Annotated in this window: 208 protein-coding genes and 6 pseudogenes (1 of these 214 running past the window's edge); 128 read left to right on the top strand and 86 right to left on the bottom strand. The window is 71.4% G+C overall.

The window, feature by feature from the left end:
* The 4 genes from ACFVT5_RS16555 to ACFVT5_RS16540 all read left to right on the top strand — a co-directional run.
* Positions 1-394, top strand: the 3' portion of a protein-coding gene (locus ACFVT5_RS16555) for a substrate-binding domain-containing protein (RefSeq protein ID WP_389887263.1). The gene continues 1,247 nt to the left of window position 1, outside the view; only the last 394 of its 1,641 coding nucleotides appear in the window; its start codon lies off the left edge, out of view; it ends in the stop codon at positions 392-394.
* Positions 391-2,397 (top strand): DUF2264 domain-containing protein, encoded by a 2,007-nt coding sequence (locus ACFVT5_RS16550; RefSeq protein WP_389887260.1) that lies wholly within the window; start codon positions 391-393, stop codon positions 2,395-2,397. The genes ACFVT5_RS16555 and ACFVT5_RS16550 overlap by 4 nt, the downstream gene beginning before the upstream one ends.
* Complete coding sequence (locus tag ACFVT5_RS16545; RefSeq protein WP_389887258.1) at positions 2,390-5,506, top strand: alpha-mannosidase; 3,117 nt, start codon at positions 2,390-2,392, stop codon at positions 5,504-5,506. The genes ACFVT5_RS16550 and ACFVT5_RS16545 overlap by 8 nt, the downstream gene beginning before the upstream one ends.
* A gap of 241 nt (positions 5,507-5,747) precedes the next feature.
* Positions 5,748-6,896 carry an ROK family transcriptional regulator gene (locus ACFVT5_RS16540; protein ID WP_389888160.1) on the top strand — a complete coding sequence of 383 codons (1,149 nt, stop codon included), beginning with the start codon at positions 5,748-5,750 and terminating at the stop codon, positions 6,894-6,896.
* A 44-nt stretch (positions 6,897-6,940) separates the two neighbouring features.
* Here ACFVT5_RS16540 and ACFVT5_RS16535 read toward each other — a convergent pair whose 3' ends face one another.
* A complete protein-coding gene (locus ACFVT5_RS16535; protein WP_389887255.1) occupies positions 6,941-7,600 on the bottom strand; it encodes a DsbA family protein in 660 nt (219 codons plus the stop codon).
* A gap of 149 nt (positions 7,601-7,749) precedes the next feature.
* Entirely contained in the window at positions 7,750-8,574 is an 825-nt protein-coding gene (locus tag ACFVT5_RS16530) for a hypothetical protein (protein WP_389887252.1), read from the bottom strand.
* A 134-nt stretch (positions 8,575-8,708) separates the two neighbouring features.
* On the opposite strand from ACFVT5_RS16530, the gene ACFVT5_RS16525 reads away from it, so the two are divergent.
* The gene (locus ACFVT5_RS16525; protein WP_389887250.1) at positions 8,709-9,788 is read left to right on the top strand and encodes a cation diffusion facilitator family transporter; all 1,080 of its coding nucleotides are present in this window, start codon (positions 8,709-8,711) and stop codon (positions 9,786-9,788) included.
* 45 nt (positions 9,789-9,833) lie between these two features.
* On the opposite strand, the gene ACFVT5_RS16520 is transcribed toward ACFVT5_RS16525, so the two are convergent.
* The 3 genes from ACFVT5_RS16520 to ACFVT5_RS16510 form a co-directional block, all read right to left on the bottom strand.
* On the bottom strand, positions 9,834-10,481 hold the full coding sequence (locus tag ACFVT5_RS16520) for a DUF3105 domain-containing protein (RefSeq protein ID WP_389887247.1): 648 nt from the start codon (positions 10,479-10,481) through the stop codon (positions 9,834-9,836).
* 83 nt (positions 10,482-10,564) lie between these two features.
* On the bottom strand, positions 10,565-10,999 hold the full coding sequence (locus ACFVT5_RS16515; RefSeq protein ID WP_389887244.1) for a hypothetical protein: 435 nt from the start codon (positions 10,997-10,999) through the stop codon (positions 10,565-10,567).
* Between the two features lie 129 nt (positions 11,000-11,128).
* Positions 11,129-12,055 carry an NAD(P)-dependent oxidoreductase gene (locus ACFVT5_RS16510; protein WP_389887241.1) on the bottom strand — a complete coding sequence of 309 codons (927 nt, stop codon included), beginning with the start codon at positions 12,053-12,055 and terminating at the stop codon, positions 11,129-11,131.
* A 102-nt stretch (positions 12,056-12,157) separates the two neighbouring features.
* Between ACFVT5_RS16510 and ACFVT5_RS16505 the strand changes: the two genes are divergently transcribed.
* The 4 genes from ACFVT5_RS16505 (at position 12,158) to ACFVT5_RS16490 (ending at position 15,637) form a co-directional block, all read left to right on the top strand.
* A complete protein-coding gene (locus tag ACFVT5_RS16505; protein WP_389888157.1) occupies positions 12,158-12,526 on the top strand; it encodes a winged helix-turn-helix transcriptional regulator in 369 nt (122 codons plus the stop codon).
* Positions 12,527-12,576: 50 nt separating this feature from the next.
* Entirely contained in the window at positions 12,577-13,161 is a 585-nt protein-coding gene (locus ACFVT5_RS16500) for an isochorismatase family protein (RefSeq protein ID WP_389887239.1), read from the top strand.
* Between the two features lie 323 nt (positions 13,162-13,484).
* Complete coding sequence (locus ACFVT5_RS16495) at positions 13,485-13,688, top strand: cold-shock protein (RefSeq protein ID WP_018536328.1); 204 nt, start codon at positions 13,485-13,487, stop codon at positions 13,686-13,688.
* Between the two features lie 404 nt (positions 13,689-14,092).
* Positions 14,093-15,637 carry a DEAD/DEAH box helicase gene (locus ACFVT5_RS16490; RefSeq protein WP_389887235.1) on the top strand — a complete coding sequence of 515 codons (1,545 nt, stop codon included), beginning with the start codon at positions 14,093-14,095 and terminating at the stop codon, positions 15,635-15,637.
* A gap of 157 nt (positions 15,638-15,794) precedes the next feature.
* On the opposite strand, the gene ACFVT5_RS16485 is transcribed toward ACFVT5_RS16490, so the two are convergent.
* The 3 genes from ACFVT5_RS16485 to ACFVT5_RS16475 form a co-directional block, all read right to left on the bottom strand.
* Entirely contained in the window at positions 15,795-16,817 is a 1,023-nt protein-coding gene (locus tag ACFVT5_RS16485) for a chitinase (protein ID WP_389888154.1), read from the bottom strand.
* 205 nt (positions 16,818-17,022) lie between these two features.
* Positions 17,023-17,727 (bottom strand): HAD family hydrolase, encoded by a 705-nt coding sequence (locus ACFVT5_RS16480; protein WP_389887232.1) that lies wholly within the window; start codon positions 17,725-17,727, stop codon positions 17,023-17,025.
* A 25-nt stretch (positions 17,728-17,752) separates the two neighbouring features.
* Positions 17,753-18,235 (bottom strand): Lrp/AsnC family transcriptional regulator, encoded by a 483-nt coding sequence (locus ACFVT5_RS16475; RefSeq protein ID WP_389887229.1) that lies wholly within the window; start codon positions 18,233-18,235, stop codon positions 17,753-17,755.
* 211 nt (positions 18,236-18,446) lie between these two features.
* Here ACFVT5_RS16475 and ACFVT5_RS16470 point away from each other — a divergent pair, with 211 nt between their 5' ends.
* From ACFVT5_RS16470 to ACFVT5_RS16460, 3 genes are all read left to right on the top strand, one after another.
* A complete protein-coding gene (locus ACFVT5_RS16470; protein ID WP_389887226.1) occupies positions 18,447-18,848 on the top strand; it encodes a VOC family protein in 402 nt (133 codons plus the stop codon).
* 268 nt (positions 18,849-19,116) lie between these two features.
* Entirely contained in the window at positions 19,117-20,643 is a 1,527-nt protein-coding gene (locus ACFVT5_RS16465) for an FUSC family protein (RefSeq protein WP_389887224.1), read from the top strand.
* Positions 20,644-20,815: 172 nt separating this feature from the next.
* Positions 20,816-21,865 (top strand): lactonase family protein, encoded by a 1,050-nt coding sequence (locus ACFVT5_RS16460; protein ID WP_389887221.1) that lies wholly within the window; start codon positions 20,816-20,818, stop codon positions 21,863-21,865.
* A gap of 95 nt (positions 21,866-21,960) precedes the next feature.
* On the opposite strand, the gene ACFVT5_RS16455 is transcribed toward ACFVT5_RS16460, so the two are convergent.
* The 6 genes and pseudogenes from ACFVT5_RS16455 to ACFVT5_RS16430 form a co-directional block, all read right to left on the bottom strand.
* Positions 21,961-22,881, bottom strand: coding sequence for a sirohydrochlorin chelatase (locus ACFVT5_RS16455; RefSeq protein WP_389887218.1), 921 nt, complete (start codon positions 22,879-22,881; stop codon positions 21,961-21,963).
* 105 nt (positions 22,882-22,986) lie between these two features.
* Positions 22,987-23,958, bottom strand: a complete 972-nt coding sequence (locus ACFVT5_RS16450; RefSeq protein ID WP_389888151.1) for an N-acetylglucosamine kinase — start codon at positions 23,956-23,958, stop codon at positions 22,987-22,989.
* A 104-nt stretch (positions 23,959-24,062) separates the two neighbouring features.
* On the bottom strand, positions 24,063-24,740 hold the full coding sequence (locus tag ACFVT5_RS16445; protein WP_389887215.1) for a uracil-DNA glycosylase: 678 nt from the start codon (positions 24,738-24,740) through the stop codon (positions 24,063-24,065).
* Between the two features lie 358 nt (positions 24,741-25,098).
* Positions 25,099-25,245: pseudogene (locus ACFVT5_RS16440) on the bottom strand (exo-alpha-sialidase); the annotation flags it as partial.
* On the bottom strand, positions 25,238-26,152 hold the full coding sequence (mmuM, locus tag ACFVT5_RS16435; RefSeq protein ID WP_389888148.1) for a homocysteine S-methyltransferase: 915 nt from the start codon (positions 26,150-26,152) through the stop codon (positions 25,238-25,240). The gene mmuM and the pseudogene ACFVT5_RS16440, both read right to left, overlap by 8 nt.
* Positions 26,153-26,226: 74 nt before the next feature.
* Positions 26,227-27,306, bottom strand: a complete 1,080-nt coding sequence (locus tag ACFVT5_RS16430) for an NADH:flavin oxidoreductase/NADH oxidase (protein ID WP_389887213.1) — start codon at positions 27,304-27,306, stop codon at positions 26,227-26,229.
* 215 nt (positions 27,307-27,521) lie between these two features.
* On the opposite strand from ACFVT5_RS16430, the gene ACFVT5_RS16425 reads away from it, so the two are divergent.
* Positions 27,522-27,896: an ArsR/SmtB family transcription factor gene (locus ACFVT5_RS16425; protein WP_389887210.1), complete on the top strand. Its 375-nt coding sequence runs from the start codon at positions 27,522-27,524 to the stop codon at positions 27,894-27,896.
* A gap of 40 nt (positions 27,897-27,936) precedes the next feature.
* Here ACFVT5_RS16425 and ACFVT5_RS16420 read toward each other — a convergent pair whose 3' ends face one another.
* On the bottom strand, positions 27,937-29,304 hold the full coding sequence (locus ACFVT5_RS16420; RefSeq protein ID WP_389887208.1) for an FAD-dependent oxidoreductase: 1,368 nt from the start codon (positions 29,302-29,304) through the stop codon (positions 27,937-27,939).
* A gap of 119 nt (positions 29,305-29,423) precedes the next feature.
* The gene (locus ACFVT5_RS16415) at positions 29,424-30,089 is read right to left on the bottom strand and encodes a DUF305 domain-containing protein (RefSeq protein ID WP_389887205.1); all 666 of its coding nucleotides are present in this window, start codon (positions 30,087-30,089) and stop codon (positions 29,424-29,426) included.
* A gap of 240 nt (positions 30,090-30,329) precedes the next feature.
* On the opposite strand from ACFVT5_RS16415, the gene ACFVT5_RS16410 reads away from it, so the two are divergent.
* On the top strand, positions 30,330-31,829 hold the full coding sequence (locus ACFVT5_RS16410; RefSeq protein WP_389887203.1) for an LVIVD repeat-containing protein: 1,500 nt from the start codon (positions 30,330-30,332) through the stop codon (positions 31,827-31,829).
* Between the two features lie 72 nt (positions 31,830-31,901).
* Here the strand turns inward: ACFVT5_RS16410 and ACFVT5_RS16405 are convergent, their stop codons facing one another.
* Positions 31,902-32,567: a TetR/AcrR family transcriptional regulator gene (locus tag ACFVT5_RS16405; protein WP_389887200.1), complete on the bottom strand. Its 666-nt coding sequence runs from the start codon at positions 32,565-32,567 to the stop codon at positions 31,902-31,904.
* Positions 32,568-32,786: 219 nt separating this feature from the next.
* Between ACFVT5_RS16405 and ACFVT5_RS16400 the strand changes: the two genes are divergently transcribed.
* Both ACFVT5_RS16400 and ACFVT5_RS16395 read left to right on the top strand, forming a co-directional pair.
* Entirely contained in the window at positions 32,787-33,032 is a 246-nt protein-coding gene (locus ACFVT5_RS16400) for a DUF2630 family protein (RefSeq protein ID WP_389887197.1), read from the top strand.
* A 73-nt stretch (positions 33,033-33,105) separates the two neighbouring features.
* Positions 33,106-33,594 (top strand): (4Fe-4S)-binding protein, encoded by a 489-nt coding sequence (locus ACFVT5_RS16395; RefSeq protein WP_389887194.1) that lies wholly within the window; start codon positions 33,106-33,108, stop codon positions 33,592-33,594.
* Between the two features lie 142 nt (positions 33,595-33,736).
* On the opposite strand, the gene ACFVT5_RS16390 is transcribed toward ACFVT5_RS16395, so the two are convergent.
* The 4 genes from ACFVT5_RS16390 to ACFVT5_RS16375 form a co-directional block, all read right to left on the bottom strand.
* Entirely contained in the window at positions 33,737-34,432 is a 696-nt protein-coding gene (locus tag ACFVT5_RS16390) for an HAD family hydrolase (RefSeq protein WP_389887191.1), read from the bottom strand.
* Positions 34,433-34,465: 33 nt separating this feature from the next.
* Complete coding sequence (locus tag ACFVT5_RS16385; protein ID WP_389887188.1) at positions 34,466-35,101, bottom strand: phosphatase PAP2 family protein; 636 nt, start codon at positions 35,099-35,101, stop codon at positions 34,466-34,468.
* A gap of 138 nt (positions 35,102-35,239) precedes the next feature.
* On the bottom strand, positions 35,240-36,175 hold the full coding sequence (locus ACFVT5_RS16380) for a M56 family metallopeptidase (protein WP_389887186.1): 936 nt from the start codon (positions 36,173-36,175) through the stop codon (positions 35,240-35,242).
* A 123-nt stretch (positions 36,176-36,298) separates the two neighbouring features.
* Positions 36,299-36,916, bottom strand: a complete 618-nt coding sequence (locus ACFVT5_RS16375; protein ID WP_389887183.1) for a DUF5134 domain-containing protein — start codon at positions 36,914-36,916, stop codon at positions 36,299-36,301.
* A gap of 138 nt (positions 36,917-37,054) precedes the next feature.
* Here ACFVT5_RS16375 and ACFVT5_RS16370 point away from each other — a divergent pair, with 138 nt between their 5' ends.
* Together ACFVT5_RS16370 and ACFVT5_RS16365 are read left to right on the top strand one after the other, a co-directional pair.
* Entirely contained in the window at positions 37,055-37,489 is a 435-nt protein-coding gene (locus ACFVT5_RS16370) for a hypothetical protein (protein ID WP_389887181.1), read from the top strand.
* Positions 37,486-38,013 carry a MarR family winged helix-turn-helix transcriptional regulator gene (locus tag ACFVT5_RS16365; protein ID WP_389887178.1) on the top strand — a complete coding sequence of 176 codons (528 nt, stop codon included), beginning with the start codon at positions 37,486-37,488 and terminating at the stop codon, positions 38,011-38,013. The genes ACFVT5_RS16370 and ACFVT5_RS16365 overlap by 4 nt, the downstream gene beginning before the upstream one ends.
* A 102-nt stretch (positions 38,014-38,115) precedes the next feature.
* Here the strand turns inward: ACFVT5_RS16365 and ACFVT5_RS16360 are convergent, their stop codons facing one another.
* Complete coding sequence (locus ACFVT5_RS16360; protein WP_389887175.1) at positions 38,116-38,706, bottom strand: WhiB family transcriptional regulator; 591 nt, start codon at positions 38,704-38,706, stop codon at positions 38,116-38,118.
* 392 nt (positions 38,707-39,098) lie between these two features.
* Here ACFVT5_RS16360 and ACFVT5_RS16355 point away from each other — a divergent pair, with 392 nt between their 5' ends.
* A complete protein-coding gene (locus ACFVT5_RS16355; protein ID WP_389887172.1) occupies positions 39,099-39,656 on the top strand; it encodes a GNAT family N-acetyltransferase in 558 nt (185 codons plus the stop codon).
* On the opposite strand, the gene ACFVT5_RS16350 is transcribed toward ACFVT5_RS16355, so the two are convergent.
* Positions 39,646-40,329: a glycerophosphodiester phosphodiesterase gene (locus tag ACFVT5_RS16350; protein WP_389887169.1), complete on the bottom strand. Its 684-nt coding sequence runs from the start codon at positions 40,327-40,329 to the stop codon at positions 39,646-39,648. The genes ACFVT5_RS16355 and ACFVT5_RS16350 overlap by 11 nt on opposite strands.
* Positions 40,330-40,810: 481 nt before the next feature.
* On the opposite strand from ACFVT5_RS16350, the gene ACFVT5_RS16345 reads away from it, so the two are divergent.
* The 4 genes from ACFVT5_RS16345 (at position 40,811) to ACFVT5_RS16330 (ending at position 44,881) form a co-directional block, all read left to right on the top strand.
* Complete coding sequence (locus ACFVT5_RS16345) at positions 40,811-42,208, top strand: DUF6421 family protein (protein ID WP_389887166.1); 1,398 nt, start codon at positions 40,811-40,813, stop codon at positions 42,206-42,208.
* 26 nt (positions 42,209-42,234) lie between these two features.
* On the top strand, positions 42,235-42,984 hold the full coding sequence (locus tag ACFVT5_RS16340) for an SDR family NAD(P)-dependent oxidoreductase (protein WP_389888145.1): 750 nt from the start codon (positions 42,235-42,237) through the stop codon (positions 42,982-42,984).
* Positions 42,981-44,051 carry a threonine aldolase family protein gene (locus ACFVT5_RS16335; protein ID WP_389887164.1) on the top strand — a complete coding sequence of 357 codons (1,071 nt, stop codon included), beginning with the start codon at positions 42,981-42,983 and terminating at the stop codon, positions 44,049-44,051. The genes ACFVT5_RS16340 and ACFVT5_RS16335 overlap by 4 nt, the downstream gene beginning before the upstream one ends.
* Positions 44,052-44,182: 131 nt before the next feature.
* Positions 44,183-44,881 carry a B3/4 domain-containing protein gene (locus ACFVT5_RS16330; RefSeq protein ID WP_389887161.1) on the top strand — a complete coding sequence of 233 codons (699 nt, stop codon included), beginning with the start codon at positions 44,183-44,185 and terminating at the stop codon, positions 44,879-44,881.
* A 68-nt stretch (positions 44,882-44,949) separates the two neighbouring features.
* On the opposite strand, the gene ACFVT5_RS16325 is transcribed toward ACFVT5_RS16330, so the two are convergent.
* Both ACFVT5_RS16325 and ACFVT5_RS16320 read right to left on the bottom strand, forming a co-directional pair.
* On the bottom strand, positions 44,950-45,678 hold the full coding sequence (locus ACFVT5_RS16325; RefSeq protein WP_389887159.1) for a lysophospholipid acyltransferase family protein: 729 nt from the start codon (positions 45,676-45,678) through the stop codon (positions 44,950-44,952).
* A gap of 305 nt (positions 45,679-45,983) precedes the next feature.
* Positions 45,984-46,400: a DUF4395 domain-containing protein gene (locus tag ACFVT5_RS16320; protein ID WP_389887157.1), complete on the bottom strand. Its 417-nt coding sequence runs from the start codon at positions 46,398-46,400 to the stop codon at positions 45,984-45,986.
* 75 nt (positions 46,401-46,475) lie between these two features.
* Between ACFVT5_RS16320 and ACFVT5_RS16315 the strand changes: the two genes are divergently transcribed.
* The 4 genes from ACFVT5_RS16315 to ACFVT5_RS16300 all read left to right on the top strand — a co-directional run bounded on the left by ACFVT5_RS16315 (position 46,476) and on the right by ACFVT5_RS16300 (position 49,652).
* Positions 46,476-46,889, top strand: coding sequence for a TlpA family protein disulfide reductase (locus ACFVT5_RS16315; RefSeq protein WP_389887154.1), 414 nt, complete (start codon positions 46,476-46,478; stop codon positions 46,887-46,889).
* 162 nt (positions 46,890-47,051) lie between these two features.
* Positions 47,052-47,582, top strand: a complete 531-nt coding sequence (locus tag ACFVT5_RS16310) for a flavin reductase family protein (RefSeq protein ID WP_389887151.1) — start codon at positions 47,052-47,054, stop codon at positions 47,580-47,582.
* A 261-nt stretch (positions 47,583-47,843) separates the two neighbouring features.
* On the top strand, positions 47,844-48,629 hold the full coding sequence (locus tag ACFVT5_RS16305; RefSeq protein ID WP_389887148.1) for an electron transfer flavoprotein subunit beta/FixA family protein: 786 nt from the start codon (positions 47,844-47,846) through the stop codon (positions 48,627-48,629).
* 60 nt (positions 48,630-48,689) lie between these two features.
* Complete coding sequence (locus ACFVT5_RS16300) at positions 48,690-49,652, top strand: electron transfer flavoprotein subunit alpha/FixB family protein (RefSeq protein WP_389887145.1); 963 nt, start codon at positions 48,690-48,692, stop codon at positions 49,650-49,652.
* Positions 49,653-49,752: 100 nt separating this feature from the next.
* Here the strand turns inward: ACFVT5_RS16300 and ACFVT5_RS16295 are convergent, their stop codons facing one another.
* Entirely contained in the window at positions 49,753-50,658 is a 906-nt protein-coding gene (locus tag ACFVT5_RS16295) for an endonuclease/exonuclease/phosphatase family protein (RefSeq protein WP_389887142.1), read from the bottom strand.
* Between the two features lie 223 nt (positions 50,659-50,881).
* Between ACFVT5_RS16295 and ACFVT5_RS16290 the strand changes: the two genes are divergently transcribed.
* Positions 50,882-52,180, top strand: a complete 1,299-nt coding sequence (locus ACFVT5_RS16290) for a DUF6986 family protein (protein WP_389887139.1) — start codon at positions 50,882-50,884, stop codon at positions 52,178-52,180.
* A 141-nt stretch (positions 52,181-52,321) separates the two neighbouring features.
* On the opposite strand, the gene ACFVT5_RS16285 is transcribed toward ACFVT5_RS16290, so the two are convergent.
* Positions 52,322-53,407, bottom strand: coding sequence for a LacI family DNA-binding transcriptional regulator (locus ACFVT5_RS16285; RefSeq protein WP_389887136.1), 1,086 nt, complete (start codon positions 53,405-53,407; stop codon positions 52,322-52,324).
* 90 nt (positions 53,408-53,497) lie between these two features.
* Between ACFVT5_RS16285 and ACFVT5_RS16280 the strand changes: the two genes are divergently transcribed.
* Positions 53,498-54,457: an ROK family protein gene (locus ACFVT5_RS16280; RefSeq protein WP_389887133.1), complete on the top strand. Its 960-nt coding sequence runs from the start codon at positions 53,498-53,500 to the stop codon at positions 54,455-54,457.
* A 199-nt stretch (positions 54,458-54,656) separates the two neighbouring features.
* Here ACFVT5_RS16280 and ACFVT5_RS16275 read toward each other — a convergent pair whose 3' ends face one another.
* Entirely contained in the window at positions 54,657-56,729 is a 2,073-nt protein-coding gene (locus ACFVT5_RS16275) for an NPCBM/NEW2 domain-containing protein (RefSeq protein WP_389887130.1), read from the bottom strand.
* A 268-nt stretch (positions 56,730-56,997) separates the two neighbouring features.
* Here ACFVT5_RS16275 and ACFVT5_RS16270 point away from each other — a divergent pair, with 268 nt between their 5' ends.
* From ACFVT5_RS16270 to ACFVT5_RS16255, 4 genes are all read left to right on the top strand, one after another.
* Positions 56,998-58,266 carry an ABC transporter substrate-binding protein gene (locus ACFVT5_RS16270; protein WP_389888142.1) on the top strand — a complete coding sequence of 423 codons (1,269 nt, stop codon included), beginning with the start codon at positions 56,998-57,000 and terminating at the stop codon, positions 58,264-58,266.
* 55 nt (positions 58,267-58,321) lie between these two features.
* Positions 58,322-59,236 carry a carbohydrate ABC transporter permease gene (locus ACFVT5_RS16265; RefSeq protein WP_389887127.1) on the top strand — a complete coding sequence of 305 codons (915 nt, stop codon included), beginning with the start codon at positions 58,322-58,324 and terminating at the stop codon, positions 59,234-59,236.
* Positions 59,233-60,159 carry a carbohydrate ABC transporter permease gene (locus ACFVT5_RS16260; RefSeq protein WP_389887125.1) on the top strand — a complete coding sequence of 309 codons (927 nt, stop codon included), beginning with the start codon at positions 59,233-59,235 and terminating at the stop codon, positions 60,157-60,159. The genes ACFVT5_RS16265 and ACFVT5_RS16260 overlap by 4 nt, the downstream gene beginning before the upstream one ends.
* A gap of 183 nt (positions 60,160-60,342) precedes the next feature.
* A complete protein-coding gene (locus ACFVT5_RS16255; protein ID WP_389887122.1) occupies positions 60,343-61,380 on the top strand; it encodes an NUDIX domain-containing protein in 1,038 nt (345 codons plus the stop codon).
* Positions 61,381-61,435: 55 nt separating this feature from the next.
* Here ACFVT5_RS16255 and ACFVT5_RS16250 read toward each other — a convergent pair whose 3' ends face one another.
* Positions 61,436-62,077 carry a GAP family protein gene (locus ACFVT5_RS16250; RefSeq protein ID WP_389887119.1) on the bottom strand — a complete coding sequence of 214 codons (642 nt, stop codon included), beginning with the start codon at positions 62,075-62,077 and terminating at the stop codon, positions 61,436-61,438.
* A 523-nt stretch (positions 62,078-62,600) separates the two neighbouring features.
* Here ACFVT5_RS16250 and ACFVT5_RS16245 point away from each other — a divergent pair.
* Entirely contained in the window at positions 62,601-62,933 is a 333-nt protein-coding gene (locus ACFVT5_RS16245; protein ID WP_389887116.1) for a carboxymuconolactone decarboxylase family protein, read from the top strand.
* A gap of 108 nt (positions 62,934-63,041) precedes the next feature.
* Here the strand turns inward: ACFVT5_RS16245 and ACFVT5_RS16240 are convergent, their stop codons facing one another.
* Positions 63,042-64,412, bottom strand: coding sequence for a dipeptidase (locus ACFVT5_RS16240; protein ID WP_389887113.1), 1,371 nt, complete (start codon positions 64,410-64,412; stop codon positions 63,042-63,044).
* A 184-nt stretch (positions 64,413-64,596) separates the two neighbouring features.
* Here ACFVT5_RS16240 and ACFVT5_RS16235 point away from each other — a divergent pair, with 184 nt between their 5' ends.
* On the top strand, positions 64,597-65,799 hold the full coding sequence (locus tag ACFVT5_RS16235) for a geranylgeranyl reductase family protein (RefSeq protein ID WP_389887110.1): 1,203 nt from the start codon (positions 64,597-64,599) through the stop codon (positions 65,797-65,799).
* Positions 65,800-65,859: 60 nt separating this feature from the next.
* On the opposite strand, the gene ACFVT5_RS16230 is transcribed toward ACFVT5_RS16235, so the two are convergent.
* Positions 65,860-66,306, bottom strand: coding sequence for a nitroreductase family deazaflavin-dependent oxidoreductase (locus tag ACFVT5_RS16230; protein WP_389887107.1), 447 nt, complete (start codon positions 66,304-66,306; stop codon positions 65,860-65,862).
* A 220-nt stretch (positions 66,307-66,526) separates the two neighbouring features.
* Here ACFVT5_RS16230 and ACFVT5_RS16225 point away from each other — a divergent pair, with 220 nt between their 5' ends.
* From ACFVT5_RS16225 to ACFVT5_RS16215, 3 genes are all read left to right on the top strand, one after another.
* Positions 66,527-67,237, top strand: coding sequence for a TetR/AcrR family transcriptional regulator (locus ACFVT5_RS16225; protein WP_389887104.1), 711 nt, complete (start codon positions 66,527-66,529; stop codon positions 67,235-67,237).
* A gap of 143 nt (positions 67,238-67,380) precedes the next feature.
* Entirely contained in the window at positions 67,381-68,652 is a 1,272-nt protein-coding gene (locus ACFVT5_RS16220) for a sensor histidine kinase (protein WP_389887101.1), read from the top strand.
* Between the two features lie 56 nt (positions 68,653-68,708).
* Complete coding sequence (locus ACFVT5_RS16215; protein ID WP_389887098.1) at positions 68,709-69,374, top strand: response regulator; 666 nt, start codon at positions 68,709-68,711, stop codon at positions 69,372-69,374.
* A gap of 152 nt (positions 69,375-69,526) precedes the next feature.
* Here ACFVT5_RS16215 and ACFVT5_RS16210 read toward each other — a convergent pair whose 3' ends face one another.
* Positions 69,527-71,068 (bottom strand): MFS transporter, encoded by a 1,542-nt coding sequence (locus ACFVT5_RS16210; protein WP_389887095.1) that lies wholly within the window; start codon positions 71,066-71,068, stop codon positions 69,527-69,529.
* A gap of 86 nt (positions 71,069-71,154) precedes the next feature.
* Here ACFVT5_RS16210 and ACFVT5_RS16205 point away from each other — a divergent pair, with 86 nt between their 5' ends.
* Positions 71,155-71,550 (top strand): MarR family winged helix-turn-helix transcriptional regulator, encoded by a 396-nt coding sequence (locus ACFVT5_RS16205; protein ID WP_389887092.1) that lies wholly within the window; start codon positions 71,155-71,157, stop codon positions 71,548-71,550.
* 138 nt (positions 71,551-71,688) lie between these two features.
* On the opposite strand, the gene ACFVT5_RS16200 is transcribed toward ACFVT5_RS16205, so the two are convergent.
* A complete protein-coding gene (locus ACFVT5_RS16200) occupies positions 71,689-72,810 on the bottom strand; it encodes an MFS transporter (RefSeq protein WP_389888139.1) in 1,122 nt (373 codons plus the stop codon).
* A gap of 274 nt (positions 72,811-73,084) precedes the next feature.
* Between ACFVT5_RS16200 and ACFVT5_RS16195 the strand changes: the two genes are divergently transcribed.
* A complete protein-coding gene (locus tag ACFVT5_RS16195; protein ID WP_389887089.1) occupies positions 73,085-73,561 on the top strand; it encodes a hypothetical protein in 477 nt (158 codons plus the stop codon).
* A 126-nt stretch (positions 73,562-73,687) separates the two neighbouring features.
* Here the strand turns inward: ACFVT5_RS16195 and ACFVT5_RS16190 are convergent, their stop codons facing one another.
* Positions 73,688-74,506, bottom strand: coding sequence for a DeoR/GlpR family DNA-binding transcription regulator (locus ACFVT5_RS16190; RefSeq protein WP_389888136.1), 819 nt, complete (start codon positions 74,504-74,506; stop codon positions 73,688-73,690).
* 129 nt (positions 74,507-74,635) lie between these two features.
* Here ACFVT5_RS16190 and ACFVT5_RS16185 point away from each other — a divergent pair, with 129 nt between their 5' ends.
* The 8 genes from ACFVT5_RS16185 (at position 74,636) to ACFVT5_RS16150 (ending at position 83,200) form a co-directional block, all read left to right on the top strand.
* On the top strand, positions 74,636-75,520 hold the full coding sequence (locus ACFVT5_RS16185) for an SIS domain-containing protein (protein ID WP_389887086.1): 885 nt from the start codon (positions 74,636-74,638) through the stop codon (positions 75,518-75,520).
* 43 nt (positions 75,521-75,563) lie between these two features.
* Complete coding sequence (locus tag ACFVT5_RS16180) at positions 75,564-76,451, top strand: ketose-bisphosphate aldolase (RefSeq protein ID WP_389887083.1); 888 nt, start codon at positions 75,564-75,566, stop codon at positions 76,449-76,451.
* A 163-nt stretch (positions 76,452-76,614) separates the two neighbouring features.
* Positions 76,615-77,169 carry a two-component system response regulator gene (locus ACFVT5_RS16175; protein ID WP_389887080.1) on the top strand — a complete coding sequence of 185 codons (555 nt, stop codon included), beginning with the start codon at positions 76,615-76,617 and terminating at the stop codon, positions 77,167-77,169.
* A gap of 46 nt (positions 77,170-77,215) precedes the next feature.
* Positions 77,216-77,878 carry an alpha-ketoglutarate-dependent dioxygenase AlkB family protein gene (locus tag ACFVT5_RS16170; protein ID WP_389887077.1) on the top strand — a complete coding sequence of 221 codons (663 nt, stop codon included), beginning with the start codon at positions 77,216-77,218 and terminating at the stop codon, positions 77,876-77,878.
* A 53-nt stretch (positions 77,879-77,931) separates the two neighbouring features.
* Positions 77,932-79,167 (top strand): ROK family protein, encoded by a 1,236-nt coding sequence (locus tag ACFVT5_RS16165; RefSeq protein WP_389887073.1) that lies wholly within the window; start codon positions 77,932-77,934, stop codon positions 79,165-79,167.
* A 288-nt stretch (positions 79,168-79,455) separates the two neighbouring features.
* On the top strand, positions 79,456-79,779 hold the full coding sequence (locus tag ACFVT5_RS16160) for an SHOCT domain-containing protein (RefSeq protein ID WP_389887070.1): 324 nt from the start codon (positions 79,456-79,458) through the stop codon (positions 79,777-79,779).
* Positions 79,776-80,633, top strand: coding sequence for an ABC transporter ATP-binding protein (locus tag ACFVT5_RS16155; RefSeq protein WP_389887067.1), 858 nt, complete (start codon positions 79,776-79,778; stop codon positions 80,631-80,633). The genes ACFVT5_RS16160 and ACFVT5_RS16155 overlap by 4 nt, the downstream gene beginning before the upstream one ends.
* A complete protein-coding gene (locus ACFVT5_RS16150) occupies positions 80,630-83,200 on the top strand; it encodes an ABC transporter permease (protein WP_389887064.1) in 2,571 nt (856 codons plus the stop codon). Before ACFVT5_RS16155 ends, ACFVT5_RS16150 begins: the two co-directional genes overlap by 4 nt.
* Before the next feature lie 57 nt (positions 83,201-83,257).
* Here ACFVT5_RS16150 and ACFVT5_RS16145 read toward each other — a convergent pair whose 3' ends face one another.
* Both ACFVT5_RS16145 and ACFVT5_RS16140 read right to left on the bottom strand, forming a co-directional pair.
* Positions 83,258-83,803 carry an ATP-binding protein gene (locus ACFVT5_RS16145; protein WP_389887061.1) on the bottom strand — a complete coding sequence of 182 codons (546 nt, stop codon included), beginning with the start codon at positions 83,801-83,803 and terminating at the stop codon, positions 83,258-83,260.
* 372 nt (positions 83,804-84,175) lie between these two features.
* Complete coding sequence (locus ACFVT5_RS16140; protein ID WP_389887058.1) at positions 84,176-84,514, bottom strand: hypothetical protein; 339 nt, start codon at positions 84,512-84,514, stop codon at positions 84,176-84,178.
* Positions 84,515-84,737: 223 nt separating this feature from the next.
* Here ACFVT5_RS16140 and ACFVT5_RS16135 point away from each other — a divergent pair, with 223 nt between their 5' ends.
* Together ACFVT5_RS16135 and ACFVT5_RS16130 are read left to right on the top strand one after the other, a co-directional pair.
* Positions 84,738-85,883 (top strand): PLP-dependent cysteine synthase family protein, encoded by a 1,146-nt coding sequence (locus ACFVT5_RS16135; RefSeq protein ID WP_389887056.1) that lies wholly within the window; start codon positions 84,738-84,740, stop codon positions 85,881-85,883.
* A 216-nt stretch (positions 85,884-86,099) separates the two neighbouring features.
* Positions 86,100-87,248: a serine hydrolase domain-containing protein gene (locus ACFVT5_RS16130; protein WP_389887053.1), complete on the top strand. Its 1,149-nt coding sequence runs from the start codon at positions 86,100-86,102 to the stop codon at positions 87,246-87,248.
* 95 nt (positions 87,249-87,343) lie between these two features.
* Here ACFVT5_RS16130 and ACFVT5_RS16125 read toward each other — a convergent pair whose 3' ends face one another.
* On the bottom strand, positions 87,344-87,823 hold the full coding sequence (locus tag ACFVT5_RS16125; protein WP_389887050.1) for an SRPBCC family protein: 480 nt from the start codon (positions 87,821-87,823) through the stop codon (positions 87,344-87,346).
* Positions 87,824-87,946: 123 nt separating this feature from the next.
* Positions 87,947-88,840: a DeoR/GlpR family DNA-binding transcription regulator gene (locus tag ACFVT5_RS16120; protein WP_389887047.1), complete on the bottom strand. Its 894-nt coding sequence runs from the start codon at positions 88,838-88,840 to the stop codon at positions 87,947-87,949.
* 237 nt (positions 88,841-89,077) lie between these two features.
* On the opposite strand from ACFVT5_RS16120, the gene ACFVT5_RS16115 reads away from it, so the two are divergent.
* On the top strand, positions 89,078-91,495 hold the full coding sequence (locus tag ACFVT5_RS16115; RefSeq protein ID WP_389887044.1) for a hypothetical protein: 2,418 nt from the start codon (positions 89,078-89,080) through the stop codon (positions 91,493-91,495).
* Here ACFVT5_RS16115 and ACFVT5_RS16110 read toward each other — a convergent pair.
* The 4 genes from ACFVT5_RS16110 to ACFVT5_RS16095 form a co-directional block, all read right to left on the bottom strand.
* On the bottom strand, positions 91,465-93,879 hold the full coding sequence (locus ACFVT5_RS16110) for a right-handed parallel beta-helix repeat-containing protein (protein ID WP_389887041.1): 2,415 nt from the start codon (positions 93,877-93,879) through the stop codon (positions 91,465-91,467). The two genes, ACFVT5_RS16115 and ACFVT5_RS16110, sit on opposite strands and share 31 nt — an antisense overlap.
* 115 nt (positions 93,880-93,994) lie before the next feature.
* Entirely contained in the window at positions 93,995-94,600 is a 606-nt protein-coding gene (locus tag ACFVT5_RS16105; protein WP_389887038.1) for a hypothetical protein, read from the bottom strand.
* 160 nt (positions 94,601-94,760) lie between these two features.
* Positions 94,761-95,585: an MOSC domain-containing protein gene (locus tag ACFVT5_RS16100; protein WP_389887036.1), complete on the bottom strand. Its 825-nt coding sequence runs from the start codon at positions 95,583-95,585 to the stop codon at positions 94,761-94,763.
* A gap of 43 nt (positions 95,586-95,628) precedes the next feature.
* Complete coding sequence (locus ACFVT5_RS16095; RefSeq protein WP_389887033.1) at positions 95,629-96,072, bottom strand: DUF6643 family protein; 444 nt, start codon at positions 96,070-96,072, stop codon at positions 95,629-95,631.
* 307 nt (positions 96,073-96,379) lie between these two features.
* Here ACFVT5_RS16095 and ACFVT5_RS16090 point away from each other — a divergent pair, with 307 nt between their 5' ends.
* Positions 96,380-97,843, top strand: coding sequence for a TerD family protein (locus ACFVT5_RS16090; RefSeq protein ID WP_389888134.1), 1,464 nt, complete (start codon positions 96,380-96,382; stop codon positions 97,841-97,843).
* Positions 97,844-97,886: 43 nt separating this feature from the next.
* On the opposite strand, the gene ACFVT5_RS16085 is transcribed toward ACFVT5_RS16090, so the two are convergent.
* Positions 97,887-99,074 carry a glycosyltransferase gene (locus tag ACFVT5_RS16085; protein ID WP_389887030.1) on the bottom strand — a complete coding sequence of 396 codons (1,188 nt, stop codon included), beginning with the start codon at positions 99,072-99,074 and terminating at the stop codon, positions 97,887-97,889.
* Positions 99,075-99,132: 58 nt separating this feature from the next.
* Between ACFVT5_RS16085 and ACFVT5_RS16080 the strand changes: the two genes are divergently transcribed.
* Positions 99,133-99,918, top strand: coding sequence for a glutamate racemase (locus tag ACFVT5_RS16080; RefSeq protein ID WP_389887027.1), 786 nt, complete (start codon positions 99,133-99,135; stop codon positions 99,916-99,918).
* A 71-nt stretch (positions 99,919-99,989) separates the two neighbouring features.
* On the top strand, positions 99,990-100,547 hold the full coding sequence (locus ACFVT5_RS16075; protein WP_389887024.1) for a hypothetical protein: 558 nt from the start codon (positions 99,990-99,992) through the stop codon (positions 100,545-100,547).
* A 134-nt stretch (positions 100,548-100,681) separates the two neighbouring features.
* On the opposite strand, the gene ACFVT5_RS16070 is transcribed toward ACFVT5_RS16075, so the two are convergent.
* Positions 100,682-101,686: an O-antigen ligase family protein gene (locus ACFVT5_RS16070; RefSeq protein WP_389888131.1), complete on the bottom strand. Its 1,005-nt coding sequence runs from the start codon at positions 101,684-101,686 to the stop codon at positions 100,682-100,684.
* A gap of 296 nt (positions 101,687-101,982) precedes the next feature.
* On the opposite strand from ACFVT5_RS16070, the gene lnt reads away from it, so the two are divergent.
* The 4 genes from lnt to ACFVT5_RS16050 all read left to right on the top strand — a co-directional run bounded on the left by lnt (position 101,983) and on the right by ACFVT5_RS16050 (position 107,221).
* Complete coding sequence (gene lnt, locus ACFVT5_RS16065; protein WP_389887021.1) at positions 101,983-103,596, top strand: apolipoprotein N-acyltransferase; 1,614 nt, start codon at positions 101,983-101,985, stop codon at positions 103,594-103,596.
* A 31-nt stretch (positions 103,597-103,627) separates the two neighbouring features.
* The gene (locus ACFVT5_RS16060; RefSeq protein ID WP_389887018.1) at positions 103,628-104,101 is read left to right on the top strand and encodes an NUDIX domain-containing protein; all 474 of its coding nucleotides are present in this window, start codon (positions 103,628-103,630) and stop codon (positions 104,099-104,101) included.
* Positions 104,102-104,162: 61 nt separating this feature from the next.
* Entirely contained in the window at positions 104,163-105,005 is an 843-nt protein-coding gene (locus ACFVT5_RS16055; RefSeq protein WP_389887016.1) for a 3-hydroxybutyrate dehydrogenase, read from the top strand.
* Positions 105,006-105,205: 200 nt separating this feature from the next.
* On the top strand, positions 105,206-107,221 hold the full coding sequence (locus tag ACFVT5_RS16050) for a helix-turn-helix domain-containing protein (protein ID WP_389887014.1): 2,016 nt from the start codon (positions 105,206-105,208) through the stop codon (positions 107,219-107,221).
* 46 nt (positions 107,222-107,267) lie between these two features.
* Here ACFVT5_RS16050 and ACFVT5_RS16045 read toward each other — a convergent pair whose 3' ends face one another.
* Together ACFVT5_RS16045 and ACFVT5_RS16040 are read right to left on the bottom strand one after the other, a co-directional pair.
* Positions 107,268-108,689, bottom strand: a complete 1,422-nt coding sequence (locus ACFVT5_RS16045) for an MFS transporter (RefSeq protein ID WP_389887012.1) — start codon at positions 108,687-108,689, stop codon at positions 107,268-107,270.
* A gap of 139 nt (positions 108,690-108,828) precedes the next feature.
* Positions 108,829-109,767 (bottom strand): GlxA family transcriptional regulator, encoded by a 939-nt coding sequence (locus tag ACFVT5_RS16040; RefSeq protein ID WP_389887010.1) that lies wholly within the window; start codon positions 109,765-109,767, stop codon positions 108,829-108,831.
* A gap of 253 nt (positions 109,768-110,020) precedes the next feature.
* Here ACFVT5_RS16040 and ACFVT5_RS16035 point away from each other — a divergent pair, with 253 nt between their 5' ends.
* The 4 genes from ACFVT5_RS16035 to ACFVT5_RS16020 all read left to right on the top strand — a co-directional run bounded on the left by ACFVT5_RS16035 (position 110,021) and on the right by ACFVT5_RS16020 (position 112,834).
* Positions 110,021-110,740: a DJ-1/PfpI family protein gene (locus ACFVT5_RS16035; RefSeq protein ID WP_389887009.1), complete on the top strand. Its 720-nt coding sequence runs from the start codon at positions 110,021-110,023 to the stop codon at positions 110,738-110,740.
* Between the two features lie 87 nt (positions 110,741-110,827).
* Positions 110,828-111,148, top strand: a complete 321-nt coding sequence (locus tag ACFVT5_RS16030) for a hypothetical protein (RefSeq protein WP_389887007.1) — start codon at positions 110,828-110,830, stop codon at positions 111,146-111,148.
* A 124-nt stretch (positions 111,149-111,272) separates the two neighbouring features.
* The gene (locus ACFVT5_RS16025; protein ID WP_389887004.1) at positions 111,273-111,680 is read left to right on the top strand and encodes a YciI family protein; all 408 of its coding nucleotides are present in this window, start codon (positions 111,273-111,275) and stop codon (positions 111,678-111,680) included.
* Positions 111,681-111,688: 8 nt separating this feature from the next.
* A complete protein-coding gene (locus ACFVT5_RS16020) occupies positions 111,689-112,834 on the top strand; it encodes an RNA polymerase sigma factor (RefSeq protein WP_389888128.1) in 1,146 nt (381 codons plus the stop codon).
* A 69-nt stretch (positions 112,835-112,903) separates the two neighbouring features.
* On the opposite strand, the gene ACFVT5_RS16015 is transcribed toward ACFVT5_RS16020, so the two are convergent.
* Complete coding sequence (locus ACFVT5_RS16015) at positions 112,904-113,731, bottom strand: APH(3'') family aminoglycoside O-phosphotransferase (RefSeq protein WP_389887001.1); 828 nt, start codon at positions 113,729-113,731, stop codon at positions 112,904-112,906.
* Between the two features lie 713 nt (positions 113,732-114,444).
* Here ACFVT5_RS16015 and ACFVT5_RS16010 point away from each other — a divergent pair.
* On the top strand, positions 114,445-116,016 hold the full coding sequence (locus ACFVT5_RS16010) for an MFS transporter (protein WP_389886998.1): 1,572 nt from the start codon (positions 114,445-114,447) through the stop codon (positions 116,014-116,016).
* A 142-nt stretch (positions 116,017-116,158) separates the two neighbouring features.
* Here the strand turns inward: ACFVT5_RS16010 and ACFVT5_RS16005 are convergent, their stop codons facing one another.
* From ACFVT5_RS16005 to ACFVT5_RS15985, 5 genes are all read right to left on the bottom strand, one after another.
* Positions 116,159-116,404, bottom strand: coding sequence for a DUF6332 family protein (locus tag ACFVT5_RS16005; RefSeq protein WP_389886995.1), 246 nt, complete (start codon positions 116,402-116,404; stop codon positions 116,159-116,161).
* Between the two features lie 155 nt (positions 116,405-116,559).
* A complete protein-coding gene (locus tag ACFVT5_RS16000; protein ID WP_389886992.1) occupies positions 116,560-118,017 on the bottom strand; it encodes a benzaldehyde dehydrogenase in 1,458 nt (485 codons plus the stop codon).
* A 69-nt stretch (positions 118,018-118,086) separates the two neighbouring features.
* Positions 118,087-119,718, bottom strand: coding sequence for a thiamine pyrophosphate-dependent enzyme (locus ACFVT5_RS15995; RefSeq protein ID WP_389886989.1), 1,632 nt, complete (start codon positions 119,716-119,718; stop codon positions 118,087-118,089).
* The gene (locus ACFVT5_RS15990; protein ID WP_389886986.1) at positions 119,715-120,548 is read right to left on the bottom strand and encodes a FadR/GntR family transcriptional regulator; all 834 of its coding nucleotides are present in this window, start codon (positions 120,546-120,548) and stop codon (positions 119,715-119,717) included. The genes ACFVT5_RS15995 and ACFVT5_RS15990 overlap by 4 nt, the downstream gene beginning before the upstream one ends.
* 289 nt (positions 120,549-120,837) lie before the next feature.
* Positions 120,838-121,158 carry an SDR family NAD(P)-dependent oxidoreductase gene (locus ACFVT5_RS15985; RefSeq protein ID WP_389886983.1) on the bottom strand — a complete coding sequence of 107 codons (321 nt, stop codon included), beginning with the start codon at positions 121,156-121,158 and terminating at the stop codon, positions 120,838-120,840.
* A gap of 72 nt (positions 121,159-121,230) precedes the next feature.
* On the opposite strand from ACFVT5_RS15985, the gene ACFVT5_RS15980 reads away from it, so the two are divergent.
* From ACFVT5_RS15980 to ACFVT5_RS15970, 3 genes are all read left to right on the top strand, one after another.
* Entirely contained in the window at positions 121,231-121,389 is a 159-nt protein-coding gene (locus ACFVT5_RS15980) for a hypothetical protein (RefSeq protein WP_389886980.1), read from the top strand.
* A gap of 96 nt (positions 121,390-121,485) precedes the next feature.
* Positions 121,486-122,427 carry a fumarylacetoacetate hydrolase family protein gene (locus ACFVT5_RS15975; RefSeq protein WP_389886977.1) on the top strand — a complete coding sequence of 314 codons (942 nt, stop codon included), beginning with the start codon at positions 121,486-121,488 and terminating at the stop codon, positions 122,425-122,427.
* A gap of 71 nt (positions 122,428-122,498) precedes the next feature.
* The gene (locus ACFVT5_RS15970) at positions 122,499-123,635 is read left to right on the top strand and encodes an MFS transporter (protein WP_389886974.1); all 1,137 of its coding nucleotides are present in this window, start codon (positions 122,499-122,501) and stop codon (positions 123,633-123,635) included.
* On the opposite strand, the gene ACFVT5_RS15965 is transcribed toward ACFVT5_RS15970, so the two are convergent.
* Positions 123,583-124,257 carry a hypothetical protein gene (locus ACFVT5_RS15965; protein WP_389886971.1) on the bottom strand — a complete coding sequence of 225 codons (675 nt, stop codon included), beginning with the start codon at positions 124,255-124,257 and terminating at the stop codon, positions 123,583-123,585. The genes ACFVT5_RS15970 and ACFVT5_RS15965 overlap by 53 nt on opposite strands.
* A gap of 307 nt (positions 124,258-124,564) precedes the next feature.
* Here ACFVT5_RS15965 and ACFVT5_RS15960 point away from each other — a divergent pair.
* Positions 124,565-124,708 (top strand): annotated as a pseudogene (locus tag ACFVT5_RS15960) (ATP-binding cassette domain-containing protein); the annotation flags it as partial.
* On the opposite strand, the gene ACFVT5_RS15955 reads toward ACFVT5_RS15960, so the two are convergent.
* Positions 124,687-125,460, bottom strand: a complete 774-nt coding sequence (locus ACFVT5_RS15955; RefSeq protein WP_389886968.1) for a thioesterase II family protein — start codon at positions 125,458-125,460, stop codon at positions 124,687-124,689. The pseudogene ACFVT5_RS15960 and the gene ACFVT5_RS15955 overlap by 22 nt on opposite strands.
* Before the next feature lie 261 nt (positions 125,461-125,721).
* Between ACFVT5_RS15955 and htpG the strand changes: the two genes are divergently transcribed.
* A complete protein-coding gene (htpG, locus tag ACFVT5_RS15950) occupies positions 125,722-127,638 on the top strand; it encodes a molecular chaperone HtpG (protein WP_389886965.1) in 1,917 nt (638 codons plus the stop codon).
* A gap of 95 nt (positions 127,639-127,733) precedes the next feature.
* Complete coding sequence (locus ACFVT5_RS15945) at positions 127,734-128,042, top strand: hypothetical protein (RefSeq protein ID WP_389886962.1); 309 nt, start codon at positions 127,734-127,736, stop codon at positions 128,040-128,042.
* An 88-nt stretch (positions 128,043-128,130) separates the two neighbouring features.
* On the opposite strand, the gene ACFVT5_RS15940 is transcribed toward ACFVT5_RS15945, so the two are convergent.
* A complete protein-coding gene (locus tag ACFVT5_RS15940) occupies positions 128,131-129,582 on the bottom strand; it encodes a sensor histidine kinase (protein WP_389886959.1) in 1,452 nt (483 codons plus the stop codon).
* Complete coding sequence (locus tag ACFVT5_RS15935; RefSeq protein ID WP_389886956.1) at positions 129,579-130,349, bottom strand: response regulator transcription factor; 771 nt, start codon at positions 130,347-130,349, stop codon at positions 129,579-129,581. Before ACFVT5_RS15935 ends, ACFVT5_RS15940 begins: the two co-directional genes overlap by 4 nt.
* Positions 130,350-130,531: 182 nt before the next feature.
* On the opposite strand from ACFVT5_RS15935, the gene ACFVT5_RS15930 reads away from it, so the two are divergent.
* The 5 genes from ACFVT5_RS15930 (at position 130,532) to ACFVT5_RS15910 (ending at position 135,366) form a co-directional block, all read left to right on the top strand.
* Entirely contained in the window at positions 130,532-131,905 is a 1,374-nt protein-coding gene (locus ACFVT5_RS15930; RefSeq protein ID WP_389886953.1) for a ferric reductase-like transmembrane domain-containing protein, read from the top strand.
* Between the two features lie 90 nt (positions 131,906-131,995).
* A complete protein-coding gene (locus tag ACFVT5_RS15925) occupies positions 131,996-132,451 on the top strand; it encodes an FMN-binding protein (protein WP_389886950.1) in 456 nt (151 codons plus the stop codon).
* On the top strand, positions 132,444-133,229 hold the full coding sequence (locus ACFVT5_RS15920) for an FAD:protein FMN transferase (protein ID WP_389886948.1): 786 nt from the start codon (positions 132,444-132,446) through the stop codon (positions 133,227-133,229). Before ACFVT5_RS15925 ends, ACFVT5_RS15920 begins: the two co-directional genes overlap by 8 nt.
* A gap of 243 nt (positions 133,230-133,472) precedes the next feature.
* Positions 133,473-134,360: a glycoside hydrolase family 19 protein gene (locus ACFVT5_RS15915; RefSeq protein ID WP_389886945.1), complete on the top strand. Its 888-nt coding sequence runs from the start codon at positions 133,473-133,475 to the stop codon at positions 134,358-134,360.
* A gap of 232 nt (positions 134,361-134,592) precedes the next feature.
* Positions 134,593-135,366: a class I SAM-dependent methyltransferase gene (locus ACFVT5_RS15910; protein ID WP_389886943.1), complete on the top strand. Its 774-nt coding sequence runs from the start codon at positions 134,593-134,595 to the stop codon at positions 135,364-135,366.
* Here the strand turns inward: ACFVT5_RS15910 and ACFVT5_RS15905 are convergent.
* Positions 135,355-136,083 carry a TetR/AcrR family transcriptional regulator gene (locus ACFVT5_RS15905; protein ID WP_389886940.1) on the bottom strand — a complete coding sequence of 243 codons (729 nt, stop codon included), beginning with the start codon at positions 136,081-136,083 and terminating at the stop codon, positions 135,355-135,357. The two genes, ACFVT5_RS15910 and ACFVT5_RS15905, sit on opposite strands and share 12 nt — an antisense overlap.
* A 159-nt stretch (positions 136,084-136,242) precedes the next feature.
* Here ACFVT5_RS15905 and ACFVT5_RS15900 point away from each other — a divergent pair, with 159 nt between their 5' ends.
* Positions 136,243-137,634, top strand: coding sequence for a DHA2 family efflux MFS transporter permease subunit (locus tag ACFVT5_RS15900; RefSeq protein WP_389886937.1), 1,392 nt, complete (start codon positions 136,243-136,245; stop codon positions 137,632-137,634).
* A gap of 63 nt (positions 137,635-137,697) precedes the next feature.
* Here the strand turns inward: ACFVT5_RS15900 and ACFVT5_RS15895 are convergent, their stop codons facing one another.
* Positions 137,698-138,882, bottom strand: a complete 1,185-nt coding sequence (locus tag ACFVT5_RS15895; RefSeq protein ID WP_389886934.1) for a CaiB/BaiF CoA transferase family protein — start codon at positions 138,880-138,882, stop codon at positions 137,698-137,700.
* Positions 138,883-139,064: 182 nt separating this feature from the next.
* Here ACFVT5_RS15895 and ACFVT5_RS15890 point away from each other — a divergent pair, with 182 nt between their 5' ends.
* Positions 139,065-140,246 carry a nitroreductase gene (locus ACFVT5_RS15890; protein WP_389886933.1) on the top strand — a complete coding sequence of 394 codons (1,182 nt, stop codon included), beginning with the start codon at positions 139,065-139,067 and terminating at the stop codon, positions 140,244-140,246.
* A gap of 42 nt (positions 140,247-140,288) precedes the next feature.
* Here ACFVT5_RS15890 and ACFVT5_RS15885 read toward each other — a convergent pair whose 3' ends face one another.
* Positions 140,289-141,095: a GNAT family N-acetyltransferase gene (locus tag ACFVT5_RS15885; RefSeq protein WP_389886930.1), complete on the bottom strand. Its 807-nt coding sequence runs from the start codon at positions 141,093-141,095 to the stop codon at positions 140,289-140,291.
* A 211-nt stretch (positions 141,096-141,306) separates the two neighbouring features.
* Between ACFVT5_RS15885 and ACFVT5_RS15880 the strand changes: the two genes are divergently transcribed.
* Positions 141,307-142,050: a DUF4118 domain-containing protein gene (locus ACFVT5_RS15880; RefSeq protein WP_389886927.1), complete on the top strand. Its 744-nt coding sequence runs from the start codon at positions 141,307-141,309 to the stop codon at positions 142,048-142,050.
* Between the two features lie 28 nt (positions 142,051-142,078).
* Here ACFVT5_RS15880 and ACFVT5_RS15875 read toward each other — a convergent pair whose 3' ends face one another.
* The 5 genes from ACFVT5_RS15875 to ACFVT5_RS15855 form a co-directional block, all read right to left on the bottom strand.
* The gene (locus tag ACFVT5_RS15875; protein WP_389886924.1) at positions 142,079-142,870 is read right to left on the bottom strand and encodes an ABC transporter permease; all 792 of its coding nucleotides are present in this window, start codon (positions 142,868-142,870) and stop codon (positions 142,079-142,081) included.
* The gene (locus tag ACFVT5_RS15870) at positions 142,867-143,865 is read right to left on the bottom strand and encodes an ATP-binding cassette domain-containing protein (protein ID WP_389886921.1); all 999 of its coding nucleotides are present in this window, start codon (positions 143,863-143,865) and stop codon (positions 142,867-142,869) included. The genes ACFVT5_RS15875 and ACFVT5_RS15870 overlap by 4 nt, the downstream gene beginning before the upstream one ends.
* Positions 143,866-144,194: 329 nt before the next feature.
* On the bottom strand, positions 144,195-144,623 hold the full coding sequence (locus ACFVT5_RS15865; protein ID WP_389886918.1) for a hypothetical protein: 429 nt from the start codon (positions 144,621-144,623) through the stop codon (positions 144,195-144,197).
* Positions 144,624-144,659: 36 nt separating this feature from the next.
* On the bottom strand, positions 144,660-144,920 hold the full coding sequence (locus ACFVT5_RS15860; RefSeq protein WP_389886915.1) for a hypothetical protein: 261 nt from the start codon (positions 144,918-144,920) through the stop codon (positions 144,660-144,662).
* On the bottom strand, positions 144,917-145,282 hold the full coding sequence (locus ACFVT5_RS15855; protein ID WP_389886912.1) for a DUF2089 domain-containing protein: 366 nt from the start codon (positions 145,280-145,282) through the stop codon (positions 144,917-144,919). The genes ACFVT5_RS15860 and ACFVT5_RS15855 overlap by 4 nt, the downstream gene beginning before the upstream one ends.
* 367 nt (positions 145,283-145,649) lie before the next feature.
* On the opposite strand from ACFVT5_RS15855, the gene ACFVT5_RS15850 reads away from it, so the two are divergent.
* Both ACFVT5_RS15850 and ACFVT5_RS15845 read left to right on the top strand, forming a co-directional pair.
* Positions 145,650-146,570, top strand: coding sequence for an NADP-dependent oxidoreductase (locus tag ACFVT5_RS15850; RefSeq protein WP_389886909.1), 921 nt, complete (start codon positions 145,650-145,652; stop codon positions 146,568-146,570).
* Positions 146,571-146,650: 80 nt separating this feature from the next.
* Positions 146,651-147,351, top strand: a pseudogene (locus ACFVT5_RS15845) (GNAT family N-acetyltransferase).
* A gap of 76 nt (positions 147,352-147,427) precedes the next feature.
* Here the strand turns inward: ACFVT5_RS15845 and ACFVT5_RS15840 are convergent.
* Positions 147,428-148,024 carry a class I SAM-dependent methyltransferase gene (locus tag ACFVT5_RS15840; RefSeq protein ID WP_389886906.1) on the bottom strand — a complete coding sequence of 199 codons (597 nt, stop codon included), beginning with the start codon at positions 148,022-148,024 and terminating at the stop codon, positions 147,428-147,430.
* A gap of 103 nt (positions 148,025-148,127) precedes the next feature.
* Here ACFVT5_RS15840 and ACFVT5_RS15835 point away from each other — a divergent pair, with 103 nt between their 5' ends.
* The 3 genes and pseudogenes from ACFVT5_RS15835 (at position 148,128) to ACFVT5_RS15825 (ending at position 151,540) form a co-directional block, all read left to right on the top strand.
* Entirely contained in the window at positions 148,128-148,748 is a 621-nt protein-coding gene (locus ACFVT5_RS15835) for a helix-turn-helix domain-containing protein (RefSeq protein ID WP_389886903.1), read from the top strand.
* Between the two features lie 161 nt (positions 148,749-148,909).
* Positions 148,910-150,932, top strand: a pseudogene (locus tag ACFVT5_RS15830) (FAD-dependent oxidoreductase).
* Between the two features lie 50 nt (positions 150,933-150,982).
* Positions 150,983-151,540: a PadR family transcriptional regulator gene (locus tag ACFVT5_RS15825; protein ID WP_389886900.1), complete on the top strand. Its 558-nt coding sequence runs from the start codon at positions 150,983-150,985 to the stop codon at positions 151,538-151,540.
* Between the two features lie 15 nt (positions 151,541-151,555).
* On the opposite strand, the gene ACFVT5_RS15820 is transcribed toward ACFVT5_RS15825, so the two are convergent.
* From ACFVT5_RS15820 to ACFVT5_RS15805, 4 genes are all read right to left on the bottom strand, one after another.
* Positions 151,556-152,710 carry a Gfo/Idh/MocA family protein gene (locus ACFVT5_RS15820; protein WP_389886897.1) on the bottom strand — a complete coding sequence of 385 codons (1,155 nt, stop codon included), beginning with the start codon at positions 152,708-152,710 and terminating at the stop codon, positions 151,556-151,558.
* Positions 152,707-153,450 carry a sugar phosphate isomerase/epimerase family protein gene (locus ACFVT5_RS15815; RefSeq protein WP_389886894.1) on the bottom strand — a complete coding sequence of 248 codons (744 nt, stop codon included), beginning with the start codon at positions 153,448-153,450 and terminating at the stop codon, positions 152,707-152,709. Before ACFVT5_RS15815 ends, ACFVT5_RS15820 begins: the two co-directional genes overlap by 4 nt.
* A gap of 206 nt (positions 153,451-153,656) precedes the next feature.
* Positions 153,657-154,253 (bottom strand): hypothetical protein, encoded by a 597-nt coding sequence (locus ACFVT5_RS15810; RefSeq protein WP_389886891.1) that lies wholly within the window; start codon positions 154,251-154,253, stop codon positions 153,657-153,659.
* Positions 154,254-154,430: 177 nt separating this feature from the next.
* On the bottom strand, positions 154,431-155,447 hold the full coding sequence (locus ACFVT5_RS15805) for a fibronectin type III domain-containing protein (RefSeq protein WP_389886888.1): 1,017 nt from the start codon (positions 155,445-155,447) through the stop codon (positions 154,431-154,433).
* 286 nt (positions 155,448-155,733) lie between these two features.
* Here ACFVT5_RS15805 and ACFVT5_RS15800 point away from each other — a divergent pair, with 286 nt between their 5' ends.
* Positions 155,734-156,522, top strand: coding sequence for a glycoside hydrolase family 75 protein (locus tag ACFVT5_RS15800; RefSeq protein WP_389886885.1), 789 nt, complete (start codon positions 155,734-155,736; stop codon positions 156,520-156,522).
* Positions 156,523-156,617: 95 nt separating this feature from the next.
* On the opposite strand, the gene ACFVT5_RS15795 is transcribed toward ACFVT5_RS15800, so the two are convergent.
* The 3 genes from ACFVT5_RS15795 to dhaK all read right to left on the bottom strand — a co-directional run bounded on the left by ACFVT5_RS15795 (position 156,618) and on the right by dhaK (position 158,777).
* On the bottom strand, positions 156,618-157,028 hold the full coding sequence (locus ACFVT5_RS15795) for a PTS-dependent dihydroxyacetone kinase phosphotransferase subunit DhaM (RefSeq protein WP_389886883.1): 411 nt from the start codon (positions 157,026-157,028) through the stop codon (positions 156,618-156,620).
* Positions 157,021-157,653, bottom strand: coding sequence for a dihydroxyacetone kinase subunit DhaL (gene dhaL / locus ACFVT5_RS15790; protein ID WP_389886880.1), 633 nt, complete (start codon positions 157,651-157,653; stop codon positions 157,021-157,023). Before dhaL ends, ACFVT5_RS15795 begins: the two co-directional genes overlap by 8 nt.
* Before the next feature lie 131 nt (positions 157,654-157,784).
* Positions 157,785-158,777 (bottom strand): dihydroxyacetone kinase subunit DhaK, encoded by a 993-nt coding sequence (gene dhaK / locus ACFVT5_RS15785; protein WP_389886877.1) that lies wholly within the window; start codon positions 158,775-158,777, stop codon positions 157,785-157,787.
* 307 nt (positions 158,778-159,084) lie between these two features.
* Here dhaK and ACFVT5_RS15780 point away from each other — a divergent pair, with 307 nt between their 5' ends.
* Positions 159,085-159,255 carry a hydrophobic protein gene (locus ACFVT5_RS15780; RefSeq protein WP_389886874.1) on the top strand — a complete coding sequence of 57 codons (171 nt, stop codon included), beginning with the start codon at positions 159,085-159,087 and terminating at the stop codon, positions 159,253-159,255.
* Between the two features lie 41 nt (positions 159,256-159,296).
* On the top strand, positions 159,297-159,695 hold the full coding sequence (locus tag ACFVT5_RS15775; protein ID WP_389888125.1) for an ACT domain-containing protein: 399 nt from the start codon (positions 159,297-159,299) through the stop codon (positions 159,693-159,695).
* Between the two features lie 13 nt (positions 159,696-159,708).
* On the opposite strand, the gene ACFVT5_RS15770 is transcribed toward ACFVT5_RS15775, so the two are convergent.
* From ACFVT5_RS15770 to ACFVT5_RS15755, 4 genes are all read right to left on the bottom strand, one after another.
* Positions 159,709-160,092 (bottom strand): nuclear transport factor 2 family protein, encoded by a 384-nt coding sequence (locus ACFVT5_RS15770; protein ID WP_389886871.1) that lies wholly within the window; start codon positions 160,090-160,092, stop codon positions 159,709-159,711.
* A gap of 67 nt (positions 160,093-160,159) precedes the next feature.
* Positions 160,160-160,501, bottom strand: coding sequence for a transketolase C-terminal domain-containing protein (locus tag ACFVT5_RS15765; RefSeq protein ID WP_389886868.1), 342 nt, complete (start codon positions 160,499-160,501; stop codon positions 160,160-160,162).
* A 204-nt stretch (positions 160,502-160,705) separates the two neighbouring features.
* The gene (locus tag ACFVT5_RS15760; protein WP_389886865.1) at positions 160,706-161,398 is read right to left on the bottom strand and encodes an RraA family protein; all 693 of its coding nucleotides are present in this window, start codon (positions 161,396-161,398) and stop codon (positions 160,706-160,708) included.
* A 79-nt stretch (positions 161,399-161,477) separates the two neighbouring features.
* Complete coding sequence (locus ACFVT5_RS15755) at positions 161,478-164,750, bottom strand: family 78 glycoside hydrolase catalytic domain (RefSeq protein ID WP_389886862.1); 3,273 nt, start codon at positions 164,748-164,750, stop codon at positions 161,478-161,480.
* 497 nt (positions 164,751-165,247) lie between these two features.
* On the opposite strand from ACFVT5_RS15755, the gene ACFVT5_RS15750 reads away from it, so the two are divergent.
* The 21 genes from ACFVT5_RS15750 to ACFVT5_RS15650 all read left to right on the top strand — a co-directional run bounded on the left by ACFVT5_RS15750 (position 165,248) and on the right by ACFVT5_RS15650 (position 187,204).
* A complete protein-coding gene (locus ACFVT5_RS15750; protein WP_389886859.1) occupies positions 165,248-165,574 on the top strand; it encodes a TcmI family type II polyketide cyclase in 327 nt (108 codons plus the stop codon).
* Positions 165,571-166,842, top strand: a complete 1,272-nt coding sequence (locus ACFVT5_RS15745; protein WP_389886856.1) for a beta-ketoacyl-[acyl-carrier-protein] synthase family protein — start codon at positions 165,571-165,573, stop codon at positions 166,840-166,842. Before ACFVT5_RS15750 ends, ACFVT5_RS15745 begins: the two co-directional genes overlap by 4 nt.
* Positions 166,839-168,056 carry a ketosynthase chain-length factor gene (locus ACFVT5_RS15740; RefSeq protein ID WP_389886853.1) on the top strand — a complete coding sequence of 406 codons (1,218 nt, stop codon included), beginning with the start codon at positions 166,839-166,841 and terminating at the stop codon, positions 168,054-168,056. The genes ACFVT5_RS15745 and ACFVT5_RS15740 overlap by 4 nt, the downstream gene beginning before the upstream one ends.
* Before the next feature lie 76 nt (positions 168,057-168,132).
* Positions 168,133-168,402: an acyl carrier protein gene (locus tag ACFVT5_RS15735; protein ID WP_389886850.1), complete on the top strand. Its 270-nt coding sequence runs from the start codon at positions 168,133-168,135 to the stop codon at positions 168,400-168,402.
* 15 nt (positions 168,403-168,417) lie between these two features.
* Positions 168,418-169,236 carry a 3-oxoacyl-ACP reductase FabG gene (fabG, locus tag ACFVT5_RS15730; RefSeq protein ID WP_389886847.1) on the top strand — a complete coding sequence of 273 codons (819 nt, stop codon included), beginning with the start codon at positions 168,418-168,420 and terminating at the stop codon, positions 169,234-169,236.
* A 61-nt stretch (positions 169,237-169,297) separates the two neighbouring features.
* A complete protein-coding gene (locus tag ACFVT5_RS15725; protein WP_389886844.1) occupies positions 169,298-170,290 on the top strand; it encodes an aromatase/cyclase in 993 nt (330 codons plus the stop codon).
* A gap of 65 nt (positions 170,291-170,355) precedes the next feature.
* Complete coding sequence (locus tag ACFVT5_RS15720) at positions 170,356-171,816, top strand: FAD-dependent monooxygenase (protein ID WP_389888122.1); 1,461 nt, start codon at positions 170,356-170,358, stop codon at positions 171,814-171,816.
* 40 nt (positions 171,817-171,856) lie between these two features.
* A complete protein-coding gene (locus tag ACFVT5_RS15715) occupies positions 171,857-172,537 on the top strand; it encodes an antibiotic biosynthesis monooxygenase family protein (protein ID WP_389886841.1) in 681 nt (226 codons plus the stop codon).
* A 12-nt stretch (positions 172,538-172,549) separates the two neighbouring features.
* Positions 172,550-174,253, top strand: a complete 1,704-nt coding sequence (locus tag ACFVT5_RS15710) for an FAD-dependent monooxygenase (protein WP_389886838.1) — start codon at positions 172,550-172,552, stop codon at positions 174,251-174,253.
* Positions 174,253-175,416: a methionine adenosyltransferase gene (gene metK / locus ACFVT5_RS15705; RefSeq protein WP_389886835.1), complete on the top strand. Its 1,164-nt coding sequence runs from the start codon at positions 174,253-174,255 to the stop codon at positions 175,414-175,416. Before ACFVT5_RS15710 ends, metK begins: the two co-directional genes overlap by 1 nt.
* A 98-nt stretch (positions 175,417-175,514) precedes the next feature.
* Positions 175,515-176,483: a carbohydrate kinase family protein gene (locus ACFVT5_RS15700; protein WP_389888119.1), complete on the top strand. Its 969-nt coding sequence runs from the start codon at positions 175,515-175,517 to the stop codon at positions 176,481-176,483.
* Positions 176,484-176,637: 154 nt separating this feature from the next.
* Positions 176,638-177,138: a nuclear transport factor 2 family protein gene (locus tag ACFVT5_RS15695; protein ID WP_389886832.1), complete on the top strand. Its 501-nt coding sequence runs from the start codon at positions 176,638-176,640 to the stop codon at positions 177,136-177,138.
* Positions 177,139-177,263: 125 nt separating this feature from the next.
* Positions 177,264-178,331 (top strand): methyltransferase, encoded by a 1,068-nt coding sequence (locus ACFVT5_RS15690; protein WP_389886829.1) that lies wholly within the window; start codon positions 177,264-177,266, stop codon positions 178,329-178,331.
* 72 nt (positions 178,332-178,403) lie between these two features.
* The gene (locus ACFVT5_RS15685) at positions 178,404-179,318 is read left to right on the top strand and encodes an LLM class flavin-dependent oxidoreductase (protein WP_389886826.1); all 915 of its coding nucleotides are present in this window, start codon (positions 178,404-178,406) and stop codon (positions 179,316-179,318) included.
* 197 nt (positions 179,319-179,515) lie between these two features.
* Complete coding sequence (locus ACFVT5_RS15680; protein ID WP_389886823.1) at positions 179,516-181,186, top strand: ABC transporter substrate-binding protein; 1,671 nt, start codon at positions 179,516-179,518, stop codon at positions 181,184-181,186.
* Positions 181,187-181,192: 6 nt separating this feature from the next.
* The gene (locus ACFVT5_RS15675) at positions 181,193-182,152 is read left to right on the top strand and encodes an ABC transporter permease (protein ID WP_389886820.1); all 960 of its coding nucleotides are present in this window, start codon (positions 181,193-181,195) and stop codon (positions 182,150-182,152) included.
* A complete protein-coding gene (locus ACFVT5_RS15670) occupies positions 182,149-183,030 on the top strand; it encodes an ABC transporter permease (RefSeq protein ID WP_389886817.1) in 882 nt (293 codons plus the stop codon). The genes ACFVT5_RS15675 and ACFVT5_RS15670 overlap by 4 nt, the downstream gene beginning before the upstream one ends.
* The gene (locus ACFVT5_RS15665) at positions 183,027-184,841 is read left to right on the top strand and encodes a dipeptide ABC transporter ATP-binding protein (RefSeq protein WP_389886814.1); all 1,815 of its coding nucleotides are present in this window, start codon (positions 183,027-183,029) and stop codon (positions 184,839-184,841) included. The genes ACFVT5_RS15670 and ACFVT5_RS15665 overlap by 4 nt, the downstream gene beginning before the upstream one ends.
* On the top strand, positions 184,832-185,896 hold the full coding sequence (locus ACFVT5_RS15660) for an LLM class flavin-dependent oxidoreductase (protein WP_389886811.1): 1,065 nt from the start codon (positions 184,832-184,834) through the stop codon (positions 185,894-185,896). Before ACFVT5_RS15665 ends, ACFVT5_RS15660 begins: the two co-directional genes overlap by 10 nt.
* Complete coding sequence (locus tag ACFVT5_RS15655; RefSeq protein ID WP_389886808.1) at positions 185,889-186,275, top strand: TIGR03618 family F420-dependent PPOX class oxidoreductase; 387 nt, start codon at positions 185,889-185,891, stop codon at positions 186,273-186,275. The genes ACFVT5_RS15660 and ACFVT5_RS15655 overlap by 8 nt, the downstream gene beginning before the upstream one ends.
* A gap of 56 nt (positions 186,276-186,331) precedes the next feature.
* The gene (locus ACFVT5_RS15650) at positions 186,332-187,204 is read left to right on the top strand and encodes a sulfurtransferase (protein WP_389886805.1); all 873 of its coding nucleotides are present in this window, start codon (positions 186,332-186,334) and stop codon (positions 187,202-187,204) included.
* A 96-nt stretch (positions 187,205-187,300) separates the two neighbouring features.
* Here ACFVT5_RS15650 and ACFVT5_RS15645 read toward each other — a convergent pair whose 3' ends face one another.
* A complete protein-coding gene (locus ACFVT5_RS15645) occupies positions 187,301-188,911 on the bottom strand; it encodes an LLM class flavin-dependent oxidoreductase (protein WP_389886802.1) in 1,611 nt (536 codons plus the stop codon).
* 12 nt (positions 188,912-188,923) lie between these two features.
* Complete coding sequence (locus ACFVT5_RS15640) at positions 188,924-190,444, bottom strand: MFS transporter (protein ID WP_389888117.1); 1,521 nt, start codon at positions 190,442-190,444, stop codon at positions 188,924-188,926.
* Positions 190,445-190,535: 91 nt separating this feature from the next.
* Here ACFVT5_RS15640 and ACFVT5_RS15635 point away from each other — a divergent pair, with 91 nt between their 5' ends.
* Positions 190,536-191,105: a MarR family winged helix-turn-helix transcriptional regulator gene (locus ACFVT5_RS15635; RefSeq protein ID WP_389886799.1), complete on the top strand. Its 570-nt coding sequence runs from the start codon at positions 190,536-190,538 to the stop codon at positions 191,103-191,105.
* On the opposite strand, the gene ACFVT5_RS15630 is transcribed toward ACFVT5_RS15635, so the two are convergent.
* Positions 191,043-191,753, bottom strand: a complete 711-nt coding sequence (locus ACFVT5_RS15630) for a TetR/AcrR family transcriptional regulator (protein ID WP_389886796.1) — start codon at positions 191,751-191,753, stop codon at positions 191,043-191,045. The two genes, ACFVT5_RS15635 and ACFVT5_RS15630, sit on opposite strands and share 63 nt — an antisense overlap.
* A 98-nt stretch (positions 191,754-191,851) precedes the next feature.
* Here ACFVT5_RS15630 and ACFVT5_RS15625 point away from each other — a divergent pair, with 98 nt between their 5' ends.
* The 8 genes and pseudogenes from ACFVT5_RS15625 (at position 191,852) to ACFVT5_RS15590 (ending at position 199,858) form a co-directional block, all read left to right on the top strand.
* On the top strand, positions 191,852-192,466 hold the full coding sequence (locus ACFVT5_RS15625) for an NADPH-dependent FMN reductase (protein ID WP_389886793.1): 615 nt from the start codon (positions 191,852-191,854) through the stop codon (positions 192,464-192,466).
* Positions 192,467-192,762: 296 nt separating this feature from the next.
* Positions 192,763-193,458 carry a response regulator transcription factor gene (locus tag ACFVT5_RS15620; protein ID WP_389886790.1) on the top strand — a complete coding sequence of 232 codons (696 nt, stop codon included), beginning with the start codon at positions 192,763-192,765 and terminating at the stop codon, positions 193,456-193,458.
* A gap of 178 nt (positions 193,459-193,636) precedes the next feature.
* Complete coding sequence (locus tag ACFVT5_RS15615) at positions 193,637-194,827, top strand: acyl-CoA dehydrogenase family protein (RefSeq protein WP_389886787.1); 1,191 nt, start codon at positions 193,637-193,639, stop codon at positions 194,825-194,827.
* 6 nt (positions 194,828-194,833) lie between these two features.
* Positions 194,834-195,073: pseudogene (locus tag ACFVT5_RS15610) on the top strand (DUF2236 domain-containing protein); the annotation flags it as partial.
* A gap of 59 nt (positions 195,074-195,132) precedes the next feature.
* On the top strand, positions 195,133-197,370 hold the full coding sequence (locus tag ACFVT5_RS15605) for a tetratricopeptide repeat protein (RefSeq protein WP_389886784.1): 2,238 nt from the start codon (positions 195,133-195,135) through the stop codon (positions 197,368-197,370).
* 102 nt (positions 197,371-197,472) lie between these two features.
* Positions 197,473-199,023 carry a phytoene desaturase family protein gene (locus ACFVT5_RS15600; RefSeq protein ID WP_389886781.1) on the top strand — a complete coding sequence of 517 codons (1,551 nt, stop codon included), beginning with the start codon at positions 197,473-197,475 and terminating at the stop codon, positions 199,021-199,023.
* A 104-nt stretch (positions 199,024-199,127) separates the two neighbouring features.
* Positions 199,128-199,325 (top strand): hypothetical protein, encoded by a 198-nt coding sequence (locus ACFVT5_RS15595; protein WP_389886778.1) that lies wholly within the window; start codon positions 199,128-199,130, stop codon positions 199,323-199,325.
* Positions 199,322-199,858, top strand: coding sequence for a GNAT family N-acetyltransferase (locus ACFVT5_RS15590; protein WP_389886775.1), 537 nt, complete (start codon positions 199,322-199,324; stop codon positions 199,856-199,858). The genes ACFVT5_RS15595 and ACFVT5_RS15590 overlap by 4 nt, the downstream gene beginning before the upstream one ends.
* A gap of 23 nt (positions 199,859-199,881) precedes the next feature.
* Here ACFVT5_RS15590 and ACFVT5_RS15585 read toward each other — a convergent pair whose 3' ends face one another.
* The 3 genes from ACFVT5_RS15585 to ACFVT5_RS15575 all read right to left on the bottom strand — a co-directional run bounded on the left by ACFVT5_RS15585 (position 199,882) and on the right by ACFVT5_RS15575 (position 202,918).
* A complete protein-coding gene (locus ACFVT5_RS15585) occupies positions 199,882-200,295 on the bottom strand; it encodes a glyoxalase (RefSeq protein ID WP_389886772.1) in 414 nt (137 codons plus the stop codon).
* A 41-nt stretch (positions 200,296-200,336) separates the two neighbouring features.
* The gene (locus ACFVT5_RS15580) at positions 200,337-200,963 is read right to left on the bottom strand and encodes a histidine phosphatase family protein (RefSeq protein WP_389886769.1); all 627 of its coding nucleotides are present in this window, start codon (positions 200,961-200,963) and stop codon (positions 200,337-200,339) included.
* A gap of 104 nt (positions 200,964-201,067) precedes the next feature.
* Positions 201,068-202,918, bottom strand: a complete 1,851-nt coding sequence (locus ACFVT5_RS15575; RefSeq protein ID WP_389886766.1) for a serine hydrolase — start codon at positions 202,916-202,918, stop codon at positions 201,068-201,070.
* Positions 202,919-203,122: 204 nt separating this feature from the next.
* Here ACFVT5_RS15575 and ACFVT5_RS15570 point away from each other — a divergent pair, with 204 nt between their 5' ends.
* The 3 genes and pseudogenes from ACFVT5_RS15570 to ACFVT5_RS15560 all read left to right on the top strand — a co-directional run.
* On the top strand, positions 203,123-204,244 hold the full coding sequence (locus ACFVT5_RS15570) for an NAD(P)H-dependent flavin oxidoreductase (protein ID WP_389886763.1): 1,122 nt from the start codon (positions 203,123-203,125) through the stop codon (positions 204,242-204,244).
* 10 nt (positions 204,245-204,254) lie between these two features.
* Complete coding sequence (locus ACFVT5_RS15565; protein WP_389886761.1) at positions 204,255-205,805, top strand: acyl-CoA synthetase; 1,551 nt, start codon at positions 204,255-204,257, stop codon at positions 205,803-205,805.
* 71 nt (positions 205,806-205,876) lie between these two features.
* Positions 205,877-206,386 (top strand): annotated as a pseudogene (locus ACFVT5_RS15560) (acyl-CoA synthetase); the annotation flags it as partial.
* 34 nt (positions 206,387-206,420) lie between these two features.
* On the opposite strand, the gene paaK reads toward ACFVT5_RS15560, so the two are convergent.
* Together paaK and ACFVT5_RS15550 are read right to left on the bottom strand one after the other, a co-directional pair.
* Positions 206,421-207,722, bottom strand: coding sequence for a phenylacetate--CoA ligase PaaK (gene paaK, locus ACFVT5_RS15555; protein WP_389886758.1), 1,302 nt, complete (start codon positions 207,720-207,722; stop codon positions 206,421-206,423).
* A gap of 163 nt (positions 207,723-207,885) precedes the next feature.
* Entirely contained in the window at positions 207,886-209,508 is a 1,623-nt protein-coding gene (locus ACFVT5_RS15550; RefSeq protein WP_389886755.1) for an acyl-CoA synthetase, read from the bottom strand.
* 164 nt (positions 209,509-209,672) lie between these two features.
* On the opposite strand from ACFVT5_RS15550, the gene ACFVT5_RS15545 reads away from it, so the two are divergent.
* The 6 genes from ACFVT5_RS15545 to ACFVT5_RS15520 all read left to right on the top strand — a co-directional run bounded on the left by ACFVT5_RS15545 (position 209,673) and on the right by ACFVT5_RS15520 (position 215,192).
* Positions 209,673-210,593 carry a crotonase/enoyl-CoA hydratase family protein gene (locus tag ACFVT5_RS15545; RefSeq protein WP_389886752.1) on the top strand — a complete coding sequence of 307 codons (921 nt, stop codon included), beginning with the start codon at positions 209,673-209,675 and terminating at the stop codon, positions 210,591-210,593.
* Between the two features lie 14 nt (positions 210,594-210,607).
* Complete coding sequence (locus ACFVT5_RS15540; protein ID WP_389886749.1) at positions 210,608-211,549, top strand: Zn-ribbon domain-containing OB-fold protein; 942 nt, start codon at positions 210,608-210,610, stop codon at positions 211,547-211,549.
* Positions 211,550-212,617: a thiolase domain-containing protein gene (locus ACFVT5_RS15535; protein WP_389886747.1), complete on the top strand. Its 1,068-nt coding sequence runs from the start codon at positions 211,550-211,552 to the stop codon at positions 212,615-212,617.
* Positions 212,614-213,798, top strand: coding sequence for a thiolase domain-containing protein (locus tag ACFVT5_RS15530; RefSeq protein ID WP_389886744.1), 1,185 nt, complete (start codon positions 212,614-212,616; stop codon positions 213,796-213,798). The genes ACFVT5_RS15535 and ACFVT5_RS15530 overlap by 4 nt, the downstream gene beginning before the upstream one ends.
* A 105-nt stretch (positions 213,799-213,903) precedes the next feature.
* Complete coding sequence (locus ACFVT5_RS15525) at positions 213,904-214,146, top strand: DUF397 domain-containing protein (protein ID WP_389886741.1); 243 nt, start codon at positions 213,904-213,906, stop codon at positions 214,144-214,146.
* 140 nt (positions 214,147-214,286) lie between these two features.
* Entirely contained in the window at positions 214,287-215,192 is a 906-nt protein-coding gene (locus tag ACFVT5_RS15520; RefSeq protein ID WP_389886738.1) for a universal stress protein, read from the top strand.
* Between the two features lie 52 nt (positions 215,193-215,244).
* Here the strand turns inward: ACFVT5_RS15520 and ACFVT5_RS15515 are convergent, their stop codons facing one another.
* On the bottom strand, positions 215,245-215,970 hold the full coding sequence (locus ACFVT5_RS15515) for a leucine-rich repeat domain-containing protein (protein WP_389886735.1): 726 nt from the start codon (positions 215,968-215,970) through the stop codon (positions 215,245-215,247).
* A gap of 94 nt (positions 215,971-216,064) precedes the next feature.
* Between ACFVT5_RS15515 and ACFVT5_RS15510 the strand changes: the two genes are divergently transcribed.
* The 4 genes from ACFVT5_RS15510 (at position 216,065) to ACFVT5_RS15495 (ending at position 222,558) form a co-directional block, all read left to right on the top strand.
* Positions 216,065-216,670 (top strand): CGNR zinc finger domain-containing protein, encoded by a 606-nt coding sequence (locus ACFVT5_RS15510; protein WP_389886732.1) that lies wholly within the window; start codon positions 216,065-216,067, stop codon positions 216,668-216,670.
* 94 nt (positions 216,671-216,764) lie between these two features.
* Complete coding sequence (locus ACFVT5_RS15505) at positions 216,765-219,527, top strand: ATP-binding protein (protein ID WP_389886729.1); 2,763 nt, start codon at positions 216,765-216,767, stop codon at positions 219,525-219,527.
* A 66-nt stretch (positions 219,528-219,593) separates the two neighbouring features.
* Positions 219,594-220,094: a hypothetical protein gene (locus ACFVT5_RS15500; RefSeq protein WP_389886726.1), complete on the top strand. Its 501-nt coding sequence runs from the start codon at positions 219,594-219,596 to the stop codon at positions 220,092-220,094.
* A gap of 124 nt (positions 220,095-220,218) precedes the next feature.
* Entirely contained in the window at positions 220,219-222,558 is a 2,340-nt protein-coding gene (locus ACFVT5_RS15495) for a glycoside hydrolase N-terminal domain-containing protein (protein ID WP_389888114.1), read from the top strand.
* A 69-nt stretch (positions 222,559-222,627) separates the two neighbouring features.
* On the opposite strand, the gene ACFVT5_RS15490 is transcribed toward ACFVT5_RS15495, so the two are convergent.
* Positions 222,628-224,616, bottom strand: a complete 1,989-nt coding sequence (locus ACFVT5_RS15490) for an N-acetylmuramoyl-L-alanine amidase (protein WP_389886723.1) — start codon at positions 224,614-224,616, stop codon at positions 222,628-222,630.
* Between the last annotated feature and the right edge of the window lie 404 nt (positions 224,617-225,020).

Genomic DNA, 225,020 nt, shown 5'->3' with positions numbered 1-225,020 from the left:
CGGCGTCCAGGGCCCCGACCACACCCTCAGGGGGAGCGATCCCGTGCTCACCCCGCAGGGCCAGGCCGAGGTCACCCTGCCCACCATCTTCGCCACCGACGCGCCGATGTCGCTGTACTACCCGGCCAAGCCGGAGATCGTCCCCGACCAGTACGCCTTCCAGAAGGAAGCCATCCGGCGACTGATCCCCAACGCCGCCGAACCGCTGTACTCGGCGACCGACTCCAAGATGTCCAAACTCCTCCAGACGTCCCTGGACGACACCCGCAAGGGCATCATGCAGGGCCGTATCCCCCTCAGCGAGTGGGACGACGCGATGAAGAACTGGCGCAAGGAGGCCGGCGACCGGATCCGCGCCGAGTACGAACAGGCATGGGAGACCCGCCACTCATGACCCGCACCCCCGCCGAGGACCGCGCCCACTGGGAGCGGACCGCGGACCGACTGCTGCTCGCCGTACGGCCGTACGCCACCGATCGGCACGCCCTGATCCGGCTGCCCGGTGTGCCCAGCCACAACGGCGAGCGCAGTGACGGACTCGAAGGTTTCGCCCGCACGTTCCTGCTGGCCGGTTTCCGGCTGGCGGGGGCGGGCGGCGCCGACCCGTACGATCTCGCCGGGTGGTACGCGGCCGGTCTGGCCGCGGGCACCGACCCTGGGAACCCGGACCGCTGGCCCACGTTCGCCGAGTGCAACCAGGCCAAGGTGGAGGCCGCGTCCATCGCGCTGGCGCTGCACGAGACGCGGCCCTGGATCTGGGACCGCCTCGACGACCAGGTCAGACAGCGTGTCCTCGACTGGCTCGCGCCCATGGTCGGCGACGCGATGCCCGGCAACAACTGGATCTGGTTCCAGGGCGTCACCGAGGCGTTCGCCCGTACGGTCGGCGGTGACTGGCGCCAACAGGACCTCGACCGTGTCATCGCGCTGACCGACGGCTGGTACGCGGGCGACGGCTGGTACTCCGACGGACTCACCGGCGGCGAGCACCGCAACTTCGACCACTACAACGGCTGGGCCATGCACCTGTACCCGCTGTGGTTCTGCCGCATCCTCGGCGACGCCGCACCCGGCGGGCTCCTCGACCGCTACCGGACCCGGCTGCACCGCTTCCTCGAAGACCAGCGGCTGTTGATCGGCGCCAATGGCTCACCGCTCGTCCAGGGGCGGTCACTGACCTACCGGCACGCCGCACTGGCGTCCCTGTGGACCGGCGCCCTCTTCGACGCCACACCCCTGGCGCCGGGCGAGACCCGGGCGCTCGCGAACCGCATGCTCGACCACTTCACCGAGCACGGCGCCACCGACGCCGACGGCCTGCTCACCCTCGGCTGGCACCGGCCGTTCCGCGGCATCCTCCAGGTGTACTCGGGGCCCGCGTCGCCGTACTGGGCGAGCAAGGGCTTCATCGGTCTCGCCCTGCCGCCGGACCATCCGGTGTGGACCGCCGAGGAGACCCGACTCGCCGTAGAGGAAGGCGACTTCACCCGCTCGCTGACCGTGCCCGGCTGGCTCGTGTCGGGTACGGCAGCCGACGGTGTCGTACGCGTCGTCCACCATGGCGGGGACCACACCGACCCGGCCCGACCGCACGCGGACGATCCCTGCTACGCGCGGTTCGCCTACTCGACGCACACGGCGCCCGAGACCCCGGGCGACCCCACCGCGAGCCCCGGCGCCCACTCGGACGCCGGTCCGGTCGACAACGCCGTCGTGCTGCTCGACGCGGCGGGGCACGCCTCGCACCGGCGTCCGGCGACCCCGGTGTCGATGGACGGCGCCACCGCCGTCTCGCGCTCCCGCGCGCACTGGCCCGCCGCCGGGACATGGGACCCGTTCGGCGGACCCGACACCCCCTACACCCTCGGTCCCTGGATCACCGTCGGCTCCGCGCTGCGCGGATCGGTCGAGGTACGGGCCGTGCGCGTGGACCCCGCCGCCGGATCCGACGACGACGGGGCCGGACAGGTCCTGCGGATCGGCGGCTGGGCCCTGGCCGTGCACCCCCACTCCGCGCCCGCCGATGGCCCGGTGGACGGCCGCATCGCCCGGGTCGCGGGCGCCGACGGACTGGTCTCCGTGATCGTCGGCGCGCGTCAACTCCCCAGGGCGGGCCGGGTCGTCGGAGTCGACAGCAACGCTCTCGGCGCCGCGTCCGCCACCCCCGTCGTGCAGACCGCGGGGCCCGTCGCCCACGGCACCGTCCACATCGCCCTCGTCCACCTCGGCGGCACCGACCCTGTCGCTCTACCGGATGTCACCGCCCGCGCCGAGGGCACCACCCTGCTCGCCGACGTGACCTGGCCGGACGGCGTACGGGACACCATCCGGCTGCCCGCGCCCGATCCCGCGCCCGACCTCTCGTATGTCGCCTGGAAGGACCAGCATCGTGCATGACGACCGCCGGATCATCGAGGACCGGATCCGCAAACTGCTGGACCGGATCGTGCGCCCCGCCCTCTACAGCGCCGCACGCCCCCTCACCCTCAGCGCCTGGCACGTCGACGGTGAACCGGTCCCCGTGGCCGACGCCCTGCACGCCGCCTACGAGCCCTTCACACTCGGCGGCCCCTGGGGCGGCCCCTGGGCGACGACCTGGATGCGGGCGAGCGCCGAGATCCCCGAGGAATGGTCTGGGCGCCGTGTCGAGGCCGTCTTCGACCTCGACTTCGATCTGACCAAGGGGCCGGGCGGCCAGGCGGAGGGGCTTGTCCACGACGCGCACGGCACGCCGCTCCAGGGTCTGCACCCGTACAACCGCAGTGTGTTGCTCGCCGAATCGGCCACCGGCGGCGACCGTGTCGACCTGCTCGTCGAGCTGGCCGCCAACCCGCCCATCGTCGGCAGCGCCGGGCTGCACCTCCACCACGGTTCACTGGAGACCGCCGGCACGGCGCCTCTGTACCGGCTCCAGCAGGCCGAGATCGCGGTGCGTGAGGACGACGTATGGCACCTCGTCCATGACATCGAGGTGCTGGACGAGTTGATGCACGAGCTGCCGGTCGGCTCATCGCGGCGCCACGAGATCCTGCACGCTTTGCGCCGGGCCGCCGACGCCGTCGACCCGACCGACGTGGCGCATACCGCGGCAGCGGCCCGCGACCGTCTCGCCGACGTGCTGTCCCGGCCCGCGCACGCTTCCGCGCACACCATCGCCGCGATCGGTCACGCCCATATCGACTCGGCCTGGCTGTGGCCGGTGCGCGAGACCGTTCGCAAGTGCGCCCGTACGTTCACCAACATGACCACGCTGGCGCGGGAGTACCCCGAGTTGGTCTTCGCCTGCTCCTCCGCGCAGCAGTACGCGTGGATGAAGGAACAGCGCCCGGAGATCTTCGCCCGTATCAAGAAGGCGGCGGCGGAGGGCACTTGGGTACCCGTCGGCGGCATGTGGGTCGAGGCCGACGGCAACCTTCCCGGCGGTGAGGCGCTGGCCCGCCAACTCGTTTACGGGCGCCGCTTCTTCGCCGAGGAGTTCGGGATCGAGCAGCACGGGGTGTGGCTGCCCGACTCGTTCGGCTACACCGCCGCCTACCCCCAGCTCGCCAAGCTGGCCGGCGCCCGCTGGTTCCTCACCCAGAAGCTCTCCTGGAACGAGACGAACAAGCTGCCGCACCACACCTTCGCCTGGGAAGGCATCGACGGGACACGCGTCTTCACCCACTTCCCGCCCGTCGACAGCTACAACGCGTCCCTCACCGCACAGGAACTCGCCCACGCCGAAAGCAACTTCGCCGACAAGGGAGTGGCCACCCGCTCGCTCGTCCCGTTCGGCTACGGCGACGGCGGTGGCGGTCCCAGCCGCTCGATGCTGGAGAAGGCCCGCCGTCTGCGCGACCTAGAAGGCTCGCCCAAGGTCGTCATCGAGACACCCGACGCGTTCTTCGCCGCGGCCCGTGCCGAGCGGAACCAACTCCCCGTGTGGCGCGGTGAGTTGTACCTGGAGAACCATCGCGGCACCTACACCAGTCAGGCCCGCACCAAGCGCGGCAACCGGCGCAGTGAGGCACTGCTGCGCGAGGCCGAACTGTGGGCCGCCACCGCCGCCGTCCGGGCGGGTGCGCCGTACCCGTACGAGCGGCTGGAATCGGTGTGGCGTCGGGTCCTGCTCAACCAGTTCCACGACATCCTGCCGGGCTCGTCCATCGCCTGGGTGCATCAGCAGGCCGAGCGCGAGTACGGCGAGATCCGCACCGAGTTGGAGACACTGATCGCCGACGCGGTCGGCCGGCTGCCCGCGCCGCACGCGCTCCTCAACGCCGGGCCGTACGCGCGCCGCGAGGTCGCCGTCCTTTCCGAGACCGGGTTCCCCGGTGCGCAGCCTCTGTCCGACGGGCGCCAAGCCGTCCTCGCCGAGGTCCCTGCGCTCGCCTCCGGCGGCACGGTGGCCCACCGGGGCGCCGTCACCGCCCAGACCCAGGACGGTGGTTTCGTCCTCGACAACGGAGTGCTGACCGTCGTGGTCGACGGCCGTGGCCTGCTCACCTCGGTGTACGACCACACGGCACAGCGCGAGGCGATCGCCCCCGGCACCGCGGGCAACCTTCTCCAACTCCACCCCGACGACCCGAATCTGTGGTCGGCGTGGAACATCGACTCGTACTACCGCGACACGGTGCGCGACCTGGACGAGGCCGAGTCGGTGACGCTGGTCGACGCGGGACCGCTGCTGGCGTCGGTGCGCGTTGAACACGCCCACGGATCCTCCCGGTTCACGCAGTACATCGAGATCACCGCGGAGAGCCGGCAGGTGACCGTCCGCAACGACATCGACTGGCAGGAGCGTGACACCGTACTCAAAGCGGCATGGCCGATCGACGTGCACGCGGAACGGGAGAGCGCCGAGATCCAGTTCGGCCATGTGCAGCGGCCCACACACGAGAACACCAGTTGGGACGCGGCACGCTTCGAGCTGTGGGCACACCGCTGGGTCCACGTGGGCGAACGGCACTGGGGCGCCGCCGTACTCAACGACTCCACCTACGGGCACGACGTGCGTCGTGACACGCGCGAGGACGGCGGCACCACGACGACGGTGCGGCTCTCCCTGCTCCGCGCCCCGCACAGCCCCGACCCACAGGCCGACCGAGGACACCACAGCTTCAGCTACGCACTGCTCGTCGGCGCCGGGATCGAGGAGGCCATCGCCGGGGGATACGCGCTGAACCTGCCGCTGCGGCCCGCCCCGGCCGAGGCGCGGGCCCTGGTCGCACTCGACACCACCGATGTGGTGGTGGAGTCGGTGAAGCTCGCGGACGACCGCAGCGGTGATGTCGTGGTCCGGCTGTACGAAGCGTGTGGCGGAGCGGTCTCGGCGCGGCTGTCCGCGGGGTTCCCCCTCGCCGCCGCACACGACTGCGACCTGCTGGAGCAACCGGGCCACGAGTCGGCACACACCTGCGCCGACGGGGCCGTCGACCTCAGGTTCCGACCCTTCCAGATCCGCACGCTACGCCTGCGGCCCGCCAGGGAGGGAGCCAAGGCACCAGATTCCATGGACAGTTGAGTGGATAGGTGAACAGGGCGGCACAACCCGATCTCGGCACGCCCCCGCGGCGTACGATTCCATCGATCTGATGCCGCCGAAAAGAGCGGCGGCGCATCACCACCCGCATCACCATCACCACCCACATCATCATCATCATCACCACCGCCGCCGCTCACCGGAGGCTGGGAGAGGCACGTTGACGACCAAGACGGAGACAACCGAGAAGCGCTCGATACGGCGCGGCACCAACCTGCCGCGCATGGGGGACTTCAACGAGTCCGTGATCCTGGACGCCATCCGCCGGCACCCGACGGGACTGAGCCGGGTGGAACTCGCGCAGGCCACCGGACTGTCCGCGCAGACCGTCTCCAACATCACCCGCCGACTGCTCGACCAGGGCGTGGCGCGTGAGTCGGGGAAGCAGAACACCGGCAGCGGAAAGCCCCGTACCCTCCTCGAAATCGTGCCCACGTCGCGCTACGCCGTGGGAGTCCACCTCGACCCCGCCGTGATCACCTGTGTCCTGGTGGACCTCCTCGGCACGGTCGTCGCCCAGCGCAGCCAGCGGACCCCGAGCGGCGGCGACACCGAGGGGATCGTCGCCGACATGGCCGCATCGGCGTGCGCTCTCATGGCGGAGCCGGGGGTCGACGAGGCGCGGGTCCTCGGCCTGGGCATCGCCGCGCCCGGCCCCATCGACGCGGCGGCCGGCTGGGTCGTGGACCCGCCGGAGCTGCATGGATGGGGCCGCTACCCGCTGCGCGACCGGCTCAGCGAGGCGACCGGACTCCCGGCACTCCTCGACAAGGACGTCACGGCCGCCGTTGTCGCGGAGCGGTGGGCCGGAGCGGGCGCCGACAGCCGCAACCTTCTCTTCTTCTACCTCGGCACCGGATCCGGCATGGGCCTCGTGGTGGAGGACATGGTCCTGCGCGGCGTCTCCGGGAACGCGGGCGAGGTCGGCGGACTCGGCTCCGCCTGCTCGACGCGCACCCTCGTGGACGAGGCCATCGCCCTCGGGGTGCTCGGCGGCGAGTACACGGTCCTCGATCCGGCCGACGCCCAGCGCGGTCTGGAGCGCCTCGCGGCGCTCGCCACCGAGGGCGACACGCAGGCCGACGGCATCATCGAGCGCCTGGGCCTGCGCATCGGCCGAGGCGTCTGTGCGGCGGCGACGCTTCTCGACATCGACACCATCGTCTTCGGCGGACCCACCTGGCACGTGCTCGCCGACCGGTTGCTCACCACCATCGAGCCGATGGTCGCCCGGTCCCCTTTCGTCAGGGCGACGCATCAGACAACGGTCGTCTCCACCACCCTGGGGGAGAAGGTGGCCGCGGTGGGAGCGGCGTCCCTCGTCCTCGACCAGGCACTCTCCGCTCAGCCCAGGTCCCTGCTGCTGGGCTGAGCCCGCGCCGGACGCGACCGGCGGCGACGTGCGTACCGCCCGGATCAGCGGGCGGCCAGCCGTTCGTCGAGGTAGGACTTGAACACCTCGTACGAACCGGGTGTGCTGATCCGTTCGCCGTCGACGAAGAACGTCGGCGTGCCCTGGACGCCCAGACCGAGCCCGTCGCGCTGGTCGACGCGGACCCGTTCCGCGGTGGCCGGATCCTTGAGCGCCGTGTCGAACGCCCGCATGTCCAGGCCGAGTTCACGGGCGTACCCCCGGAAGGTGCTCTCCTTCGACTCCTGGGCCTCGCCCCACCGCGCCTGCGTGGCGAACAGCTTGCCGTACATCTCCTCGAACTTGCCCTGCCGGGCGGCGGCTTCGGCGGTGCGCGCGGCGAGTTCGCCGTTGCGATGGCCGGGCATCGGGAAGTACCGGGCGATGAACGTGACGCGGTCCCCGTACTCCTCGCGCAGCTTCTCCACCGCCGGATACACGGCCCCGCACGCCTCGCACTCGAAGTCCAGGAACTCGACCACGGTCAGTTCGCTGCGCTCGGGCCGGGTCAGGCGGTGACTCGATTCGCGTACGGGCTCGGCCCGCGCGGCGGGTTCCGCGTCGACGGTGCCGCCGCCGTCGTCCGGCGAGAACAGCAGGAAGGAGGCGAACGCGGTGGCGAAGGCGGCGACGATCACGGCGGCGACGATCAGGTGTTTCTTCATGGTTCCTCGGGGGTGGGAGATGGCGCGTGCGGATGCGCGATGCGCGTGGGCGATGGGCGACGAGCGGTTCGGGAGGAGGCACCCCGGCCCACTCCAGCCCACTGCGGCTCACCCCGGTCCATCGCGCGGCTCGTCCGTCGCCGGGCCCGTCAGGCCAGGCAGCGACCGCCGGTCGACATCGGCCGGAAGTACCAGAGGTGCTGGAGGTGTTGGAAGCGCCGGAGTTGCCGCAAATCCCGGAGTTGTCGGGACCGGAGTACCGGTACCGGTCGACGGCCGCCGCCCGGTGGCGCCCTGCCCGCCTGCCGCCGCACCAGCAGCGCCGACCGCAACGGCGACATGCTCTCCCGGACACCCCGCTCGGGACCCCGTTTGAGCGCCGGGGCGCCGCGCAACAACGGCCGCAGGGCCGCCAGCAGCCGCTTCACGGCCGTCAGCAACGGCCTGCTCCGCCACAGCAGCCGCTCGGTCACACCGAGGAGACGGGCCGCGATGACCAGGGCGACCAGATGTCCGGTGACCGCGTGACAGGCACCCGGCAGCGCGTATCCGGCATGGCAGGCCACCTGCGCGGCGGCGAGGGCACCGACCGCCTGGGCCTCGGTCAGCCTGCGCCGCGTCAGCGCGACGGCGCTCGGCACGGCGACGGCCGCCATCGCCACGGCGATGATCCACGCGGGCGCGTGGCACCGGGACAGCGCGTGCCCCAGCAGCGGCAGCGACACGGCCAGCACGGCCAGGACCCCCGCACCCACTCCACGCAGCGCCCCGCCCCGAGCCCATCGCGGGAGTACCGCCGACACCGGCCGTGAGGCGGTACGGGGGAAGCGGCGGGGCGGCATACCGGGCAGCGTACCCACCCGTACGGGGCGCGCCGCCGGGAGGGTGGGCCGCCGGTCGGCTCCGCCCGCCGAGCCGACCGCCCTGCTGACCACCGTGATGTTTCCGCAGGTCAGCGGGGTCTTAACGGTCATGACAACGGTCACCGGTGCAGCCTTTGCCGATCTCTCCGGCATGCGTTTCACTGCGAGCGGGACATCAGTGCGGGCGAGACGTACAGCGACACCCGCGGCGAGACATACGCGGCACCGGGGGGAAGGCGTAGATCATGAGCGACCACGAGCACGGCACCGAAGGACACGGCGGCCCTGCCGAGCACTCCGGGCACACCGGACACTCGCACGGGGTGTCGGCCGACGCCGACCGCCGGTGGCTCGGGATCGCCCTCGCCCTGATCACGACGTTCATGGCGGCCGAGGTCGTCGTCGGTGTCATGGCCCAGTCGCTGGCGCTGATCTCGGACGCGGCCCACATGCTGACGGACGCCGTGTCCATCGTGCTCGCGCTGATCGCCATGCGGCTCGCCGCACGTCCGGCACGCGGCGGCTTCACCTACGGACTCAAGCGCGCCGAGATCCTCTCCGCCCAGGCCAACGGCCTCACCCTGCTCCTGCTCGGCGCCTGGCTGGCGTACGAGGCGGTGCGCCGGCTGATCTCGCCGCCCGAGGTCGAGGGCGGTCTGATGCTGGTCACCGCACTCGTCGGAATCGCGGTCAATGTGGTGGCGACCTGGTGCCTCTCGAAGGCCAACCGTTCGTCGCTGAACGTGGAAGGCGCGTATCAGCACATCCTCAACGACCTGTTCGCCTTCATCGGCACCGCCATCGCCGCCCTCGTCGTCGTCCTCACCGGCTTCGCCCGCGCGGACGCCATCGCCACGCTCGTCGTCGTCGCCCTGATGGCCAAGGCCGGGTACGGGCTGCTGCGCGAGTCCGGGCGGATCTTCCTGGAGGCCGCGCCCACGCACGTCGACCCCGACGAACTCGGCGACCGGTTGGTGGCTCAGCCCGCCGTCGACGAGGTCCACGATCTGCACGTCTGGGAGATCACCTCGGGTCAGGCGGCGCTGTCGGCCCATGTCCTGGTGGAACCGGGCGGCGACTGCCACGCCGTGCGACGCGACCTGGAGCGGATCATGCGCCACGACTACGGCATCACGCACACCACGCTCCAGGTCGACCACACGGCCGGAACCGTGCTCCAGGTGACCGGCCGCGACACCGCCGCGGACCACGCCGGCCCGGATCACGCGGGTCCGGAACACTCCGGCGCCCCGCACCGTGACGACGACGCCCACTGCGAGGAGCCGCACGGTCCGGTCCACCGCAACGAACCGCACGCGCACTGAGGCACGTGCGGATCGCGGCGGTTCCGCTCCCTACTCCGACGTCCCCTACGCCGGCTTGCCTCCCGTGCAGGCCGCGCCCTGCTCGGGTGTCTGGGCGCCCTGCACGTACTTCTCAAGGAACTGCGACACCCGCGGATCGTCGGCCGTCTTCACATTCAGTTGCTTGCCCCAGGCCGAAAGCGTGATCGGCGAGGACTGCGCCGCATAGGGACTCATCAGCGTGTACGGCGTCTTCTCCACCCGGTCCTTCAGCGCGCTGACGTCCTTCTCCGGCGCCTTGTCGTTGTACGTGACCCAGACCGCGCCGTGTTCCATCGAATGGACGGCGTTGGTCTCGCCTATCTCCTCGGCGTACACATCGCCGTCGCAGTTCATCCAGGTCGGATGGTGGTTGCCGCCGGTCGCGGGCGCCATCTTGTAGTCGACCGGTGTGGTGACGTGGTCACGGCCCAGGTCCTTCCAGGACTTCTCACCGCTGACCGGCTCGGCGGCGGCAGCCGCCTTCGCGTCCTCCTTCTTCTGGTTGTCCTGGATGAAGTACCAGAGGCCGCCGACGAGTCCGGCGACGATGACACCGCTGAGGGTGACGGTGATGATGCGGTTGCGGCGCTCCCGGGCGGCTTCGGCGCGGCGCTGCTCCTCGATCTTGGCGCGACGGGCGGCTCGTTGGGCTTTGGCTCCTGCGGAACCCATGGCATGTCCTTGTCCCCGCCGGGCCCAACCGGGCGTGCGGCGGTGCGAGTCGAGCGGTCGATGGCCTGCGTGCGCGGGCCGGTCTAGATCCGCTGAACTCTCAACTGATGCAGGTCCGGGGGAGGTTGGCGTACCTGTGGTGCGTCGGGCCCGGCCATGGCGCCCTGAGCCGCGGTGCCCGAACCGGACTCCAGCGGCTTCGTCGAGGGTGCCTGGGCGGGGGACACGGTGCCGCCGACCACGACGGTCACGGCGCGGCAGCGCGCGTCACGGTGTCCCAGGTCCGGGCACACATCGCCGAGGCCGGGTGCGGGACGGGCGGTGTCCACGGTGGATGCCGATGCCGATGCCGATACGGATGCCGACGCGGGCCGGACCGCCGTGAGGGCCTCGTCACCCGGGTGCGTACACACCGGGAACAGCCACAGCACGACGGCGAGCAGAGCGGTGCACCGCAGCACGAAGACCGAGGCGACGTGTCCCGTCGCGCTCCGGAATCCGCTGGCCCGGTTGCTCATCGCGGCAGATAGTAACCACCGCGAGTGACTCGACGGAACGGGACCCTGGACAGCGCTCGCCCCGCCCGGCCTCCGCACCGGCCCGGCTCAGATCAGCTCAGCCCCCGGTACAGGCCCGCCCAGCCCGCCTCACCCGTCGGCGCGCCCCACCGTCGCGCTCCCGGACCTCAGCAGATCGACGAGATCCTTGGCGCCCTCCGTGCCGTGCCGGCTGTCGAGCTGGCGCCGCATCAGATCGAAGTAAGGCGTCAGCAACTCGGGACTGACGCCCTGATCCCGGGCCGTGCCGACGAAGGTCTTGATCCCGGCGACCTGCATCGCCAGGCTGGAGCCGCCGTCCGACGTGTCGTCGCCGCTGTCCGGTTGCCCGGACATCTGCAAGCCGGCCCCCAACATCGCCGCCAGCCAGCCCGCGAGCAACGGCGTGAACTCCTTGAGCTCGATGCCGTCCTCGTCGCGTACCAGCGCGAAGGCGTGCGTGATGCCCGCGAAGGTGCCGTACATCGCGCTCAGCAGCGCCACGTCCAGGAGCGCCGCGTGCCCGGCGTCGGTACCGACGAAACGCGTCCCGACCGGGACGGCCAGCGCCTCGTGACGCGCCTCGAACAGCTCGCTCGACCCGCTGTAGAAGACGTAACCGCCCGCCTCCGGCTGCCCCACCATCGGCGGTACGGCCATGATCCCGCCGCTGAGGAAACGGGCCCCGCGCGCCTGTGCCCATGTGGCGCGCGCCCGCGCCTGCGTCGGGGTGCCGGTGGTGATGTCCACGAGGTCCTTGCCGGTGAGATCGGTGCTCTCCAGGGCCTCGCCGACGGAGGCGTCGTCCAGCAGACAGGTCACGACAAGGGTGTTCGCGGCCACCGCGTCGGCGGCGCTGACGGCGCGCGTGGCGCCCTCGGCCACCAAGGCGTCGGCGCGGCTCGCGGTGCGGTTCCAGACGGTCACGGAGTATCCGGCGGCCAACCAGGCGCGGGCGAAGGCGGCGCCCATGTCGCCGAGGCCGAGCAGAGAGACGGAACGGGTGGCGGATGTGTGGTCGGAGATAGTGTCGTTCATGACGATGAGGCTGGTCGGACGGGCCGGGGCCGACAAGTACGCACTTCGGAGTGGGTACTTTCCCCGAGGTAGGTGACCAGCTCGGAGAGGGGTGACGGGGCGATGGCGACCGTGGGCAGGCCGGGTGCGCCGGACGGATACCACTGCGGGATCGACGCGGCGATGGATGTGATCGGCGGCAAATGGAAGGTCCTGATCCTCTGGGCCCTGGACGAGAGCCCGCGCCGCTTCGGGGAGCTGCGCAGAATGCTCCCCGGCATCACGGAGAAGGTCCTCGCGGCCCACCTCCGCGAACTGGAGACCCACGGCATCGTCGACCGCACGGCGTACGACGAGATCCCGCCCCGCGTCGACTACGCCCTCACCGCCCGCGGCAGGGCCCTGAGCACCGCGCTCCAACCCCTCGGTGAATGGGGCAGGGAACACGTCCTCGGCCACCGCCCGGCCCCGGAACCCGCCGGGGGCGCGTAACCCCCCGAAAACCGGTGGAGGGGCGTGGTAGTCATGGCCATGATGACGCCATGACCAAGCATGTACTTCCCGTAGAGGCCCTGATCGTGGTGGATGTCCAGGAGGCCGGTGTGACCGGTGACCGCGCGGTGCCCGACGCGGCCCGGCTGGTGGACCGGACGGCGGATCTGATCGCACGGGCACGGCAGGGCGGGGCCCTCGTCGTCCACCTTCAGAACGACGGCGCGCCCGGGGCGGGCGACGAGCCGCACACACCCGGCTGGGAACTCCACCATCCCGTCCTGACCGGCCCCACAGAGGTCGTGATCCGTAAGCCCAAGGACGACGGCTTCGAGAAGACCCCGCTGGGGCGCGTCCTGACCGACGCGGGCGTCACGTCACTCGCCGTGTGCGGCGCGATGTCCGAGATGTGCGTCCAGGCGACGTGCCGCACGGCCCTGGAACTGGGCTACCGGCTCGTCCTCCCGCACGACGCCCACGCGACGCAGAACATCCCGCCGGCGCCCGGTATCAGCGACGCGATCCCGGCCGCGACGGTCTCACGCGTCGCCGAATGGGCCCTCGGTAGCGACGTCGAGATCACCGCTCACGCCTCGGACGTCACCTTCACCGCCCCGCCCTCGCCGGCCGGCTGAAGCACGGCGCGCCCTCCCCTCCACACGTCCGCCCGACCCGCCCGGTCCGCAATGGCCCCTTCACAAATTCGCGCCCTCCGCCACGCGGATTCACGGTGTCCCGGAGTGAAAACTCCGAGGTCGCCGTGGAGTGATCCCCTCGCCGTGCTACTGTTGATCCCAGTTGCAGTTGTGGTTCCCATAGACTTCAAGTGCTTGGACGACATTCGTGTCGTCGGGCATTTTTTTGTGTTCGGTGCAGTTTTCCGACGGGGCAATCATCGCGGCGACGCCGGAGTTCACACAGTGTGGGCACCGGGTACTGCCCCAGAAGGAGAATTGACATGGCTACTGGCACCGTGAAGTGGTTCAACGCGGAAAAGGGCTTCGGCTTCATCGAGCAGGAGGGTGGCGGCCCCGACGTCTTCGCCCACTACTCGAACATCGCCACCCAGGGCTTCCGTGAGCTTCAGGAAGGCCAGAAGGTGAACTTCGACGTCACGCAGGGCCAGAAGGGCCCGCAGGCCGAGAACATCGTTCCTGCCTGACCCTGAAGAGTAAGACGTAGCTGGGGCCCGCACCGAGGGGTGCGGCCCCAGCTCGTTGCCGTTTGCGGGGCTTCCCGCACGACGGCACGCCACCGGCCGCGCGACGACGCGTGACCCACCAGGTGGCACAGCACCAGGCGACGTACCGTTCCGCCCCTCGGCGGACGACCCACGGCAGGCGCACCGCCCGCCGCTCAGGGCGGACCCGCAGGCCCGCCCGGAGCCATGATTCGACCCCGTCGCCTTCCCTACGGCGAATTCCGGTACTCCGGCGCCCGGCACTCCGCTGCCGGACCGGCGCGACCGGCTTCGGTCAATCTGTTCATCGGCTCGTTCTTGCAATTCCCATGGCGCAATTCCGCTGGGAATTCCTCGATACGTGCCCTATCGAGGAAAGGTTCTCCTTGAACCGCTCAGCTCGCACGAACGACCGCTTTTCCAACTCCCGCAAGAGCGCATCGGCCAGTTCCAGCCGAGGCGCCCGTTTCCGCCCGAAGGGCCAGGGCGGCGGCCGTCCCGGCAACCGCTCGGGCGGCGGCCACCGCTCCTCCGCCCCGCAGGGCGAGTTCGCGCTGCCGAACACCATCACCCCGCCGCTGCCCCCGGTCTCGACCTTCGCCGAACTGGACATGCCGGTCGAACTGCTCAAGATGCTCACCAGCCTCGGTGTGAACGAGCCGTTCCCGATCCAGGCCGCGACGCTCCCCAACACCCTCGCGGGCCGCGACGTCCTCGGCCGGGGCCGCACGGGATCCGGCAAGACCCTCGCCTTCGGCCTGGCCCTCCTGGTCCGCACCGCGGGACAGGTCGCCGAGCCCCGTCAGCCCCTCGCCCTGGTCCTCGTCCCCACCCGGGAACTGGCCCAGCAGGTCACCGACGCGCTCACCCCGTACGCCCGCGCACTGAAGGTGCGGATGGCCACGGTCGTCGGCGGGATGTCGATCGGCCGACAGGCCGGCGCGCTGCGCTCCGGCGCCGAGGTCGTCGTCGCGACGCCCGGTCGCCTCAAGGACCTCATCGAGCGCAAGGACTGCCGTCTGGACCGGGTGAAGATCACCGTCCTCGACGAGGCCGACCAGATGGCCGACATGGGCTTCATGCCCCAGGTCACCGCGCTGCTCGACCAGGTCATCCCCGACGGCCAGCGGATGCTGTTCTCGGCCACCCTGGACCGCAACATCGACCTCCTGGTCCGCCGCTATCTGCACGACCCGGTCGTGCACTCCGTCGACCCGTCGGCGGGCGCGGTCGTGACCATGGAGCACCACGTCCTGCACGTCCAGGTCGCCGACAAGTACGCCACGACCACCGAGATCGCCGCCCGCGAAGGCCGCGTGATCATGTTCCTGGACACCAAGCACGCCGTCGACAAGCTGACCAAGCACCTGCTGAGCAGCGGCGTGCGCGCCGCGGCGCTGCACGGCGGCAAGTCGCAGCCCCAACGCACCCGCACCCTCGCCCAGTTCAAGACCGGGCACGTCACCGCGCTGGTCGCCACCAATGTCGCGGCCCGCGGAATCCACGTCGACGACCTCGACCTCGTCGTCAATGTCGACCCGCCGAGCGACCACAAGGACTACCTGCACCGCGGCGGCCGTACCGCACGGGCCGGGGAGTCCGGCAGCGTCGTCACGCTGGTGCTGCCCAACCAGCGCCGCGACATGGCCCGTCTGATGGCGGACGCCGGGATCACCCCGCAGACCACCCAGGTCCGCTCCGGTGAGGCCGAGCTGAGCCGTATCACCGGCGCGCAGGCGCCCTCCGGCGTGCCGGTCACCGTGACCGCGCCCGTCACGGAGCGCCCCAAGCGCACCGGCAGCGCGCCCTTCCGGGGCCGCGGCACCCGCCGGGGCCGTCCCGGCCGTGGCGGCGGCGAGTCGCGCCGGACCGGCGAGGCCCGGCAGACCTCCGAGGCCCGCCAGGCCGCACGCGTCCGCCGCGCCGGATAACGAACGACAGCACCGCGGCGCACGCCGGCACCGCGGCACGAGACGTGAGGCGCCCCCCGCGCGGGGGGCGCCTCACGCGCGTTCACCCACCTCCCCATACGGAAGCGGCGGGTGCGGACCTCCGTCCCCACCCGCCGCCGTACGCGGACGTCCGTCGTCAGCGCCCCTGCAACGCCTTCACGTTGTCACCGAAGGTCCATGACTTCGAACCGTCCCAGTTCAGCGACCAGGTCATCAGTCCCTTGAGGCCGCCGCCGTACGTGTTCCACGCCTGCGACACCAGGTTCGGCGCCATGTACCCGCCGCCGGCGCCCGGTTGGGCCGGGAGCCCCGGGACCTGCTTGTCGTAGGGGACCTTGATCGTGGTGCCCTGGATGACCAGGCCCTTGTTGAGGCAGTTGGTCTGCGCGGTGAACCCGGCGACCGTACCGGCCGAGTAGGAGTCACCGGAGCAGCCGTACATGCTGCCGTTGTAGTACTGCATGTTCAGCCACCAGAGCCGGCCGTTGTCCGCGTACTTCTTCACGATCGGCAGATACGCGCCCCAGATCGAGCCGTAGGCCACGCTGCCGCCGGTGACGTACGCCGTCTCGGGGGCCATCGTCAGGCCGAAGTTGGACGGCATCTGGGCGAGCACGCCGTCGATGATGCGGATGAGGTTGGCCTGTGAGGGGGACAGCTGATTGATGTTGCCGCTGCCGACGAGGCCGGTCTCGATGTCGATGTCGATGCCGTCGAAGTTGTACGTCTTCAGGATCGGCACGATCGTCTGCACGAACCGGTCGGCGACCGCGGACGAGCTGAGGTCGATTCCGGCCGTGGCACCGCCGATCGACATCAGGATCGTCTGGCCGTCCGCCTTGGCCTGGCACATCTCGGCCGGGGTGGCGACCTTCACCGTCGAGTCCATGCCGTCCTCCCAGAGGACGGTGCCGTCCGAACGGATGACCGGGAAGGCGGCGTTGAGCACGTTGTAGCCGTGAGCGCGGATACGGCTGTCGGTGATCGGGATCCAACCCAGCGGCGGATGAACGCCGTTGGAGGAGCCGTCCCAGTTCTCCCAGTAGCCCTGGAGTACCTTGCCCGCGGGTTTCGACTTGACCGCGCAGGTGGTCGCCTGGGTGTTGGGGGGCGCCGCGGCGGGCGCGCTGGCCTGGCTGCTCGGGGCCGCAGCGACCATCAACTGCACGACACCGGCGAGGGCGAGACCGAGTCCGAGCAGACGGGATGCCCGGCGCGGGGCAGCGGTTCGGGGTGACACGTTTACCTCCTGGAGCGTGGGGAGCCTGGAGACGTACGTGGGGTGACGTGCCCGGTGTGTGCGCGGGTGGGGACGGCGCACGGTCGGGTGATGTGCCAGACCGTAAGTTGGTACAGACCATTCGTCAAGAGGTCTGGACCAGATCGCCGAGCCAGTCGTACGCCGCCCGTGCCGTGAACTCGGCCTGCCCGCCCCGGAACACCAGATCCGCCGTGCCGAAGGCCGGATCGTCCGCCTGTACGGCGACGTACGGGACGGCGACACACCGCATGCCCGCCGCGTGCGCCGCCGCCGCGCCGGGCGCCGCGTCCTCCAGGACCACACAGTCCGCCGGGTCCGCGCCGAGCAGCCGGGCCGCCGCCAGGAAGACGTCCGGGGCCGGCTTGCCGTGCGCCACCTCGTCCGCCGACACCCGGACCGGAATCAACGCGTCGAGGCCGGTGCCGGTCAGGATCGCCTCGATCGCGGCGCGCGACGACCCGGACGCCACCGCCATCGGGACCCCGGCCCCGTGCAGTCGCTCCGCGAACTTCCGCATCTCCGGATACACCTGCGTCGACGCGCGGGCCAGCGCCAGATAGCGGCGGTCGAGGTCCGTGAGCAGCGCGTCGAGCGGCGCCCCGATCCCGTACCGCTCCCGGAGCAGGGCGAGGGTCTCACGGGTGCTGATGCCGACGTAGCTCTCGTGGTCCTGCCAGGTGAAGTCGGTGACGCCGTGCGCGGCGAGGAGGCGGCGGCCGGCCTCGAAGTAGTTCGGCTCGCTGTCCACGAGGGTGCCGTCGAGGTCGAAGACCACCGAGAGGCGGGGGCGCGGTGCGGGAGTGGTCATGCGCCCCAGCATGCCAAGCCGGTGATCACCTCGGTGCGGCGGCCGACCGTCCGATCGACTCCACCAGGGGCAGCAGTCGGTGCGGCACCCGCTCGCGCAGGGCGACCTCGGTGCGGGTGCGGACGACGCCCGGGAGCTGGATCAACCGCTGGATCACGTCCTCCAGATGACCGTTGTCCCGGGCGGCCACACGGGTCAGCAGATCGCCGCCGCCGGTGATGGAGTACGCCTCGATGATCTCGGGCACAGCGGCCAGCGCCTCGCCCACGTCGTCCAGATGGCCCTGGGTGACCTCGACATGCACGAACGCGAGGACCGGGTGGCCCAGGGCGGCGGGCGAGAGCGAGGGGGCCGTGCCGGTGATCACGCCGTCCCGCTCCAGCCGGTCGAGCCGGGCCTGGAGGGTGCCCCGCGCGATACCGAGGACACGGGCGTACTCCCGCACACTGGTGCGCGGTTGCTCAAGGAGCAGCCGCAGGATCCGGGTGTCCAACTCGTCCACGGCCATGGCGCTTCGCTCTCCCGCCCACTCGGCATGATCGAACCTGGCGGAAAGACCGCCTTCCACGGTACCAATGGCCCGCTGCGGGGGTCGTCCGCTGGGCCGTCGGTAGCGCCACCGAGGGGACATGGGTGCGCGCCGATGACTTTCGGCCCGGTGGCGGGTCACATCACCGCACGGCCGAACCGGGCCACCGAACCGCACGCCAGGAGCAACCATGTCCTTCCCGCACGTTGTCGTCAGCCTGCCGATCGCCGACCGGAAGACCTCGTACACCTTCTACCGCGACGGACTCGGCCTCGACGCCACCGGTCCGATCGCCGACGACGGATTTCCCGAGCCGTTGCAGTTCATCCTCAACGAGGGCGTGAACGTCATGCTGATCCCCACCGGCGGCTTCGGCTGGATCATCGGCGACCGCGAGGTGGCGGGGCGCCGCCAGAGCGAGTGCGTGCTCACTCTGCCCATGGACACGGAGACCGAAGTCGACGAACTGGTGGAACGGGCGCGCCGCGCCGGCGCCGGGATCGTCGCGGAGCCGACGCGGCAGCCATGGGGGTACATCGGGGCGTTCACGGACCCGGACGGCCATGTGTGGATGGTGATGACGGTGGCCTGACGACCCTCCGTCGGTAGCGCCGACGTGACTTCGCCGCCCGGCCGTCGGCGGTCGGGCGTCCGCAGTCGGCCGCTGACCGTTGGCTCGTTTCCGGCCCCGTACCCGTCCTCGTGACTGTGCCATTGGCCCACCTCATCGGGTGCCGGTTGAGCCAAGCGGCCCCGGGATGCTCTGATGGTTCCGTCGATGGCGCTGCGGAATTCGCGGCGCCTTTTTCATGCGCCGCGTGAGACAGGTCGCGCGGGCGGGCGGAAGGGGCTCGGAAGCCGTGCTGAAGGGGATGTTCGTGGCGCCGGATCCAGGGCGGCTGCGGCTGCGCGCCGCCGTCCGGGCGGTCCTCGGCATCGGCGCTGCGGTGGCCGCCTGCGGTCTCGCCGGGTACTCGCTCGCCGCCGCCGTCACCGGTGGCCTCGCGGCCCTCCTCGCACTGTTCACGGTCACCGACACGACCGTGCGCGGCCAGGCGCTCACCACCCTGCTGCTGCCCGCGGTGGGCCTCCCCGTTCTCGCCGTCGCCGCCGAACTGCACGACCGTCCGGTGGCCAGGGACCTGGCGCTGCTCGCGGTCGTCGGCCTGGGTGTGTACGCGCGCCGCTGGGGACCCCGGGGCCATGCGCTGGGCGTGTTCGCGTTCATGGCCTTCTTCAGCACCCAGTTCCTGCACACGGTGCCCGGCCAACTGCCCGAGCTGTACGCCGCCGTGGCCCTCTCCCTGCTGATGTCCTCGGCCGTCCGGTTCGGCCTGTGGTGCTACGAGCGGCGACTGCCCGCACCCGTCGTACCGGTACCGCCGATCGGCCGTGGTCTGGCCCGTACGACGACCCGCCAGGCGGTCCAGGCGACCGCGGGCGCCGCCGTCGCGCTCATGGTGGGCCAACTGCTCTCCGAACAGCGCTGGTACTGGGCCGTCGGCGCCACGTGGTGGATGTTCGTCAACACCGCGTCGCGCGGCGAAACCCTCGTCCGCGGCTTCCGCCGGGTCCTCGGCACGCTGATCGGCCTGGCCGTCGGCGTCGTGGCCGTCGTCCCCCTCCAGGGAGCGCCCCTCCCCAGCGCCGTGCTCCTCGTGGTGAGCGTCTTCGGGATCTTCTACACGGCCGCCGTGTCCTACACCTGGATGATGCTCGCCGTGACCGTACTCGCCGGTTCGCTCTACGGGCTGCTCGGCGTCCTCGACCCGGCGCTGCTCGCACTGCGACTCCTGGAGACCGGCGTCGGGGCGCTCGGCGGCATGCTGGCGGTGCTCCTTGTGCTGCCGGTCACCACCCACACCACCACGCACGCGTGGATCGCACACGCCCTGCGCCGCGTGCACGCCTGCACGGAAGAGGCCACGGCCCGTATCGCGGGGTCCGCGACCGCCGACCCCGCCGCGCACGTCGCCGAACTGGAGGCCCTGCTCGGCCGCGTACGGCTCTCGCTCGCCCCGCTCGTCCATCCGCTCAGCCCGCTGCGCGCCCGCAAGGCCCGCGCCCGGCAGGTCCTCGCCCTGCTCGACACCTGCGCGGACGAGGTACGGGGACTCGCCTCCGTCGCCGCCGACCCGGAGGCGTCCCACGAACACCGGCTCGCCGCCGCGTGCCGACGCGTCGAGGCCGCCGTCGAAGCCCTGACGGAACCGGCGTACGGGGACGCGGAGGCGGCCGTTCCGCGAGGCGCCCCGGGAACTCCGGTTCAGGAGCCCGCCCTTCCCACCGTGCCCGCGCTCGCCCATCTGCACCGCTTGGAGGGGGCGCTCGCGGCACTCTCCGCGCCGGTGCGCAGCTCCCCCCGCGCACCCCTGGTCCGCGTCTGACCCGGCGCCACCCGAACGGGCACACCACGAAACACCGGTCCGCCCTGCACTCGACCACCCGGTGGCATCTCCAGCGGCCATACGGCGACTTCGGCGGGGATCTGGTCTAGACCCCTCGCGCCCGGCTGCTACCGTCGGCCGCACCAACAGGTGGCCGAGAGGGGACAGCACAGTGGCAGTGGGCGGCACGGACGCCGGGCGGGCGTACATCGGATCCTTCACGGCGGCCGGCGGCTGGGGCGTCGTCACCGCCGCCGTCGACCACGCGACGGGCGCCCTCACGGTCCTCAGCGTGACCGATGCGGTCGCCGACCCCTCCTACCTCGCGCTCGCCCCGGCCGGTGACCTGCTCTACGCCGTCAGCGAGACGGACGACGGCGCCGTCGCCGCGTACCGGGTGACCGGCGCGACACCGGAACTCACCGCGCCACCCGTCCCGGTGCGGGGCGCGGGCCCCACCCATCTCGCCCTGCACGCGGGCCATGTGCTGATCGCCAACTACGGCTCCGGCAGCGTCACCGCCGTACCGCTGCGCCCCGACGGAACCCTCGCCGACGCCCCGTCCACGGTGCTCACGCACAAGGGATCGGGCCCGCATCCGCAGCGTCAACAGGCCCCGCACGCCCATCAGGTGGTGCCCGACCCGAGTGGCCGCTGGGCCGTCAGCGTGGACCTCGGGACCGACTCCCTGCGGGTGTGCGCCCTGGACCCGGGCGGTGAGCTGACCCTGCACCGCGAGGTGGCGCTGCGCCCCGGATCGGGCCCCCGCCATCTGGCGTTCCACCCGCGCGGCGGTATCGCATACGTTCTGAACGAACTGGCGCCCACCGTCACCGTCTGCCGCTGGGACGCGGACGACGGCGCCCTGAAGCCGCTCGGTGAGACGTCCGTACTGCCCGGCGCGCCGGACGGTGACGCCTACCCGTCCGCGATCGTCGCCTCGCCCGACGGCCGTTTCGTCTGGACCGCGACGCGGGGCGAGGACGTCGTCTCGGTGCTCGCCGTCGAGGAGGCGGGGGAGCGGCTGCGGTTCCTGGCGACGGTGCCGTGCGGCGGACACTGGCCGCGCGATCTGGCCCTCGGCTCGACGGGCCGGCACCTGTACGCGGCCAACGAGCGCTCCGGCGACGTGACCTGGTTCGAGGTCGACCTGGAGACCGGGCTCCCGCGCCGGGCCGGCGCCCTGGACGCGCCCGCCGCCTCGTGCGTGGTCTTCGACTGACGCCACAGGGCGCTCGCGTGCGACAGCGGCCGTAGGGCCCGCTCCCGGCCAGGAGCGGGCTCTACGGCCGCTGTCGCACAGGCGCGTGGTACGGGTCAGTGCGCGGGCGCGCCCGTCGGCTGCTGGGCGATGCCCAGGGCCGTCGTGTACTTGGACAGGGCCAGCTTGCCGATCGCCGGATAGGCGCCGAGGGATTCGGCGGCGGAGCACCCCGCTTCGCGCGCTGCCTCCTCGACGAGCGTCGCGTCGATCTCCGGGCCGATCAGATACGGCGCGAGCGCCAACTGCGACGAGCCCGACGCCCGCAGCTGCTCCGCCGTGGCCGCGATGGCCCCCTCGTCGTCGAGCGCCGCCGCCATCACCGGCACCGCGAGCCGCGCGGCCAGCAGCATGCCCGTGATCCCGGCGGCCTGCACGGCCTCCTCGCCGCCCACCGAGGCGAGGATGATGCCGTCGGCGGCCGTGGCCACCGTGAACAGCCGGGCGCGGTCGGCACGGGCCAGACCCGCCTCGGAGAGCCGGACGTGCAGCGCCTCCGCGAGCAGCGGGTGCGGCCCGAGGACATCGGTCAGTTCCGCCGCGCTGTGGCTGTCCATGACGGCCTGGCGGACCCGGCGCAGCAGCGCGGCGTCCGGGCCCGCGAGCAGCGGCACCACGACCGCGGCGGGGCCGTCCGGCTCGGTCACGTCGGCACCGGCGGCGCGGGCCTGCTCGAAGCGGGCGGTGCGCTCCTGGGCGGCGTGCGCGAGCACGGCCTGGAGGGACGGGAACTCGCCGTCGTCCCCGTCGAGGTAACCGATCCGGGCGTCGAGGCCGGGCAGCTCGGAGCGGGCGATGCTCACGACCTCCTCGGCGAGGCTGCGGGTGGTGCCACTGGGCGTGCCCGGGACCGCGAGCACGAGCGCGGGCGCACCTTCGGGCGCCACCACGGGTTCAGGGCGGCGGTGCCGTCCTGACTGTCGGGGTCGCGGCATTCGTACGGGCAGGCCGGATGCTGGCCCAGTGGGGGTGCTCATGGCGCCGCATGCTACTGGCTTCAAGGGTTCCCCTGTTCGGGGAGGGTGCAGGTGAGCGGTATCCGTCCGTATATGTCTGATCAGTGCGGTACGGAAGGGTAAGCATCAACTGTCGTTTTCCGTGCGGATGTACAGCATCCTGCCGTCATGGGGCAGTGTGCTCCCGCCCGTGCTCCCGCCCGCCGCGAGGTCGGACGCGATCCGCACCGCGCCGTGCAGTGGGTCGCCTTCGGCGGGGATCTCCCGTGCGTGCGGAAGCTGTTTCGCCAACTCGGCCCGGACCGGGGCGAGTAGCGGCTCGCCCATCTTGAACAGCCCGCCCGTCAGCGCGACATCACAGGGTCCGGAGGCGGGGGACACGGCCGCCACCGCTTCGGCGATGTGCGTGGCCGCGGCGCGCAGAATGCCGGCCGCGACCGCGTCGAGGGGTGCGCAGGCGGCGACTTGAGGGGCGAAGGAGGCGAGCACGGCGGGACGGTCGGTGCGCGGGTAGAGCTGCCCGGGAAGGTCTCCGGCCGGGCCGAACATCTCCTCCGCGCGCGCGAGCAGCGCGGCCGAACCGCCTCGCCGTCCGTCGAACGCGCGCATCGCGGCCTCCAGTCCGGCCCGCCCGATCCACGATCCGCCGCCGCAGTCGCCGAGGAGATGACCCCAGCCGTCGGCCCGCTGCCAGGCGCTGAGATCGGTGCCGAGGGCGATCATCCCGGTGCCCGCGGCGACGACCGCGCCGGGCCGGTGCCCGAGCGCGCCCGCGTACGCGGTGACCGCGTCGGCGGCCAGCGCGAGCCGCCGTACGCCCAGCTCCTTCGCGAGGGCGGCGGGCAGTTCGGCGCGCACGGCGTCGCCGAGGGTCGCCATACCGGTGGCGCCGATGGCCACGGCCCGCAGTTCGGTCGCGCCCGCCGCGCGCAGCAGACGGTCCGCCATGGGCAGGAGCTGGTCGAGGAGATGCCCGGGGTCGATGCCACGTGGGCCGGTACGGACGGGCTCCGCCGAGGTCACGGGCGCGGTACGGGCGACTCCGGCCACGGCGATGACGGCCCGCAGCCCGGAACCGCCGGAGTCGACGGCGAGCACGGCACCCGGAGCCCCGGACTCTGCCCCGGACGGTGGGCCGGCCGGTGAGTTGACCGATGCGTCGGCCGGTGAGTCGGCCGGTCCGGTACCGGGTGCGGTGTCCGTCACGGCAGCTGCCAGTTCACCGGCTCAGCGCCCTGCCGGGTCAGCAGATCGTTGGCGCGGCTGAACGGGCGCGAGCCGAAGAAGCCACGGTCCGCCGACATCGGCGAGGGGTGCGCCGACTCGACCGACGGATACTCGCCGAGCAGCGGGCCGGCGTTACGCGCGTCGCGGCCCCACAGGATCGACACCAGCGGCCGGCCGCGCTCGGCGAGCGCCCGGATGGCCTGCTCGGTGACCTCTTCCCAGCCCTTGCCGCGATGGGCGGCGGGCCGCCGGGGCGCCGTCGTGAGCGCCCTGTTCAGCAGCAGCACGCCCTGCCGGCTCCACGGCGTGAGGTCACCGTTGGACGGCTGCGGAAGTCCCAGGTCCGTGTTCAGCTCACGGAAGATGTTGATCAGGCTGCCGGGCAGCGGGCGCACCTCGGGCGCCACGGAGAAGGAGAGCCCGACGGCGTGCCCCGGCGTGGGATACGGGTCCTGCCCCACGATGAGGACCCGGACCTCGTCGAACGGCTGCTGGAACGCCCGCAGCACATGCGCGCCGGCGGGCAGATATGTACGGCCCGCGGCGATTTCCGCGCGGAGGAAGTCCCCCATCTCGGAGATCCGGCCGGCCACCGGTTCCAGGGCTTTCGCCCAGCCCGGTTCGACGATGTCGTGCAAGGGTCGTGGTGCCACGCGGCCGTGCCCCCAGAGGTCTCAAGTACGTAAGTCCACCCACGTGGTTCGCCGTTCACCCACGCGGCACGAAGAGTACCGCCGAGCGACGGTGCCCCTCTCCCCGGGACAGTCAGGCCGGCCTCCGGGCATGACGCCCCCGAGGGCCCGGCAGATGCACTCCACGCGTTTGCAGTACGGGCAGACGGGGACCACGGTGATCTCCTTCCCAGGACACCTGGTGTCGTTTCTTGATACCTCCCTTAGGAATACGGTTCAGAGCCTGTGAAGGTTTCGAAAGAGAATGAAGAGTTGATGATGTTTTTCATCACGTCTGTTTTCGGACGTGATGGCCGAACTCGCCCTATGTCGCTGCCTGTTACACCGCGACTGCGGCCCGCACGCACGGAACGTCCGGCAGATACGAGGCCGACTGCCGCCAACTGCCCCCGTCTTCGGCCGCTGCGCGCACTTCGCCGTTGCGACGGCCGCAGTACACTGCCGCCGGATCCGCGTCGTCAGCGCAGCGCCGCCGCCACGTCCGCGACGGCCCCCGGGCCCACCCGGCAGCATCCGCCGATGAGCCGGGCCCCCGCCGCCCGCCAGCCGGCGACCCGTGCCGCCGTGAAACGGGACGGTCCGTACCAGGCGCGGCGCACCGGGTCCCAGGACTCGCCGCTGTTCGGATAGACGACCACCGGCTTCCCGGTGATGCGGGCGGCCAGGGCCACCGCCGCGTCGGCGTCCTCGGGGGCGCAGCAGTTCACGCCGATCGCGATCACCTCGTCCGCGTCCGCCGCGAGCGCGAAGGCATCGGCCAACGGCTGCCCCGCGCGCGTACGGTCACCGCTGACGCTGTACGACAGCCATACGGGCAGCCCCAGGCCCCGTACCGCGCGCAGCAGGGCGCGGGCCTCGTCGGTGTCCGGGACCGTCTCCAGAGCCAGTGCGTCGGGCGCGGCCTCGGCGAGCGTCTCGACGCGGGGCCGGTGGAAACGCTCCAGTTCGTCGACGGTCAGGCCGTAGCGCCCCCGGTACTCGGAGCCGTCCGCGAGCATCGCGCCGTACGGGCCGACCGACGCGGCCACCCACCGGGGGCCGGCGCCAGGGGCCGTGCGCGCCGCCTCGCGTGCCAGGGCGACGCTCGACCGCAGCAGTACGGCGGTCCCCGCCCGGTCGATGCCACGCCGGGCGAAACCCTCGAAGGTCGCCTGATAGCTCGCGGTGATCGCGACCTCGGCGCCCGCCGCGTAGTACGCGCGATGGGCGGCGACGACCGCGTCGGGCCGGTCGGCGAGCAGCCGGGCCGACCACAGGTCGTCGGCCAGGTCGTGCCCGGCATCCGCGAGCTGGTTGGACAGCCCGCCGTCGAGCACGACGGCGCGGCGCCCGATGACGTCGGTCAGTGCGGCGGGTGCGTCCGGTCCGGCCATCTCGTCCACAGGTCCGACGCTAGTCGACCGACGGGGCCGGAAAGCGGGGGCGGACCGGACGGTTCCGGTGGACCTCAGACGGACCGGTGGTACTGCGGTGGCACGTGCACCTCGCCGCCGAGCGTGCGGGCGGCGCGCCGGGCCCAGGACGGGTCGCGCAGCAGCTCACGGCCGAGGAGTACCGCGTCGGCCTCGCCGTTGGCGACGATCTTCTCGGCCTGCTCCGGGTCCGTGATCAGACCGACGGCGGCGACCGGCAGTTCCGTCTCGGCCTTGACGCGGGCCGCGAAGGGCACCTGATAGCCGGGGCCGACGGGGATGCGGACCTTGGCGGCGTTGCCGCCGGTGGACACGTCGAGCAGGTCCACACCGTGGTCCTTGAGGAGCGCGGCGAAGCGGACGGTGTCGTCGGCGGTCCAGCCGTTCTCCTCCAGCCAGTCGGTGGCCGAGACTCGGAAGAACAGCGGCAGGTCGTCCGGCCACACCTCCCGTACCGCGTCGACGACGTCGAGGGCGAAGCGGACCCGGTTCTCGAAGGAGCCGCCGTACGCGTCGGTGCGCTGGTTGGAGTGCGGCGACAGGAACTGGCCGATCAGATAGCCGTGCGCGCCGTGCACCTCGGCGACCCGGAACCCCGCGTCGAGCGCCCGGCGCGCGGCGTCCGCGAACTGGCCCACGATCGCCCGCAGTTCCTTCACCGTCAGTTCGGCCGGCACCGGGTAGCCCTCGTCGAAGGGAACCGCGCTGGGCGCGAGCGTCGGCCAGGCACCCGACCCCGCGTCGAGCGGCCCGCCGCCGGTCCAGGGGCGGCCGGTCGATGCCTTGCGACCCGCGTGGGCGAGCTGGATGCCGGGCACGGTGCCCTGCGAGGTGAGGAAGGCGACGATCCTGCGGAACGCCTCGACCTGTGTGTCGTTCCAGATGCCCAGGTCCGCCGGGGAGATACGGCCCTCGGGGCTGACGGCGGTCGCCTCGACGAGGATCAGGCCCGTACCGCCCACGGCCCGTGCCGCGTAGTGGGTGAAGTGCCAGTCGTTCGGCACGCCCGCGTCCGGCCCCGACAGTTCCGCGGAGTACTGACACATCGGCGCCATCCAGACGCGGTTGGGGATGGTCAGCGATCGCAGGGTGCAGGGCTCGAACAGTACGCTCACGGCAGACTCCAATTCATCATGGGGGCACGGGAGTACGACCCGGGAGGGCGCATCGCCCGATATGGCGACCGCCTTCCGGTTGTACGATAGACCTCGTAGTACGGTGAATGTCAAACTACGATGAGTCTCGTACAACCGAACGGGCCGGAGCCGAACCCGGCGCACCGGACCCTCCCGATGCCCTCCCGCCACCCTCCCGACGAAGGAGAGCCGCAGTGACGACCGCAGCCACCAGCCGCGCACTCGCGCATCCGGGCCGCGAGGACATCCGCCTCGAAGGCGTCCTCCACGCGCTCGCCGACCCCATGCGTCTGCGGGTCGTACGGGAGATCGCCGAGGACGGCGGTGTGCTCTCGTGCTCGCACTTCGATCTGCCGGTCACCAAGTCGACCACCACGCACCACTTCCGGGTGCTGCGCGAGTCCGGGGTCATCCAGCAGACGTACCAGGGCACGGCCAAGATGAACGGGCTGCGCCGGGCCGACCTGGACGCGCTGTTCCCCGGCCTGATCGACAGCGTCCTCGCGTCGGCCGCCCTGCAAGACACCCGGCAGGCCACCCGGCAGCCCGCCCGCGTCGGCGGGAGCTGACGGCTCCCCACGGGTGCCGCCCCCCGTCGCCGCGAAGCGCCTACGCCGGCCCACTCCGCGCCGCCGTCATCAGCGCGTCCCAGTCCGGCAGCTTCACCACGCCGCGCCCCAGTGAAGCGCCCAGTTCGGCCTCCGCGCGCTCGATCGCCCGCCAGCCCGTCCACTCCACGGGCCGCAGCCCCGCCTCCCGCATCGCGTCGAGCGGATCGGGCAGCGGTCCCCGGGCGAGCAGGGCCGGCGCGTCCGCCAGCAGCGACAGGGCGGTCTCCTTGGCGCACGGCCGGTTCGTGCCGATGACTCCCGTGGGGCCGCGCTTGATCCACCCGGCGACGTACTCACCCGGTGACACGGACATGTCCGCCGCCGCCGCGCCCTCCGGCCCCCGTACCACCCGTCCCGCCCGATGCGGCACCGTCCCGAGGCGGGCGTCGAACGGCAGCCCCGCCAGCGGCACTCCGCGATATCCGACCGAGCGCAGTACCAACTGCGCGGGGATGTCCTCGTACCGCTCCGTGCCCGTCACCCCGCCCTGTCCGTCCGGCGCTGTCCGTTCGAAGCGGACCGCGCCGACCCGGCCCGCGTCCTCGACCAGCGCGACGGGACGCAGGAAGAACCGGAGCCTGATGCGCCGGGTGTGACCGCGCGCGGGCCGCTCGGCCCAGCCGCGCAGGACCTCGACATTGCGCCGCTGCACGGCGGGCAGCCCGGACGGGTCGGCGTACGCCGGGTCGAGGGCCAGCTCGGCCGGGTCCACCACGATGTCGGTATCCGGCAGAGCGCCGAGTTCACGCAGCTCCTTGGTGGTGAACCTGGCCTGCGAGGGGCCGCGCCGACCCACCATCTGGATCTCGCGGACCTGGCTCGCGCCGAGCGCGTCGAGCGCCGCCTGCGGGATGTCCGTCGGCAGCAGTTCGGTGACCCCGCGCGCGAGGATGCGGGTCACGTCCACGGCGACATTGCCCACGCCGATGACCACGGCCGAGCGCGCGTCCCGCAGGAAAGCGTCCTGGGTGGAGTCCGGGTGCGCGCTGTACCAGGACACGAACTCCGTGGCCGACCAGCTTCCCGGCAGGTCCTCGCCGGGGATGCCGAGCCGACGGTCGGTGGCCGCTCCGACGCAGTACACGACCGCGTGGTACAGCTCCCGCAGCCGCTCCGGGGTCAGCCCGTCGGGGCCCACCTCGACCCCGCCGATGAAGCGCACCCGGTCGTTCTCCAGGACCGTCCGGAGATTGTTCTGGAGGGACTTGATCTTCTCGTGGTCGGGTGCGACGCCGTAGCGCACGAGCCCGTACGGGCAGGGCAGCCGGTCCAGCACATCGACCCGTACGTCAGGATCCTGCTGGACAAGGGTCTGGGCGGTGTAGACCCCGCTCGGGCCCGAACCGACGACGGCGACCTGGAGCACGGCGGAACTCCCTTCCGCGAGCGGCCACGGAGAGTGACCGGTGTCCCCTTCAGCATGGCACTCCGAGGGCCGCAAGGGGAGATGCCCTGCCGTGTCAGGCATGTCGCGCGTCCGGCGCGTCAGGGCATGCCGCGCATCCGGCCGATCTCACTCGTCTGCTGGGCGATCACGTCGTTGGCCATCTCCTCGACCAGGACGTTGTTGCCCTGCCCCAGCACATCCGTGGCCATCGTGATCGCGCCCTCGTGGTGGGTGATCATCAGCTTGATGAACAGCTCGTCGAACGCCTTGCCGCGGGCCGAGCTCAGGGTGGTGAGCTGGGTCTCCGACGCCATTCCGGGCATCGCGGCATGGTGGTCGTGCCCGGACGACTTCTCCTCGCGCTCCCCGCCGTTGTTCTTCAGCCAGCTGTCCATCGCGTCGATCTCCGGTCCCTGCGAGGAGGCGATGCGTTCGGCGAGCCGCTTCACCTTGCCCGACGCGGCCCGCTTCGCGACCAGCCCGGTCATCTCCAGGGCCTGCCCGTGGTGCTCGATCATCATCTGCACATAGCTGAAATCGGCCGAGTTGGGCTTGTCGTCGCCCTTCCGCTTCATGGCGTCCGCCGCCGACAGCGTCTCGGCCGCCTCACCCGGCTTGCCCGGCGCGATCACGGACGGTCCGGGCGCCGCCTTACCCGAGGTGCCCTCGTCCGAGCCGCTCCCCGAGTCGCACGCGCCGAGCGCGAGGACCAGCGCCGCGCACGACAGGACCAGCAGCGGCGCGCGCCGGACCCCCGGGGACACGGCACGACCGCTGAGGGGACGACGACGAGCGGTACGGCGATGGGGCACTGCATCCTCCAGCGGCGCGACGGAAGTTGGGGACCTGCGACGTTCGATGTCCGTCCTAGCACGATTCCTTACGGCAGTGATCGAAAACATTGATGACGAGTTCGTTGCCGTCTGTTGATATGTGCATGCGGAAGACCATACTTCGTTTGTCCGTGAACCGTTCCAACGCGGACGGTGAAGAGGGAGGAAGCAGTGACCCTGTTGAACAACCCCCGAACGAGACGTAGACGCCTCGGAGTTGCCACGGTGGCGACCGGGCTTCTCGCCGCGCTGCTCACGGCCGCACCCGCGGTCGCGACGCCCGACCCCGGTGACGCTCCGTCAACAGAGCGTGTATCGAAGAGCGTGGCCGCCGACACCCGCGCGGCCATAGCCGACGGGGACATACCCGCACAGGACGAGATCGTCACCTCCGACAACATCGAGCACCTGGTCAACATCCCCAAGGACGCGTTGCCCGGCACCAATTCGGACCTCGCCTTCCAGGGCAAGTACGCCTTCGCCGGCAACTACGACGGCTTCCGGATCTTCGACATCAGCAACCCGAAGGCGCCGAAGACGGTGTCGCAGGTGCTGTGCCCCGGCTCGCAGAACGACATCTCGGTCTCCGGAGACCTGCTCTTCCTGTCCACGGACTCCTCGCGCAGCGACAACTCGTGCGCCAGCACGAGCCAGCCCGCGACCGAGAAGTCCTCGTGGGAGGGCATGAAGGTCTTCGACATCAGCGACAAGCGCAACCCGAAGTACGTCGCCGCCGTCGAGACGGCCTGCGGTTCGCACACGCACTCGCTGGTGCCGGACCGCAAGAACGTCTACATCTACGTCTCCTCGTACTCGCCGAGCGTGACGTTCCCGGACTGCCAGCCGCCGCACGACGGGATCTCCATCATCAAGGTGCCCCGCAAGGCACCCGAGAAGGCCGCGGTCGTGAACTTCCCGGTGCTGTTCCCGGGCGACGGTCCGGACGGCGGCGGCAACCCCGGCGGCCCGACCAACCCGGGCGTCTCCAAGACGACCGGCTGCCACGACATCACCGTGCTGCCGTCGAAGGACCTGGCCGCCGGTGCCTGCATGGGCGACGGCATCCTGATGTCCATCAAGGACCCGGAGCACCCCAAGGTCATCGACGTCGTCCAGGACAACGTCAACTTCGCGTTCTGGCACTCGGCGACCTTCAACCAGGACGCCGACAAGGTCGTCTTCACCGACGAGCTGGGTGGCGGCGGCGCCGCGACCTGCAACGAGGCCATCGGCCCGAAGCGCGGCGCGAACGGCATCTACGACATCGTCGGCCGCGGTGACCACCGCAAGCTGGTGTTCCGCAGCTACTACAAGATCCCGCGCCACCAGGCGAGCACCGAGAACTGCGTCGCCCACAACGGCTCGCTGATCCCGGTCAAGGGCAAGGACATCATGGTCCAGGCGTGGTACCAGGGCGGTGTCTCGGTCTGGGACTTCACCGACTCGACGAAGCCGAAGGAGATCGGCTACTTCGAGCGCGGCCCGCTCACCACGGACACCATGACGACCGGCGGCTCGTGGTCGGCGTACTACTACAACGGCTACATCTACTCGAACGACATCGCGAAGGGCTTCGACGTACTGAAGCTGAGCGACCGGCGGACCGACCCCGCCAAGCACGTCAGGCTGGACGAGCTGAACGTCCAGACCCAGCCGGACTACTTCGACTGACCGGCCACCTGACCAGCGGTATCTGACCGGTCGCGTCGTATCTGACCGGTCGTACCCCGACTCTGTGCCGGTTTACGTCGGCTCCGTGTCGAAGTACCCGGAGAGATCCGGGAGACGCTGTGCACGCGTCCCGCCGGGCGGCTCGTCGTCCGGCGGGACGCCCCGCTCCCACGCCAGCCCGTAGCGCTGGAACAGCTCCGCCCGCATGACCGCCATCGGCATCGGGGCGCCGGGCAGCAGGATCGCGAACACCGCGCCCATCAGCTGCGCCCGGAGCAGTGGATAGTCCCGCTCGGCGGCCGGTGAGCCATGACGTGCCACGGTGTCGCGCAGCAGTTCCGCGAGCCGTTGCTGCTCCGGACAGCGTACGAAGCCCTCGGCCTGGAGGATCCCGGCCATGTGCGTGCGCATCAGCACCGGCCGGTCCCGTGCCAGGCCCAGGATCGCGTCGATCGCCCGCGCCAGCAGCTCCGAGCCGTCCTCGGTACGCGGCTCCCGCTCCAGACCCGCCTGGAGTGTGCGGTGCATCAGCCGGTGCACCGCCGACTGGACCAGCTGCCGCTTCCCGGGAAAGTAGTACGACACGAGCCCGCGCGCGGAACCCGCGCGATCGGCGATGTCGGCCAGTGTCGTGGCCTCGTACCCGTGCTCGTCGACCAGCTCCACGGCCGCCTGGAGCAACCGCTCCCGGGAACGCCGACGCAACTCTTCATTGACCGACGGGCTGCGCGGGGACATCCTGTACTCCTGCGTTGACTGGCTCCCAGCCAATATACTCAGCGCGGACGTTCGGCGATCCCTCGGGGGTCCCCGGACGGGGTCGCTGTCCGCACGGGCGACGCGGGGGATCGTCCGTGCGGGCAGGGGCCGCGCCGCCGCCCGGGGTACCCCGTGGCCGCTCTTCTCGCGCGACGCCCACGGCCTCCTTAGAGTGGGCAGAACCGAGGAGGCGACGACATGGATCAAGAGGAGATCCTCGCCCGGATCACGGCGATGGTCGAGGACGAGCGGGCCCTGCGGTCATCGCTCGCCGCCGGGCGGATCGACAGCTCGACGGAGCACACGCGGCTGGCCGAGCTGGAGCGGGAACTCGACCAGTGCTGGGACCTGCTCAGGCAGCGGCGCGCCAAGTCCGAGTTCGGCGAGAACCCGGACGAGGCGGCGGTCCGGCCGGCCCCGGAGGTCGAGGGGTACCAGTCGTGAGGGGCGGGAGTCGGCTGCGAGCCGTGTGCGGTGGGAGTCGGTTCCCGGTCGTGCGGGTCGGCAGCCGCAGGTCGTGAGCGCGGACCGACCGGTCGGACACGGGACGCGGGACCCGGCGCCCCGGCCCGGCACGGACACCGGGCGCGGGAAGGCGTACGAGGGCAAGGCGTACGAGGGCCAGGGAATCACCGTCACCTTCGACGCCTGGCGCTGTCTGCACGCGGCGGAGTGCGTACGCGGGCTTCCCCGGGTCTTCGACACCGCCCGCCGCCCCTGGATCGACCCCGACGCGGCGCCCGCCCCCGAGGTCGCCGACGTGGTGCGGCGCTGGCCGTCCGGCGCGCTCCAGTACACGCTCGCCGAGGGCCCGGACGAGTCGCCCGACGCGCCCACCATCGTCGCCCGCGCGTCGGACGGCCGGATCGAGGTCCGCGGCGATCTGCGGATCGCGGCCCCGGACGGCACCGAGTGGACCGAGACCCGGGTCACCCTGTGCGGCTGCGGGAGCAGTGCGCGGCTGCCGCTGTGCGACCACTCCGGGGCGTGCGGACGCGAGACGTGACCACCGCGCGTGGGGAGGGTGGTGGGCGCCTCGCGCGCGTGAACGCTTCCGGCGGTGGCGTGGACTCCCGCGCGCGTGGTTCGCGTCAGCCGGTGGGGTTGTCGCCTCAACCTGTCGTGGGAGCGCCGACGGGGTCGCCGCCTCAGTCGATGAGGTCGAGGACCGGCCGCAGCCCGTCGGGCCGGTCCCGCGCCGGGAGGTGGTCCACGAAGTGCACCGCGCCGCCGAGCGCGGTCGCGCCGCAGTCCGCGTGGCGGTCGTCGCCGACCATGAGCACGTTCCGCGCGTCGACGTTCAGTGCGTCGCAGGCGGCGCCGAAGAGCCGGGGATCGGGCTTCTGGATGCCGTGCTCGAAGGACAGGACGTAGGCGCCGACGTACGGGTCCAGGCCGTGCTCGCGGAACACGGGCCGCAGGTCCCAGCCGATGTTGCTCACCACACCGACCGGGACACCGCGCGCCCGTAGCCCGTCCAGGACCTCGAACGTGTCCGGGTAGGGCTGCCAGGCGGCCGGCGTCATGTGGCGTTCGTACAGGGTGTCATGGAGGCCGGTACCGGGCAGCCGCACCTGCCGCGCGAGGCCCGTGTACGCCGCCCGGTGCTGCTCGGCACTGCGGTCCCGGCTCGCCCACGCCTCCGTCAGGCCGTCAGGCACCCGCGCCGGTGAGGCCCCGCCTGGCAGTGCCCCCGCGGCGTCCAGCTCCGCGCTCAGCCGCGTGAACTCCGGTTCGGGCACGGCGGTTCCGGATGCGTCGAGGGCGGCGCGCAGCCAGGATTCGGTGGACTCGACGCGAAACAGTGTGCCGGAGAAGTCGAAGAGCACGCCTTTGATCGTCATGGGGGAGATGCTTCGACGTCGGGGCGCGTCGGGTCAAGTACGCGCGGAGCCCCGCACTTTGCTGTAAGAGGCGATGGCCAGCGTCACCATCAGGGCACCCAGGAGCCAGCCGCCGAGCACGTCCGACGGCCAGTGCACGCCCAGCCAGAGCCGGGTCAGGCCCACCCCGGCGACGGACACCGCCGCGACGGCGACGGCGGTACGCCACAGGACGCGGCCCGCGCCGTACAGGTGCAGGACCCACAGGAGCAGTCCGCAGACGACGGTCGCCGTCATCGCGTGACCGGACGGGAAGGCCGCGTAGTGCGCCGAGTCCACCGGGTCGGGCCACACCGGGCGGTCCCGGTCGAGGGCGGCCTTGAGGGACTGCTGCAGGACCGTGCCCAGGACGCATGTCACGGTGATCCAGAGGGCGAGCCACCACGCCTTGCGCGAGAGGAGCCAGAGCGTGGCCGCCGCGACCAGTGCCCGCATCGTCCACGGGTCCCACACCCAGTCCGTCAGTACCCGGTTCACATGGGTCACGCCCCGCTCCGACACGGCCCACCGGTGCCCCTCGCGCGCGAGGGAGCCGTCGGCGTCCATCAGCGGACTCCAGCGCAGGGCGACGAGAAGCAGCAGCACGGCGGAGAGCAGAGCGAGGCCGAGGGCGGCGCGCGTGGCCCTCACGGCGGGTGGGAGCGGTTGCGGAAGAGGCGACGGTGACGGGAGAGGCGGGGAGGCAAGCGCCGGTGACGGCGGTGGTGCGGGGGAGTCGGTCGGCGCCGTGCTCCTGGGGTGATCCTCTTCGACGGGCACCCGCGGAGGCTATCCCAGCGCCCGCAATCCGGGCACGAACGCCACCAGCAGCGGCACCACGGGCACCAGGGCCGCCGCCGCCGTCAACCGCAGCCGGTGCGCGGGCGTGAGCCGGGTCCGGGGCGCGAGCAACCGGTGCACGCGCTGCGGCACATGTGCCTGTGGCGTCGGGCAGGGCCCGAACACGCCCCGGTCCTCGTTGAGTTCGACCAGGGCCAGCGCGATCGTCAGCCGCCCGAAGCGCCGCGAGGCGACGTCGTCGGCCGCCAACTCCACCAGCCGGTGCATCTCGTCACGGAACGCGGCGAACACCGGGACCTGCGGAAAGCCGTACGCGAGCGCCGCCGAGCAGTGCAGCAACCAGTCGTGCCGTGCCTGCGCGTGCCCTTGCTCATGGGCGAGTACGGCGTCCAGTTGCCGCCCCTTGAGGCGGCGCAACGCGCCTGTGGTGATGACGAGTTGGGGCGCGGCACCCGGCAGCCACCAGGCGTCGGGACGGTTGCCCTCAAGGACGACGAGCCGGTCACTGCCCGCCTCCTCACCGGGCAACAGCGGGGAGCGGACGAGGAGTTCGGCGCGCTGCCTCCTGCGCCGGGCCCGCGCGCCGAGGATCTCGCGGGTCAGCATCACCGCCGTCCAGGCGCCCCCGCAGGCGAGCAGGACAGCGGTCGTCGCCGCCCAGGGGCCCGTCGTACCGAGCGCGTACGCGTCCACGACACCGCTTGGCGCGGGAGCGAACAACTGTCCGCGTACCGCGTGCCAGGCCGCTGCGGCGCTCAGCGCCATCGCCAGCGCACAGCAGAGGAGGACGGCCGCCACGACGCACTGCCAGACCCACAGCGCCACCACCGGTTCGCGCTCCGGCCACTCGGCCCGCGCGAGCAGCCGCGGCGCGAGAAGGGCGGTAAGAGCGCCGAGCAGCAGCAGTGCTACGGGGACCGTCATGCGCCCCAGCCTATGAGGGGCCCGCTACTCAAGGGTATGGGCGGTCTCGGCAAGTGACGCAGACCACGGTTCGAGCGGTGATCTCTGTCCCTTTTGAGGGAGTTCGATCTTCGGGGCGCCGGTTCAGACGGTGAGGAGCATCGCGAACATGGCGATGCCCATGGAGAGCCGGCACGCCCTCGCGAGTTCGGGCCGGTCACCCCAGCCGAGGGTGCCGTTGCCGGTGCCGAGGGTCGCGGTGCCGGTGCCGCCCCCGTGTCCGTGTCCCGGACGCCCGGCGGTCACCGGCATGAGCCGCGTGCCCGCCCGGAGCACATAGGCCGCGAAGTACAGGAGCAGCGCTCCGGTCAGTACGGGCGCTCCCGACCCGCCGTGCCCCGCGTGCCCGCCCGGTGACGCGGCCATCGCGACGGACATGTGGACCATCGCGACCGCGCCCACGAGATGGTGCAGTTGGTGCGCGTCGCCCCGGGTCGCCTCCGCGCCACGCGGTCGGATCGCCGCCGCCGACCGCAGTCCGGCAGCCGCGAACACGACCGCGCAGACGAGCCACATCGCGCGCGGGGGCGTCACGAACGCGGCGGGCACCGCCATGGCCGCCATCCCGAACCCCATCAGGGCCTCGCCGCCCGCGGCGCGGCGCTGCTCCTCGACGGCGCTGCGCATTCGCAGCAGACAGTAGGCCCCGCTCGCCGCGCACAGCGCGACAAGGAGCCAGGCGGCCGACGCCGGTGCGTGCACCGCGCACCTCCCCCGCTCGACGGTGTCGGGCCATTGATGCCCACCCGGCCCGCCGGGAAAGCGAGCGCGTATCAGCGCACAGGCGTACGAGGGGGAGCGCCGGGGGTCGCGCCGCAGGCTGGACGATATCTTTCGCAGGTGTGCGTGACCCCCATGGCGCTGCTCGTCACCGAGTTCGGGCGGGTCCAGCGGCCGGGCGAGCTGATCACCGAGCGGGTCGCTGACACCGCCTTGGGCGCTCTCCGCGACGTCCTCGCGGCCGTCGCGGTCACCAACCGACGGGCCACCCGCCATGTCGAACGGGCCCTGGACACCACCGACCGCGCGCGGGAGCACGCCGAACACGCCCTGGCCCGGCACCGCCCCGAACCCGGCGCCCTGGAGCGCGCCCACCGGAACCTGGCCGCCGCGCTGGTCGACCTGCGCGCCACGGCCGACACCGCGTCCGGCGAGTGGTGGCGGAAGGCCCTGCCCGACGAGCGGCTGGTTCTCGCCGAACAGGTCGGACACCGTACGCTCGCCGCGACGGTACGAGGGCAGAGGCGGCACGTCCCGGAGGGCGCGCAGGCATGACGACGGACAGCGGCCGGGCGGCGGGTGACACCGTCGCCGTGGTGGTGCGGCAGTGGCAGGACATCCACCCCGGGATCGACACCGGGCCGATGGAGATCATCGGCCGGATCAACCGCTGTGCGGCGCTGCTCCAGCAGGCCGAGGACGCGCCGCTGCGGCGCGCGGGGCTGACCCGCGCGGAGTTCGACCTGCTCGGCGCGCTGCGGCGTACCGGGCACGAGCTGACCCCCGGCGACCTGGCCCGCGAGACCTTCTCGTCCGGAGCCGCCGTGACCAAGCGGCTCAAGCAGCTCACCGAGCGCGGCCTCGTCGGACGGCGCGGCGACACCCGGGACCGGCGCGTCGCCCATGTGACCCTCACCGACGCCGGCCGCGACCTAGTCGACACCGTCCTGCCCGGACAGTTGGAGTACGAGAAGGCGGCCCTGTCCGGACTCGACGCACCCGGCCGTGACGATCTGGCCGCCCTCCTGGGGCAGTTGCTCGCCCAGCTCGAAGGCAGTCTCGGCGGCCCGAGGGCCTGACCCGCCGGAAGGACGGCCGCGTACGGGCCCGTACCGTCCGTCTCGCGCCCGCCTGACTGTCTCCACGGGGAATCTCACGTCGGACGGCCTCTCCGGGCGCTCTCACGCCGCCTGACGGCCTCCGTGCGGATCCCGTGGCCCCTGGCTCTCCGAGAGGCTTCCGGGCTCCTCCAGCGTGACGCGGGTCGCGCGCGGGCGCGGGTCGATCCCGGCCATGCGCAGGAAGTCCGCCGCCGCCTGGGCCGCCGCCAGGGAGCGTCGCACCCGTGGCCGCGGTACCGCCGTGGCGAGGCAGATCCGCTCGATCCGCCAGCCGTGCCAGGCCAACTGCCAGACCACGGACCCCAGATGCTCGGGCGGCACCAGCAGCCGCTCCCCGGACAGCAGCCGCCGCACGAGGGTGTCCTGCGCCCCGTACAGGGTCCGCAGGGCGCGTCGGAACCTGCGGCGCTCCGACGGGGTGAGGCCGCCCCATACGCCTTCCGCCTCCGCGTTGTCGACGGCGTACCGCAGACAGTCGATGCGGATGTCGCAGCCGCCGCAGATGCGTTTGGCCTGTTCGATGGAGTGTTCCCACCGCTCCGACTCCCCACGGGGGAAGAAGAGTTCGGGTTCCTCGCCGATGCACGCGGCATCCAGGAAGGCGGTGTCGCGGACGGGCGCGCGGTCGCTGTGCGGCCGGGAGACGGTCATCTTGGCTGTGTCCCTTCGGGCGTGCGGTTCTTCTGCCCGGCCGGCGGCGTCCCACCGGTGGCCTTCACCGGTGTCGTCCGCCGGGGCCGGGCGGCGTGGCGCGGAGCGGAGCGGGACGTGCGGTCCGTCGTCGGTCCGTCGTCGGCTTGTCGCACCATGCCTTTGATTGCTTCAACGGATGCGGAGCCGCGCCTGTTCAGCGAACGCCCGGACCGGACCTCAGTCAGATGCCCGGACGGGACCCCGGCGGATGCTCCGCCGGCACCTCCACGACCGCGATCCGCGGGCCGGATCAGGAGCCTGCTGCCGAGTACACGCACCGTGCGGGCGCGCCTCCGTGTCCGCGTTACTCTCGGCCAGGCACATCGACACGAGAGCGGAGACTCACGCCCATGGACACCGCCCCCAGCCCCACCACCGGCGACCTCGTCTTCAAGGAGGCCGCCGAGTCCGACGTCGACGCTCTTGTCGCCCTGATCGAAGCGGCGTACCGAGGGGACGCGCACGGCGGCTGGACCACCGAGGCGGATCTGCTGCACGGTCAGCGCACCGACCCGCAGGGCGTACTCGACGTCATCAAGGCGCCCGGCAGCCTGCTGATCGGCGTCGAGCGGGAGGGTGAGGTCGTCGCCTGCTTCCAGCTGGAACACCGGGGCGACGCCGCGTACTTCGGCATGTTCGCCGTCCGCCCCGACCTCCAGGGCGCGGGCCTCGGCAAGGTGATCATCGCGGAGGCGGAGCGCGTCGCGCGCGGGACGTGGGACGCGCGGGAGATGCAGATGACGGTCATCTCGGTACGGGACGACCTGATCGCCTGGTACGAGCGGCGGGGCTACCGCCGTACGGGACGGATGACGCCCTTCCCGTACGGCGACGAGCGCTTCGGCATCCCCCAGCGCGACGACCTTCAGTTCGAACTGCTGGTCAAGGCGCTCGACGTCACGCCGTGAAGCGGCCGGTGCGCTTGATCTCCGGGTAGTCGGTCGTCGCGCCGTCCAGCTCCAGGGCGCGTACCAGCCGCAGATGCTCCTGGGTGTTGACGACCCACCCGATGATCCGCAGATCCGCCTTCCGGGCCCGCTCGACGACCTCCAGTGTCAGCCGGCGGATGTTCAGGACGAGCGTGGTGGCGCCGACCGCGGTCGCCCGCTCCACCACATCCGTGCCGTACCGGCTGGCGACGAGAGCGGTGCGCACACCGGGGACGAGCCGGGCGATCTCGGCGACGGCGTCGTCGTGGAACGAGAGCACCTCGACGCGGGAGACCAGATCGCGCCGGTTCATCACCTCGGCGAGGGCCCGCGCCGCCGCGACATCCTTGATCTCGGCCTGGAGCGGTGCTCTCACCGCATCGAGGACCTCTTCGAACACCGGGATGCGCTCACCGCGGCCAGCGTCGAGCGCCCGCAGTTCGGCGAGGGTCTGCTCGGCGATCGGCCCGCTGCCGTCCGTCGTGCGGTCGACGTCGGCGTCGTGCATGACGACGAGAGCGCCGTCCTTGCTCAGATGCAGATCGAGTTCGATGAGGTCGAGTCCCGCGTTCTCCGCTGCGATGAACGATCGGAGGGTGTTCTCCGGTTCGACACCCATGACTCCACGATGACCGATGGTGAGGAAGTTCAAGGTTGACTCGCTTCCGTCGACGGCGGCTCTGCTCCCGCGCGGCCGTGGGGGAGGCGGGGCCACGCGGCAAGGTCGCAGCCTAATGGCCCGCCACCGCGATGGAACCGCTCCGACAGGGCCGAGTACAGGCATCCGCCCGCTGATTGACCATCCCGAGGACGAGAGCGGTGACCACGGCGGCGACAAGGACGGCACGGGTACTCACGGGGTGCGGCTCCGATGGCGGCGGGACGGGGATCGGCCCCGTCCTACCGGCATCCGCACCCGCACCGCGAGCCGCGTCACCCGCCGGTGGGCGAGTCCCCCGAGCGTTGACCCTTGGAGGGCCGTAGCAGAAGCAGCCGTATCCGGAGTGTCCGACGGGAAAAAGAGCGGTGAAGCGCCGGGTGCGGCAGGATAATTTACTGAGTCCCCACTTGCTGGGGAGAACCTTGCACGCATACGGTGTCTTGACGGAAGGTTCTCCGGTGGAGGGTGAGAGATGACGGAAATTCTTGTGCAGGTGGGTGCTCAGGGGCGCATATCCCGCGCGGAGCGGATCGTGGAGCACCCGGCGTGGCCCATGCTCAAGGATGCCGTGGAGGAGATCCGGCCCTGGCAGTCGAAGGACGGTTCGATCGACTTCGACGCGGAGGCCGCACCGGCCGTCGCCGACGCCGAGCGGGCCGTCGCGCGCGTGATCGCCGCCGTGGACGAACTGTCCCCGCTGCTGCCGCACGACGCCGGATACCACACCGCCCTCGTCACCGATCTGCGCCGCTGGGCCGACGGCGGCTTCGAGGTTCCCGACTTCCTCGACTCGCTGCTCGCCTTCCAGCCCGCCGCACACCGCGAGGACGGCCTCCAGCACCTCGTCGTCTTCCCGATGTACACCCAGAACGGCAACCCGGACCGCAATCTCGAAGCGGTCGTCCTGCGGATGGTGTGGCCGGACTGGCTGGCCGAGCTGGAGCGCACCCGCTACGACAACCCGCTGTTCTGCGGCATCACCTTCGAGGGCTTCACCTCCGGGTACGACACCAACTCGGCCGTCCTCTTCCCCGAGACGATCGCGGTGCGCGAGGCACCCGAGCGATTCTCCTGGGGCGGCATCTTCTGCGACCGCGAGGCCGCCCGCTTCCGGCGCGTCACGACGGCCGCCGTCGACCTGCTGGGCCTCGAACTCCCCGACGACATCCGCGAGCTGGTCGGCGACCAGGAGCGCTGCCAGGAGGCGTTCGTCCTGTGGGACATGGTCCACGACCGCACCCACAGCCACGGCGACCTGCCCTTCGACCCGTTCATGATCAAGCAGCGCCAGCCGTTCTGGATGTACGGCCTGGAGGAGCTGCGCTGCGACCTCACCGCCTTCAAGGAGGCCGTGAAGCTGGAGGCGGACGGTTTCCCGCAGGGTCGTGACGTGCAGTTCGCGGTGCTCTTCGACCGTATGTTCCGCTTCCCCGTCACCGGCGAGCGGGTCCGCAACTACGACGGCCTCGGCGGCCAGCTCCTCTTCGCCTACCTCCACCAGCACGACGTGGTGCGCTGGACGGACAACAAGCTGCACATCGACTGGGACCGCGCCCCGCAGGTCACCAACCAGCTCTGCGCCGAGATCGAGAAGCTCTACCGCGACGGCATCGACCGGCCCAAGATCGTCCACTGGTTCGCCGGCTACGACCTGGTGGCGAGCCACCTCTCGCCGCACCCCGGCTCCCGCTGGGCCAAGGGCCCCGACGCCCTCGACCTGACGCAACCGCCGCGTAAACTCGTGGACGACGTGCTTCCGGACGAGTTTCCCCTGAGCATGTTCTATGAGGCGCTCGCCAAGAAGCTGAAGAATGTGATCGCCTCGACCAAGGGCATCACCGCGACGACTCCCGAAGGGATCGCCGCGTGAGCCAGGGCAGCCCGGAGGTGACGACGATGGACGGCGACAGCACGCTCAGCGGCGCCGTGGTCGCGGTGGCCGGAGCGGCGGGACCCGCGGGGCGGGCCACCCTCATGCGCCTCGCCGAGGCGGGGGCGACCGTGGTCGGCGCCGACGCCGACCCGGCCAGGCTCGCCGAGGCCGTGGACGCCGCCCGGTACGCGCACGGCGGCTCCACGGTGATCGGCGACACCGTCGACCTCCTTGATCTGCGGGCCACGAAGGACTGGGTCGCACGGATCGAGAAGGACTTCGGCCGCGTCGACGGCCTCGTCCACCTCGTCGGCGGCTGGCGCGGCAGCGCCTCCTTCGCCGCCACCGACCTCGCGGACTGGGACTTCCTGGAGAAGCTCCTCGTCCGGACCGTGCAGCACACCTCACTCGCCTTCCACGACCCGCTCAGGCGCGGCGCACACGGCCGCTACGTCCTGGTCAGCGCCGCCGGAGCCAGTAGGCCCACGGCGGGCAACGCGGCGTACGCGGCGGCCAAGGCGGCGGCCGAGGCGTGGACGCTCGCCCTCGCGGACGACTTCCGCAAGGCGGGGGGCGACGAGGGCCCCCGCGCGGCGGCTGCCATCCTGGTGGTGAAGGCGCTGGTGCACGACGCGATGCGCGCCGAGCGACCCAACGCGAAGTTCGCGGGCTTCACCGACGTGAAGGAGCTGGCCGAGGCCATCGCCGGAGTCTGGGAGCGGCCCGCCCGGGAAGTGAACGGAAACCGTCTGTGGCTGACCGAGAAGCCGTGAACCCTCCCAGGACCGACGCGCGACGCCATCACGACCCGGAGGTCCGCGGTTTCGCCAGCGACAACTACGCGGGCGGCCACCCGGAGGTCATCGCGGCCCTGGCCCTGGCCAACGGCGGCCACCAGGTGTCGTACGGCGAGGACGACTACACGCATCACCTCCAACAGGTCATCCGCGGACACTTCGGCGCGAGCGCCGAGGCGTACCCGGTGTTCAACGGCACCGGCGCCAACGTCGTCGCGCTCCAGGCCGTCACCGACCGCTGGGGAGCGGTGATCTGCGCCGAGAGCGCCCATATCAACGTGGACGAGTGCGGGGCGCCCGAGCGGGTCGGCGGACTCAAGCTGCTCACGGTGCCCACACCGGACGGCAAGCTGACACCGGAGCTGATCGACCGGCAGGCGTTCGGCTGGGACGACGAGCACCGGGCCATGCCGCAGGTCGTGTCGATCACCCAGAACACCGAACTCGGCACCGTCTACACGCCCGACGAGGTCCGCGCGATCTGCGACCACGCCCACCAGCACGGCATGAAGGTGCACCTCGACGGCGCCCGCATAGCGAACGCCGCCGCGTCCCTGGACGTACCGATGCGGACCTTCACCAACGCGGCCGGCGTCGACATCCTGTCCCTCGGCGGCACCAAGAACGGTGCTCTGTTCGGCGAGGCCGTCGTGGTGCTCGACCCCGGCGCCGTCAGCCATATGAAGCATCTGCGCAAGCTGTCCATGCAGCTCGCCTCCAAAATGCGTTTCGTGTCCGTCCAGTTGGAGGCCCTGCTCGCCAAGGACCTCTGGCTGCGCAACGCCCGGCACGCCAACGGGATGGCCCAGCGGCTCGCCGAGGGCGTCCGCGCGGTGCACGGCGTCGAGATCCTGCACCCGGTCCAGGCCAACGCGGTCTTCGCCCGCCTCCCGCACGACGTCAGCGAACGCCTCCAGAAGCGCTACCGCTTCTACTTCTGGGACGAGACGGCCGGCGACGTCCGCTGGATGTGCTCCTTCGACACCCGCGAGGAGGACGTCGACGGCTTCGTCGCCGCCCTCAAGGAGGAGATGGCCCGCTAGTCCAGCCAGTCCAGTGGGATGGACTGCCCAGTCCTGTATGCTGCACTAATTCCGGGCGCGTGCTCCGAGCGAGCCGCGCCCGGAACCAGCACCCCGGCAGCAGGCACTCCAGCAGGCAAGGCAGACAGACCATGACTCCCACGCTCACCGTGTCCGACGAGGTGCGCGCCCTCACCCCCGGCTTCACCCATGTCGTCGTAGCGGCGTACGGGCTGGTCAACGGCCCCAGCACGGACGGCACCTCGGCACTCCTCGATGACGCGACCCGCCGCCTCACGGCCCGGCTCGACGGCCGCGCCCCGCACGAGGACCCGCACATGGCCGCCTGGCGTGAGGCGTACACGGCGTTCGGCGCCAAGCCGTCCCGTACGCGCAACTCCGCCGAGGCGCTGGCCAAGCGGGCCCTGTCCGGTGCCGGACTGCCCCGCATCAACGCTCTTGTCGACGTCTACAACGCGATCAGCGTCGCCCACCTCGTCCCGGTCGGCGGCGAGGACGCCGATCACATCGACGGCGGGATGCGGCTGGTGCGCGCCACCGGAGACGAGGAGTTCCCGACCGCCGCCGGCGGAGAATCCGTGATCGAGCACCCGGAGCCGGGCGAGGTCGTCTGGCGTGACGACTCCGGAGTGACCTGCCGCCGCTGGAACTGGCGCCAGGGAGTACGGACCCGGCTCACCGAGGAGTCGGTCTCCGCGCTGTTCCTGCTGGAGAGCCTGTCCCCGATGCCGGTGTCCGACGTGGCGGCGGCGGGCGCCGAACTCGCCGAACTAGTCGAGAAGTTCAGCCCCGGCGCACGGATCACCGTCCACACGCCGGTGCGGGGCTGACCTGACCTGATCTGACCTGACATGGGCCGGGCCCGGTCACGCCGTGCGTGGCCGGGCCCCGTCGGTCGTCAGCCCTTCTCGGCCGCCCGCACCGCCTCGGGCGTGGGTGCCGTGCCGCCGAGATGCGCCGGCATCCACCAGGTGTCGTCCGGCCCCTTGGGGCGTACGGGATAGGCGCGCTGGGCCGCTTCGAGCAACTCCTGCACCCGCTCGCGCAGTCGGCGGGTGATCGCGCCCGCGTACTGGTCGCGCGGAGCCTCGATCGGCTTGCCGATCCGCATCGTCACGGGGATGTGATGACGCCGGAAGTTGCGCGGGTGCCCCTTCGTCCACAGCCGCTGGGTGCCCCACAGCGCCATCGGGACGAGCGGGACGCCCGCCTCCTGGGCCAGCCGCGCGGCACCGGACTTGAAGCTCTTGAGCGTGAACGACTGCGAGATCGTCGCCTCGGGGAACACCCCGACGATCTCACCCGACCGCAGCGACTCCAGGGCGTGCGCGAAGGCCGCCTCACCCTGCTTGCGGTCCACCGGAATGTGCTTCATGCCGCGCATCAGCGGACCCGACACCTTGTTCCGGAACACGGACTCTTTTGCCATGAACCGGACGAGACGTTTCTGCGGGAGGGCCGTGAGCCCGTTGAAGATGAAGTCGAGATAGCTGATGTGGTTGCTGACCAGCACCGCACCGCCCGAACGCGGAATGTTCTCCGAACCCTTGCAGTCGATCTTCAGGTCGAGCGCCTTGAACATGGTGAGGGCCATGCCGATGACGGGACGGTAGACGAGCTCTGCCATGGGCGAGGAGGACCCTTCTCTCTGCCTGGGGAGGGGTCTCCCGGCGGGAAGTTACGCAGCCGTAGGTTTTGCGGCCTGCGCAGATCGTGCCCCAAGAACGAACGGGTAGCCAGTCCTGGTGCCCACGGAGCGCGAGATTCTCGTCACGTTCCCGACACATACCATTCCTGCTGGTCCCGCTGTTCGCGCCGCTCCCGAGAGGACGCGTGCGGCGCTCTCGCCCTGGGCCCCGGTATCACCGCTCTCGCTCTCGGCCGGCCCGCGGGAATCACCGCTCCCGTCCCGGCCTGCCGGTATCGCCGCTCTCAGCCCACCCGTGCCGTGGCGCGTCGCAGCAGTAGATACGCCTCGCACCCGAGGCAGTAGGCGAACGCCGCGTTGAGGAAGGCCGCCGCCAGCGCGCACGCCGTCGCCGCGAGCCCCAACCACTGCGGCCCGACCGCGTATCCGATCAGCCCGACCACCGCGAAGACGAGACCCACCGCCTGGGCGAAGCGGGGCGGCTCGGGCGCCTCGAACTCCGTCGGCTGACCGATCCGTGGCCGTACGACGGTCCGGAACAGCCACCCGTACGGAGAGCGCCGCACGCCCCCCGCGGCGCCCAGCGCGAAGCAGAGCGTCTGCCAGGCCAGCAGCCAGACGCTGCCGGTGATGAGCACGACCGCCAGTACGAGCGTCGTCACCGCGGCCCCGAACCGCGGTCCCCTCACGTCGATGTCCATGAATCAAGCATTCCGTATGACCGGCGTTCCGGGGTGCCGGGAATCTTTGCGGTCTCGTGAACGCTGAAGCCGGGGATGACGGGACTTGTGGTGTGTGTGGTGGTGCTCGCGCTGGCGGCGGCGTACGGAGCCGTGCACCGGCGCCGGAGCGGGAGGGTGAGAGTGCGCGGACGCGACGGCGGGAAGCGGCTCGGTACGGCGGAGTTGGGCGAGAGCCTGGGGGAGCGCGCGACCCTCGTGCAGTTCTCCAGCGCCTTCTGCCAGCCCTGCCGTGCCACGCGACGGGTGCTCGGCGAGGTCGCCGGGATGGTGCCCGGAGTGCGGCATGTGGAGATCGACGCCGAGGACCGACTCGACCTCGTGCGCGAACTGGACATCCTGAAGACCCCCACGGTCCTGGTGCTCGACGCGGGCGGCCGGATCGTGCGGCGCGCCACCGGCCAGCCGCGCAAGGCCGACGTGATCGCCGCACTCGGCGAGGCCGTATGAGCCGTTGCCCTGTGAGCGCTGCTCTGTGATCCGCCGCCCGATGAGTCGATTCGGAGACACAGTGCTCGCGGTGACGCATCTCCCAGAGGGCGGACGGCACTTGACTGCACGCACCACCTATCGTCAGCCTGACCTTATGCCTCCGGAAATCCTGGCAGTTGTATGACGGCCACGCCCGACATCGGTCCCGCCCGGCTCGCGGCCCAGGCGACCCCGCCGGCATCGTCGGACCTGCTGCGCTCCGTCTTCCGCCGGCACGCCGTCGGTGTCGCCGTGATCACCGCTCACGGTCCGTCGGGTCCCGCCGGCTTCACGGCGACCTCGCTCACGTCGGTCTCGGCCGAACCCCCGCTGCTGTCCTTCGGGATCGGTACGGGCGCCTCCAGTTGGCCCGCGGTCGCCGACGCCACCCATGTGGGCGTGCATCTGCTCGGTGATCACCAGCGCGATCTCGCCGCCGCGTTCGCCCGCAGCGGCGCCGACCGCTTCGGCCCGCCCACCCGTTGGCGCCACGGCCCGCAGGGTGTCCCGCTGCTCGACGACGTACCCGCCTGGCTCGTCTGCCGTGTCCGCGCGCGGGTGCCCGCCGGTGACCACCACCTCGTGATCGCCGAAGTCGTCACGGGCGATCCCACGGGCCCCGGTCGCCCCCTGCTCTACCACCAGGGCCGCTACACCTCCCTCCAGGAGTGACCCGTCCCTGCCGGGCCAACCCCCGCTCTTCCCCGTACGCGCGCGTCGTTCATGCCACGCCGCGCGCGTGACATCACTGGTTACGCAGCGTTGCGAACGTCACAGTTCAAAGCGCTTGCTCAGGGGGAATGCTGTGGGTGTACTGGTGAGTAATATTTCGGTGGGTGTGCGGATCGCCTCCGACCGGGATCCGCCGCTCCAGGCGCCTATGCTGCCTGGAAGAAGGCAGCTCAGAAATGACGATGCAGTAGGAGAGCCGGCGTGAGCTTGAGGATCGTTGTCTGTGTGAAGTACGTGCCCGACGCCACCGGTGACCGGCATTTCGCCGATGACCTCACCGTCGACCGTGACGACGTGGACGGTCTGCTGTCGGAGCTGGACGAGTACGCGGTCGAGCAGGCGCTACAGATCGCCGATGAAGCCGACGATGCCGAGATCACCGTTCTCACCGTCGGCCCCGAGGACGCGAAGGACGCGCTCCGCAAGGCGCTGTCGATGGGCGCCGACAAGGCCGTCCACGTCGAGGACGACGATCTGCACGGCACGGACGCGCTGGGCACCTCGCTGGTGCTTTCGAAGGCCATCGAGAAGACCGGCTACGACCTGGTGATCTGCGGCATGGCGTCCACCGACGGCACCATGGGCGTGCTCCCGGCGATCCTGGCCGAACGCCTCGGCGTCCCTCAGGTCACACTGCTCTCCGAGGTCTCCGTCGAGGACGGCACCGTCAAGGGCCGCCGTGACGGTGACACGGCGTCCGAGCAGTTGGAGGCAGAGCTTCCGGCCGTGGTGTCGGTGACGGACCAGTCGGGTGAGGCGCGGTACCCCTCGTTCAAGGGGATCATGGCGGCGAAGAAGAAGCCGGTGCAGTCCTGGGACCTGGAGGATCTGGAGATCGCCGCCGACGAGGTCGGTCTGGACGGCTCCTGGACCATGGTCGACTCGGCGACGGAGCGTCCGGCGCGGACCGCGGGCACGATCGTCAAGGACGAGGGCGAGGGCGGTAAGCAGCTCGCCGAGTTCCTCGCGGGCCAGAAGTTCATCTAAGGCCCACCCCACCCCTTTCGCCGCCCCCTCAGACTTCGCAATCCGCAGGAGACCATTCCCATGGCTGAAGTTCTCGTCTACGTCGATCACTTGGACGGCGCCGTCCGCAAGCCCACCCTGGAGCTGCTGACGCTGGCCCGCCGCATCGGTGAGCCGGTCGCCGTCGCCCTCGGCCCCGGCGCCGAGAGCACCGCTTCCGCGCTCGCCGAGCACGGCGCGGTGAAGGTCCTCACGCACGACGCCCCCGAGTACGCCGACTATCTCGTGGTGCCGAAGGTCGACGCGCTCCAGGCCGCGTACGACGCCGTCTCGCCGGCCGCCGTGCTGGTCCCGTCCTCCGCCGAGGGCAAGGAGATCGCCGCTCGCCTCGCCGTGCGCATCGGCTCCGGCATCATCACCGACGCCGTCGACCTGGAGGCCGACGGCAAGGGTCCGGTCGCCACGCAGTCGGCGTTCGCCGCCGCGTTCACCACCAAGTCCCGGGTCAGCAAGGGCACTCCGGTCATCACCGTCAAGCCGAACTCGGCGCCCGTCGAGCCGGCCCCGGCCGCCGGCGCGGTGGAGGCCCTGTCGGTGACGTTCGGTGAGCTGGCGACCGGTACGAAGGTCACCGCGCGTACGCCCCGGGAGGCGACGGGCCGCCCGGAGCTGACGGAGGCCGCGATCGTGGTCTCCGGTGGCCGGGGTGTCAACGGCGCGGAGAACTTCGGGATCATCGAGGCGCTGGCCGACTCCCTCGGCGCTGCCGTGGGTGCCTCGCGCGCCGCGGTCGACGCCGGCTGGTACCCGCACTCCAACCAGGTCGGCCAGACCGGCAAGTCCGTCTCGCCGCAGCTGTACATCGCCAACGGCATCTCGGGCGCGATCCAGCACCGTGCCGGTATGCAGACGTCGAAGACGATCGTCGCGGTGAACAAGGACGCGGAGGCCCCGATCTTCGACCTCGTCGACTACGGCGTGGTCGGTGACCTCTTCGAGGTCGTCCCGCAGCTCACCGAGGAGATCAAGACCCGCAAGGGCTGAACCCTCCCGCGCACGAGGCCCCCACGACCGGTCCGGTCGGCGGGGGCCTCGGCTCGTTCGGGGCGCACGCACATCGTTCAGGGCACGCGGGCGCCGGGAGTCACAGGGTCAGCGACGCCAGCACCGGAAGGTGGTCGCTCGGGAACTGGCCCGCGGACGAGAATGTGTTGATCGACGCGTGGTGCACGCTCACCCCGGGCGTGGCGAGAATCCAGTCGATCCGGTCACCGTCCGGCACGAGTGGCCGGTACCCGTGGAACGTCGCGTACAGCGCGCTCCGCTCGGCCGCCGTGTCCCAGGTGTCCATGAGTCCCGCGCCGAGCATCGTGTCGTAGACCGGATCGCCGTGCGCCGCCACATTGAAGTCGCCCGTCACCACGAGCGGCAGGGAAGGGTCGAGAGCGGTGATCCGTTCGGCGATCAGTGATGCGGCGCGGGTGCGTGCGTACTGACTGGCGTTGTCGAGATGGGTGTTCAGGAAGTGGAACTCCCGTCCGTCATCCCGCAGATCGCGGAACCGCACCCAGGTCACCATGCGGATGGAACCGCCGCCCCAGGTGTTGGACCCGATCACATCGGGAGTGTCGGAGAGCCAGAAGTGGTCGTAGGCGACGGGCGCGACACGGCGGGTGTCGTGGAAGACCGCCATGAACTCGTCCCGGCTGCCGCCCGCCCGGCCGGTGCCGATCCAGTCGTAGTGCGGCCCGAGATCGGCCTCGATGTCCCGCACCTGCTGGTACAGGCCCTCCTGGGTACCGACGACATGGGGCCGCTCGCTGCGCAGCAACTCCCGCATGACGGGACGGCGCCGCGCCCAGCTGTTCGGCTCGGTGGTGCTCGCGTAACGGAGATTGAACGACATCACGTCCAGGCGGCGGTCCGCGCGCCCGGTGGCCGCCGACGCGGGTGCGGCGGACAGTGCTGTACTGGACAGGGGCCCGGCGACCGCCGCTGCCACGGCGGTCTTCAGTCCCAGGCGGCGCGTCACTCGGCTGGTGTTCGGCACGCGTGCTCCTTCGGTCGCGGGTCACGGTGAACGGTTCGGACGAACGGGGTGCACGATGCAGCGTGCGTCCGCAGTGTCGAAGAGGGAACCGGGACGGGAGTGAACACGCCGGGTGCCGGAAGTGTCCCGCGCGCCAAGCGGGTGTTGACCCACACAAAGGTCCACGGATAACTTCACCATACGGATTCTCGATTCCGTGCATCGGAAAACAGGAGGGTGTGGGATGGGTCAGCAGGAGACGGTGGCGACCAGCATCGCGGGCACGGTCAGCGAGAGCATCAGCGCCTCCCTCGCCCCGGTCGACGCGGAGCTGGAGCGGCGCTACCCCGGCGACCCGGGCACCCGCCAGCCCGTCCACACCGTGTACGTCCCCGCCGACGCCTTTGCCGCTGACACCCTCCGTTCCTGGGGCGACCGGGCGCTGCGCGCGCTCGACGAACACGCCCCGGACGCCGACGCCTTCGCCGCCGTCCTCGGCCTCGGCGACGACCTCGCGGAACCCGTCCACGTGCGCGTGCGCGCCAAGCTGGAGCGCGAGCCGATCGAGGACCTCCGTATCGACTTCGAGGACGGATACGGCCGACGCCCGGACGCCGAGGAGGACGAAGCGGCGGCCCGCACAGCCCGCCTGGTCGCCGAGGCGTACGAGAACGGCACCGCGGCCCCGTACATGGGCATCCGTATGAAGTGCCTGGAGGCGCCGGTACGCGACCGGGGCATCCGCACCCTCGACATCTTCCTCACCGGCCTGATGGCGGCCGGCGGTCTGCCCGACGGGCTCGTCCTCACCCTGCCGAAGGTCACCTACGCGGAGCAGGTCACCGCCATGGTCCGGCTCCTGGAGGAGTTCGAGAAGGCGCGCGGCCTGGAGCCCGGCCGGATCGGCTTCGAGATCCAGATCGAGACCAGCCAGTCCATCCTGGCCACCGACGGCACCGCGACTGTCGCCCGGATGATCCAGGCCGCCGAGGGCCGCGCCACCGGACTCCACTACGGCACCTTCGACTACAGCGCCTGCCTCGGCGTCAGCGCCGCCTACCAGGCGAGCGACCACCCCGCCGCCGATCACGCCAAGGCGATCATGCAGGTCGCCGCGGCGGGCACCGGAGTCCGGGTCTGCGACGGCTCCACCAACGTCCTGCCCGTCGGCCCCACCGCACAGGTCCACGACGCCTGGCGGCTGCACTACGGCCTCACCCGCCGCGCCCTGGCCCGCGCCTACTACCAGGGCTGGGACATGCACCCCGGCCACCTCCCCACCCGGTACGCGGCCGTGTTCGCCTTCTACCGCGAGGGCTTCGAGCAGGCCGCCGCCCGCCTCGCCGCCTACGCCAACCGGACCGGCGGCGACGTCATGGACGAACCCGCGACCGCGAAGGCACTCAGCGGCTATCTGCTGCGCGGACTCGACTGCGGCGCCCTCGACAGCGACGAGGTCACCCGGCTCACCGGTCTCGACCGGGTCGGCCTGGAGAGCTTCGCGGCGCCGCGCCGAGGCGACCTGACCCTCCCCGCGCAGTAGACCCATGCACAAGGACGGCGGGACGGCGCCTGTCCGTCCGCCGAGACCCCGCACGCGCGCGGGAACGCGAACACTTCGTACCGGAGTACGGAGTACCGCAGTTCTGAGCAGCGGAGTGGGTCACTGACGTGCGGCGGCGCCTCAGGCCGACGGCGGGATCTCGCCCGATCCACGGGTGATGAGCCGGGTCGGGATTTCGATGCGCTCGGGAGCTATGGAGGCGCCGTCGAGCTGGCGGAAGAGGCGCTCCGCCGCCGTACGCCCGAGCTGGGCCGAGTCCTGGGCGACCACCGTCACCCCCGGCTTCAGCAGATCGGCCAGCTCGAAGTCGTCGAAGCCGACCAGGGCGACCGGCCGCTCCCGCTCGGCGAGCACCCGTACGACCGTCACGGTCACACGGTTGTTGCCCGCGAAGATCGCCGTGACCGGATCGGGGCCCGACAGCATCGCGTCCGCCGCCGGGCGCACCCGCTCCGGCACCGTGAGCCCCAGCGACATCCAGGCGTCCTCGACCACGATGCCCGCGTCCTCCATGGCCGCGCGATAGCCCCGCAGCCGCTCGGCCGCCGTGTGAATACGCGGCTGGTCGCCGATGAAGCCGATCCTGCGGTGACCATGGGCGATGAGATGGGCCACGCCCGCCCGCGCCCCGCCGTAACTGTCCGAGAGGACCACGTCCGCGTCGATCCGCCCGGCCGGCCGGTCCACGAACACGGTGGCGACGCCCGCCTTGATCTCCGGTTCCAGATAGCGGTGGTCGTCACCGGCCGGAATCACCACCAGACCGTCGACCCGGCGGGCGCACAGGGCGAGCGCCAGCTCCTGCTCCCGGTCCGGGTCCTCGGCGCTCGACCCGTTGATGAGCAGGGCGCCATGGGCACGGGCGACCTCCTCCACGGCACGGCTCAGCGGGCCGTAGAACGGGTCGGCCAGATCCTCCAGGACCAGGCCGATACTGGCCGTACGTCCCTTGCGCAGCACGCGCGCGCTGTCGTTGCGCCGGAAGCCGAGGGCGTCGATGGCCTCCTGGACGCGGCGCTCGGTGTCCGGGGTCACTCCCGGCTCCCCGTTGACCACGCGCGAGACCGTTTTCAGGCCGACTCCCGCACGCGCGGCGACGTCCTTCATGGTCGGACGGTTGCCGTAACGGTTCTCGGATCGGCGGGCGATCTCGGCCACGATGCGCTGTCCTGTCCTGTCGTCCGGGATGGTAGGAAGATGTGGCATCGAGCATAGAGCCTGGACAACGTTGTCAGATGCGGGAGAGACTGTCCATCGCATTCTGCGGACTGCCCTTCACCAGGAGATCTGACACTGATGCACACCGACCTCGTCGCCGCGCTCGACATCGGCGGAACCAAGATCGCCGGAGCCCTTGTGGACGACAGGGGAGAAATCCTGCTGCGGGCGCAGCGGTCGACGCCCGCGCGGGAGGACGGCGACACCGTGATGCGGGCCGTCGACGCGGTCGTCGGCGAACTGGCCGAATCTCCTCTGTGGGCCTCCGTGCGGGCCGTCGGCATCGGCAGCGCGGGACCCGTGGACGCGTCGAAGGGAACCGTCAGCCCGGTGAACGTACCCGGCTGGCGGGACTACCCGCTCGTCGACCGGGTGCGCTCCGCGGCCGGCGGGCTGCCCGTCGAGCTGATCGGGGACGGCGTCGCGATCACGGCGGCCGAGCACTGGCAGGGCGCCGCACGCGGCCATGACAACGCGATGTGCATGGTCGTCTCGACCGGTGTCGGCGGCGGACTCGTCCTCGGCGGCAAGCTGCACCCGGGCCCGACCGGCAACGCGGGGCACATCGGGCACATCAGCGTCGACCTCGACGGCGACCCGTGTCCGTGCGGTGCCCGTGGCTGCGTCGAACGCATCGCGAGCGGACCGAACATCGCCCGCCGCGCTCTGGACGGCGGCTGGCAACCGGGCCCGGACGGTGACACATCGGCGGCCGCGGTCGCCCAGGCCGCGCGCGCGGGCGACCCGGTGGCGCTCGCCTCCTTCGGACGCGCGGCCAAGGCGCTCGCGGCGGGTATCGCCGCCACCGCGACGCTCGTCGAGATCGACATCGCGGTGATCGGCGGGGGAGTGGCGAAGGCGGGCGAGGTCCTGTTCGCGCCCCTGCGCCAATACCTGCGTGACTACGCCACGCTGTCCTTCGTGCAGCGCCTCACGGTGGCCCCCGCGACCATGGGCACCGACGCCGGTCTGGTCGGCGCGGCAGCGGCGGCGCTGAGCGGACCGAGCCGGGCGACGGCCGCCGGGATGCGGGGCTGAATAGGGAACGGTGAGCGCTGATCCGCGAATTGAGCCCGGAGCAGACGTACGGGAGTGGAACCCGGAGCAGTGATCCGGTGGGCCGGGTGGCGGGGGCGATGCGGCGGCGGCGCGCGCGATGCGGGGCTGGGCGCCCGCCGACCCCCGCCCCCGCATCTCCGTTCCGTCGCTGTTCCGTCGTCGCCGTCGCGGCCCGGTGTCAGCAGGTGAGTTTGGCGTCCGCCCAGTCCGCGTGGTCGTAGCTGACCCCGTCCCCGGCGTCCGTGACGATCAGGTGGACCACCTGGGCGCCCGTCACATCGGCCGAGATCGGCTGCGCGGGCATCGCGTTGGTGAGGGTCCCGGTGGAGGCGACCTTCTTGCCGTCCGCCCAGATCTCGAAGACGACCGTGCCGTTGTCCCCCTTCTCGTCGTCGACACCGACCTGCGCGGTGACGGAGTCGCACGCCCCGGCCGTGTAGTACTCGATGTCGCTGGGCGCGTGCGCGCCGATGCCCTTGGCGAAGACCTGTCCGCCGATGGTGATCGGGTTGCCGTCACCCGCCTGGTCCTCGCCGTTGCTGGTGTCCCGTTCGACGGGCCCGTAGCCGTTGACGGCCGAGAGCCACGGCAGGTCGCTCAGCTGTGAGGTGCCCGCGGGCGGCCGGACCACGACCCGGCTCGCCAGCGGTACGACGCTCTCCGCGCGGTCTCCTCGGGGCGAGTGGTATGTCGTCGTCAGCGTGAACTCGTGGTCGCCCGTGGGCGTCCCCGCCGGAGCGGTGATCGCCCAACTCGTCGTGAGGGACTTTCCCGTGGGCAGGCTGGGTGCCGTTGTCCGCGAGGTGGCCTGGACCTTCCAGCCGGCCGGACCGGTGAGCCGTACGGACACCTGCTGTGCGGGTGTCCGGCCGAGATCGGTGACCTTCGAAGTGAGCACTGTCCGCTTGCCGGCCTCGACCAGCGTGCCGCCGTCCGCGCGGAGTTCGACGGCGGGCGGGTACGCGGACCACTTGCGGTCGGCCGTCACGCGCAACAGCACGGTGCCGTGGGCGGGCACGGTCGCGGAGATGGCGCCCGCGGTGTTGTAGCTCCGGTGCTTCCACAGGTCGCGCAGCGTGTACGCGGAGGCGCCCGGGAGGCCCGCGGCGGTCGCGGTGGTGGAGATGCGCTGCGCGGTGTTGGTCTCGTTGAAGAGCGCGATCGCGCGGCTGCCGTCCCGCATCTCCTTGACGACGACCCAGCGCCCGTTCTCGGAGGTGAGGACGGTGCCCTGCTTGCCCAGCGGGTCCTGGTCGACCGCGATGACCTCACGGTTGTCCAGGATGTCGAAGGTGGACTCGGGCACCTTGCGCAGATCCGAGCCGATGAGCAGCGGCGCCGCCATGATCGACCACATCGAGAAGTGCGTACGGTACTCGGTGTCCGTCATGCCGCCGTTGCCGACCTCCAGCATGTCGGGGTCGTTCCAGCGGCCGGGGCCCGCGTGCGGGGCGAGGGGCAGATTCTGCTTGAGGATCGACAGCATCGAGCCCCAGTTGTCGCTGATGTCACCGGTCGTGCGCCAGAGATGGCCCATGTCCCCGGCCCATTCCCACGGCTTGTTCTCGCCCCATTCGCAAATGCTGTAGACGATGGACCTACCGGTCGCCCTGAGGGCGTCCCGCATCGTGTTGTACCGCTGTTTGGCGTCCACGCCCTGGTTGTTGCAGTTGTCGTACTTGAGGTAGTCGACACCCCAGTCCGCGAACTGCTGCGCGTCGCTGTACTCATGGCCGAGCGCGCCCGGGAAACCCGCGCTGTTGCATGTCTTGGTACCGGCACTGGTGTAGATGCCGAGTTTGAGGCCCTTCGCGTGGACGTAGTCGGCGACGGCCTTGATTCCGTTCGGGAATCGCTCCGGGTCGGGGACCAGCTTGCCGTTCGCGTCCCGCTCCTGGAGTGCCCAGCAGTCGTCGAGATTGACGTACTGATAGCCGGACGCCTTCAGACCTTTCTCGATGAAGAGATCGGCGATGCCTTTGACCATCGCCTCGTTGAACTCGGCACGGCAGTGCGTGGAGTTCCAGTTGTTGAAACCCATCGGAGGTGTGAGGGCCAGGCCGTCGTCGGTCTTCGGCCCCGCGGTGACCGCTTCCGGGGCGGCGGCGCGCGCCGCCGGTGTCGAGTCCCGCGCCGGGCCTGCCGATTCGCCTGCCGCGGCGGGTACGGCGAGCCCTGTGGAGCACAGCACCGCCGTGGCGACAGCTCCGACCACTCTTCGTCGGGTACTGCGGGTGGAGAGATGACGCATGGTGACGTTCCTCCGTACTCGCGAAAGATGGGATGACGGCATGTACGCGTCAGGGGACGCGCGTTTACGGTAGAGCGTGTTGGACTCTGTTGGAAGAGAAGAGGTAACGGTTGCCTATGAAGGTGCCAAAACCCTTGACGGCGGTGCCAGTTGGCAGTGAGATCCAATCCTCGCGTTCGGTTGTGTTGGGTTGCACCCCGAGGAGGGGGACATGGCTCAGTCATCGTTCAACGGTCCGGTCGCGCCGCACGGCGTCGTCGGACATCGGATGTCCCGACGGAATCTCTTGCGTGGTGCGGCTGTCGGAGCGGGCGCCGTGACCCTGCCGGCCCTGCTCACCGCCTGCGGGAGCGGACCCGGCGGCGACAGCAAGACGGTCACCGTGGGCTCCAACGCCTCGGACGCGGTGCCCAAGAAGGCGTTCGCCGACGCGTTCAACGCGTACGAGAAGGAGTCCAAGAAGACCGTCAAGGTCAACACAAAGGACCACAACGACTTCCAGGAGAACATCAACCGGTATCTCCAGGGCACACCGGACGACGTCTTCATGTGGTTCGCCGGATACCGCATGCAGTACTTCGCGGAAAAGGGCCTCCTCGTCGAGATCGGCGACGTCTGGAAGAAGTTCACCGGCTTCTCCCAGGCACTCAAGGACCAGTCGACCCACGCCGGTAAGCAGTACTTCGTGCCGTACTACTACTATCCGTGGGCCGTCTTCCATCGGAAGAGCCTCTTCGAGAAGCAGGGCTACGAACAGGCCAAGACCTGGGACGATTTCATCGCCCTCGCCAAGAAGATGAGCAAGGACGGCATTCCGGTCGCCTTCTGCGACAAGGACGGCTGGCCCGCGATGGGCACCTTCGACTACATCAACCTCCGCGCCAACGGATACGACTTCCACAAGTCGCTGATGGCCGGCGAGGAGTCCTGGACCGACCCCAAGGTCAAGAACGTCTTCGATCTCTGGCGCGAACTCATGCCGTACTACCAGAAAGGCGCGCTCGGCCGGACCTGGGAAGAGGCCGGGCAGGGCCTCCAGCAGCGCAGGACCGGGATGGCCGTCTTCGGGATGCCGCACCCCGGCTCCCAGTTCCCCGAGAGCGAGCGCGAGGACATCGACTTCTTCGCCTTCCCGGAGATCGACCCGCAGTTCGGGCAGGACGCCGTCGAGGCCCCCATCGACGGATTCCTCATCGCCAAGAAGTCGAAGAACGTCACCGCCGCCAAGGACCTTCTCACCTGGCTCGGCACCCCCCAGGCCGAGGACATCTACCTCGCGGGCGACCCCAACAACGTCGCCGTCAACGAAGGCGCCGACACCTCCGCGTACACCGCTCTGCAGAAGAAGTCCGCCGAACTGGTCGCGGGCGCACAGCAGATCTCCCAGTTCCTGGACCGCGACACCCGTCCCGACTTCGCGTCGACCGTCATGATCAAGGCGATCCAGGACTTCATCGGCAACCCGAAGGACGTCGACGGTCTCTGCAACAGCATCGAGCGGCAGAAGAAGACCATCTTCTCCTCACCCGTCGGCTGACCCCGCGACCGCCCGCCACCAGCCGACCATCGAGGCCAGAAGGGGAAGAGGATCCGTGCCGCTGAACACCGCGCGGCGCGCCGGGCGGCGAGGCCCACGGCGATTCACCCGCCGTGACCTTGCCGTTTTCGGCGTGCTCCTGGGCATACCCGTCCTGCTGGACATCGTCATCATCTGGGGGCCCACACTCGCCTCCATCGGCCTGTCGTTCACCTCGTGGGACGGCATCGGCGACATCCACTGGGTGGGCGGTGAGAACTACCAGAACCTCGTCGACAACTACCCGGCCTTCTGGCCCGCCGCCCGCCACAACCTCCTGTGGCTCGCCTTCCTCGGCCTGGTCGCCACACCCTTCGGACTGCTGCTCGCCGTCATCATCGACCGGGGTGTGCGCTTCAGCCGCTTCTACCAGTCCACGCTCTACATGCCGGTCGTGCTCTCGCTCGCCATCGTCGGCTTCATCGCCCAACTCGTCCTCGGCACCGACCAAGGCGCGCTCAACACCATCCTCGCCAACCACGACGACCCCATCGACTGGCTCGGCAACGCGAACCTCAACATCTGGATGATCCTGCTCGCCGCCGGCTGGCGACACGTCGGCTATGTGATGATCCTCTACCTCGCGGGCCTCAAGGCGGTCGACCCCACCCTCAAGGAAGCCGCGGCGATCGACGGCGCCAACGCCCGTCAGACCTTCTTCCGCGTCGTCTTCCCGACCCTGCGGCCCGTCAACGTCATCGTCGGCGTCATCACCGTCATCGAAGCCCTGCGCGCCTTTGACATCGTCTACGCGGTCAACAAAGGCCGTAACGGCCTGGAACTGCTCTCCGTCCTCATCACGGACAACATCATCGGCGAGGCCAGCCGCATCGGATTCGGCTCCGCCATCGCGGTCGTCCTGCTCACCGTCTCCCTGGGATTCATCGTGACCTTCCTGGTCCAAGAGCTGCGAGGTGCACGCGACCGATGACCGCCGACCTCCGCGCCACCCCCGCCGAAACCCCCGTACGACCCACCGCGCCCCCGCCGCCGCGCCGCCGCGTCCGCCCGGGACGCCTCGGCGTGCACGCCTTCCTGCTCACCGTCTCGCTCGTGTTCCTCGCCCCACTGCTCCTCGCGGTGTACGCGTCCCTGCGCCCGTACGAGGAGACCGCCCAGCACGGCTACTTCTCCTTCCCGAAACACCTGTCGTTCGACTACTACCGGCAGGCTTACAGCGACTCGGGCATGGGCAAGTATTTCGTCAACACACTGCTCATCGCCGTGCCGGGCGTGCTGATCACACTGTTCCTCGCGTCGTTCGTCGCCTTCGCCGTGTCCCGGCTGAAGATCCGTGGCGGAGTGGTCCTGCTGGTGTTCTTCACCGCGGGCAATCTGCTGCCCCAACAGGTCATCGTCACCCCGCTGTACGTCCTGTTCAACAAGATCCCGCTGCCCTGGTGGATGTCCGACTCGCTGATGCTCTACGACTCGTACTGGGCCGTGATCATCGTCAACATCGGCTTCCAACTGGGCTTCTGCGTCTTCGTCCTGGCGAACTTCATGCGGACCCTGCCGCAGGAGATCCTGGAGGCCGCCGTCATGGACGGCGCCGGCGTGTGGACCCAGTTCTGGCGCATCACCCTGCCCCTGTGCCGCCCGGCGCTCGCCGCGCTCGGCACCCTCGAATTCACCTGGATCTACAACGACTTCCTCTGGGCCCTGATCTTCATCTCCAACCCGGACAAACTCCCGATCACCTCCTCACTGAACAACCTGAGGGGCCAATTTTTTACGGACTACAACATGCTCGCGGCGGGCTCGGTGCTGGTGGCCCTGCCGACGATCCTCGTCTTCCTCCTCCTGCAACGGCACTTCATCGCCGGACTCACCCTCGGGTCGAGCAAGGGGTGACGCCCCCGGGGGACGCCCCAGGTCAGTGACGAGAACCGCCGGGAGGCCCCGGAAACCGGGCGGGACACAACTTGGCCGGTAAGTGGCCGGTAAGGAGCCGGTAAGGGAGCCCTCTTCGACCCCTGGTTTCCGTGGCAGGGTGTTCCGGGCAAGCCACAGGGGGCCAACAGAAGAGGGGGAACCGTGATCGTCTGGATCAACGGCGCGTTCGGTGCGGGCAAGACGACCACCGCACGGGAACTGATCGACCTGATCCCGAACAGCACGCTCTTCGACCCCGAGGTCATCGGCGGCGCACTGGCCCACCTGCTGCCGCCCAAGCGCCTCGCCGAGGTGAGCGACTTCCAGGACCTGCCGATCTGGCGACGCCTCGTCGTCGACACCGCCGCCGCACTGCTCGCCGAGGTCGACGGAGTCCTCGTCGTCCCCATGACCCTGCTGCGCCAGGAGTACCGCGACGAGATCTTCGGTGGTCTCGCCGCCCGCCGTATCTCCGTACGGCATCTGCTCCTCGCCCCGGCGGAAACGATCCTGCGCGGACGCATCGCCGCACGCGAGATACCACCCGACCTGCCCGACGGCGAGATACGCGTCCGACAGTGGTGCTACGAGCACATCGAGCCCTACCGCACCGCCCTCGCCGGATGGCTCGCCGCCGACGCCCACCTGATCGACACCAGCGCCCTCACCCCCTACGACACCGCCGTACGGATCGCCGACGCCGTCCGCACCGGCGACGCGCCCGTCAGCGACATCGTCCAGACACCCGAACCCACCGGCGAGACCGTCGCCGCCGGGGTCCTCCTCTTCGACGCCGAGGACCGCGTGCTCCTCGTGGACCCCACGTACAAGGCGGGCTGGGAGTTCCCCGGCGGCGTTGTCGAGCCCGGTGAGGCACCCGCGCGCGCGGGACTGCGCGAAGTCGCCGAGGAGACGGGCCTGCGCCTTGCCGACGTACCGCGCCTGCTCGTCCTTGACTGGGAACCCCCGTCACCCCCGGCCTACGGCGGACTGCGCCTCCTCTTCGACGGCGGCCGACTCGACGCGACCAGGGTCACCGACCTGCTGCTGCCGGGACCCGAACTACGCGGCTGCCGCTTCGCCACCGAGGAGGAGGCCCGACACCTCCTGCCGCCCGTGCGCTACGAACGCCTGCGGTGGGCGCTGCGCGCGCGGGAGCGGGGGGCGGCGATCTACCTGGAGTCGGGAGTACCGGTGTAACGGGAGTACAGGTGTAACCGGAGCCGGTTTCGCGAAGGACCGACCCATGCCGCGCTCAGACGAGCTGCGAGATGCTCTTGCCGACCAGCCAGAAGCCGATGAGCAGGGAGAGAACCACGATGGCCTGGTCATGGTGGTTGTCCAACCAGTTGCTCAGCCGTTCAAGTCGTGCGCCCGCGGTCCTGGGGGCGAAGACCGCGTAGAGCTCCAGCGTGAGCTGACTCGCCGTCGCCACCAGGCAGAAGCCGAGCAGGGCGAGGTAGGTGGCGCCGTGGTTGAGGTTCGCCTCGACCACCGTGGCGGCGCCGGCGGCGACCAGCCCCCACGGCTGGAGCAGGACTGCCAGCCCGGCCGCGGTCCAGGAATTCACCTCGTGCAGCCGTGCCAGCCACTTCGGCGTCTTGCGTGGACGCCCGGCTGTTCGCCGCTTGTACTCGCCGTACATGATCAGCCCGACGCCCACCACCAGCTTGACGGTGATCGCCGCTGTCGATCCACCCGTCTTGTGGGCGGGCGGATGACCGCCGGTCAGCAGCAGCACCGCGGCGATGACACCGACCAGACAGGCCAGCCAGGCGAGGATGAAGGCGAGCGCCTTCCGCACGCCCCGCTCGGCCGACAGCACCAGGACGAACGCCACGAGCGGGAACGGCTCCAGGGTGATCCCCAGGCCGATCAGCAACAAGTCAAGGACCATCACACGCTCCGAAGCTCGCCGTCGTGGGTAGGACGCCGGAGTGCGGTACCGGTCAGCGGCGAGGCCGCCCCTCCTGTCCCTGCCGGACAGACCGCGACTCTCCTGCGGTGCGAGGAACCGGCGCACTGTCCGGACCGCCCCGGCGGCATGCGCGGCGCCGCCCCTCTGCCGCTTCCACGCCGACCTGAACCCGGCGAGACGGTGCCAGTAGCTGATACACCGCAGCACCGCCGCGCCCCGCGGACAAGAAGCGCGGCCGTCCATGCCGCACTTTCCGTCCGAACGGCCCCGGGGCCGGGCGGACCGCGCGCTCATGTTCCGTCACCCAGGTCACGCCATTTGGCGGCCGGTCCGCGCGAAACGGCGCATGTGGTCGGCCCCTCGGGTGCCGCAGGGCTATCGGGATGCGCGCAGGTGGGACTGGTCTATGGTCGAAACAGAGGGTGTCCGGCGTGCGGAGCAGGACCCTGCTTCCCTTCGACACTCGCGTCGGCTCCCGACCCCTCCCCAGGAGATGAGCCTGATGACGACAGCATCCGATACCCCCGTTCTCGACACTCTCGCGGCCATGACCCTCGACTCGGTCGAACGCTGTGGCCTTTCCGCGGACCATCTGGTCCTCACGCGCATCGCGGCCCTGGTCGCCATGGACGCGCCGGAGATCTCGTACGTCGCCCACATCGGCGCCGGCACGGAGGTCGGCGTGACCGCCGACCAGGTGCAGGACGTCCTGGTGGCCATCGCGCCCGTCGTCGGTACGGCCCGGGTGATGGCGGCAGCGACCCGCATGACCAAAGCCCTCGGATTCGCCATCGCCGTGGCCGACACGGAGAAGGGCACCGGAGCCGGAGCGTAACCGGAGCCGGCCGAGAACTCCTCCCACATGACCGGCGGGCGGGCGCCGACCCCGGCTGGATCGTTCTGGCTCCCCGGCACCGCCCCCGGATGTCGGCGATACGTCGGGTCAGTTGGTCGTGGGGGTGCTGGTCGCGTAGTTCTGGAGGAACAGTGCTTCCGTCAATGACAGGCGCTCCAGTTCCTCCGGTGACACGCTCTCGTTGACCGCGTGGATCTGGGCCTCCGGCTCGCTGAGGCCGATCAGCAGGATCTCCGCTTCCGGGTACAGGGTCGCCAGGGTGTTGCACAACGGAATCGAGCCGCCCTGACCCGCGTACTGCATCTCCTCACCCGGGTAGGCCACACTCATCGCCTCGGCCATCGCGGCGTACGCGGGGCTCTCCGTGTCCGCGCGGAACGGCTGACCCTGACCGACCTGCTCCACCCGCACCCGCGCACCCCACGGCGTACGGCTCTCCAGGTGGGCCATCAGCAGCTTGGTCGCCTGGCCGGCGTCGACGCCCGGCGGCACTCGAAGGCTCACCAGCGCGCGTGCGTGCGCGTGCACGGACGGCGTCGCACCCACCACCGGCGGGCAGTCGATGCCCAGGACGGTGACCGCGGGCTGCGCCCAGAGCCGGTCGGCGATCGTGCCGGAACCGATCAGCTCCACCCCGTCGAGTACCTTCGCGTCCTTGCGGAAGTCGTCCTCCGGATACTGCAACCCCTCCCACACCCCGTCCGACGCGAGCCCGTCCACCGTGGTCGAACCGTCCTGCGCGCGCAGCGAGTCGAGTACCCGCACCAGCGCCGCCAGCGCGTCGGGCGCCGCCCCGCCGAACTGACCCGAGTGCAGATTGCCCTCCAGGGCGTCCACCGCGACCCGCACCAGGGTCATACCGCGCAGCGACGAGGTCACCGTCGGCAGCCCCACCCGGAAGTTGCCCGTGTCACCGATCACGATCGTGTCGGCCCTCAACAGCTCGGGGTGTTCCTCCGCGTACCGCTCCAGACCGCCCGTGCCCTGCTCCTCGGAGCCCTCGGCGATCACCTTCACGCCCACCGGGACCCCGCCGTTCGCCTTCAGCGCGCGCAGCGCCAACAGGTGCATGATCAGACCGCCCTTGCAGTCCGCGGCACCCCGTCCGTACCAGCGGCCGTTCCGCTCGGTGAGTTCGAACGGCGGGGACTGCCACGCCGACTCGTCGAGCGGCGGCTGCACGTCGTAGTGCGCGTACAGGAGCACCGTCGGCGCGCCCTCGGGGCCCGGCAGGAACCCGTACACGGACTGGGTGCCGTCCGGGGTGTCGAGCAGGGCCACGTCCTGGAAGCCCTCGGCGCGCAGCGCGTCCGCGACCCAGTTCGCGGCGCCCTCACTCTCGCTGCGCGGGAACTGCTCGAAGTCCGCAACCGACTTGAAGGCCACCAGCTCCGCGAGTTCCGTACGGGCCCTCGGCAGCAGCGAGGCGACGGTCTCGGACATCGGATTCGGCGACATGGGCACGCTCCTCATGGGTGCGACGTTGTACCTGGGTGAGTACGGGTACGTGTGGGCGTTTCGCGCGTGCTTGTGTGCACGGCGCAAGTGTCGTCGATCCTCCCACAGCGGGGACCGTCGGCGCCCGCCGTAGGATGCCCGGAAGAAGCGCGGCAGGCTGTGGGATCGGGAGCGGTATACCAACGTGAGCAGCGAGAACTCTTCGGACGACGCCCGGCAGGTGTGGGACGTGGTCGTGATCGGGGCGGGACCCGCGGGAGCGTCCGCCGCCTATGCGGCTGCGGTCGCCGGACGCCGGGTCCTGCTCCTCGAAAAGGCCGAACTACCCCGCTACAAGACATGTGGTGGCGGCATCATCGGCCCCTCCCGCGACTCGCTGCCGCCCGGTTTCGACCTGCCGTTGCGCGACCGGGTGCACGCGGTCACATTCACACTCGACGGCAAGTACAGCCGCACCCGCCGCTCCAAGCAGATCCTGTTCGGCCTGGTGAACCGGTCGGAGTTCGACCAGCAACTCGTGGAGCACGCACAGAAGGCGGGCGCCGAACTCCGTACCGGTGCCACCGTTTCACGGGTCGAGCAGCACGGCGCGGCCGTCCCCGACCGGCGCACGGTCGCGGTGATCCTCCAGGGCGGCGAGACGTTGCTCGCGCGCGCGGTCGTCGGCGCGGACGGCAGCGCCAGCCGGATAGGGGCCCATGTCGGGGTGAAACTCGACCAGGTCGACCTCGGTCTGGAGGCGGAGATCCCGGTGCCGCCCACCGTCGCCGAGGACTGGAAGGGCCGCGTCCTCATCGACTGGGGCCCCACGCCCGGCAGTTACGGCTGGGTGTTCCCCAAGGGCGACACGCTGACGGTCGGCGTCATCTCCGCGCGCGGGGAGGGCTCCGCAACCAAGCGGTATCTGGAGGACTTCATCGCCCGCCTCGGTCTCGCCGGATTCGAGCCGAGCATCTCGTCCGGGCATCTCACGCGCTGCCGCGCCGACGACTCGCCGCTGTCGCGCGGGCGGGTCCTGGTGTGCGGGGACGCGGCGGGGCTGCTGGAGCCCTGGACCCGTGAGGGCATTTCGTTCGCCCTGCGGTCGGGGCGGCTCGCGGGGGAGTGGGCGGTCCGGATCGCCGAGTCCCACGACGCGGTGGACGCCCGCCGCCAGGCGCTGAACTACGCCTTCGCCGTGAAGGCGGGACTCGGTGTCGAGATGAGCGTCGGCAAGCGCATGCTGACGGTGTTCGAGCGCAGACCCGGCATCCTGCACGCCGCCATCACCGGTTTCCGTCCCGCCTGGAAGGCATTCGCACGCATCACCCGTGGCTCGACCACCCTGGGCGAGATCGTACGCACGCATCCGATGGCGGGCCGCGTCCTGTCGTCCATCGACCGGTAGCGGCCGGTAGCAGCCGGTCTTGGGGGCGCGCGCGGGGGTGGGAGCGCCGGTCGGTGACGGTCAGTGCTTCACGGTGATCCGGAAGACCGGGTGCCGGTGCGCCGCCGCGAGCAGTTCGTCGTCCGTCGAGTCGGCGGTCACGTCACCGAAGAAGCGGCCCACCTCCCAGCCCCACTTCTTGAGGTAGGTACGCAGGATCTCCGGCTTCTCCTCGTCGGGCAGCTCGACCGCCGTGAACTCCTGCGTCCGGCGCCCGACCTGGAGACGTCCCCCGCCGGCCGCCCGCATGTTGCGCACCCACTCGGAGTGGCCGCGCGCCGAGACCAGATACGGCCCCCCTTCGTACGGGAGCAGATTGACCGGCGTACGGCGCCACTCGCCGCTCTTGCGGCCGATCACGGACAGCTCGGCCGTACCCATCAGGCTGACGCCCCGTCGCGCGAGCCAGCCGATGGACGTGTTGAGCATCCGGTCGAAGGAGTTCGGCTTGATGTAGGTCGTGGACATGGCGCCTTCCAGGTGCAGAGCGAGAGCGAGAACGAGAGCCGGAACGAGAACGCTCGACAAGAGCGCCGATCGAGAGCGCTGCTCTCGGTTCCTGACGTCAGTATGGAACAGTTCGGCGCCCCAAAGCAAGAGCAGTGCTCTCGAACGTATGCACTGAACACATTTGCGTACGACGATCTCGTTTGTGCGCGCCGCTCTCGCGACATGGCAGACTCCTCCCATGAGCACCACACAAGGAGCCCGCGCACGAGCCCGTATCGAAGTCACCGCCGCCATCAAGGACGAGGCGCGCAGACAGCTCGCGGCCGAAGGGGCCGCCAAACTGTCGCTGCGCGCGGTGGCCAGGGAACTCGGCATGGTCTCGTCGGCCCTCTACCGCTACTTTCCGAGCCGTGACGACCTGCTGACGGCCCTGATCATCGACGCCTACGACTCCCTCGGTGTGACGGCGGAGGCGGCCCACGCGAAGACGGACGAGGAGCCACCCGCGCGCCGCTGGGTCGCGGTGTGCGAGGCGGTGCGCGGCTGGGCGCTGAAGCATCCGCACGAGTACGAGCTGATCTACGGTTCGCCCGTGCCCGGCTACACCGCTCCCGAGACGACGATTCCGTCCGCCGCCCGGGTCGGGCTGCTGCTCATCGACGTCGTCAGGGAGGCCCGGTTCGGCCGAGGGGTGACGCTGCCGCCGCTGCCGTCCGGTCTGCGCCCCGAGGCGGAGCGCATGGCCGACGACCTGGCGCCCGACCTGCCCCCCGAGGTGATGACCGCGCTTGTCGCGTCGTGGGCGCAGTTGTACGGCCTGGTCGGCTTCGAGGTGTTCGGACAGTTCGACCAGGTCGTCGAGGACCGGGACGCGTTCTTCACGTACGCCGTCACGCGCCTCGCGCACGGGGTGGGACTGCCGGTCGACGACGACGCCCCGCCCACGTAGGGCGCGGAGACAGGACCGGCGGGTGCCGACAGGGCCGGCAGGACCGGCACGTGGAGACAGGCCGACGTACTCCCCGGGGAGTACGTGTGATCGCCACGTCCGGCTGACGCCCCGGGCGGCCCACGGCGTCTAGCGTGGCCGACATGGAAGAGCTGCGCGCGCGCCGGTGCGGCGGTCCGCCCTGGGCGAGGGGCGGGCCGTCGCACCGGCGATGGCCGGGGCCGCCGTGGTGGGGCGGCCGGGGCGACGACTCCGACGGCGGCGAGGACCCTACGAAGAAGTGGCCCTGGCGCTCGACACTGCTGGTCACCGTCTTCGTCCTCGTCGGCTCCACCTTCGCCGCACACGGCCAGACGGACCGTCAGCAACTGGACGTCTACGCCCGGCTGCTCCTGGTCGCCGGCACGGCCATGCTGCTGTGGCGCAAGCGCCACCCCGTGTTCGTCGCCTACGGCACGGCGGCGACAACCCTGGTCTACCTCGGCGCCGGATACCCGTACGGACCCGTCTTCCTCACGCTCGTCGTGGGCTGCTTCAGCGCGGTCGTCACCGGACATCGCGTCGCGGCCTGGTCGGCGGCGGGGATGTGGTGGGCGGGGCATCTGCTCATCGCGCACTGGCTCTACCGCTGGCTGCCCCCGGCGGGCGACCACCCGGCGTCCTGGGGGCAGGAAGCGGTCATCGCCACCTGGCTCGTCGCCGTCGTCGCGCTCTCGGAGCTGGGCCGTGTCCGCCGTGAGCAGTGGGAGCGCGACCGGGCCGAGCGGCGCCAGGCCGCCGCCCGGCGGGCCGACGAGGAGCGGCTGCGCATCGCGCGCGAACTGCACGACGTCCTCGCCCACAGCATCTCCGTCATCAATGTGCAGGCGGGCGTGGGCCTCGCGCTCCTCGACTCCGACCCGGAACAGGCACGCTCGGCGCTGACCACCATCAAGGCGGCCAGCAAGGAGGCCCTGGGCGAGGTCCGTCAGGTCCTCGACACGCTCCGCACCCCCGGTGACGCCCCGCGCGCGCCCGCGCCGGGCCTCGACCGGCTCCCCGAACTGGTCGAACAGGCCGCGAGCGCCGGACTCACCGTGCGGGTCACCACGGAGGGCGCACCCGGTGGTACGGGATCGCTGCCGCCGGGCATGGACCTGGCCGCGTTCCGTATCGTCCAGGAGGCGCTGACGAACATCGTCCGCCACTCGGGATCACGGCACGCGCGCGTGGTGGTGCGGTACGAGGCCGGCGGGGTACGGATCCAGGTCGACGACGACGGTCCCGCGACCGGGGCCGACGCGGGTGGCAGCGGCAACGGGCTCGCCGGAATGCGGGAGCGTGCAGCCGCGCTCGGTGGCACGATCGAGGCGGGTCCCCGTCCCGACGGTGGTTTCCGGGTGTCCGCCGTACTGCCGCGCAAGGAGGACCGGTGACGCGAGGACCGGTGACAGGAGGAGCGGTGAAGGGAGGACCGGTGACAGGGAGAGCGGTGATCCGTGTACTGCTCGCGGACGACCAGTCGCTGGTCAGGGCCGGGTTCAAGGCACTGCTCGACGCGCAGCCCGACATCGAGGTCGCGGGCGAGGCCGCCGACGGGGAAGCGGCGCTCCGCGCGGTACGCGAACTGCGCCCCGATGTCGTCCTGATGGACATCCGGATGCCGCTGCTCGACGGACTCGCCGCCACCCGCCGTATCACCGGCGACGGGGACCTGCGTCAGGTGAAGGTGGTCATGCTCACCACCTTCGAACTCGACGAGTACGTCTTCGAGGCGATCCGCGCGGGTGCCTCCGGCTTCCTGGTCAAGGACACCGAACCGGAGGAACTGCTGCGCGCGGTACGGGCCGTGGTCGACGGGGACGCGCTGCTGTCGCCGGGTGTCACCCGGCGGCTCATCGGCGAGTTCGCCGCCCGCTCCAAGGAACCGGCCGCCGCCGATTCGCTGGCCGAACTCACCGAGCGGGAGCGGGAGGTGATGGCGCTGGTCGGCATCGGACTCTCCAACGAGGAGATCGCCCGTCGGCTCGTCGTCAGCCCGCTCACCGCAAAGACCCACGTCAGCCGCACCATGGTGAAACTCGGCGCCCGCGACCGGGCCCAACTGGTCGTCCTGGCCTACGAATCGGGCCTCGTAAGGCCCGGCTGGCTGGGCTGAACCGGGACGGACAGCGAGCCGGGGCCGACGTTGAATCGGGGCCGACGCCGAGTCGGCGCGGACATGTGCGGGCCCGGCGTACGGTCGCGGTCGCCGTATGCCGGGCCCGCCCCCCCGTTTTCGGTTGGCTCGGTTCCCCGTCTCCTGAGGGCTCAGTCGCGCGCCGCCACTGACTCGGCGTCGGCGGTCTCACGCTCCGCTTCCTCCGCGCGCCGCCGCGCCGCGTCCCGCTCCGACGAGGCGACCAGAACCGTGTGCTGCCGCGGCTGTCCGTCGCGCCGGGTACGGAGCCCGGTCACCGTGACCAGCAGGCCGGTCAGGGCGATTCCGGTGATCACGACCAGGCCGGGGCGGTAGCTGTCGAGCACTTCGCGCGCGGAGGCGCCCTCGTGGCTGTTCGCGGTGACGACGGCGGTGACCACCGCGAGGAAGATCGCGCCGCCCACCTGGACGGAGGTGTTCAGCAGGCCCGACACCATGCCCTGTTCATGGTCCGCCACGCCGTTGGTTGCCTGGATGTTGAGCGAGGGGAAGACAAGCGCGCAGGCCGCGCCGATCAGCAGCATGGTCGGCAGGATCACGGCCGCGTAGTGCGGATTCAGATCGACGCGGAGGAAGAGCGCGTACCCGACGACCATCAGGGCGAAGCCGACCGCGATCACCCGGGGCGTGCCGAACCGGTCGACGATCGCACCGACCTTGGTCGAGGACAGTGCCACCAGGGCGCCCGCCGGCAGGAAGGCCAGCGCGGTGTGCAGCGCCGACCAGCCGAGCAGCGACTGCATGTACAGGGTCACCAGGAACTGGAATCCGACGTACGAGCCGAAGAACGCCATCGCACCGAGTTGGGCCCTGACCTGGCTGCCCGAGCGGAGAACGCCGAGCCGGACCAGGGGACTCGCGGTACGGCGTTCGATCGCGACGAAGACGGTGAGGAGTATCGCGGCGATGAGGAACGAGAGCAGTGTTCGCGCGGAGCCCCAGCCGACGTCCGGGGCCTGGACCACGGTGAACACGAGCAGGAGCATCGAGAGTGTGCCGGTGACGGCGCCCGGTATGTCGTAGCCGCGGTGGGTGTCGTCGCGCTCGCTGTGCGGGATGAGCTTGATGCCGATCAGCAGCGCGATCAGCGCGATGGGCGCGGGCAGCAGCATCGTCAGGCGCCAACTGGCCTCGGTGAGCAGGCCGGACAGGACCAGGCCCATGGAGAAACCGGTGGCGGCGCAGGTGGTGTAGATGGCGAGCGCGCGGTTGCGGACCGGGCCCTCGGCGAAGGTCGTGGTGATGATCGAGAGACCGGCGGGCGCGGTGAACGCGGCGCTCAGGCCCTTGATGAAACGGCTCGCGATGAGCAGCGGACCCGAGTCGACGAGCCCGCCAAGCAGGGAGGCCACGGCGAACACGCCGAGCGCGATCAGGAACACCCGGCGCCGTCCCAGCAGGTCGGCGGCGCGTCCACCGAGCAGCAGCAGACCGCCGTAGCCGAGGATGTAGCCGCTGACGATCCATTGGAGCGTCGAGGTGGACAGGTCGAGTTCGGAACCGATGGACGGCAGGGCGACGCCGACCATCGAGACGTCGAGCGCGTCCAGGAACATCGCGGCGCACAGCACGAGCAAGGTGCCCCACAGGCGCGGGGTCCAGCGTTCCGCGGACGCCGACTTGGGGACGGCTGCGGTGAGCGGAGAGGTCATGCGCAGCACAGTACATGCGCGTGCATTGAATGCAAGTGCATTTAATTCCGATGCAACATTCATCGATGTTCTGCTACCGTGCCGTCATGGCGGCGAAGAGTGCCGAGCATGTGCTCGTGGACCAGTGGCGGGACATCCTCGCCGTACATGCGCGCACGATGTGCGAACTCGACAGGGAACTGCACCGGCACGGTCTGGGCGCCAGTGACTTCGAGGTCCTCGACATCCTCGCCGAGGGCGACTCGGAAGACGGCGGTTGCTCCTACCGTGTGCAGGAGATCGCGTCCCGTGTCCATCTGAGCCAGAGTGCCCTGTCCCGCCTCGTCGGCCGACTGGAGAAGGACGGTCTGGTGGAGCGCGCGATGTGCGAGGAGGACCGCCGGGGTGTACGGGTCTGTCTCACCACCAAGGGCCGTGATCTGGCCACCGAGGTACGGCCACTCCAAAGAGCGGTGCTCGCCCGGATGCTCGCCGAATCCTGAGACACACTCGCGGGCTCTTGAACGCGTAGACCACGGTACCTGTGAGCACCGGACCTCATCGGCGCCAGTGCTCTCCGGCCTCGACGGCTCACCCGGCGCGCGTGAGCACCGCACCGCGATCGCACCCGTGCTCTCCGGTCACGCCCCCGCCGGCTCCTCCCGCGCGGCCCCCCGCGTCAGGTAACCGATCGCCCCGGCCACTCCTGCCAGGACCGCCACGCTGGTCAGTGCGGTCGGGAGGGAGAACCAGTCGGCCATGAAGCCAATCGCCGGCGGGCCGAGCAGCATGCCGCCGTAGCCCAGCGTGGACGCGGCGGCCACGCCGGTCGGGCCCGCCAGGGCTCCGGCTCGCTCGATGGCCACCGGGAAGATGTTGGCCAGACCGAGACCGGTGACGGCGAAGCCGACCAGGGCGGCCCAGACCGAGGGGGCCAGCGCCCCGACCAGCATGCCGACCGCGGCCGTCGCGCCGCCCGCTACCAGGGTCCGGGTCCGCCCCAGCCGTTCCAGGAGGGTGGTTCCGGTCAGCCGGCCGATCGTCATCGCCCCGGCGAAGCACGAGTACCCGGCCGCCGCGACCCCGGGATGCGCGGCCAGGTCCTCCTCCAGGTGCAGCGCTCCCCAGTCGGCCAGGGCCCCTTCTCCGTACGCCGTGCACAGCGCGATCACCCCGAACACCAGGACCAACCCGCGGGTGCGGCGGTCGAGTCGGCGCGGGGCGGCGCCCTTCCGTAGCGGCTCGGGCCGCGACGGGGCCTCGTACCGCAGCAGGGCGCGGCCCGTGACCGCGGTGACCACGAGTCCGACGACGGTGAGCGCGAGCAGATGCCGGGTGGGAGACAGATGGCTCGCGACCAGGCCGCCGAGACCCGCGCCGAGCATGCCGCCGAGGCTGAACGCCGCGTGGAAGCTGGGCATCACGGGCCGCCGCAGCGCGGCCACGAGATCGACGGCCGCGCTGTTCATGGCGACGTTCAGACCGCCGTAGGCCGCGCCGAACACCAACAGCACCAGGCCGAGCGCGAGCGGGGAGTGCGTCAGCGGTGGCAGCGCGACACTCAGGGCGAGCAGCACCGCGCAGCCCAGGGTCACCCGGTGGCTGCCCAGGCGCCGGCACAGCCGCCCGGTGAGCGTCATGGTGATCACCGCTCCGGCCGAGACCCCGAGCAACGCCAGACCGAGCGTGCTCGCCGACGCCCCCGTCTGCTCCTTGATCGCGGGGATCCGTACCACCCAGCCGGCGAAGACGAAGCCGTCCATGGCGAAGAAGACGGTGAGGGCGGCACGGAGGCGGGTGAGGTCGTCGGCGTTCCGCGCGGCGCTGCGCGGTCGCACTTTGTTTATTAGCGGCACAAAGTCAGAGTAGGGAGCCATAGGGCAGCGGGCAAGCGGCCCCCCTCGGAACACCGAACACCGAACACCGAACACGGAACGCGGGACACGCTGTCCCGTTCGCGCCCTCGGTACAGGGGTCGAAGCGCGGATGGTACTGTCGCGGCTCGCACCAGGATCCCGCTATGAGAGTTGACGCACCATGGCCGAGAAGTGGCGGGCCAGGCTGAAGCAGCCGTCCCTCGTGATCCCCCTGATCGGCGGGGCCGTTCTGGTCGCGTGGCTGACGGTCGTGGTGGTGTCCATCGTGCGCGAGGAGCCCGGCGGCGAACCCACGGTGAAGGGCCTCACCGCCGCCGTGGAACAAGCCCTCACGGACCGCGACGACGACGAGTTGGGCCGCCTGGTCGACTCCGACAGCGCCGGGGACAACTATGCGAAGAACTATCTGAAGCGGCTCGACGACGCCGGACCCCAGCGCATCCGCGCCACGGTGTCGGAAGGCGGGACGCACCCCGTGATCACGGTCGTCGCCGATGTGCCGGGCCAGGGACCGGTGTGCAGCGCATGGTCCGCCGTCCAGGACGAAGACCGCTGGGTCCTGGACGCGGCGCCCGTCGTGGCCTCCGGCAGCACCTGCGGGGTCGTCGGCGAGGCCGGGACCGACACCACCCGCTGACCCCGGCGGGCGCGGCCACCACACTTCCGTCGGCACCGTCACCGCGACTCCCGCCCACGCGATCGGCCGCATCGCCCGCATCGGACGGATCGGCCGCATCGGCCGGATCAGGCGGGCTCGCGCCCGTCACACCGTGACGACCGTGACCCCCGCCTCCTCGAAGCGGGCCACCGTGTCCGGGTCGGCCGCCGTGTCCGTGACCAGGGTGTCCACCCGGTCGGCCGCGCAGATCCGGGCGAAGGCGCGCCGTCCGAGCTTGCTGGAGTCGGCCGCCACCACGACCCGCTCGGCGCGCTCGCACAGCAGCCGGTTGATCGCCGCCTCGGCCTCGTCGTGCGCGCTGGCACCCTGGACCGGGTCGAAGCCGACGACGCCGAGTACCGCGACATCCAGCGTGATCTGGCTCAGCACCCCGTCCGCGAGCGGGCCGATCAGCTCGTACGACTGGGGGCGGGCGACGCCGCCGGTGAGCACGATCTTGAACTGGGGCCGTACGGCGAGTTCATTGGCGATGTTGAGCGCGTTCGTCACGATCGTCAGCGCGGGCAGCCCCGACGGCGTGGACGACCCGACGGGCGAACCCGATGAACCGGCTGCCAGATCGGTGCGCACGGCCAACGCCCGCGCCACCTCCGTCGTCGTCGTGCCCCCGGTCAGCCCCACCGCCTCGCCGGGCGCGACCAGATCGGCGACCGCCTTCGCGACGCGCTGCTTCTCCGACGCGCGACGGGCGGTCTTGTACCGGAGCGGCAGTTCGTACGAGACCCCGTGCACGACCGCGCCGCCCCGCGTGCGCACCAGCATCTGCTGTTCGGCGAGCTGGTCGAAGTCGCGCCGGATCGTCGCCGCCGACACGTCCAGCTCGGTCGCCGCCTCCTCGACATCGAGCCGGCCGCGCTCCACGAGCAGGTCGAGCAGGGACTTCCACCGGGCGTCGCGTGACATCCGCATGCTCCGTTCCTCGTCTGTTCGCGTTGCGGTGACCTTAGCGCAGAGTGTTCTCTGGAATGCTTGATTGTGCGCGAAAGTAGGCTATATCTTGCAGAAACAAGCAACCAGGGGAGTGGGCACGGCATGAGCCATGTCGAGAACGAACTGAACAGCCAGCCCGAGTGCTGGACCCGCGCTGCGGACATCGCGGCGGACCACGGCGCCGCGCTGCCGGCCGCCGGGGAGCGCGTGGCCGTCGTCGGCTGCGGCACCTCGCTGTTCATGGCGCAGGCCGCCGCCGCCCTGCGGGAAGGCGCGGGCCAGGGCGAGACCGACGCGTTCGCCGCGTCGGAGTTCCCCGAGGGCCGTACCTATGACCGGGTCGTCGCGCTCACCCGCTCCGGCACCACCACCGAAGTGCTCGACCTCCTCGGACGGCTGCGCGGCACGACCCGTACCACCGCGATCACCGCCGACCCGCACACGCCCGTCATGGGCGCGGCCGACGACGTCGTCGTGCTGGACTTCGCCGACGAACGGTCGGTCGTCCAGACCCGGTTCGCGACCACCGCTCTCACCCTGCTGCGGGCCCACGCCGGACTGCACACGGACGCGGCGGTCGCCGACGCCCGTACCGCGCTCGCCGATCCGCTGCCCCAGGAACTCGTCGACTGCACCCAGTTCACCTTCCTCGGCCGCGGCTGGACCGTCGGGCTCGCCAACGAGGCCGGGCTGAAGATGCGCGAAGCGGCCCTCGCCTGGACCGAGGCGTACCCGGCGATGGAGTACCGCCACGGACCCATCAGCATCACCACCCACGGCACCGCGACCTGGATGCTCGGTGACGCGCCCGACGGACTGGCCGAACAGGTGCGGGCCACCGGCGGGTTGTGGATCGCGGGGGGTCTCGACCCGCTCGCCGAACTCGTCCGCGCCCAGCGGCTCGCCGTCGCCGTCGCCACGTCGCGGGGCCTGGACCCCGACAGCCCGCGCCACCTCACCCGCTCGGTGATCCTCACCTCCCCCTGACCGGTCCGGACCAGAGCAACTCGACCCAGAGGAAGGAAGGGCCGTGCCCCTCGCAGCAACCGGCGCGCTCGTCGCCCAGGCCGCCGAAGCCCGCACCGCCGTCGCCGCGTTCAATGTCATCACGCTGGAACACGTCGAGGCCGTCGTCGCGGGCGCCGAAGCGGTGGACGCTCCCGTCGTCCTCCAGATCAGCGAGAACGCCGTCAAGTTCCGCTACGGCCGGCTGCTCCCGCTGGCCCGCGCCGCCGTCGCCGCCGCCGAACAGGCCACCGTCCCCGTGGCCCTGCACCTCGACCACGTACAGAGCGACGATCTGCTGCGGCAGGCGGCCGACGCCGGGTTCAGCTCCGTGATGTACGACGCGGCGCACCTCCCGTACGCCGACAACCTCGCCGCGACCCGGGCCGCCGCCGACTGGGGCCATGCCCAAGGGCTGTGGATCGAGGCCGAGTTGGGCGAGGTCGGTGGCAAGGCGGGGCAGGCGCCGCTCGACGCGCACGCGCCCGGCGCCCGTACCGACCCCGACGAGGCCCGCGCCTTCGTGGCCGAATCCGGTGTGGACGCACTGGCCGTCGCGGTCGGCAGTTCGCACGCCATGACCAGCCGCACCGCCACCCTCGACCACGACCTGCTGCACCGGCTCGCCCTCGCGGTGGACGCCCCGCTCGTCCTGCACGGCTCGTCGGGCGTACCGGACGGCGAGCTGACCCGGGCCGTCGCCGGCGGAATCGCCAAGGTCAATGTCGGCACCGCCCTGAACGCCGCGATGACCCGGGCCATCCGGGAATTCCTCGCCGCCCACCCGGCGGCGGTCGACTCACGCAAGTACCTGAGCGTGGGACGCGAGGCGATGGCGGACACCGTGTCCCGACTGCTCACCGTCGTACGGACCGCCCCCGGACCGGACACAAGCGGAACCCACTCGCCCTGAACGGCAGCCGACCCGACGGCATGCCGAGCACCGTGGTGACGCGGAGGTCATGATTCCGTTCCGGGTGCGGACCTGGAACGGAACCAGCCTTATGTCCCACGCTCTGTAGGCACCCGATCGCACTGGGCATAAGCTGGTGGCCCCAAGCGAGGGGAAATGCGGCATGCCGTCGGACGCCAAGATTCTCATCGTCGACGATCACGAGGACACGCTCTACGCGCTCGAAAACGCACTGGCACCGCTCGGACACGAGATCACCCGCGCCACGAGCGGTGACGCGGCCCTGAAGGAAGTCCTGCGCGGACAAGTGGGACTGCTCCTCCTCGACGTCCGGATGCCGGGCGTCAGCGGCCTGGACGTCGTGCGCTACATGCGCAGGGTCGAGCAGACCCAGTCGATACCCGTCGTCCTGCTCACCGGGTTCGGACTGGACGCGGCACTGTCGTCCGAAGCCTTCCAGCTCGGCGTCGCCGACCTGCTGCTGAAGCCGATCGACCCCTGGACCCTGTGCACCAAGGTCGGCTATCTGTACGCGGCACACCAGCGATTACTGGCCACGGAACGAGAGCTGCGGGAACTGCGCGCCGCCCGGCAGCCCGCCGGCAGAGGCGGCCCCGCCCGGCCCCGCGGTGCCCTGCGCCCGCATGTGGTCGAGTCCCGCATGCCGCCGCAGCGCGACGTGACCGTGCCCCAGGACCCGGCACCGAGCAGCGGCTGACGCGACGACCGCCCCCGGCGTGCCCCCCGGTGCGAGGATGGCACCGATGAGCAGCGGCGCACTCTTTCCCCGCCCCATGGCGGAGATCGCCCCCGGGGCGGTCCACGTCCCGGGATGGCTGTCGGCCGAGCGCCAGCGCGCCCTGGTCGCCGCCTGCCGGGACTGGGCCCGCCCGCCCGCGGGACTGCGCACCGTCCGCACCCCGGGCGGCGGCACCATGAGCGCCCGGCAGGTCTGCCTCGGCCGGCACTGGTACCCGTACGGCTACGCGGACACGGTCGTGGACGGCGACGGCTCCCCGGTGAAACCGTTCCCCGCCTGGCTCGGCGACCTCGCGTGCCAAGGAGTCAGCGACGCCTACGGAGACGGCCCGTGCACGGCCGCCTACGACATCGCCCTCGTCAACTTCTACGACGAGGACGCCCGGATGGGCATGCACCGGGACAGCGACGAACGCGCCGACGACCCCGTGGTGTCCCTGAGCCTCGGGGACACCTGCGTCTTCCGGTTCGGCAACGCCCACGCGCGCGGGCGGCCCTGGACGGACGTGCCCCTGCACAGCGGTGACCTGTTCGTCTTCGGCGGCGAGAGCCGACTCGCGTATCACGGGGTGCCGCGCGTCCACGCGGGCACCGCGCCCGCCGGGCTGGGGCTGCGCGGGCGACTGAACGTCACCTTGCGCGTGAGCGGGTTCACCGAGGGGGAATGACGGTGCGATCACCCGAGGAGGCAACAGCGCACGATCATGGGAGACTCGCCCCCATGAACGGCAAGGCGGCGCCGAGAACGGCGGGGGAAGTGTCCACGCGTACCCGGCTGGAGCGAGGGCGCAGCGCGCTCGGACCCGCCCTGGAACTCGTCCACACCGGGCGCGCCCCGACCCGTGCCGTCCTCACCGCGGAACTCGGCGTGACCAGGGCGACGGCCGGCGCGGTCGCCGCCGAACTGGAGGCGCTGGGCCTCATCCGGGTCGACTCCCACCCCGGCGCGGCGGCCGGCTCCCAGGGCCGCCCCTCGCACCGGCTCGAAGTCGCCGACAAGGGGCCCGTGGCACTCGCCGCCCAGGTGCACGCCGACGGCTTCCGCGCGGCGCTCGTCGGACTCGGCGGCCGGATCGTCGCCACCGCACCGGGCTGCGAGACCGTCGACGCCGACCCGGCCCAGGTACTCGGCGCCGTCGTCGCCGCCGGTGTCGAACTGCTCCGTGACACCGGGCGCCGCTGCGTGGGCGCCGGACTCGCCGTGCCGTCCGCCGTCGCCGAACCCGAGGGCACCGCTCTCAATCCGCTGCACCTGGCGTGGCCCGCCGGTGCGCCGGTGCGGGAGATCTTCGCCGAGCAGGTCCGCGCGGCCGGCCTCAAGGGACCCGCGTTCGCCGCGAACGACGTCAACCTCGCCGCGCTCGCCGAGCACCGGCACGGCGCCGGCCGCGGCGCCCGCGACCTGCTCTGCGTCGCCACCGGGCACCGCGGGGTCGGCGGCGCCCTCGTGCTCGACGGGCGCCTGCACACCGGCAGTTCGGGCCTCGCCCTGGAGGTCGGCCATCTCACCGTCAACCCCGAGGGCCGCCCCTGCCACTGCGGCAGCCGTGGCTGTCTCGACGTCGAGACCGACCCGCTGGCCTTCCTCACCGAGGCGGGCCGCAGGCCGGGACCCGAGGAGTCCCTGCTGCGGCAGTCGCTCGACCTCATCGCCACGCGGTACGACGACCCGGCGATCCGGATGGCCACCGAGGCGCTGATCGACCGGCTCGGCCTCGGACTCGCGGGCCTGGTCAATATTCTCAACCCGGACCGCATCATCCTCGGCGGCCTGCACCGGGCGCTCCTCGACGCCGACCCGGAACGCCTGCGCGCGGTGGTCGCCGACCGCAGTCTGTGGGGGCGCAGCGGGGGCGTGCCCATCCTGCCGTGCACGCTGGACCACAACAGCCTGGTGGGCGCGGCCGAGTTGGCGTGGCAGCCGGTACTCGACGACCCGCTCGCGGCGCTGACCTGAGGGCGCCCCGGTAGAAGCCGCTCCGGCACACGAGCCGGAACTCGCTCCGGCACACGAGCAGGAACTCGCTCCGGCGCACGCCCTGCCACGCCCCGCCGGAGCAGCCTCGCACCTCCAACAGGGCCCTCGGGAGCAGCCCCCGGCCCCCCTCCGTACTCCCGCGGAGGTACGCGCACTGCCGCTGGCCGTACGACGACGTCGACCCCCCTCCGGAGCGAGTCTCGAAGCATCGAGAAACCACCGGACACCCGGCATCGACCGGGGCCGCTCCCGAGGAGATGACTTCCCATGCAGACCCTGGCCGACTGGAACGGCGGGCCCGGCCCGTGGATCCTGTTCTTCCCGCTCATCTGGGCGGCGGTCGTCATCGGCGTCGTCACCGTGCTGCGCCGCACCGTCTGGCGCGGCCGTCGCGGCCCGTGGCGCCCGACCGGCGAGGGGCGGCCCCCGGGCGAGCGCCCCACCGGTGACGCACCCATCGCGGTGCTCGGGCGCCGCTTCGCCTCCGGCGAGATCGACGAGGACGAGTACTGGCGCCGGCTCTCCGTCCTGGACGAGCAGTTCGGCCGCCAGAGCGACCCGTACGGCCGTACCAAGGGCGGTGCGGCATGACGGTCACCGCCACTCGGACGGCCGCCCGGGTCGAAGGAGCCGTCAAGGTGTACGGCTCGTCGGACACCGCCGTGCGGGCCCTGGACGGGGTGACGGTCGGCTTCCCGGCCGGCCGTTTCACCGCGATCATGGGGCCCTCCGGGTCCGGCAAGTCCACCCTGATGCACTGCGCGGCGGGGCTGGACACGCTCACCTCGGGCACCGCCTTCATCGGCGACACCGACCTGAGCAGCCTCGACGACCGCAGGCTGACCCTGCTGCGCCGCGACCGCGTCGGCTTCGTGTTCCAGGCGTTCAACCTGGTGCCCACGCTGACCGTCGCGGAGAACATCACCCTCCCGATGGACCTCGCGGGCCGCCGCGGCGCACGCGAATGGGTCGACGCCCTGATCGACGTCGTCGGCCTGCGCGACCGGCTCCACCACCGGCCGTCCGAGCTGTCCGGCGGACAGCAGCAACGCGTCGCCGTGGCACGGGCGTTCGCCGGGCAGCCCGAGGTCGTCTTCGCCGACGAACCGACGGGCAACCTCGACTCACGCTCCGGCGACGAGGTGCTACGGCTGCTCGGCCGCGCCGTGCGGCAGATGGACCGTACCGTCGTCATGGTCACCCACGACCCGGTCGTCGCCGCCCACGCCGACGAGGTCGTCTTCCTCGCGGACGGGCGCCTCGTCGACCGGATGGAGGCACCCACCGCCGAGCGGGTGCTCGACCGGTTGAAGGCGTTCGACGCGGCCGGTACGAGGACCACTTCCGGAGCCGCCGGGCTCGCTGGAATGGTCGGGGCCGCTGGAGTCTCAGGGGCCGCTGGGGCTTCCGGTACCGCCGGCGTGTTCGGGGAGGGCGCGTCATGAGTGCCGGTTCCACCGCCGCCCGCCTCAGCGTCGCCTCGCTGCGCGCCCACAAACGCCGCTTCGCGGGCACCTTCTTCGCGGTCCTGCTCGGCGTCGCCTTCCTGGCGGGCACCCTCGTCATGGGCGACACGCTCCGCGCGAGCTTCAGCACCATGTTCGGCAACGCCACCAGCGGCACCGACGCCGTCGTACGCAGCGCCGACACCATCACCACGCCCGGCGAGAGCCAGGGCGTGCGACGGCCCGTCGCGACCTCGCTCGTCGGCGCGCTGGAGAAGGTGCCCGGCGTGGCCGCCGCCGTCCCCAACATTCAGGGCGCGGGACAGCTCGTCGGCGGCGACGGCACACCGATCGGCGGTCAGGGCCCACCCACGCTCGCCGGCAACTGGATCACAGACCCGCGGCTGAACCCGTATCAACTCGCCGCCGGACACGCGCCGTCGAAGCCCGGCGAGGTCGTCGTCAACCGGGGCGCCGCCCGGCAGGGCGGCCTCGCGATCGGTGACACGACGACGCTGCGCACCCCCGGCCCCGTACGGGTACGGATCGTCGGCCTGGCGACCTTCGGTGGCGCGGACGGCATGGCCCAGGTGACCTTCACCGGCATGACACAGGCGGACGCCGAGAAGTATCTGACCCCCAAGCCCGGTGAGGCGGCGAGCATCCAGGTGCGCGCCGCGCCGGGCACCGGCCAGCGGGAACTCGTCGACGCCCTGCGGCCCGTACTGCCGGCCGGGGTCGAGGCGCTGACCGGGCAGGAGTCGGCGCAGGAGAACACCGACATGATCTCCGGCCAGTTCCTGGACCTCTTCACCACCTTCCTGCTGGTGTTCTCCGGCATCGCCCTGCTGGTCGCGACGTTCTCCATCCACAACACGTTCGCGATCGTCGTCGCCCAGCGCACCCGCGAGAACGCGCTCCTGCGCGCGCTCGGCGCGTCCCGCCGCCAGGTCACCATGTCGACACTGGTGGAGGCGACCGCCGTGGCCGTCGCCGCGTCCGCCGTGGGCATCGCCGGCGGCATCGGGATCGCCGCCGGACTCCAGGTCCTGTTCCCGGCGATCGGATTCCCGTTCCCCGAGGGCGACTTGGTGATCAGCGGCCTGTCGATGGGCCTTCCGCTCGCCGTCGGCATCCTGGTCTGCCTCGGCTCCGCACTGCTCCCGGCGGTCCGCGCCGGACGCACCGCGCCCCTCGCCGCGCTGCGCGAGACCGCCGTCGACCAGTCCGGCGCGTCCCGGTCCCGCGCGGTCACAGGCACCGCGCTCGTCGCGCTCGCCGCGGGCACCACACTCGCCGGTGTACTCGTCACCCCCTCGGTCTGGCTCGCCGGTCTCGGCGCGGTCCTGGCCCTCGCCGCCTTCGTGGTCCTCGGCCCCGTCGCGTCGTCCACCGCGGTACGGGTCATCGGCGGCCCGCTCGACATGCTGCGCGGCATCACCGGCGGCCTGGCCCGGCGCAACGCGCTGCGCAGCCCCAAACGCACCGCCGCCACCGCGGGCGCCCTGATGATCGGGGTCGCCGTCGTCTCCCTGTTCACCGTGTTCGGCGCCTCGCTGAAGGCCACCATGAACCAGACCGTCGACCGGTCCTTCGCGGGCGATGTCGCCGTAAGCACCCCGTCGTTCGGCGCCGGAGGCAGCGGCCTCAGCCCCGCACTGGCCCCCGCCGTCGGGCGGCTGCCCGAGGTGGCCACCGCCGTCGGACTCGGCCGGGGCGTCGCGGAGGTCGACGGTGAGGGACGCGCCCTGACCGTCACGGACCCGGTGGCCCTCGCCCGGACCTTCGACCTCGGCACCGTCAAGGGCTCCCTGGACGGACTCGGCGCCCACGGCATCGCGATCAACGAGAAGGAGGCCGTACGCCAGGGCCTGCAACCCGGATCCACCGCCGAACTCACCTTCACCGACGGCAAGAAGGAACCCTTCACGGTCCGCGCCGTCTACGGTCGGTCGGAGCTGGTGGGGGACTACGTCATCAGCCGCGAGGCATGGGCGCCACACCGTATCCAGGACTCCGACACCCTCGTCGCGGTGTCCTTCAGGCCCGGCGTGAGCACGGGCGACGGCACGGCGGCCGTGAAGAAGGTCGCCGCCCGGTACGGCAACCCGGAGGTGCAGACCCGGGACGCGTACGCGCAGTCGTCGGCGGGCGGCATCGACATGATGCTCACCCTCGTCTACGCGCTGCTCGCCCTCGCGGTCCTGATCGCCATGCTCGGCATCGCCAACACGCTGACCCTCGCGGTCCACGAACGCACCCGCGAACTCGGTCTGCTGCGGGCCGTCGGCCAGACCAGGTCCCAACTGCGGGCCATGGTCCGCTGGGAGTCGGTGCTCGTCGCCGCGTTCGGTACGACGGGCGGTCTGGTGCTCGGTGGGTTCCTCGGCTGGGTGCTCGTCAAGGCGTCCGACGGGGCGTCCGACAGCGCCTTCGCGTTCGCACTTCCGCCGGGCCGGCTCGCCGTGGTGGCGCTGGTGGGCCTCACCGCCGGAGCCCTCGCGGCGCTCCGCCCGGCACGGCGCGCGGCACGTCTGGACGTACTGCGGGCCATCACCGCCGAGTAGCGCGCCGCCGCCCCGCGCGGCGACACGTCCGCCGCGCCGGAAGTGGTCACCGCCCGGTCAGCCGACAACGGCCGGCCGGGCGGGAGCATGTCCGGGCAGGTCGGCGGCGACAGGCTCGACGAGCGCCACCGGGACGATGTTCCCGAACGGTCCGGTCGTCACCGCCCCGTACACGGAGTACGCGGCCAGCGCCACGGCCGGGGAGTGGGAGGGGGCCGGAAGGGTGAACCACACGACCTTGCCCGTGGTGCCCCGGAGCCTGGCCCCCCAGCTCTCACTCACCGCGGCGATGATCGCGAGGCCCCGCCCACAGGTGGCGAAGGACTCCGCTACCCGTACCTCGGGCAGCCGCGGATCGTGGTCGTACACCGACACCGTGAGCCGGTCGAGCAGCAGCTCGATCTCGACGGTGCAGGTCTTGTCCGGCTGGGCGTGCCGGTGGACATTCGTCAGCAGCTCGGTCACGCCGAGTGCCGCGTGGTCTATGAGTGGGTCGAGATGCCAGTAGCGCAGTTGCGCCGAGAGAATTCTGCGGACCTGTCCGATCCGCGACGGCAGGGCTTGAAGCTCCACCGCGCAGTGCCTGCTTGGCTCGCTGATCACGGCTGCGACTCCCCGAAGTGAGGTCCGGAAGAAGCGGAGTGTGGATCCAGCAGGGTGGCTGCGCTGTACCGCCGTGCGACCGCCTGCTGCATGTCCGGCGGGCTGGTTCGCAGCGTTATCGCCGGTAAACCCTGAGTGATGTGAGACCAGAGTGACGCAGGGGGTACGAGGCCGCAACTCGCGGCGGGCGCGCGGGGCTCGGGGGCTCAGGGAGGGTGGGCGCCGGGGGAGCCGGCTGGGCGCCGGGGGAGGGCGGGAGAGGGCAGGGGGGTGTCGGCGGGCGGACCGGGCGGTGGTCCGGGGGGCAGTGCCGTACGGGATCGGTGCCGTGCGGGGATCAGTGCGGTACGGCGGTCAGTGCGGTACGTGGGGTCAGTTCCGACGGCCGCCCGCGCGGCGGACCGCTTCGATGAAACGGCGTGCGGCGGTGGGCCCGGAAGCGGGCGGCGCGGAGGTGCCCGTCGCGGGCAGTGCCGCACCCATCGTCAGCGTGTACCGCGTGCCGTTCAGCTCGGCCGTCGCACGGTCGGCGGAGGCGAACCACGGCTTCGCGGCCCGCACCGTCCGCACCGGCGCGCTGTCGATCTCGGTGCCGTAGCTGGTGAGCAACTCCAGTCTGCCGCCCACGATCCGGACCTGTCCCGCCCGCGTCAGTGACCGCAGTCGTTTTCCGATCCGCACACCTCTGGCCGTGAACTCCGGCTCCGTCATGGTGTCCCGCCCCTCGCACGCCGGCCTTGTCGTTCCCCTCTCCAGCAGTTTGCCCGCACGGCAGGACGAGGGCCAGTGCGCGATGCCGCACAAGGTTCACCAGGGTTGCCTTTGAGGTTCTCAAAGACGTGTTTATGCAGGTGAGGAGCAGGTGGAGTGGTGCTTATGATCGAGGTGTCCGGCCGGTTCGGGAAGAGCCGGCGCGACACGAAGGAGGCGGGTGATGACCAGCACCCGGCAGGCATCGACCGGCGCACGGTCCCACGGCCCGGCGGCCACGCTGGACGTCGACCGCACGGACACCGCGTACCGCACCTGGCTCAAGGAGGCCGTACGCAAGGTCCAGGCCGACGCGAACCGCTCGGCGGACACCCATCTGCTGCGCTTCCCGCTGCCGGAGGCATGGGGCATCGACCTCTACCTCAAGGACGAGTCGACACATCCGACGGGCAGCCTCAAGCACCGGCTCGCCCGCTCGCTGTTCCTGTACGGCCTGTGCAACGGCTGGATCCGCCCCGGCCGCCCGGTGATCGAGGCGTCCAGCGGCTCGACGGCCGTCTCCGAGGCGTACTTCGCGAAGCTCATCGGTGTTCCCTTCGTCGCGGTCATGCCGCGCACGACGAGCGCCGAGAAGTGCCGGCTCATCGAATTCCACGGCGGCCGATGTCACTTCGTCGACGACGCCGGGGAGATCTACGCCGAGTCGGCGGCCCTCGCGGTGGAGACCGGCGGCCACTACATGGACCAGTTCACCTACGCGGAGCGGGCCACGGACTGGCGGGGCAACAACAACATCGCCGAATCGATCTACCGGCAACTGGAGTTGGAGCGCTACCCCGAACCGGCGTGGATCGTCGCCACGGCGGGCACGGGCGGTACGTCGGCGACCGTCGCGCGCTATGTGCACTACATGCAGTACGACACCCGGATCTGCGTCGCCGACCCCGAGAACTCCTGCTTCTTCGAGGGCTGGACGACCGGCGACTCCGAGGTGACCTCCGACTGCGGTTCCCGTATCGAAGGCATCGGCAGGCCCCGGATGGAGCCGAGCTTCGTGCCCGGTGCCGTCGACCGCATGATGAAGGTCCCCGACGCCGCGTCCGTCGCCGCTATCCGCGCCCTGGAGCAGGCCATCGGACGCAAGGCGGGCGGTTCCACGGGCACCGGCCTGTGGAGCGCGCTCAAGATCGTCTCCGAGATGGTCGCGGACGGCCGCACGGGCAGCGTCGTCACCCTGCTCTGCGACCCCGGCGACCGCTATCTCGACAAGTACTACTCGGACGCGTGGCTGGCCGAACAGGGCCTGGACATCGACCCGTATCTGACGGCGATCACGACGCTGCTGGCGACGGGGGTGTGGTCGGACTAGCGCGGACCAGGGCCTGCGCGCGACGCGTTGGAGCCTTGGCGGCGGACGGGTGGGCCCGCCGAATTGCGCCGGCGACCTCCGAGCGGTGGGTTGGAGTGGGAGTCGGCGTGACGAGGGGGCGCCGTGGATCGATGAGGACGAGTGCCGCTGTGGAGTGTTGAAGACGAGTGCCGCTGTGCGTCGACGCAGCGGTGGGACCGAGGAGAGACGGACCGGATGACCAGCCTGCGCGACACCCTTCAGCCGTACGTCAGTGACGGATCCGTGGCGGGAGCGGTCGGCCTGCTGGCCCACGGTGACCGGACCGACTTCCAAGCCGTGGGCACGCTCGACGCCGAAGGCACCGCCCCCATGGCGCGGGACTCGATCTTCCGTATCGCGTCGCTCACCAAACCGATCGTCGCGGCGGCCGTGCTGATGCTGGTCGAGGACGGCAAGCTGGCGCCGGACGACCCGATCGGGACATGGCTGCCTGAGCTGGCCTCGCCCGTCGTCGTCCGCACCCCGGCCAGTCCGGTCGACGACGTGGTCCCGGCCGTCCGCCCGATCACCGTGGCCGACCTGCTCACCTCCCGCACGGGGTACGGCTTCGCGTCCGACTTCAGCCTGCCGGCGGTCGCACCGCTCTTCGAGGACGTGCAGCGGGACGGCCGACACCCACAGCACTTCTCGGCGCCCGACGAGTGGCTGGCCACCCTGGCCCGGATCCCGCTGCTGTACCAGCCCGGCGAGACCTGGCTCTACAACACCTCGTCCGACCTCCAGGGCGTCCTGATCGCCCGGGTCACCGGCGGTACGCTGCCCGACTTCCTGGCCGAGCGGCTGTTCGAGCCCCTCGGGATGACCGACACCGGCTTCGTCGTCCCCGCCGACAAGCGGGACCGGTTCACGAGCTACTACCGCACGGGCTCCGCCGGCGGACTCGAACTCGTGGACGCGCCCGACGGACAATGGAGCCGTATGCCGGCGTTCCCGTCCGGCGCGGGCGGACTCGTCTCCACCGCCGACGACTGGCTCGCCTTCGCCCGTCTGATCCTCGCGGGCGGGACCATCGGCAGCCGCCGGCTCCTGTCGTCCGACGCGGTGCGACAGATGACCACCGACCATCTGACGCCGCCCCAGCGCGAGACCGGCGAACTGTTCCTGGAAGGCCAGGGCTGGGGATACGGCGCCTCCGTCGACATCGCCCCGATCGAACCCTGGAACGTGCCCGGCCGTTACGGCTGGGTCGGCGGCACCGGCACCTCCGGCCACCTCGTCCCGTCCACCGGAAGCGTCGCGCTGCTCCTCACCCAGCAGGAGATGGCCGGGCCCACGTCGCCCCCACTGCTGCGGGACTTCTGGCGGTACGCGGCCGATCACTGAGCCTCACACGGCCGTCCACTGAACCGTCACGCGGCCGATAGCTGAACCGTCATGCGGCCGACAGTTGAACCGCCATGCGTTCGCCCGGCCGAGCCTCACGCGTTCGCCGAGGCCAGTCGCCGGTCCAGCGTCGACACCGCGTCACGGAAGGCCCGGCCGAGCCCCGCCCGCCCCAGCCGCAGCGCGAACCGGAAGGGAGCCGACCCGTCGGCGGCGAACGTCCACTGCACCCGGGTCCCGTCCGCCGTCGGCGTCAGGCGCCACTCCTCAAGGAGGGCCCGCAGTCCCGGCGTGTTCGTCGTGTCCACCCGATACGCGTACTCCTCGGGCGCCTTGGACACGAGGATCGTCTCCTCGAAGTGGACCCCGCCCCGCAGCTTCACCTCACGTCCCGCGCCGTCCTGCGTCGGCCGGGCGAAGGTCACTGCCCTGAACCACTCGGGCAGGCTCGCGACGTCTTCGGTGAGCGCCCGGTGGACGCTCTCGGGCGATGCGCTGATCTCACGGGCGAACACCAGACAGAGCGGCGCTTTCGACAGGAAATCGAGCCCCACCGGGCTCAGACGGCGTGCCATGGAACAAACCCCCCAGGGACAGAACCGGAACGCGAAGGTCACGCGCGCCAAGAGAGCCGGGCCGAGGCGCCGGGGAGGGTGACCGCCCGACGCCGGGCAAGGCTTACCTTAGCTGGCGGGCCATCAGATGTCTGTACCGCCTGTGTCCGTACCCCCTGTGTCCGTACTGCCTGTGTCCGTACCGCCCGCGTCGGCGCGGTCATCCATGGGCAGGCCCGCGACGACCAGGCGCCGCAACTGCTCCGCGATCTCGGCACGCGCGTCGGCGGGCAGTCCCGCGTCCGTCACCAAGGTGTCCACCTGGTCCAGCGCGGCGAACGAACTCAGACCCACCGTGCCCCACTTGGTGTGGTCGGCGACCACGACCACGCGCCGCGCGGACTGCACCAGACGGCGGTTGGTCTCGGCCTCCGCGAGGTTCGGCGTCGACAGACCGGCCTCGACCGATATGCCGTGCACGCCGAGGAAGAGCATGTCGAAGTGGAGCGCGCCGATCGCCTGGTCCGCGACCGGTCCGACGAGTGAGTCCGACGGGGTGCGCACCCCGCCCGTGAGGACCACGGTCGCCGCGCCCTGCCGCTGGCCGGAGCTGCGCTGCGCGGAGTGGAAGACATCGGCGACCCGGACGGAGTTGGTCACCACGGTCAGATCCGGCACGTCCAGCAGATGGTGGGCGAGCGCATACGTCGTCGTACCACCCGAGAGCGCGATGGCCGTACCGGGGGTCACCAGCGCCGCCGCCGCGCGCGCGATGTCCTCCTTGGCGGTCAGTTCGAGCCCCGACTTCGCCTCGAAGCCCGGCTCATGGGTGCTCGCCTCCACGACGGGCACCGCCCCGCCGTGCACCTTCTCCAGGACACCCTGGCGGGCCAGCGCGTCGAGATCGCGGCGCACGGTCATGTCCGACACACCCAGTTGCCGCGTGAGTTCGTTCACCCGGACCCCGCCGCGTCTGCGCACCTCGTCGAGGATCAGGGCGCGGCGCTGCTCCGCGAGGAGGTTCTGATTCTCACTCACGTCGGCTCCGGTCCCTTCGCCTCGTCACACGCGTTCCACCCGCGGCTGGTCGATCCTCTCCCGAGGACATCTCATCCTCGCACGTGGCACCGACAGTCGCGCCAGTGCCCGGACGACCACGGCTGCCCCTGGTCACCCGGATCGGGGAGATTCGGTGACAACGCGTGCGCACGCGCGCGGGAACCGCGATCCTTGTGCCCGCCCAGGACACACGCGCGGACACGGGGGAGCGGAACAGTGGAGCCTGCCGGAGAACGGGAACACGCCGGAGAACGGGAAACTGCGGGACCACACGGGGACGGGACGGCGCTGGAACTCCTCGTCCACGGGGTCGGCGGCGCCACACCGCAGGAGATGCTGGACGACCCCCGCACCGTCCGGATCACCGGCGACGAGACGGCGGCCGTGTACCGCCGCATCGACGACGTGGACGCCGAACAGCGCCCCGGCGACCACCGGGGCAAACCCGTCGCCGAGGCGTACGTCTGGTCCAACCTCACCTCCGGCAACGGCGCCCGCGCCCTGTGGCTCCTGCTGCTGCCGTTCATGGTCGTCAACCTCGCCCACTGGATGCGCCCCAGCACTCGCCGCAGGCCCCGTACCGTCCGCTTCTACGGACTGCTCGTGCGGCTCACCGGACTGACCCTGACCGTGCTGTTCGTGGCCGCCGCGTGCGAGGTCGCCCTCGATCTCGTGGCCTGGCAGTGCGCGGGCACGCGCGCGTGCGCCGTGGACCGCTCCTGGCTCGGCTTCCTCTCGCCGCACCTCTCGCCGGGCGGCTGGTGGACCCAGCCGGGCCGCCGCCTCGCCCTGGCCGCCGTGGTCCCCATCGCCCTCACCGGCCTCCTCTGGTACCTGTCCCACCGCACCTGGAGCGCCTACGAGTCGCAGCAGCCCGTACCGCACCGCCCCGACCCGGACGACACCACCGGCCGGACCCCGCTGGGCAGGCCCGGGTTCTGGTACGGGCGGCGCCTGGTGGCCCGGCTGCGGGCCGCGCACACGGCGGCCGGACTGCTCACCGTCGCCGCCGCCGTCGGGACCTCGGCCGCCCGCTTCGACCGCGGCGCGAGCGGACCCCTGGCGCTCGACGTCCTGGGCCGCGTCCTGGATGCCGCCCTGGTCGCCGGGTTCCTCGTGGTGCTGGTCGTCGTGTGCCGCAGGGGCCGCAGCGAGAACCGGCTCGACCGGACCCTCGACGAGGCCCTGGTGCGCCGTCTTCCCCTGGCCGCGGCCGGGCTGCTCGCGCTCGCCCTGGTATACGCGGGCTGGTCACGCCCCGGCTGGCACTCCGGCGACCGGCTCCCCGGCGACCAGACCTTCGGCGGCGTCGTCCTGACGCAGGGCCTGCTCGTCATCCTGCTCGGCGTGGTCGCCCACCTTCTGCACCGGACGGTGCCCGACGCGCGGACGGCGCTGCGCGGTCTCGGCGGGCCCGCCGTCGCCATGCTCGCCTGCGCGCTCGGCGGTGTCATGACCGGCGGGGTCGCCCAGCGTGTCGCCGACTGGCTCGACGGCGCCGGCACCCCCGGCGCCGACGGCAGCATCGCGGGACCGCCCGTTCTGCTCACCTGGCAGGCGTCGGTGATCCCGCCCCTGCTGCTGGTACTCGTCGCCCTGGCCGGCTGGCTCGGCGTACGCACCTGGCAGCGCACCCGGCAGGGCATTACCGAGGTACGGCTCGACCATCCCGGCGAGCCCGAGGACACGGCACGCACCCGCCGTATCGCGGGCACCCGCGCGCGTGCCGCTCTCACCGACCAGGCGCCGCTCCTCGTCGGCATCACCTCCGCCGTCACGCTGCTCCTGGGCGCGGGCGCGCTCGTCGGGGCCTGGGGGACCGCCGAGGTGCCCGGCGAGGCGGCCCGGGGCACGTACGCCGTCGTCTCGGGCGGGGCGCAGACGGCGCAGGCGGTCGGTTCCTGGCTGATCGGGCTGGGTTTCATACTGTTCGTCACCTGGGGCCGCCGCGCCTACCGTGACCCCTCCGCCCGCCGCACCATCGGCATCCTGTGGGACGTCGGCACCTTCTGGCCGCGCGCCGCGCACCCCTTCGCACCGCCCTGCTACGCGGAGCGCGCCGTGCCCGACCTCACCTGGCGGATGGCCACCTGGACCCGGGCGACCGGCGGCCGTCTGGTGATCTCCGGTCACTCGCAGGGCAGTGTCCTCGCCGCCGCCGCGGCCTGGCAACTCACCCCCGCGGTACGCAAACGCGTCGCCCTGCTCACCTACGGCTCCCCCCTGGAGCGGCTCTACGGGCGCTGGTTCCCCGCCCACTTCGGGCCCGCCGCGCTGAGGGGGCTGCACCGCGACGTCGACTGCTGGCGCAACCTGTACCGGACCACCGACCCGATCGGCGGGCCCGTCCGCGTGCCGGGTGAGCACACCGCGGAAGCCGTCGACCACCCACCGCTCAGGGACCCGCTCGCCTACGGACGGACACCCGAACACCCGCTTCCGGCACCGATCCTCGGACACTCGGACTACCAGGCCGACCCGGCGTTCGCCGAGGAGCGGGAGCGGCTGCTGCAACGGCTCAGGCCGGGCGTACCGGCCCAGCGTCCGCAACACCCGCCGACGGAGGGGTCGGTCGGCACCGAGAAGTCCACCGGCCGTCCCTCTCAGGGGAGTTCGGGCAAGTCCTCCGGGTAGAGCAGGGTGAGGTCGTCCGTGGTCGGGTCGGCCAACTGCGCGACCCGGCCCGCGTGCCGCTCGACCATCGCCTCGAACGTCTGGCGCGCGGTACGGCCGTTGCCGAAGGCGGCCCCCTTGGGGATGGCCGTGAAGTACTTCAGGAGCACGTCCGGCGTGCCGTCGGCGAGCCGGTACTCATGCTCCTCGGCCTGCTGTTCCACGATGTGCAACAGCTCGTCCGGAACGTAGTCGTTGAAGGTGATGGTCCGTGAGAAGCGGGACGCGACACCGGGGTTGACCGACAGGAAGCGCTCCATCTCGGCCGTGTACCCGGCGACGATCACCACCACGGCGTCCCGGTGGTCCTCCATCAGCTTGACCAGCGTGTCGATCGCCTCACGCCCGAAGTCCCGCCCGGAGTCCTCCGGCGACAGCGCGTACGCCTCGTCGATGAACAGCACACCCCCGCGCGCGCGGTCGAACGCCTCCTGCGTACGGATCGCCGTGGAGCCGATGTGCTCGCCGACCAGATCGACCCGGGACACCTCCACGAGATGACCCTGCTCCAGTACGCCGAGCGACGCCAGGATCTCGCCGTACAGGCGCGCGACGGTCGTCTTGCCGGTGCCGGGGGAGCCCGTGAACACCAGGTGGCGGCGCGCCGACGCGGCCTTGAGCCCGGCCTCCTGGCGGCGCCTGCCGACCTCGATCATGTCCGTGAGGGCGCGCACCTCGCGTTTGACGCTCTCCAGGCCCACCAGCGCGTCGAGTTCACCGAGTACCGCCTGCGACGTACGCGTCTCCTGAGCGGGCGTCTGAGGGGCCGCAGGGGCGCTCTGCTCGGCGGTCCGCTGTCCCGGGATGGCGCCGAGCAGACCGACGGGCTGGGCGGCCGTCTGCACGGCTGCCTCCTGCGCCGGGGCCGGCCGCACCTGGGCGCTCTCGTCGCTGGTGCAGTCCTCGACGACCGGGCCGTCCTCGGAGAACTCGAAGCCCCCGCGCGCGCAGCGCTCGGTACGGCACTTCTTCAGCGTCGTACGGCAGCCGTCGATGACATGGAAGCCGTAGCCGCCGCTGCCCGTGACCCGGCAGCCGTGGAAACTGCCGCGCCCCCCCGCGGACACGTAGAAGCCGGCCTCGGCGGGCGAGGTGACCGTGCACCGCTCCAGCGTGGGATCGGCGCCTTTGGTGACGATCACGCCGGTCTGTGTGGCGTCGATGGTGCAGCCCGCCAGGGTGCCGCCGCTGCCGTGGTCACGGAACCACGCGCCGGTCGCCGCCTCACGGATACGGCAGTCGTCGAGCTGTGCCGTCGCGCCGTCGCTGACCGACACCGCCGTGTTGCGCACCTGCGACAGGTCGGTGTCGACGACATCGGCCCGTGAACCGCGGTCGAGCACGAACAGCGCGTCCGGCACGTCGTGCACCCGGCAGGAGTCGAGGACCACGGTCGCGCCGTCGCTGACCCACACCGCCGGGTAGTCGCCCGTACTGTCGTGGATCTCGCACTGGTTGGCGTCCACGCGGGTGCCCGGGTCCCACACCGACAGGCCGTTGCGCCCGAACCGGCTCACCGTCGAGCGGGTCAGCGTCAGGACCGAGCGGGACCGCAGGTCGACCGCGTTCTCCGGGACGTCGTGGATACGGCAGTCGGCGAGTGTCAGCACCGCGTCCGTGTCGAGCGTGACGCCGTCCCCGGCCGTGCGGTGCACATCGCAGTCCGTGAGGTGGGCCGCGGCCCGCCCGGTGACCTGTACACCGGCGCCCTTGACCTCGTACACCTCGCAGCCGACGGCCTCAAGGCCGGTGCCCTCGCCGGTCGCGGACAGGCCCGCGCCCGACGCGTGGTGCACACGGCACCGTTCGAGCCGGGGGTGGCCACCGCCGCGTACCGCGATACCGGCCTGGCCCGCCGCGACGACCTCGCACTCCTCGAACACCCCGCCGCCACCGTCGAGTACGGCGATGCCGATGCCCGCCGGGTTGTCGACGGTGCAGCGCCGGACCGTGGGACGGGCGCTGCCGCGGACCTCGATCCCGACCGCGGACCGCGTCACGATCCGCAGGTCCGTCAGCTCCGGGGTGCCGTCCTCGACGAGCAGCGCGGGCGCCGCCGAGTCCTGGCCCTCCAGGAGCAGGTCCTGCACGGACGCCGACGCCCTGACCGTCAGCGGCACCCCGTCCACCGGCGCGATCCGCACCGAACCCGACGAACCCTCGGGGCCGCGGAGCGTGACCGCCCGCTGCACGAGGAGGTTCTCGCGATAGGTGCCGGGTGCGACGGTGAGGACGTCACCGTCGGCCGCGGCCTCCAGGGCTGCGGCGAGGGAGGCGTACTCGCCCGTGCGGCGCCGCCACCGCGACGTACCGGTGTGCGTCACCTGGACCGTGCCCTGTGCCATGGCGCTGTAGAGCCCCCACCTCGTCGTACGCGGGTGTCGCGAGAGATGCCGAAGACTTCGGCCGGTCCACCGTAGCGTGTACGCGGCAGGCGAGTTGACCGGAGCCGAAGGGTTCTCAGCTGCCGGCGCCGGTCCTGCCCCAGTCCGGGCCGGCTTTGTCCCATGCCTGGTCCCACCGCGTGTACCGCCGACGCACCAGGTGCCATACGATCAACCGTCGCGCGCCCTCGACGAAGGCGACCGACGCGAGGGCCGCCCCGATCCCGGCGAGGGCCGCGTGGGTGGCTGCCGTCGCCGGGTCGAGAGGCTTGGCGACGAGCCTGCCGTGCGCGTCCGTCCACAGCGGGAAACGATCGCCCGCGCGCGGGGACCTGAGCGCCGCCATGACCCTGCCGTGGTGGACCGTGCCGTCCGGTGCCGTCCAGCGGGCGGCCACACGGCTGTGGGCGTCCCGCGCGGTCACCGTCTCCGGGTCGGGGTCCATCGGCGCCCGGGAGAGCTTTCTGACCACCGTGGCGGATATCTCGTGGCGCTGCGCGTGCTGGTGCTCCACCGACCGTGTCAGGGCACGGTCCGTGGCCGAACCGACGGCGAAGCCCACGAGGGGCGTCGCGACGACGATCAGTACCAGGGCGACGAGGGCGAGCCACGCCTCGGTGAGATCGGTGGCGCGGCACAGCGGATTGTGCCGCCAACGCCACAGTCCGACGATCGCACGCACGGGCCCCACACCCCCTTCTCCGTCCGTGATAGCCCCGAATCGCCCCTCTCACGCGCGGAGTCGGCGAAAAGAGAGCGAAATCACCCCTCTTGCGGACGCTTCGTCCGGATCAACGTCCGCACCCCGTACAGCAGTTCCCCACCGACGCGTGCGGTGTCGCTCATTCGAGGATCGTGACGGGGTCCCCGACGCGGAGGACGCCGGTGGTCTCCGGTACCAGGTTCTGCCCGAAGACCAGCTGGTCGCCGAAGCGGCGGTGGCGTGCGAGGGTGCGCAGGGGTTCCTTGCCGCGTTCGGCCGTGCGCTGGTCGGTCGTCGTCACGACGCAGCGCCCGCACCGCTTGGCGACCCGGAAGGTGAGATCACCGACGGCGACCCGCGTCCAGTCGTCCTCCGCCCACGGCGGGCTCCCCTCCACGACCACATTCGGCCGGAAACGATCCATCGGCAGCGGACCCTCGTCGGCGTGGTCGCCCTGGGCGATCAGGGAGTTGAGCGCGTCCAGCGACGAGCGGGTCGTGAGGAGCAGGGGATAGCCGTCGGCGAAGCTGACGGTCTCACCCGCGCGCGCGTGGGCGGGGTCGATCGGGCGGCTCATCGCCGGGTCGGCCATGTGCACCAGACGCGCGTCCGTGTCCAGCCACTCGCTGCACCACACATGGGCCGCCTCGTCCGCCGGGACCGCCTCTACCTTGTCCTTCCAGATGTCCACCACCGTCGTCCCCGGCGGATCCGGCACGGCCACGGTCAGGGGCTCACGACCGGGTGCGGACAGCCGGACGCCGCCGTCGGGCAGCGCCTCGACGGCGGTCAACGCGAGCCGCGGATGCGGACGTTGGGTGATCGCCTTGGCCGAGGCGTCGATCAGCATCCACCGGCGGTCCCCCGCAAGACCCCATGGCTCCACGACGGCCGCACGGAGCGCATGGCCCTGGGCCGCCTTCACCGGGTAGACGTGGATCGACGCGAGCACGGGTTCTGCCATGGAGCCATCCTGCCAGGCGGCTCCGACACCCGTGCCCGCGCGATCAGTACCCGCGGTACTGCTGCCGGTTGTACGGATCCTCGTACGGGCCAGGGGCCGGCGCGGGGCGCGGCGCGGCGGGGCGCATCGCCTCGTAGCCGGTGCTCTGGGCGGGGCGGGGCTGCTGCTGATGCGCGCCGGGGTAGCCACGCGGCCCGGCGGTCTGCTGCGGGATGTACGGCGCGTGGGCCTGTTGCAGCGGTGCGGGCTGCGGGGCAGGGACGTAGCCGTAGTGCTGCTGAGGCTGCGGAGAGGGGGCGGCCGGCAGCGCGGGCAGCGCCGACGGCAGGGCGGGCAGATGGCTGCCCGTGTCGTACGCGGAGGGGACCCGGATCGGGGCGATCTGAGGCGTTCCCCGCTCTGCGACGAGAGAATCGTAGATCGGAGTGTCCGGGAAGGACGGCGCGGAGTAGTAACCGCCGCCATAGGTGGAGCGGGGGGAGGTCATGGCACATAAGTTAAGCCCACGATGTGCTGGTTGGGGAGACCGATAAGAGGGTTGTTTTGCGTGTTCGCAGTGACTGTGGATCCCCAATGCGAGCGAACTTGGGAAAATCGGTCGTCAAGGGACCTATGAATCGTGTAAAGGCCGAGTTCCCGGCAGGTTACCGGGGGTTGACCAGTGATCGTGACGGCCGCTCAGAGGCGGTTGACGGCGGCCCGGGGGCGCGAAGGCGCGTGAGGGGAATAGGTTGGCCGGGAACGGATGGATGGCTGCGGGGCCGTCACGGGGCGCGATGGGGGCGAACATGTCAATGTCCAAAGGATCGAATGTTGCCGTGCCGGCATCGGCCGTGCGCGTGGAATTGGCCTGGAGTTCGGGCCCGGGGGTGCCGGACGCGGATGCCTCGGCGCTTCTCCTGACCGCCGCGGGAAAGGTCCGCACCGACGCCGACTTCGTGTTCTACAACCAGCCGGTGCACGCGTCGGGCGCGGTGCGCCGGGAGGGCAAGCAGGCCGCCGGGGGCCGGTTCACCGATGTGCTGACCGTCGATCTCGCGCGCGTGGAGCCCGGGATCGATCGCGTCGTCGTGGTGGCCTCGACCGACGGCGGCACGTTCGGGCAGGTGCCGGGGCTGAGCATCCGCGTCCTGGACGCGGCGGGCGGCGCCGAGATCGCCCGCTTCGACAGCACGGACGCCACCGTCGAGACGGCCTTCGTCCTCGGCGAGCTGTACCGACGGCAGGGCGCCTGGAAGTTCCGCGCCGTGGGCCAGGGTTACGGCAGCGGGCTCGTCGGCCTCGCCACGGACTTCGGGATCACGGTCGACGAACCACCGGCCGCCGCCACGCCCGCGCCGCAGCCGGCTCCGGCCCAGCAGCCCTATCCGCCGGTTCCACAGCCCGTGCCGCAGCCGTCTCCGCAGCCGGCCACCCCGGCACAGCCCTACGGCACGCCGACCCAGCCGTACGCCGCGCCCACGCAGCCCTATGCCGCGCCCACCCAGCCGTACGGCACCCCCACACAGCCCTACGCCGGCCCGGCCGCCCCCGCGCCCTACCCGCCCCCGCCCGCCGCGCCGACGGGACCGCCCACGATGTCCGGCGGGGCGTATCCGCCGCCCCCCTCCGGTGGCCCGGTGCGGCTGAGCAAGGTCACGCTCACCAAGGAGTCGCCGTCCGTCTCGCTGACCAAACAGGGCGGCACCTCGGGGGCGATGCGCGTGAACCTCAACTGGCAGGTGCGCAAGCAGTTCAAGGGCTGGGGCAGCAAACTCGGCCGTGCCGTCGCCATGCACGGCGACCTCGACCTCGACCTGTGCGCCCTCTACGAACTCACCGACGGCCGCAAAGGCGTCGTCCAGGCGCTCGGTAACGCCTTCGGGGCGCTCCACCAGCCCCCGTACGTCCACCTCGACGGCGACGACCGCACCGGCGCCGTCGACAGCGGTGAGAACCTCACGATCAATCTCGACCGCAAGGCGGAACTGCGCCGTGTCCTGATCTTCGTGACGATCTACGAGGGCGCCCGGTCCTTCGCGGATCTGCACGCCACGGTCACGCTGCAACCGCAGCACGGCGCACCGGTGGAGTTCTTCCTCGACGAGTGCACCGTCCCGTCGACCGTCTGCGCCCTCGCGCTCATCACCAACACCGGCAGCGACCTCGTCGTACAGCGCGAGGCCCGCTATCTGGTGCCGCAGCGTGGCGTGAGTCCTCAGCGCACCATCGACCACGCGTACGGGTGGGGCATGAACTGGACGCCCGGCCGGAAGTGACCGCCCTCGGCGGACGGCGGTGCGGCGTTGCTCGGGTCCGTGGTCAGCGCTGCTCGGGTGCCGGGCCCGACGCCGTGTCCGGGCGCGCGTAGGTGCGGCCCTTCCAGGCCGCGCCGCGCCCCCGGTAGTGCTGCACCGCCGAGTCGACGGTCATCAGCAGATACAGGAAGGCCGTGACGGGCAGCAGCGGCGCCAGCCACAGGGTCTGCCGGTAGTAGCGGAGCATCGGGATGTACGTCGCCGTCATCACCAGCCAGGCGAGCCCGCCGAGCAGCACCGGAAGCCAGTTGTCCGTCACGACGCCCGCGCAGAACGCCACCGGCGGCACCAGATACACGAGCGCGAGCCCCAGCACGGTCCCGAGCAGCAGCAGCGGCTGATGCCTCAACTGGGCATAGGCACTGCGCGAGACCATCCGCCACAGATCGCGCAGCCGCGGGTACGGACGCACGCTGTCGACGCGTTCCGCGAGCCCCAGCCAGATGTGTCCGCCACTGCCCTTCACCGCGCGCGCGAGCGCGACGTCGTCGATCACGGCGTGCCGGATGGAGTCCGGCACCCGCGCGCGCTGCGCCGCGTCCGCGCGCAGCAGCACACAGCCCCCGGCCGCGGCGGCCGTCCGCGTGCCACGCCGGTTGATCCGGCGGAACGGGTACAGCTGCGAGAAGAAGTAGACGAAGGCCGGGACGACCAGCCGCTCCCACACGCTCTCCACGCGCAGCCGCGCCATCTGCGAGACAAGGTCGTAGTCGCCAGTCCTGGCCGCCGCGACCAACTCCTGGAGACTGTCCGGCTCATGCGCGATGTCGGCGTCCGTGAGGAGCAGATACTCGGGCTCCCGCGCGCGTGCCAGGGCGATTCCGTGCTGGACCGCCCACAGCTTGCCGGTCCAGCCGGCGGGCGGCTCTCCGGGCGAGGTGACGGTGAGCTGCAGACCGCCGTACCGCTCGGACAGTTCGCGCGCCAGCTTCCCCGTACCGTCCGAGCTGCCGTCGTCGACGAGGAACACCTCCGCCGGGCCGGGATAGTCCTGCGCCAGCAGCGACGGCAGACTCATCGGCAGCACCGCCGCCTCGTCGCGCGCCGGGACGACGACACAGACCGACGGCCACGCGCGCGGGACCGCCCTCGCCGGCAACCGGACATCGGTACGCCAGAAGAAACCCTGCCCGAGCAGCAACCACAGCCAGGCGGCAAGGGATCCGGCGGCGGCCCACACAATCACGCTCACCCGCGCAGTCTGCCCCACCGGGCCGGGCCGCGGGAGACCGATCCTCTATGGTGACCGGGTGAAGATCGCGCTCATGGACTCCGGACTCGGACTGCTCGCCGCCGCCGCCGTGGTACGGCGCCTTCGACCCGACGCCGACCTCGTGCTCTCGTCGGACCCCGAGACGATGCCCTGGGGGCCCCGCACCCCCGACGACGTCACCGCACGCGCCCTCGCCGTCGCCGAAGCGGCGGCCACGTACGCGCCCGACGCCCTGATCGTCGCCTGCAACACCGCGTCGGTCCACGCGCTGCCCGCCCTGCGCGCGCGGCTCGAACCGTCCCTGCCCGTCATCGGTACCGTCCCCGCGATCAAGCCGGCAGCGGCCGGCGGTGGTCGCATCGCCATCTGGGCGACGCCCGCCACCACGGGCAGCCCGTACCAACGAGGACTGATCGCCGAATTCGCGGACGGCGCCGCCGTCACCGAGGTGCCCTGCCCCGGCCTGGCGGACGCCGTCGAGTACGCCGACGAGCCGGCCGTCGACCGGGCGATCGCCGCCGCCGCGGCCCTCACACCGCCCGATGTAAGGGCCGTCGTCCTGGGCTGCACCCATTACGAACTGCGCGCGGAGCGTATTCGGGCCGCCGTCCAGCGGGCCGACCGGCCGCCGCTGGTCCTGCACGGCTCGGCGGGCGCCGTCGCCGCCCAGGCACTGCGTCGGATCGGCGCGGCGCCCGCCCCGGAAGCACCCGCGACGGGCGTGGTGACCGTGCTGCTCAGCGGCCGTGAGTCCGCCCTGCCGGACGCCGCCCTCACCTATGCCGAAGGACAGCTACTGGCTGCCGTCACCCCCGCGCGCTGAGTGGCCGAGTGTGAGGAGTAACGCCGCGCAGCCCGGTGCCCGCGGGGCGCAACATCTGTAGTCTCATGAGCATGAGGCACCACGCTCACGGCGATCGGGGCCCCGCTGAGGCCCCCCTTGAAATCTGGACCGGACGAGCCAGCAACCGCGTTCAGTGGCTGCTCGCGCTCGTCGGAGTTGCCTGCGTCGCACTCGGCGTCGAACTGGCCGTCGTCTCCGCATGGACCACGGGCATCGCCCCACTGGTCATGTCCGTCGTCGGCTGCATCGCCGTGGGTCTGCTGGTGCTGTTCGGCACCCTCGCCTTTGTCCACGTCGCCGTGAAGGTCGACAAGGACTCCCTTGAGGTGCGCTGCGGCCATATCGGGGTGCCGCGCCGCCGCATCCCGCTCGCCCATGTCGTCGACGCCGACTTCGCGCCCACGGTCACACCGCGCCAGTGGGGCGGCTGGGGCTACCGCTGGCGGCCCGACATAGGCACCGCCGTCGTGGTCCGGCGCGGAGAGGGCGTCGTCCTCAGCCTCGGCGACGGACGCAAGTTCACGGTCACCGTGGACGACGCGGAATCGGCCGTCCGTATCATCCGCGACCGGCTGCGTCCGAAGTCCGCGTCCAGCCCGGTGATCTGACCGGCCTCCCACCCGTTCGGCTCAGTCAGTGGGCCCATTTGTTCGACCCGTTCTGACCTGGATCGCGTTCTGGCCTGGCTCCTGTTTCTGGTCAGGTGTCCTGGTCAGGCTCCCTGGGCCGGGAACGTCGGTGCTTAGGCCACCTCGCTCTGTGACGGCACCCCTGCCCCTTCGGTCTCCTCAGGCAGCTCCCAGCCCAGCGGCCTCGCCGTCGCGATGCCCGCCAGGAGTCCGGCACCCACCGTCACCGCGGTGAAGCTGAGCGCGTTGCCGACCGTCGCCAGCGCCGCCACCGCCGTCAGTGCCGCACCCGCCGTGAGGACCACCGGCGTCGGCCGCGACGAGCGCCACAGGGCGTACAGCAGCCAGCAGAAGACGGCCCCGAGCAGTGCCACGCCCACCACCCCCTGCTCCGCGGCCTGCTGCAACACCGCCGAATGGGGTCTCCCGGTCGGTACGAAGGATTCCGCCACCGTGGGGCTCAGCTCACCGAAGCGCCCCGGTCCCGCCCCGAGCGCCGGATGCGCCTGGGCCATGTCGAGGGCGTCCCGCCACAGCAGCACCCGGTACGGCGTCAGCTGCCCCTCCAACGACGACTCCAGGCCGTCCGGGAGCACACCGCCGGCCACGGCCCACGTCATACCGGCCGAGAGAGCCGCGGCGAGCCCGAGACCCGCCAGACCGAGCCCCCGGTTACCCATCCGGGCAGCGGCCAGCGAGCACAGCAGCACACCGACGCAGACCGCGAGACCCGCGGTCGAGTCCAGCACCGCCGCCGTCACGACCACCCCGACGGCGGCCAGCCGCAGTACGAGACGTACCGCCGGGCGCCGGGCCGCCCAGGCCGCGCAGCAGGCGGCACCCGTGGCCAGGGCCAGCAGGGCGGCCGTGGCCCCGTCCCGGCCCAGCGGCGACGCCTCCTGCGGCATCAACCGGGTGTGAGGGAGCAGAAAGGCGAGGGAGACGCCGGCGACGGCGCCCACGCCGGGCGCGGACACCGGGAGGAGCGCACCGCAGATACGACCGCACGCGTACGCCGCCGCCACCGCCAGAACCGCGAGGAGTACCCCCTCGGGCCGGCCCGCACCGGCGGTCGCGGTGATCACCGACCACGTCGAACAGGCCGCCAGCAGGACCATGCCGACGGCGTCGGACGTGCTGCCGCGGCCGTCCGGCGCCGCACGGCCGACAGCGTTCACCTTCCCCGAAGACCCCACCCGTCGCCCCCCGACGTATGACGGGCCCCGACCGCATGGCCGGACCGGGCCGCACGTCTGGGACTTGGGCACACGGTAATGGCTGGTGCGGCGAAGTGTGGACGAGTTGCGCGGGAACGATGTCGCCGGCGCCACGAGCCCTGCCCGCGGGCGGGGGGGGGGATCCGGGGGCGCGACCGCCGTACCCCGCCGGTGGACACGCGCCGTAGACTCCCCGGGTGACCGCCATCGCCACCCCCGTAGACGAGCCGGAACAGCTCGGTCCGCCGCCGGCGCCCGCTTCACGCGGGATGCGACTGGCCCGCGGGCTGCCGCCGTTCGTCGCGGCGGCACTCTCCGGAGTGCTGCTCTACGTCAGCTTTCCGCCGCGCACCCTGTGGTGGCTGGCGCTGCCCGCGTTCGCCGCGTTCGGCTGGTGTCTGAGGGGGCGGTCCTGGAAGGCCGGGCTGGGACTCGGCTATGTCTTCGGGCTCGGCTTCCTGCTGCCGCTGTTGGTGTGGACCGGCGTCGAGGTCGGCCCGGGTCCCTGGCTCGCGCTGGTGGCCGTGGAGGCCCTGTTCGTCGCACTCGTCGGCGCCGGTGTCGCCTCCATGTCCCGGCTGCCCGCCTGGCCCCTCTGGGCGGCGGCCCTCTGGATCGCCGGAGAGGCGGCACGCGCGCGGGTGCCGTTCGGCGGCTTCCCCTGGGGCAAGATCGCCTTCGGCCAGGCCGACGGTGTGTTCCTGCCGCTCGCCGCGCTCGGCGGCACCCCGGTTCTCGGTTTCGCGGTCGTCCTGTGCGGCTTCGGCCTGTACGAGGCCGTACGCCTGGCGCTGGACGTCCGGCACACACGGACTCTGCGCAGGGGTACGGCGGCGGTCGCCGCGCTCACCGTTGTCCTTCCCGTGGCCGCGGCCCTGGCGGCGCGCCCGCTGGTCAGTGACGCGGCCGAGGACGGCACGGCCACTGTCGCCGTCGTGCAGGGCAACGTCCCGCGCGCGGGACTCGCCTTCAACGCCCAGCGCAGGGCCGTACTGGACTACCACGCGCGGGAGACGGAACGCCTCGCCGCACGCGTGAACGCCGGTGAGGTGCCCCGCCCCGACTTCGTCCTGTGGCCCGAGAACTCCTCCGACATCGACCCCTTCCGCAACCCGGACGCGCGCGGAGTCATCGAAGCCGCCGTGAAGGCCATCGGTGTGCCCCTCTCGGTGGGCGCTGTCGTGGAGACCGACGACGGCAGGCTCTTCAACGAGCAGGTCCTGTGGGACCCGGCCAAGGGCCCCGTCGCCACGTACGACAAGCGGCAGATCCAGCCCTTCGGCGAGTACATCCCGCTGCGCTCCGTCATGAGTGTCTTCAGCAAGGACGTCGGCATGGTCCGGCAGGACTTCAGCCGGGGCACCGAACCGGGCGTGTTCACCATGGCGGGCACCAAGGTCGGCATCGCCACCTGTTACGAGGCCGCCTTCGACTGGGCCGTGCGGGACACCGTCACACACGGCGCCCAGATCATCTCGGTGCCGAGCAACAACGCCACGTTCGACCGCAGCGAGATGACGTACCAGCAGCTCGCGATGTCCCGGATCCGTGCCGTCGAGCACAGCCGTACGGTGACTGTTCCGGTCACCAGCGGCGTCAGCGCGGTGATCATGCCCGACGGGCGGATCGTCGACAGGACCGGCATGTTCACCGCCGCGTCGCTCGTCGAGAAGGTCCCGCTCAGGTCGTCGCAGACTCCCGCCACCCGGCTCGGAGTCCTGCCGGAAGCGGTCCTGGTCCTGATCGCCGCCGCCGGACTCGGCTGGTCCGTGACCGGCGCCGTCCGCGCCCGGCGCTCCCGCCAGGGCTAGCCTGCCCGGATGTCCCCGTTAGGGTCGTCGCATGGCTACCCCTGACTTCATCCGCACCCTTCGTGCCAGCGCGGGTCACCAGTTGCTCTGGCTGCCCGGAGTCACCGCGATCGTCTTCGACGACGACGGCAGAGTGCTCCTCGGGCAGCGCAGCGACACCCGTAAGTGGTCCGTGATCGGTGGAATCCCGGACCCGGGGGAGCAGCCGGCGGCGTGCGCGGTGCGCGAGGTGTACGAGGAGACGGCGGTGCGGTGTGTGCCGGAACGCGTCGTCCTGGTGCAGGCCCTGGACCCCATGACCTACCCCAATGACGACACCTGCCAGTTCATGGACATCACCTTCCGCTGCCGCGCGGTGGGCGGCGAGGCGCGCGTGAACGACGACGAGTCGCTGGACGTCGCCTGGTTCCCGGTGGACGCGCTGCCGGAGCTGGACGAGTTCGGTCGCTTCCGGATCAAGCAGGCCATGACCGGCGACCCCACATGGTTCGACCCCATGCTGTGACGGTGAAGTGTGGCTTCTGACCACATGGGGCGGGGGAGAGGCCCTGCCTAGGGTCGGTGTCATGACGACCTTCAGCACCCCGGCCGGTACGTCGGCCGACGCCCGGGGCGGTCCGTCGCCCGTGTCCTTGGTCCTCGACGGCCGCACCGAACTCGACGGCCGCACCGCCCTCGTCACCGGTGCGGCGGGCGGGATCGGCCGGGCCTGCGCGCTGCGGCTGGCGGCGGCCGGGGCCAAGGTGCGGGCCGTGGACCGGGACGACGTGGGCCTCGGCGCCCTGGTCGAGGCGGGCGCGGACCTGCCAGGCGGGATCGAACCCCGGCATCTCGACCTCACGGACCTCGACGCCGCGGAGGCGTGCGCGGCGGGCACCGACATCCTCGTCAACAACGCCGGGCTCCAGCATGTGCGCCCCATCGAGGAATTCCCGCCGGACGTCTTCCACACCGTCCTGACCGTGATGCTGGAAGCCCCCTTCCGGCTCATCCGTGGCGCGCTCCCGCACATGTACGAGCAGGGATGGGGCCGCATCGTCAATGTCTCCTCCGTCCACGGACTGCGTGCCTCCGCCTACAAGTCCGCGTACGTGGCCGCCAAACACGGTCTGGAGGGGCTCTCCAAGACCGCCGCACTCGAAGGCGCCGCCCACGGAGTCACCTCGAACTGCGTGAACCCCGCCTATGTCCGCACCCCGCTGGTCGAGCGCCAGATCGCCGACCAGGCGGCGGCACACGGTATCCCCGAGGAACGCGTCCTCAGCGAGGTCATGCTCCGCGACATCGCGGTCAAGCGGCTCATCGAACCGGACGAGGTCGCCGAAGCCGTCGCGTACCTCTGCACCCCACGGGCCTCCTTCATCACCGGCACATCCCTGGCGCTGGACGGTGGCTGGACCGCACACTGATCCCGATCCCGGCTGAGGGGCGTAGGAGCCCGGTGAGGGGAGAGGTGTTCCGCAGGGGTGAGAGCCCCCGCAGGCCAGAGGCCCCGCAGGGGAGAGAGGCCCCCCGCAGGGGTGGGGGAGTTGTCCACAGATGTGGTGGTGCCGATGAGTTGTCCACAGGTCCGGCGGTGGTGTCGGCCCGGTAGGTCATTCTGGTGAGCATGGATCGCGATCAGGTGCAGTTCGCAGAGCGCTCGGCCATGAGCGCCGAGACCCCGTTCCTCGAACTCTTGGCGAGGGGCGCGACCGCCGATGCCTACGAGCAGCCGATACTCCGGGCCCGCGTCGACGGCGACCCGCCCGAGCGCCTCGCCGCCCTGGAGCACGCGAGGCTGCTCGCGCTGCGGGTACGCGCGGAGCTGGAGGGCAGACGACGTCGCGAGGCCGAGCTGTCCGCGCTCTTCGAGACGGCGCACGACCTGGCGGGACTGCGCGATCTCGACGCGGTCCTGCGGGCCATCGTGCAGCGCGCCCGCTCCCTGCTCGGCACGGACGTCGCGTATCTGAGCCTCAACGCCCCCGCCCGGGGCGACACCTATATGCGGGTCACCGAGGGCTCGGTCGCGGCACGCTTCCAGCAGCTCCGCATCGGCATGGGCGAGGGCCTGGGCGGTCTGGTGGCGCAGACGGCGCGGCCGTATGTCACCGAGGACTACTTCCACGACGAACGCTTCCAGCACACCCACTCGATCGACGCGGGGGTACGGGACGAGGGGCTGGTCGCGATTCTCGGCGTGCCGCTCATGCTGGGACCGGATGTCATCGGGGTGCTGTTCGCCGCGGACCGCCGCGCGCGGGTCTTCGAGCGGGAGTCGATCGCCCTGCTCGGCTCGTTCGCCGCGCTGGCCGCCGCCGCGATCGACACGGCGAACCTCCTCACCGAGACCCGCGAGGCCCTGGCCCGCCTGGAGAGCGCCAGCGAGATCATCAGGGACCGCAGCGCCGTCATCGAGCGCGCGTCCGACGTCCACGACCGGCTCGCCGAACTGGTGCTGCGCGGCGGCGGAGTGCATGACGTGGCGGCGGCCGTCTCCCAAGTCCTCGACGGCACCGTCGAGTTCGCCGAGGTGGCGGCGGCACCGGCCACCGCGCTGAAGGCGTCGGCCGGGGAGGGCCGGTCGGTGCGTCACGGCGACGACTGGGTCGCGGCACTCTCCGCGGGCGGTGAGGTGCTGGGCGCCCTGGTACTGCGCGGCCACCCGGGCCTGGACCCCGTCGACCAACGCACCCTGGAGCGGGCCGCGATGGTCACTTCGCTGCTGATGCTGGCACGCCGCTCCGCGTCCGAGGCCGAACACCGGGTCCGTGGGGAGCTGTTGGACGACCTCATCGAAGCCAGGGACCGGGACCCGAGGTTGCTGCGTGAGCGGGCGACCCGTCTGCGCGCGGACCTCGACGCGACGCATACGGTGCTCGCCGCCCGCCTCGGCGCACCGGCCTCTGCCACTGCCACCTTCGGCCTCGATACCCGTACCGGTTCCGACGCCCCGGGGCCTCGCGCCACCCCCGACGCCCGCGGCCCGATGACCGCCGACGCCGGAGCGGAGGCCGACGCGCGCCGGCGCCTCTGGTCCGCCGCCTCCCACCTCGCGGCCACCGGCCACGGCCTCGCGGCGGCACGCGACGGCGGTACGGTCCTGCTGCTCCCGCTCAGGGACGGCGACACGGCGGCCGAGCTGGCCCGACGCACCGCCAAACAACTCGGCGCCGCCTTGCACGAATCGGTCACGGTCGGTGCCTCCGCCCCGGTGGCCGACCTCGCGGCCCGCCCGGACACGGTCGCCGCGGCCTACGCGGAAGCGCAGCGCTGCCTCGAAGCGCTACGGCTCCTGGGCCGCGTCGGAGAGGGCGCCGCCGCCGAGGGCTTCGGATTCCTCGGGCTGCTGCTCACGGGGAGCCGGGACATCTCCGGTTTCGTGCGGCACAGCATCGGCGAGGTCATCGCGTACGACGAGCGCCGGGGCACGGACCTGGTCGGCACTCTCGACGCGTACTTCGCCTCCGGGATGAGCCCGGCCCGCACCAAGGACGATCTGCACGTCCACGTCAACACGGTCGCCCAGCGCCTCGATCGCATCGCCCGGCTCCTCGGCCCCGACTGGCTGAGCCCCAGCCGGACGCTGGAGATCCAACTAGCCCTGCGCCTGCACCGGTTGTCGTCGGCGCTCATACCCTGACCCCCGTACACGCGGTGCGTACGGGGGTCAGGGAAGGGTCACCGCGTCAGACGCTGCGCGCGTCCGCGCCCGTCCGCTCGGGCGAGGGCTCGGCGGGCTCCGTGGGATCGGCGCCAATGCGGTCCAGATCGCGATGGCGGGTCTCCTGGGCGACGCCGACCGCGACGAGCGTGAGGACGGCGGCGGCGATCACATAGAGGGCCACGGGTGTCGAATTGTCGTACTTCGCCAGCAGTGCCGTCGCGATGAGCGGGGCCGGGGCACCGGCGGCGACCGAGGCGAACTGCGCGCCGATCGAGGCTCCCGAGTACCGCATCCGGGTCGCGAACATCTCGGAGAAGAAGGCGGCCTGCGGTGCGTACATCGCGCCGTGCAGGACGAGTCCGACGGTCACCGCGAGCAGGAGGTTCCCGAAGGTGCCCGTGTCGATCAGCGAGAAGAAGGGGAACATCCACAGCCCGACGCCGGCGGCGCCCATCAGATAGACCGGCTTGCGCCCGATCCGGTCGGAGAGGGCACCCCAGGCCGGGATCACCGCGAAGTGCACGGCGGAGCCTATGAGTACGGCGTTGAGCGCGGTCTGTTTCGACACCCCGGCGGAGGTGGTGGCGTACACGAGGATGAAGGCGGTGATCACGTAGTAGCTGATGTTCTCGGCCATACGGGCACCCATGGCGACGAGGATGTCGCGCCAGTGGTGGCGCAGTACGGCGACGAGGGGCGCCTTCTCGGCCGTGTCCCCGTCCCTTGCCGTGCCGTCTTCCGCCAGGGCGGCCTGCTTGCGTGCCTCGGCCCGCGCCAACGCCGCCTTGAACACGGGCGATTCATCGACGGACAGACGTATCCACAAGCCGACGATCACGAGCACTCCGGACAGGAGGAACGGTATGCGCCAGCCCCAGGTCTCGAAGGCCGAGTCCGACAGGAGCGCGGTCAGCAGTGACAGCACACCGGTGGCGAGGAGTTGCCCGGCCGGGGCGCCGGTCTGCGGCCAGGACGCCCAGAAGCCACGGCGCCGGGCATCACCGTGCTCGGACACCAGCAGGACGGCGCCGCCCCACTCGCCGCCGAGCGCGAAACCCTGGACGAGCCGGAGCACCGTCAGCAGTACCGGAGCGGCGCTGCCCACCATCGCGTGCGTGGGCAACAGCCCGATGGCGAAGGTCGCGCCGCCCATCAGCAGCAGACTCAGCACCAGCAGTTTCTTACGGCCAAGACGGTCGCCGTAGTGCCCGAACACCAGCGCGCCGAGGGGCCGGGCGGCGAAGCCCACCGCGTAGGTGAGGAAGGACAACAGCGTGCCGACGAGCGGATCGGAGTCGGGGAAGAACACCTTGTTGAACACGAGTGCGGCGGCGGATCCGTAGAGAAAGAAGTCGTACCACTCGATGGTCGTGCCGATGAGGCTCGCCGCGACGATGCGCTTGAGATTCGCGGGCGGGGGAGGAGCGGTTGCTGAGGCGGCCATGAACACCACTTCCGAGCGGAGGGCGGGGACGGTTTCGTGTCGCCACACCGTAGGAACACCCAGATCGCAGGCACATGTGGTGAGACACCATAGTTCCGGGTGCAGGAGTGCGTTGGCCCACCATGAAGGCGGTCCGCGATCAGCTGAACGTGCGGCGGTAGGTGTGAGGGCTGACACCGGTGGTGCGCTTGAAGCGGTCACGGAAGGCAGTGGGGGAGCCGAATCCGACCTGGGCGCCGATGCGTTCGACGGAGTGGTGTGTGGTCTCCAGCAGGTGCTGGGCCTGGCGGATACGGGCGCGGTGGAGCCACTGGAGCGGGGTGGTGCCGGTCTGTTCGCGGAAGCGGCGTATCACGGTCCGGGTGCTGGTCCCGGCGTGGGCGGCGATGTCGGCGAGGGTGAGGCCGGCGCCGAGGTTCTCCTGAAGCCAGGAGAGGAGCGGTTCGAGAGTGGAGCCTTGGGGAGTGGGCGCGTAGTCATGGACGATGAACTGCGCCTGCCCGCCCTCGCGTTCCAGGGGCATGACGGACAGCCGGGCCGCGTCGGCGGCGACGGCCGAGCCGTAATCCCTACGGATCATGTGCAGGCACAGATCCAGGCCGGCGGCGGCGCCGGCCGAGGTGAGGATCTGGCCGTTGTCGACGTACAGGACGTCCGGGTCGACCTCGATGTCCGGGTAGGCGGTCGCGAGGAGGTCGGCCGCGATCCAGTGGGTGGTGGCTCGCAGGCCGTCGAGGAGCCCGGTGGCGGCCAGCGGGAAGGTGCCCGAACAGATGGAGGCGATACGGGTGCCGTGTTCGGCCGCTGCTCGCAGCGCGTCGCGGACGGCGGGGGTGAGCGGGCTCGCAGGCGAGTGAGTACCGGGCACGATGATCGTGTCGGCGCCCTGGAGCCCTTCCAGTCCCCAGGGCGCCCGGAGGGTGAAGGCGCCCGCGTCGATCTCCGGGGTTTCCGCGCACACACGCATCTGGTAGCCGGGGCGGCCGTCCGGGAGGCGGGTGCGGGTGAAGACTTCGATCGGGGTGGACAGGTCGAACGGAATCACCCCGTCCAGGGCGAGGACGGCGACAGTGTGCATGGCCAGAAGGTACCTGTCAGATGCCTGCCCACCAGGCGCCCACACTTGGTCCCAGAGTTCCTGCGACGCCTTGTTCGCCCAGCTCAGATGCCTCTTTCTTGGCTCCGGCGTGGCTCTGTCGTGGCTCTGGCGAGGGGTGGCGTTATCCCGTTGGAAGGTGTCACTAATGCCACTGGGACAGGCATCGGCAGCCGCATAGCGTCAAGGGCGAGCCCGGCGCAGCCGGGACCTTTCGCATCCGAAGGAACCCGTCATGCACGCCCAGATCGTCCTCTTCGACGGCTTCGATCCGCTCGATGTCATCGCCCCCTACGAGGTGTTGTACGCCGGCGGCACCGCCTCCGGCGGCGCGGTGAGCGTGGACCTGGTCTCCGCCGAAGGACCGCGCGAGGTGGTCAGCGGCACCGGGGGCCTGGTGCTACGCGCCACGGGCGCCCTCGACCCCGGGCGTGCGGGCCTGATTCTGGTTCCCGGTGCCTCGGGCCGGGTCGGGGAGCCCGGCGAGGTCCCCGACCATGACGTCGGTGCCGGTGCCGGTGCCGGTGCCGGTGCCGGTGCCGGGGACTACCGGCAGGACGAATTTATCCCCGTGCTGCTGGCCCGCACCCTGACCACCGAGCTGCCCACGCTGCTGAAGGCGGCGATGGACAACCCGGAGGTCGTGGTCAGCGCGGTGTGCGGCGGCTCGCTCGTGCTGGCCATGGCCGGCCTGCTGGAGGGCCGCCATGCCACCACCCACCACCTGGGCCTGGACATGCTCGACGCCACCGGCGTACACGCGGTGAACGCCCGCGTGGTTGATGACGGCGACCTCGTCACCGGCGCCGGTGTCACGTCCGGGCTCGATCTCGGGCTGTACCTGCTGGAGCGCGAAGTGGGCCCCCGGATCGCGCACGCCGTCGAAGAACTGTTCGCTCATGAACGCCGCGGCACCGTCTGGCGCCATCAGGGCCCGGCGCCCACGGGCCTCTGATCAGGCGCGTAGCCCCCCACATCTCTGCTCGCACATCTCTGCTTGCACGTCTCTGCTCGCACCGCATCACGAGGAAGCAGCAACAGCATGTCTGTCGAAGGCACCTGGGACCTGTCCATCTCCACCCCTGTCGGCACGATCAAGGCCAGTGCCGACTTCCTGCGCCAGGACGGTGTCCTGACCGGAGTCGCTCACGGGGCGGGGGAGGAAGTCCCGCTCAGCGACGTCACCCTTGACGGTGACCGGCTCACCTGGAAGCAGGCTGTCACCAAGCCCATGCGTCTGAACCTGGCCTTCGCCGTGACGGTCACAGGCGACACCTTGACCGGCACTTCCAAGGCCGGACGCCTCCCGGCAGCCACGGTCACCGGCAAGCGCCGCGCCGTCCGGGCGGCGACGGAACACTGACAGTCAAAGAAGACTCGGACAGAGATAAAAAAACTTGCACGGTGATGTCGAGAACCCGTCCTCGGCTCCGTCCCCGTGGTGAACGCGACCACAATGGGTCGCACCAGCACCAAGGAGAGACACCATGGCCAAGTACTTGCTGCTCAAGCACTACCGCGGCGCCCCGACTCCGTTCAACGACGTGCCCATGGACAAGTGGACGCCGGAGGAGATCTCGGCCCATGTGCAGTACATGAACGACTTCGCGGCCCGGCTCGAAGGGACCGGCGAGTTCGTCGACGGTCAGGCACTCGCTCCCGAGGGGACCTTCGTCCGGTACGACGGCGAGGGGCGCCCGCCGGTCACCGACGGACCGTTCGCCGAGACCAAGGACCTCATCGCCGGCTGGATGGTGATCGACGTCGACAGCTACGAGCGCGCCCTCGAACTGGCCGGGGAACTGTCGGCCGCCCCCGGAGCGGGTGGCAAGCCGATCCACGAGTGGCTGGAGCTGCGCCCGTTCCTGGGCGCGCCGCCCACCATCACGGAATGAGCCCTGAGGTGAACGAGGTCCTCCTCCGGAGCCTCACGCCGAGCGTGCTCGGCATCCTTGTCCGCCGCGGAGCCGACTTCGCGGCGGCCGAGGACGCCGTTCAGGACGCGCTGGTCGAGGCGGTCCGCGTCTGGCCGGCCGACCCTCCGCGGGATGCGAAGGGTTGGCTGGTCACCGTGGCCTGGCGCAAGTTCCTCGACGCGACCCGGGCGGACGCCGCCCGCCGGCGACGCGAGGACCTCGTGGACGAGGAGCCGGCCCCCACGGCCGCGCCCGCGCTGGACGACTCCCTCCAGCTCTACTTCCTGTGCGCCCACCCGTCGCTGACGCCGTCGTCCGCCGTGGCGCTCACGCTCCGTGCCGTCGGCGGGCTGACCACCCGCCAGATCGCGCAGGCTTATCTGGTGCCCGAGGCGACCATGGCGCAGCGCATCAGCCGCGCCAAGCGCACCGTCTCCCGGGTGCGGTTCGACCAGCCCGGCGACGTCGCCACCGTGCTGCGCGTCCTCTACCTGGTCTTCAACGAGGGCTACTCCGGCGACGTCGACCTCGTCGCCGAGGCCATCCGGCTCACCCGGCAGCTCGCGGCCACGATCGACCACCCCGAGGTGGCGGGGCTGCTCGCCCTCATGCTGCTCCACCATGCCCGGCGCGCCGCCCGGACCGCGCCCGACGGCAGTCTGGTGCCGCTCGCGGAGCAGGACCGCGGCCGGTGGGACACCGGGTCGATCGCCGAGGGCGTGGTGATCCTTCAGAGGGCCCTCGCCCGCGACCGGCTGGGCGAGTACCAGGCCCAGGCCGCCATCGCGGCACTCCACGCCGACGCGCCCGCCGCCGAGGAGACCGACTGGGTGCAGATCGTCGAGTGGTACGACGAACTCGCACGCCTGACCGACAGCCCGGTCGTCCGGCTCAACCGCGCGGTGGCCGTCGGCGAGGCCGACGGACCGCGCGCCGGCCTGGCGGCGCTCGCGGCGCTGGACGACTCACTGCCCCGCCATACCGCGGTCGCCGCGTACCTCCACGAGCGCGACGGCGACCTGGCGACGGCGGCACGGCTGTACGCCGAGGCGGCCCACAAGGCACATGATCTCGCCGAGCGCGACCACCTGACGCGCCAGGCCGCCCGGCTCAACGCCCGCGGGTGTCGCTGAGGGGCGCGCTCGGACCTGCCCGCACGGCGAAGAGCGTGGGGAGATCGTCGAACAGATACGGGAACCGGCTCAGTCCCAGGTGAGCGGGTCGAGATGGAGGTAGAAACGCAGGCGGTCGTGGTCGAGGGTGATGCCGTACCCCTCGGCGAACGCCGTGTCCGCGGCCCGCGCGCCCTCCTCGTCCGTCCATGTCTCCCGCGCGTTGGTGAGCAGCAGCGCCAGGTCGGCGTAGCGGTCGGCCCGTCCCAGCCGGCCCAGGTCGATGAAGCCCGACACGTCCAGGGTGCGCGGGTCGAGGATGATGTTGGGCAGGCACAGGTCTCCGTGGCAGACGACCATGTCTACGGCCTCCTGTTCCCGTCGCCGCGAGACCTGTGGGACGAGTCGGGCCAGGAGTTCCGCCGGCGGAATGTGCTGCTGCTCGACGGGGAGGAACTCCGGGTTCACCGCGCCACGGGCCACGACATCGCGCGCCACGGCGACCATCCCGTCCAAGTCCCTGCGGAACGGGCACTGTTGTACGGGTACCTGGTGCAGCGCACGGACCGCGTCCGCGATCCGGTCCCAGGAGGCCCGCAGGTCATCGGCGGACACCTGGTCTGCGGGTACGCCGGGGACAGCACTGGTCACCAGGCAGGCGCCCGCGTCGTCGGAGTGCCAGTCCAGTACCCGTGGCCCCGGGACGCCCTGGTCGCTCAGCCATGCCACCCGGTCCCGTTCGGTCTTGAGGTCGGCCACGTCATCGGCGGCCACGCACTTGGCGTACCGGGTGCCGTCCGCGCTCTGGAAGACGTCGGCTTCCGACTCGCCCGCGGTGACGGTCCGCCAGCCACCTTCGCCACCGGCCGCGCCCAGCAGCCCCGGCGACACCTGCCGTGATCCGGCTCGATCGCTCATGGCGGCCACTTTAGTCAGCCGACCGGGTGTCCCGACGACTGCCGGAGAAGGCAGCACTGCTCCTTGCTGAGAAGGAGTGCGAAACCACCACTCTCCAGGACCTCGCCGCAGCCGTCGGCGTTTCCCGTACCGCCCCTCACCGACATGTGACGAGCAAAGGAGAACGGCTTGCCATGTTGGTCGAGCGGATGAGTCTCGGGTCGGTCGAGACAGCGGAGGCATTGAAGACTCGTAACGACCTCACGTCCGAAAGGAAACCGCTCCAGCTGACGGACAATCTGGTGCGGCAGAGGGCGGAGTCCCCGCAGCATGGGGCTGTCTGCCTCGATACGGCACCGGGTGTCGGGGGCCTCGAAGAGCCCGTACGGCGCCGATCAAGCTCTGCCCGGTGCCCATACTTCGGCCGGAAAAGCAAATTAAATCGGCCGCGTATTTCGCTTTGTGTGCCCACACGCTGAACGCTTTTGTCAAGCGGAGAATGGGAACACCGGGAGTGGGATCCGCTCGTCAAATCCCCGCGCCTGAGAGTGTTATCGTTCTGCTTCGTCCCGGGTCCAGGTCGCATGCCTGTCGGTATCCCTCGCCCGGATTGCATAGCCCGCTTCCTTTTCACCCTTTTCTTTCTCGGTAGGGAAGTCGGAATTCGCTGTCTGTTTTCCGCCCGGGTCCCGGCACTGTCCGGACTGTCCAGCCAACTACGTGGAGTACGTTCCATGTCAGCTCGCACCACCACCTCGGCCACCGGCACCTCGGCCACTTCCGCCTCCGCCAGTTCCGCGCCGCCCGACACCTCGCTGGGCGGTGGGTCACCCGGAGGCCGGCATCTGGGCCTGGCCCTCTTCGTGATCGCCGCGGCCCAGCTGATGGTGGTCCTCGACGCCACCATCACCAACATCGCCCTGCCCGCCATCCGGACCGACCTCGGCGTCTCCGACTCCGGCCTGGCGTGGATCGTCAACTCCTACGCCCTGGCCTTCGGCGGTCTGCTGCTGCTCGGTGGAAGCGCCGGTGACCTGTTCGGGCGCCGGCGGATGTTCCAGGCCGGGATCGCCGTCTTCACCGTGGCATCGCTGCTGGGCGGGCTGGCCCCGAACGAGGGCCTGCTGATCGGCGCGCGCATCCTCCAGGGCATCGGCGCGGCACTCGCCGCGCCCAGCGCACTCGCACTGATCACCACGACGTTCCCGGCCGGCAAGCCACGCAACAAGGCCATGGGCGTGTACGCCGCCATGGGCGGTCTCGGTGCCACGGTCGGCCTGCTGCTGGGCGGTGTCCTCACCGACGTGCTGGACTGGCGCTGGGTGTTCTTCGTCAACATCCCCATCGGCCTGGCCGTTCTCGCGGGCACTCGCACCCTGGTCGAGGCCGAACGTCACCCGGGCCGTCTGGACATCCCCGGCGCGATCACCGGCACGGGTGGCCTGATCGCCCTGGTCTACGGCATCACCCGCGGCGGCGAACACGGCTGGACCGACGCCTTCACTCTGATCTCCTTCACCACCGCCGCCGCGCTGCTCGTGGCGTTCCTCATGCTGCAATCCCGCACCGCGCACCCGATGATGCCGCTGCGACTGTTCAAGGACCGTAACCGGTGGGGCAGTTACGCCACCATGCTCTTCATCGGCGCGGGCATGTTCGCGACCTTCTACTTCCTGACCCTCTACATGCAGCTGATCCTGGGCTACGGCCCGGTCAAGACCGGCTTCGCCTATCTTCCGTTCAGCTTCGGCATGGCAGCCGCCGCGGGCATCAGCGCCAAGCTGGTCGTCCGCTGTGCTCCCCGGCTGATCGCCGGCCCCGGCCTGCTGGTCGCCGCCGTCGGTATGGTCTGGTTCTCGACGCTGGAGCCGGACTCCTCGTACGCCGCGCATCTGATGCCGGCGATGTTCGTCACCGCCCTCGGTCTGGGCATGAGCTTTGTCCCGATGACGCTCGGCGCTGTCAGCGGAGTCGCCCATCAGGACACCGGCATCGCTTCCGCACTGCTCAACACCGCACAGCAGATCGGGGGCGCCATCGGACTCGCCGTGCTGTCGACGATTGCCACCTCGGCGGCCGACGACCGGGTCCCGGAGGCGGCCCGTGCGCTCTACCAGGGCCTCGCCACCAAGGACTTCACCCTGGTGTCGAGGGCCGGTGAGGCACTGACCCACGGCTACACGATGGCCTTCCTGGCGGCCACGGCGATGTTCCTGGCCGGCCTGGCCGTCACCGCGTTCGCGATCAACGCCGGCAGGCAGCAGCCCATGGACCCGGAGGCAGCCGCACCCGCACACATGGGCTGACCCCTCGCGTTCGAGCCCTGGGCCGGGTGTCCGAGAACGCCTGGCCCAGGGAGCGGGACGGGCCTGCCATGTGGAGCCCGCTACTTGGAGGCCCCCCGGGCGCGCAGCAACTCGCTGTTGGTCTGTGTGGCCGAGCCGACCGTCAGCGGTGTCGGCCCGCGTGTCGCCAGAGGACATGCACGACACGGAACACCGCGAGAACGCCGGCGACCGAGGCTCCGGTGATCAGCAACAGCTTCTCGACGGTGGGCGGAAGGTGCCAGACAGCGGCGGGACCGGCGACCGTCGCGAACACGACGGCGCCGAGAAAGCATCCGCTGAGCAACGCATAGCCGATCTCGACGGTGATCTCGTCCCGTTCGGCCTGACTGCGGCGCGTTGTCGTCATGGCCCAAGAATGCCCTCTGGCCGACCGAGGGTCCACGCCATTGCCACGTACGTCATGGACGTCATGGACGTCATGCAGGGAGGTGAACTGGCCCTGAACGAGGGCACGGTGGCGTCTCAAGTGGGCCGTGCCCTCGTCGGACTCATGAGCTGTGGTCAGAACGGGTAGGTCGCCTGGGTGGTCCGAGCGGTGATCCAGCGGGTCTCCGTGAACGCCTCGATGTTCGCCGCGCCCCCGAATCGCGCTCCGGTGCCGGACGCCGCGACGCCTCCGAAGGGGGCCACGGCCTCGTCGTTGACCGTCTGGTCGTTGATGTGGACCAGGCCGGTGGGGACGCGTTCGGCGAGGTCCAGGCCGCGCATGACGTCGGCGGTGAGGATGCCCAGCGACAGTCCGTACGGTGTGGCGGTGGCCAGCGCGACCGCCTCGTCCAGGTCGGAGAAGGCCCGGACCGGGGCGACCGGGCCGAAGACCTCCTCCGCGTACGCGGGTGAGGCGTCCGTGACACCGGTGAGGACGGTGGGGCGGTAGAAAAGGTCCTCGTATGTGCCACCCGCCACCACCCTCGCGCCGCCCTCGACGCTGGAGCGCACCAGCCCGTGGATCTTGTCGCGCTGACCGGCGTCGATGATCGGGCCGAGCGCCACCTGCTCCTTCGCCGGGTTGCCGACCGGAAGGTGCTCCGCCTTGTGCGCGAGCCGTTCGACGTACTCGTCGGCGATCGAGGCGTGCACCAGATGGCGGCCGGTGCTCATACACACCTGGCCCTGGTGGAAGAAGGAACCCCAGGCGGCGGTGGACGCCGCCAGCTCCAGATCGGCGTCCGGCAGCACGATCAGCGCCGAGTTGCCGCCGAGTTCGAGGTGGGCGCGCTTGAGGTGCTGGGCCGCGGCGGCGCCGACCTTGCGGCCCGCGGCCGTGGAACCGGTGAAGGAAATGACCCGCACCTGGGGCGCGACGACCAGTGCGGCTCCTGTGTCGGCGCCGCCCGGCAGAAGGTGCAGCACGTCGGCGGGCAGCCCGGCTTCCTCGAACACCCGCATGAGTGCGACCCCGCCGGACACGGCGGTGCGCAGATCGGGCTTGAGCAGAACGGCGTTGCCGAGGGCCAGGGCCGGGGCGACGGAACGGATGGCCAGCACGAGCGGCACATTGAACGGGGCGATGACGCCGACCACACCCGCGGGCACCCGGCGCGCGAGGCTGAGCCGGGGTTCGGCGGAGGGCAGTACCTCGCCGAGTGGGCGGGAGACGAGCGCGGCGGCCTCGTAACACTCCTGGGCTGCGGTGTTCGACTCGAAGGCCGCCTTGCCGGGAATGCTGCCCGCCTCGCGGATCAGCCACCGCTGGATCTCGTCGGCGTGCCGGACGAACAGGTCGCCCGCGCGCCGCAGTACGGTGGCGCGTTCGGTGTACGGGAGGCGGGACCAGGCGGCCTGGGCGCGGGCGGCGCGTTCGGCGGCGATGGCGACGTCCTCGGGGGTCGCCACGCCTATGACGTCCAGGACTTCACCGGTGGCGGGCTCGACCACGGGCGATGTGCCCCCGGTGGATGCCGTCCAGCCGCCGACGCCGACCTTGCCTGACCAGAGGGAGGGATCGAGCAGAGACATCACGGCCTCCAGAGAGAGGGAGCGGGAGGGGAGGGGCAGTGAGGGGGGTGGTCCGGTGGTTCCGGGGGCTCAGGGCCGGAAGTCGTCGCCGACCGTGACGGTGACTTCCACGACCAGGGGTTCGGTGCGGTCGGCCAGGGTCGGGCAGACGGTGTCGAGCGTGACGCACAGGTCGGCGTACTCGGTGACGCGGCGGACGGAGCAGCCCAGGGACTCGGCCAGTCCCGCCACGCTGATCTCCTCGAACGCGGGCCACGGAGGCTTGCCCCCGCACTGTTCGGCGAGTTTGTCCATGATCGCGTACCGGCCGTTGGCGAGGACGACGAAGACGGCGCCGACGCCGTAGTGGACGGCGGTCCACAGGGACTGGATCTGATAGAGGGACGAGCCGTCACCGACGACGGCGACCACCGGGCGGCGCGGCTGCCCCATGCGTACGCCGATCGCCGCCGGCAGCGCGAAGCCGAGGCCGCCCATGGCGGCGCTGAGGAAACCGAGCGGCGCGCGGGCCGGGATGAGGGCGTGCAGGTCGGGTCGGGAGGAGGGGGTCTCCTCCACGATCACCGTGTCCACGGGCAGCCGCTCGGCGAGCGCCGCCAGCACCTGGGCGGGGCTCAACGGCTCACCCGCTGCCGGGACTTGGGGTACGGGGGCCTGGCGTACGGGGACTTGGCGTGCAGGGTCTTGGCGTTCGGAAACCCGGCGCGGTGTGCGGTGGGCGAGGCGGTCGCAGAAGTCCGGCAGGGGTGTGACGACGGCCAGTTCGGCGGGGGAGTGGTGTGCCTCGGCCGGGTCGTCGGTCACCACGACCACCCGTGCGTCGGTCAACTTCCCCGGGGCGTAGGGGTATTGGCGCAGAAAGGGAGCGCCCACGCACAGCACCAGGTCGTGCGCGGCGAGCGCGGTGCGCAGCCGGGACCGGTCGGCCGACAGATGGCCCGCGAAGAGCCGGTGGTCCTGCGGGAACCCGGCCCGCGCTCCGAAGGGCTCCTGCCATACGGGGCAGTCGAGCCGTTCCGCCAGGGCGGTGAGCGCGGCCCAGGTGTCCCGGTGATCGGCGCCCGCGCCCACGACCAGGGCCGGTGACGCGGCGCGGGCCAGGAGGTCGGCGACCTCGGCGACGGCGCGCGGGTCGGCGACGGTCGGGCGCCGGACCTCGACGGGCGCCGGCACCGGCAGGTCCTCGGCCGGCTCCGCCCAGTCGTCCATGGGGACGAGTACCAGTGCGGGTCCCCGCCCCTCGCGGGCCGCGTGCACGGCCCGGCCGATCGCGCCCGGTACGTCCTGGGCGCGCACCGGCGACTCCACCCGTACCGGGTAGTCTCCGGCCAGACCCGCCAACTGCCCGGCGAGGAAAGGCTGTTGGGCGAGGTGTCGACGGTCCTGCTGGCCGACGAGGACGACCATCGGTGCGCGGTTGACCCGGGCGGTGGCCAGCGCGCCCACCGCGTTGCCGAGCCCGGCGGTGGTGTGCAGGAGGACCAGCGCGGGGTGCTCGCGGGCCAGTGCCCAGCCGGTGGCGGCCCCCACCACGGAACCCTCGTGCAACGCGAGGACGAACTCCAGGTCCTCGGGCAGGTCGGTGAGCAGGGAGACCTCGGTCGAGCCGGGGTTGGCGAAGACAGTGGTCAGTCCGTGCAGCCGCAGGATGTCGAAGGCGGCCTCGCGCACGGTAGGGGCCCCGGTCGTCGCGCCGGTCACGACGGCGTACCCCGACGCCCCGCGGACTGGCCGCCGCCCAAGGTCACGTTCGAGCGCAGCCAGGCGGTGAGGGCTTCGGTGAGTCCGGCGTCGGAAGGAGCGGCCCCACCCTCCTTGCGGACCGAGGTGATGCGCTCGACGGCCTGGCGGTGGTAGTCGCGGACCACGGAGGCCGCGCGCCCCGGATCCCGGGAGGCGACCGCGGCCACGATCCGCATCCGTTCCGCGTGGAGCGCGCCCGCGACTCGCCCCCAGTCGCCGCCCTCGCCGCCGGACAGCTTCACGGCGAGCCCGATCTGCATTTCGGTGATGAACCGACTCAGCGCGGCGAGCAGCGAGTTGTGGGAGATCTCGGACAGGGTCGCGAAGAAATGCTGGAGCGCGGCGGCGGACTGCTCCACACCGTCGGCGGCGGGGACGGCCTCGGCCGCGGCGCGCAGTTGGGCGATCTCCTCGTCGGACGCGTGCTCGGCGGCGAGTTCGGCCCCGTAGGCGTTGAGGGCGCCGAGCAACCCGAGCACTTCCCGGGCGCCGACCTTCTCGACCTGGACGACCGAGGCGATGGACACGGCGAGCAGGGTGTCGCCCTGCGCGGTGACGGTCGCCCGGCTGCCGTTACGGGTGTTGACCAGGCCCGTCGCGGTCAGTACCCGGACCGCCTCGCGGACGGTCGGGGCGCTGACGTCGTAGTACGCGGCCAGTTCCCGTTCGGCCGGCAGCCGCGAACCGTCCGGCAGGGCGCCGCTGAGGATCTGCGTACGGAGATCTTCGACGATCTGGTCGGCCACCCGGCCGCGGTAGATCTTCGCGGGGGTGTGAGGCACGGACATGTCGCTCCCAAGGTGTTCCCGGGCCGCCGGGGCGCCCGGGACGCGGATGGTCCACTCACGAGACAAGGTAACCTACCTAGTAGGTTGATTCAAGCCGTCGTGGTCTTTGCGGACGTTGCTGTTGGGCGTTGCTGTCGGGTGGTCGCTGTCGGGCGTTGCTGTTGGCGCCGCGACCTCGGGGCTCGGCGTTCCGGCTCGCTGGGACGGATCAGCAGGTGACTGACCGCCGCGTGCGCGGGGCGGCGGCGGGTCACGACGTAGGCGAGCGCGTCGGCGACGTCGGCGGGGCTCAGTCGCTCGTAGGCGCGCCGGGTCGTCGGGTCGTGCCGCGTCCGCTGGGGGGGCGGATGTCAAGGCGGCCCCAGGTGTCCACGGTCCGCTCCACCGCCGTACGCGCCTGAGCCGCGTCGGTCACGTCGGTGGCCAGGGCGAGTGCGCGCCCGCCCGCGTCCCGTAGCTCCGCCGCGGGTGCGTCGAGCCGGTCCTCGCGACGGGCCACCAGGGCGACGGCCGATCCCCGGGCGACCAGGTCGCGCGCCACGGCGGCGCCCATGCCGCTCGACGCGCCGGTGACCAGCGAGGCCGTCCCCGTCAGATCCGTGTCGGTCATCTCCGAGCTCCTTCAAGATTCGTTCAAGGCTCCGAACCTACCTTGACACCAACCTACCAAGAAGGTTTCTTGGTGGACGAGCGATTCCTCGTGACCGAGGAACTCGTGCTGTACACCGTGGGCCTGCCGCCGATCCAGGTCCCGGTCGAGCCCGACGACGACAAGTTTGTCACCGTCGTCACCGACGGCGGCATCCGGTTCGAGAACGCCAAGGACGCCGACAACGGCTGAAGTCCGGGCTCCCCGGGTCGTCTTCCGGACTTCCCGGACCGGAACCCCGCGCCACGCCACCCCCGCACCCGCCACGACGGAAAGCTCCCCGAACTCATGAAGATCGCCTCGCGGCGGACCCCCTTCGGTGACCGGCTCTGTCTCGCCGAAGTCGTTCCGCGCCACCTCATCGACATCCAGGCCGCCGCCGTACGACGCCTGGAGACCCAGGGCGTCCACCGGGACGACGCGCTCGCCCGCGCCCGGCTCGACATCCCCAGTGGTGACCTGCCGGCGCTGCTCCAGGCCGACCCCCAACTGACCGCCGTACGAAGGACGTTCGACTGGGCTGTCGAGCAAGCGGACAGTGGCGACCTGGAAGCGGACTGCCTCTGGTCCGACGAACCGGAACGGCTCGGCCCGCCGATCGGGCGCCCGCACACCATCTGGTGCATGCTCGCCAACTATCCCCGGCGCCCGGCCGCCCCCGGTGTGGAATCCCCGCCCCGGCGCGGCCCTCAGGGCTGCCTCAAGACTCCCGGTGCCCTGGCCGGCCCGTACGACGATCTGCGGCACCCCGTCATCAGCGAGCAGGTCGCCCCGGAGATGGAGCTGGCCGTCGTCATCGGGCCCCGCTCCCGCTTCCTCACTCCGGACAACGCCCTGCGCGCGGTGGCCGGTTACGTCGGTTTCTGCGATGTCGGCTCGCGGGACGTCGCGGAGCTGGACAACCATCGCATGGACCGCGGCAAGGGATTCGACACGTACGGCATCTGCGGCCCCTGGTTCGTGACCGCCGACGAGATCCCCGACCCGCATGCCCTGCGCATCCGCCAGTGGGTCAACGGCGAGCCACGTCAGGACGGCAGCACCGCCCAGATGTTCCACACCGTCCCCGAGCAACTGGCCTGGCTCACCGCCGCGCTGACCCTGGCGCCCGGCGATGTCCTCTCCACCGGCACCCCGCCGGGCCACGGCTCCGTACACCCCGGTGACCTGGTCCGCGGCGAGGTCGAGGGGCTCGGAACCGTCGAGAACCGCGTCGTCCTCGACGACTGAGCAACGGACGAGCAACTGGATGAGCAGCGGATGAGCAACCGGAGGTCAGCCATGCCCACCACTCCGATCGGATGAGCACGCACCCGGCCGAGACGTCCGCCGCCGACGTGTCCCGCCGTCGGCGCGGCCCACGCGTCGCCGTCAGCCAGAAGGTGGCCGTCTGCGTCGTCTATGTGGCCGGGCTGTTCCTCAGCACCCTCGACATGACCATCGTGAATGTGGCGCTGCCGACCATCGGCCGTGCCTTCGACGTTCCCTCCACGGCCGTCGACACGGTGTCGATCTCGTACCTGGTGAGCCTCGCCGTCGCCGTCTTCACCGTGGCCTCGGCCCTGTGCGGTACGGCGACCAGCCTCGGCCAACTGGTCGTGTACCGGGTGCTGCAAGGCACGGGCGGCGGCATGCTCGCCTCGGTCGGCATGGCGATGCTGCTGCGCACCTTCGCGCCCCATGAACGGGTTCGGGCCTCGTCCGTCCTCAGCATCGCCAACGGCCTCGCCCCCACCATGGGACCGGTGCTCGGCGCCGTACTCGTCACCCAGGTCTCCTGGCGGGCGATCTTCTACGTCAATGTGCCGGTCGGCGTCTTCGCCACCGTCTTCGGCACGCTGTGCCTGCGCGACCAGCCCGCCCGGCCCGCCGAACGGTTCGACCTGACCGGCTTCCTGCTCGCCGCGTCCGGGTTCGGGCTGGTGATGTACGGCGTCTCGGAGGGGCCCGCGCGAGGCTGGACCACCATCTCGGTGGCCGCCGCCCTGGCCGGCGGTGCGGTCCTGGTCGCCGCGATGGTCGCCGTCGAACTCCGCAGACGGCTTCCGATGATCGACGTACGCCTGCTGACGAACCGTCTGTTCGCCTCCGGTACGACCGTGATGACCGTGGAGTCGGTGGTTTTCCTCGGCAGCCTGTTCACCCTGACCCTCTACTTCCAGGACGAACGGGGCATGACACCGCTGGCCGCGGGGCTGTGCACCTTCCCCGAGGCGCTGGGCGTGGTCACCGGCTCACAGCTCGCGGGTCGCGTCCTCTACCGGCGGTCGATCCGGGCCGTGGTCTCCCGGCCTCCGGTCGCGCGCATCCGCGTCTGGTCGAACGCGTCCCGTACTTCACCGCGCAGGGCGTCGAGTTCGGCCATGCTCGCGTTGACGAGACGGGTCAGGCGTTCCTCGGGCGAGGTCTCTTCGTATCGGGCCATCTGGGAGGCGTGACTGATGGCGGCCAGTTCCCAGACCGGGAGCAGATCGTCGCCTTCCCCGTCCGCATCCAACCGCAGTACCGCTTCCAAATCGGCCAAGTCGAGGTCGTGGTCGGGGAGTTCGGGGAGATTGAGACCGGTGAGAACTCCGAGCAGGCGTGCGTCCGCCTCGGCGCCCGCGCCAGCTCCGGGAGATGACGCAGATTGACACGCATCTGACGGATGGCCCGGCCACCCCGTTCGAGGTCGAGCCGAGCCTCGGCTTCGGCCTCCTCGTACCGCGGACTCAGCTCGTCCCGCCACTCAGGAGGCACGGTCGCGGCGACCTTCGCGACCTCGTCCTCGTGCGAGTGGCGGCCGGTGAAATACGTACGGGCCAGCGCGAGCTTGAGGGCGTCTTCGGGCACCGGAGCGCCGTCGAAGAACGCCATCAGAGCGAGGTCGTCGACGGTACGGCGCGGGCCCGCGTGCCGGGCGAGCGAGAGCACCAACTCCTCGGTGCCGGGCGGGTACTCGGTCCTGGTGCCGGCCCGCCCCCTGTACTCGACCCGCGGGCGCGGGAGCAGCCCGTGCGCACGCCAGCGCTCCAACTGCGCGGCACTGACCGGACAACCGGCGGCTGCGGCCGTGTTCATCAGTTCCCGATCGGCACGGCTCGGTGCGGTTCGTGGCAGGGGGAAACGCTACGAACCCGAGCGGCACGTTTTCCGCCGGAAGGCGCGGGGGTCGAGGACCCGACAGTTCCCGGTGGCCGCGCGCGCGGGGGTCGAGGACCCGGCACGAACTCGTCCCCGACCTCGACTCCGCGGCCCTGGTCATCGGCGGTCTGGCCGGCTTCTGTCCCGCGGTGCGAGCCGCCCGACTGCCTCCCACCGAAGCCCTGGCCACCACATAGAACTCATGCCACCACACAGACCTCATGAATGCCTTCCGCAAGCCGCAGTGTCCGGCGGGGAGAAGCAACGTATCGCCATGGCCCGGCTGTTGCTCAAGCCGCCGTCGGTCGTGGTCCTCGACGAGGCGACCGCGCACCTCGACTCGGAGGCCGCAGGGCAGCACAGGGCTCAGGACACCGCCGCACGGGCCGCGTCCAACTCCTTGAGGATCTCGGCGTTCACCGCGTTCTGGTGATCCGTGAGGAAGAAGTGGCCACCGGGGAACACCTGGAGGCGGAACGCGCCGTCCGTGTGCTCCTTCCAGGCCGCGGCCTCCTCCAGAGTCGTCCAGGGATCGGAGTCGCCCGTGAGCGCCGTGACGCCGCACCGCACCCGACGTTCCGGAGCGCAGGTGTACGTCTCGATCGCCGTGTAGTCGCCCCGAATCGCCGGCAGCGCCATCCGCAGCAGCTCGTCGTGCCCGAACACCGCCGAATCGGTGCCGTTGAGTAGCCGCAGCTCGGCGATGACCCCGTTGTCGTCGCGCTGATGGACCCGCTCGTCGCGCCGCCTCGACGGGGCACGGCGGCCCGAAGCGACGATCGCCCGCGGCGGGTTGACACCGCCCGCTTCGAGCCGCAGCGCCGTCTCGAAGGCGAGGACCGCGCCCATGCTGTGCCCGAAGTGGACGGTGGGCTTCTCGCTCAGTGCCCCGATCTCCTCGGCGAGCCGGTCCGCGAGGACGGCGATGTCATCGACACAGGGTTCCTTGCGGCGGTCCTGACGCCCCGGGTACTGAAGGGCGACCACGTCGACCTCCGGCGCGAAGCGCACCGAGACGGGGTGGTAGAAGCTGGCCGAACCTCCCGCGTGCGGAAAGCAGACGAGCCGTACGGCGCTGCCGGTGGACGGATGGTAGCGGCGGATCCAGGCAGTGGTGGCGTCGTCGGCGATACGCGACATGGCATCCCTTTCCAGAGGGTCCCTCGGGGCGGCGCGTGCCAGGTGCCACGCGCCGGAGCCCGCTCATTCAAGTCGGCCGACCACCCGCACATCCCTACACTTTCCGGCCCCGGGTCCCGCAGCACACCGGTCCGTGCCCCGCCGTGCCGCGCACCCGAGCCGCGTAAAAGGCCGAAAGTCCATGAATTTGACGGGACTTGCTGATCTAGAGTGGCGCCGACCGTTACGGCGACTGTGGGACCTGTGAGGTAGACGCGCACCATGCCGATCGAAACGTTTGAGTTCCAAGTAGAGGCCCGCCAGCTGCTCCAGCTGATGATCCACTCGATCTACTCGAACAAGGATGTCTTTCTCCGTGAGCTGATCTCCAACTCCTCCGACGCGCTGGACAAGCTGCGCCTCGCCGCCCTGCGCGACGACACGCTCGACGCCGACGTGTCCGAGCTGCGGATCGAGATCGCGACGGACCAGGACGCCCGCACCCTGACGGTGCGCGACAACGGCATCGGGATGTCGTACGAGGAGGTGTCCCAGCTCATCGGCACGATCGCCAACTCGGGCACGGCGGCGTTCCTGAAGGAACTGCGGGAGGCCCAGGACACCGCCGGAGCGGAAGGGCTCATCGGCCAGTTCGGTGTCGGCTTCTACGCGAGCTTCATGGTGGCGGACGAGGTCACCCTCGTCACCCGGCACGCCGGCGAGACCCAGGGCACCCGCTGGAGCTCGCGCGGTGCGGGCACCTACACCCTGGAGACCCTGGACGACGCCCCGCAGGGCACGTCGGTCACGCTCCACCTCAAGCCGGCCGACCCCGAGAACCAGCTCCACGACTACACCTCCGCCTGGAAGATCAAGGAGATCGTCAAGCGGTACTCGGACTTCATCACCTGGCCCATCAGGACGGCCGCCCCGGCGCCCCCGGCGGCGGAGGAGGGTGACGAGGCCGGCGCGCCGGAACCCGAGACGCTGAACTCGATGAAGGCGCTCTGGGCCCGCTCCCGCGACGAGGTGTCCGACGACGAGTACCACGAGCTGTACAAGCACATCAGCCACGACTGGACCGACCCGCTCGAAACCATCCGGCTCCAGGCCGAGGGCACCTTCGAGTACCAGGCGCTGCTCTTCATTCCGGCGCGGGCCCCGCAGGACCTGTTCCACCGGGGCCACCAGCGCGGCGTACAGCTCTATGTGAAGCGTGTCTTCATCATGGACGACTGCGAAGCGCTCCTGCCCCCGTATCTGCGCTTCGTCAAGGGTGTTGTCGACGCCCAGGACCTGTCGCTCAATGTGTCGCGCGAGATCCTGCAACAGGACCGCCAGATCCAGTTGATGCACCGTCGGCTGGCGAAGAAGGTCCTGTCCTCGGTGAAGGAGATGATGGCCGGCGCCCCGGAGCGCTACGCCACCTTCTGGCGCGAGTTCGGCGCGGTCCTGAAGGAGGGCCTGCTCACCGACTCCGACAACCGCGACGCCATCCTCGCCGTCTCCTCCTTCGCGTCCACCCACGACGAGAACGAGCCGACGACCCTTGAGCGGTACGTCGAGCGCATGAAGGACGGGCAGAACGACATCTACTACATGACGGGCGACACCCGTCAGAGCATCGAGAACTCCCCGCACATGGAGGCGTTCCAGGCCAAGGGCATCGAGGTGCTGCTCCTCACCGACCCCGTGGACGAGGTCTGGGTCGACGCCGTCGCCCAGTACCAGGGGAAGCCGCTGCGGTCCGTCGCCAAGGGTGAGATCGACCTCGGCGACAGCGAGGAGGAGACGGCCGACGCGGACCGGGAGAAGCGGAACGAGGAGTACGCGGGGCTGCTGGGCTGGATGAGCGAGCAACTCGGCGACGACGTCAAGGAGGTGCGTCTGTCCTCGCGTCTCACCGTCTCCGCGGCGTGCGTCGTCTCGGACGCGCACGACATCACGCCCGCCTTGGAGAACATGTACCGGGCGATGGGCCAGGAGGTGCCGTCCACCAAGCGGATCCTTGAACTCAACCCCTACCATCCGCTGGTCAAGGGCCTGAACGAGGGCTTCACGGAGCGGGCGGACCGCACCGGCCTCGCCGAGACCGCCGAACTCCTCCATGGCCTGGCGGTCCTCGCCGAGGGAGGCCAGCCGAAGGAGCCCGCGCGCTTCGTCAAGCTGATGGCGGACCGCCTGGAACGCACCCTGTAGTCCGGCGGCCACCCGGGTGGTGCCTGACGGTCCGGAGCCCCGCCGCGCGGGTCGCGGCGGGGACCGGCCGATGGACGGCCGTACGCTCCGGGCGCGTGGCACACACCATCGAAGAGCTGATCGAGAAGCAGCAGGTAGCGAACGAGGCACACGCGAAGGTCCTCGCGCTCCGGGACACCTACGACGCGCCGACCCAAGGCTCCGGCTGGACACAGACACAGACGGCGACGTACGAGACCGCGTGGCGCGCCTGGCGCGACCTGGCCCGGGACGTGCAGTCCGCGGTGACGGAGTTCGCGCGGGACCAGGGGATGTCGCGCAGCGATGTCGAAGCGGACGTCAAGGCCCGCGCCCAACCCCCGGCCCCGGACAAGGAAGCTCCCGGGAGTCCGGGGGAAGCCTGAGACCCCTGGCCGCCACCGGCCCGACCGGCACGGTGTCACGCCCCGACCGGGGCACCGACCTCCTGGAGTCGCAGACCACGGCGCCGGCTCATTCCGGCTTCGGGGCCGTGCTCGGCAGGTTCAGCAGGAACGTGGTGTGGCCGGGGCGGCTGGTGACGTCGACCGTGCCGCCGTGGGCGATCACCACCGCCTCGACGATGGACAGGCCGAGCCCGGTGCCACCGGCCGTGCGGGAGCGGCCCGGGTCGGCCCGGGTGAACCGCTGGAAGATCTGCGGCAGGATCGACGCGGGGATCCCCGGCCCGTCGTCCGACACGGTCAGCCGGGCGAGTCCGTCGTGGTCCGTCAGGGACAGGGTGACCGTGGTGCCGGGCGGGGTGTGCAGGCGGGCGTTGGCGAGCAGGTTGGCCACGACCTGGTGCAGCCGGTGTTCGTCACCGGTCACGAACACCGGCTCCAGCGGCAGGTCCAGGAGCCACCGGTGGTCCCGCGACACCGCGCGCGCGTCGTCCAGCGTGTCGATCGCGAGCCGCGTCAGATCCACCGGGTCCCGGGCCAGCGGACGCCCCGCGTCCAGCCGGGCGAGCAGCAGCAGATCGTCCACGAGACCGCTCATCCGCTGACTCTCGGACTGCACCCGCTCCAGGGCGTGCCGCACCTCGATCGGTACCGGACCCGGGTGCCGCAGCGCCAGTTCGGCGTGCGCGCGGACCGTCGCCACCGGCGTCCGCAGCTCATGACTGGCGTCCGCCGCGAACCGCCGTAGCCGCTCCTCGCTGGCGTGCCGCCGGGTGAGCGCGTCACCGACGTGCCCGAGCATCCGGTTGAGCGCCAGCGCCACCTGCCCCACCTCGGTACGGGGATCGCCCTGCGGCACCGGTTCGGGCATCGCCACCTCGCCCGCCGCGAGCGGCAGTTGGGTCACCGCGGTCGCCGTGCGGGCGACCCGCTGGAGCGGTGTGAGGGACAGCCGTACCCACAGGGCGCCCGCGACGGCCGTGACGAGGAGCGCCGAACCGAACACGGCCGCCTCGATGAGCTGCATCCTGCTCACGGTCTCCTCGACCGGCCGCATCGGAAGCCCGGTCAGCAGGGTGTCGGACTCGTCCCCGAGGACGGCGACCACCCGGTAGCGGCCGATGCCCGTCAGCTCGATGGTGTGGCCCTTGCCGTCGACCGGCACATGGTTGAGGGTGGTCCGGTCGGCTTCGGTGAGCGGCACCGCCGCGTCGGACCGGTCCTTGACGACGGCGGCGCGCTGGATCCGCCCGCCGATGATGCACGCGCCGAAGGTGTTCTCGGACTGGCCCCGGGTGTCCGGCACGTTGTCCCCGTCGGGGTGCGCCTCCTGCTCCAGGCTCGCGGCGAACTTGCCCTGGGCCGACTGGAGCTGCTGGTCGAGCCGCCCGACGAGGAACCCTTCGAGCGCGACGACCGTCGTGACTCCGACGGCGAGACACGCCAGCGCGAGCAGCACCACGAGCCCTGCGGTCAGCCGCGTCCGCAGCGAGCTGGGCGCGCGCAGCAGCCGACGTCTCACGACGGCTCCTGCTTCAGTACGTAGCCGACACCCCGCACCGTGTGGATCAGCGGGGTGTGCCCGGCGTCGATCTTCTTGCGCAGATAGCTGATGTACAGCTCGACCACATGGGCCCGGCCGCCGAAGTCGTACGACCAGACCCGGTCCAGGATCTGCTCCTTCGACAGGACCCGGCGCGGATTGCGCATCAGGAACCGCAGCAGTTCGAACTCGGTACGGGACAGGTCCACGGCACGCCCCGCCCGGGTCACCTCGCGCGCCTCCTCGTCCATCACCAGGTCCCCGACGATCAGCCGCGACTCGCTGCCCTCGCGGGTCATCCCGGCCCGCCGCAGCAGACCCCGCAGCCGTGCGATGACCTCTTCGAGACTGAACGGTTTGGTGACGTAGTCGTCGCCGCCCGCGGTGATCCCCGCGATCCGGTCCTCCACCGCGTCCCGCGCGGTCAGGAACAGCACGCACACACCCGGTGACCGCTCCCGCAGCCCGCGCAGCACGGCCAGGCCGTCCATGTCGGGCAGCATCCAGTCGAGGACCACCGCGTCCGGCCGGAACGCCTCGGCCGCCGCCCACGCCCCCGCGCCGTCGCCCACGGTCCGTACGTCCCAGCCCTCGGAGCGCAGCGCGGCACCCAGGACATCCGTGAGATCCGGCTCGTCGTCCACGACCAGGACCCGCACGGAGCCGCCGTCCGGCCTGCGCAGCGAGGGAGCGGGAGACGCGGCGGACGAGGGAGAAGGCGCAGGGAACGAAGAAGGTGTCTGCATGGTCGTCCCAGCATCGTCGCTCAAGCCGTGCGGAGGGCGCCACCTTGCCTCTGAGTTTCTTCTGAATCCCCTCATCGGCATCCGCTTCAGAGGGTTCTCAGAGAAAGCGCCGTGAGTGTGGAGCGCCAGGCGCTCCCCACGAACAGCGGTCGCTCCGGGCCACCGCGAGAATCGGAGTACATGTGGCAGGCATCACGCGTACCGCTGACGCCCCCGCCGCGCATCCGCACCGGGCCGCACCGCGCGGGCCCGGCACCCGGGCGGCGCCGCTCGTCGCGCAGAGCGTGATCTGGGCCGGCGCCGTCGCCGTGCTCGCTCTGTGGTGGTCCGACACACCGTCCGTGGTCGGTCTGGCCGGCTGGCTCACCGACGCCGGACGCATCACCGGTCTGCTCGCGGGATACGCCTGCGCGGTCCTCGTCGCGCTGATGGCCCGCATACCCCCGCTGGACCGTGCGCTCGGCACCGACCGGCTGGCCCGCTGGCATGCCATGGGCGGTCGCTACACGATCTCCCTCGTCCTCGCGCACACCCTGCTCATCCTCTGGGGCTACTCCCTCACCGGCGGCACCGGCATCGTGAACGAGACCAGGACCGTCGTACTGAACTACCCGGACATGCTCAAAGCCACGGCGGCGTTCTTCCTGTTCCTGCTCACCGCGGTCCTCTCGGCCCGCGCGGCTCGCCGCCGCGTCGGCTACGAGACCTGGCACTACCTCCACTTCGCCACCTACGCGGCGATCTTCCTCGCCTTCGGTCACCAGCTCGCCAACGGCGCGGACTTCGTCGGCAACCAGCCCGCGCGGCTCGCCTGGTACGGGCTCTACCTGGGTGCGGCGGCCCTCATCGTGTGGTTCCGGTTCCTCGCCCCCGTACGGGCAGCGTGGCGCCACCGGCTGCGGGTCGCGGGCGTGTGCCCCGAGGCGCCGGGCGTGGTGTCGGTGCACATCACGGGCCGGCGGCTGGAGGAGCTGGCGGCCCGGCCGGGGCAGTTCTTCCGCTGGCGTTTCCTCGCCCCGGGACTGTGGTGGACGGCCAACCCGTACTCGCTCTCCGCGCCCGCCGGCTCCGGCGGGTTGCGGATCACCGTCAAGTCCGTCGGCGGCCACAGCGCCGCGCTCGCGCGGCTGACCCCCGGCACCCGGATATGGGCCGAGGGCCCCTACGGCGCTCTCATCCCGGAACGCGCCCGTGCCGGGAAGTCGCTGCTGCTCGCCGGTGGCGTCGGCATCACACCGATGCGCGCCCTGTTCGAGACCCTGCCCGGCGACACCGTCCTCGTGTACTGGGCGCGGTCCCCGCAGGACCTCGCGCTGCGCGGCGAACTCGACGCCATCGCCGCCGCGCGCGGTGCCCGCGTCCACTACTCCGTGGACACCCCCGCCGAGTACCGGCTGCCGCTCTCCGCCGACACCCTCACGCGGCTCGTCCCCGATGTGGCGCGGCGGGACGTGTACCTGTGCGGGCCGCCCGGGATGACGGAGGCGGCCCGCAAGGCGCTGCGGGCCGCCGGGGTGCCCGGCGCGCGCGTGCACCACGAGTCGTTCGCGTTCTGACCGCGCCGCCGCCCACCTGCGAAAACACCCATCCCGCACCCCCCGATCCCCCCGCACCCTCCGATCCCTCCGCAGTCGAAGGAGCACATCGTGCGCCGAGTAGCCGTCACCGTCCTGTCGACCGTCACGGGCGTCGTGCTGCTGCTGTCCCTGAAACCGCACGGCGGCGGCTCGCCCGCCGTCGCCGCGCCCGCCCCGCCGGCCGGCACCACGGGCCCGGGAACGTCGACCGCCACTCCCGCCCCCGGCGCGTCGAGCGGCGCGGGCCGCAGCGGGACCTTCACCGGGGACGCGATCGACACGCGCTACGGACCCGTGCAGGTGCGGGCCACTCTCGCGGGCGGCCGACTCACCGCCGTCAAGGTGCTCCAGGTGCCTGACCAGGGCGGTCGCGAACAGCAGATCGTGGCCACCGCCGTGCCACGGCTCACCAGCGCGGCCCTGAAGGCGAACAGCGCCCAGATCGACGCCGTGTCCGGGGCCAGTTACACCAGCGACGGCTACATCAGGTCCCTCCAGAGCGCATTGGACCAGGCACATGGCTGAGCGGCAGACGGGGGTCCGGCATGTCGAGCAGGTGATGGGCACCGTGTTCTCCTTCGACCTGCGCCACCCCGCGACACCGGACGTCGACCGGGCCGTACGCGACGCGGTGGCCTGGCTGCACCACGTCGACCGGGTGTTCTCGACGTACAGGTCCGACAGCGCCATCAGCAGACTCGGGCGGGGCGAGGCGACTCTGGAGGAGCTGGTCGAGGAGATGGGGGACGAGGTCCGGTACGTGCTCGACCTGTGCGCGTGGGCCGAGCGGCGCTCGCGCGGGTGCTTCACCGCGTACCCCGGGGGCCGCCTCGACCCCTCGGGTCTGGTCAAGGGCTGGGCGGTGGAAGAGGCGTGCCGCATCCTCGCCGCGGCGGGTGTCGACCGCGCGTACGTGAACGGCGGCGGTGATCTCCAACTCGGCGCCGAGCCGTCGCCGGGGCGGCCCTGGCGGGTCGGGATCGCCGACCCGACCCGGGCGGGGGAGCTGCTGACCGTCGTCACGGGACGCGACCTCGCCGTGGCCACATCGGGAAGCGCGGAACGCGGCGCGCACATCGTCGACCCCCGCACCGGCGCACCCGCTTCGGGTCTTCTCTCGGCCACGGTCATCGGCCCTCGGCTCACCTGGGCCGACGCCTACGCCACCGCGGCCGTCGTCATGGGACCCGAGGCCCTGGACTGGATCGAAGACCTGGACGGATATGAACTCCTCGCCGTCTCGGAGGCCGGCGACGTGGCGTACAGCACGGGGTTTCCAAGGCCGGTCGCACCGACCTCGTGACGCGCCCGATCCCGTGAGGCGCCCGACTCCGTGACGTGCCCGCCTGGCGTGAACTCCCCCCGCTTCGGCGCGTTTTGATTGGTCTACTCCCTTGACTGGTACAGACCAAAGCGATTGAGTGGCCTCCCCACCCCCACCGCGGCCCGCCCGGTGCGCCAGTGGCCGGCCCTGCCGGTGTGCGCGCACGGCCCCCCACTGTCTTCACCACCTGGGCGACCGTGCTGCGTTCAAGGAGTTGATCGCATGTCCAAGCGACGCTTCACCGCCCTGCTGGCCGCCGCCGTCATCGCGAGCGGCATCTCGGTCCTCGGGCCCACGTCGTCCCCGGCGTCCGCCGCGGCCTGCTCCAGCTACCCCGCCTGGGTCGCCGGAAAGTCCTACGTCACGGGCAACATCGTGCGCTACACCGACGGCAAGGCGTACATCGCCGAGCACGACAACCCGGGCTACGACCCGACCATCAGCACCTGGTTCTGGGAGCCGTACGCGTGTGACGGCGGCTCGGACCCGTCCGGGTTCGTGGTGTCCGAGGCGCAGTTCAACCAGATGTTCCCGAACCGGAGTTCCTTCTACACGTACAGCGGTCTGACGGCCGCGATGAGCGCGTACCCGGCGTTCGCCAAGACGGGCAGCGACACGGTCAAGAGGCAGGAGGCGGCGGCGTTCCTCGCCAATGTCAACCACGAGACCGGCGGCCTGGTGTACGTCGTGGAGCAGAACACCGCCAACTACCCGCACTACTGCGACTGGAGCCAGCCCTACGGCTGTCCGGCAGGGCAGGCGGCGTACTACGGGCGCGGTCCGATCCAGCTGAGCTGGAACTTCAACTACAAGGCCGCGGGCGACGCGTTGGGCATCGATCTGCTGGGCAACCCCTGGCTGGTGCAGAACGACTCGGCCATCGCCTGGAAGACGGGCCTATGGTACTGGAACACCCAGACCGGCCCCGGCACCATGACCGGCCACAACGCCATGGTCAACGGTGCGGGCTTCGGCCAGACCATCCGCAGCATCAACGGCTCCCTGGAGTGCGACGGCAGGAACCCGGCGCAGGTGCAGAGCCGCGTGGACGCGTACAACCGCTTCGTCCAGATCCTCGGTACGACGCCGGGGAACAACCTCTACTGCTAGGAGCGCCGGGCGGCCCGTCCCGCCCGCGCTGAACGGCCGATGACCAGCGGGCGCCCGGGGTGAACCGCCCCCCCGGGCGCTCCTGCTTCCCGCCCCCCGGAGCGGCGCCCCGCACCCCTTACCCGAACTCATCGCCTCTGCCACCCATCCGGAACCCTCTCGGCTCCGAATCCCCTGGGAACCGACCCATCGCACCAGGTGGTCGGACGGACTGTCAGGGAGGGCATCGCCGATGAGATCCGCCCCTCAGGGAGCCGCCCCACGGCTCGGCGCGCTGCTGGACGACACCAGGACCTACGCCTGCGGCTACTGGACGAGCGACCGGCCCGGCTACACGGTGGTCGACGCGCGCCGCGACCGGCTGAATCTGATCGCCCGCTCACTGCGCCTCGCCCCGGACACCCGCCTCCTCGACATCGGCTGCGGCTGGGGCACGCTCTCGCTGTACGCGGCCGAACGGCACAAGACCCTCGTCACCGCGGTCACCGCCGACCCCGAACAGGCCGCGCACGTACGGCAGACCGCGCGGGAGAAGGGACTTGAGGACCGGATCGACGTGCGGTGCGGCTCGTACCGTGACGTCACCGATGGCGCCTTCGACGCGGTCGCGGCGGTCGCGCGGGGCGGGGGCGGGGTCGGCGACCCGGAGTCGGCGTACGCGGAGTTCGCGGCGGCCCTCCACGACAGGGTCCGGCCCGGCGGGCGGGTCCTGGTGCAGCAGTTGGGGTCCGTGCCGGTCCGGCGGGCCGTCATCCTGTTGGACTCATCCGGACTTGAGGTGCGTTCGGTGGAGTCGCTGCGCGAGCACTACGCCCGCACGGTCGCCGCCTGGCACCGCACCCTGGAGCGGTACGGGGACGCCTTCGCGCAGCTCGTCGGCCCGGAGACCGCGCGGGCCTGGCAGCTCCAACTGGCGGGCGGTGCGGGGGAGTTCGGTGACCGGCTCGGAGGAGTCGACCAGATCCTGTGCACTCGCCCCGGTGCGCAGGACGCGCTACGCCCCTGACGCGCCGGGCCCCGGCCGCGACGGGAACCCGGACGCCCGGCCACGTCGGCGGGTGAGCGCCGAGAACGGGCGCTTCGGCGTGTAGTACTCCAGGAACATGTCGACGCCATGGGTGATGAGCCGGCGGGTCGACACATCGTCCAGAGCGGTCCCGTAGTGGCTGAAGACCAGATGCGGGAAGACGAGCAGCGAGTAGAGCTGGATGAGAGCCGTCTCGATGTCCGGGACGGCCAGGCGGCCCTTGTCGTTGAGTGCCTTCAGCGCCTCGGCGACCGCCGGGTGGTGACCGGTCGGACCGTGCTCCTGCCAGGCGTGGCCCAGCTCGGGGAACCGGTGCTGTTCGGCCAGGACGAGATTGCGCAGCGCGATCACGTCCGGGTTGCCGCGGACCGCGCGCACCCAGGTGCTCGCCGCGTCCACGAAGGCGCCGCGCAGATCCTCCGCGTCGGCCAGTCCGGCCAGCGCGGACGCCGTGTCGCCGTCCCCCAGCGGTTCGTCCAGCGCCCCCGTCACGACCGCCGTGAAGAGTGCTTCCTTGCTGCCGAAGTGGTTGTAGACCGTCACCTTCGAGACGCCCGCCTCGGCGGCGATGGCGTCCATGCCCACGCCGAAGCCGTCCCGCAGGAACAGGGTGCGCGCGGCCCGCACGATGTCCAGCCGCTTCCGCTCCGCCCGGGGCCCGCTCGGCGCGGCGGTCTGCTTCGGTCCTGCGCTCATGGGAGCCAGCCTAACAGGGCAACTGAACTGAACAGTTGAGTTCATGTGAACTGCACCGTACAGTTCAGATGCACTGCCTCGTCACATGCACCGCCTCGTCAGCGGCGCCCTCTCGTCCATGGCGCCTTCCCCTCAGGTACGTCGTCCCAGGAGCCCGTCATGTCCGTCATGCCTCACTCCCGTCGCTGGATCGCCCTCGCGGTGATCTGCCTGGCGCAGTTCATGCTGATCCTCGATGTCACCGTCGTGAATGTCGCGCTCCCGGACATGGCCGCCGACCTGCGCCTCGACCGGACGACCCTGACCTGGGCCGTCACCGCGTACACCCTCTGCTTCGGCGGTCTGATGCTGCTCGGCGGACGGCTCGCCGACGCGTTCGGTGCCCGCCGCACCCTGCTCACCGGCCTTGTGCTCTTCACCGCCGCTTCCCTCGTCACCGGACTCGCCGCCAGCGCCCCCCTGCTGCTCGGCGGACGCATGGCCCAGGGTGTGGGCGCGGCACTGCTCTCACCGTCCGCGCTCTCCCTCGTCACCACGCTGTTCCACGGCGCCGAGCGCAACAAGGCGCTCGGCGTCTGGGCGGCCATCGGCGGCACCGGTTCCGCCGCGGGCGTCCTCCTTGGCGGCGCCCTCACCGACGGCCCCGGCTGGCGCTGGATCTTCTACGTCAATGTGCCGGTCGGCCTCGCCGTCCTCGCCGCCCTGCCCACCCTGGTACCGGCGAGCGCGCGCAGGCCCGCCCGGCTCGACCTGCCCGGCGCCCTGCTCGTCACGGGCGGCACGGGCGCCCTGATCTACGGCCTCGTCCAGGCCGGCGACACCGGCTGGGCCAGCCGGTTTGCGCTGCTGCCGCTCATTGGCGCCGCCGTGCTGTACGGCGCGTTCGCCGCCGTGGAACGTGCCGGGCGCGCCCCGCTGATGGATCTGCGGATGTTCACCCGGCGCCCGGTCGTCGCGGGTGCCTTCCTCATGCTGATCGCGACGGCCCTGCTGCTCTCCGCCTTCTTCCTCGGGTCGGTGTACCTCCAGCACGTACGCGGCTACAGCGCCTTCGAGACTGGACTGCTGTTCCTGCCCGTGGCGGTCGGCACCGCGTTCGGCGCCCACCTCGGCTCGCGCCTCGTCGGACAGCTCGGCAGCCGGCCGGTCGCGGTCACTGGCATGGTCCTCACCGCCGTGGGGTGTGTGCCGCTCGCCCGGCTCGACGGCGGGACGAGCGTGTACGCGGCTGTGCTGCCGGGGCTCGCCGTGGCGTCGGTCGGTATCGGCGCCGTCTTCGTGACCGCCATGGCGACCGCGCTGGCCATGGTCGACCCGCACGAGTCGGGTCTGGCAGGCGGCGTCGTCAACACCTTCCACGAGGTGGGCGGTTCGATCGGCGTCGCCGTGGTGTCCACCGTCGCAGCCGCGGGCATTGACCGCGGCGAGAGCGGCGGATTCGCGGATGCCTTCACGCTCGCCGCCGTCACCGCGGCCGTCGGCGCCCTGGTCGCCCTGGGCCTCGTGCCCCGGGGAAAGCCGGAGATGACGGGCGTGGCCCACGCGCACTGACGTCGGGCGGTCCGATCGGTGGACGTACGCCGGATGTGTTCTTCCGGGGGACCGCGCTCCGGGTCAGACGGCGCCGGACGACCGCAGGGCGGCGACGGTCTCCTCGTCGTAGCCCAGGGCGCGCAGGATCCGGTCGGTGTGTTCGCCGACCGCGGGCACCGCGTCCATGCGTGGCTCGACACCGGAGAGCGTGGCCGGTGGCAGCAGGGCGCGGACCGGCCCGCCCGGTGTGCCGATGTCCCGCCAGCGGTCGCGTCCGGTGAGCACCGGGTGATCCCAGTACTCGGCCACGGAGTTGAGCCGCGCGTTCGCGACCTTCGCACGGTCGAGGGCCTTCACCATGTCGTCCGCCGTCAGCTCCGCGCAGCGGGCCGTGACGATGGCGTCCAGCTCCGCGCGGTGCGCGACCCGCGCCGAATTGCGGTGGAACCTGGCGTCCGACGCGAGGTCCGCGTCCTCCAGGAACACCGCGCAGAAAGACGCCCATTCGCGCTCGTTCTGGATGGCGAGCAGGACGGTCGCGCCGTCCCGGGTCGGATACGGACCGTACGGCGCGATCGTCGCGTGCCGGGCGCCGACCCGGGGCGGCGGCCCGCCCGAGTAGGCCGTGTAGTACCCGGGGTGGCCCATCCACTCCGACAGCGCCTCGAACAGGGACACCTCCACGGACCGGGCGACGCCGGTGGCCCGGCGCTCGTAGAGAGCCGTGAGGATGCCCGAGTACGCGTACATCCCGGCCGCGATGTCGGCGACGGCGATCCCCACCTTGACCGGTTCCTCAGGGGTGCCGGTCACCGCGACGAGACCCGTCTCGCACTGGATCAGCAGGTCGTACGCCTTGCGGTCGGCCCACGGTCCGTCGCCGCCGTACCCGGAGATGTCGCAGACGATCAGCCGGGGATACCGCCGGGTCAGCTCGTCCGTGCCCAGATCGAGGCGACCGGTGGCGCCGGGGGCGAGGTTCTGGACGAACACGTCGGCGTCCGCGAGCAGCTTCTCCAGGATCTCGCGGCCCTGAGGGGTCTTGAGGTCGAGGGTCAGGGATTCCTTCGAGCGGTTGGCCCAGACGAAATGACTCGACTGTCCGCGCACCGTCTCGTCGTAGCCCCGGGCGAAGTCGCCCCGGCCCGGCCGTTCGACCTTGATCACCCGGGCGCCGAGATCGGCGAGCTGACGGGTCGCGAAGGGGGCGGCGACGGCCTGCTCCAGACTCACGACGGTGACGCCTTCGAGAGGCAGCGGGCTCACGTCTCCTCCTCACGTCCGGCGCCCGGACGTGAGGCGCGCGGCCTGCAACGTAACAGGCCCCGAGGGCGCCGGACGTCCGTCGTGCGGGGGACGCGGCACGGGAGCACTCTGGAACGAGAGCCGCGCGCACGGCATGGCGCGCCCTGCGCTTTTCGGCTCGGTCGGGACGGGAGGCGGTCCCCATGGGCACCGGTCGCACACACGGGCTCCACCACACCGTCGGTGACCGCGCGATCGGTGACCGCACGGTCGACGACTCCATGGTCGCGCGCCTGGTCGACGACGCCTCGGCCGCCCCGTCCATGCACAACACCCAGCCGTGGCGCTTCCGCTACCTCCGGGCCGAGCGCACCTTCCAGCTACGCGCCGATCTGACCCGGGTGATGCCGCACCACGACCCGGAGCTGCGCGCCCTGCACATGGCGTGCGGGGCGGCGCTGCTGAACCTGCGGGTCGCGGTCGCCGAGGAGGGCCTGGCCGTGATGACGACGCTGCTGCCGGACCCGGCGGACGAGGAACTACTGGCCTCGGTACGGCTGGAGCGGCCCACGGGTGGGGGCGGCGGGCCGCTGAGCGATGCCCGTGCAGCGGGTCGCGCGGCGGCGGGCGGTGACCCGCGCGGGAGCGCCCCCGCCGCGACCGGTGCGGGCTCCGGGACCGGTACCGAATCCGAGACCGGCGCCGGCTCCGACGACCTGGCCCTGCTTCACCCCTTTGTTCACATCCGTAACTCCAGTCGCTTCCCCTTCGAGGAGACCCCGATACCGGCCGCCGTGCAGGTCGCGCTCGCCGAGGCGTCCCGGTGCGAGGGCGTGGACCTGGCCTTCCCGGCCGGCTGGCATCTGGACCTGGTCCTGGACCTGATCCGGACCGGTGAGGAACGCTACCGGGCCGACGAGGGTGCCAGGGCCGACCGCGCGGCATGGACCCGTACCGAGACGCCGGGCGGCGACGGCGGGGCCCCGCAGGACGGGGTGCCCCGGTACGCGTTCGGGCCGCGCGAGCGCGGGGGCAGGGTGCCGGGGCCGGACTATGAGAGCGATACTGGCGCCCCCCTACCGGTCCGGGACACCGCCACCTTCGAACGCGATCCTCACCTGGTCCTGCTCAGCACCCCGCGCGACGGCGCCCACGACTGGCTGCGGGCGGGCCAGGCGATGGAACGCGTCCTGCTGCTCGCCGCCCGGTCCGGCCTGGCCAGCTCCTTTCTCACCCAGGCCGTCGAGTGGCCCGATCTGCGCTGGCCACTGCGGGACCCGGTCTCCGGCCGGGGAAACGTCCAGATGGTGCTCCGTATCGGTTACGGGCCGCACGGTCCCTCGACACCGAGGCGCGCGGCAGGAGACGTACTCGACTTCGAGTAGTTCGAACAGGTTCGAATAGGTTCAAATCGGGGGAGCGGGATATCAGTCGCCGGGGGCGACGGCGTGCTCGGTGAACAGGCCGAAGGTGCGGAACCCCAGCCGCCGGTACACCGGTTCGCCCTGCGCCGAGGCTTGGAGGACGGCGGTCCGGTGGCCCATGTCCCATGCCGTGCGCAGCGCCGCGAGGGTCATGGCGGCTCCGTAGCCGCGCCGGCGGTACGCGGTGACTGTGGACACGTTGTAGATCCCGGCGACTCCGGCGTGCGGGAACACCTCGGCCGAGCAGACCGGGCGGCCGTCCGCGTGGCCGACCAGCAGGCGGGCCGGGCAGTAGGGGGACAGTGCGCGCGGGGCGGCCCGGTCGAGGAAGGTGCGGACGGTGGCCGACGGGGGATCCCAGTTGGCGGCCACCACGGCGGCGTAGTCCGCGAGTTGCCGGGGCGTGCTGACCGCGCGGACGACCAGACCGTCGGCGTGCGGCGGCGCGGGCTCGTCGTCCAGGGCCAGGGCCATGCCGGGTTCCCGATCGGCCACCGGAAGTCCGGCCGTCGCCAGCCGCGCGGACAGATCGCCGGGCGCCGAGCCGGGCCCCACCCACCAGGAGAACGGTCGCCCTGTCGCGGCCAGGTGCCGCACTGTCGCGTCGATACGGGCCGGCGCCGAGTCCGGTGCGAAGTCGGCGGCGGCCACCATGTTGTACGTGTCGTCGGCCAGGCCGCTGTCCGCGATGACCAGGTCGTCGGTCTCGGTGACGCGGGCGCCCGTGAGGGAACGGTGCAGATGGCAGGCGTGCTCTGCGAGATTACGTTCGGCGTGGGCCGCGAGACCGGGGTCGTCGGTGACATTCATCGTGCCTGATTCCATCACCCGGCGGGTGCCGGGGCGCACCCATTTCCGGGCCCCTGGGCCGCCGCGATCACGGTGGCGTGTCAGCGGTCTGTCAAGGGACGGCCCGGCGCCGTCAGGGAACTGTCAAGGAGCACCGGCGCGCTCTCCGGCCGCCGTCCCTGGGGCGGACGCTGGGAGTGTGGCGCGGACACCGTCGCGCCGGAGGTGCGTCATGACCTATCCGCTCCGTGACCGAATCGCCCTGGGCGCGGCACTCGTGGGGCCGCTCGCCGTCACGGGTGTACTCGCGCCGTTCCGTACGCATATCGCCGCGGCGAACCTCGCCCTGATCCTCGTGGTGGCCGTCGTCGCGGTGTCCGCGCTCGGCAACCGGGTCGCGGGTGCGCTCGCCGGAGTGTCGGCCGCCGTCTGGTTCGACTTCTTCCTCACCCGGCCCTACCAGACCTTCTCCATCGGCGCGGGCGACGACATCACTGCCGCCGTCCTGCTCCTTGCCGTCGGTCTGGCCGTGTCCCAACTCGCCGCCCGCGCCCGTAACTTGAGGGTCGTCACGATCAACGACGCCGCCCATCTCACGGCGCTCCACGACGCCGCGCGGCTCGTCCAGTCCGGTTCGCCGGACGCCGTCGTGGAAGGTGTGCGGCGCCAACTCGTCGCCGTACTCGGCCTGCGCGGCTGCCGCTTCGAGTACGGCACCCTGCTCGGCCGGCCCGCACGGCTCGGTCAGGACGGCTGGGTGACGGTCGACGGCCGGGACTGGGACGTCGACAAGGCGGGCTGGCCGGACGGCGAGATCGAACTGCGCGCCTCGGCGGCCGGCCGATACGTGGGCCGCTTCATGATGGAACCCACACCCGGCTCCATACCCTCGCTCCAGTCCCGAGTGGTGGCCGTAACCCTCGCCGACCATGTGGGGGCAGCACTGGAGACGACACCTCGACTGATCGAGTCGTGAGTGCCGGGGGTACTTGTCCTTGCTCCCGCTACTTCGGGTCGCGGTTGAACAGTGCTGTCGACCAGCGGTAGCCGAGGGCGGTGAGGGCGACGCACCAGGCGAGCGTGAGCCAGCCGTTGTTGCCGATCTCGGTGCCGAGGAGCAGGCCGCGCAGGGTCTCGATGGCCGGGGTGAACGGCTGGTAGTCGGCGATCGGCTGGAACCAGCCCGGCATCGTCTCGGCCGGGATGAAGGCGCTGGAGATGAGCGGGAGGAGGATCAGCGGCATCGCCATGTTGCTGGCCGCCTCCGGGTTCGGGCTGGCCATACCCATCCCGACCGCGATCCAGGTGAGCGCGAGGGCGAAGAGTGTGAGCAGTCCGAACGCGGCCAACCACTCCAAGGCGGTGGCGTCCGTGGACCGGAAACCGATGGCGACGGCGATGGCGCCGACGAGGACCACGCTCGCGACCGACTGGAGCACGCTCCCGACCACGTGCCCGATGATCACGGAACCGCGGTACACCGCCATTGTGCGGAAGCGGGCGATAAGGCCCTCGGTCATGTCCATGGAGACGTACACCGCGGCCCCGATCACGGTGCTGCCGATGGTCATCATGAGGATGCCGGGGACGATGTAGGCGATGTATGCGGAACGGTCGGCGCCGCCGCCTCCGATGCCCGCGCTCATCACGTCGCCGAAGATGTAGACGAAGAGCAGCAGCATCATGATCGGCGTCAGCAGCAGGTTCAGGGTCCCGGACGGGTAGCGGCGCGCGTGGAGCAGGTTGCGGCGCAGCATGGTGTGCGAGTCGCGGACGGCGAGGGACAGGGCGCTCATCGGACGTTCTCCTTGGGCTGGTTGGGGACGGTGGTGCCGCCGGTCGCTCCGCCGGTGAGGGCGAAGAACACGTCGTCCAGGTCGGGGGTGTGCACGGTGAGTTCGTCGGCCTCGATGCCGGCCGCGTCCAGCCAGTCGAGGATGGAGCGCAGTTCGCGCTGGCTGCCGTCGCTGGGGATCTGGAGTGACAGTGCCTCGTCATCCCTGCTGACCTCGCGCAGCGCGGAGGCGGCGGCCTGGTACGCCGCCGGGTCGGTGAACCGCAGCCGCACGTGCCCGCCCGGGACGAGCCGCTTCAGCTCGTCGGCGCTTCCTTCGGCGGCGAGCTTGCCGTCGTTGAGGACCGCGATGCGGTCGGCGAGTTCGTCGGCCTCGTCCAGGTACTGGGTGGTGAGGAAGACGGTCACCCCGTCGGAGACCAACTCGCGGATGATGCCCCACATGTTGTGGCGGCTGCGCGGGTCGAGGCCGGTGGTTGGCTCGTCGAGGAAGATGATCCGCGGATTGCCGACCAGCGTCATGGCGAGATCGAGGCGGCGCTTCATGCCGCCCGAGTAGGTGGAGGCGGGCTTCTTCGCGGCGTCAACGAGGTCGAAGCGCTCGAACAGTTCGGCGGCGGTACGGTGGCCCTCGCTGCGGGACAGGTGGTGCAGGTCCGCCATGAGAAGCATGTTCTCCTCGCCGGTGATCAGGCCGTCGACGGCGGAGAACTGCCCGGTCACGCCGATCGCGGCGCGCACCCCGTCCGGTGACGTGGCGACGTCGTGCCCCCCGACCTGGGCCTGCCCGCTGTCGGCGGTGATGAGTGTGGAGAGGATCTTGACGGCGGTGGTCTTGCCCGCGCCGTTCGGGCCGAGCAGCGCGAACACGGACCCGGCCGGGATACGCAGGTCGATGCCGTCAAGGACGGTCTTGTCGGCGTACGACTTGCGCAGACCGACGGCGGAGACGGCGACAGGAGACGCGTCACCGTCGCCTGTAAGTGATGTGGGCATGACAGATGAAGGCATGGGGCTCTACCAATTCGAGGGATGAAGTGACTGGGGGAGTAGATGAGTTGAGGCTGGTTCGGTGGTGCCGACTCCAGATCACCGCACGAGGTCCCGAGGGCGACCGAACTGTGGACTGTCCCGCCGATGCGACGCGATGCGAATGCTGCCGTGGGACGTCGAAGTCCAGATCAGGCAACCGGCCGCCCTGGTGCGACCTCAGACCGCAGCCCTATCGGCTGGGGATTCTCCGGCACCCGTCGCGACGGGTTGGGCGCCGGCCGGCCGGGAGTCCGTCCCCGTGATCCGGGCGGGTATCCGGCGCGGTGGCGGTGTCACTCGCAGAAAACTCGCACCGTGGCCTCGGGGTCATCGACGTCGATGTTGACATCGGCGAGCTGCTCGATGAGGTCCTCGATGTGCTGCGGCTTGATCTCGGTGAGGTCGATGGGGACCCCTGACTTGTTCAGCTCCGCGTTGACCTTGGTGAGCGCCTGCGGTGGGATGAGGCTCGCGAGTCGGACCCCGGCGCGCAGCAGCTGGAGCGGGATCTGGACGTTGACCCGGCTGGACCCGTCGCCGGAGTCGTCCACCGAATTCACCATCACGCGCAGGTACTTGGGCCGAGGCTTCGGGCGGGACGCGGCTGCCCGCGGCGACTCGGGCTGTTCTCGTTCGAGGGCGTCGATCAGCCGCTCGGCCTCGCCCGCGGTGATCTTGCCCTCGACCAGCATTTCCAGTACCTGGCGGCGCTGCTCGTTCATTGCTGCTCCTTCTCCTCTGAACTCAACTCATCTGACTCATCTGACGCTTACGAGTACGCCCGTGTGGTCGTCCTCGATCTCGAACCGGGTGCCGGGCAGCGCCCACAGCAGTCGCCCGGTGCCGCGCAGCGCGCCCAACGGGCTCACCCGGAACACAAGGCAGGCGACCAGTCCGGCCAACACGGCGAGCAGCAGCAGCGGTGACAGCACCAGCGCGACCGGCAGGACAGGCACGTACAGCCGCCGCCACCGGCCGTCGGGACGGCGATGACGTACCGTCACCAGCTGGGGGATCACCGGGATCCCTCCAGCTCGGCCAGCGCCTCCTGGGTGCTGATCTCCCCGCGCCGCAGGCGCTCGACGACGTCGGCGGCGCCGGTGGGTGCCGGGTCGGTGTCGACGAAGTCGAGGTGCTCGGCGATCCGTTTCAGCCGGGACTTGATCGTCGGGTAGCTCACCCCGAAGATCCGCTCCATCTCCTTGATCGAACCGTGCGACCGCACGAACGCGGCAACGAACACCTGGTCGTCGGCGCTGAGTTGAGCCAGCTGCGGTGGCTCGAACTGCCCCTCGACCGCGACGCCGCTGTCGGCGAGGCGGACCCGCTCGACCACGAACGGCCGCCCCTGCGTCAGGTCCGTCAGTTCCTGCCAGTCCACTCTTGACTCCCTCACGCTCGGTGACCGCTCTCGATGACATGCCCGCCATTCATTTGTACCTTGAGATTTTTAAGGCGTCAACGCGCGAATCTTAAGTTTCTTGATTTGATCTTCGAGAAAGTCCCGGACACCTCCCTCGGTCACGCGCGGTGCGCCACTGCCATGGCGCCACGGACCCGACCTCACCCCTCCCCTCGGACCTGCATCGTTGCGGCTGCATGAACACGTCCCAGGGCCGGGAATAGTGACGCGTTGATCGTCCTTTGTGCGGATGTCGCCGGTCGCGGCGCCGCCCCGCGCGCGAGGCGGCCAGGACGACGAGCATGGGAACGACGGGAAACACCGGAACCGGAAAAGAGGGGTCCAGATGTCGAAGGCATACGCATTCACCCGGAACGGAGGTCCGGAGGTCGAGGCGTTCGTCGACCGGGAGACACCCAGGCCCGACCCCGGACAGCTCCTCGTCGCCGTGCGGGCGGCCGGCGTCAACCCGGTCGACTGGAAGCTGCGCGGCGGCTACCGCAGGGCCGGCGACGCACCGGCCGAGTTCCCCCAGATCTTCGGCAACGAGGTCGCCGGGGTCGTGGCGACGATCGGCGAGGACGTGACGGGCTTCGCCGTCGGGGACGCCGTGTTCGGCAACCCGGTGACCGGCGGATACGCCGAGTACACGCTGCTCCCCGCCGCGCTCACCGCGCACAAGCCCGACGACCTGTCCTTCACGGTCGCCGCGACCCTTCCGGTCGCCGCCGCGACCGCCTACGACGGCGTACGGCAACTCGCCCTCGCCCCGGGCGCGACGCTGCTCGTCACGGGTGCCGGCGGCGGGGTCGGCGCGGCGGCGGCCCAGATCGCCCGCGCGGAGGGCGTACGGGTCGTGGGCGTGGCGAGCGAGGGCAAGAAGGAGTTCGTGGAGTCCCTCGGCGCGGTCCATGTGTCCTCCGGTCCCGGGTTCGCGGGCCGGGTGCGGACGGTCGCCCCGGACGGCGTGGACGCCCTGTTCGACCTGGTCGGCGGCACCGTGCTCCGAGAGGCGGCGGCCGTCGTCGCGGATCCGGCGAAGGTCATCACCGCGGCGGACGTGACCACGGCCACCGAACTGGGCGGTGCGGCGGTCGCCCGCGCCCGCACCAGTGACGTACTCGACGCGGTGGCCGACCTGGCACGGAAGGGGACGCTCGACCCGCATGTGACGCGGACGTACCCGCTGGAGCAGGCGGGCGACGCGCTGCACGCCGTGGAGGAGGGCCACGCCCAGGGCAAGATCGTGATCGAGGTCGGCGCGTGAGCGACACGTCGACGCAACGGATCGTGCGGCAGGGGACGTCGGAGTCCCCCGGGGTGCCGCATACCCCCGGGGCGCCGGACATCCCCCGGGCGAGGTCCCACCCCGCGCCGCACGTCCTGGACAACCCCGCGCACGCCGCCCTGCACGGCCCGCACGCGCACCTCGCGGAGCACCGGGGCCGGTTGGTGCGCTACCCGGTCGACGTCACGCCCTGGCTGGCGCTGCCCGACGACCCGGGCCCGGCCGACTGGGCCGACCTCGCGGCGCTCTACGGGCCGGGCGCCGACGTGCCTCTCCTGGGCATCCGGGTACCGCTGCCCGAAGGCTGGGTGCGGACCGTCTCGATCCCCGGGGTCCAGTTCGTGGGCGACGGGATCGACGCCGCGTACGACGAGGAGGCGGTGCGGCTCGGCCCGCCGACGTACCGGAGATGCTGGAGCTGGTGGAGCGGACCCAGCCCGGCCCGTTCCTGCCGCGCACCATCGAGCTGGGTACCTACCTCGGGATACGGCGCGGGGGCGCCCTCGTGGCGATGGCGGGGGAGCGGCTGCGTCCGCCGGGGCACACCGAGATCAGCGCGGTGTGCACGGACCCCGCGTTCCGGGGGCTCGGCCTGGCCGCGCGGCTCGTGCGGGCGGTCGTGGCCGGCATCCACGACCGGGGCGACACACCCTTCCTGCACACCGGGGCCGAGAACGCCGGGGCGATCCGGCTCTACGAGTCACTCGGCTTCTGGCTGCGCCGCACGACCGAGTTTGGATCGGCCCGGGTGCCCGATTAGCGCCCGCGTGCCCGGCCTGCACGTGCGTGCCCGGCCTGCACGTGCGTGCCCGGCCGGGGCGCGCGTACCGCCGGGTTCACCGCAGGCGTCGTGCCCGCAGGACGGTGTCGTGGGTGTGGGAGGTGCCGGGTGGTGCGGGAGCGGTTCGTTGGCGGGTCTCATCGATCAGGACGGCCCAGTCGTGGTCGAGGAGCCTGCTGATGTCGTCGGGCTGGTAGTAGTCGGCCGGGTCGAAGCCATTCCTGTGCCCTGGCGGCAGATCGGCGAGGTCGTGGCTGACGAAGAGCAGGGTGCCGCCGGGTGCGACCGCGTCCAGGAGGCCGCGCAGCGCGGTGTGGTCCGGCTGCTGCCGGAGCGGGAAGTACTGGGCGGACACCAGGTCGAAGGCGCCGGCCGGAGGTGGCGTGGTGGTCAGGTCGGACCGTGTCCAAGCCACCCGGCCCGTGGTGTCGATGGCGGCGGCGCGTTCCAGGGCGGTCGGGGAGATGTCGAGCGCGGTGACCCGCCAGCCCCGCCGGGCCAGCCAGTGCGCGTCGGCTCCCTCACCGCACCCCACGTCCAGCGCGCGCCCCGGCGGCAGGCCGGTGACCTCGGTGACGAGCACGCCGTTCGGCGCACCGCTGAAGACCTGATCCTGGCCGCGATACATCTCGTCCCAGAACTGAGCGTCCATCGTTCTTCTCTCCTTGGTCGGCAGGCACTGCCAACCTGGCCCACCCCCGGGCGACCTGGCAAAGTTCTTTGCGGAAATCGCAAAGCCTGGGCACAGTGGCCGTATGAGTGACGAGTACGAGGCTGTGCTGGCGGCGGTCGGACCGAGGCTCCGGGCGTTGCGGCGCCGTCGAGGAGCCACCCTGGCCGCGCTGTCGGAGGCCACCGACATCCCGATCAGCACCTTGTCCCGGCTGGAGTCCGGACAGCGCAGGCCGGGACTGGAACTGCTGCTACCGCTGGCCAAGGCGTACCGGATGCCCATCGATGAACTCGTAGGCGCCCCAACCGACTTGGACCCCCGGGTTCATCCGCGTCCGTTCACCCGCAACGGCATGACCGTCGTCCCGCTCACCCGCAACCCCGGCGGGCTCCAGGCGTTCAAGCACATCCTCCCCGCCGGACTGACCGAAGGCCGCGAACCCGATCCCCGCTCCCACGAGGGCTACCACTGGCTGTACGTCCTCAGCGGGCGGCTCCGCGTCGTCCTCGGTGACCAGGACCTCGTCCTCGCCGGCGGTGAGGTCGCCGAGTTCGACACCCACCTTCCGCACTGGTTCGGCAACGCCGACGCCCGTCCGGTGGAGTTCCTGAGCATCCTCGGCCCCCAGGGCGAACGCTTCCACGTCCGGGCCCGCTACCAGCCCAACGACCTCACCGACCCCGGCGACCCCTGCGACGACTGAGGCCCGTGGACGCCTGAGGCCCCTGAGTCCACGGATGCCCGCGTGTGACGGAGCCGACCCCCTCCCTTTTATGCAACTAGTTGCATAAGGCTTTCGAGGTCGTCTACAACAGGAGGAACGACAGCGCGCACGCCGCGTTCACCGCGTACGGAGGGCCCCGTATGAGCCGCTACCCGCACCTGCTGACCCCGCTCGACCTGGGGTTCATCACGCTGCCCAACCGGGTCCTCATGGGATCCATGCACGTGGGCCTCGAAGAGGCCGAGGGCGGCTTCGCGCGGATGGCGGAGTTCTACGCCACCCGGGCACGCGGCGGTGTCGGACTCATCGTCACCGGCGGCATCGCACCCAAACGACGAGGGCAGGCCCTACGAGGGCGGCGCCAGGCTGACCGCCGAGGCGGAGGCGGACCAACACACCGTCGTCACCGGCGCGGTGCACCGCGAAGGCGGCCGAATCGCCCTCCAGATCCTGCACTTCGGCCGCTACGCCTCCCACCAGGACCTCGTCGCGCCCAGCGCGCTGAAGGCACCGATCAGCCCCTTCACGCCCCGCGCGCTCACCGACGACGAGGTGGAGCGGACCGTGGACGACTTCGTCCGTACCGCCGAACTCGCGCGCCGCGCCGGCTACGACGGCGTCGAGATCATGGGCTCCGAGGGCTACCTCGTCAACGAGTTCGTCGCGGCGCACACCAACCACCGCGAGGACCGCTGGGGCGGCCCCTACGAGCACCGCATGCGGTTCCCCGTCGAGATCGTGCGGCGTGTCCGCGAGCGCGTCGGGCCCGACTTCCTCGTCATCTACCGGCTCTCCATGCTCGACCTCGTCCCCGGCGGCTCGACCCTCGACGAGGTCGTCACGCTGGCGCGGGCGGTCGAGACGGCGGGCGCGGACATCATCAACACCGGCATCGGCTGGCACGAGGCACGCATCCCCACCATTGCCACCTCCGTACCGCGCGGCGCCTACACCTGGGTGACGAAGAAGGTCATGGGCGCGGTGTCGATCCCGCTCGTCACCACCAACCGCATCAACACGCCCGAACTCGCCGAGGAGTTGCTCGCCGGAGGCTACGCCGACCTGGTGTCGCTCGCCCGGCCGCTACTCGCCGACCCGGACTTCGTCGCCAAGGCCCGCGCCGAACGCTCCGACGCCATCAACACCTGCATCGGCTGCAACCAGGCATGTCTGGAGCACACGTTCAGCGGCCGGATCACCTCCTGCCTGGTCAACCCGCGCACCTGCCACGAGACCGAACCCGTCCTGTCCCCGACCCGGCGCGCCCGGCGCGTCGCCGTCGTCGGCGCCGGTCCCGCCGGTCTCGCCTGCGTCGTGAGCGCCGCCGAGCGCGGCCACCACGTCACCCTCTTCGACGCGGCCACCGAGATCGGCGGACAGCTCAACGTCGCCCGCAAGGTCCCCGGCAAGGAGGAGTTCGCGGAGACGCTGCGCTACTTCCGTACCCAACTCGCCGACCACGCAGTGGACTTGCGCCTCGGTGTCCGGGTCACCGCCGACCTGCTCGGCGCCGAGACGTACGACGAGATCGTCGTCGCCACCGGTGTCCTGCCCCGCACCCCCGACATACCCGGCGTCGACCACCCGAGCGTCCTCGGCTACCTCGACCTCCTGCGCGACGGCGCGCCCGTCGGGGACCGGGTCGCGGTGATCGGCGCCGGCGGGATCGGCTTCGACGTCGCCGCGTTCCTCACCGACAGCGGCGACGGGGCGAGCCTGGACCCGGCCGCGTACTTCCGGAGATGGGGCGTCGACATGGACTATCGGGCGCCCGGCGGACTCGCCGCACCCGTACGGCCCGTACCGCCGCGCACGGTTCACCTCCTCCAGCGCGCCACCACCAAGCCCGGCGCGGGACTGGGGAAGACCACGGGCTGGATCCACCGCACCGAACTGCGCCACCGAGGCGTCACCATGACAGCGGGCGTCCGCTACGACCGCATCGACGGCGCCGGACTTCACCTCACCGTCGACGGCATGGCCCGGCTCATCGAGGTCGACACCATCGTCCTGTGCACCGGCCAGGAACCCCGCCGCGACCTGTACGAGGCGCTGCGCGCCGCCGGACGGCGACCGCACCTCGTCGGGGGCGCCGACGCCGCCGCCGAACTCGACGCGAAGCGGGCGGTGCGCCAGGGCACCCAGGTCGCGGCGGCCCTGTAACCCCCCGGCACCCCGCCCGGCATCCCCGCCGGCAAACCTAGGATGCGGGCATGTCCCTGCCGCACGCGATCCTCACCGCCCTACTCGAAAAGCCGTCGTCAGGACTGGAACTGACCCGGCGCTTCGACCGGTCGATCGGCTACTTCTGGTCGGCCACGCACCAGCAGATCTACCGCGAGCTGGGCAAGCTCGAACAGAGCGGCCACATCCGCGCCCTGCCGTCGGAGCGCCCGGCCCAGGGTCGCAGGAAGGAGTACGAGGTACTGCCCGAAGGCCGTGCCGAACTCGCCCGCTGGACCGCCGCACCCCAGGACCCGAGGCCGCTGCGGGACCCCCTCCTGCTGCGACTGCGGGCGGCGGCGGTGGTCGGCACGGACGGCATCGCGTCCGACCTGCGCCGCCATCTCGACCTGCACCGAGGCCAGTTGGCGACCTACCGGACCATCGAGAAGAAAGACTTCCCGCCCGGACGCGACACCCCCGAGGACCGGCTGCGGCATCTGGTGCTGCGGGCCGGGATCGACCTGGAGACCTTCTGGGTCCAGTGGCTGGACCACGCGCTCACGGAGTTCGACGACCTGTCCACGGACGGCACCGCACCCGTGTGAGCGCGCGGCGCCCGGTCACAAGGGCCCGAGGGTGGCGGCGCCAGGGTCCCAGTCGGCACCGACCGGAGCGGGCGGTACCGGCCGCTCCGGCAGGTCCGGCAGGTCCGTGAACGCGCCGCGCTCGGCCGACTCACCGATCGCCGCCATCGTGTGCAGCACATGCAGCGCGAGCCCGCCGGAGGCCCGGGGCGCGCTCCCGCCGCGTATCGCCCGTGCCAGATCCAGGACGCCGAGCCCGCGTCCGTCGGTCCGGCCGTCGACGGGCAGGTCCCGCCACCCGTCGGAGCCGTTCGCCCGCAGCCGCAGCGGGCCGCCGAAGGTGTTCGGATCGGGCACCGCGAGCATGCCCTCCGTGCCCATGACCTCGAACTGGATGCGCGGGTGCGACGAGTCGAAGCTGAACGTCGAGGTGGCCCGCACCCCCGAGGCGAAGGTGAGCAGCGCCGAGACATGCGTCGGCACGGCGACCGGGAACACCTCGCCCGCCCGGGGCCCCGATCCCACGACCCGCCGGGTCCGGGCCGTCGCCGCCGTCGCGGCCACCCGGGACACCCCGCCGAACAGGGCCACCAGCGACGTCAGATAGTAGGGGCCGAGGTCGAACAGCGGCCCCCCGCCCGGCTGGTAGAAGAACGCCGGGTCCGGATGCCAGGACTCCGGTCCCAGGCTCTGGACGACGGTGGTCGCGGCCACCGGCTCCCCGATGTGCCCCGCGCGCAGCGCCCGTAGCGCCGACTGGAGGCCCGCGCCGAGGAAGGTGTCCGGCGCGTTGCCCACCAACAGGCCCCGCTCGGACGCCTCGGCGAGCAGCTTCTCGGCCTCGGCCGCGGTCAACGCGATCGGCTTCTCGCCGTAGACGTGCTTCCCGGCCCGCAGCGCCGCCGTGGCGACCTGGGCGTGCGCGGCCGGGACGGTCAGATTGACGACGAGTTCGACCTCCGGCACCGCGAGGACCGTGGCCAGGTCCCCGGCGACCGGCACACCGTGCTCCCGCGCGACCGTGCGGGCACGCTCCACATCCAGGTCGGCGACGGCGATCACGCGGACGTCCGGGAAGGTCGCGAGCGTACGGAGGTACTGGCCGCTGATGACGCCCGCGCCGACGAGGGCGACCCCGACAGGACCGCCGCTCACCCGCTCGTCCCGTCCGGCTCCCGCCCCGGCGCTCACGCCGCCTCCAACGCGGTCACGTACGCGCGGCTCGCGGCGAGTTCGGCGAACAGATCGCCCGCGCACGCGTCGAACTCGACGATCCGCCAGGTGCCCGGCGAGGCCGCGAGGATGTCGGGCACCGGCATCGCACCGGTACCGACCGCCACATGGGGTTCGCCCTTGATGCCCGGACCGTCCTTCACATGCAGGGCGAGGACACGGTCCCCGAGCCGGCCGAGCAGCGCCGCAACGTCCGCGCCACCCACCGCCGCCCAGTAGGTGTCGACCTCCAGGAAGACGTCCGGCGCCAGCAGGTCCGCCAGCACCTCCAGGGCGTGCCGCCCGTCGACATCCGGCTCGATCTCCCACCAGTGGTTGTGATAGCCGACCCGGATACCCAGTGGCGCGGCCCGCTCCGCGATGCCGTTCAGCCGGTCGGCGGTCCGCTTCAGCCCGTCGAGGCTCGTGAACTCCTCGTGCGGAATGCCTCCCGGCACGATCGCGAGATCCGTACCGAGCCGGGCCACGCCCTCCAGCGCGGGCTCCGGATCCGCGTCGAGAAGCGGCCCGGCGTGTGTGCTCGACACCGTCAGACCGAGGTCATCGGCCAAGCGCCGCAGCCCGTCGGGGTCGGTGCGCACATCGAACGGTTCGACCGCGCCGAAGCCCATCGCGGCCAGGCGCGCCAGGGTCCCTTCCCGGTCCGCGGCGAGCGCGTCGCGCACGCTGTAGAGCTGAACGCTGAGCGGTCGTGACATGGACCCGGGCCCCCTGTCGACGGTCGGTCGCCGGCGGTGCGCCGACGCCAGGACGATATGTACGCCCCGATCGCGCCGACAACGATGCCATCTCGGCCACGGGACCGACAGAGTGCCGTGGCGAAAGCCCCGGCGCCGCACACGACCACCGCCTCCGGCCTGCGGGGGAACAGGGGAGACGGCGGCCGTGCGGGCGGGGCGGTAGGTCAGTAGCGCTGGTGACGGGCGCGGCGCCGCAGATACCAGACGGTGCCGCCGACACCGGCGACCACCAGGGCGCCGCCGCCGACCTTGGTGAGGGTGCCGTAGTCCTGCGTGGAGCCGCCGAGGCCGCCTCGTACGCCCTGTGCGGGCGTCGTCGTCGCGGAGATCGCCGGGGCGGTCGTGGGGGCGGTCGTGGGGGCGGCGCCCACGGTCACCGACCGGGTGCCCACGGCGGTTCCGTTGGCGCAGATCACGGTGACGGTGTAGGTGCCCGCGCCGACGCCGGGCCAGGAGGCGCTCTGGATCATGGTGCCGCCGGCGAGGGTGATCTGACGGCCCTGCGTGAAGACCTGGCCGCTCGACATCAGGGACGCGGTGCCGCCGGTGGCGCAGGCGACGGTACTGACCTGGACGGTGGTGCCCGCCGCGGACACGGTGATGCCCGAGAGCCCGGTGCCGCCGGCGAACGCCGGTGCCGCCAGGGTCAGGGGCAGCGCGGCGGCGGCTGCGACGGTCAGGCCGGAGCGGCCGGTGAAGCGGGCGGTGGAGTGGACGGCCGAGCGGACGACTTCGCGGACGGATATCTGAATGGTGCGCATGTGTCTGCCCTCCGACGGCACGGTTGGCGGTACGTCCCATGCGCCGCCGAGGTCGGGAATCGTCCGTGCTGCCTGCTGACGAGCCAACGCGCTCCGGAGCCCGCGCGCCTGCGGGCGACCGCCGGGCAGGTGACGGACTCCACCGTCCGGCCCATCCGGGATGCCATGGGCAGGAAACTATGGCGCCGGGGATTCCGGTTGCCCGGTGACGACCGTGCGCTCCGCCGAGTACCCGCCCCAGGTGCCGTCCGGCAGCATCGCCCGGATCCGCACCCGGTGCGTCACGCCCGCCTCCCGGTCCACGTAGAAACTGTGCTCGGCGCGGCCCTTCCGGGGTGCGGTGCCCCAGACCAGCGTGGTGACCTGCTCCCGGTCGAGCTGGATCTGGTAGCGCATCACCGTCCCGTCCGTCTCCGGCGGATCCCAGGTCAGGTCCAGGAAGTAGCCGCCGTCCGCCCGGTGGGTCGACGCGCGGAAGTCCCGGGGCGCCGTGGCCCGGCCGTCGTCGGCGGCCCCCGCCGTGGTCAGCCGCACCGCGCCGCTCGCGGGCGAGGAGTTGTCGGCCGCGTCCCGCGCCTTCACAGTGAACACATAGGCCGTCCCCGGCCGCAGCCCGGTGACCGTCGTCCGGGTCACGTCCCCGCCGACACTGTGGATCTTCGTCTCGCCCTGATAGATGTCGTACGAGACGACCTCGCTGTTGTCCTTCGACGCGCCCCAGGTGAGGGATGCCGCACGGCTTCCGGCGGGCTTTCCGGTCAGCTTCGCCGGTCGTGTCGGGGCCCGGTCGTCCGCGGCGACCGCCTTCGGCGTGGTGGCGGACACCCCCTTGCTGGGCTCCCCGAGCACCCCCTTCGCGTCGCGGGCCCGCACGGTGAACGTGTACGTGGACGAGGGCTTCAGGCCGGTGATGTCGACCATGTACTCGGCGCCCGGGACCTCCTTCACCTTCTTGCCGCCCCGGTACACCTCGTAGCCGTCTATCGCGGTGCCGCTGTCACCAGGACTGCTCCACATCACGTGCACGGTCGTGGCGCTGCCCGCCTGCGCGGTGACGCCCAGCGGTGGGGGAGGCGGCTGGGTGCCCGGGGTCTCGGCGGTGCCCCAGGCACAGGAGGTCAGCAGGAACGCGGTGGCGGTGAGCGGCAGGGCGTAACGGGGGGTGCGGCGGGCGGGTGGGGGGATGCGGCGCACTGGCGGGCCTTCCCGGTCGCGGGTCACGGCATTGGTACAGACCTGTATGGCACGGATGGTGAGTACACATCAAGAGGCCGTCGGCAACGGACCGGGGTGAGGGCGTGCCGACGGGGCGCGTGAGGAGGCGCCGACGGGACGTCCGGGGGGCTGGAGACGGGGGTACCGACCGGGGTCCGCGACACGCGGCGGCGTCCGCCGTCCGGCCCTCGAACCCCGGTCACGCGGCCCGGAACGTGCAGATTGGTCCCCGACCGTACTGTCCCCGACGGAGGGTCCGCTCATCGTGCGCAACCGAACGGTGGCTCTCGCCGCCACCATCGGCACCGTCCTGCTCGCCCCCACGCCACTCGCCGACGCCCAGTCCCGGCTACCGCTGCCTACGGACGCCGCACTCCGGGAGGAGGCCGCGCCCGCCGCCCCAGCCGCGCCCGCTCCAGCCCAAGCCGGTCCCGCCGCCGCCCCAGCCGGTCCCGCCGCCGTCCAGGAGGGTTCCGTGTCGGCCGCCGACCTGCTCGCCGCCGTCCGGGGCTGCACGCCCGTCTCCCGTGGCAGGTACCGCACTGACGAAGGCACCCGCCCGACCATCCCGGTGTGCGGCAGGCGCGGCGCCGTGTACTGGAAGGCCGACATGGACATCGACTGCGACGGCCGGCCGGGCCGCAACTGCAACAGGCGTGCCGACCCGCTGTTCTCGCGGATGACGGCGTTTCAGCAGTCCGACGGGAAGTACCTCAGCCCGGACCGGCTGCCCTACATCGTGGTCCCGGGCCGCAGCCGCGTCTGGAACCACGAGGCACACGGCGTGCGCGGAGGGTCCGTCGCCGCCGTTCTGTACCGGGGCCGTCTCACGTACGCCGTCGTCGGTGACACCGGCCCGACCGGGATCATCGGCGAGGCGTCGTACGCGACGGCGAAGGCCCTCGGTATTCCCGCCCACCCGCGCATGGGCGGGGCGGCGTCCGGGGTCACCTACATCGTGTTCAAGAACTCGAAGGTGACCCCGATCCAGAGCCACCGGGCCGCCGTCGCGGAAGGGGAGCGGCTGGCACGGGAGTTCGTGCGCCGCAAGTAGCGGGGGGCGTGGCGAGCAGCGGCGGGCGTGCCAAGTAGCGGTGAGCGCGACAAGTAGCGGTGAGCGTGACAAGTGGCGGTGGGCGTGCGGCGGTTTCACACCTTGCGGTAGCTGTACGCCTCCGTCGCCGCCGCCGTGACCGCGTCGAGGTCGGCGCCCGCCGACGCCGTCACCATGGCGGCCACCGCGCCCTCCACGAAGGGCGCGTCCACCAGCCGGGTGTCGTCGGGCAGTTCGTCGCCCTCCGCCAGCAGGGCCTTGACGGTGAGGACCGCGCTGCCCAGGTCGGTGAGGACGGCGACGCCCGCGCCCTGGTCGACCCGGGTGGCGGCGGCAGAGATCAGTTCGGAACTGGTACCGAGGCCACCGCCCTCGGTACCGCCCGCCGCCGCCACCGGCGCGGTGACGCCGCCGCCCGCGAGACCGGTCGCCAACTGGGCGACGGATTCGGCGACCGCGGCGCTGTGCGACACCAGCACGATCCCGACCAACGGGGTGTCACTCACCGGAACCACCGTCCTTGCCTCCCGAAGCGGCCTGGGCGGTGTCGGCGAGCGCCGCGATCAGCAGCGCCGACGAGGTCGCGCCCGGGTCCTGGTGACCGATGCTGCGCTCACCCAGATAGCTGGCCCGGCCCTTACGTGCCAGGAGCGGCGTCGTCGCCAGCGCGCCCTTATCGGCGGCGTCCCGCGCGGCCTCGAAGGAGTCGCGGAGCGCGTCGGCCGCGGGCACCAGCGCGTCGAGCATCGTCTTGTCACCGGGCGCCGCGCCGCCGAGTGTGGCGACCGCGTCCACACCGGTCCGCAGCGCGGCGGCGAGATCGGTATCGGACACCTCGGGGGAGTCGCCGAGCGCCTTGCCGGTGCGTCGCAGCAGCGTCCCGTACAGGGGCCCCGACGCGCCGCCGACCGTGGAGATCAGCCGACGCCCGGCCAGGATCAGGACCGCGCCGGGCGTGGCCGGTGCCTCCTCCTTCAGTGTGGCCGCGACGGCGGTGAAGCCGCGCTGGAGGTTGGCGCCGTGGTCGGCGTCGCCGATCGGCGAGTCCAGGGCGGTGAGCCGGTCCGCCTCACGGTCGACGGACGCGGCGGTCGCGGTCATCCAGCGGCGGAAGAAGTCGGCATCGAGCACGGAAACTCCTAGCGAGCGGGGGTGAGGTCGGGGTGGGCGGGTGTGCGTCCGGGCCGGCGACAACGGTTCCGAACCGGCGGGGCGGAGGTCAGCGGGTCCGGGGTCAGCGGGCCGGGACCGGCGGGTCGGGGTCAGCGGCCCCAGCGCAGACCCGGCGTGCTCACCGGCGCGTCCCACAGCCGCAGCAGCTCCTCGTCGATCTGGCAGACACTCACCGATGCGCCGGCCATGTCGAGCGAGGTGACGTAGTTGCCGACCAGCGTGCGGGCGACCGGAACGCCCCGCTCGGCGAGCACCCGGTGCACCTCCGCCGTATAGCCGTACAGCTCCAGGAGCGGGGTGGCCCCCATGCCGTTGACCAGGACCAGGACGGGTGCCTTCGGGTCGAGGTCGTCGAGTACGGCGTCCACCGAGAAGTCGGCGATCTCCCGCGAGGTCATCATGGCCCGCCGCTCACGTCCGGGCTCTCCGTGGATACCGATGCCCAGTTCCAGCTCACCGGCCGGCAGGTCGAAGGTGGGGCTGCCCTTGGCGGGTGTGGTGACGGCGCTGAGGGCGACACCGAAACTGCGGGAGTTCTCGTTGACCCGTACCGCGATCTCCTGGACCCGGTCCAGCGGCATGCCCTCGTCGGCGGCGGCGCCCGCGATCTTCTCCACGAAGAGGGTGGCCCCGGTGCCGCGCCGCCCCGCCGTGAAGAGACTGTCCTGCACGGCCACGTCGTCGTTGACCAGGACCTTGGCGATCCGGATGCCCTCGTCGTCGGCTAGTTCGGCCGCCATGTCGAAGTTGAGGACGTCACCCGTGTAGTTCTTCACGATGAACAGCACACCCGCGCCGCTGTCGACGGCGGCAGCGGCCCGGAGCATCTGGTCGGGTACCGGTGAGGTGAACACCTCGCCCGGACAGGCCGCCGACAGCATGCCGGGCCCGACGAATCCGCCGTGCAGCGGCTCGTGGCCCGAGCCACCGCCCGAGACCAGTGCGACCTGGCCCGCGACGGGGGCGTCCCGCCGCACGATCACCCGGTTCTCCACGTCGATCGTCAACTCGGGGTGCGCCGCCGCCATCCCCCGCAAGGCATCGGCGACCACGGTCTCGGCCACGTTGATGAGCATCTTCATGGGTACCTCCGGGTGAGCCGGCCGGTGAGCGGTGCCGGCCTGTCGGTTGGGGGTGGTGCTCCACTCTCTCCCCTGTCGAGACTTCTCCAGTATCGAGGAGAAACAGCCCGGAGGAGAGGTCGAAGATCGGAACCGGTGGGGGCGGGCCCCGTGCCGGTGATCGGCGTAATCTGGGGGCGGCAGGTCAGTTCCTCACCGCCACCAGCACGGTCTTCCGGCTCCCTCCGCCCCCTCGGTGGATGTCCGGGAGCGGCCCGTGCAGGAAGCGGATTCGAGGACACCCGGTGTCGTGAAAGGAGATGACACTGTGATTCCCATCCTGCTGGTTCTCCTGCTGGTCCTGGTCCTCTTCGGACTCGGGTTCGCGATCAAGATTCTCTGGTGGATCGCCCTCGCCTTCCTGGTGGTCTGGGTAATCGGGTTCCTCTTTCACGGTTCGAGGACGGGTGGATCGAGGTCCCATTGGTACCGCTGGTGAGACCGCCCGACGAGACCGCGGGCCGGCCCCCGGACCGGCCCGTGAGCGGTGAGCGCGACCTGCGAAGACTGCTGAGCGGAATGCGGCCGGAACTGAACCCGGGCCGCTATGTGTTCACCTTCACCGAGGCCGGAGTTCCATCCGGGGTCACGCCCGTCGTCACTGTCGCCGAGCCGGAGGGCCTGACCCTCGTCGTCCGTCAGGAGGACGCCGACACGGCCGGACTCGCGTACGCGTATGTGGCGGGCTGGATCACCCTGCGTGTCCACTCCGCGCTGGACGCGGTCGGCCTCACCGCCGCCGTCGCGCGGGAACTCGCGACGGCGGGGCTGAGCTGCAATGTCGTGGCGGGCTACCACCACGACCATCTCTTCGTCCCCCATGAACGCGCCACCGAGGCCGTCACCCTGCTGGACGACCTGGCACGACGCTCGGGCTGAGAGGCCGCCCCGGTCAGCGCCCGGGTGCCGTCCCGGACACGTCACCCGCGAAGACGATCATCTGGTCGATCCTGTCCTCCCGGAGGTGGACCACATCGGTGCCGACCAGCGTGGGTCCGTCGTCGGGCGTGCGGTACATCCAGCGGTAGCGCGCCCATTCGCCCGGGGCGTCCACCCTGGAGCAGCGCTCCATGACGCCCGGCCCGGCCGGGTGGCGCCGCATTTCCAGGACGAAGCGCTCCACCGACTCCACGGTGTCACTGCGCCCCAGCGGACCCCAGAACACCACGTCCGAGGTGAGGGCCTGGGAGAGAAGTTCCGTCACATAGCTGTCCGTCGACGCGTTGAACGCCGAAATGAACGTGTCGATGGCCGACTGGGCCGCTTCTTCCTGCATCGTTCCTTCCTACCAGAGTGCGGACCCCGGAACACCTGGGCCACCCGCGTCGAGCCGAGCCGAGCACTCAGGGGCGTACCGCGAAGTCCACCTGGAATCCGAGCAGTTCCCGGGCCGCCCGAGCGACCGCGTCGGCCGTGATGCCGAAGTGCTCGTAGAGTTCCGCGGCCGACGCCGACGCGCCGAACTCCTCGACGCCGATCGTCCGGCCGTCCAGGCCGACCAGGTCGTACCAGCTCTGGCCCACCCCCGCCGCCACCGCGATCCGCCGCCGCACGCCCGGCGGAATGATCCGGTCCCGGTACGCGGCGTCCTGTGCGTCGAACCATTCGCGGCACGGCATCGAGACGACCCGCGCGCGGATGCCGTCGTCCGCGAGGTCCCGTGCGGCGGCCACGGCTGTCTCCACCTCGGAGCGGTCCGCCGGGCGGGTACTCGGCGAGGCGCTCGCCTATGCGACCAGCCTGCTCAACCCCATCGTCCTCGGCGGCATGCTCGGCAGCACCGGGGACCTCGACCCTCGACACCACCCTGGCCGCCGGGGGTTCGCCGTTCGCGGCGGTGTGACGGGGCCGCCGCCGGACCGGCCGGCGGCGCCCCGGCGGCGCGCGCCCTACTCCTCGATGGCACCGCCGACCCTCCGCAGATGCTGCCGGAACGAGTACGCAGGATCGGCGGCGCGTCGCTCCAGATACGCGGCGAAGTCCGTCTGCCGCCGCAGTGTGTCGCCCTGCCCGATCCTGACGGCCTGTTCGCGTTCGGTGTCCCGGATCCGGCGGGCCGTCGCCAGGACCTCGTCCACGTGCGCGGCGGCGACGAACAGGACGCCGTCCTCGTCACCGAACACCACGTCGTCCGACGTCACCAGATGCGGGCCGAACCGCGCCGACACCAGTGCCTCGGGCTCCCGCTCGTCCAGCCGTACGGGACCCGGGGGGTAACTCCCGTAGCTGAACACCGGAAGCCCGATCTCCACCAGCTCCGGTGTGTCCCGGTGCAGCCCCCATACGACCAGGCCCGAGACACCCGCCGTCCGGGCCTCAAGCACCGCGAGGTCGCCGACGCATGCCTCGTCCTGCCGGCCGCCGTTGTCGATGACCAGGACATCGCCGGGCGCGGCCCCGCCGTACGCCTCCAGGAAGACGTCCACGCTGCCGTAGTGCCGCACCGGCAGTGCCCGCCCCGCGATCCGCCGCCCGCCGGTGACCGCGCCGATGCCGGGCGGCGCGGCACGCAGCGGCACACCACCCCGGACACAGGCGTCGGCCACCAGCGGTGTGGACAGTTCGGCGAATGCCTTCAGCACGGACGTTCTCCCTCAGTCGGTCTGCGCTGACAGCATCGCACTCCGTCCGCGTCGCACCCCGCCGGCGGCGCGCACCCCGTCAGCCGCGCGCCGCGAACTCCCACCGCCCCTGCGGCACCCGGTACACCACGAACCCCGGCTCGGTACGCACCTGTTCGGCACCCTTCGGAGCCGTCACATCGGTGCGGGCAGCCGCCGGTACGTGTACCTCCGCCGTCGCGCCGACCGGCACCCGTACCGTCATCCGTGTCGTCCCGTCGATCACCGACCAGGCGACGCCCGCCTCACCGCGCACCGTACGGATCGACGTACGGGCCCAGTTGACGCCGGTCCGGGCGTCGGGGCGGACCGTGAACGTGCCGTAGCCCGCGTCCCCGGGGCGCAGGCCCGCCACGTTCTCGTACAGCCACTGCGCCACGGTCCCCTGGAAGTAGTGGTCCCGGGAGCGGGAGTCGACCTGCCACATCTCCCACATCGTGTCGGCGCCGTTGTCGAACCAGTAGCCCCAGCTCGGATACGTCCGCTGTGTCGCGATGGCGTGCGCGACCTCCGGATGGCCCTGCGCCGAGAGCTGCCGCAGCAGCACACTCGTCCCCAGCGCGCCGGTGTTGAGGTGGTTGCCGCGCGCCGCGATGTCGGCGAGCAGCGAGGCGGCGACGCTCGCCCGCGCACCGGCCGGGACCAGGCCGAACGCCAGCGGTATGCAGTTGCTGGTCTGCCGGTAGCCGGGATCCTTCGCCGTGCGGTAGTGGCCCTCGGGGGCGAGGAAGGCCGCGTTGAACGCCGACTTCAGATCATCGGCGACCGACCGGTAACGGCGACCCACCGCGGTCTCCTTGAGGACATCCGCCAGCTCCGCCGTGTCCGTCAGCGCTCGGTGCAGATAGGCCGTCGCCGTGAGCCGGGTGTCCTCGGGCGGGTTGCCGCCGTACCCCGGTGGCAGATAGTCGCCGAGCGCGGTCACCGCGAGGCCGTCCCGCAGCCGTGCGATCTCCCAGTCGAGATAGCGCGTCAGCGTCGGCCAGTGGTCGCGCGCCACCCGGTCGTCGCCGTACACGCGGTACATCTCGCGCACCAGGAACGGATACACCGTCGTCCACTCCGGCGAGGGCCCCAGGTCCCCGTACCCCCAGCCGCCGCTCGGCACGATCACCGGGAGCTGTCCGTCCGGGTTCTGACTGTCCTTCAGGTCGTCGAGCCACTTGCTGAGGAAGCGGTGCATCCCGAACGCGTAGGTCATGACCGGCGCGCCGAGCTGAGCGTCGCCCGTCCACCCGTTCTTCTCGTACATCGGGGTGTCCGTCGGGATGCCGTGCAGGTTGTTCAGGACTGTCCGCCGCATCGCCCGGTCCAACTGCTCGTAGAACTCCTCCGAGCAGCGGAAGTCGCTCACCTCGTCCACCGGCGTGTGCACGATCCGCCCCAGCACCTGCGACGGCTCCGGTTTCCCCGGGAACCCACTCACCTGCACATAACGGAAGCCCTTGTACGAGAACTTGGGCTCCCACACCTCGTCCGCGCCGCCGCCCGCGCACACGTACTCGTCGGTCTGGAACCGCCCCGGCACATGCCCCGTCTCGGCCACCACACTGCCGTCCGCGCGCAGCTTCTCGCCGTGCACCAGGCGTACCGTCGTCCCGGCGGCGGCGCGCACGGTCAGCTTCGTCCAGCCCGCCATGGTGCGGCCCATGTCGACCACCCACACACCGGGCGTGAGTTCTTTGACGCCGACCGGCCGTATCGTGTCGATGATCTCGATCGGGTCGTGCGGCTGCGCCCGCAGAGTGCCCTTCGGGGCGTCCTGCCGCTCGGCCGCCCGCCAGCCGCCGTCGTCGAAACCGGTCCGCGTCCAGCCCTTCGGCGCCTTGCGGGCGTCGTAGGTCTCGCCCGCGTAGAGGGAGTTGGTGAGCGTGGGCCCCTCGGTCATCCGCCATGAACCGTCCGACGCGACCGTGGTGCGGGTGCCGTCCGGATGGTCGATCTCCAACTGGGCCAGCAGCCTGGGCTCGCCGTGCCACGGCGGTGTGTGCCAGTTCCACACATTCGGCGTCGTCATCCCGAAGAAGCCGCGCCCCAGCGTCACACCGATCGCGTTCTCGCCGCGCCGGATCCGGTCCGTCACGTCGTGCACCGCGTACAGGACGGTCTCGTCGTAGTCCGTGAACCCCGGGTCGAGCACCTGTCTGCCGATCCGCCCGCCGTTGATCTCGGCGTCGTAGTAGGCCAGTCCGCTGACATACAGCCGTGCCCGCTTCACCGGCTTACGGACCGTGAACGCGCGGCGGAGCAGCGGCGCGGGCTGCTCAGGAACCGCCACCGAGACCCCGGAACCCCAGGGGCCCTGACCGTACGGCGCGAGCACCACGGCCGGGTCCCAGCCCGTGTCGTCGAAGCCGGGCTCCTCCCAGCCCTGCTGCTCCCGATCGGTACAGCGCCAGCCCGCGCCCGTCACCAACTCCCTTGTCCCGCCCGCGTCCACGATCAGCCGGGCGAGCAGCCCGCCCGGGTTCACCGAGGCGCCGCCCCGGTTCGTCGCGAGCGCGGCCAGTACCACCCGGCCACCGCCCGCCGCCCGTACCCGCTCGGTGACGTCGACCAGATGTCCCGTGCGCCAGGCGTCCGTCCGCTCCGGCTGATGCGCGACCTGCTGCCCGCCGACGTACAGCGTGAAGTCGTCGTCGGCGGTCACCACCAGCGTCGCCTTGCGGACCTCCGCACCGGACGGCAGATCGAGCACGGCACGGAACCAACGCTGCCCGGGAGGAGCCCCGTTCGCCGTCGCCCCCGGCGACCAGATCCACGAAGCGCCGTCGAAGCCCGGGGGCCGCTCCGCGCCCGCCGCGCCGATCCAGTGCCCCTGCCACGCGTCGCCCGGCAGGGTCGTCTCCCACCAGCGCACCGGGCTCCACGCGGACGGCCGGCCCGCGCCGTCCCACACCCTGACCTGCCAGTGGTAACGCGTCCGGGGACGCAGCGCGGAACCCCCGTAGGCGACGCCGAACGTCCGGTCCGACGCGACCCGGCCCGAGTCCCACACCGTCCGGCGCGCGGAGCCGAGATCGGCGGGGGACAGGGCGACCCGCACCTGGTAGGCGGACTGCCGGGCGCCGCTCTGCCCCTCGGCCGCCAACTCCCAGGCCAGGCGGGGCCGTTCGACCTCGGTACCGAGCAGTGTCTCGGCGTACTCGACCGTGGTGCGCTCGATGCGCAACGGTCCATGTCGCTCCTTGCCGGAGCCCGGCCCGGCGGCCACGGCGGCCGGAGCGGTGGCGCCGAGCCCGGCGACCCCCACGGCCCCGGCGCCCACGACGGAGCTGCGGAGGAAGACCCGGCGGTTCCAACCCTTGGTCATCACACGTCCCTTGATCACATGAAGCACGACTACGGATGCGGGTGCTGCGGCCCTATGACTTGAAACGTTTCATTCCCTGGCTTAGGATCCTATGCAGCGTGACGCGTGCGCTTCAAGAGGCGTGCATTCCTTCAAGAGGTGTGCGCGGCCCGGCAGGAGGAGTGCGGCGAGCCCGAAATCCGGGTTCCGGGGAGGCGTTACGGGGTCGGGGCGCCGCTTCCCACGCGCTCGCCCTTCAGCTCAGATGTCGTTCATCGGTGACGGGGCGCACCCGGACCACGGGATGCTCGGTCTCGAACTTCAAGTGGCGCTCGCCGCAGGGCATTTGACACGCAGCCGACCTGCCGCCGACCTCGTCCTGTGGGTCCCCGGACATTCCTGCGGGCCCCTGTGGAACCTGACACGGACCTGAACAAATGTGCCTTGAACGGATGTGCGGATCCGAAGAGCCTTGAACACAAGATCCGGTGCTTCTGTCGCTCTGGGAGTGAATCCGCATGCACAGCACGCTGATCGTCGCCCGAATGGACCCCGCCGCGAGTATCGACGTGGCGCGCGTGTTCGCCGGGTTCGACGCCACCGAGACGCCCCACCGCATGGGCACCCGACGGCGCCAGCTCTTCTCGTTCCGGGGACTGTACTTCCACCTTCAGGACTTCGACGCGGACGACGGCGGCGAGCGGATCCAGGGCGCCAGGTCCGATCCACGGTTCGTCGGGGTCAGCGCCGAACTGAAACCGTTCATCGAGGCGTACGACCCGGCGACCTGGCGCTCACCTGCCGACGCGCTGGCCGCCCGCTTCTACTCCTGGGAGGCGGCGTGACGGCCCGCCGCGCGGTCATCACCGGGATGGAGGTGCTCGCGCCCGGCGGCATCGGCACCAAGAACTTCTGGAACCTGCTCAGCGACGGCCGCACCGCCACCCGGGGCATCACCTTCTTCGACCCCACACCGTTCCGCTCCCGGGTCGCCGCCGAGATCGACTTCGATCCCTACGAGCACGGGCTGACCCCGCAGGAGGTCCGGCGGATGGACCGCGCCGCCCAGTTCGCCGTGGTCGCCGCGCGCGGCGCGGTCGCGGACAGCGGCATCGACTGCGCGGCACTCGACCCGCACCGCGTCGGCGTCACCGTGGGCAGCGCGGTCGGCGCGACCATGGGCCTGGACGAGGAGTACCGCGTCGTCAGCGACGGCGGCCGGCTCGACCTCGTCGACCACCACTACGCCGCGCCGCATCTCTACCAGCACCTGGTGCCCAGCTCGTTCGCGGCCGAGGTCGCCTGGGCCGTCGGCGCCGAGGGGCCGGCCACCGTCGTCTCCACGGGCTGCACCTCCGGAATCGACTCGGTCGGCTACGCGGCAGAACTGATCCGGGAGGGCACCGCCGATGTGATGGTCGCCGGCTCGTCGGACGCGCCGATCTCCCCGATCACCATGGCCTGCTTCGACGCGATCAAGGCGACGACCCCCCGCCACGACGACCCCGAACACGCCTCACGCCCCTTCGACGGCACCCGCAACGGCTTCGTACTCGGCGAGGGCGCCGCCCTCTTCGTCCTGGAGGAGTGGGAGAGCGCACGGCGGCGCGGCGCCCATGTGTACGCCGAGATCGCGGGCTACGCGACCCGCAGCAACGCCTACCACATGACCGGACTGCGCCCGGACGGCGCCGAGATGGCCGAGGCGATCCGGCTCGCCCTGGCGGAGGCACGGATGAACGTCGAGACCCTCGACTACATCAACGCCCATGGCTCCGGCACCCTCCAGAACGACCGGCACGAGACCGCCGCGTTCAAGACGAGCCTCGGCCGGCACGCGTACCGGACACCCGTCAGCTCCATCAAGTCGATGGTGGGGCACTCGCTCGGCGCGATCGGCTCGATCGAGATCGCCGCGTCCGCGCTGGCCATGGAGTACGACACGGTCCCGCCGACCGCGAACCTGCACACACCGGACCCCGAGTGCGACCTCGACTATGTGCCGCTCGTCGCCCGCGACCAGTTGACCGACGCGGTCCTCACGGTCGGCAGCGGCTTCGGCGGCTTCCAGAGCGCGATGGTGCTCGCCCGGCCCGACCGGAGCCTCGCGTGAGCACCTCCGTCGTGGTCACGGGGCTGGGTGTCGCGTCCCCGAACGGGCTCGGCACCCGGGACTACTGGGCGGCGACCCGCGAGGGCAGAAGCGGCATCGGCCGGGTCACCCGCTTCGACCCGTCCGGCTATCCGGCCCGCCTTGCCGGGGAGATCCCCGGCTTCGTCGCCGAGGACCATCTGCCGAGCCGGCTCATCCCGCAGACCGACCGGATGACCCGGATCGCGCTCGCCGCCGCCGACTGGGCGCTCGCCGACGCCGATGTACGGCCCGGCGAACGCGACGCCTTCGAGATGGGCGTGGTCACCGCCAGCGCGTCGGGCGGCTTCGAGTTCGGCCAGGGCGAGCTGCGGAAACTGTGGGGCCAGGGCAGCCAGTACGTGTCCGCCTACCAGTCCTTCGCCTGGTTCTACGCCGTCAACAGCGGCCAGATCTCCATCCGGCACGGCATGAAGGGCCCCAGCGGTGTCGTCGTCAGCGACCAGGCGGGCGGCCTCGATGCCGTGGCGCAGGCTCGCCGGCAGATCCGCAAGGGCACCCGGCTCATCGTGTCCGGCGCCGTCGACGCCTCGATCTGCCCCTGGGGCTGGGTCGCCCAACTCGCCGGTGGCCGGCTCAGCACCAGCGACGACCCCACCCGCGCCTATCTGCCCTTCGATCGTGCCGCCCGGGGCCATGTGCCCGGTGAGGGCGGGGCGATCCTCATCCTGGAGGACGCCGAAGCGGCCCGCGCCCGGGGCGCCCGCAGCTACGGCGAGATCGCCGGGTACGGCGCCACCTTCGACCCCCGGCCCGGCAGTGGACGCGAACCGGGGCTGCGCCGGGCCGCCGAACTCGCCCTCGCCGACGCGGGCGTGGACCCGGGCGCCATCGACGTGGTGTTCGCCGACGCGGCGGCCGACCCGGCGCTCGACGCCGCCGAAGCCGACGCGCTGACGGCCCTGTTCGGGCCGCGCGGCGTTCCGGTCACCGCGCCCAAGACGATGACCGGACGCCTCTACTCGGGAGCGGCGCCCCTGGACCTGGCCGCCGCGTTCCTCGCGATCCGCGACGGGATCGTCCCGCCCACGGTGCATGTGGAGCCGTCGTCCGCGTACGAGATCGACCTGGTCGTCGGCCGGCCGCGCCCCGTCCCGGTCCGTGCCGCACTGGTCCTCGCCCGGGGCCACGGGGGCTTCAACTCCGCCGTGGTCGTCCGGGCCACCGACCCGTGAGCCGCCACCTCACCGCACCGCCGACACGGCCCGCCGAGGCCGCACCACCCCCACTCACCGACCCGGAAGGACCCCCGTGGCCACCCATCTGTTCACCCTGGACGATCTGAGGCGGATCCTGCTGGAGGCCGCGGGCGCCGAAGAAGGCGTCGACCTCGACGGCGACATCCTGGACAGCGCGTTCCAGGACCTCGGATACGAGTCCCTCGCCCTCCTGGAGACCGGCGGTCACATCGAGCGCGAGTACGGCATCTCGCTGGACGACGACACGCTGACCGACGCCGTGACACCGCGCGCCCTGGTCGACGTCGTCAACGCCCGGCTCGCCGAAGTCCGCGCCGCCTGAGAGGAGTTGACCGCCATGACACAGCAGCACACCGAACCGGGCACCGTCACCGCCGGTGGCGGCGGGCGTGTCGCCCTCGTCACCGGTGCCACCAGCGGCATCGGTCTTGCCGTCGCCCGTCTACTCGCCACGCAGGGCCACCGCGTGTTCATCGGCGCCCGCAGCGCCGACCAGGTCAACGCGACCGTCAAGGAACTCGGCGCCGAGGGACTCGACGTGGACGGCACGGTCCTCGACGTACGGGACGCGGCGGCGGTGACCGCGTTCGTCGCGGCGGCCGTCGACCGCTTCGGCACCGTCGACGTCCTCGTCAACAACGCTGGACGCTCCGGCGGCGGAGTTACCGCCGACCTCGCCGACGAGTTGTGGGACGACGTCATCGACACCAACCTGACCAGCGTGTTCCGGCTGACCAGAGAGGTGCTGAACGCGGGCGGCATGCGGCACAAGGACCGCGGCCGGATCATCAACATCGCCTCCACGGCGGGGAAGCAGGGCGTCGTACTCGGCGCCCCCTATTCCGCGTCGAAACACGGCGTCGTCGGCTTCACCAAGGCTCTCGGCAACGAACTCGCGCCCACCGGCATCACCGTGAACGCCGTCTGCCCCGGCTATGTCGAGACGCCGATGGCGCAGCGCGTACGGCAGGGATACGCCGCCGCCTACGACACCACCGAGGACGCCATCCTCGCGAAGTTCCAGGCCAAGATCCCGCTCGGCCGCTACTCCACGCCCGACGAGGTCGCCGGGCTCGTCGGCTATCTCGCGTCCGACACGGCGGCGTCCATCACGGCCCAGGCCCTCAACGTGTGCGGCGGCCTCGGCAACTTCTGACCGGAGCCGGCACCGCGCACAGGTAGTGACGACACGCACCGCACCCCGAGGAGGAGTGGTCATGACGACCCGCGAGGTCGAGCACGAGATCACCGTCGAGGCCCCCGCCACGGCCGTGTACCGGCTGCTGGCGGAGGTGGTGAACTGGCCGCGCATCTTTCCGCCCACGATTCATGTGGACCAGGTCGAGTACACGCCCGCCGAGGAGACCGGCGGCACTGGCACTGGCGGCACCGGCACCGGTGGGCGTCCGGTCGCAGTGGAACGTATCCGGATCTGGGCGACGGCGGGCGGCGAGGCGAAGAACTGGACCTCGCGCCGCACCCTCGACCCGGAGGCCCTGCGCATCACGTTCCGCCAGGAGGTCACCACGCCCCCGGTCGCCGCGATGGGTGGCACCTGGATCATCGAGTCCGTCAACGGTACGGCGTCCCGCGTCCGGCTGCTGCACGACTACCGGGCCGTCGATGACGACCCGGCGGGACTCGCCTGGATCGACGAGGCCGTGGACCGCAACAGCATCTCCGAACTCGCGGCACTCAAGGAAAACCTCGAACGCGCCCACGCCGACGAGGAGTTGACGTTTTCCTTCGAGGACGCCGTGACCGTCGACGGTGCGGCGAAGGACCTGTTCGACTTCGTCAACGAGGCGAATCTCTGGTCCGAGCGGCTGTCGCATGTGGCGTCCGTACGCCTCACCGAGGACACCCCCGGCCTCCAGACCCTGGAGATGGACACCCGTGCCAAGGACGGCTCGACGCACACCACCAAGTCGTACCGCGTCACGTTCTCCCCGCACCGGATCGCGTACAAGCAGGTAACGCTGCCCGCGCTGATGACCCTGCATACCGGCGTCTGGACCTTCGAGGAGGGGCCCGACGGGACGCGCGCGTCCTCGCAGCACACCGTCACACTCAACACCGCCAACATCGCACGGATCCTCGGCCCGGACGCCACCGTCGCCGACGCCCGCGCCTATGTCCACGGCGCGCTGAGCACCAACAGCGGCGCCACTCTCGCCCACGCCAAGAGCTACGCCGAACAGAAGCGGTGACCGTGGCACCGGACCGCCTGGTCACCACCCAGGTCATCGTGGTCGGAGCGGGGCCCGTGGGGCTGATGCTCGCCGGTGAGCTGCGGCTCGGCGGCGCCGACGTGGTCGTACTGGAAGAGCGGGCCGCGCCCACCACGGAGTCCCGGGCATCCACCCTGCACGCCCGCACGATGGAGATCCTCGACAGCCGGGGACTCCTGGCCCCGCTGGGCACCCCGCCCCGGGAACCGCGCGGCCACTTCGCCGGGATACCGCTCGACCTCACGCTGCCGAGCGCGTATCCCGGGCAGTGGAAGGTCCCGCAGTTCCGGACCGAGCGGCTGCTTGAGGACTGGGCGCGGTCGCTCGGGGCGGATGTACGGCGGGGGTGTGCGGTGCGGGGAGTACGGGCGGCGGGGGGTGGCGCCGACGGGGAGTACGTCGAGGCCGAAGTGGCGTGTGCCGAAGGAGAGTTACGGGTTCGGGGCCGGTATCTCGTCGGCTGCGACGGCGAGCACAGCACCGTACGTCGGCTGGTCGGCGCGGACTTCCCGGGGCACGACGCCCGCCGTGAACTCCTGCGGGCCGACGTCGACGGGATCACCGTCCCGAACCGCCGTTTCGAGCGGCTGCCCGACGGCCTCGCGATCGCCGCGCGCCGCGACGACGGGGTGACGCGGGTGATGGTGCACGCGTTCGACGGCGGCCGGGCCCCGGTCCGCGAGCCGGACGCCGCACCGGACTTCACGGAGGTCGCCGAAGTCTGGAAACGCGTCACCGGTGAGGACATCAGTAACGGAACCCCCCTGTGGGTCAACGCCTTCGGCGACGCGCACCGGCAGCTCACCCGCTACCGCCACGGCCGGATCCTGTTCGCCGGCGACGCGGCCCACCGTCAGATGCCCATCGGCGGCCAGGCGCTCAACCTAGGTCTCCAGGACGCCGTCAACCTCGGCTGGAAACTCGCGCTCCACGTCCGGGACCTGGCGCACCCCGGCCTCCTCGACACCTACCACGCGGAACGTCACCCGGTAGGACAACGGGTCCTCACCGGCATCGGGGCCCAGGCACGGCTCCTCCTCGGCGGCCCCGAAGTGGAGCCTCTGCGGGCGCTGTTGACGGAACTCATCGCCCACGAACCGGTCCGCGCCCACCTCGCGGGTGTCATCAGCGGACTCGACATCCGGTACGACATCGGGGGGCCGCCCCACGCCTGGCTGGGCGCACGCCTACCCGACCTGGCACTCAGTACCACCCAAGGGCGCGTCACCACAACGGAGTTGCTGCGCTCGGGGCGCGGCCTGCTCATCGGCTTCGACGGCACACCGGTCCCGGGCACCGCCGGCCGGGACGACCGGATCACGGCGGTGACGGCGCTCCGCCCCCCACCGCGCACCGCCCCGCCCGGAACCGGCTCGCTCCTCGTCCGCCCGGACGGCCATGTCGTGTGGGCCGGGTCGAAGCGCGGCGGCGATGTGTCGGGCCTCCGCCCGGCGCTGGAGCGGTGGTTCGGCCCCCCGTCCCGCCCTGGCCCTGACCGGCCCTGACCGCGTACCGCCGGCTCATCGACCGCAGAAAGGAAATCCCATGCCCCTCATCTCGCCCGACGACGGCTATCTCACCGTCTTCAACCTCTTCGAGACCGACACCACCGCCCTCCAGGACGACGTCCTCATCGCGATGCGCGACATCATCGACCACGCGAACTACCCGGGCTGGATCTCGTCGACGCTGCACTCCGGCATCGACGCGCCCGGCACCGCGAACTACATCCAGTGGCGCAGCCTGGACGACCTGGAAGCCCGGTACGCGGGCCGGAAGTTCCGTACCAAGACCGTTCCGGAGTTCCACCGACTCGCCCGCACGGTAAGGCTGTTGAAGACCGAGGTCACCTTCACACAGCACCATCCCGCGCTGGACGGCGCCGTCGAGATCTCGCCCAAGCGGGACGACTACACCGTCCTGATCGTGCTCGACACGGCCCCGGACCAGCAGAAGGAACTCCTCGACACACTCGCCGAGCCCGACGAGTGGATCAAGGACGTGCCCGGCTACCGCTCGCACACCTATCTGCGCGGACTCGACGGCACCTTCGTCGTCAACTACGCCCAGTGGGACAGCAAGGAACTGTACGACGCGTTCCACACGCTTCCCGAGGAGCAGCGGCCCTCCGAAGTCAGGGACGGCCGGGCGCGGGCCCGTGCCCTGGTCACCCGCCGTCAGGCCAACACGTACAGCGTCGTCCACTCACGCTCCGCCGAGAACTGACGAGGGGGACCCATGCCAGTGACTCCGGAGACCGGGACCACCGATGTCGTCGTGGTCGGCGCCGGGCCCACCGGGCTGATGCTCGCCGGGGAACTGCGGCTCGGCGGCGCCCGCGTCATCGTCGTCGAACGCCTGACGCGGCCCACCGGACAGTCCCGTGGGCTGGGCTTCACAGCCCGCGCCATGGAGATCTTCGACCAGCGCGGACTGCTGCCCCGGTTCGGCCAGGGCGACACCGTGGAGATCAGCCCCGTCGGGCACTTCGGCGGCGTGCGGTTCGACTACACGGTTCTGGAGGGCGCCCACTTCGGGGCCCGGGGCATCCCGCAGTCGCAGACCGAATCCGTCCTGGAGGAGTGGGCGTCCGCACTGGGCGCCGACATCCGCAGGGGCTGGGAGTTCGAAGGGTTCGAGGAACTGGGGGAGTTGGGGGACGGAGACGGGGACGGGAGTTACGGGAGTCACGGGGGTGCCGGCTCCGGCGGTCGCGGTGTCGAGGTCGCCGTACGGACCCCCGACGGACCGCGTCGTCTCCGCGCCTCCTACCTGGTGGGCTGCGACGGCGGACACAGCGCCGTACGGACCGCCGCCGGAATCGGCTTCCCCGGCACCCCGGCGACCCGCCTGATGTTCCTCGCCGATGTCGTCGGCTGCGAGCTGCGGCCCCGGCTGCTCGGCGAACGGCTCGCGCGCGGCATGGTGATGGCCGCGCCGCTAGGTGACGGCGTGGACCGCGTCATCGTCTGCCCGGACGGCACCCCGCCACCCGACGACAGCGACGGGCCCGTCACCTTCGCGCGGGTCGCCGACGCCTGGCAGGACCTCACGGGCGAGGACATCCACCACGGCCGCGCCGCCTGGGTGAGTTCCTTCACGGACACGACACGGCAGGCGTCCGCGTACCGGCGCGGCCGGGTGCTGCTCGCCGGTGACGCCGCGCATGTCCATCTGCCGGCCGGGGGACAGGGCCTCAGCACGGGTGTGCAGGACGTGGCCAACCTGGGCTGGAAGCTGGCCGCCACCGTCCGGGGCACCGCTCCCGACGGCCTGCTCGACTCGTACCACGACGAACGCCACCCGGTGGGCGCCCGGTTGCTGATGAACACGCGCGCCCAGGGCAGTGTGTTCCTCGGCGGCGCCGAAGCCGACCCGTTGCGCGCGCTGTTCGCCGAACTCGTCGCGTACGACGACGTGAAGCGGCACCTCGCGGGAGTGGTGAGCGGTCTCGACGTCCGCTACGACGTCGGCGACGGCACGCATCCGCTCCTCGGCCGCCGTCTCGCGCACCGCCACCTGGTCGACGCCCGGGGCGGGACCAGCACCACCGAACTGCTGCACCCCGCGCGCGGTGTCCTCCTCGATCTCGCCGACGACCCCGTGCTCCGGGCCGCCGCGGCGCCCTGGCACGACCGGGTGACGGTGACGACAGCCGTACCGAAACCGGTGGACGGCATCGATCCGCTCACCGGAACGACCGCGCTGCTCCTGCGGCCCGACGGCCATGTTGCGTGGGCGGCCTACGGTCCGGCTTCCGGTCCCGGTTCCGTCGCCCCGGGCGATCGCGCCCCCGTCGCCGGCGATCCGGGTGAGGCGCTGCGCCGCTGGTTCGGACCGCCGCTGCCGTCCCAGGACACCGCCACCGGCTCCTCGCAGGATTCGCCACTGGATGCGCCGTTGGATTCGCCGTTGGGCCCGCCCCTGACGAAGGAAGCGTGATGGCCCTACGCCTGTTCACCTCGGAGTCCGTGACCGAGGGCCACCCAGACAAGATCGCCGACCAGATCAGTGACACCGTCCTCGACGCGCTGCTGCACGAGGACCCGGGGGCGCGGGTCGCCGTGGAGACCCTGATCACCACCGGCCAGGTGCATGTGGCCGGTGAGGTCTCGACCACGGCGTACGCGCCGATCGCGCGACTGGTGCGCGAGAAGATCCTGGAGATCGGCTACGACTCGTCGAAGAAGGGCTTCGACGGCGCGTCCTGCGGTGTCTCCGTGTCGATCGGCGCCCAGTCCCCGGACATCGCCCGGGGCGTCGACACCGGCGGCGCGGGCGACCAGGGCCTGATGTTCGGCTACGCGTGCGACGAGACGCCCGAGCTGATGCCGCTGCCGATCCAGCTCGCCCACCGGCTGTCCCGCCGCCTCACCCAGGTCCGCAAGGAGGGGCGCGTCCCGTATCTGCGGCCCGACGGCAAGACGCAGGTCACCATCGAGTACGACGGGGACCGGGCGGTGCGCCTGGACACGGTCGTGGTGTCCACGCAGCACGCGTCGGACGTCGACCTGGACTCGCTCCTCGCCCCGGACATCCGTGCCTTCGTGGTGGAACCCGAACTGGCGGCCCTCGTCGGCGAGGGCATCAAGCTGGAGACCGAGGGCCACCGCCTCCTCGTCAATCCGACCGGACGCTTCGAGATCGGCGGTCCGATGGGCGACGCCGGGCTCACCGGGCGGAAGATCATCATCGACACGTACGGCGGATACGCCCGGCACGGCGGCGGTGCCTTCTCCGGCAAGGACCCGTCCAAGGTGGACCGCTCCGCCGCGTACGCGATGCGCTGGGTCGCGAAGAACGTCGTGGCGGCGGGTCTGGCGTCCCGGTGCGAGGTGCAGGTGGCGTACGCGATCGGCAGGGCCGAGCCGGTCGGTCTGTTCATCGAGACGTTCGGCACCGGGACCGTGCCCGCCGACACCCTCCAGAACGCCGTGACCGAGGTGTTCGACCTGCGTCCCGCCGCGATCATCCGCGACCTCGACCTGCTCCGCCCGATCTACGCGCAGACCGCCGCGTACGGGCACTTCGGCCGTGAACTGCCCGACTTCACCTGGGAGAAGACGGACCGTGTGGACGCGTTGCGGACGGCGGCAGGGGTGTGAACACACCGCCGGACGTGACCGGTGGGTCCGCCGCGACCGACCTGTTTCCCGGTGCCGATCGCGTCCTCGTCACCGGTTCCATCGCCACCGACCATCTGATGGCGTACCCGGGCCGGTTCGCGGAGCAGTTGATCGCTGACCGGCTCGACCGGGTCTCCCTGTCCTTTCTCGCCGACTCGCTGGAGATACGGCGCGGGGGAGTCGCCGCCAACATCGCGCTCGGCCTCGCCCGCCTGGGTCACTCGCCGGTCCTCGTGGGCGCGGCCGGCACGGACTTCGCCGGGTACGGCGAGTGGCTGCGGGCGGAGGGCGTGGACATCTCGGCCGTCCACCTCAGCGACACCCTGCACACGGCCCGCTTCGTCTGCACCACGGACGCCGACCAGAACCAGATCGCCACCTTCTACGCCGGTGCGATGGCCGAGGCACGCCGTATCGGCATCCCCCAAGTGGCCGCCCGTACCGGCCCGTTCGCGCTCGTCGTGGTCGGCCCCAACGACCCCGAGGCGATGCTCCGGCACACCGAGGAGTGCCGGCACCTCGGTATCCCCTTCGCCGCCGACCCCTCGCAGCAACTCGCCCGCCTCGACCGCGAAGGCGCCCGGCGCCTGGTCGACGGTGCCCGGCTGCTGTTCACCAACGAGTACGAGGCCGCCCTGCTCACCGAACGCACCGGCTGGACCGAGAACGGGATCCTCGCCCGCACCGGCACCTGGATCGTCACCCGGGGCGCCGAGGGCGTCACCCTCGCGCGCGCCGCCAGGGAGCCGTTGCGTCTCGCCGCCGTGCCCACCCGGGCGGCGACCGAGCCCACGGGTGTCGGCGACGCCTTCCGCGCCGGGTTCCTCGCCGGCATGCTCCGGGGCTGGCCGCGGGCCCGCGCCGCCCGGCTCGGCTGTGCCCTGGCCACCGTCGTCCTGGAGTCCGTGGGACCACAGGAGTACGCGCTCACCGCCGACGACCTGGTCCGACGGATCGAGGACGCGTACGGGCCTCGGGCCGCGCGGGAGGTCGGTCCTGCGCTCGCACGGATGGTGCGGGCGCCGGTGGGGAGCGTGGCGGGCTGACCTGCCGTGACCGGAACCAGCGCCTGGCGACATCGGAACCGGCATCCGAACCGGCGCCTGAATCAGTGCCCGAACCGGCTTTCCGAACCAGCGCCCCACGGCACCCCGAAGCACCGGGCCGCCGCCGTATCACCCACCCCGAAGGGATCACCGAATGACCGCCCCCGACACCCTGGCCGCATTCGCCGTCCTCCAGGACCAGGTCCGCGTCCTGACCGACCGGTCCGAGATCGCCGCACTCACCGACCGCTACCTCACCCACCTCGACCGGGACCGGCACCGCGACGACTGGTTCGGCGACGTCTTCACGGAGGACGCCCATCTCACCTTCCCCATGGGTGAGTTCAAGGGCACGTCCGGCCTCGCCGAGTTCCAGGAGATGGCCCGCAAGACCTTCGAACGGACGCATCACACCGCCTCCGCGCTCACCGTCACCGTCGACGGCGACCATGCCCGGATCCGGGCCCACCTCACGGCCGTCCATGTGCGCCGGGCGGCCGAACCCGGCGAGCACTTCGATATCGGCGGGCACTACGACGCCGACGCCGTCCGCACCCCCGAAGGGTGGCGGATCAGCAGGTTCGTGTTCGACCTGGTCTGGCACGCGGGGCAGGGACCCCAGGGCCACGGACCGGCCGCACCTGCGAAGTCCTGACACGACTTCACCAAAACCTGACACAGGGGCGCCTTGAACCGGCCACCCCGGGCGAAGAGGCTTCATACGGGCCTGTCGGTGCGTCCCGGTCGCGCCCCATCCGGTACAGAGGAGGACGTTTCTTCATGCCGTCAGACACTCGGTCGTCCGGCACCACGCACGGCACCGCCCACACCCCTGGCCCCGCCGAACTCCCCGTCCCCGTAAGGCTGCTCCAGCTCGTCACCGGCGGATGGCTGGCGCAGGCCGTGAGCGCCGCCGCCGAACTCGGCCTCGCCGACGCCCTCGCCGCCGGACCCCGATCCGTGCGTGACATCGCCGACGCCACCAAAACCCACGCCCCCAGCGTCCACCGACTGTTGCGCGCCTGCGCCGACATCGGGCTCTTCGAGGAACACGACGAACAGGTCTTCTCCCTCACCGAGTTGGGCGAGGCGCTGCGGGACGACAGCCCCACATCCCTACGGCACTTCGCGATCTGGACCGGGCTGCCCGCCGAGCGCCACGCCTGGGCCGGACTCGCCGACGCCGTACGCACCGGCCGGACCGCCTTCGCCGACGTACTGGGCACACCCGTCTGGGACTACCTGGGCGAACACCCCGACGTCCTCACCGTGTTCGACAAGGCGATGACCGAGGCGTCACGCCAGATCATCTCGCCGGTCGTGGCCGCGTACGACTTCGGCGCGTTCGGCACGGTCGTGGACGTCGGCGGCGGCCGGGGCGCGCTCCTCGCCGCCGTACTCGCGGCGTACCCCGGCACCCGGGGCGTCCTCTACGACCGGCCCGAGGTCATCGCGAGCGCCGGTGAACCCCTGCGGGCCGCCGGGGTCGCCGACCGTGTCGACCTCGTCGGCGGCGACTTCTTCGACGCGGTCCCCGAGGGCGGCGACGCCTATGTCCTGTCCAACATCATCCACGACTGGGACGACGACCTGTCCCGGCGCATCCTCGGCAACTGCCGGGACGCGCTGGCCGACGGTGGTCGGGTCCTGCTGGTCGAGGCCGTGCTCCCCGATCGGCCCCGGCCGGCCCCCACGGTCTCCCTGATGGACCTGGACATGCTGGTCGTCGCCGGCGGCAGGCAGCGTACCGCCGCGGAGTTCGACACCCTGCTCGGTCAGTCCGGGCTCAAGCTCTCCCGGATCGTCCCCGGCGGCCACTGCGCCGTGGTCGAAGCGGTCCGCGCCTGACCGGCAACCCCCGGTGAACGGTGTCCCACAGATCAGTCAACGGCACGACACGGAAAGAGGTGGGCGGCAGCCATGCCGGAACAGCCCGATCGCAAGCTGTGGTTCGGATTCGCCCCAGGGGTGGGCGTCGGTGACGTGCCCGGGATCCTGGACGGTGTCGAGCACGCCGACCGCGCGGGGCTCGACTTCTTCACGGTGTCCGACCACCCGTACTACGGCAGCCGATTGGAGGCGTACGCGGCGCTGGGGCTGCTGCTCGGCAGGACCAGGGACATCACCGGCCTCGTCACCGTCACCAACCTGCCGACGCGTCCCGTACCGCTGCTCGCCCGCACGCTCACCACCCTGTCCGCGCTGTCCGGCGGCCGGGTCGTCCTCGGACTCGGCGCCGGTGGCTACTGGGACGACATCGTCCGCCTCGGCATACCGCGCCTCGATCCGGCCGCTGCCGTCCGCGCCCTGGACGAAGCCATCGGGCTGGTCAGGGCGCTGGCGGGCGGTGGCCCTCCGGTCACCTTCGACGGAGAGTTCTCGCAGGTGACCGCGGTGGACCCGGCGCCCGTTCCGGCGCCCCCGGTGTGGACGGGCTCGGTCGGCCCCAAGTCCCTCGCCGTCACCGGCCGACTGGCCGACGGCTGGATACCCGGCAACGCCGCCGACTGGCACAGCGCCCGCTACCGCGAGTCCCGCCCGATCGTGGACGAGGCCGCCGCGTCCGTGGGCCGGGACCCCGCCGCGATCGCGACCGTCTTCAACCTGCCGGCCCGTATCACCGAATCGCCGGTCGCCAACCCCCGTGATCCGTCCGGCCGTTGGACCGGTGGATCGGTCGCGCAGTGGATCGAGGAACTGACCGCGGCCGTCCTGGACCACGGCGCTTCGGGGTTCGTGTACTTCGCGTCCGGCGACCCGTCGGGAGCCGCCGGACTCGCCTGCTGGGCCGAGGACATCGTGCCCGCCGTCCGGGAGGCGGTCGCCAAGGGCTGAACCCAGAGGGGCTGTGACCGGGGCGGGGCCGTTACCGGGGCGAGTACGGAGCCCGCACGGTCCCACGCACCCCGACACACGAATCAACCGCACCCGAACACACAGATCGACCGCACCCGGACACAGATCAACCGCACCACGGACAAGCGCCACCACGCGCTTCTCCGGCAAACAGCGAAACCGAGAAAGGGCCCTGGATGTCCAGCAGCAGAGTCGGAGTCCTCCACCGCCACCCGCACCACACCCACCCGCACCACAGCCACCCGTTCGGCCGTCAGCCGCGCCGCGCCCGGCTGCGGCTCGCGCTCGCCGCGCTCGTGGTGGCCCTGCCCGTCGCCGCCTGTTCCGGCGGCTCCGGTACGCCCTCGGGCGGCGCGGGGGCTGGCACGCCGCGGGACGGCGGCGCCCTGGTGGTCGGCGCGGAGGCGGACCCGACCTGTCTGGACCCGCAGCAGACCGGCCAGCTCGCGGCGGTCGACATCACCCGGTCCATGGTCGACACGCTCACCGACCAGGACCCGAAGACCGGCCGGATCGTGCCGTGGCTCGCCAAGTCCTTCAAGGCCAGTACCGACGGCCGCGACTTCACCTTCGTGCTGCGTGACGGCGTCACCTTCAGCGACGGCAAGCCGGTCGACGCCCGCTCGGTGAAGGTGTCCTTCGACAACCTGATCAAGCAGCCCGCCAACGGTGCGCCCGCCTACCTCCGCGGCTACACCGGCACCACGATCACCAGCCCCACCGAACTCACGGTGAAGTTCTCCGCGCCCAACGCCCAGTTCCTCCAGGCCACTTCGGGCGTCGGCCTGGGCATCCTGTCGCCCGCCACCTTCGACAGACCGGCGGCGGACCGCTGCCGTGGCGAGTTCATCGGATCGGGCCCGTTCGTCCTGGACCACTACACCGCGAACCAGGAAGTCGTCCTGAAGAAGCGGAAGGACTACCGCTGGCCGTCATCGCTGGCATCAAGTAAGGGCGCCGCCCGTCTCGACTCCGTGAAGTTCGTGTTCATCCCCGAATCGGGCGCCAGAACCGGGGCTCTCAGCTCGGGGCAGATCCAGGTCGGCAAGAGCGTCCAGCCCACCGACCAGGGCCAGTTCGACGGCAACGGCTTCCGGCTCCTGTCGAAACCCGCGCCCGGCCTCGTACCGCCGCTGTCCCTCAACCACTCAGGGATCCTCGCCGACCGGAAGGTACGCCAGGCGCTGCTCCAGGGCATCGACCGCAAGCAGCTCGTCGACACCGTGTTCAGCCCCCTCTACAAGCCCGCGACCGGCGTGCTGTCGTCCACCACACCGCTCTACACCGACCAGAGCGACCGGCTCCGCTACGACCCCGACGGCTCCAGGAAGCTTCTCGACAGCGCGGGTTGGACTCCCGGCAAGGACGGCATCCGTGTCAAGGACGGCAAACGGCTCACGCTGAACTGGCTGATCCCCGCGCCGATGCCCCCGGTCAACGAGTACGTCCAGCAGCAGTTGCGCGAGATCGGCGTCGATGTCCAGCTCAAGGCCGTCGCACCGGCCGCCTACGTGGAGCAGCAGCAGAAGGGCGCCTTCGACATCACCGCCGTCGCCGTGACCCGCGCCGACCCGGACGTGCTGCGGAACATCTTCTACTCCAAGGGCGCCAACCTCTGGCACCTCCCGCCCAGCACCCTAGACACCTATCTGGAACAGCAGGCGTCCGCCACCGACGAGAAGGCCCGCCAGGAAGCCGTCACCAAGGCGGTCGACTGGATCCTGGACCACGCCGACACCGTCCCGCTCTACGAGGGTGCCCTCGTCCACGGCGTCGCCGACGCGGTCGGCGGCCTCGAACTGGACGCCTCCACCCGGCTCGACCTGCATGACGCCTGGCTCAGGTGACGCGACATGACCACAGCCTGGTACGTGGGTGGACGCGCCCTGCGCGCGCTGTTCGTGGTGTGGGCCGCGTTCACCCTCACCTTCGTGGCCCTGCGCATGCTGCCCGGTGACCCCGTCGCCCTGATGCTCAGCGGGCGTGGCGGCTTCGAGACCCTGACACCGGAGCAGATCGCGGCGACCACGGCGGAACTCGGCTACGACCGGCCGCTGTGGCAGCAGTACGGATCCGCTCTCGCCGACGCCGCGCACGGCGACTTCGGCAACTCCCTCCAGACCGGTCAGCCGGTCTCCACGATGATCGCCGACGCGCTGCCGCCGACCCTCGCCGTGGGCACGGCGGCGCTGCTCCTCGCCCTCACCGGCGGCACGCTCCTCGCCCTGCTCGCGCATCTCGTCGGCTCCCGGACCGGACGCCAACTCCTGAGGTCCGTACCGTCGTTGGCGGTGTCCCTGCCGTCCTTCTGGGTCGGCCTGATCCTCATCCAACTGCTGTCGTTCCAGTGGCATCTGTTCCCGTCGCTGGGGGACTCCGGCGCGTCGAGCCTCGTCCTACCCGCGTGCACTCTCGCGATCCCGGGTGCCGCGCTGGTCGCGCAGGTGCTCGGCAAGAGCCTGCACACCACCCTTCAGGAGCCGTACGCCGACACGGTACGGGCGACCGGCGCCGGTCCCGCGCGGCTGCTGCTCGGCCATGGACTGCGCAACGCGGCGATCCCCGCCGTGACCGTCGTCGGCTTCCTCGTGGGCTATCTCATCGGCGGCGCGGTCATCGTGGAGACCGTGTTCTCGCGCCCCGGGATGGGCCGGATCACCCAGACCGCCGTCTCCACGCAGGACCTGCCCGTCGTACAGGGCGTGGTCGTGGTCGCCGCGCTCGCCTTCGCCGTGGTCAATCTGACGGTCGACCTGCTGTATCCGGTGCTGGATCCGCGGATCCGGTCGACGGGACGGCTGGTGGCGGCATGACCGACACCCTGACCAAGGCGCCGCGCCCCGCCGACCGGCGCCGCCTCCTCCCGACCGTGTCCGGCGTGCGCGGGGTGGTCATCGGCAGACCCGGCGTCACGCTCTCCGTGCTGGTCCTCCTCACCGTCCTCGGCTGGGCGTTCGTCCCCGAATGGTTCACGGGGCGCGATCCGCTCACCGGGGTCGCGGCCGACCGATTCCTGCCACCGAGCGGTGAACACCTCTTCGGGACCGACCAGTTGGGGCGGGACGTGTACGCCCGGGTGGTGCACGGCGCGTCCCTGTCGCTGCGCGCCACCGTCATCGCGATCCTCATCGCGCTGGCCGCCGGAACCGTACTCGGCCTGGTCGCCGGCTTCTTCGGGCGCTGGGCGGACGCCCTGATCATGCGGGCCGTCGAGGTGATGATGTCGGTCCCGCCGGTACTGCTCTCGCTGACCATCGTCACCGCGCTCGGCTTCGGCACCACCGAGGTCGCCATCGCCGTCGGGGTCACCAGCGTCGCCGGATTCGCCCGGGTGATGCGCGCCGAGGTGCTGCGGGTACGCACGGCCGTGTACGTGGAAGCGGCGATCCTGTGCGGCGCCCGCTGGTGGCGGATCCTGCCCCGCTACATCCTGCCGGCCGCGGTCGGCCCCGTACTCGCCCTGGCCGCACTGGACTTCGGCCTGGTCGTCCTCGCCGTGGCAGGGCTCAGCTTCCTCGGCTACGGGGAGCCGCCCCCGGCACCCGAGTGGGGCGCCCTCGTCGCTGACGGCCGCACCTACCTCGTGACGGCGTGGTGGCTGACGACACTGCCGGGCCTCGCCGTGACGGCGGTCGTCCTCGCGGCGAACCGGCTGTCGCGGGTGCTGGAGTCGGAGAGGAGCGCTCGGTGAATTCCTCGGCGGATCGCGTGACGTACCTCCCGTCACCGCTCCTGCGCGTCTCCGGTCTGCGCGTCGCCTACCACACCGCGACCGGCACCCATGTCGCCGTCGACGGACTCGACTTGGAGGTGGCGGCCGGGCAGATCACCGCCGTCGTCGGCGAGTCGGGCTCCGGCAAAAGCAGTACCGCACACGCCGTCGTCGGGCTGCTGCCCGGTACGGGCCGTGTCGAGGCGGGCGGTATCCGGCTCGACGGCGAGGAACTGACCACGCTCGGCGAGAAGGAGTGGCGCCGGGTGCGCGGGCGTCGGATCGGACTGATTCCGCAGGATCCCGGAGTCGCCCTCGACCCGGTCAAACCGGTTGGCCGCCAGGTCGCGGAGGTGCTCCGCGTCCATGGTCTGGCAGCGACCGGAAGGGCCGCGGCGGGCCGCGCCGTCGAACTGCTCGCCGAAGCGGGCCTCCCGGACCCGGCGTTCCGCGCCCGCCAGTACCCGCATGAACTGTCCGGCGGCATGCGGCAGCGGGTTCTCATCGCGATGGCCACCGCCGCCGGTCCGCGCCTGCTGGTCGCCGACGAACCGACCTCCGCCCTCGATGTCACCGTCCAGCGCCAGATCCTCGACCACCTCCAGGACGTCGTCACCTCGACGGGCACCGGGATCCTGCTCATCACCCATGACCTGGCCGTCGTCGCGGACCGGGCGCAGCACGTGGTGGTGATGTCGAAGGCACGGGCCGTGGAATCGGGCCCGACGCGGCAGGTGCTGGAGGATCCACAACATCCGTATACGCGGGGGCTGTTGGCGGATGTGCCGGGGGCGTCGGCTTCGGGGGCGAGGGTGCGGGTGTCGTCGGCGCGGGAGGTGCCGGTGCGATTCGGGGGACGGGTCCGTGAGGAGGGTCCAGTCCCTGAGGAGGGTTCGGGTCGGGCGTTGTTGCGTGTACGGGACCTGGTGAAGACCTTCCCGACCCGGGGACCCGGGCTGCGGCACCCCCGGCGCGTCGCCGTCGACAGCGTTGGATTCGACATCGCGCGCGGTGAGACCCTCGGCCTGGTCGGCGAGTCCGGTTCGGGCAAGTCGACCACGGCCCGCATGGTCCTGGGACTCGAACACCCCGACTCGGGCACCGTACGCCTCGACGGCGACGACATCACCACGGCCCGCGGCGCCGCCCGACGTCGCCTGCACCGACGTGTCCAACTCGTCTACCAGAACCCGTACGCGTCCCTGAACCCGCGCTTCACCGTGGAGGAGCTGCTGACCGAACCGCTGCGCAACTTCCGGGTCGGCGACCGCCTCGAACGCGCCGCGACGGTACGAAGGCTCTTGGACGACGTGGCCCTGCCCGCCGATGTCCTGCGGCGCAAGGCGGCCGAACTCTCCGGCGGGCAACGGCAGCGCGTCGCCATCGCCCGCGCGCTCTCCCTCGACCCCGAACTCCTCGTCTGCGACGAACCCGTCTCCGCACTCGACGTCACCGTCCAGGCACGGATCCTCGAACTCCTCGTCGGCCTCCAGGAACGGCACGGCCTCAGCTATCTCTTCATCTCCCACGATCTCGCCGTCGTCGGACAGATCAGCGACCGCATCGCGGTGATGCGGGACGGCCGCGTCGTGGAGACCGGGGACACCGACCGGATCCTCCGCTCACCCCGGCACCCGTACACCCGGGAACTCCTCGCCGCCGTCCCCGGCAGCCGTACGGAACCCGATCGCGACCTGTCCGACCCCGAACGACCTGACCACGAAAAACCTGACCTCGAACAACCTGAACGTGAACGTCCCGAACGCATGGAGGACAGCGCATGGAGCTAGGGCTCATCACCTTCGGCAGTCTGTTGCCCGATCCGCTCACCGGCACCACACTGACGCAGCGGGAACGCCTGCGGGACGTGGTGCGGGCGGCGGGCGAGGCCGAGGAGTTCGGCTTCGGCTGGTACACCGTCGGCGAGCACCACTTCGGGGACCGGGACGTCATTCCCTCGCCGGCCCTGGTGCTGGCCGCCGTCGCCGAACACACCTCGACCATCCGGCTCGCCACCGGCACGACCCTGGTCGCCAACCGTGACCCGGTACTCGTGGCGGAGGACTACGCCCTCCTCGACCTGCTGTCCGGCGGACGCCTGGAGATGATCGTCGGCGGCTCCTTCTTCCCCGAGCCGTACGCCGTCTTCGACCAGGCACCCGCGAGCAAGGCGGCCCGCAAGCGCGAGAACACCGAACTGCTGATCCGCCTCTGGACCGAGGAACGGGTCACCTGGCGGGGCGAGTTCCGCCCGCCCCTGGACGACGTACTCCTCCAACCCCGGCCGGTCCAGGAACAGCCGCCGTTCTGGATCAGCGGCGGTACCGGACTCGACTCCGTGCATCTCGCCGTCGACCACGGGCTGCCGATGGTGCTGGGCACGACGGCCCGCGAGCCCGCCGTGTTCACACCCGTCTTCGACGCGTACCGCACCCTCTGGCAGGAGTCGGGCCGCCCCGGGCCGCCGGGACGCCTCGGCGCCGCCAGCCATGTGTTCGTCGCCGAGACCTCGCAACGGGCCCGGACCCTCTGGGAGTCCTACATCAACAGCTACCTCACCGTGAAGAAACCCGGCTCGTCCGGCATCGCCGCCCCGCCCGACTTCGCCACCTACATCGGCGACCAGGGGCCTGCCATCTGCGGCAGCCCCGCCGAGGTCGTCGACAAGCTGGGCCGCCTCCGGGAGGCGTGGGGCCACGACCTGCATCTGCTCGCCATCGACGTCGGCGGCATCCCGTACGCCGAGGTGCGCGCCGCCACCGAACTGGTCGCGTCCGATGTTCTTCCCCAGGTGGGGGAGTGGGACAGTACGCCGGTGCCGGGGAAGGTCGCCGCCGATGCTTGACGAGGACATCCGGACCCTCGCCACCGCCCGCACCCTCGGGGTCTTCACCACGCTGATGCCCGACGGCCGGCCGCAGACGAGCCTCGTCTGGCCGCACGCCGACGACCACCATGTCCTGGTCGGCACCAACACCTCGCGCCAGAAGTACCGCAACGTGGTCGCCGACCCGCGGGTCAACATCCTCCTCCTCGACTCCGACAACAGCCGCCGCTACATCGAGATCCGGGCCCGCGTCGTCGCCATCGAACCCGGCGACGCCGCCCACCGTCTCGCCCGCACCACCTTCGGCAAATGGACCGGCAGCGAGCAGGTGCGCCAGGCCGAGGGCGAACGCGTGCTGCTCCGGCTCGTACCGGACCACGTCCACCGCAAGGACTGACCCCGACCCCGCCGACCCCGTCTCCTCAGCCACGGCCCGACCGAAAGGCTCCACCCATGACGGTCCCTGAACCCACGCTCCCCCCGGTGGTGGACACCTCCTGGCTCCGCGAGCACCGCGAGCACCGCGAGGGCAGTGACGGCGGTGGTGTCGTCCTCGCCGATGTGCGCTGGTATCTGGACGGTCGCAGCGGCCTCGACGCCTACCTCACCGGACATCTGCCCGGAGCGGTCTGGGTCGACGTCGACACCGTGCTCTCGGCGCCGCCCACCGACGCCGCGGGACGGCATCCGCTGCCGGACCCCGACGACTTCGCGGAGGCGCTGGGGCGGCTGGGCATCGGCGACGGCTCCACTGTGATCGCCTACGACGACAACGGTGGCGCCTACGCGGCCCGACTGGTGTGGCTGCTCCGCCGCACCGGCCGGGCGGCGGCCCTGCTCGACGGCGGAATCGCCGCCTGGCCGGACGGTGACCTGGAGACCGGTCGGGTCACGCCCGATCCGGTGCCGCACACGCCCGTCGACTGGCCGAAGGAGTTCTTCCGTTCGGCCGACGAGGTCGCGTCCGCCACGGCGAACGGCACCGCGGTCGTCCTCGACGCCCGCGCACCCGACCGCTACTCCGGTGCCACCGTCCTGCCCACCGACATCCGCTCCGGCCACATCCCCGGCGCCCGCAACGCCCCCTGGTCCGCCAACCTCACCGCCGACGGCCACTTCACCCCATCGGCCGAACTGCGCGCCCACTACACCGCGTTGGGCGTCCCGCCCGATACGGAGGTGATCGTCTACTGCGGCAGCGGAGTCACCGCCTGCCACGACCTCCTCGCCCTCGAACTCATCGGCGTCCCCACCGCCTCCCTCTATCCGGGTTCCTGGTCCGCCTGGTCGGCCGACCTTTCCCGCCCGATCGAAACGGGTGACTGAGCGATCCACGTCAGCGCTGCGACTGCGCGCTCCTCCGGAAGTGCCGCGATGCGCTGTCGATCGACCACGGCACCATCGCGGTCGGCCGTGCGCCTCCTACCACCCCGTCCCGAAACGGGCCATCGGCTCGATCAACTCCCGTTCCTCGTACGCCAGATGGGACAGCAGCGCATCGGTCAGCAGATCCACCGCCGCCCGCAGACCCTCCATCCGTCCGAGCGCCCCGTCCCCGTCGCTCACCGCCGCCACCAGTTCCCGGTCGATCTGTTCGATGACGGCGTGGATCGCGTGGTGCTCGTCCGTCAGTCGGTCGAGCACCGGGCCGAGGCGTTCGTCGAGACGGCGCAGATGAGGGAAGAGGTCGACGTCCTCCCGGGAGTGGTGGGCGGTGGTGATCCGGCAGTACGAGGCGCAGTACGCGCCCAGCGCCCAGGTGTTCTGGCGCAGACTCAACTCCTGGAGCTGCGAACGTGCCTCACCGGGATCGAGCGACTCCGCCAGCACCTGGTCCACGACCTCGCGCAGCCTGGTGAGATCCGCGCGGAGCTGGTCATGGGCGGCGACCAGATTCCGGGCGGGCTCCTCCTGTCGGCGGGTGTACCGCCGCTGCGGGTCGGCGGGCGGGCCGCTGGGACGGTCGGACTCCTCCCAGAGCCGTTCGGAGCTGCGCCGCAGGCCCGGATCCGGCGTGGGCTCCACCGAGAGCCGCCCCCCGCCGGAACCGTCGTCACCTCCCCGCGCACCCGCACCCGACCGCTCACCGCGCCCCGGCGCTCCGCGCACCGTCTCCCGCGCGGCTACACGCGGGGTGTCCGTGCCGCTCCCGCTCCCGCTCGCCCGTTGTGCCGCGACCAGTTCCCGCGTCGCCGGTGCCACCTCCTCACCGAAGACCTGAAGCAGATCCGGGAAGTTGGCGGGCAGCAGAAAGGCGCTGGTGCCGTGTTCCAGGGTGAGCGCGGCGAGTTGCTCGGGCCAGTCACCGGGCGAGCCCTGCGGGAATCCGCCGTCCGCGCCGGGCGAGAGGTTGTACAGCCGCCGCACCGCCCCCGGCGGGCGCCCGGCCTCGGCAGCGGCCTCGTCGATGATCCGGTGCCCCGCCGCCAGCCGCACCGGGGGAACATGCGGCACGCTCGGCAGCCAGCCGTCGCCCGTGGTCCCCACCAGGCGCAGCATCCGGGGGCCCACCGCGCCGATCCAGATCCCGATGTCATGCGCGGGAACCGGGCCCGGCGCGGCGCCGTACAGCCCGTAGTGCTTGCCGTCGAGGCGCACCCTGCGGCCGGGCGCCCAGAGTGCCCGGATGACGTCGATGGCCTCGCGGGTCGCGGTGACCGCCTCACCGGGCGTACGGCGTGGCCCGCCCTCCGCGGCGATGTTGTCCCAGTACGCCCCGGCGCCCAGGCCGAGTTCGACGCGCCCACCGCTCAGGAGGTCGAGGCTCGCCGCCGTACGCGCCATGACGGGGGGTGGGCGCAGGGGCAGATTGGCGACGTTCGGAAAGACCCGGACGCGGGACGTGGCGGCGGCGATGACGCCCAGCACCGTCCAGGCGTCCAGGAACCCCGGCTGGTACGGGTGGTCCGGCACGCTCATCAGGTCCAGTCCGGCCTGTTCACCGAGCTGGGCCATGGCGACCGCGTCGAGCGGCTGCCCGGCGGAGGGCATCAGGACGGCGCCGAAGAGCAGTTCGTGTCCGTAGTCAGGCATGGTCGGTGCTCCTCAGCCCGTCGTCGAACCGCTGGGCCGGGCCGCGGTCCCGGGGTCGGCCGCCTTGGCACGCGCGGCCAGCAGCCTGCCGGGTCCGGCGAGCGCCGCCAGTGTGGCGACGCCGAGGGCGACGGCCGACATGACGAACGCCGTCGTGTAACCCGACTCGGCGGCGAACCTGGTGCCGGCGATCGTCTTGGACGCGACCAGCGACGCCGCGATCTGCGCCCCCAGGGAACCGCCGATGGTCCGCATGATCGTGTTGATGCCGGTCGCCTCGCCCGTCTGGCGTGGATCGACCGCGCCCACCACGAGGTTGGCAAGGGCCGCGAAGGCGAAGCCGACTCCGATACCGAGCACCGCCGAACCCACGTACATCGCCCACTCGGTGTCATGCGCGCCCGCGTAGATCGCGAAGCCGACCACGCCGATCAGACAGGCCAGAACCAGCGGCAGCTTGAAGCCGACCGCGGCACCGATCCGTCCGGCGAGGGGACTCGCGATCAGCATCGTGACCGCCATCGGCACCATGAACAGCCCGGATTCCGTGACGGACGCGCCGAACCCGTACCCCGACCGGGTCGGGGTCTGGGCCAGGAGGGGCACCAGCGTGAACGCGCCGTACATCCCGAAGCCGATGATCAGCGCCGTGACATGGGAGGTCGCCACCGCCGGGCGGCGCAGCAGCTCGATGTCGATGAGCGGCTCGGACAGCCGGCGCTCCACGGCCACGAACACCACGAGCAGCACTACGGCCGCCACGAACAGACCGATCACACCCGGCGAGGCCCAGCCCCACGACTTGCCTTCGCTGATGGCGAGGAGCAGCGCCACCACACCGGCGCTGAGCAGGGCGACTCCCGCCCAGTCGATACGGCCCGGCGAGCGCACCGGGGACTCCTTGATGAACGCGGCCACCGCGAGGATGCCCAGGACGATCACGATCAGCCCGAACCAGAAGATCCAGTGCCAGCTCAACGCGTCGACGATCGGCCCCGGCACCACCAGGCCCACGCCGAACCCGATGCCGAATGTCGAACTGATCAGTCCGATCGCGACCGGCACCCGCTCGCGCGGGAACTGATCGCGCACGATCCCGAAGGCGAGCGGGAAGGCGGCGGAGCCCACGCCCTGGACGGCACGGGCCGCGATCAGCATGCCGATGGACGTCGAGAGCGCGGCCAGAAGCGTGCCGATCGCGAACACGGTGAGGCTGGCGATCAGCACGCGCCGCTTGCCGAACATGTCGCCGACCCGGCCGAGCAGCGCGGTCGCGACGGACGCGCTCAGCAGAAAGGCGCTGAGCACCCAGGAGACGACGGTGGTGCTGGTGTCGAACTCCCGCTGAAGGTCGGGCAGCGCCGGCACGACCATCGTCTGCATCAGTGAGAAGGAGAGCACGGCGACCAGCAGCGCCGCGAACGGCGCGGCGACACCGGGCTGCTCCGATGCGGTCGGCGGCGCCGCCGAAGTGGTCGGTGAGTCGGTCATGGAGCGGTCCTCCGGGGGGCGGGCAGCACGGCACGACGACAGACGTCGGACCGAGGCCGAATTAATGTCTCCTCGAAATCATTACACGATGACATCCTTACGTCCAGAGAGTATCTGCGGCTATGCTGGACACATGAACGAAGCCGAAGTCGAAGCAGACGCCTGCGGCCCGGAACACCCCGCCACCACCGGGACCACGGGGACCACGGCGGCTACCGGGACCGCGGCAGCCCCGGACGCCGAGCTGCGCCCGCCGAGCCTGCTCGCCCTGCCGTCGTACCTGGTCAGCCATGTCGCCCGGATAGGGCATGACGTCCTGATCTCGGCCGTCGCCGAGCACGATCTGAGGCTTCCGCACTTCGCGGCGCTCACCGCCCTCGCCGACTTCGGACCCCTGCCGCAGCATGTGCTCGCGGACCGGCTCGGACTCAACCGCAGCCATCTCGTGGGCTATCTCGACCTGGTCGAGCAGCGCGGCCTGGTCCGTCGCACCCGTGACCCGGCGGACCGCCGCCGCCAGGTCGTCGCCCTCACCCCGGAGGGCGAGCGCCTTCAGCGACAGCTCCTCGCTGTCGCGGAGCGCTCGCAGGAGGGGTTCCTCGGGGAACTCACCGCGCTTGAACGCGGCACCCTGATCGCGCTACTGCGCCGCGTCCTCGTCGCCGACGACCGGGCGCACTCCCGCACCACCGGAGGAGGCTGAACCCGACGCGGGATCGCTTCGGTGTCGGGTGGGTGCGTGGCACAGCGCCTGCTCCGCGGCCCTCACCAGTGATTCCGCGACCTGATCCACCGTCAACCCCCGCCCCGTGTACAGCAGATCGAAGCTGTCGAAGCTCGACAGCAGCCATAGCGCGGTCGAGGCGTCCTGCGCGGTGACGCCTTCGCGCAGCACGCCCTGCTCGGCCAGTCGCTGGGCGAGCCCGTCCATGCCGGATGCCCGGCCCCGTTCCATCCGCTGTACCGCGCCGCCCACGGCGTCGGCGTCCAGCTGAGCCATCGAATACAGCGCGCGCATCACATCGCGGTGCGCCGCGAACATCAGCGCCCCGCCGCGCAGGCCCTCGCGCAGCCCGGCGAGCGCGTCCGGTTGCAGTACCGACTCGACCATGGACCGGAAGCCGCCCCGATGCAGCAGATCGGCGCCGAGCGCGTCGAACAGGGCGGTGCGCGAGCCGAACACGAGATACACCGTCGAGCGGGCGACCCCGGCCAGCCGCGCCACCTTGTCGAGACTCACCGGCTCCGACGGCGCCTCGCGCAGCCGCTCGTACAGCGCGTCCAGGATGCGCCGGCGGGTCTCGTCGGCCGCTTGCGCCCGTTGGCGTTGCTCGTACTTCCGGGGGGTCACGGCCGAATCCTAGCATTCGCTTGACACGCCGTCTCGTGAAAGACAGCCTGTCCGATGAAAGTGAATCCGTCATCGCCGACCGACCCAAGGAGGCCCTCATGACACGGATCGCCGTCATCATCGGCAGCACGCGACCCGGCCGCCGCGGTGTGGCCGTCGCCCGCTGGGTGGACGAGGCCGCAGCCCGGCACCCCGCCGTCAAGTCGGGTGAGGTGACCACCGAGTTGGTGGACCTGGCGGAGTTCGGGCTGCCGCTCCTGGACGAGTCGGTGCCCGCCGCCTTCGGTCAGTACGACAAGGAGCACACCCGGCGCTGGGCCGAGACCATTGCCGGATTCGACGGGTTCGTCTTCGTGACGCCCGAGTACAACCACTCCGTGCCCGCCGCGCTGAAGAACGCGATCGACTTCCTGTACGGGGAGTGGCACAACAAGGCGGCGGGCTTCGTGAGTTACGGGGTGCACGGCGGCACGCGGGCCGTGGAGCATCTGCGGCTGACACTGGGCGAGGTGAAGATCGCGACCGTGGCGACCCAGGTCGCGCTGCCCGTCTTCACCGAGTTCACGTTCAGCGACCTCAACGACCCGACCGACCCCGGGGTGTTGACGCCGGGTGAGCATCAGGAGCCGACGCTGCTGAGGATGCTCGACGAGATCATCGCGTGGGCCGGGGCTCTCAAGCCCCTGCGGGAAGCCGAACCGAGCCCGGCATAGGGGCCCGCTCACGTCGCACGACTCCCCGCGTAAACGAGCGGCTCTGTCAAATGATTGCGGGGTAGTTCATGCCTCTGTTTACAGAGTGTAGCTTCATATGACTGCAACAGGCTATTTACCCGAATACTCTTTGAATTCGGTACTGCCGGTTTGTAGGTTCGTGGACGAGTTCGGCGTCGCATCATGAACTGAACCAGCCGGGGGAGAACATGACTCAGTGCTCGACAGAGGCGCTGCTGGAGTCTCACATACCCGCTCAACGCGACCCTCGGGGTCCGCAGGCCGTGGTGGAGGACATGCCGGGACCGGCACGGACGGTTCCCGTATCGTCCGGTGGCTGGCGGATCCTGGTGGTCGAGAGCGACGCGGCCGACGCCAGGTCCCTGGTCGACGGTCTGCGCCGGCACGGTCACGAGGTCGGCAGTGTGGAGCGCGGCAGTGCCGCGCTTGGTGCGCACGAGGACGTCGACCTGGTGCTGCTCACTCTCGAACTCCCTGATCTGGACGGCCTGGAGGTCTGCAAGGTCATCCGTTCGGTGAGTTGCATCCCGATGATCGTCGTCACCGACCGGGGCTCGGAACTCGACTGTGTGCTCGGGCTCCAGGCCGGCGCCGACGACTATGTGGTGAAGCCTTACGGCTTCCGTGAGTTGATGGCGCGTATCGAGGCCGTCATGCGCCGGGTCCGCTCCCAGCGGACCGCCGCCAAACAGATCCTCCACGGTGATCTGCTCATCGACGTCAGTTCCCGGGAAGTCAGTGTCGACGGCCGGGAAGTCGAGTTGACCCGTAAGGAATTCGACCTTCTCTGTGTGCTCGCCTCACATCCGGACACGGTGATTCCACGTAAGCGGCTGCTCCAGCAGGTATGGGGCGACTCCTGGTCCCGGCGCACCGTGGACACCCATGTCAGCAGTCTGCGCGGCAAGCTCGGCGGGAGCGGCTGGATCGTCACCGTACGAGGTGTCGGCTTCAAGTTGGGCAACGGCTGAGACCCCGTACACCCGGAGGAACGACCGCCACCCCATGGACCCAGGTGCCGGTGGCGTCGCGGATCTCGCGACGCCACCGGCACCGTCCCTGTCACCGGCATTCCCAATTTCTGAAACGCGTTCTACTGTGTGCGCCGTCAGGTCCGGGTCAGCGAGCCAGTGACAGCCAGGAGGCGCCGTGCACCTCGAATACACGCCTGAACAGCAGCGGTTGCGCGTCGAGCTGCGCGCGTACTTCGCGGAACTGGTGCCCGACAACGCCTATGCCCGCTACGAGGATCCGGCGGCGCAGAAGCGGTTCTACCGGGAGACGATCCGCCGGCTCGGCGCCGACGGCTGGCTCGGCGTCGGCTGGCCCGAGGAGTTCGGCGGCCGGGGCCTGTCGCCGATGGAGCAGTTCATCTTCTTCGACGAGGCCGCGCAGGCGGGCGTACCCCTGCCGCTGATGGCGCTGAACACCGTCGGCCCGACGATCATGCGGTTCGGCACCGACGAACAGAAGGCGTACTTCCTGCCGAGGATCCTCTCCGGAGAACTCGACTTCGCCATCGGCTACAGCGAACCCGACGCCGGCACGGACCTCGCGGCGCTCAAGACCCGTGCCGTCCGGGAGGGCGACGAGACCACCGGCCACTACACGGTCAACGGCCAGAAGATCTGGACGACCAACGGCGACACCGCCGACTGGGTCTGGCTCGCCGTCCGCACCGACCCCGAGGCACCGCCGCACAAAGGCATCACCATGCTCCTCGTCCCGACGTCCGACCCCGGCTACTCCTGCACCGTCATCAACACCCTCGCCTCGCACGACACGACCGCCAGCTACTACGAGAACATTCGCGTCCCGGCCTCGCGCCGCGTCGGCGACGAGAACAAAGGCTGGCGCCTGATCACCAACCAGCTCAACCACGAACGCGTCACCCTCGCCGCCCACGGCACCATGGCGATCCGAGCCCTCCACGACGTCCAGCGCTGGGCGATGGACACCAAACTCACCGACGGCCGCCGCGTGATCGACCTCGGCTGGGTCCGCCGCGGTCTCGCCCGGACCCACACCCGGCTCGACGCCATGAAACTCCTCAACTGGCAGATGGTGAACGCCGTCCAGGAAGGCACCCTCACCCCGCAGGACGCCTCCGCCGTGAAGGTGTACGGCTCCGAGGCCCGCCGGGACGCGTACGCATGGCTCATGGAGATCGTCGGCGCCGCGGGCGGACTCAAGGAAGGCTCGGCGGGCACCGTCCTGCACGGCGAACTGGAACGCGGCTACCGGTCCGCCGTGATCTTCACCTTCGGCGGCGGGAACAACGAGATCCAGCGCGAGATCATCTCCTGGATCGGCCTGGGAATGCCCCGCGTACGCCGTTGACCTGCCCTCCTGTGGGGGCGCGTCGCGGCACTCGCGCTCGGGACACTGCCGCCGTACGCCCATGATCTGTACGGCCGTTAGGCCCCGCCGCCCGCGACGGTGACCCGGCGCCTGCGACGCACCGGCGCCCCCCTGCGTCGCGTACCCGCGCGGGTGCGGTGGCAACTCCCGCCGCACCACATTGTGCGCGCCATGTCACGGCTCGGCCCCGGTAGCCGCCCGGCCCCGTTCAAACTCGGCACGTAGACCGCCATACTGGACAGGCCAGGGGAGGGCGCTGCTAGTGACGGGGGCGACGGCGGGAGATGGCGGACACCAGGCTGATCCAGGGCCGCTACCGGCTGCTCGACCTGATCGGGCGCGGCGGCATGGGCGAGGTGTGGCGGGCGCGGGACGAGTCGCTGGGGCGTCACATCGCCGTGAAGTGTCTGAAGCCGCTGAACCCGCACCACGACCCGCAGTTCACCGGCGTGCTCAGGGAGCGCTTCCGGCGCGAGGCCCGGGTCGCGGCGTCCCTCCAGCACCGGGGCGTCACCGTCGTCCATGACTTCGGCGAGTCGGACGGCGTGCTGTACCTCGTGATGGAACTCCTCGAAGGGCGCAACCTCGGCCAGCTCCTGGAGGACAACAGCAACCGTCCGCTGCCCGTCGAGGACGTCGTCGACATCGCCGACCAGGCAGCCGCCGCCCTCGCCTACACCCATGAACAGGGCATCGTGCACCGGGATCTGAAGCCCGCCAACATCATGCGGCTGGCCGACGGGACCGTGAAGATCTGTGACTTCGGCATCGCCCGGCTCGGCCACGACATCGGATTCACCTCCCGGCTGACCGGCACCGGGATCGCCCTGGGCACCCCGCACTACATGTCACCGGAGCAGATCGGCGGCGCCGAGGTCGACCAGCGCAGCGACCTCTACTCCTTCGGCTGTGTGCTGTACGAAATCGCCACGGGCGCCCCGCCGTTCGACCTGGACGACGCGTGGGCTGTCCTCGTCGGCCACCGCGACACGCCACCGCAGCCGCCCCGCCGCCACCGCACCGAACTCCCCGGCTACTTCGAGCGAATCATCCTCGACCTCCTCGCGAAGGAACCGGCGGCGCGGCCCGGCGACGCCCGCGAACTCGGCCGCCGGATCGGCGCGGGCCGCGCCTCGGTGACCTACATCCCTACGGTGACGAGCCCCCCGGTCGGTACGGGACCGGCGGGCCGCCCCGAACAGCCGCCGTCCCGGGAGCCGCGCCTGCCGTCCTGGACACGGGGGATGACCACCGGGCACAAGGCGACCGGCGCCGCGCTGCGGCTCACCCCGCCCGACCCGGCCGCCGGGCTCACCGGCGAGTGGATCCCGCGCGCCGACACCCGTCGGGCGCCCCTGCCGAACTCGCCGGAGCGGCCCACGCCGTCCCCCGAGACCGTCGCCGTCCTCGTGTCCCGGCACAACGCGGGCCTCAGCCTGGGCCGCCTCGGCCGCTGGGCGGAGGCCGGTGAGGTCCACCGCGCGGTCGCCGCCGAACGGGAACACGCGCTCGGCCCCGACCACCCCGACACCCTCGCCAGCCGCTACGAGGTCGGCTTCACGCTCAGCCGTACGGGACGGGCGTCGGACGCGCTGCGCGAGTACGGGCGGGTTGCCGAAGGCCGCGAGCGGGTCCTCGGCCCCGACCATCCCGACACGCTCGCCGCCCGGCAGGAGATGGCGTACGTCCTCGGGCAGCTCGACCGGCATTTCGACGCCCACCAGGTGTACACCTCGGTGCTCGCCGCCCGGGAGCGTGTCATGGGCGCCGACCATCCCGACACCCTGCGCTGCCGCCACAACCTCGCCTTCAACCTGAGCCGCCTCGGCCGCCTGGAGGACTCGTACCGCATGGCGAGCGAGGTCGCGTCCGCGCGCGCCCGGGTGCTCGGCGCCGAGCACCCCGACACCCTCGTGACCCGGTACGAAGTGGCGTACGCGCTAGGGCAGTTGGGCCGCTGGACCGAAGCCCTGGAGACCTACCGCGAGGTCGCCGACGCGCGCGGACGCTCCCTGGGGCCCGATCACGCGGACACGCTCGCCGCGCGGTACGAGGTCGGGATCAGCCTCGGACGGCTCGGGCGCAGCGCGGACGCCCTGACGCTGTACCGGGGTCTCGTCGCGGACCGCACCCGGCTCGGCGGCCCCACGGACGCCGACACACTGCGGGCCCGGCATGGTCTGGGCGTGAACCTGGGGCGCCTGGCCCGCTGGGAGGAAGCGCTCGCCGAGGCCCGCGACGTGTGCGCGATCAGGGAACGGGTGATCGGCGCCGACCACCCCGACACGCTGGTCAGCCGCCGCGAGGTCGCCGTCGCGCTCGGCTGGCTGGGCCGCTGGGCCGACGCGCTCGTCGAGTACCGCCGGGTGGCCGCCGCCCGTGAGCGGGTCCTCGGCCCCGACCACGCCGACGCGCTGGCCGCCCGTAACGACGAGGCGCACTGCCTGGAGCAGCTGGGGCGGGGCGAGGAGGCGGTGCGGCTGTACCGGATGGTCGCGACCCGCCGCCGACGGGGAGCCTGACCGGCCGCCGGGGCGCCGGTACCCCTGGTCGGTGAGCCGGTATCGCCGGCTTGGGGGCGGGCACCCTCTGGCCCCGCCCGGCTCCTCGTGTTACCAAGAAGCATGCCTGCTCAAGACATGTACGACGCCGTGATCGTCGGCGGGGGTCACAACGGTCTGGTGGCCGCCGCCTATCTGGCCCGCGCGGGGCGCAGTGTGCTGGTGCTGGAACGGCTCCCGGTCACCGGCGGCGCCGCCGTGTCCACACAGCCGTTCGCCGGAGTGGACGCGCGCCTGTCGCGGTACTCGTATCTGGTGAGCCTCCTGCCCGGGAAGATCGTGGACGACCTCGGGCTCACCTTCCACGTCCGGAAACGGACCGTGTCCTCGTACACGCCCGTCGAGCGGGACGGACGGCCGACAGGGCTGCTCGTCGGCGGCGGCGCGGACCGTACCCGTGCCTCCTTCGCGCACCTGACCGGCGACGACCGCGAGTACGACGCCTGGCTCGCCTTCTACGACATGACCCGGCGCGTCGCGGAACGTGTCTTCCCCACGCTCACGGAGCCGCTGCCCACCCGCGACGAACTGCGGGCACGCGTCGCGGACGAGCGGGCGTGGAACACGCTGTTCGAGGACCCGATCGGCGTCGCCGTCGAGGACACCTTCCGCGACGACCTGGTGCGCGGTGTCGTCCTCACCGACGCGCTCATCGGCACCTTCGCCGACGCCCACGACCCGTCCCTGCGGCAGAACCGCTGCTTCCTGTACCACGTGATCGGCGGCGGCACCGGCGACTGGGACGTGCCCGTCGGCGGTATGGGCGCGTTCACGGACGCCCTCGCCGGCACGGCCCGCGCGGCGGGCGCCGAGATCGTCACCGGGCACGAGGTGACCCGCGTCGACACCGACGGACAGCGCGCGGAGGTGACCTTCACGACGGCATCCGGCGAGGGCCGGGTCGCCGGCCGCCACGTCCTCGTCAACGCGTCCCCACGGGAACTGTCCACCCTGCTCGGCGAGGAACCGCCCGCCCCGGCCGAGGGCGCGCAGCTGAAGGTCAACATGCTGCTGAAGCGGCTGCCGAGGCTGCGGGACACGTCTGTCGACCCGCGCGAGGCGTTCGCCGGTACGTTCCATATCGCCGAGGGATACGGCCAGTTGGCGTCGGCCTTCGGCCAGGCCGCCGCCGGTGAACTGCCCGCCGTGCCGCCGTCCGAGATCTACTGCCACTCGCTGACCGACCCGACGATCCTCGCCCCCGACCTTGTCGAGCGCGGCTACCAGACACTCACCCTCTTCGGTCTGCACACCCCCGCCCGGCTGTTCCGCGACGACAACGACGCCGCCCGCGCCGCCCTCTTGAAGGCCACACTGGCGGCGCTCGACGCGCATCTCGACGAACCGATCGAGGACGTCCTCGCCCTGGACGCCGACGGCCGGCCCTGCATCGAGGCCAAGACCCCGCTCGACCTCGAACGCGACCTGAGGCTCCCGGGCGGCAACATCTTCCACCGCGACCTCGCCTTCCCCTACGCCCAGGAGGACACAGGCCGTTGGGGCGTGGAGACCCGGCACCCGAACATCCTCCTGTGCGGCGCCGGAGCGGTACGCGGCGGCGGAGTCAGCGGCATCCCGGGCCACAACGCGGCGATGGCGGCACTGGGCGAGTGACCGCTCATACGGAGAACTGCCCGCGCTCAGGGGGAGTTCCCGGTCAGCCGCCGAGCAGGTCCCGGATCGCCTTGAGTACGGCTTCGGGGTGGCACCAGGGGAGCGTGACGTGTCCGGCGCCGTCGAGCCAGGACGAACTCGCCGAACTGGTCGAAGAGTTGCGCGCGGTCATCCTGTCCAGAACCGGCAACGGACCCGCGCCGGACCGCGCCCTCCATCTGCTGAGCCCGATCCTGTTCCCCATCGAGTTCCCCATCGAGGAACGGCCGACCGATCACCCACGAGAAGCAGGCACCCCGTGACAGAGCCCCGCACCCCGATCACCGAGCTTGCCACCGGGCGACTTGACCTGCTGCCGCTCCTGGTCGAGCACGCGGAGGAGATGGCCGACGTCCTCTCCGACCCCGACCTGCACACCTTTATCGGCGGCGCCCCCGAGACCCCGGACGGCCTGCGCGACCGGTACCGCCGGATGGTGGCCGGCGCGCCCGACCCCGCCGTCACCTGGTGCAATTGGGTACTCCGGCTCCGCGACGAAGCCTGCCTGGTAGGCACCGTACAGGCGACGATCGGTCCCTCTCCCGAGGGGCGGAAGGCCGAGATCGCCTGGGTCGTCGGTACGCGGTGGCAGGGGCGCGGTTTCGCCAAGGAGGCGGCGACGGCGCTGACCGCCTGGCTGGAAGCCCAGCCGATCGACGTCATCGTCGCCCACGTACACCCCGACCATCAGGCGTCCGCAGCCGTCGCCGCGGCCTGTGGCCTGACGCCCACGGATCGCACGCAGGACGGCGAGACCCGATGGGAACGGACCCTGGACCGCCGCCACTCCGGCTGAGCGAGCAAGGGCTCCGCGCCCGCTCAGGAGACGGGGCGCGGCTCCAGGAACTCCAGCCGGTTGCCGAGCTTGTCGAAGGTGTGGAACCGGTCGTAGCCGGGGAAGTTGTCGTCCCACGTCACCGCGTGACCGCACTCCTCCAGGCGCATGGCCAGCCCGCGCAGCGAACGCACGAGAATGCCCGGGTGGGCCTTGCGGGCGGGGGCGAAGTCCTCCTCCACCCCGAGGTGGACTTCCAGGCCCCCGCCCCGGAACCAGCAGCCGCCACGGGACGCCAGCAGCGGCGGCTTCTCCACCTCGGTCATCCCCAGCACCTCGCCCCAGAACTGGCGACACAAATCCTCGGCCCCGGCCGGAACGGCAAGCTGAACGTGGTGCAGGCCACCGAACGCGTAGGCGGGCACGGCGACTTCGGGGCCCTGACTTTCACCGGTCACCCGGCCATCCTCCCACCTCTCCGTCAGGAGTGGACGTCGCCTCAGATGTGGAGGTCGCTCGGGAAACCGGTCCAGCGCAGGTCCGCCGGCAGGTGCGCCATGTCGTTGTACAGGGCCAGCGACACGGGGCGGTCGGGTGCGTAACGGATCACGGTCAGCGCGGCGTTGGCGACATGGAGGCCCAGCCATCGCCAGCGCGGGGCGTCGAGCGCCGCCCGGACCAGCCAGCCGACCAGGAACGCGTGGGTGACGACCAGTTCGTGACGGGGTTCGTCGCCGAGGACCGGTCCGGTGAACTCCGCCACCGCCCGGCGCGCCAGCTCGGGACCTTCCGCGCACTCCTTGGGCGAGAACACCGCCAGTCGGTTCAGCAGCAAGTCGGCCGAGTCCGGTGGCAGTTCATGGCGCTGCGCCACGTACGGCACGTAGTCCCCGGCCGTTTCGGACACCTCCAGCGGTACGTTCCCGCCGAGCCGGCCGTGGATCAGCCGGGCGGTCAGCTCCGCCCGGGGCAGCGGGCCGTGCCGGACCACCGAGAGAGGGACGCTTCGGAACCGGTCGCCGAGGAGTACCGCTTGGCGGCGCCCGCTGTCCGTCAGCCCGGTTTCGTCCGGCGACGCCTCGCCGTGCCGTGCGAGGTACAGGGTGCGGGTTGCCGTGCCGGGCATGGGCGGTCCTCCGGGTGTGTGCGTGATCTTGTGGAGGCCCGGGAAGACGCACGCGGGAGGCGGGCGGTTCCCACGGCGGTGGGCACCGCCCGCCCCCGGAGCGGTCAGTCGGCCGACGGTGCCCAGCCCACCGCCTCGATCCGTGCCCCGTCCCGGGTGCGTGTCTCGTCGAACACCACCTGGCCGCCGTCCTCGACCCGCAACTCGTCGACATACGCGCCCCGGCCCACGTAGAGCTGATCCGTGGTGTACCGCCAGCGCAGCCGTACCGGTCGACCGCGCCAAGCGGTGAGGTCGGCGGTGAGGCGGTGCCAGGTGCGGCCCGACCAGCCGGTGGCCGAGCCCGCCGGGTGCTCCTGCGGGTCCGTGCCCTTCCGGACGGTGGTGAAGGGCACCGGCTGCCAGCTGGTGCCGTCGTCGCCGGAGCCCTCCAGGCGCAGCACGTCGGAGCCCGGTTCCGTGTCCCACCACAGGGAGCAGCGCAGCAGGGCCCGGTCGGACCCGATGGACAGGGCGGGGAGCGTGAGGGTCGCCGAGGTCGCGCTCGCCATCCCGGAGAACCAGGCCGTACGACCCTTCGCCGGACGGACCGGCACCGCGCGCGCCAGATCGTTCGCCGTGGCGACCCGGGGAGCGGAGCCGGATCGCCAACTGCGCACGGGATGAACCGAGTTGCCGAGGACAACGAGGAACGAGTCGGTGGTCGGATCGAGGACCAGCGAGGTGCCGGTGAACCCGGTGTGCCCCGCGGTGTGCGGAGTCGCCATCGCACCCATGTACCAGTGCTGGTACAGCTCGAAGCCGAGCCCGTGCTCGTCGCCCGGGAAGGCGGTGTTGAAGTCGGTGAACATCAGCTCCACCGACTCGGGTCGAAGGATGCGGGCCTTGCCGTACGCGCCGCCGTTGAGCAGGGTGCGGCCGAGGATCGCGAGGTCCCAGGCGCAGGAGAAGACCCCCGCGTGGCCGGCGACGCCCCCGAACCCGAACGCGTTCTCGTCGTGCACCTCACCCCAGACGAGCCCCCGGTTCATCCCCGACCAGGGCGCCCGCTCGTCCTCGGTGGCGGCGATCTTCGGCTTCCAGGAGTCGGGCGGGTTGTACCGGGTGCGGCGCATCCCCAGCGGATCGGTGATCTCCCTGCGCAGCAGGGTGTCGAGGGCGTGACCCGTGATCTTCTCCAGGACGAGCTGGAGCGAGATGAGATTCAGGTCGGAGTAGAGGTACTTGGTGCCGGGCGGATTGAGCGGGGCCTCGTTCCAGATGAGCCGGAGCTGTCCCTCGCGGGTCGGCTGGTTGTAGAGGGGGATCCAGGCGCGGAAACCCGAGGTGTGCGTGAGGAGTTGACGGATCGTGATGTCCTGCTTGCCGGCGCCCGCGAAGTCCGGCAGATACGCGGCGACCTTCGCCTCCAACTCCAGTGCGCCGCACTCCAGTTGCTGCACCGCGAGGATCGAGGTGAACAGCTTGGACACGGAAGCCAGGTCGAAGACGGTGTCCTCGGCCATCGGGATCTGCCGGTCCGCCGGGAACTCCACACCGGTGTCGGTCTTCTCGTCGTACGCCGAGTAGCGCACCGCCATCCCGATCGGCTGGTGCAGCGCCACCGTGCCGCCCCGCCCGGCCAGCAGGACGGCGCCCGCGTACCAGGGGTGCTTGGGTGAGGGGCCGAGGAACTTCTCGGCGTCGGTGACCAGTTGCCGCAGATGTCCGGCGAGCAGCCCGGCCCGTTCGGGTGTGCCCCGCCGCAGCGTCGGATGCCCCGACGGGGAGCCCGCCCCACCGGCGTCGTCCTCCTCGTCGACGGACCTCGCACCCGTCCGTGACACCGCCTGTGCCGGTCCCGCGGCGAACGGGACCAGGGCCAGGGCGCCGCCCCAGGCCAGCGCACGTGCCCCCAGACCGCGTCTGGTGACCCCGTCACTCCCGATCCCGTCGCTCCCCGTGTCCGCAGTCATGGATCAACCCTCCTGAAAGAATCTTTCGGGATCTCGATCGACCATGAAACTTTCTTGTCAGGTGTCGGCCCTGTCAAGCACACCCGCCGACCGACGCCCCGGAAGGTGGCCGCGGACCGCCCCGATTCACCACCTGGGCAAAGAATCTGACGCTGTATCAGAAAATCTCTTCCGTCGGCCGCACGGCTGCGGCATCCTGCGCGCATGCAGACGGAGCTGAGCAAAAGACTGGGAGTCGAGCACGCCGTTTTCGGCTTCACACCCTTCCCCGCGGTGGCCGCCGCCATCAGCAGAGCCGGCGGCCTCGGGGTGCTCGGCGCGGTCCGCTACACCGCGCCGGACGAACTGGCCCGCGACCTCGACTGGATGCAGGAGCACACCGGCGGACGGCCGTACGGGCTGGACGTCGTGATGCCCGCGAAGAAGGTCGAGGGTGTGTCCGAGGCCGACGTGGAGGCGATGATCCCCGAAGGGCACCGGCAGTTCGTCCGGGACACCCTCGCCCAGCACGCGGTGCCCGACCTCGCCGAGGGTGAGGCATCGGGCTGGCGCATCACCGGCTGGATGGAACAGGTCGCCCGCAACCAGCTCGACGTGGCCTTCGACTACCCGATCGCCCTGCTGGCCAACGCGCTCGGTTCACCGCCCGCCGACATCATCGCCCGCGCGCACGACCGGGGCGTCCTCGTGGCCGCGCTCGCGGGCAGCGCCCGGCACGCCCGTAAACACGCCGACGCGGGCATCGACATCGTCGTCGCGCAGGGCTACGAGGCGGGCGGGCACACCGGCGAGATCGCGTCCATGGTCCTCACCCCCGAGGTGGTCGACGCCGTCGACCCGCTGCCCGTCCTCGCGGCCGGCGGCATCGGCAGCGGCGCCCAGGTCGCCGCCGCGCTGGCGCTCGGCGCGCAGGGCGTCTGGCTCGGCTCGGTCTGGCTGACCACGACGGAGGCCGACCTGCACTCGCCCGCCCTCACCCGCAAACTGCTCGCCGCGGGGTCGGGGGACACCGTCCGCTCCCGTGCCCTGACCGGCAAACCGGCCCGCCAGTTGCGCACCGAGTGGACGGATTCCTGGGACGACCCGAGCGGCCCCGGCACCCTGCCCATGCCGCTCCAGGGCCTGCTGGTCGCCGAGGCCGTCTCCCGCATCCAGAAATACGGGGTGGAACCGCTGCTCGGCACACCCGTCGGCCAGATCGTGGGCCGGATGAACAGCGAACGCAGCGTCCAGGAGGTGTTCGACGACCTCACCCGCGGCTTCGAGCAGGCCATCGACCGCGTCAACCGGATCGCCGGACGAGACCCCCGTCCCGGACGCAGCTGAGGAGACCGAGATGAGCACGCCCCCCAACGGCTTCTGGGCGCAGGCCGCGGCGGACCCCGACCGGACCGCCCTCGTCGCCCCCGACGGCGAGGAATGGACCGCCGGACGTCTGCACGCCTCCGCCAACCGGCTCGTGCACGGACTGCGCGCCGCCGGACTCGAACGCGGCGACGCCTTCGCCGTGGTCCTGCCCAACGGCGTCGAGTTCTTCACCGCGTACCTCGCCGCGTCCCAGGCCGGCTTCTACCTCGTCCCCGTCAACCACCACCTCGTCGGACCCGAGATCGCCTGGATCGTCTCCGACTCCGGCGCCAAGGTGCTCGTCGCCCACGAGCGGTTCGCGGACGCCGCGACCTCGGCCGCCGACGAAGCGGGGCTGCCCGCCGAGCGGCGGTACGCGGTCGGCGCGGTCCCCGGCTTCCGCCCGTACGCCGAACTCCTCGACGGACAGCCCGATTCCGCGCCCGACGAGCGGACCCTCGGCTGGGTCATGAACTACACCTCGGGTACGACGGGACGCCCGCGCGGCATCCGACGCCCGCTGCCCGGCAAGCTCCCCGAGGAGACCTATCTCGGCGGATTCCTCGGCATCTTCGGCATCAGGCCCTTCGACGACAACGTCCACCTGGTGTGTTCGCCGCTCTACCACACGGCCGTGCTCCAGTTCGCGGGCGCGTCGCTGCACATCGGGCACCGGCTCGTGCTGATGGACCGCTGGTCGCCCGAGGAGATGCTGCGTCTCATCGACACCGGCCGGTGCACGCACACCCATATGGTGCCGACCCAGTTCCACCGCCTGCTCGCCCTGCCCGAGGCGACCCGCGCCGCGTACGACGTGTCCTCGATGCGGCACGCCATCCATGGCGCGGCGCCCTGTCCGGACCATGTGAAACGCGCCATGATCGACTGGTGGGGGCCCAGCGTCGAGGAGTACTACGCGGCCAGCGAGGGCGGCGGGGCGTTCGCGACCGCCGAGGACTGGCTGAAGAAGCCCGGCACCGTCGGCAAAGCCTGGCCCATCAGCGAACTCGCCGTGTTCGACGACGACGGCAACCGGCTGCCGCCCGGTGAACTCGGCACCGTCTACATGAAGATGAGCACCGGCGGCTTCAGTTACCACAAGGACGAGGACAAGACCCGGAAGAACCGCATCGGCGACTTCTTCACGGTCGGCGACCTCGGCCTCCTGGACGAGGACGGCTATCTGTTCCTCCGGGACCGCAAGATCGACATGATCATCTCCGGGGGCGTCAACATCTACCCCGCCGAGATCGAGTCCGCGCTGCTCACCCATCCCGCCGTGGCCGACGCCGCCGCCTTCGGCATCCCGCACGACGACTGGGGCGAGCAGGTCAAGGCCGTGGTCGAGCCCGCCGAGGGGCACCCGCCCGGCGCGGCGCTCGCGGCGGACATCCTCGCCCACTGCGAACGCCTCCTCGCCGGCTACAAACGGCCCAAGTCCGTCGACTTCATCGAGACCATGCCCCGCGATCCCAACGGCAAGCTGTACAAGCGACGCCTGCGCGACCCCTATTGGGAGGGCCGTACCCGCATCGTGTGAACCGTGGTCCATGCTCCAGGCATATGGCTTGATATCGATTAGGACGCAGGATCGCTCAAACTGCACACCTCGTCGAGGCCCGGGTCGTCGACGAGTCCGGCAAGGACGTCCCCGACGGCACACCCGGTGAAGTGGTCTACCGCTCACCGCAGTTGTGCGAGGGCTACTGGGACAAGCCGGAGGAGACGGCCGAGGCGTTCCGCGGCGGCTGGTTCCACTCCGGGGATCTCGCGGTCCGCGACACCGACGGGTTCCTCACCGTGGTCGACCGGGTGAAGGACGTCATCAACTCCGGTGGTGTGCTGATTGCTTCGCGCCAGGTCGAGGACGCGCTGTATCTGCATCCGGCGGTCGCCGAGGCCGCGGTGATCGGGCTGCCCGACGAGCGCTGGATAGAGGCGGTCACTGCCGTGGTCGTTCGGCGCGGCGAGGTCACCGAGGACGCGCTCATCGCCCATGCCCGTGAGCGGCTGACCGCCTTCAAGGCGCCCAAGCGGATCGTGTTCGTGGACGAATTGCCGCGCAACGCCAGCGGGAAGATCCTCAAGCGGGAGCTGCGGGACCGCTTCCAGGATTCCTGAGGCGTGCGCGTCGTCGTCACGCTGGTCGGGGCGGTCAGGACGGCTTGTTCCGCAGGTCCACTATCCGCTTGATCTTGCCGACCGACCGCTCCAGGGTCTCCGGCTCCACGATCTCGACGGTGACGGACACACCGATGCCGTCCTTCACACCGGCCGCGATGGCACGGGCCGCCGCATCGCGCTCGTCCGACGTCGCGTCCGCCCGTGCCTCGGCCCGTACGGTCAGTGCGTCGAGGCGGCCCTCGCGGGTCAGCCGGAGCTGGAAGTGCGGGGCCACCGCCGGGGTGCGCAGGACGATCTCCTCCACCTGTGTGGGGAACAGGTTCACGCCCCGCAGGATCACCATGTCGTCACTGCGGCCCGTGATCTTCTCCATGCGCCGGAACACCCGCGCCGTACCGGGCAGGAGTCGGGTCAGATCCCGGGTGCGGTAGCGGATGACGGGCATCGCCTCCTTGGTGAGCGAGGTGAACACCAGCTCACCGCGCTCCCCGTCGGGCAGCGGCTCACCCGTGATCGGGTCCACGACCTCCGGGAAGAAGTGGTCCTCCCAGATGTGCAGCCCGTCCTTGGTCTCCACGCACTCCTGCGCGACCCCCGGGCCGATCACCTCCGACAGGCCGTAGATGTCGACCGCGTCGATCGCGAACCGCTCCTCGATCTCGCGCCGCATCTCCTCCGTCCACGGCTCGGCCCCGAAGATGCCGACCTTGAGCGACGTACTCCGGGGATCGACGCCCTGCCGCTCGAACTCGTCGAGGAGCGTCAGCATGTACGAGGGGGTCACCATGATGATCTCGGGGCGGAAGTCCTGGATGAGCCGCACCTGGCGCGCGGTCATTCCGCCGGACGCGGGGATCACCGTGCAGCCCAGGCGCTCCGCGCCGTAGTGCGCGCCGAGCCCGCCCGTGAACAGCCCGTATCCGTACGCCACATGGATCTTGTGGCCCGGCCGTCCGCCGGCCGCGCGGATCGAGCGGGCGACGACGTCCGCCCACATCGACAGGTCGCCCTCGGTGTAGCCGACCACCGTGGGCAGGCCCGTGGTCCCGCTCGACGCGTGCAGCCGCCGGATCCGCTCCTGCGGTACGGCGAACATCCCGAACGGGTAGTGCGCGCGCAGGTCCGCCTTGGTGGTGAACGGGAAACGCGCGAGGTCGGCGAGCGTACGGCAGTCCTCGGGGCGCAGTCCCGCCTTGTCGAACGCCTCGCGGTAGTGGTCCACGTGCTCATAGGCGTGCCGCAGGGTCGTGCGCAGCCGCTCCAGCTGGACCCGCTCCAGCTCCGCTCGGTCCAGCCGCTCCGCCGCGTCCAGGGGTGCCTGCTCATCCGTCATCGGGACATCTCCACCGTTCGCCGTGCCCACGTCCACCGTACCCCCACCTGCCGACCGATCATTCGGTCGACTGGTCGGCTCCAGTAATTCAGGGGGTGGTGGCGCACGTCAAGGCATGGGGACGATCAGATGCGCGGGCCGGTGGCGGCACGACGGGGCGGTGCTACGCCCTGGCGGCCTCCGTGGCGACCGACCGTGCCCACCGGTAGTCCGCCTTGCCGCTCGGGGAGCGCTGGATGTGCTCGGCGATCACGAGCTGCCGGGGGACCTTGTAGCCCGCGAGCCGGGTACGGCAGTGCACCTGGATGTCGTCCAGGGACGGTTCGGCCGCGCCGTTCCTGAGCTGGACGACCGCCGCCACATGGTGGCCCCAGGTGGTGTCCGGCACCCCGGCGACGAGCGCGTCGTACACATCCGGATGGGACTTGAGGGCCTGCTCGACCTCCTCGGGGTACACCTTCTCGCCGCCCGTGTTGATGCACTGCGAGCCCCGCCCGAGCACGGTGACGATCCCGGCCGCGTCGACCGTCGCCATGTCGCCGAGCAGCACCCACCGTTCGTCGCCCTTGAGGAAGAAGGTCTCGGCGGTCTTGTCCGGGTCGTTGTAGTACCCGAGGGGGACATGCCCGCGCTGCGCGATCCGCCCCGGCTCACCGACCGCGACCGGCTCGTACGTGGCCGGATCCACCACCTGCGTACGGGAGTTGACCCGCAGCCGGAACCCCTTGTCCGGGCCCGAGTCGTCGGTCGCCGTACCGTTGAAACCGGACTCGGACGAGCCGAAGTTGTTCAGCAGCATCACCGTCGGCACCAGCGCCTGGAACTGCGCGCGCACCGTCTCCGACATGATCGCGCCGGACGACGACACGCTGAACAGCGCCGACATGTCCGTACCGCGCAGCGGCCCGTCGAGCGCGTCGATCAGCGGGCGCAGCATCGCGTCGCCCACCAGCGAGACACTGGTGACCTTCTCCTTCTCGATGGTCCGCAGTACCTCTTCCGGTACGAACTTGCGGTGCACGACCACGCGTTGGCCGAAGTTGAAGCCGATGAAGGCGGTGAGGGTCGAGGTGCCGTGCATCAGCGGGGGAGTGGGGAAGAAGGTGACGCCGTCGCCGCCTGCCGCGACGCGCTCGGCCAGTTCCTCCGGCTTGCCGATCGGCTCACCGGTCGGCGCACCGCCGCCCAGGCCGGAGAAGAACAGATCCTCCTGGCGCCACATCACGCCCTTGGGCATCCCGGTCGTGCCGCCGGTGTAGATGATGAACTGGTCGTCCGCCGAGCGGGCCGGGAAGCCCCGCTCCGGGGAGCCCGCCGCCTCGGCGTCGGTGAAGGCGACCGCCGCGACCTCGGGGGCATCCGGCTCCGGAGTGCCCACGCGCACCACGTGCCGCAGCTCCGGCGCGCGGGGCAGTGCCGCCGCCACGCGCCCGGTGAACTCGGCGTCGAAGACCAGTGCCGCCAGGTCCGCGTCCCGGTAGAGGTACGCCAACTCCTCTTCGACATAGCGGTAGTTGACGTTCACCGGGACGACCCGCGCCTTGAGGCAGCCGAGCACGGTCTGGAGGTATTCGACGCCGTTGTAGAGATGCAGGCCGAGATGTTCGCCGGGGCGGATGCCGCTGTCGATCAGATGGTGGGCGAACCGGTTCGCCGCGGCGTCCAGTTCGGCATAGCTGAGCCGGCGCTCCGCTCCCGTGCCGGGGTGATCGACGTACACCAGTGCCTCGCGGTCGGGGACCACGTCGACGACCGATTCGAACAGGTCGGCAAGGTTGTACTCCACCGCTCCTCCTGACCCCGGTGCGACTGACTTGGCGGTCATCAGAGCAGAGGCGCCCTCAAGTGGGAAGGGTCCCCGCACAAGAAATCTGACTGAGTGTCAGAAAACTATTGAACTGGGCCCCGGCCTACTGCAACCTGTTCCAGTCTGACGACGGGAGGACGGCCATGGGTGAATCAGCGACGGGTGAGACGGCGACGGGCGCATCGCCGACGGATGGATCGGCGAAGGGTGGATCGACGGCGGGCGAGTCGGCGACGGGTGGATCGTCGGCCGGCGCGTCGGCGACGGGTGGGACGGAGCACCTCACCGTGCGGCGCGAAGGCGCCACACTCGTCCTCACGCTCAACCGACCGGAGGCCAGGAACGCGCTCTCGCTGCCGATGCTGGTCGGCCTGTACGACGGCTGGCTGGAGGCCGACGCGGACGACGCGATCCGCTCGATCGTCCTCACCGGCGCGGGCGGCGCGTTCTGCGCGGGCATGGACCTCAAGGCCCTCGCGGGCCAGGGCATGGACGGTCAGAAGTACCGGGACCGGATGACCGCCGACCCCGATCTGCACTGGAAGGCGATGCTGCGCCACCACCGCCCCCGCAAACCGGTCGTCGCCGCCGTCGAGGGTCCCTGTGTCGCGGGCGGCACCGAGATCCTCCAGGGCACCGACATCCGGATCGCGGGCGAGTCGGCGACCTTCGGGCTGTTCGAGGTCAGACGCGGTCTGTTCCCCATCGGCGGCTCCACCGTCCGGCTCCAGCGGCAGATTCCCCGTACCCATGCCCTGGAGATGCTGCTCACCGGCCGCCCCTACGCGGCGCGCGAGGCCGCCGCCATCGGACTCGTCGGGAGCGTCGTGCCCGACGGGACCGCCCTGGACGCGGCACTCGCCGTCGCCGAGCGGATCAACGCCTGCGGTCCGCTCGCCGTCGAGGCCGTCAAGGCGTCCGTGTACGAGACCGCCGAGATGACCGAGTCCGACGGTCTCGCCGCCGAACTGAAGCGCGGCTGGCCGATCTTCGACACCGCCGACGCGAAGGAGGGCGCCCGCGCCTTCGCCGAGAAGCGACCCCCCGTTTACCGGCGCGCCTGACCCGAGGAGACCCCGTGCCCGAAGTCCTCTCCGCCCCCCTCACCGTCGAATTCCCCTTCACCCGCTCCCTGGGACCCGTCCAGAGCGCCTTCCTCACCGGGCTGCGCGAACGGGTCGTCCTCGGTGTGCGCACCACCGACGGCCGCACCCTCGTGCCACCCGTCGAATACGACCCGGTCACCGCCGACGAACTGCGCGATCTGGTCGAGGTGGCACCGACCGGCACCGTCACCACCTGGGCCTGGAACCCCGAGCCCCGGCGCGGTCAGCCCCTCACCACCCCCTTCGCCTGGGTGCTCGTCCGGCTCGACGGCGCCGACACCGCGCTGCTGCACGCCCTCGACGCCCCCGGACCCGACAGCGTCCGCACCGGACTGCGCGTCCGTGTCCGCTGGGCCGTGACACGCACCGGCGCCATCACGGACATCGCCTGCTTCGAACCGTACGACGGGCCGCCCGCCCAACCCGGCGGTCACAGCGGCGAGTTCGCGGACGCCGTCACCGGCATCGTCGCCCCCGCGCGCCTGGACTACACCTACAGCCCCGGCCGCGCCCAGACCGACCACCTCGCCGCCCTCGCCGAACGGCGCACCGTCGGCGAACGCTGCCCGTCCTGCCACAAGGTGTACGTCCCACCGCGCGGTGCCTGCCCCACCTGCGGGGTCGCCACCACCGACCACGTCGAGGTCGGCCCGGCCGGCACCGTCACCACGTACTGCATCGTCAACATCAAGGCGAAGAACCTCGACATCGAAGTGCCCTACGTCTACGCGCACATCGCCCTCGACGGCGCCGACCTCGCGCTGCACGGACGCATCGGCGGCATCCCCTACGACCAGGTGCGGATGGGCCTGCGCGTGACACCCGTATGGACCGAGGGCAGCCGCTTCCCCGACCACTACCGGCCCACCGGCGAACCCGACGCGGACTACGACACGTACAAGGAGCTGGTGTAGATGGCGACGCAGTCCGGGGCCCGCCGGGACATCGCCGTCGTGGCGTTCGCGCAGACCGACCATCTGCGCAGGACCGACGAGCAGTCCGAGGTCGAGATGCTGATGCCGGTGCTGCACGAGGTGTTCCGGCAGACCGGCCTCAAGACCAGCGACATCGGGTTCACCTGCTCCGGCTCCAGCGACTACCTCGCGGGCCGCGCGTTCTCCTTCACCATGGCCCTCGACGGAGTCGGCGCCTGGCCGCCGATCGCCGAGTCCCATGTCGAGATGGACGGCGCCTGGGCCCTGTACGAGGCATGGACGAAACTCCTCACCGGCGAGGCGGACACCGCTCTCGTCTACTCCTACGGCAAGTCGTCGCCCGGCTCGGTCCGCGACGTCCTCACCCGCCAACTCGACCCGTACTACGTCGCCCCGCTCTGGCCCGACGCGGTGGCGCTCGCCGCACTCCAGGCACGCGCCCTCATCGACGCGGGCGACACCGACGAACCGGCACTCGCCGCCGTCGCCACGCGCGGCAGGGACGCCGCCGCCGACAACCCGCACGCCCAGATCCGGGGCGCCCGGCCCCAGGGCGAGTACGTCGTGAGCCCGCTGCGCACCGGCGACTGCCCGCCGATCGGCGACGGCGCCGCCGCCGTGATCCTCGCGGCGGGGGAGCGGGCCCGGGACCTGTGCGCACGGCCCGCCTGGATCCGCGGCATCGACCACCGCATCGACGCCCACTCCCTCGGCATACGCGACCTCACCGACGCGCCGTCCGCACGCCTCGCCGCCGAGAAGGCCGGCGCGTTCGAACGGCCCGTCGACACCGCCGAGTTGCACGCCCCGTTCACCTCCCAGGAAGTCGTCCTGCGCAAGGCGCTGCGGCTCGACGACTCCGTGACCGTCAACCCGTCCGGTGGCGCGCTCGCCGCGAACCCGGTCATGGCCGCGGGCCTGATCCGTATCGGCGAGGCCGCCACCCGCATCCACCGGGGCGCGTCCGACCGGGCGCTCGCCCACGCCACCTCGGGCCCCTGCCTGCAACAGAACCTGGTCGCCGTACTGGAGGGAGATCCCCGATGAGTGTCCACAGCCAGGCCGGCAAGGAACCCGTCGCCGTCGTCGGGATCGGCCAGACGAAACACGTCGCCGCCCGGCGTGATGTGTCCCTCGCGGGACTGGTGCGTGAGGCCGCGCTGCGCGCGCTCGCGGACGCCGAGTTGACCTGGGCGGACATCGACGCCGTCGTCATCGGCAAGGCGCCCGACTTCTTCGAGGGCGTCATGATGCCCGAGCTGTATCTCGCCGACGCGCTCGGCGCCGTCGGCAAACCGATGCTCCGCGTCCACACCGCGGGCTCCGTCGGCGGCTCCACCGCGCTCGTCGCCGCGGGCCTCGTCGCCGCCCGCGTCCACGGCACCGTCCTCACCCTCGCCTTCGAGAAGCAGTCCGAGTCCAACGCCATGTGGGGCCTGTCCCTGCCGATCCCCTTCCAGCAGCCCCTGCTCGCGGGCGCCGGCGGTTTCTTCGCCCCGCATGTCCGCGCCTACATGCGGCGCACCGGCGCCCCCGACGCCATCGGCTCCCTCGTCGCGTACAAGGACCGCCGCAACGCCCTGAAGAACCCGTACGCGCATCTCCACGAGCGTGACATCACGCTGGAGAAGGTCCAGGCGTCCCCGATGCTCTGGGACCCGATCCGCTACTCCGAGACCTGCCCGTCGTCCGACGGCGCTTGCGCCATGGTCCTCACCGACCGCGCGGGAGCCGCCCGCGCGCCAAGCCCCGCCGCGTGGCTGCACGGCGGCGCGATGCGCAGCGAGCCCACCCTCTTCGCGGGCAAGGACTTCGTGTCCCCGCAGGCCGGCCGGGACTGCGCCGCCGATGTCTACCGGCAGGCCGGGATCGCCGACCCGCGGCGCGACATCGACGCCGTCGAGATGTACGTGCCGTTCTCCTGGTACGAGCCGATGTGGCTGGAGAACCTGGGCTTCGCCGCCGAGGGCGAGGGCTGGAAACTCACCGAGTCCGGCGTCACCGAACTCGACGGCGACCTGCCCGTCAACATGTCCGGCGGAGTCCTGTCCACCAATCCCATCGGCGCCTCCGGCATGATCCGCTTCGCCGAGGCGGCGCTCCAGGTGCGCGGACAGGCGGGTGAGCACCAGATCGACGGCGCCCGCCGGGTCCTCGGCCATGCCTACGGCGGCGGCTCGCAGTTCTTCGCCATGTGGCTCGTCGGATCCGAGCCCCCGAACACCTGAACGGAGTACGGCGATGGCCGGACGACGACCCTCTCCCGCGGCCTGTGCTGCGCCCTGACCGATCGCTAGGCTGGCCGCGGACGACGCATCGGGAGGAGCACGGACGTGGCCGAAAGCACCACCCAGGATTACCCGCTCGCGGGGTGGGAGAAGCCCGAACTGGATCTGAGCAACGCGGACTGGCACTCAAGCAGCGGGGGACGGGGCGACGTTCAGATCGCCTTCGTCGAAGGCTTCATCGCGATGCGCAACAGCGGTCGCGCCGAAAGCCCTTCGCTCATCTTCACCCCGGCCGAGTGGGGCGCGTTCGTACTGGGGGCACGCGAGGGAGAGTTCGATCTGACCTGAGCCGGCCGACGGCTCCGACCCCGGGGGAATTCTCGAAATCTTCGGACACGGGACCTTCGGCCCTGCCGTGCGGCCCTCGTGTGAGCGAGGCTGGATCGGGAACCAGCCGATCATGGCTCAGTGCCGGAGACGAGGAACCCATGAGCACCCTGCCCGTCATCGCCGCGGTGGACGGATCGGACGACAGTCTGCGCGCCCTTCAGTGGGCCGTGACGGAAGCGGGACGACGCGGAGCGACACTCCGCGTCGTCCACGTGCGCCAGTACGCCGCCTGGACCCAGCCCGACGTCCTGGTCGCCGGACCGCCGGAACCGACCGAGGACCCCGTGCTCGGCCAGGTACGCGCCGCGCTCGCGGACCGTGCGGACCTGCCGCCCGTCGAGTACGTGGACATGGAGGGCTCGCCCGCCGCGGTCGTCCCCCAGTTGGGCGCGGGCGCGCAGCTCCTGGTGCTCGGCTCCCGGGGGCGCGGCGGCTTCGCCAGCCTGCTGCTCGGCTCCAACGGCATGGCCGCCGCACGGGACGCCGACTGCCCCGTCGTGATCGTGCCGCGCCCCGGACGCGAGGTGCGGGGCGAGACCCGGGTGGAGCCCGGCCCGCGCGTCGTCGTCGGCGCGTCCGCAGACGCGCCCGACGGGCACACGCTCGCCTTCGCCTTCGCGGCGGCGGACCGCATGGGCGCCCGCGTCGACGTGGTGTCCGCCTTCCCGTGGCCGGAGTACGTATGGTCGACGGCCGGTGGATTCACCCCGTCCGTCGCCGACCAGGAGGCCGCCCAGAAGGACACGGTGGGCCTGATCAAGGACATCGTGGCCCCCTACCGCGAGGCGCACCCGGAGGTTCGGGTCGCCGTGATCGCGGCGCCCGGTGACGCGGCGGGTCACATCGTCGGGGCGTCGAGGGACGCGGAACTGGTCGTCGTGGGCCGCCATCGCAGGCGTGTACTGAAGCCCGCGCCGCTGCTCGGCTCGGTCACCCACGCGGTTCTGCTGCACGCGTCGAGCCCGATCGCGGTGGTACCGCCCGAGGAGCCCGAGGAGAGCTGACGGCCGCTGGTCGGTGCGGGACCACCGCATGTCAGTACGGGACCGCCGTGGGTCAGTACAGGACCACGCAGCCGCGCCCTTCGAGGTCCCGCAGCAGTCCGTGCGGGACCTCGACGGCGTTCCACCGCAGATCGAGTTTCTCCAGCGCGGGCAACTCGGCCAGCCAGCCGGGCAGTTGCCGTATCCGGTTGCCCCGCAGATCGAGCCGCCGCAGCAGCGGCAGTCCGCGCAACGCTGCCGGGACCTCGGTGAACGCGTTATCCCGCAGCTCCAGTTCCCTCAGCTCCCGCAACGCGCTCACGGAATCCGGCAGTTCCGTGAGCCGGTTGCCGCGCAGCCACAGCTCCCGCAGGGCGCCGAGCCCGCCCAGCGACGCGGGAAGCGACTCCAACCGGTTGTGCTGCGCCCGCAGTTCCACGAGTCCGGCCAGGTCGCCGAAGGTGTCGGGCAGGGAAGTGAGCTGGTTCTCGCCGACATTGAGGTACGCGAGCCGGGTCAGCCGGCCCAGCGACGCGGGCAGCTCCGTGAGCCGGTTGTCGTGCACGTACAGGAAGCGGTCCAGGGCTGTGAGGTCGCCCAACTCGTCCGGGAGGCGGGTGAGGTGGTTGTGCCCGAGGTCGAGGGTGTGCAGCGAGGTGAGGGTGCCGATGCGGGCGGGCAGGTCCTTGAGGTCGTTGTCGGCGAGGATCAGGGTCTTCGGGGCCGGGTGCTCCCATACGTCATCCGGAACATGGCCGGATCGGGCACGCCAGTAATTGATCACGCCGTTTTCGTCCACCGACACACCTTCGCCCGGCCTTGAGCCCGCCGGAGCCGCGCGCCCGCTAATGGATGGGCGCGACCGTATCATTAGCGCGCCCTATCATGGGCCCATGGACGCCTCGCCGCTCGCGCTGGACCTCGCCCTCACCGTCCGCCACGATGGGCACGGGCGCGTCACCGACGACCTCACCGAACCGAGCGGGCTGACCCACTGGGTGCGGGAGCGGCAGGACACGCTGACAGCGGTGTGCGCATCCGACACCCCCTTCACCGCCGACGCGGCATCCCTCGCCGCCGTCCGCGAGGTACGGGCCGCCGTCCGCGCCCTGTTCGCCCACGCCGTCCACCCCGGCGAGCCCAGCCCGGCCGACGCCCACCGGCTGCTCCCGGCGGCGGACGCGGTCGCCCGGCTCAACACGGCGGCAGGCCGCGTCCCCACCGTGCCCGTCCTGCACTGGACCGAGGACGCGGAACCCGTCGTACGGCACGCGCCCGTGGGGCCCGCCACCGGCGCGGATCTGCTCGCCGCCGTGCTCGCCACCGCCGCCCTCGCCTTTCTCACGGGCCCCGACCGCACCCGCCTGCGCGCCTGCCACGCGCCGCGCTGCGTCCGCTACTTCCTTAAGGAGCATCCGCGCCAGGAGTGGTGCAAGCCGTCCTGCGGCAACCGCGCCCGCGTCGCCCGCCATCACGAACGGCACCGCTCCACCGTCTGACATCATTCCCCGTCAGGCGTACGCTGAGTGGCTTGAGCGTCACGGAGCGCCCGGCCCCCTGTGCCGGACGTCCCTCCGTGGCTGGGGGTGGCAGATGGGGCAGCGCGTCCTGCGCGGACGAAGGACGCTCTTCGAACGGGAGGCCGAACTGGCCGCCGTCGACGAGGCGTTGGCGGAACTGACCGGGCTGGGCGCGCACGGCGCCGAACCCCCGGACCGGCCCCACGGCGCCCTGCTCGCCTTCTCCGCCCGCGCGGGCCTCGGCAAGACGGCACTCCTCGCCGAAGTGCGCCGCCGGGCCACCGCCCAGGGCTGCACCGTCGTCTCCGCCCGCGGCGGCGACCAGGAACAGCGTGTCGCCTTCCACGTCGCGCGCCAACTCGTCCAGCCACAGCTCGCCGACCGGTCCGAGGCGGAACTCCAGGCGTCCCTGGGGAGTTGGTACGCCATCGTCGGCCCGGCGCTCGGGCTGTGCGCACCGCCCGAACACGGCGCGCCGCCCGACCCGCAGGGCCTGCGGGACGGACTCGACTGGGTGCTCACCCATCTCGCCGTCCGGCGCGCCCCGATGGTCCTCGTCCTGGACGACGCGCACTGGGCGGACCCCGAATCCCTGGGCTGGCTCGCCGCGTTCGCACCACGCGCCGAACAACTGCCCCTGCTGCTCGTCGTCGCCTACCGGCCCGAGGAACTTCCCGAGCACGCCGAGTCGTTCCGCGGACTGCCCGGCCGCGCCGGACAGCGCCCCATCGACCTCGAACCCCTCAGCGCTCCCGCCGTGGCCCGTATGGTCCGCGAGGACGTGGGCGCCCACGCCGACGACGCGTTCTGCCGCGAGTGCTGGGCGGTCACCTCGGGCAACCCCTTCGAGGCGGTCGAACTCACCGCGAAGGTACGGGACCGGGGCCTGGACCCGACCGGCGCCGGCGCCCATCTGCTGCGGGACCTCGCGGCGGCGGTCAAGGGCAGCGGCCTGATCGCCCGCATGGAACGCCTCGGCACCTCCACGGTCCGCCTCGCCTGGGCCTGCGCCGTCCTCGGCACCGAGATCCCGCCCGCGCTCGCCGCCGCCGTCGCCGGACTCGGCGGCGAGGAGGCCGCCGACGCCGCCGACCGGCTGCGCGGCGCCCGCATCCTCACCGGCGCCGACATCCTGGAGTTCGTCCACCCGCTGATCGCGACCGCCGTGTACCGGGCCATCCCGACCGGGGTCCGCGTCGCCCTGCACGGCCAGGCGGCCTGGTGCCTGATCAACGAGGGACGCGGCGCCGCGGCAGCCGCCCGGCACCTCCTGGAGACCCACCCCGACGGCGACCGGTGGATCGTCGGACAACTCCGTGAGGCCGCCCGCGACACCCTGCGCGCCGGCGCCCCGGACGCCGCCCGCGCCCACCTCGCCCGCGCCCTGCGCGAACCCCCGACCCCCTCCGAGCGTGCCCACGTCCTGTACGAACTGGGCTGCGCTTCCCTGCTCACCGAACCCGCGACCACCGTCAACCATCTCCGCGCCGCCCTCGAAGAGCCCGTGGCGGAACCGGAGTTGCGCCAGGGCATCGTCTACCGGCTCTCCCAGGTCCTCGCCCACAGCGACCGCCTCGCCGAAGCCTCCGAGACCCTCGCCCGCGAGATCCCGCTCACCACCGACCCCAAGGTCCGGCTGCGGATGCAGGCCGAGCAGTTCATGTGGGACGCGTTCCGCGCCGACGAACCCGAATCACCGGCCCGTTCCCGCCGGCTGACCCGGCTCGCCGACCGGCTGCCAGGACGCGACCTCACCGAGCGGTATGTCATCGGCCTGCGCGCCTGGGACGCCACCCTGCGCGGCGAACCGGCGGACGTCGCCGTGCGCCACGCCGAACGCGCTCTGGTCGGCGGGCTCGGCTGGGCGGACGTCGACCGCGGCTTCGAGGTACCCGTGCTGGTCGCGCTCACCTTCATGTACGCCGACCGGCACGCGCGGACCGAAGAGCTGTTCGCGGCCGGTATCGCCGACTTCGAGCACCAGGGCTGGCGCGGCGCCCATCTCGCCTTCGGATACACCCTGTTGGGCTATGTCCGCTTCCGGCGCGGTCTGCTCGCCGAGGCCGAGGAGTTCGCGCGCGCGGGCCTCCGCCTCGCCGAACGGGTCGGCCCCGGTGTCCCCGTCCTCTGGTACGCCGTCGGCACACTCGTCGAGATCCTGCTCGCCCGGGGCCGCGTCGCCGAGGCCGGACGGCTCGCCGCCGACTACGCGTTCGCGGCACCGTTCCCCGCCGCGGTCGTGTTCCCGGACGCCCAGGCGGTGTACGGCGAACTCCTCCTCGCCCAGGGCCTGATCGAGGAGGCCATCACCGAACTCACCGCCGTGGGAGACCGGTTGGAGCGGCGCGGCATGCGCAATCCCGCCTGGTGCCCCTGGCAGCTCCACCTCGCCCGAGCCCAGGCGCACGGCGCGCCCGAGCAGGCCCTGATCACCGCCCTTGAGGCCGTCGACCGGGCCCGCCTGTACGGCGCCCCGTCCGCCGTCGGACAGGCCCTGCGCGTCGCCGCCGAGGTGTCACCCCCCGCCGCGCGCGTGGGGCTCCTCGACGAGGCGGTCGGACATCTCGAACAGTCGCCCGCCGCATACGAGTTGGCGTGCGCCGTGGTCGCCCTGAGCGGCGAACTGCGCCGCGCGGGACGCCCGGACGAGGCCGCCGAGCAGCTCTACCGAGGCTGCGACCTGGCCGAGCGGTGCGGCGCCGACGGTCTCGCGGAGCGCGCCCGCGCCGAACTCACCGCCGCGGGACTGCGGCCCCGCCGGCCCCGGGCCACCGCGGCCGACCCGCTCGTGATCGAGGAGCGCACCGGGGCACTCCGCGCGCCGGGAGCCCTCTAGGCCACACGCCCCCGGCCACCTCCGCCCCCGGGGCGGAACAGGGCCCGGGACACGTACCATGGCGGCATGTCCTTCCTCCGCCGACGCAGCGCCGCCACTCCCGCGGGCCCGGACTTCGACGTCCTGGCCATGGACCCGGGCGACTGGCCGGGCAACCTCGGCGCGGGGCTGCTGCCCGCGCCCGACGGGAGCTGCCAGGGCGTGTTCCTGCGCTACGACCTGTTCGGCGGGCGCGGCCCCGCGATGATCATCGGCAATCTGCCCGAGGGCTCCCCGGCCCGCGAGGTCGCCGACGACCAGGTCCCCTTCGAAGTCGCCCAACTCCTCCTCGCCCTGGAGAACGACGAAGAGGTCACCGTCGTCGGCACCGAGGACATGCCCGTGATGCAGGGCGACAACCTGCTGATCGTGCGCCGCGTGAAGCTCTCGGAGAGCCGGATCGCCTGTGTCCAGTTCGACCGCAGCGACAAGGTGCTCGTCACCATCGCGGCCTGGGACCGGCCCATCACGGACGATCTGTACGCACTCCTGAAGCCGCTGCCCGCGGAACTGTTCCAGCAGGGCTGAACCACAGGCCACCACCCACCGGGTCCTCCCAGGAGGACCCGGTTTTTGTCATGCCCCTTGTCGAATTGAGATCCGATCTCTAGCGTCAAGGGGCATGTCTCCAGGGATCACCCGTAGAACCACCATGAAGACCGCCATCGGCGGTGTGGGCGCGGTCGCGCTGACCGGAACCGTGCCGGTCGGTACGGCAGAAGCTGTCGAGGGCGCGACAGCCCAAGCCGATACATCGGATGACTTGCGGCTTTGGTACCGGACCCCGGCCGCCGACTGGGAACGCGAGGCCCTGCCGGTGGGGAACGGCGCCCTGGGCGCCATGATCTTCGGCACCCTCGCCTCCGAACATGTCCAGTTCGACGAGAAGACCCTGTGGACCGGCGGCCCCGGCTCGGCGCAGGGCTACGACCACGGCAACTGGCGCTCCCCCCGCCCCGGCGCCCTCGACGCGGTACGGCGCGACCTCGACCAGCAGACCTCCCTCACCCCTGAAGCCGTCGCCGCCCGCCTCGGCCAGTCCCGGGCCGGCTACGGCGCCCACCAGACCTTCGGCGACCTCCACCTGGACGTCCCCGGCGCCCCCACGACCACCCCCGCGTCGTACCGGCGCGGCCTCGACCTCGCCGACGCCGTCGCGGACGTCACCTACACCGACGTCGGGGTCACCCACGCACGCGAGTTCTTCGCCTCGAACCCGGACGGCGTCATCGTCGGCCGCCTCGGTTCCGACCGCCCCGGCACCGTCGGCCTCACCCTGCGTTACACCTCGCCCCGCGCGGACTTCACGGCCACCGCCGCCGGTGACCGGATCACGGTGCGCGGCACCCTCGCCGACAACGGCCTGCGCTTCGAGGCACAGATCCGCGTACGCCATCAGGGCGGCACCCTCACCAGCGGCAACGGCACCCTCACCGTGACCGGCGCCGACCACGCCTGGTTCGTCCTCGCCGCCGCAACGAGCTACGCCGACACCTATCCGGCGTACCGCGGCGACGACCCCCACGCGGCCGTGACCCGGACCGTCGACGCGGCAGCCGCCCGTACCTACGCGTCCCTCCGCGAACGCCATGTCGCCGACCATCGCGCCCTGTTCGGCCGGGTCGCCCTCGACATCCGCCAGACCGTGCCCGCCGATGTGTCCACCGACCAGCTCCTCGCCCGCTACACCGGCGGACCGAGCACCGACGACCGGGCCCTGGAAGCCCTCTTCTTCCAGTACGGCCGCTACCTCCTCATCGCCTCGTCGCGGCCCGGCTCGCTGCCCGCGAACCTCCAGGGCGTATGGAACAACAGCCCCAGCCCGCCCTGGTCCGCCGACTACCACGTCAACATCAACCTCCAGATGAACTACTGGCTCGCCGAGGCCGCCAACCTGCCCGAGACCACGGCCCCGTACGACCGTTTCGTGGAGGCGCTGCGGGCACCCGGGCGGCGGACCGCGCAGGAGATGTTCGGGGCGCGCGGCTGGGTCGTCCACAACGAGACCAACCCGTACGGCTTCACCGGAGTCCACGACTGGGCGACCTCCTTCTGGTTCCCCGAGGCCGCCGCCTGGCTCACCGCCCAGCTCTACGAGCACTACCGGTTCAGCGGCTCCACGGACTATCTGCGCACCACCGCGTATCCGGTGATGAAGGAGGCCGCGCAGTTCTGGCTCGACCACCTGCACACCGACCCGCGCGACGGCACCCTCGTGGTCTCGCCCAGCTACTCGCCGGAGCACGGCGACTTCACCGCCGGCGCCGCGATGTCCCAGCAGATCGTCCACGACCTGTTCACCAACACCCTGGAGGCCGCCGGCACCCTCGGCGACACCGCCGCGTTCCGCACCGAACTCGAACAGGCACTCGGCGCGCTCGACCCCGGTCTGCGCATCGGCTCCTGGGGCCAGCTCCAGGAGTGGAAGACCGACCGGGACGGCCCGACCGACGACCACCGCCATGTCTCCCATCTGTACGCCCTGCACCCCGGCCGGCAGATCGAACCCGGCAGCGCGTGGGCCGACGCGGCGAAGGTGTCCCTGACCGCGCGCGGCGACGGCGGCACCGGCTGGTCCAAGGCATGGAAGATCAACTTCTGGTCGCGGCTGCGGGACGGGAACCACGCCCACAAGATGCTCAGCGAGCAGCTCAAGTCCTCGACCCTGCCGAACCTCTGGGACACTCATCCACCGTTCCAGATCGACGGCAACTTCGGCGCCACGTCGGGCGTCGTGGAGATGCTGCTGCAGAGCCAGTTCGGGGTGATCGAGGTACTGCCCGCACTGCCCGCGGCCTGGCCGAACGGCTCGGTGCGGGGGCTGCGGGCCCGGGGCGGCGCCACCGTCGACATCGACTGGGCGGCCGGCCGTGCGACCCGCGTCGTGATCACCCCGGCCGCCACCCGCCGGCTGACCGTGCGCTGCGTTCTCGTCGAGGGCGGCGAGATCACGTTCAAGGCCCGCGCGGGCCGGCGCCGCGTCTTCGACTGAAGGGCGTACGCACAAAAGGGTCCGGGCCTCCCCCGTGAAGGCCCGGACCCTATTGTGCGGGGCGTCCGACTACCGGACGCGGACCACGTCGACGTCGGCCGCCCGCACATACTCCACGCGGTGCCCGAACTGGATCTCGTAGTACTCGTCCGTGCCGCGCACCACGCGGTGCGGTGTCGTGTCGAAGGTGGTCGCGTAGTAGTACTCGCCCGCCACCTTCTGGCCGACCACGTACCGCTGCCCGGCGGGCAGCTTGTACGGGAGCGGTGAGACCGCCTGGACCGGTACGTCCGCCGGGTACGCCTCCTTCTCCGGGTAGGCACGCCCGTACACCGGAATGTCCGTCCGGCCCGCCTTCGGGGTCACCACCAGGCCCTGCGCGGCGACGGCGGTGGGCTGCTTCTTCGGGTTCTTGAACCACGCCTTCTGACCGAGGTACCAGACCGCCGTCCAGTCGCCCTGGCGCTCCGCCACCGCGTACTGCTGACCGGTGGAAAGGCGCGCCCCGACGTCGTTCACGTCGATCGTCGAGTCCTGGCCGCCCGGCCGCAGCCCGATGTCCTTGATCAGGGGCGCGTCGTCACTCGGCGCCGTGTGCACCCGGACCGCGCCGGAGCCGTGCGGCGCGCACGCCTCACCCGCCTTGGCGCAGCCCGTGTACGCCGGCTTGTTCTTCGCGTAGTCCGGCGCCACCGTGACCAGGTCGCCCTTGGCGCCCGCCGTCCGCTGGAACGGCTTGCCCATCAGGGTGAAGTAGTGCTGCCAGTCCCAGTACGGGCCCGGGTCCGTGTGCATCCCCGGCACATTCGCGCTGGTCGTCCCCGGCACGTTGTCGTGGCCGAGGATGTGCTGCCGGTCCAGCGGGATGTCGTACTTCTTCGCGAGGTACCGCACCAGCCGCGCCGATGTCCGGTACATCGCCTCCGTGTACCAGGCGTCCGGGTTCGCGAGGAAACCCTCGTGCTCGATGCCGACCGAGTGGGCGTTGACGTACCAGTTGCCCGCCTGCCAGCCGACGTCCTTCGTCTTCACGTGCTGCGCGATATGCCCGTCCGTGGACCGGATGGTGTAGTGCCACGCCAGATACGTCGGGTCCTGCACCAGCTTCAGCGAGACGTCCCAGGACCCCTCGGTGTCGTGCACCACGATGGCGTCGACGCTCTGGTCCTTGGGGCGGTCCGCCAGATCGTGGTTGCCGTAGTCCCTGTCGCCGAACTCCGCGTACGGCGCCGGAACCCACTCGCACGCCACCGTCGCCGGGCACTCCGTGGCACCGTCGGCCGCCTTCCGCAGCCCCGCCTTCCGTAGCTGTGCGGCATCCGGCTCAAGGCCGGGCTCCGGCGCGAGGGCGACCCGCTGCCCGCTGTCGGTGGTGCGCTCGGCGCCGTCCCGGATCACCGCGAAGACATCGTTGGCGTAAGTCGCCGCCGTGGCGGTGTCATCGGCGCCGGAGAACGCGGCGACGGCCCCGTACCAGTCCGCCGGATCGTCGCTGAGCGTCTTGCCGAGCCGTTTCTGCGCGTCCGCGAGGAGCGCGGCGCCACCGCGCACGTTCGCGGCCGGGTCCGTGCGCAGTTCGGCGGCGGGAAGGCCGGTGAGCCGGGCCGCCTTTGTCAACGTCTTGAGCCGCGCGGGCAGTTGGGACGGCTCCGGCACCTTCGCGGTGGGCACGAGAGCGGGCCGTGAGGCGTCGCCGCGCGGATCCTCGGCGCCCTCACTGTGATGCTGCGCGCCCGCGAGCGCGGTACGCGCGTCCGTGAGGTGCATCGGGCCGTAGCCGCCGGTCACGCTGGGCGCGCCCGCGTGCTGGTCCCAGCGTGACTGGAGGTAGGACACGCCGAGCAGCACGCTCTGCGGTACGTGGTAGGTGCCGGCGGCGGACGCGAACGCGTGCTGGAGACCTGCCGCGGAGCCCGCGCCGGATGCCGAGGGCGCCTGCGCCCCGGACGGCGCGGCACCGAGGAGGGGCAGCAGCAGCGCGGCCGACGCGACCACCCCCGCCGTCCGGAGCGACCGGCCGCGTACGGCCGGTGTGCGGTCAGTGGCGGATCCTCGCAAAGAGTGCCTCCCGGGACGGTCGAGCGCGATGGGGCGTGCGAGCCGAATGTGGGTCAGTGGTATCGGCTCGCAGACGATCCGTCAATCATGCCCAGGAAAAGGAAGTTCGCACGTCAAGCCGGGTCGGAGCGGGGTTTCGCGCTGGCGGTGACACCGCCTGCGGCGCGTCAGTGGAGTGGACCAATGTCCGTGCGGTGGCGGCCACTTGGGGCCGGCTCGGGTTTAGGCGCACAAGTGCCGGTGCACGCGCTCCACCTGTTCGGCCCACGTGGTGGGTCCGGCTGTTCGGGGGACGACGGATCCGTGGGGGGGGGCGCGGTTGGGGCCCCCCCCCAACCGCGCATAGGGGGGACGCGGCAGACGGGGGGCCCCCCCCCCCCGCCCCCCCACAGAGGCCCAAAACA

It is taken from the genome of Streptomyces sp. NPDC058001 (assembly GCF_042886315.1).
Classification (GTDB): domain Bacteria; phylum Actinomycetota; class Actinomycetes; order Streptomycetales; family Streptomycetaceae; genus Streptomyces.
Note: the sequence above shows the minus strand (reverse complement) of the source record. Positions and strands in the feature narration are given on the sequence as shown.

What these genes read in the sequence shown, in the direction of transcription:
- ACFVT5_RS16495 (WP_018536328.1), top strand. Translation starts at nt 13,485, where the DNA reads ATGGCTACTGGCACCGTGAAGTGGTTCAACGCGGAAAAGGGCTTCGGC.
- ACFVT5_RS15570 (WP_389886763.1), top strand. Translation starts at nt 203,123, where the DNA reads ATGCAGACGGAGCTGAGCAAAAGACTGGGAGTCGAGCACGCCGTTTTC.
- ACFVT5_RS16050 (WP_389887014.1), top strand. Translation starts at nt 105,206, where the DNA reads ATGGATCGCGATCAGGTGCAGTTCGCAGAGCGCTCGGCCATGAGCGCC.
- ACFVT5_RS15720 (WP_389888122.1), top strand. Translation starts at nt 170,356, where the DNA reads ATGCTCGCCGGTGAGCTGCGGCTCGGCGGCGCCGACGTGGTCGTACTG.
- ACFVT5_RS16070 (WP_389888131.1), bottom strand. Translation starts at nt 101,686, where the DNA reads ATGGTCCTGCTGGCGGCCTGTTCGACGTGGTCGGTGATCACCGCGACC.
- metK (WP_389886835.1), top strand. Translation starts at nt 174,253, where the DNA reads ATGGCCCTACGCCTGTTCACCTCGGAGTCCGTGACCGAGGGCCACCCA.
- ACFVT5_RS15770 (WP_389886871.1), bottom strand. Translation starts at nt 160,092, where the DNA reads ATGCAGGAAGAAGCGGCCCAGTCGGCCATCGACACGTTCATTTCGGCG.
- ACFVT5_RS16285 (WP_389887136.1), bottom strand. Translation starts at nt 53,407, where the DNA reads ATGCCACATCTTCCTACCATCCCGGACGACAGGACAGGACAGCGCATC.
- ACFVT5_RS16015 (WP_389887001.1), bottom strand. Translation starts at nt 113,731, where the DNA reads ATGAGCGATCGAGCCGGATCACGGCAGGTGTCGCCGGGGCTGCTGGGC.
- ACFVT5_RS15690 (WP_389886829.1), top strand. Translation starts at nt 177,264, where the DNA reads ATGCCGTCAGACACTCGGTCGTCCGGCACCACGCACGGCACCGCCCAC.
- ACFVT5_RS15835 (WP_389886903.1), top strand. Translation starts at nt 148,128, where the DNA reads ATGAGTGACGAGTACGAGGCTGTGCTGGCGGCGGTCGGACCGAGGCTC.
- ACFVT5_RS15965 (WP_389886971.1), bottom strand. Translation starts at nt 124,257, where the DNA reads ATGAACACGGCCGCAGCCGCCGGTTGTCCGGTCAGTGCCGCGCAGTTG.
- ACFVT5_RS16380 (WP_389887186.1), bottom strand. Translation starts at nt 36,175, where the DNA reads ATGACGGTCCCCGTAGCACTGCTGCTGCTCGGCGCTCTTACCGCCCTT.
- ACFVT5_RS16190 (WP_389888136.1), bottom strand. Translation starts at nt 74,506, where the DNA reads ATGTCACGCGACGCCCGGTGGAAGTCCCTGCTCGACCTGCTCGTGGAG.
- ACFVT5_RS15645 (WP_389886802.1), bottom strand. Translation starts at nt 188,911, where the DNA reads ATGCCTGACTACGGACACGAACTGCTCTTCGGCGCCGTCCTGATGCCC.
- ACFVT5_RS16480 (WP_389887232.1), bottom strand. Translation starts at nt 17,727, where the DNA reads ATGACCACTCCCGCACCGCGCCCCCGCCTCTCGGTGGTCTTCGACCTC.
- ACFVT5_RS15545 (WP_389886752.1), top strand. Translation starts at nt 209,673, where the DNA reads ATGGGTGAATCAGCGACGGGTGAGACGGCGACGGGCGCATCGCCGACG.
- ACFVT5_RS16140 (WP_389887058.1), bottom strand. Translation starts at nt 84,514, where the DNA reads ATGACGGAGCCGGAGTTCACGGCCAGAGGTGTGCGGATCGGAAAACGA.
- ACFVT5_RS16165 (WP_389887073.1), top strand. Translation starts at nt 77,932, where the DNA reads ATGAACGGCAAGGCGGCGCCGAGAACGGCGGGGGAAGTGTCCACGCGT.
- ACFVT5_RS16030 (WP_389887007.1), top strand. Translation starts at nt 110,828, where the DNA reads ATGTCTGTCGAAGGCACCTGGGACCTGTCCATCTCCACCCCTGTCGGC.
- ACFVT5_RS15535 (WP_389886747.1), top strand. Translation starts at nt 211,550, where the DNA reads ATGGCGACGCAGTCCGGGGCCCGCCGGGACATCGCCGTCGTGGCGTTC.
- ACFVT5_RS16500 (WP_389887239.1), top strand. Translation starts at nt 12,577, where the DNA reads ATGACCAAGCATGTACTTCCCGTAGAGGCCCTGATCGTGGTGGATGTC.
- ACFVT5_RS16345 (WP_389887166.1), top strand. Translation starts at nt 40,811, where the DNA reads ATGACGGAAATTCTTGTGCAGGTGGGTGCTCAGGGGCGCATATCCCGC.
- ACFVT5_RS16505 (WP_389888157.1), top strand. Translation starts at nt 12,158, where the DNA reads ATGGCGACCGTGGGCAGGCCGGGTGCGCCGGACGGATACCACTGCGGG.
- ACFVT5_RS15530 (WP_389886744.1), top strand. Translation starts at nt 212,614, where the DNA reads ATGAGTGTCCACAGCCAGGCCGGCAAGGAACCCGTCGCCGTCGTCGGG.
- ACFVT5_RS16250 (WP_389887119.1), bottom strand. Translation starts at nt 62,077, where the DNA reads ATGGTCCTTGACTTGTTGCTGATCGGCCTGGGGATCACCCTGGAGCCG.
- ACFVT5_RS16525 (WP_389887250.1), top strand. Translation starts at nt 8,709, where the DNA reads ATGAGCGACCACGAGCACGGCACCGAAGGACACGGCGGCCCTGCCGAG.
- ACFVT5_RS15675 (WP_389886820.1), top strand. Translation starts at nt 181,193, where the DNA reads ATGACCACAGCCTGGTACGTGGGTGGACGCGCCCTGCGCGCGCTGTTC.
- ACFVT5_RS16090 (WP_389888134.1), top strand. Translation starts at nt 96,380, where the DNA reads ATGTCCAAAGGATCGAATGTTGCCGTGCCGGCATCGGCCGTGCGCGTG.
- ACFVT5_RS16530 (WP_389887252.1), bottom strand. Translation starts at nt 8,574, where the DNA reads ATGACCGTTAAGACCCCGCTGACCTGCGGAAACATCACGGTGGTCAGC.
- ACFVT5_RS16230 (WP_389887107.1), bottom strand. Translation starts at nt 66,306, where the DNA reads ATGTCCACGACCTACATCAAGCCGAACTCCTTCGACCGGATGCTCAAC.
- ACFVT5_RS15890 (WP_389886933.1), top strand. Translation starts at nt 139,065, where the DNA reads ATGGGCACCGGTCGCACACACGGGCTCCACCACACCGTCGGTGACCGC.
- ACFVT5_RS16220 (WP_389887101.1), top strand. Translation starts at nt 67,381, where the DNA reads ATGGAAGAGCTGCGCGCGCGCCGGTGCGGCGGTCCGCCCTGGGCGAGG.
- ACFVT5_RS16470 (WP_389887226.1), top strand. Translation starts at nt 18,447, where the DNA reads ATGTCCTTCCCGCACGTTGTCGTCAGCCTGCCGATCGCCGACCGGAAG.
- ACFVT5_RS16270 (WP_389888142.1), top strand. Translation starts at nt 56,998, where the DNA reads ATGTCCCGACGGAATCTCTTGCGTGGTGCGGCTGTCGGAGCGGGCGCC.
- ACFVT5_RS15915 (WP_389886945.1), top strand. Translation starts at nt 133,473, where the DNA reads ATGTCCAAGCGACGCTTCACCGCCCTGCTGGCCGCCGCCGTCATCGCG.
- ACFVT5_RS16055 (WP_389887016.1), top strand. Translation starts at nt 104,163, where the DNA reads ATGACGACCTTCAGCACCCCGGCCGGTACGTCGGCCGACGCCCGGGGC.
- ACFVT5_RS16260 (WP_389887125.1), top strand. Translation starts at nt 59,233, where the DNA reads ATGACCGCCGACCTCCGCGCCACCCCCGCCGAAACCCCCGTACGACCC.
- ACFVT5_RS15605 (WP_389886784.1), top strand. Translation starts at nt 195,133, where the DNA reads ATGGCGGACACCAGGCTGATCCAGGGCCGCTACCGGCTGCTCGACCTG.
- ACFVT5_RS16200 (WP_389888139.1), bottom strand. Translation starts at nt 72,810, where the DNA reads ATGGACGGCTTCGTCTTCGCCGGCTGGGTGGTACGGATCCCCGCGATC.
- ACFVT5_RS15505 (WP_389886729.1), top strand. Translation starts at nt 216,765, where the DNA reads ATGGGGCAGCGCGTCCTGCGCGGACGAAGGACGCTCTTCGAACGGGAG.
- ACFVT5_RS16310 (WP_389887151.1), top strand. Translation starts at nt 47,052, where the DNA reads ATGACGGCCACGCCCGACATCGGTCCCGCCCGGCTCGCGGCCCAGGCG.
- ACFVT5_RS15985 (WP_389886983.1), bottom strand. Translation starts at nt 121,158, where the DNA reads ATGACCGACACGGATCTGACGGGGACGGCCTCGCTGGTCACCGGCGCG.
- ACFVT5_RS15680 (WP_389886823.1), top strand. Translation starts at nt 179,516, where the DNA reads ATGTCCAGCAGCAGAGTCGGAGTCCTCCACCGCCACCCGCACCACACC.
- ACFVT5_RS15715 (WP_389886841.1), top strand. Translation starts at nt 171,857, where the DNA reads ATGCCCCTCATCTCGCCCGACGACGGCTATCTCACCGTCTTCAACCTC.
- ACFVT5_RS15495 (WP_389888114.1), top strand. Translation starts at nt 220,219, where the DNA reads ATGAAGACCGCCATCGGCGGTGTGGGCGCGGTCGCGCTGACCGGAACC.
- paaK (WP_389886758.1), bottom strand. Translation starts at nt 207,722, where the DNA reads ATGACGGATGAGCAGGCACCCCTGGACGCGGCGGAGCGGCTGGACCGA.
- ACFVT5_RS15885 (WP_389886930.1), bottom strand. Translation starts at nt 141,095, where the DNA reads ATGAATGTCACCGACGACCCCGGTCTCGCGGCCCACGCCGAACGTAAT.
- ACFVT5_RS16360 (WP_389887175.1), bottom strand. Translation starts at nt 38,706, where the DNA reads ATGACCGTCTCCCGGCCGCACAGCGACCGCGCGCCCGTCCGCGACACC.
- ACFVT5_RS15935 (WP_389886956.1), bottom strand. Translation starts at nt 130,349, where the DNA reads ATGCAGACACCTTCTTCGTTCCCTGCGCCTTCTCCCTCGTCCGCCGCG.
- ACFVT5_RS15815 (WP_389886894.1), bottom strand. Translation starts at nt 153,450, where the DNA reads ATGTCACGACCGCTCAGCGTTCAGCTCTACAGCGTGCGCGACGCGCTC.
- ACFVT5_RS16485 (WP_389888154.1), bottom strand. Translation starts at nt 16,817, where the DNA reads ATGGTCGCTGCGGCCCCGAGCAGCCAGGCCAGCGCGCCCGCCGCGGCG.
- ACFVT5_RS16550 (WP_389887260.1), top strand. Translation starts at nt 391, where the DNA reads ATGACCCGCACCCCCGCCGAGGACCGCGCCCACTGGGAGCGGACCGCG.
- ACFVT5_RS16245 (WP_389887116.1), top strand. Translation starts at nt 62,601, where the DNA reads ATGACGACAGCATCCGATACCCCCGTTCTCGACACTCTCGCGGCCATG.
- ACFVT5_RS15840 (WP_389886906.1), bottom strand. Translation starts at nt 148,024, where the DNA reads ATGGACGCTCAGTTCTGGGACGAGATGTATCGCGGCCAGGATCAGGTC.
- ACFVT5_RS16125 (WP_389887050.1), bottom strand. Translation starts at nt 87,823, where the DNA reads ATGGCACGCCGTCTGAGCCCGGTGGGGCTCGATTTCCTGTCGAAAGCG.
- ACFVT5_RS15565 (WP_389886761.1), top strand. Translation starts at nt 204,255, where the DNA reads ATGAGCACGCCCCCCAACGGCTTCTGGGCGCAGGCCGCGGCGGACCCC.
- fabG (WP_389886847.1), top strand. Translation starts at nt 168,418, where the DNA reads ATGACACAGCAGCACACCGAACCGGGCACCGTCACCGCCGGTGGCGGC.
- ACFVT5_RS15620 (WP_389886790.1), top strand. Translation starts at nt 192,763, where the DNA reads ATGCCGGGACCGGCACGGACGGTTCCCGTATCGTCCGGTGGCTGGCGG.
- ACFVT5_RS16005 (WP_389886995.1), bottom strand. Translation starts at nt 116,404, where the DNA reads ATGACGACAACGCGCCGCAGTCAGGCCGAACGGGACGAGATCACCGTC.
- ACFVT5_RS16475 (WP_389887229.1), bottom strand. Translation starts at nt 18,235, where the DNA reads ATGGCCGTGGACGAGTTGGACACCCGGATCCTGCGGCTGCTCCTTGAG.
- ACFVT5_RS15955 (WP_389886968.1), bottom strand. Translation starts at nt 125,460, where the DNA reads ATGTCGCGTATCGCCGACGACGCCACCACTGCCTGGATCCGCCGCTAC.
- ACFVT5_RS15870 (WP_389886921.1), bottom strand. Translation starts at nt 143,865, where the DNA reads ATGCCCACATCACTTACAGGCGACGGTGACGCGTCTCCTGTCGCCGTC.
- ACFVT5_RS16365 (WP_389887178.1), top strand. Translation starts at nt 37,486, where the DNA reads ATGACGACGGACAGCGGCCGGGCGGCGGGTGACACCGTCGCCGTGGTG.
- ACFVT5_RS15520 (WP_389886738.1), top strand. Translation starts at nt 214,287, where the DNA reads ATGAGCACCCTGCCCGTCATCGCCGCGGTGGACGGATCGGACGACAGT.
- ACFVT5_RS16035 (WP_389887009.1), top strand. Translation starts at nt 110,021, where the DNA reads ATGCACGCCCAGATCGTCCTCTTCGACGGCTTCGATCCGCTCGATGTC.
- ACFVT5_RS15685 (WP_389886826.1), top strand. Translation starts at nt 178,404, where the DNA reads ATGCCGGAACAGCCCGATCGCAAGCTGTGGTTCGGATTCGCCCCAGGG.
- ACFVT5_RS16340 (WP_389888145.1), top strand. Translation starts at nt 42,235, where the DNA reads ATGGACGGCGACAGCACGCTCAGCGGCGCCGTGGTCGCGGTGGCCGGA.
- ACFVT5_RS16275 (WP_389887130.1), bottom strand. Translation starts at nt 56,729, where the DNA reads ATGCGTCATCTCTCCACCCGCAGTACCCGACGAAGAGTGGTCGGAGCT.
- htpG (WP_389886965.1), top strand. Translation starts at nt 125,722, where the DNA reads ATGCCGATCGAAACGTTTGAGTTCCAAGTAGAGGCCCGCCAGCTGCTC.
- ACFVT5_RS16195 (WP_389887089.1), top strand. Translation starts at nt 73,085, where the DNA reads ATGGCCGAGAAGTGGCGGGCCAGGCTGAAGCAGCCGTCCCTCGTGATC.
- ACFVT5_RS15975 (WP_389886977.1), top strand. Translation starts at nt 121,486, where the DNA reads ATGAAGATCGCCTCGCGGCGGACCCCCTTCGGTGACCGGCTCTGTCTC.
- ACFVT5_RS15625 (WP_389886793.1), top strand. Translation starts at nt 191,852, where the DNA reads ATGACACGGATCGCCGTCATCATCGGCAGCACGCGACCCGGCCGCCGC.
- ACFVT5_RS16075 (WP_389887024.1), top strand. Translation starts at nt 99,990, where the DNA reads ATGAGGCACCACGCTCACGGCGATCGGGGCCCCGCTGAGGCCCCCCTT.
- ACFVT5_RS15875 (WP_389886924.1), bottom strand. Translation starts at nt 142,870, where the DNA reads ATGAGCGCCCTGTCCCTCGCCGTCCGCGACTCGCACACCATGCTGCGC.
- ACFVT5_RS15920 (WP_389886948.1), top strand. Translation starts at nt 132,444, where the DNA reads ATGGCTGAGCGGCAGACGGGGGTCCGGCATGTCGAGCAGGTGATGGGC.
- ACFVT5_RS15850 (WP_389886909.1), top strand. Translation starts at nt 145,650, where the DNA reads ATGTCGAAGGCATACGCATTCACCCGGAACGGAGGTCCGGAGGTCGAG.
- ACFVT5_RS16405 (WP_389887200.1), bottom strand. Translation starts at nt 32,567, where the DNA reads ATGTCCCCGCGCAGCCCGTCGGTCAATGAAGAGTTGCGTCGGCGTTCC.
- ACFVT5_RS15905 (WP_389886940.1), bottom strand. Translation starts at nt 136,083, where the DNA reads ATGAGCGCAGGACCGAAGCAGACCGCCGCGCCGAGCGGGCCCCGGGCG.
- ACFVT5_RS15710 (WP_389886838.1), top strand. Translation starts at nt 172,550, where the DNA reads ATGCCAGTGACTCCGGAGACCGGGACCACCGATGTCGTCGTGGTCGGC.
- ACFVT5_RS15500 (WP_389886726.1), top strand. Translation starts at nt 219,594, where the DNA reads ATGTCCTTCCTCCGCCGACGCAGCGCCGCCACTCCCGCGGGCCCGGAC.
- ACFVT5_RS15700 (WP_389888119.1), top strand. Translation starts at nt 175,515, where the DNA reads ATGGCGTACCCGGGCCGGTTCGCGGAGCAGTTGATCGCTGACCGGCTC.
- ACFVT5_RS16045 (WP_389887012.1), bottom strand. Translation starts at nt 108,689, where the DNA reads ATGGCCGCCTCAGCAACCGCTCCTCCCCCGCCCGCGAATCTCAAGCGC.
- mmuM (WP_389888148.1), bottom strand. Translation starts at nt 26,152, where the DNA reads ATGGCCGGACCGGACGCACCCGCCGCACTGACCGACGTCATCGGGCGC.
- ACFVT5_RS16040 (WP_389887010.1), bottom strand. Translation starts at nt 109,767, where the DNA reads ATGCACACTGTCGCCGTCCTCGCCCTGGACGGGGTGATTCCGTTCGAC.
- ACFVT5_RS16540 (WP_389888160.1), top strand. Translation starts at nt 5,748, where the DNA reads ATGGGGGACTTCAACGAGTCCGTGATCCTGGACGCCATCCGCCGGCAC.
- ACFVT5_RS15990 (WP_389886986.1), bottom strand. Translation starts at nt 120,548, where the DNA reads ATGTCCGTGCCTCACACCCCCGCGAAGATCTACCGCGGCCGGGTGGCC.
- ACFVT5_RS15660 (WP_389886811.1), top strand. Translation starts at nt 184,832, where the DNA reads ATGGAGCTAGGGCTCATCACCTTCGGCAGTCTGTTGCCCGATCCGCTC.
- ACFVT5_RS15575 (WP_389886766.1), bottom strand. Translation starts at nt 202,918, where the DNA reads ATGACTGCGGACACGGGGAGCGACGGGATCGGGAGTGACGGGGTCACC.
- ACFVT5_RS15825 (WP_389886900.1), top strand. Translation starts at nt 150,983, where the DNA reads ATGTCCCTGCCGCACGCGATCCTCACCGCCCTACTCGAAAAGCCGTCG.
- ACFVT5_RS16130 (WP_389887053.1), top strand. Translation starts at nt 86,100, where the DNA reads ATGACCAGCCTGCGCGACACCCTTCAGCCGTACGTCAGTGACGGATCC.
- ACFVT5_RS16225 (WP_389887104.1), top strand. Translation starts at nt 66,527, where the DNA reads ATGAGCACCACACAAGGAGCCCGCGCACGAGCCCGTATCGAAGTCACC.
- ACFVT5_RS16290 (WP_389887139.1), top strand. Translation starts at nt 50,882, where the DNA reads ATGGGTCAGCAGGAGACGGTGGCGACCAGCATCGCGGGCACGGTCAGC.
- ACFVT5_RS15725 (WP_389886844.1), top strand. Translation starts at nt 169,298, where the DNA reads ATGACGACCCGCGAGGTCGAGCACGAGATCACCGTCGAGGCCCCCGCC.
- ACFVT5_RS16515 (WP_389887244.1), bottom strand. Translation starts at nt 10,999, where the DNA reads ATGAGCAACCGGGCCAGCGGATTCCGGAGCGCGACGGGACACGTCGCC.
- ACFVT5_RS15580 (WP_389886769.1), bottom strand. Translation starts at nt 200,963, where the DNA reads ATGCCCGGCACGGCAACCCGCACCCTGTACCTCGCACGGCACGGCGAG.
- ACFVT5_RS16315 (WP_389887154.1), top strand. Translation starts at nt 46,476, where the DNA reads ATGACGGGACTTGTGGTGTGTGTGGTGGTGCTCGCGCTGGCGGCGGCG.
- ACFVT5_RS16300 (WP_389887145.1), top strand. Translation starts at nt 48,690, where the DNA reads ATGGCTGAAGTTCTCGTCTACGTCGATCACTTGGACGGCGCCGTCCGC.
- ACFVT5_RS15865 (WP_389886918.1), bottom strand. Translation starts at nt 144,623, where the DNA reads ATGAACGAGCAGCGCCGCCAGGTACTGGAAATGCTGGTCGAGGGCAAG.
- ACFVT5_RS15650 (WP_389886805.1), top strand. Translation starts at nt 186,332, where the DNA reads ATGACGGTCCCTGAACCCACGCTCCCCCCGGTGGTGGACACCTCCTGG.
- ACFVT5_RS16320 (WP_389887157.1), bottom strand. Translation starts at nt 46,400, where the DNA reads ATGGACATCGACGTGAGGGGACCGCGGTTCGGGGCCGCGGTGACGACG.
- ACFVT5_RS16455 (WP_389887218.1), bottom strand. Translation starts at nt 22,881, where the DNA reads ATGAGCACCCCCACTGGGCCAGCATCCGGCCTGCCCGTACGAATGCCG.
- ACFVT5_RS15755 (WP_389886862.1), bottom strand. Translation starts at nt 164,750, where the DNA reads ATGACCAAGGGTTGGAACCGCCGGGTCTTCCTCCGCAGCTCCGTCGTG.
- ACFVT5_RS16205 (WP_389887092.1), top strand. Translation starts at nt 71,155, where the DNA reads ATGGCGGCGAAGAGTGCCGAGCATGTGCTCGTGGACCAGTGGCGGGAC.
- ACFVT5_RS16355 (WP_389887172.1), top strand. Translation starts at nt 39,099, where the DNA reads ATGGACACCGCCCCCAGCCCCACCACCGGCGACCTCGTCTTCAAGGAG.
- ACFVT5_RS16150 (WP_389887064.1), top strand. Translation starts at nt 80,630, where the DNA reads ATGAGTGCCGGTTCCACCGCCGCCCGCCTCAGCGTCGCCTCGCTGCGC.
- ACFVT5_RS16095 (WP_389887033.1), bottom strand. Translation starts at nt 96,072, where the DNA reads ATGACCTCCCCCCGCTCCACCTATGGCGGCGGTTACTACTCCGCGCCG.
- ACFVT5_RS16400 (WP_389887197.1), top strand. Translation starts at nt 32,787, where the DNA reads ATGGATCAAGAGGAGATCCTCGCCCGGATCACGGCGATGGTCGAGGAC.
- ACFVT5_RS16170 (WP_389887077.1), top strand. Translation starts at nt 77,216, where the DNA reads ATGAGCAGCGGCGCACTCTTTCCCCGCCCCATGGCGGAGATCGCCCCC.
- ACFVT5_RS16100 (WP_389887036.1), bottom strand. Translation starts at nt 95,585, where the DNA reads ATGGCAGAACCCGTGCTCGCGTCGATCCACGTCTACCCGGTGAAGGCG.
- ACFVT5_RS16010 (WP_389886998.1), top strand. Translation starts at nt 114,445, where the DNA reads ATGTCAGCTCGCACCACCACCTCGGCCACCGGCACCTCGGCCACTTCC.
- ACFVT5_RS15655 (WP_389886808.1), top strand. Translation starts at nt 185,889, where the DNA reads ATGCTTGACGAGGACATCCGGACCCTCGCCACCGCCCGCACCCTCGGG.
- ACFVT5_RS15510 (WP_389886732.1), top strand. Translation starts at nt 216,065, where the DNA reads ATGGACGCCTCGCCGCTCGCGCTGGACCTCGCCCTCACCGTCCGCCAC.
- ACFVT5_RS16175 (WP_389887080.1), top strand. Translation starts at nt 76,615, where the DNA reads ATGCCGTCGGACGCCAAGATTCTCATCGTCGACGATCACGAGGACACG.
- ACFVT5_RS15695 (WP_389886832.1), top strand. Translation starts at nt 176,638, where the DNA reads ATGACCGCCCCCGACACCCTGGCCGCATTCGCCGTCCTCCAGGACCAG.
- ACFVT5_RS15910 (WP_389886943.1), top strand. Translation starts at nt 134,593, where the DNA reads ATGAGATCCGCCCCTCAGGGAGCCGCCCCACGGCTCGGCGCGCTGCTG.
- ACFVT5_RS16240 (WP_389887113.1), bottom strand. Translation starts at nt 64,412, where the DNA reads ATGTCGCCGAATCCGATGTCCGAGACCGTCGCCTCGCTGCTGCCGAGG.
- ACFVT5_RS16210 (WP_389887095.1), bottom strand. Translation starts at nt 71,068, where the DNA reads ATGACCTCTCCGCTCACCGCAGCCGTCCCCAAGTCGGCGTCCGCGGAA.
- ACFVT5_RS15635 (WP_389886799.1), top strand. Translation starts at nt 190,536, where the DNA reads ATGAACGAAGCCGAAGTCGAAGCAGACGCCTGCGGCCCGGAACACCCC.
- ACFVT5_RS16155 (WP_389887067.1), top strand. Translation starts at nt 79,776, where the DNA reads ATGACGGTCACCGCCACTCGGACGGCCGCCCGGGTCGAAGGAGCCGTC.
- ACFVT5_RS16060 (WP_389887018.1), top strand. Translation starts at nt 103,628, where the DNA reads ATGGCTACCCCTGACTTCATCCGCACCCTTCGTGCCAGCGCGGGTCAC.
- ACFVT5_RS16110 (WP_389887041.1), bottom strand. Translation starts at nt 93,879, where the DNA reads ATGGCACAGGGCACGGTCCAGGTGACGCACACCGGTACGTCGCGGTGG.
- ACFVT5_RS16185 (WP_389887086.1), top strand. Translation starts at nt 74,636, where the DNA reads ATGAGCCATGTCGAGAACGAACTGAACAGCCAGCCCGAGTGCTGGACC.
- ACFVT5_RS16510 (WP_389887241.1), bottom strand. Translation starts at nt 12,055, where the DNA reads ATGAACGACACTATCTCCGACCACACATCCGCCACCCGTTCCGTCTCT.
- ACFVT5_RS15900 (WP_389886937.1), top strand. Translation starts at nt 136,243, where the DNA reads ATGTCCGTCATGCCTCACTCCCGTCGCTGGATCGCCCTCGCGGTGATC.
- ACFVT5_RS15880 (WP_389886927.1), top strand. Translation starts at nt 141,307, where the DNA reads ATGACCTATCCGCTCCGTGACCGAATCGCCCTGGGCGCGGCACTCGTG.
- ACFVT5_RS15670 (WP_389886817.1), top strand. Translation starts at nt 182,149, where the DNA reads ATGACCGACACCCTGACCAAGGCGCCGCGCCCCGCCGACCGGCGCCGC.
- ACFVT5_RS16390 (WP_389887191.1), bottom strand. Translation starts at nt 34,432, where the DNA reads ATGACGATCAAAGGCGTGCTCTTCGACTTCTCCGGCACACTGTTTCGC.
- dhaK (WP_389886877.1), bottom strand. Translation starts at nt 158,777, where the DNA reads ATGAAGATGCTCATCAACGTGGCCGAGACCGTGGTCGCCGATGCCTTG.
- ACFVT5_RS16325 (WP_389887159.1), bottom strand. Translation starts at nt 45,678, where the DNA reads ATGGCAGAGCTCGTCTACCGTCCCGTCATCGGCATGGCCCTCACCATG.
- ACFVT5_RS15750 (WP_389886859.1), top strand. Translation starts at nt 165,248, where the DNA reads ATGCACAGCACGCTGATCGTCGCCCGAATGGACCCCGCCGCGAGTATC.
- ACFVT5_RS15810 (WP_389886891.1), bottom strand. Translation starts at nt 154,253, where the DNA reads ATGCGCACCATTCAGATATCCGTCCGCGAAGTCGTCCGCTCGGCCGTC.
- ACFVT5_RS16330 (WP_389887161.1), top strand. Translation starts at nt 44,183, where the DNA reads ATGACTCCCACGCTCACCGTGTCCGACGAGGTGCGCGCCCTCACCCCC.
- ACFVT5_RS15600 (WP_389886781.1), top strand. Translation starts at nt 197,473, where the DNA reads ATGCCTGCTCAAGACATGTACGACGCCGTGATCGTCGGCGGGGGTCAC.
- ACFVT5_RS16535 (WP_389887255.1), bottom strand. Translation starts at nt 7,600, where the DNA reads ATGAAGAAACACCTGATCGTCGCCGCCGTGATCGTCGCCGCCTTCGCC.
- ACFVT5_RS15970 (WP_389886974.1), top strand. Translation starts at nt 122,499, where the DNA reads ATGAGCACGCACCCGGCCGAGACGTCCGCCGCCGACGTGTCCCGCCGT.
- ACFVT5_RS16025 (WP_389887004.1), top strand. Translation starts at nt 111,273, where the DNA reads ATGGCCAAGTACTTGCTGCTCAAGCACTACCGCGGCGCCCCGACTCCG.
- ACFVT5_RS16280 (WP_389887133.1), top strand. Translation starts at nt 53,498, where the DNA reads ATGCACACCGACCTCGTCGCCGCGCTCGACATCGGCGGAACCAAGATC.
- ACFVT5_RS16160 (WP_389887070.1), top strand. Translation starts at nt 79,456, where the DNA reads ATGCAGACCCTGGCCGACTGGAACGGCGGGCCCGGCCCGTGGATCCTG.
- ACFVT5_RS16520 (WP_389887247.1), bottom strand. Translation starts at nt 10,481, where the DNA reads ATGGGTTCCGCAGGAGCCAAAGCCCAACGAGCCGCCCGTCGCGCCAAG.
- ACFVT5_RS16000 (WP_389886992.1), bottom strand. Translation starts at nt 118,017, where the DNA reads ATGTCTCTGCTCGATCCCTCCCTCTGGTCAGGCAAGGTCGGCGTCGGC.
- ACFVT5_RS16135 (WP_389887056.1), top strand. Translation starts at nt 84,738, where the DNA reads ATGACCAGCACCCGGCAGGCATCGACCGGCGCACGGTCCCACGGCCCG.